The following is a 227,771-nucleotide window of genomic DNA, read 5'->3' as shown; positions in this document are numbered from 1 at the left end:
ATGGTCTGCGGCTATGGCAACTCGGTCGGCTACGAGCAGCTCGCCAACGACCTCGCCAAGGCGCGCATCGACAAGTCCTCGCGCTTCACCGACTGGTCGCGGCGTCCGCTGAACGAGGCCCAGCTCGTCTATGCCGAGGCCGACGTCACCCACCTGCGCGATATCTATCTGGCGCTGAAGGCCGATCTGGAGACGACTGGCCGCGAGAGCTGGGTCGCCGAGGAGATGGCGGTTCTCAACTCGCCCGCAACCTATGAGGTCAAGCCCGAGAACGCCTGGCAGCGGCTGAAGGGCCGCATCCGCAAGCCAAAGGAACTGGCCGTGCTGATGGAGCTGGCGGCCTGGCGCGAGCGCGAGGCGCAGCACCGCGACGTGCCGCGCCAGCGCGTGCTCAAGGACGATGCGCTGATGGACGTCGTCGCGCGGGCGCCGCGTTCGGTCGAGGCGCTGGCGGAACTGCGCTCCGTGCCCAACGGCTTCGAGCGCTCGCGCTCGGGCGGCGAGGTTCTGGCGGCGATCGAGCGCGGGCTCGCGCTCGATCCCAAGACCCTGCCCCGGCTGGAGCGGGAGCGGGGGCGTGGCGGCAACGGCGCCGTTCTCAACCTGCTCAAGGTGCTGCTCAAGGCGGTGGCCGAGGCGGAGCGGGTCGCGCCGAAGATCATCGCCTCCTCCGACGACCTCGAAGCCATCGCCTCCGACGACGAGGCCGAGGTGCCCGCGCTTCAGGGCTGGCGGCGCGAGGTTTTCGGCGAGAAGGCCCTGGCGTTGAAGAGCGGCGCGCTCGGGCTTCGCATCGTCCGTGGACGGGTGACGGTGGCCTGACCCAGGGAGCGAAGCCGAGCCACAGCAAGCCGAACCGACGACGCGTCGTCGCCAGGCGGCCCGGCCTCAGATCCGCGCGATCTCGACCTCGCGTCCCAGCAGCTTTCCGAGCTGCTTCAGCCGCCCGATCACCCGCTCGCTCGCTAGCGGACGCAGATCGTCGGGAAAGCGCAGCACGAGACGACCATCGACGCAGGTGGCGGGGATGCGCGGCAGGAGCCCGGCCATGCCGGCCGACAGCAGGTAGGCGACGCGGAAAATCGCCGCCAACAGGATCGCCCGCTCCAGAAGTGGCGGCGGCAGAAGCGCCCGCAGAGCGGTCGCAGCCGCCGAGGCGGACTTCAGCCCGGCGTAGCGGTGGAAGATGGCCAGCGCGAGGAAGGCACGGCCGACATGGTCGATCCCGGTGAAATAGGCATGAGCGATCACGTTCATGCTCTGCTCGCCGCGATAATCGGGATGGGCGCGCCAGCCGATATCGGAGAGGAGGCAGACCAACTCGATCAGCCGTGGCGACGGCTCGTCCTCGGACAACCCGGCGGTCTCGAGGATCGTGCGGCTCCAGGCTATCAGCTCGCCGGCGTGGCGCGGGTCGCGGGCCCGCAGATGGTTATAATCCCGCGCTGAGCGCAGCAGCGGATCGGCGGCGCGCTCTTCCGGCGAGAGTTGCTCGTGCAGCAGCCCCTCGCGCACGCCCTGCGCCGAGATGATGACGGCGCGCGGCTTGCCGCGCTTGATTAGCTCGTCGAGAACCAGCGCGCCATAGGCCAGCAGTGGCCGCCGCGCCGAGGAGACGGCGTCGATGGCGTCGAGCCCCGCCAGATCGGCGCGTTCGACCAGCTTGACGAAGTCGGCCACATCCCTGGCCGGCAGCGTGTAGCCGTGCATCACGTTGAGCGGATACTGGACCTGGTGCTGATGCAGGGTCGCCAGAGCCCGCCAGGTGCCACCGACGGCGTAGAAGTCACGCCCCTTCATCGCCTCAAGCTGGGGCAGCTTGTCGAGCTCGTCCCTGACGATCTTCTCGGCGGCCTTCAGCGAATTCTTCGAGCGGTCGAGCAGGGCGAGGCCACCGAGCGGGACGCTCGCCCCCTCTCCGACCTCGCCGCCAGCGATCGAGATCAGTTCGAGGCTGCCGCCGCCGAGGTCGCCGACCACGCCGTCGGGGTTGTCGAAACCCGAAATGACGCCGAGCCCCGACAGGGTCGCCTCGCGATCGCCGGAGATCAGCTCGATCGGCTGCCCGATCGCCTGCTCGGCGCGCGCGATGAAGTCCGGGCCGTTGCTGGCATAGCGTGCGGCGGCAGTGGCGATGACGCGGATCTCGCCGACATGCATCGCCTCGCAGAGGATGCGGAAGCGCACCAGCGCCGCGATCGCCTTGCGCATGGCGCCGGTCGAGAGCTTTCCGGTCGAGGCGACGTTGCGCCCCAAGCCCGCCATCTCCTTCTCGTTGAAGACCTGGGCTGGCGCGCGCGCCACCATCTCGTAGACGACGAGGCGAACGGAGTTCGAGCCGATATCGACGATGGCGAGCGTGCCGCTCCCCAGGCCGAGGCGGCCCGGAGCGGTCAGGACGTCAGGCCTTGCGCCCCCCTCGACGCGAGAGGGAGCGGGGGCTGGAATTGGAAAGTGATTTGCCACGTCCTGAGAGACTCGGGTTCGTCATGAAATACTTATGCGCGTTGAACGACTCTTCGTTCGGCGCCGGGACAATGCGTCGGGAGCCGCCATCCGGCAAGATCGTCCAGCTCTGTTCGTTGTCGAGGAAGTTCGCCAGCATGATCTGCTCCAGCAACTGCTGATGAACCGTTGGGTTCAAAATCGGCGTCAGCGCCTCGACGCGGCGGTCGAGATTGCGCGGCATCAGATCGGCCGAGGAGATGTAGAGCTTCGCCCTGGCAGAGGGCAGGCCGTGGCCGGCGCCGAAGGCATAGACGCGGGTATGCTCGAGGAAGCGGCCGATGATCGATTTGACCCGGATGTTGTCCGAGAGGCCGGGAACGCCCGGCCGGAGGCAGCAGATGCCGCGCACGACGAAGTCGATCTCGACGCCTGCCTGGCTCGCATCATAGAGCGCATCGATGATGACGGGATCGACCAGCGAGTTGCATTTGCCCCAGATCGCGCCTTTCCGGCCCGCCTTCACATGGGCGATCTCCTCGGCGATGTCGGCGAGCAGGCGCTGCTTGAGACCGACCGGCGAGACCGACATCTTCTCCAACTCGGCTGGCTCGGCATAGCCGGTGATGAAGTTGAAGACGCGCGCCACATCCTGCGACATCACCGGATCGGCCGTAAAGAAGGAGACGTCGGTGTAGATGCGCGCCGTAATCGGGTGATAGTTGCCGGTCGCGATATGGCAATAGGTGATGAGCTGCCCGGCTTCGCGCCGGACCACCATTGAGAGCTTGGCGTGGGTCTTCAGCTCGATGAAGCCGTAGACGACCTGCACGCCCGACCGCTCCATCTCCTTCGCCCAGCGGATATTCGCTTCCTCGTCGAAGCGCGCCTTGAGCTCGACGAGGGCGGTGACCGACTTGCCGGCCTCGGCGGCCTCTGTCAGCGCCTTGACGATCGGCGAGTTCGCAGAGGTCCGGTAGAGCGTCTGCTTGATCGCCACGACATTGGGATCGCGTGCCGCCTGTTCCAGGAACTGCACCACGACGTCGAAGCTCTCATAGGGGTGGTGGACGAGCAGGTCCTTCTGCCGGATGGCGGCGAAACAGTCGCCGCCATGCTCGCGGATGCGCTCGGGGAACCGGGCGTTGTAGGGCTTGAACTTCAGGTCCGAGCGATCGACGCCGACGAGCTGCGCGAGTTCGCTGAGCCCGATCATGCCCTCGACCTCGACGACCTCGTCCTCGTCGACCTTCAGCTCCCGGATGATCAGCTTGCGCAGATGCGGCGGCATCCCGGTGCTGATCTCGAGGCGGATGACGACGCCGAGCCGGCGCAGCTTCAGCATCGTCTCGAAGACGCGGACCAGATCCTCCGCCTCCTCCTCGACGTCGAGATCGGTGTCGCGGATGATCCGGAACGAGCCGGTCCCCTTCACGTCGTAGCCGGGGAAGAGCTTGCCGATGAACAGCGAGACCGCATCCTCCAGCGTGATGAAACGCCGGAGATCCTCTCGGGCGAGATCGGGCAGCTCGATGAAGCGGTCCATCTTGATCGGGACGCGGATCAGCGCATCGAGCTGGCGCCCGTCGCTCACCCGCTCCAGCGCCAGCGCCAGGGTGAAGCCGAGATTGGGAATGAAGGGGAAGGGATGGGCCGGGTCGATCGCCAGCGGGGTCAGCACCGGGAAGACGTAGTTGAGGAAATAATCCTCGAGCCAAACGCGCTCGGCCGCGCCGATGTCGCCGGGACCGAGCAGATGAATGCGGTTCTCGTGCAGGTCCCGCTTGAGCTCGACCCAGCGCGCCTGCTGGTCGCTCGTCAGCGCGGCGACCGCCTTGCCCAGTTCGGCGAGCTGCGCGGCCGGCGTCAACCCGTCCTGGCTCGGCGTGACGACGCCCGCCTTGAGCTGTTCGCGCAGGCCCGAGACGCGGACCATGAAGAACTCGTCGAGATTGGCGGCCGAGATGGACAGGAAGCGAAGCTGCTCGAGCAGCGGGTGGTTTCGGTTGGAAGCCTCCTCCATCACCCGCCGGTTGAACTGCAGCCAGGACAATTCGCGGTTCATGAAGCGAGCCGGCGATTCGCGCAGGGGCGTCTGTTCCTCGGCGGGAGCGGCAGGCGCGGCTTCGACGACGCTGGGTTGCGTGTTCATGCGCTTGGCACTCGTTCCGGTCACTGCTCTGGCCACGTCGGTCTCCTTGCGCGTCTTCAGCCACCGTAGCGTGACGGTTCGATGACAACCATGTCATTTCCGGCTGGAGGGAGCGGCGGATGCGCCTGCGTCGCCAGGCCCTCTTGCAAGGCGCAGCCCGGTCCTGTTTCGTGGCGCCGCGGGGTTCACTTCCCCGGGCGGCCGAGCCTGCGCCGCCTGGATTCGACAGAGGCCGTTTTGAGCAGTTCTTCCCATCGTGACGATGGCGACATCGTCTACCCGTCCGCCATTCCCTTCGTTCTCGCGCATCTGGCCTGTTTCGGTGCCCTCTGGAGCGGGGTCACCGCGACTTCGGTCTGGCTCGCGATCGGCCTCTACTGGCTGCGGATGTTCGCCGTGACCGGCGGTTATCACCGCTACTTCTCGCATCGCACCTACAGGACCAGCCGAATCGGCCAGTTCCTGCTGGCGGTGCTGGCGCAGTCGACGGCGCAGAAGAGCGTCTTCTGGTGGGCCTCCAAGCACCGGCATCACCACCGCTATGCCGACACCGAGCATGACGTGCACTCGCCGGTGCAGACGTCTTTCGCCTATTCGCATGTCGGCTGGATCTTCAGCCGCGACCATCACGTCTTCGACGATTCGACGATTCAGGATCTGACCAAATTCCCGGAGCTGCGCTGGCTGCACCGCTTCGAGCTGACTCCGGCCGTGCTGCTGGCGGTGCTGTGCTTCGTCATCGATGGCTGGGCGGGGCTCTTCGTCGGCTTCTTCTGGTCGACGGTGGCGGTCTATCACGCCACCTTCTGCATCAACTCGCTTGCCCATGTGCATGGCGACAAGGACTATGTGACCGGCGACGAGAGCCGCAACAACTGGTGGCTCGCCATCATCACCATGGGTGAGGGCTGGCACAACAACCACCATGCCTATCAATACAGCGTCCGCCAGGGCTTCCGCTGGTGGCAGATCGACCCGACCTACTACATCATCCTCGGACTTTCGAAGCTGCGCCTCGTCTGGGATCTGAAACAGCCGCCGCAGGCAGTGATCGAGCGCTCGCAGGCGCTGCCGCCGCGCGTGATCGAGCGCTCGGCCGAGCGGCTGGCGGCCTCCGTTCCGGTCGATCGGGTGGTCAGCGCCTTCCGCGAGGCCTATGCAGCGACCCCCGCCCTGCCCGAGCTGCACTGGCCGAGCCTGACGCTCGCCGAGCTGCGGGCGGCGCTGGCCGATCTGCAGGAGCGCGCCGGGGACCGCTTCGCGGAGATCCAGAACCAGGCTGCCGAGGCCTGGGCGCAATGGGATGCCTCGAGCTGGCAGCTTCCCGTCCTGCCCAGCCGCGAGCAGCTCAACGCCAAGGCGGCGGCAATGTTCGTCAAGACGCCGTCTCTCGATGCCATCGCCAACCGGGCCCATGAGTTGCTGGTCGAGGCGATGCATGCGCGGCTCGTCGCCCTCCCCGTCGAGACCGCTCCGCGCCGTCTCGGTTGAGGCGGCTCAATCCTCGGCGCAGAGGCGCTCCAGCGCCTCGGTCGCGAGCGGGCGCGTGACGCGGCGCCCGCGCTCGAGCGACAGCCTGTCGAGCAGATCGACCAGAGCGCGCGCCGCCGCGAAGGAGCGCTCCATCCGAAGCGCCAGCATGTCGATAAGGCCCGTGTCGACGACCAGCTGACGGTCGATGAAGAGCTTGACCAGCACGGCGCGCAGCAGCGCGTCGTCGGGCGGCTCGATCCGGGCCTCCGGCGCCAGCCGCAGCCGCGACAGCAGATCCGGCACGCGCAGCCCCCATTGATCGGGCGCTGCCCGGGCGGTCAGCAGCAGATGCCCGCCCCGCGCCTTGACCGCATTCATCAGGTGGAAGAGCGCCGCCTCGTCCTTGAGGCCGCGGTCGCAATCCTCGACCACCAGCGCCCCGCCGGAGACGAGATGCGGCACCTGTGCATCCACCACCTCCGCCGCCGACACGGTCCAGGCATGGGCGCGCTGGGCCCAGATGGCGGCGAGATGGGTCTTGCCGGCGCCTTCCGGCCCGGTCAGGCGCAGCCAGGCCTCGGGCCAGTGCGGCCAGGCCTCCACCAGCCCGTAGGCCACCTCGTTCGAGGGCCCGATCAGGAAGTCCTCGACGCCGTGGCGGCTATCGACCGGCAGGTCGAAGGCGAGCTGGCGTGGGCGGCCGGGCTGCTCAGGCATCGGCGTCCAGGCGGGCCTGCACGACAGCGGCCTTGGTCGCATCGCCGCCGTGATAGATGTTGCTGGCGAGGTATTGCCTCAGCGCGAAGCGGCAGAGCACGCCGATGACCGCCGCCAGCGGCACCGCCAGCAGCAGCCCGACGAAGCCGAAGAGCGAGCCGAAGGCGAGCAGCGCGAACATCAGCCAGACCGGGTGGACGCCGATCGAGTCGCCGACGAATTTCGGCTGGAAGATGTTGCCCTCGAGGAACTGCCCGGCGGCGAAGACGGCGAGCGTCGCGAGCGGCCACGTCCAGTCCGGCCAGAACTGGACGATGGCGACGCCGACCGACAGCACCAGCCCGGTCAGCGAGCCGACATAGGGGATGAAGGACAACAGCCCCGAGATGATGCCGATCAGAGCGCCGAAATTCACGCCGAGCAGGCTCAGGCCCACCGCATAGAAGAGGCCGAGCAGCAGGCAGACCAGGGCCTGGCCGCGCAGGAATCCGGCGATGGCGACATCCATCTCGTGCAGCAGGCCGCGGATCGTCTCGCGGTGGTCGAGCGGCAGCCAGCCATCGACCGTCGCTGTCATCCGGTCCCAGTCGACCAGCAGGTAGAACGCGATCACCGGCGTCAGCACGAGCAGTGAGAACACGCCGACGATGGCGGTGCCGCCGGTCCAGAGCGACTGCAGCACGCTGCCGACCCATTTGGTCGCCTCGCCCACGAGGTTGCCCAGCGAACTCTTGGCCTCCTCGGTCAGCGCGGTGCCGCCCAGGCGCTCGAGCCAGGGGCCGCCCTGCTCCAGCACGAGCGTCTGGAGGCGTTGCGCGTCCGCCGGCAGCCGCGCCACCAGACCAGCGAGCTGCTGGCCGAGCAGCGGCACCAGCAACACGAGCGCGAGCACGAAGATGATCAGGAACACGACGAGGATGACGATGGTCGCTGCGAGCCGGCTCATCCCGATACGTTCGAGCCGGTCGGCCAGCGGGTCGAGCAGATAGGCCAGGGCCAGCGCCGCGATGAAGGGCAGCAGGACGTCGCGGAACACGACGAGGAACAGCACCAGCACCGCCAGCGACAGCAGCCAGAACCCGATTTGGCGTTGCAGTGTCATCTCTGGCCTTTCGCGGATCCGGTGGTGCCGACGACAAATGGAGCGGCGGAGTGAAGGTTCCAAGACCCGCGGATAAACGCCGCGCCGGGGACGGGAGCGTGCCGACCTCACGCCGCCATGTGGCGCAGCCAGAAGGCGAGATAGGCCGCCATCGAGGCGAGCGTCAACATCGCCACAAGGCCCGAGCCGATCGCGATCGCGAGCCCCGGCTCGAAGCCGAAGGCGCGCGAGCCGAGCAGCAGCGCCGCGAACAGGATCTGGGCCAGGGTGTTGAGCTTGCTGACGGAAAACGGGGCGATCGGCAGCGGCCTGCTCATCATCCAGGACAGGATCACCGCCGAGACGATCAGAAGGTCACGCGAGACCACGAGAACGACGAGCCAGGACGGGACCGCCCCGACGAACGCGAGGGTGACATAGATCGAGACGATCAGCGCCTTGTCGGCGATCGGGTCGAGATAGGCGCCGAGGTCGCTCGCCATGGCGAAACGGCGGGCGAGATAGCCGTCGACTGCGTCCGACAGCCCCGCCAGGGCGAAGACCAGGAAGGCCGCCAGCCAGCGCCCGTCCAGGATCATCATGATCGCGACGGGGACCATCAGCAGCCGAGCGACGGTGATGAGGTTGGGCAGCGTCATGGGCGGCTCCGCAACGGGGCTGCAGGACGCTAATCGATCAGGCCCCAATGCGGAAATCGCAAGGCGGCGCGTCACGCTGCAGGCGAGCCCGCTCGGGCCGCGCCGACTCGTCAGTCGATGTCCTCGACCTCGACTTCGGTCCCGTAGACGCGCTGCGCCAGCGAGGCTTCCATGAAAGGATCGAGCGCGCCGTCCAGCACCTCCGAGGGCGCCGTGGAAGCGACGCCGGTGCGCAGGTCCTTCACCAGCTGATAGGGCTGGAGCACATAGGAGCGGATCTGATGGCCCCAACCGATATCGGTCTTCGAGGCCTGCTCGGCACTGGCCTTCTCTTCCCGCTTCTTCAGCTCGACCTCATAGAGGCGCGCGCGCAACATGTCCCAGGCCTTGGCCCGGTTCTTGTGCTGCGAGCGCTCCTGCTGGCACGACACCGCGATGCCCGAGGGGATGTGGGTGATGCGCACGGCCGAATTGGTCGTGTTGATGTGCTGTCCGCCCGCGCCCTGGGCGCGGTAGGTGTCGATCCGGCAATCCGATTCGTTGATGTCGATGACGATGCGGTCATCGACGACCGGGTAGACCCAGACCGAGGCGAAGGAGGTCTGCCGGCGCGCGTTCGAATCGAAGGGCGAGATGCGCACCAGCCGGTGCACGCCGCTCTCGGTCTTGAGCCAGCCATAGGCGTTGTGGCCCTTGAACTGCAGCGTCGCCGACTTGATGCCGGCGGTGTCGCCGTCCTGGTATTCGAGCGTCTCGACCTTGAACTTCCGCCGCTCGCCCCAGCGGCGGTACATGCGCAGCAGCATTTCCGCCCAGTCCTGGCTCTCGGTTCCGCCGGCGCCGGGATGGATCTCGAGATAGGTGTCGAGCATGTCGGCCTCGCCCGACAGCAGGGTCTCGACCTGCAGGCGGGCGGCCTCGACCTCGATCGCCTTGATTCCGGCTTCGCCCTCGGCGATCGAGGCGGCGTCGCCTTCCATCTCGCCGAGTTCGATGAAGGTCAGGGCGTCGTCGAGGTCGCGCTCGAGCCTGAGGATGCCCTCGATCTGGGTTTCCAGCGAAGTGCGCTCGCGCATCAGTTTCTGCGCGGCGTCGGCGTCGTTCCAGAAGTCGGGGCCCTCCGAGAGGGCATTCAGTTCAGCGAGGCGGCGCTGGGCTTGATCCCAGTCAAAGATGCCTCCTCAGCAGTCCGATCGACTGCTTGGCGTTGTCGAGTTGCGTCTGGATTTCTGGGCGCATGCGGTCGGCCTTGATGAATCTGGCGTCGGGATAAGCGGGAACGGGCCTGGTGTAAACGGCATGACGGGCGCAACCGTCATGCTCATCGGCAGGGCACGCCCGAGACGGGCGCGGACCTCAGTAGAGCCCGCCGGTGCCGGAGCCGACGGCGCGGCCGCCCCCGGGGGCGACGCTGAAGGGCGTCAGGCCGTCGCCGGCCGCGCCGATCACCGAATAGCTGTCGGGCGGTGCGGTGCCGGGCTTGAAGGCCTCGAGGATGCCGCCCTCGCCGCCGGCGCGCATGCCCGTCTTGGGGTCGACGCGGATCAGCTTGATGCCGGCCGGGACGCGGAATGGCGTTGCCGGCTTGTCCTTGAGCGCGGCCATCATGAAATCGCGGAAGATCGGCGCGGCGTACTGGCCGGCCGTGGCCGAGGTGCCGAGCGATTTCGGCTTGTCAAAGCCCATATAGACGCCCACCGCGAGGTCCGGCGAGAAGCCGACGAACCAGACGTCTTTCGCGTCGTTGGTCGTACCCGTCTTGCCCGCGAGCGGCTTGCCGACCGACTTGACCACGGTCGCGGTGCCGGCGTTGACGACGCTCTCCATGATCGAGACCATCTGGTAGGCGGTCAGCGGGTCGAGCACCTGGTCGCGGTTGTCGATCAGACGCGGCTCGCGCTGGTCGGCCCATTTCTCGGCGCTGCAGCCTTCGCAGATGCGCTGGTCGTGCCGGAAGATGGTCGCGCCCCAGCGATCCTGGATGCGATCGATCAGCGTCGGCCGGATCTTCCGGCCGCCGTTCACGAGCATGGAGTAGCCCGCGGTCATCCGCATGACTGTGGTTTCACCGGCGCCGAGCGACATCGAGAGCACCGGCAGCAAGTCGTCATAGACGCCGAAGCGGCGGGCGTACTCGGCGATCAGCGGCATGCCGACATCCTTGGCGAGGCGCACCGTCATCAGGTTCTTGGAGAACTGGATGCCGTAGCGCAGCGTGCGCGGGCCGGTCGACTTGCCGTCGTAATTGTCCGGCCGCCACATGCCCAGCCCGCCGCCCTGATCGATCTCGACAGGCGCGTCGAGGATGATCGAAGACGGCGTATAACCGTTGTCCAGAGCCGTGGCGTAGACGAAGGGCTTGAAGGAGGAACCCGGCTGGCGCATCGCCTGCGTGGCGCGGTTGAACTCCGATTGGTCGTGGCTGAAGCCGCCAACCATGGCCAGCACGCGGCCCGAGAACGGGTCCATCACGGTGATCGCGCCGTTGACCTCCGGGAGTTGGCGCAGGCGCACCTGGCCGGGGCGATTCTCCATCGGCTCGACATACACGACGTCGCCGACGGCGACCGCCTGTGAGACACGCCCCTTGCGCGTCCACTTGATGCCCTCGGCGCCGAGCGTGACGGTCTCGCGATCGTTCTTGAGGAGGCCTGACGTCTCGCGCAGCGGATGCAGGCCGAGACGGGCGCTGTCGGCCGCCACATCGAGCACGACGGCGAGGCGCCAGGGCGCGACGTCGCCGAGCACCGGCAGTTCGCCGATGGCCAGCCCCCAGTCGCGGGCGGAGAGTTCGAGCTTCTGGATCGCGCCGCGCCAGCCGCGGGCCTCGTCGAAGCGCACCAGGCCGTCGACGAGGGCCTTGCGGGCCATCAACTGCATCTTCGGATCAACGGTCGAGCGAACGGACAGGCCGCCCTCGAGCAGCTTCTTCTCGCCGTAGCGGTCCTGAAGCTCGCGGCGGATCTCCTCGGCGAAATAGCCGGCGGCGAAATTGTTGGGCGAGACGGTGCGCGGATTGACGCCGAGAGGCTGCTTCTTCGCCTGGTCGCCGATCTCGCGGCCGACGAAGCCGTTCTCGACCATGCGATCGATCACGTAGTTGCGGCGTTCGATGGCCCGTTCGCGGTTGCGGAAAGGGTGCAGGTCGGTCGGCGCCTTCGGCAGGGCGGCCAGATAGGCAGCCTCGTGCAGATTCAGCTCATGGACCGACTTGCCGAAATAGTTCAGCGCGGCGGCGGCGATGCCATAGCTGCCCTGCCCCGGCGCGGGTGCGCCGAGATAGATTTCGTTCAGATAGAGTTCGAGAATCTTGTCCTTGGAATAGGTCGCCTCGATTCGCAGCGCGACCAGCGCCTCGCGAATCTTGCGCTCGATGTTCTGATCGGAGCCGACGAGGAAGTTCTTCGCCACCTGCTGGGTGATGGTCGAGGCACCCTGCGGCCGCCGGCCGGCGGCGCGGTTGCGGAAGTTGGTGATCGCGGCGCGCACCAGACCTTCCGGATCGACGCCGAAGTGCTTGTAGAAATTCTTGTCCTCGGCGGAAAGGTAGGCGTCGATGACCAGCTTCGGAACGGCCTGGATCGGCAGATAGAGACGGCGCTCGCGCGCGAATTCCGCGATCAGCGAGCCGTCGCCGGCATGGACCCGGGTCATCACCGGCGGCTCGTAGTTCCGCAGTTGCGCCGAATCGGGCAGGTCCTTCGAATAGTGCCAGAGCAGGGCACCCGCGACGGCGGCGCCGATCACGAAGGCAATGGCGCCAGCGGCGAACAACCAACCGAACAGTCGCAGGATAAACCGCATTTCAGGCCCCGGCCCTTGCTTCGTGAACCGCCGCCAGCGCAGCCGGACGGCCTTCTTCAAATCAGTTCTATAACATGACGCACATGGCCAAACCGTGGCCTCGCGACCACATGACGCAACGTCGAGCGCTGCTCGCCGCCGCCACCGTCAACGGCGGTTGTCGGCCGCCCTGCCGACGGGTGCCCGCAGGGAGAGGAAATAGCCGTCGACCGCCGCCGCGACGGCATTCACGGCCTTGCCCCGCCATTCGGCGGAATTGAGCAGCTCGGCGTCCTTCGGGCTCGACATGTAGCCGAGTTCGATCAGCACCGAGGGGACGTCGGGCGCGCTCAGGACACGAAACCCGGCCGAACGCAGCGGGACCTTGTGCATCTTCACCGAGCCGCCGAGCGTCTCGACGAGATTGCGCGCGAACACCGAGGAGAAGGTGCGGGTCTCGCGCTTGGCGAGGTCCATCAGGATCCCGGCGACGTCCTGCGTGTCTTCGCTGGCATCGAGCCCCGCCACCGCGTCCGCCTGGTTTTCCTTGGCGGCGAGGCGCGCGGCTTCCGCGTCGGTGGCGCGTTCCGAGCCGGTGTAGATGGTGGCGCCGCGAACCTCCTGGGCCTGGGCCAGCGAGTCGGCATGGATCGAGATGAAGAGATCGGCGCCGGCCGCCCGGGCGATGCCGACACGTTCCGCCAGCGGGACGAAGCGATCGTCCTCGCGCGTCATCAGCACGCGGTAGCGCCCGCTCGCCTCGAGCTGCTCCTTCAGCCTGGCGCCGAAGGCGAGCACGACGGTCTTCTCGGCGATCGCGGCGACGACGGCGCCGGGGTCGATGCCGCCATGGCCGGGGTCGATCACGACCGTCTGGCGCGTCTCGCCCGTTGGCTTGGGCGGCACCGGGGCTGCCGTCGCGGGTGCGGGCTCGGGCGGTGGCGCCTGCGCGACGGCGGCAGCGAACTCGGCGCGGCTGGCGCGCCGCAATTCGACGACCAGTTCGCCGAAGCCGCCGCGCACCGGACGCGATTCGGCCTTCGCGACCACGGCCGGCTGGGACAGGTCGATGATGATGCGGGCGCGGTCGGCCGTGAACAGACCGAATCGAAAGGCGCCGACCATGCCCACGCTCCTGCGCGCGACAGCCGGCTGCACCTGGAAATTGGTCGAGGGCAGATCGATCACGACGCGATCGGGGCCCGAGAGCACCCAGGCTTTCACCTCGAGCGGGCGTGACAGGGCCATGGTGAGGCGCACGGTTTCGCCGATCTGCTCGAGCTTCGCATCGGTGGCGACCGGAAAGTCGTTCTGCGGGCGGTTGTTCGACAGTGCCGGCGCGAGGACGCACAGACCGGCCAGGACGACAAGTCCCAGGCAGGCGGGGCGCAGCAGCCGGAACGTCCGCGCCGCAATTCTGGCCATGAGCGAGGGAGGCGTCAGGTCCATCTTCCCGAGCTGTCGTCACCAAGGCTTAACCATAGCGACGCGACTTCCTAACAGGCCGTTACCACGAGGCAGCCCCGCGGTGAACCGGGCGGCGCAGGCCGCGCGGCGGCTGCCACGCGATGTGACTTGCAAATCACGGTCACCTGTCTGTAATGGGGACGGTTGCCTTGCAGGGCCGCCCATGGTGCGCATCCGGGTTCGTTGACCCGTCGGCGTCCGGGGTCCGACTGCAAGAGGGCAACCACAATGGATCGTCCGCGGACGGCCGGCGCCCGGTGCCCGTGTTCCACAGCATCAGGCCAGCGTCTCGCGAGCGTGCAAACGCGGTACGCCTCGTCTTTCGAGGCAGGTGGGCCGCAGGTCAGGACAGATGTCGGGGCATACGACGCCGCATAATTCAACGGTGAATCGTCAATACCTGCGGGACTGCGCCGGGGCTTTAGCCCGGCCGGCTTTCCCGAGCCGCTCTTCTGTCTCGATCGAACACTTCCCCGTCCCAGATGCCGGCATTCGCCGGCCTTTGCTCCTGCAACATGCCGGCGCTCGCCGGCTTCAGCGCGGCGCCCCTGCCCGCGGCCGCGGACCTCTGTCCGCAGCCCGGCGGGTATCGCTGGCGGCCGCGCCCATGGAACGTACCTATGGCCAACAAGATGCTCATCGACGCCACCCACCCGGAGGAGACCCGGGTCGTGGTGGTCCGCGGATCGCGGATCGAGGAATTTGATTTCGAGGCTGCCAGCCGCAAACCCCTCCGGGGCAACATCTATCTCGCCAAGGTGACGCGCGTGGAGCCCTCGCTCCAGGCGGCGTTCGTCGAATATGGCGGCAACCGCCATGGCTTCCTCGCCTTCTCCGAGATCCATCCCGACTATTACCAGATCCCGGTCGCGGACCGGCAGGCGCTGCTGGCCGACGAGGCCCGCGCCGACCGGGAGGACGAGCGCGACGAGGAGAAGCGCGAAAAGCGCGGCCGCCGCGACCGCGGCCGCCGCGGCGATCGTGACGGCCGCGCCAAGAAGGCCGCGACCGACGAGACCGTCAGCGCCGAGGCCGTCGAGACCGATGGCAAGGAAGCCGCGATGGTCAGCGAGGGCGCTCCGGCCTTCGGCGAGCAGTTCGCTCCCGCCATCACCGAATCAGCGTCCGAGGATTCGGTCGAGAACGCGGCGCCGCTGACCTTCGAGACCACCGGCGGTGAGGATGCCTCCGCAGCCGAGGCCCGCGCGCCGTCCGAGGACGACGACCAGGGCCAGGATGACAACAGCCAGGACGCGGGCGAGTCGGACGATTCGGGCGACGAGAACGGCCAGGACGACGGCGATCACGAGGAGCCCGAGCAGCTCGGCGGCGGCGACGCCCTCGACGACATGCCGGAGCGCCCGCAGCGCAGCTCGCGCCGCCAGTACAAGATCCAGGAGGTGATCAAGCGCCGCCAGATCATCCTGGTACAGGTCGTCAAGGAAGAGCGCGGCAACAAGGGCGCTGCGCTGACCACCTATCTCTCGCTCGCCGGCCGCTATTCGGTTCTGATGCCGAACACCGGCAAGGGCGGCGGCATCTCGCGCAAGATCACCAATACGGAAGACCGCAAGCGTCTGAAGGAGATCGCCCAGGAGCTCGAGGTTCCCGAGGGGATGGGCCTGATCCTGCGGACCGCGGGCGCCTCGCGCACCAAGGTCGAGATCCGGCGCGACTACGAGTATCTGATGCGGATGTGGGAGAGCGTGCGCGAGCTGACGCTCGCCTCCGTCGCCCCGGCGCTGGTCTATGAGGAGGGCAACCTCGTCAAGCGCTCGATCCGCGACCTCTACAACAAGGACATCGACGAGGTTCACGTCGCCGGCGACGAGGCCTATCGCGAGGCCAAGGACTTCATGCGCATGCTCATGCCGAGCCATGCCAAGAGCGTGAAGGCCTATCGCGAGCAGACGCCGCTCTTCGCCTCCTTCGGCATCGAGAGCCAGCTCGACGCGATGTTCTCCAACACCGTCACGCTGAAGTCCGGCGGCTACATCGTCATCAACCAGACGGAAGCACTGGTCGCCATCGACATCAACTCCGGGCGTTCGACCCGCGAGCACAACATCGAGGACACCGCGCTCAAGACCAATCTCGAAGCGGCGGAGGAAATCTCCCGCCAGCTGCGCCTGCGCGATCTCGCCGGTCTCATCGTGATCGATTTCATCGACATGGAGGAGAACCGCAACAACCGTGCGGTCGAGAAAAAGCTCAAGGAGTGCCTGAAGGACGATCGCGCCCGCATCCAGGTCGGCCGCATCTCGGCCTTCGGCCTGCTCGAGATGTCGCGCCAGCGCATCCGCACCGGCGTGCTCGAAAGCTCCTCCGTGCCTTGCCCGCATTGCGCCGGCGCCGGCATGATGCGCTCGGCCTCCTCGGTGTCGCTGCAGATCCTGCGCGCGCTGGAGGAGACGCTGATCAAGAGCGCCTCGCACAACCTCAATGTCCGGACGCGTCCCGAGGTCGCGCTCTACGTGCTCAACCAGAAGCGCGCGCATCTCGCCGATCTGGAGGCGCGCTTCAACATCGCCGTCACCATCAACACCGATGCGACGCTGCTCGGCACCCGCTACTTCGAGGTCGAGCGCGGCGAGTTCGTCGGCAATGAGGGCCGGATCGTTCCATCCGTGATCAAGGCGGAAGCGGTGCTGTCGGACATCGACGAGGACGCGCTCGACGCGGCGGCTGAAGCCGAGGCGCTCGATGCCGAAAACGACGTCGGCGTGACAGAGGCCGTCGCGACGGCCGGTGGCGAAGATCGTCCCGAGGGCGAGCGTGGCGAAGGCGGACGCAAGCGTCGTCGTCGGCGGCGGCGTCGGCGTGGCGGCGAGCGTGACGCCAATGGCGTGCGTCTCGACGGCGGCAGCGACGAGGCCGATGGCGGCGATGACGAGGGCGACGAGGACGGTGACGAGCCGTCCGCCGAGGGTGAGGCCGAGGATCGCGTGACCGCGGCCGAGCCTGCAGCCGCAGACGCCGAGCCGGTGCCGGCCGAGCCCGTTGCCGAAGAGAAGCCCAAGCGCGCCCGCCGCAGCCGCAAGCCCAAGGGCGAGGCGGAGCAGCCGCTCGAAGCCGCCGCGGAGACGGTTACCGCCGAGGCTCCTGCAGCCGAGGTCGAGGCAGTTCCCGTCGAGGCCGAGAAGCCCAAGCGCAGCCGCTCGCGCAAGAAGGTCGTGCCGATCACCGAAGGTGGCGAGGCTGCCGAGCCGGTTGCGGCGGTTGCCGCGCCCGAGGCTCCCGCGCCGGCTCCGGTGGAGGCCGCTCCTGTTGCGAAACCCGAGCCTGCTCCGGCTCCCGCGCCGCGCGTCATCGAGGAGCCGGTCGCGGTGGTGCTGACGCCGCCCGATCCGGACCGCCCCAAGCGCGGCGGCTGGTGGAACAAGCTGGCCGGCCGAGGCTGACGAAACAAGGGCCGCTGCGGGACACCGCAGCGGCCTTTTTCTTGAGCCGAGTGGCGATCAGCCCGCGGCCGGAGCCAGCGGGCTCGGCGGTGGCACGGCTGCGATCGCGGCAGCACCCGAGGCAGAGCCGCCCTCCCCGCCGCGCACCGTCACCAGATTCGAGGCGAAGGGCACTTTCGCCTCGTTCAGAGCGCGATAGACCCGCTTGAGCGCCTCGCGCTGCAGCGTCGAGGCCTGGGCCGGCTTGGCCGTGAACTTCAGCCGGATCACGACGGCGCTGTCGGTGATGTCGGCGACGCCCTGCATCTTGAGCTGGGCGATGAAGTGGGGCCCGAATTCGGGGTCCTCCAGCAGCGCCAGCCCGACCTTCTTGATCGTCTTGCGGGCCTGCTCGATATCGGCCGAGTGATCGAGCCGGACGTTGAACTTGATCGTCGCCCAGTCGCGGCTGGCATTGGTCAGCTGCTGGATCTGGCCGAAGGGGATGGTGTGGATCTGCCCGCTCTGGTGGCGCAGCTGCATCGAACGCAGCGAGATTCTCTCAACCGTGCCCTTCAAGCGACCGGTGTCGACATATTCGCCGACGCGGAAGGCGTCCTCCAGCATGAAGAAGACGCCGGAGACGATGTCGCGCACGAGGGCCTGCGAGCCGAAGGAGATCGCCAGGCCGAGGATGCCGAAGCCGGCGAGCAGCGGGCCGATGTCGACGCCCATGCGCGACAGCACGATCAGGATGGTGAGGCCGAGCACTGCGCCGAGCACGACCCCACGCAGCACCGGCAGCACGGTCGCAAGACGGGAGGGAACGCTGTCGCCGGCGCCCTCCTCCTCCTCGTCCGCGTGGCCGGAGGCACGGGGTTTCGGCGCGCAGGCGTCGAAGAAGACGCGCAGGAACACGAGCGCCACCCAGCCGGCGAAGGCGAAGACGGCGACGCCCGCCGCCTGCCGCGAGAAGGCGGTGAACTGCGTGGTGCTCATACCGACGAGCAGCCCCGCCCAGAGCCGTGCCAGGACAAAGAAGCCGGCGGCCCAGAGAATGCCGACCGCAGCCGCGCGCAGCGCCGCTCCGGTCGCCAGCGAGAGCGGTGTCGCACCATCGGCCATCGCATGGCGGGCGGCCCGGCAGTCGAGCCAGCTGCCGATGCCCACGGCGAGGATCGGAATGATCACGATCGCCGTCTGGGTCAGCGCCGCGGCTTCAGCCCAGCGGCCGCCGCCCGACATCATGGCCGCGGCGCGTCCCACCCCCCAGAGCGCCACCGCCGTGGCCATGTAGAACCAGGACGCCGAGCGCGCGATCAGGCGTCGCCAGGGCCCGGGGTCCGGCGATCCCTTCAGGATCAGCACGGCCAGGTCCCCGCGCATGTCGTGGAACCACCACAGCTTGAAGGCCACCCCGATCAGGCCGGTCACCATCAGCAGGCCGGCCAGCGGCTGCGGCCCGGAGCCGACCCGGCCCGCCAGCAGCAGCGCGACGATGATGAGGGGCGTCACCACGGAATAGAAGACGAGGAAGCCGAAATGCCGCTCCGCCCGCGGCAGTGGCATGATGCGCCGCTCCGGCACGCCGGGAGACAGAAGGAAGCGGCCGACGGCGAGATGGAGCGCGCCGATGGCTGCGCCGTTCGCCACCGTTGTGAGCGTCGCCGCGGCGATGTCGGGCTCCGGCAGCCAGGCATTGCGCGCCAGCCTCGCGATCACCAGCGCCAGCGCGACCGTCGCCACGTCCTGCAGGAGGCCCCAGGACGATGCGATCAGCCGTGGCGTGAATTCGGGTCCCTGCGGGCGCATCCGGGCCGCGAAGAAGCCGGCGCTGGCCCGGCGGAATAGCCCTGCCGCCGCCAGCGCCAGGGCGAGGATGAGCGCCAGGCGCATCTCGGCCGAGAGGGCGGTCAGGCCGTTGCGCCTCGCTTGCCAGGCCCGCCTCCAGTCATTCGCAAGGTCGCCGATGCGGGGGACGGAGGCCACGCCGTAATCGACGCCCTCGACCAGATGATCGACGAAGGCCTCGACCTGCGCGGTCGAGGACAGGGCCGCCGTGTCCGTCTGCGTCTCGCCCTTGGATGGCGGCTGCGGCTTGGATGGCGCCGCGGCAGGATTCGCCGCGCCTGGAGCGCCACCGATCCTGATCTCGACCTGGCGCCCTTCGCGCGACAGGGCCTCGACCATGCGGTTGACGGTTTCGGGCGCCTCTTCGCCCGTCAGCGTCAGAACCACGGGCGGTTGCGCCGGCGATTGCGCCCCGCTTGGCGGCGCCGCTGCCAGGACGAGGCCCCAAGCCCCGACCGCCGCGATCAGTCCGCGACCGAAAAATCCCGAGACCATGCCGTCACACTCCCCAGCGTCAGCGCGATTTGGCGCTGTGTTGGAGGCCTTGGCAAGCGCTGGCTAGTTGCGCCGCTGCAGCCAGGCGCCCATCCGAGCCACCGCCTCCTCGCACTCTCGCAGCGAACCGGCAAAGGAAAGCCGGACCGTACGGGCGCCGCGGCCTTCGTCGAAATCCAGTCCGGGCGTGATCGCGACGCCGGCACCATTCAGAACATCGCGGCAGAAACTCATGGAATCGTTGGAATATCGGCCGATGTCGCAATAGATGTAGAAGGCGCCGTCGACCGGCAGGAAATCGCCGAGCCCGATCTGCGGCAGCGCCTCCAGCAGATAGGCGCGGTTTTCCGCATAGCCGGCCTTGATCGCCTCGCATTCGGCGGTCGCCTCGAAAGCCGCCTCGCCCGCGACCTGGCTGAGATAGGGAACCGAGATCGAGAGATTCTGCTGCAGCCGCTCGATGGTGCGCACCAGACGCTGCGGCACGACCAGCCAGCCGACACGCCAGCCGGTCATGCAGTAGAACTTCGAGAAGGAGTTGACGATGATCGCATCAGGGTCGGCCGACAGCGCCGTCGTCGCCGGCTGGTCATAGGTCAGCCCGTGATAGATCTCGTCCGAAATGTACCAGAGGCCGAGCCGGCGGCATTCGGCCGCGACGGCGGCGATGGCGTCGGGCGCCATCACCACGCCTGTCGGATTGGCGGGGCTCATCGTCAGCACGCCGGCGAGCGGCTTCTCCGAATGGGCGCGGGCGATCAATTCCGGCGTCAGGGCGAAGCGGGTCTCGGGGCCGACCTCGATCGCCACGGGCTCGAGCCCGAGCGCGATCAGGATGTTGCGATAGGCCGGATAGCCCGGCGCCGTGATGGCAACGCGCGCGCCCGGCTGGAAGCAGGCGAGGAAGGCGAGGATGAAGCCGCCCGACGAGCCAGTCGTGACCACGACGCGCTCGGCCGCCACATCGACGCCATAGGCTTCGCCGTAATGTCGGGCGATGCGAGCCCTCAGGGAATCCGTGCCCAGCGCCTGAGTGTATCCGATGCGGCCATGCTCGAGCGCGCGCGCCGCGGCGGCGCGGATCGAGGCCGGCGTCGGCGCCGAGGGCTGGCCGACCTCCATGTGGACGACCGAGCCGCCGCCGCGCTCGATCGCGGCGGCCTGGTTCATCACGTCCATGACGATGAAAGGCTGGACGCGCGCGGCGCGGGCCGCCGGCTGCAGCCTCTCCTGCGGGCCGGGGGCGGATGGCGTGGCGCTGTCTGGCATCGTCTCGTCCCGGGCGGGTTGGCGTGCGGGCGGACGTAGCCGAGCCGTCTGCGCCCCGCAACCGGTGGCAAAGCTGTGAATTGACGCCCGCACCGGGAGCGTCGAGAAGCGACCCAGCATCAGAACCGGTCACGCGCCGGAACCGAGAAGGAACACATGATGGCCCTTTCCACCCTGCCCCGGCGGATCGCCCGCCTGCTGCCGGCGCTCGCGCTCGGCCTGGGCCTCGCCGCTGTCGCTGTGCCGGTCCTGGCGCAGGGCACGACCCCGGCGCAGGGTCTCACGGCCGAGCAGCGCAAGGCGGTCGTCGGGCTGATTCGCGAAACGCTGCTGCAGAACCCCGAGCTGATCCAGGAGGCGCTGATCGAACTCGAGCGGCGCAACGCCATGGCGCAGGCCGATGCGCAGCGCGGCGCAGTGACCGCGGAGAAGGCCCGCCTGACCGATCCGGCGACGTCGGCGATCGTCGGCAACCCGCAGGGCGACGTCACCATCATCGAGTTCATGGATTACAATTGCGGCTTCTGCAAAAGGGCGGTCGAGGATGTCCGGGCGCTGGTGAAGGAGGATCCCAAGCTCAGGGTGGTGATCAAGGACTTCCCGATCCTCGGGCCCGATTCGGTCGAGGCGAGCCGCGTCGCCGTGGCGGCGCTGACCCAGCTCCAGGGGCAGAAGTACTTCGATTTCCACAACAAGCTGATGGCCACGAAAGGCCGCATCAACGCCGCCAAGGCGCTCGAGGTCGCCAAGGAGGCAGGCGCCGACATCGAGCGGCTCAAGAAGGAGATGGAGTCGGCCCAGACCAAGGGCGTGATCGAGGATACGATCGCGCTGGGCGACCGGCTCGGCCTCACCGGCACGCCGGCCTTCATCCTCGGCGACGAGGTCGTCTTCGGGGCGGTCGGTGCCCCGGCCCTCAAGCAGAAGATCGAGGCTGTCCGCAAATGCGGCAAGACGAGTTGCAGCGGCTGACGGCCCTGTGCGCCTGACGCTCCGGCAGGCTTCCCCTGCCGGCCCGCAGCGTCTATGAGGGCGGCGTCCGCCGCCTTGGGCGGCGCCGGAAACAACCGCGCCATGGTCGCCGTCCACGTCCTCAACGGTCCCAATCTCAACCTGCTCGGCACCCGCGAACCCGCCACCTATGGCGCGGTGACGCTGGCGGGCGTCGAGGAGCGGCTGAAGGCCAGAGCGCAGGCCGCCGGCGTCGAGCTCGTGTTCAAGCAGACCAATTACGAGGGCGAGCTCGTCACCTTCATCCAGCAGGCCGGCTTGGCCGGCGCGGGCGTCGTCATCAATGCCGGCGCCTACACGCACACCTCGGTCGCGCTCCGCGATGCGATCAAGGGCACCGATGCGCTGGCGATCGAAGTCCATGTCTCGAACGTCCACGCCCGCGAAGAGTTTCGGCACCATTCCTACATGGCCCCGGTCTGCGTCGGCGTGATCTGCGGCTTCGGCGTGGCCAGCTACGACCTTGCTTTCGACGCGATCGTGCCGCTTCTGCAGAAGCGGGCGGCGAAGCCGGCCTGACCGGCTTTTTTCATGAAACGCGGGCGCCTTTCTCGCGCCCCCCAAAGACCACGAAGACGGTGAACCCGCCATGGCGACCAAGAGCCCGATCGACCCCGAACTGGTCCGCGAACTCGCGCAGCTCCTGAACGAGACCGATCTCACCGAGATCGAGGTCGAAAAGGGCGATCTGCGCGTGCGCGTCGCCCGCACCATCACGGCCACCGTCCAGGTGCCAGCGGCCGCCGCTCCGATGCTCGCCGCGGCGCCGGCCACCCCCGCTCCGGCCGTGCCCACCGATGCGAAGGCCGCCGCCGCGCATCCCGGCACCGTTCCCTCCCCGATGGTCGGCACCGCCTATCGCCGGCCTTCGCCGGACGCCAAGCCCTTCGTCGAGATCGGCTCCGTCGTGAAGGCGGGCGAGCGCGTTCTGCTCGTCGAGGCGATGAAGACCTTCAACGACATCGTCGCGCCCCGCGCCGGGACGGTCGTCGCGATCATGGTCGAGGATGGGCAGCCCGTCGAATATGGCGAGCCGCTTCTGGTGATCGAGTGAGCGGCCCGGCGAACGGCGAGCGCAAGATGTTCGACAAGATCCTGATCGCCAACCGCGGGGAGATCGCGCTGCGCGTGCTGCGCGCGGCCAAGGAACTCGGCATTGCCACGGTCGCGGTCCATTCCACGGCCGACGCCAACGCCATGCATGTGCGCCTCGCCGACGAGAGCGTCTGCATCGGCCCGCCGAGCGCCCGGGAGAGCTATCTCAACATTCCCGCCCTGATCGCGGCCTGCGAGATCACCGGCGCCGACGCCGTGCATCCCGGCTATGGCTTTCTCTCCGAGAATGCGCGCTTCGCCGAAATCCTCGAGCGGCACGACATCACCTTCATCGGCCCCAAGGCCGAGCATATCCGCTCGATGGGCGACAAGATCGAGGCCAAGCGCACCGCCAAGGCGCTCGGCATTCCCTGCGTTCCGGGCTCGGAAGGCGGCGTCACCGATGACGGCGAGGCGCTGAAGATAGCGGCCGAGATCGGCTTCCCGATCATCATCAAGGCGGCGTCGGGCGGCGGCGGCAAGGGCATGAAGGTCGTGCGCAGCGAGGACGAGATGTCCGTCGCGCTCTCGACCGCGCGCACCGAGGCCAAGGCCAATTTCGGCGACGACGCGGTCTATATCGAGAAATATCTCGAAAAGCCGCGCCATATCGAAATCCAGGTGCTGGGCGACGGCAAGGGCCATGCGATCCATCTCGGCGAGCGCGACTGCTCGCTGCAGCGCCGCCACCAGAAGGTCTGGGAGGAAGGCCCCTCGCCTGCCCTCAACGCCGGCGAGCGCGACCGGATCGGCGCGATCTGCGCGGCCGCGATGTCCAAGCTGCAGTACCGCGGCGCCGGGACGATCGAGTTTCTCTACGAGGAGGGCGAGTTCTATTTCATCGAGATGAACACGCGCATCCAGGTCGAGCATCCGGTCACCGAGATGATCACCGGGATCGACCTCGTCAACGAGCAGATCCGGATCGCCGCCGGCATGCCGCTCTCGATCGAGCAGAAGGACGTGGTCATCGAGGGCCATGCCATCGAATGTCGCGTCAATGCCGAACATCATGCGACGTTCCGGCCGTCGCCCGGCAAGATCGTCTCCTTCCACACGCCGGGCGGTCTCGGCGTGCGCGTCGATTCGGCGGCCTATCAGGGCTATGTCATCCCGCCGCATTACGACTCGCTGGTGGGCAAGCTGATCGTCCATGGCCGCAACCGCGCCGAATGCCTGATGCGGCTACGCCGTTCGCTCGACGAGTTCGTCGTCGACGGCGTCGACACGACGCTGCCGCTGTTTCGCACGCTGGTGCGCAACCCGGACATCCTGAACGGCGACTACAACATCCACTGGCTCGAGAAGTTTCTCGCCGCCGGCGGGATGGATGAGACCGGCGGCGCCTGAAGCCATCCGTCATGGTCGGGCTTGACCCGACCATCTCTCCTGCAGGATTGCGCTTTCGTGTCCCGAGATGGTCGGCTCATGCCCGACCATGACGCGCCATCAACTTCGTTTGACTCCCGCGCCGGCCCGCGCTCCCCTACCCTGATGAAGGCCCGCTCCATTCCCGTACGCACGCCCGAGATCACGCCGGAGATCATGCTGCGTGCCTATGCTGCCGGCATTTTCCCGATGGCGGAGACGGCCGACGACCCGAACCTGTTCTGGGTCGAGCCGGAACTGCGCGGCGTCATCCCGCTCGAGGGCTTCCATCTCTCGTCACGACTGGCGCGAACCGTCCGCTCTGAGCGCTTCGAAATCCGGGTCGACAGCGATTTCGACGCGGTGATCGCGGCCTGTGCCGAGCCGAGGGCCGACCGCCCCGACACCTGGATCAACCGCCGCATCCGGGACATCTTCGGTGCGCTGTTCCGCATCGGCCATGTCCATACCGTCGAGTGTTGGCGCGAGGGTCGGCTGGTCGGCGGGCTCTACGGCCTGGCGCTGGGCGGGGCCTTCTTCGGCGAGAGCATGTTCCACCGGGAGACCGACGCGTCGAAGGTCGCGCTGGTGCATCTCGTGGCGCGGCTGCGTCTGGGCGGCTACCGCCTGCTCGACGCGCAGTTTCAGACCGCCCATCTGGCGCAGTTCGGCACGCAGGAAGTGCCGCGCGCGGCCTATCGGCTGCTGCTCGAGCGGGCGCTTGCGGCGCCGGGCAATGCAGCGATCTGGTCGCCAGGCCAGCACGTTTCGGGCGCGCAGGCCGTGGCTGACCTCTCGGTCGGCTGAGGCGGGATCAGTTGCCGCCGGCCGGATCGCGGCCGGGATTCGTCGGGAAGAAGCGCTGTGTCGGCGCCTGGCGGGGCGCGACCGGAACGCCCCGCGGCGGGGTCACGTCGACGCGCTGGCCGGGTGGCGTTAGGATGTCGCCCCGTCCGCCGGGAGGCGGAAGGCCGGGCTGTTGGTTCACGTCGCGGGCGGGGGTGCGCGGCCGGCGCGGCTCTTCGGGCAGCGGAGCCTCGGGCTCCTTGGGATCGACCACGAGTTCGGTGCCACCTTTGCAGTCGGTCAGCCAGACGTCGTAGATCGCGTGCTCGACGCCGTGCAGGCCTGGGCTGGCGGCATACATCCAACCCGTGAAGATGCGCCGGTACTCGTTGTTGAAGGTGACCTCGTCAACCTCGGTGAAGCTCGTCGTCTGCGGAGCTTCGGTCGGCGGGCGCGTCCAGCAGACCCGCGGGGTCAGTTGCAGCGCGCCGAACTGCACGGTCTCGTCGACGGCGACCTCGAAGGAAATGATCCGGCCGGTGATCTTGTCGAGCCCGGCGAAGACGGCCGTCGGGTTGCGGATGCGGTCGGCCGCGGCCGGGCCGGTCAGCGCGAGCGACAGAAGCGCGGTCGAAACCAGGCCGGCCAGGGCCGGAAAGCGGGAGGACGACGGCATGGCTGTGTGGCGAATCTCTGCGGCGGCGCGGACGAGCGGCGTCGGCGCGCAGTAACACGCCAAACGCAGCGGAAAAAGGGCGTTGCGGCGCAGGCCCTCGGCCGCCCGGCGTTTCAGGCCCGGCACGCGTGCCACTGGGCCGTGCGGGCCGTGATGAACGCGATCGCATCGGCGACGCCGCGGTCCCCGCGGATGGCTTCGCCGAGTCGAGCAGCCCGGCGGCGGGTGTCCGCGTCGGCGGTGGCGGCGAAGGCCGAGGCGAGCGCGGCGACCGACAGGTCCCGTCGGTCGAGGCTGGGCGGACCGACGCCCAGGGCCACGACCCTGCGCGCCCAGAACGGCTGGTCGCCAAAGAACGGGCAGATGATCGTCGGGATTCCGGCCCGCAACGAGGCGGCCGTCGTGCCGGCGCCGCCATGGTGCAGGCTCGCTGCGACATGGGGAAAGAGCCGGTCGTGCGGGGTGTCGTCGATGACGTGCACATGGGGCGCAGCCTCGCCTGCCTTGAGCGCGCCTCCTCCCGTCGCGAGAAGCCCGCGGCGGCCGATCTTGGCCAGGGCCTCGACGACCATGGCCGTCAGCCGCTCCGGATCGAGCCCCGGCATGCTGCCGAACCCGACATGGATCGGCGGTTCGCCGGCGGCGAGAAAGCGCTCCAGCGCCAAGGGCGGCTGCCAATCGCCGCCGTCCAGGAACCAGTTTCCGCAGACGAGGACATCGTCGCCCCAATCCCGGGGAACCGGCAGGAGATGGCGGCTGTACGCGTAGAGCGTGCCCGCGGAGGGCCTGCGGCCAGCGGGTGATGACGGCAGCGCAAGGGTCTCGCGGCGCCAGGCGCGGATCGTCCTGCCGAAAAGCATGGCGCCGGCCCGGATCGCCAGTTGATGACTGAGGTGATTGAGCGGACCCAGCGAGCGCACTGGCAGGAGGGGGCTGGGAAAGGCAGTGGTCGGCGTGAAACCGGGGAGAGGCGAAGCGAGGATCGCGGGAATGGACAGCCTCTCCGCCAGATGGGGGCTGGCGAGCGATTTGGGATGATGCAGGATCAGGTCCGGCGCGAAGGCGCGCACGACATCCCATTCCCGGTCGAGCAGATGCCGCATCAGCGGCCGGATCCGGTGCAGCAGCTTCAGGCCCGCGCTGAAACCGCGCCCGCCGGCGATCGCGGCCTTGCCCTCGGGCGTGTCCATCAGCGCCAGCATGTCTCCCGGCAGCGGGGCGAAGGTGACCCCATGCGATCGCACGAAACCGGCGAACGCCTCGGGCGCGGCCAGCTGGACATCATGGCCGGCGGAGAGAAGCCCGCGCGCCAGCGCCACATAGGGTTGAACGTCGCCGCGCGAGCCCTGGGTCTGGATGGCGACCCGCATCGCCGGCGCTCATACGCGCCGGGTCAGCGCCCCGGCGTCCAGGGCTCGTAGTCGCCGGTCGCGGCGGGGCGCTCGCCCTCCGACAGGATCGAGCCCTTGGGACGATAGGCCAGCGCCGTGCCGGTCCAGTTCTGCTGATGCGGCTGCTGCCAGTCGCGCGGCTCGTAGCGCTCCTCCGAGGGGGCGACGTCGACCGTGTGCTGCAGCCAGCCCTTCCAGCCCGGAGGCACCTTCGACGCCTCGGCCTCGCCGCTGTAGATCACCCATCGACGCTGATAGCCGAGCGCCTTGTCCTTCACCCCGCCCTTGGTGCGGTAATAGACGTTGCCGAATTCGTCCTCGCCGACCCGTTCGCCAAAGCGCCAGGTATGGAAGCGCGTGCCGATGGTCTGGCCGTTCCACCAGGTGAAGATCTGCAGCAGCCAGTCTTTCATCGTGCTCGTCCCGCGAAAGGGGGCAGCGGCCGCGCGCGGCGCGAACCGTCATTGCGGCGACTTATGGCGTCGGTGCGAGGCCCTGTCCAGTGTCCACAGGTTTCGGGCACGGGCACGGTCGGCCCCGGACGGCTCGGTCGATTCGCTTCGGCGGCCGGATCGCGGGCCGTCGCGCTGTCGCGCCGATTCGCGGCGCGGGGGTCGCCAAAAGCCCTTTGGGCGCTGGCGGTTTGGCCCGGATGCGAAGGCCGGCCTCGAAGGCGCCCGGCGGGTCATGGCAGGAAAGCAACAGCTAACCATGTTCTCGCGCATTTGAGCGGTCTGGAGGTGGCCGGCGGTCGCCGCAACGCCGCCGGGCGCTTGCGATTCTGCGTGGAATTTCCGAGGCTTGTCGGACGCTCTGAAACTTATCCCCTGAGTTCACAGATAGGCACTAGATGTCGTGCCTGACGGGGAAGCGGCGCACTAATCCTTGACGGAGCGGTCCATCCGGGACTAGGTTTTGACAGTCGCGTGACGGCCGGCGGAGACGCCTTTCGACACCCGCGCCATGAGTTTCCAGAGGGGTCGAGGCGGTTTTCGCGGCACACCGGCAAGGTGGCGCCGGGACGGCGTGCGCGGCCTGTCTGGCCGCAACCGGACGAAGCAGGGCGGGACAGAACGCCTGCACGTCCACGGGGCATCAAAACCGAGTTGGGCTGACATCAGGAGCCGGTGATCAACCGGCCGCGCGAGGCGTGACCCGCCCGCGGCAAGCATCAGGGAATGACGGATCATGCGCATCGAGCGCCGCTACACCTCCGCCGGACAGTCGCCTTACGCCGCCATTCCCTTCCGATCCGCCGTCAGCGAGATCCGCAATCCCGACGGCTCGATCGTGTTCCGGCTGGAAGGCATCGAGGTGCCCGAATCCTGGTCGCAGGTCGCCAGCGACGTGCTCGCGCAGAAGTATTTCCGCAAGGCCGGCGTGCCGGCGCGGCTGAAGAAGGTCGAGGAGAACGATGTCCCCTCCTTCCTGTGGCGCTCGGTCGCCGACGAGGCGGCGCTGGCCGCCCTGCCCGAGGGCGAGCGCTCCGGCTCGGAGATTTCGTCGAAGCAGGTGTTCGACCGCCTCGCCGGCTGCTGGACCTATTGGGGCTGGAAGGGCGGCTATTTCACCTCGGAGGAGGATGCCGCCGCCTTCCATGACGAGCTGCGCTTCATGCTCGCGACCCAGCGCGTCGCGCCGAACTCGCCGCAATGGTTCAACACCGGCCTGCACTGGGCCTATGGCATCGACGGGCCGAGCCAGGGCCACTTCTATGTCGACTACAAGACCGGCAAGCTGACCAAGTCGAAGTCGAGCTACGAGCATCCCCAGCCCCATGCCTGCTTCATCCAGGGCGTGCAGGACGACCTCGTCAACGAGGGCGGCATCATGGACCTCTGGGTCCGCGAGGCGCGCCTGTTCAAATACGGCTCGGGCACCGGCTCGAACTTCTCGATGCTGCGCGGCGAAGGCGAGAAGCTCGCCGGCGGCGGCCGCTCGTCGGGCCTGATGTCCTTCCTCAAGATCGGCGACCGCGCGGCGGGCGCGATCAAGTCGGGCGGCACGACGCGCCGCGCCGCCAAGATGGTCGTGGTCGATGTCGACCACCCGGACATCGAGACCTATATCGACTGGAAGGTGAAGGAGGAGCAGAAGGTCGCCGCCCTCGTCACCGGTTCCAAGACCGTCCAGAAGCACATGAAGGCCGTGCTCAAGGCCTGCGTGAACTGCGAGGGCGAAGGCGATTCCTGCTTCGACCCCGAGAAGAACCCCGCCCTGAAGCGCGAGATCAAGCTCGCCCGCAAGGCGATGGTGCCGGACAACTACATCAAGCGCGTCGTCCAGTTCGCCAGGCAGGGCTACAAGGACATCCAGTTCGACATTTATGACACGGACTGGGATTCGGAGGCCTATCTCACCGTCTCGGGCCAGAACTCGAACAACTCGGTCTCGCTGACCGACGACTTCCTGCGCGCGGTCGAGAACGACGGCGACTGGAACCTGACGGGGCGCACCACCGGCAAGGTGACGAAGACGCTGAAGGCCCGCGACCTCTGGGAGAAGATCGGCTACGCCGCCTGGGCCAGCGCCGATCCCGGCCTGCACTTCAACACGACGATGAACGACTGGCACACCTGCAAGGCATCGGGCCGCATCCGCGCGTCCAATCCCTGCTCGGAGTACATGTTCCTCGACGACACCGCCTGCAACCTCGCCTCCGCCAACCTGCTGCAGTTCTACGGCCGGCAGAGCAAGGAGTTCGACGTCGCGGCCTATGAGCATCTCTGCCGGCTCTGGACCGTGGTGCTCGAGATCTCGGTGACGATGGCGCAGTTCCCGTCGAAGGAGATCGCGGAGCTCTCCTACGAGTACCGCACGCTCGGCCTCGGCTACGCCAATATCGGTGGCCTGCTGATGACCATGGGCCTCGGCTACGACAGCGACGAGGGCCGTGCGCTGGCCGGCGCGCTGACCGCTATCATGACCGGCGTCTCCTATGCGACCTCGGCCGAGATGGCGCGCGAGCTCGGCCCCTTCCCGGGCTACAAGAAGAACGCGAGCCACATGCTGCGCGTCATCCGCAACCACCGCACCGCCGCGCATGGCATGGCCACCGGCTATGAGGGGCTGGAGGTCACGCCGGTCCCGCTCGACCACGGCACGCTGGCCTGTCTCGGCGGCTCCTCGATGCTGATGTCGGAGCGCGCCCGCATCGCCTGGGACAACGCCCTGGCGCTCGGCGAGCAGCATGGCTACCGCAACGCCCAGGCGACCGTGATCGCGCCGACCGGCACGATCGGCCTCGTGATGGATTGCGACACCACCGGCATCGAGCCCGATTTCGCCTTGGTGAAGTTCAAGAAGCTGGCCGGCGGCGGCTATTTCAAGATCATCAACGCGGCGGCGCCCGATGCGCTGCGGGCGCTGGGCTATCGCGAGAGCGAGATCGCCGAGATCGAGGCCTATGCGGTCGGCCATGGCTCGCTGGCGCAGGCGCCGGGCGTGAACCACGGCTCGCTGCGGGCCAAGGGCTTCAGCCAGGACAAGATCGACGCGATCGAGAAGGACCTGAAGGCCGCCTTCGACATCAAGTTCGTCTTCAACAAATGGACGCTGGGCGAGGATTTCCTGACCCAGACGCTCAAGGTCCCGGCCGAGAAGCTCAACGACATGAGCTTCGAGCTGCTGCCCTTCCTCGGCTTCTCCAAGGCCGAGATCGAGGCCGCCAACGTCCATGTCTGCGGGGCGATGACGCTGGAGGGCGCGCCGCATCTCAAGCTCGAGCACTACCCGGTCTTCGACTGCGCCAATCCCTGCGGCCGCGTCGGCAAGCGCTATCTCTCGGTCGAGAGCCATATCCGCATGATGGCGGCCGCCCAGCCCTTCATCTCGGGCGCCATCTCCAAGACCATCAACATGCCCAACGACGCCACCGTCGAGGACTGCAAGAACGCCTATATGCTGTCCTGGAAGCTGGCGCTGAAGGCCAACGCCCTCTACCGCGACGGCTCCAAGCTGTCGCAGCCGCTCAACTCGGCGCTGATCAGCGACGAGGAGGACGAGGACGACGCGGTCGAGGCGCATTACCAGCAGCCGATGACGGCGCGTGCCACCCAGGTCGCGGAGAAGATCGTCGAGCGCATCGTCGAGAAGGTGGTGCGCGAGCGCGAGAAGATGCCCGCCCGCCGCACCGGCTACATCCAGAAGGCGGTCGTCGGCGGCCACAAGGTCTATGTCCACACCGGCGAATATGCCGATGGGCGCCTCGGCGAGATCTTCATCGACATGCACAAGGAGGGCGCCGCCTTCCGCGCGATGATGAACAACTTCGCCATCGCGGTCTCGCTCGGCCTGCAATACGGCGTGCCGCTGGAGGAGTATGTCGAGGCCTTCACCTTCACCCGCTTCGAGCCGTCGGGCTTCGTGCAGGGCAACCAGTCGATCAAGAACGCGACCTCGATCCTCGACTATGTCTTCCGGGAACTCGCCATTTCCTATCTCGGCCGGCACGACCTCGCCCATATCGACCCCAGCGAGATCGGCCATGACGTGATCGGCGGCGGCGTCGGCCAGGACAAGGCGCCCGAGACGGTGGCGCCGATCACCTCGAGCCCGCTCGCCTCGACCGGCTTCCGCCGCGGCAAGCCGATGAACTTCCACGCCATCCAGGGCGGCGCCGGCCTCGCGACCGGCACCGAGACGACGGCCCGCGGCGGCGCCACCGTCACCGCCTTCACCACCGTCGGCGCCACCGCGCTGAAGGAGGAGGAGAGCTTCGGCGAGGCCGAGATGGCCAAGCTCGGCTTCTCGGCCCCCGCCGCCCAGCCGAGCGCCTCAGAGCGCCGCGCCGAGGCGATCATGAAGGGCTATGTCGGGGATTCCTGCGGCGAATGCGGCAACTTCACGCTGGTGCGGAACGGCACCTGCCTGAAGTGCAACACCTGCGGCAGCACGACGGGGTGTTCGTGAGCAGTTGACAAGATAAGGCTTGTTGAAATGAGAGGCGAAGTTCCCCGTTTTTGAGCTTCGACTTCCGCAAAATCCCCGTCTCGGCAAGGCGTCAGCCAAGCCGAGACGGGTCCCAGAAGACAGATCGAACGCAGGCACAGGACACCCATCGGTCCAGAACGGACCCGCATCAGGAGGCCAGGATGGCTAGGAATACCGGAGACGGATTTCGGCGTGGAGCGGTCAGCGGCAGGACGCAGTTCCAGCGGCCCGATGGCAACTGGCAGAAGCGCGACGAGCACACTGGCCACCTCATGGCCGTGAAGCAGTCGGACGGTCCCTACAAGGGCGTCGCCAAGGAGCCCGATGGGCGCGACACCCGCAGGTCGCCTGAGGACTGGGACAAATAGGCGGCGTCGACTGCGCCCCTCAATCGACCGTTTCCGAATCGGGGCGGCCCCTTATCGGGTCGCCCTTCTCCATATTGGGCGGGCACCACCCTCCCCTGCGTATGACGAGGGTTGCATGGCGTCCGTGTTCTTCTCCTACTCGCATAAAGACGAAGAGCTCCGAGACCGGCTTGAGGTCGCGCTCGCCACTTTGAAGCGTCAGGGCCTCATCGACACCTGGCACGACCGCATGCTGCGCGCCGGCGACGAGTTCGATCCCGGCATCCGGGAAGAGCTTGAGCGGGCCGACATCATCCTGCTGCTGGTATCGCCCGACTTCATCGCGTCGAACTATTGCTACGACATCGAGATGGCGCGTGCGCTGGAACGCCACGGTGCCGGCGAGGCGCGTGTCATCCCGGTGATCCTGCGAGCCTGCGACTGGCATCCGACGCCGTTCGGCAAGCTGATCGCGGCGCCTCGCGACGGCAAGCCGATCCGTTCCTGGCCGGATTTGGACGAGGCATTCCTCGACGTCGCCAAGAAGATCCGGGAGGCACTGCCGAAAGCTGCAGGCGCTGCTGTTCGGGCCGCTCCCATGGTGGAGTCGCATTTCATTCCGCTAGCCAGCCCCGGACCTCGGTCCAGCAACCTGCGGATCAGCAAGACCTTCACGGACGCCGACCAGGATCGCTTCCTGGACGAGGCCTTCGGCTTCATGGCCAAGTTCTTCGAGGGATCCCTGTCCGAGCTCAAGGCGCGCAACTCGGAGATCGACACCGCTTTCAAGCGCATCGACGCCAACCGCTTCACAGCCGTGATCTATCGGAACGGCAAGGCCGTCTCGCGCTGCAAGATCGTGCTCGGTGGGATGCTCGGGCGGGGCATCTCGTACTCGTCGAACGACCAGGCTGACGACAACAGCTGCAACGACAGCCTCGCGGTCGAAACCGACGCCCAGGGCATGTTCTTGAAGCCAATCATGGGCATGTCGCGATTTGGCGGCAGCGAGAAGCAGCACCTCACTTTCGAGGGCGCCGCTGAGTATTATTGGGATGCCCTGATCGGGCATCTCCAGCGAGAGTAAACACAATGAATCGTCAGGATCTGGCGGCGACGTATCGCGGGTGGGCCTTGGACGGCCTAGCGTCCCTTCGCGAGATGTTGCCGCTGATGGCGCCATTGGGCTCGTACCACTTCGACGACCCCTCCGCGGCCACAGCGGTGAGGGATCTTGCGGTCGCGGCGGTCCGGACCGCCGAGAGCGCGATGCTTCTCTGCGAGTACGGGCAGGTCTGGGATGGCGAGCTTGCGATGCGTTCCACCATCGAGGCCTCGCTGAAATTCTGCTACATCTTGCAAGCGCGGCACACCTTCGCCACACGTGCCCATGAGTATTCGCAGGACCTTTTCGACATTGGGCTGCTTCGGGACCACAACAAGGTCTCGTCCATCCTGTCAGGGCTGTCGGCGGGGTCGGCCCGTCAGCTGCGGCCCCTGACGGATCGAATTCTCAACCCGGCCGAGTTGGACCGCATACAGGGACGCCTTCCCAGGCCGGTCCGTGCGGCCATTGAAGGACGATGGGGCTTCACCGGCATAATCGCAGCCCTAGACCGCTCGAACGACGAACTTTTCGCGGGCGTCGCGGAAATGGCGCACATCTACTCGATGGCCAGCCACGTCATGCACGCCGATCCCATCGGAGCGATGATGCCGCTGGAGAGGGACCGCAGGCCGGCCGAATCCCGCGAAGCGTCCCACGCCGTCCATCTGGCTCGGCTGGTCCTCGATGCGATCGGCTGCCACCGCCTCCGGCTTAGAGTGATGTATCGTTTCGTCGGTGCCAAACCGGAGGGCCTCGCGCGCGCCAACGAGCTGACGGAGGCTGCCCATCAAAGGCATGACGAGGCCTATCGCAAATTCATGGAGGTTGAGTATCCTGTCGGCTCCCATGCGCTCAGCGATCGCTCACGTTGATGCCTGGATTGGCGACGCGACGATCGACATGACGAATGTTCCGACCTTGCCCGATCGCGACTATCCCTTCCGGGAGGATGTCTATCCGCTCTCGGAACTCGCGATCTCGGAAGCGCCTCCGGAGCTTGCCGCCTTCCTGATCTCGCAGGCCGAGGCCAACGGCATAGATCTGACCCGGGACGAGATTGTCGAGCTGGTTTGTCGGGGGGAAGGCATCCCCGACCAGCGGTTCACGGTCTACTGGCCATCGGAGGCCGGCATGCACGTTCTGGTTCCTAAGAGGCATGTGGTCGGGCGGGCGTAGGAATCCTGATCCGTGTTGAGCCTGCCAATGGTCATTAGGGCGTCTCCATGCGCTTGCTGCTGATGGAGGTGCCAATGCCCCGTCAAAGTGGCGGCTTGGACCAGCCAAGACTGCGATCTAGCGGGTGAAATCGTAAGATTCGCATGCACTTATGTCAGCATCGGAGCCGGCTCCCGGTGAGGCGCTGGCATGCTTGGCGATATGCTATCATCAAAAAAGCGAATCCTGAGGCAGTTGGATGGCGACCGAACGCGTTAAAGAACTCCCGAGGCCGCGCGCGATCGACCTGTTCTGCGGATCGGGAGCCGTGACCCAAGGCCTTTCAGAGGCTTTCGACAGAGCTGGCTCGGTTTGTCTGAACAGTTTGCGGGCTGTCGCTAAGTGGATTTCGGCCCTGGCTATGCCGCAACCGGGATTGGCTGCAGCGCGTTGAAGTAGGCCTGATCGGGCGTCTGCCGTCCCAGGCTCTGGTGAGGTCTCCGGCCGTTGTAGAAAGCGAGATAACGGCCGATCGAGGCGCGCGCGTCGGACACGCTGGCGTAGGCGCGCAGATAGACCTCCTCGTATTTGACCGATTTCCAGATGCGCTCGACAAAGACGTTGTCGCGCCAGGCGCCCTTGCCGTCCATGCTGATCCTGATGCCCGCGCCGATCAGCAGGGCGGTGAACTCGCGGCTGGTGAACTGCGAGCCCTGGTCGGTATTGAAGATCTCCGGCTTGCCGAAGCGCGCCATCGCCTCCTCGACGGCCTCGATGCAGAAGGCGACGTCCATGGTGATCGAGAGCCGCCAGGCCAGAACCTTGCGGCTGAACCAGTCGACGACGGCCGTGAGATAGACGAAGCCCCGCGCCATCGGGATGTAGGTGATGTCCATCGCCCAGACCTGATTGGGCCGCGTCACCGGCAGCTTGCGCAGCAGGTAGGGGAAGATCTTGTGCCCCGGCGCCGGCTTCGAGGTATTCGGGCGGCGGTAAAGCGCCTCGATCCCCATGCGCTTCATCAGCGTGGCGACGTGAAGACGTCCAGCCCTATGGCCATCGGCCCCAAGCAGCCCCTGCAACATGCGGCTGCCCGCGAAGGGATATTCCAGATGCAGCGCGTCGATCGCGCGCATCAACGCCAGGTCGGCGGCAGGAACCGCGCGGGGTAGATAATAGACGCTGCCCCGGCTGATCCCGAGCACCTTTGCCTGCCGGTTCAGTGGCAGGTCGTGCGCGCGGTCGATCATCGCTTTGCGCTCAGAAGGCCGGCCTTGCCGAGCGCGCCGGACAAAAAATCGTTCTCCAGCGCCAGCTCCCCGATCTTGGCATGCAAGGTCTTCACGTCGATCGCAGGCGCACCGGCCTCGGACTTCGCCTCGGACCCGAACACGCCGGCAGCCCCCTCAAGAAGCTGGCTGCGCCATTGCGTGATCTGGTTGGGGTGGACATCGAACTGCTGCGCCAGGTCGGCCAGCGTCTTCTCGCCCTTGATCGCCGCCAAAGCGACCTTCGCCTTGAAAGCCGGGCTGTGGTTCCGGCGAACGCGTCTCGTCATATCCGCTCCTGTTCACGGCAATCATGCCGCGTTCAGGCCGAAAATCCACCTATGCCCGGTGTCCAGATTTCCCGAGCCAGCTCTGACGTCGTTGCCGCGATCGACGTGGACGCCTTGGCTTGCCGCACGTATTCGTCAAATCATGCGAGCACTAGGGTCTTCGTCGAGGACATCACGACCTTTAATCCTCGCCGTATGCTGAAAGAAGTGCCCTACTCCAAGAACGTCGACCTAATGGTCGTTTGTGCTCCCTGTCAGCCGTTTAGCAATCAGAACCGTCACAAAGGAAATGATGAACGAGCGAACCTTATCCTGCAGGCGGCGCGGTTCGCCAAAGTACTGAAGCCGAGCGGTATTCTTTTCGAGAACGTGCCGGGCATTGGCAGCGCTGGTGTGCTTGAAAGCCTCCGAATGGCGCTTGAAAAGGTCGGCTACCATGTCGGACGTCCGCTGCGTGTCAACGCCGCAGACCTCGGAGTCCCTCAACGTCGGATCCGCTGTGTCATGTTCGCCGCGCGTTCCGCTGCCGCAGTTCGTCGCTTCGAGGAGGCGGACTTCGCCCTCGGCAGCAAAACGGTCGCCGACGCCATTGGACAGCTTCGGCCTCTGGCAAGTGGGGAGCATGATCCGGTCGATCCGCTGCATAGGGCAAGAACGCATTCGGCGGTGGCGCTTCGCCGCTTAAGCGCCATTCCCAGAAATGGTGGGAGCCGGGATGCACTGCCCGAGGAATTGCAGTTAGCGTGTCACAAGGATCGTCGGGGATACCCTGATGTCTACGGCAGGATGGGATGGGATGACGTCGCGCCAACCCTGACGACGGGATGCACTGACATTACCAGGGGCCGCTTCGCTCACCCCGAGCAGGACCGCGCGATTACCCTCAGAGAAGCAGCCTTGCTTCAGAGCTTCCCGCCGGATTACGTCTTCCACGGCAACGGATCTCAGATCGCGACACAGATCGGAAACGCGGTGCCAGTCGCCATGGTCCGCGCGATGGTGCCGACGATCGTTGGCGCGCTAACGATGAAGACCCCGAGTCGCCAGAGGCGAAGCGAGATGGAAAGCCGACCTTGAGCGACAGCGACATTTGGGACGAGCGGTGGCAGGTTCCTGCTCGAACGATCGACATGCTGGGCCGCCAGCAGATCGCCAACATCCCAACCGCACTTCATGAACTGTTCAAGAACGCGCATGACGCGTACGCGGAGACCGTCGTCGCAGACTACTTCCCGGACGCAAAGCTGCTGATCATCCGCGATGACGGCGACGGTATGAACGCCGCTCAGTTGCGGAACGGTTGGTTGACGCTTGCCAGTTCGTCTAAGCTGAACGCCAACGCCTCGCAGGGAGCCGAATCCTCCGGCAATCGGCCGAGGCGCACGGTTATGGGTGAAAAGGGCATCGGTCGGCTTGCCATCGCCTCGATCGGGCCGCAGGTGTTGATCCTCACCCGCGCCCGTGGAGATGGTGCCGAGATCCAGCCCCTTCTCGCCAGCCTTGTGCATTGGGGCGTCAACGAGTTACCCGACATCGAGCTTTCACGTATCATCGTGCCATCGATGATGATTAAAGGTGGGGGGCTTCCCGATCGGCTTGCCATAAAGCAACTTGCCGATCGCTTGCTTGCGAACGTCGATAGCCTTCGAACGCAATCCAATGCTCTTGAGATTAAGGAGATTTGTAAGGAGCTTGCCGGCCTCAATTTCGATCCCGCCGACCTAGCGAGCTTGGGTGGCCCAACGTTGGCCGAGGGACGACATGGGACGCAATTCATTGTGTTCCCGACGAACCCAATGCTGGTGGCCGATCTACGCCGTCCCGCTGAGGACGAGCCCACGCAGATGGAGAAGTATCTCCTCGGGTTCAGTAACACGATGATGCCTGGGCGCCCTGCGCCCGCGATGAAGGCATACTTCAACGTGCATCACTTGGACGGGACGGTCGACACGCCGATCGGAGAGGATGAATTCTTCACGCCGGCAGAGTTCGAGCAAGCGGATCACGCGATTGAGGGTGTGTTCGATGCCTATGGCAACTTCGAAGGTCAGATCTCGGTTTACGGTGGGCAAAAGAGAAAACATGCCATCTCGTGGTCTGGGGATACGAAGGAAAAGACAAGATGCGGACCTTTCCGGATCAATTTCGCGTATCTGCAGGGACTACTGAAAGACAGTCGGCTCGCGGCTGAGCCATGGTTTGCGATGAGCAAGAAGCTTGCCCGGAGAGGCGGCCTTTACGTCTATCGCGATGGAATCCGCATCTTGCCTTATGGTGGTCCCGAACAGGACTTCCTCGGGATAGAGCGGCGTCGGACCAAGAGCGCTGGAGACTGGTTCTTCTCTTATCGCCGGATTTTCGGAGCGGTCGAGATCACCCATGCTGACAACTGGCGACTGCGCGAGAAAGCGGGTCGGGAAGGCTTCATCCGAGACGCTGCGTACGACGACTTCGTTCGCATCTTAACGCATTTCTTCGAGACTTTGGCGGTCGACTTTTTCCGCGACAGTTCCCGCCACGGGGACTGGGCCGAGGTAAAGCTCGAACACAACCGCCACAAGGCCATTCTCGCGCGGCGTGCCAACCAATCCAAAATCCAGCGGGCGAAGCTCGTTAAGACAATGGACCGCTTCTTCGACAGCATTGAGAAGGGAGAATTTGCGCGCACCGCGGACGAAATCCGTACCCGTATCGGAGATGGACTGGCCGCACTGGAGAATCTCAGGCCCGGCGCAGACCGGGAAGCCTCCGTGCTCCAATTGGAGCAACGCTCTCGTGATCTCATTTTCGGACTGGATCGCCGGCTAGAGATTGAACGTCCGAAAGGACTGGGGCTTCCTTCGAAACTAGAAGGTGAATGGGAGACCTATCGTCGAACCGCGACGAAGGTGCGCGACGAGATAGTCGCTCCCCTTCGCGATGATTTGGACGCGATGGTCCGGGAACGAATTGTGACCCTCGGCATCCACTTGGACCGAAAGAGGCGATTAGACGCCGCTATCACGCAGCGCAAGGACAAGGCGGTGGGCGACGCAGCGCGAACCCAGCGCAAGGTCGAGAAGCAACTGGAAAGTGTCCGCGAAGGCGTGCGAAAGACACTTCGTGAGGCGGTATCCAATCTCGCGTTCAGGGTCGAGCGGACGCAGATCGACTTCCAGAGCACCGACATCGCCGCCCTGGAAGAGGAACGTATCCAAGCCTTGCAGAGCGATTGGGAAGGGGCGATCGAGAAGTCGGCCGCCGACACGACCGACGTATTGGATTCTATGAGTGCCCAGCTCGCGAGTCTAATGGCCGCGATCGAAAGAGGCGAGACACTCGACCAGACCACGGGGGCGTTGGAAAGCCAGGTTGAGACTTATCGGGAGCAACTGGACCAGTTCGTCGAGCTCGCGCAGCTCGGCACGGCGGTCGGCATCGTGCAGCACGAATTTTCGAGCGCAGTGATACGGGTCCGGAAGGCCATCCGGAAGCTCGGGCCCTGGGCCCGGGACAATCCGGACCTGAGATTGATTGATCGCGACCTTCGCGACGGGTTCGAGCATCTCGACGCCTATCTAAACCTTTTCGCGCCCCTTAGCCGGAGGCTTACCCGGACGAAGTGTCCGCCTTCAGCGCTCTTGAGACAGTTTAGGGGTTTTCGGGAAGGGAGGATTTCTGGATCATCGCAGCCATTCAGGAGCGCAGATGAGACAGAAATCGGGGCCGGAGAAAGCACCGGCAGAGCAAGTCGTGAAGGATATTCGCCGAGCGACGCGGCGGCAGTTCTCGGCCGAAGAGAAGATCCGCATCGTGCTGGAGGGCGTGCGCGGCGAGGAGAGCATCGCGGAGCTGTGCCGGCGCGAGGGGATCGCCTCGTCGATGTATTACGGCTGGTCGAAGGAGTTCCTCGACGCCGGCAAGCGCCGTCTCGCCGGTGACACGGCCCGCGCCGCGACGTCAGACGAGGTGAAGGAACTGCGTCGCGAGGCGCAGGCCCTGAAGGAGGCTGTGGCCGATCTGACCCTGGAAAACCGCCTGCTTAAAAAAAGCATGCTCGCGGATGGGGAGGACGACATATGAGGTATCCCGCCTCCGAGAAGGCCGAGATCATCCGCCTGGTCGAGGGATCGCACCTGCCGGCGCGTCGCACCTTGGACAAGCTCGGCATCCCGCGCGCCACGTTCTATCGCTGGTACGATCGCTATCTCACCGGCGGGATCGAGGCGCTTGCCGATCATCGCTCGCGGTCGGATCGTGTCTGGAACCGGATTCCCGACCCGATCCGGGCCGAGATCATCGACCTGGCGCTGCGCGAAACGGAGCTGAGCCCACGCGAGCTGGCGGTGCGCTTCACCGACGAAAAACACTACTTTGTCTCGGAAGCATCGGTGTACCGGCTGCTGAAGGCGCATGATCTGATCACCAGCCCGGCTTACATCGTCATCAAGGCGGCGTCCGAGTTCAAGGACAAGACGACGGCGCCCAACCAGCTCTGGCAGACCGACTTCACCTACCTGAAGATCACGGGCTGGGGCTGGTATTATCTCTCGACAGTGCTCGACGACTTCTCCCGCTTCATCGTCGCCTGGAAGCTCTGCGCCACGATGCGGGCTGACGACGTCACCGCCACGCTCGATCTGGCTCTGGCGGCATCGGGGCTCGACCAGATCACGGTCGCTCATCGACCCAGGCTGTTGAGCGACAACGGCAGTTCCTACATCTCGGCCGACCTCGCCACCTGGCTCGACGGCAAGGGCATGAAACACGTTCGCGGCGCGCCCTATCACCCTCAGACACAGGGCAAGATCGAGCGCTGGCACCAGACCCTGAAGAACCGCATCCTGCTGGAAAACTACTATCTGCCCGGCGATCTCGAACGGCAGGTTGCCGCCTTCGTCGAGCATTACAACCATGCCCGCTACCACGAGAGCCTCGGCAACCTCACCCCGGCCGACGTCTACTTCGGCCGCGGGCAGGCCATCCTCACCGAACGCGAAAGGATCAAGCGCCAGACAATCCAGCGCAGACGCTTGCAGCATCAGCTGCAGGCCGCATAACCTCAAACCCAGATGAGCCAGAACCCCCGTTCCTGAGACGCCGCAACAGTCTCAAATCATCTGACGACGGACACCGGACGAAGGTCGATCTCAGCGGTCTTGAAATCCGTACTTACCTCGACGAGGTGTTCGGCGACCGCCTAAGGCGTCACGGCGTTGAGATCGTCTCGACCGCCGAGTTCGACAGCGCCATCATCTCGGGCCAGCCTTCGGCAGTGCTCGCCTCGTTCGTCAATCTGACTGATAACGCGATCCACTGGATGCAGCGAGTGGACGAGAGTCGTCGCCAGATCCGCCTTGCCGTAGACGGGTCCGGCGTGACCTTCGCAAATACCGGGCCGGCTATCGAGCACAGAATCGCCGATCGAATATTCGAGTTCGGCGAGACTAACCGCGTGGGCGGACGCGGCATGGGCCTCTACGTCTCCCGCGAGGCGTTGCGCAGGTCAAATCTGAACCTGACCCTGGAAGATCTCGGCGGCGATCTATTCGGACCTACCTTCCGCATTAGCCCAATGGAAACCGACGAGACGGCGGAGACGCAGGCGTGAACGTGATCCAGGCCGATTTGTCCCTCAGGGGCGTGATGAGTTTTGTCCAAACGGTGCTCGTCATCGACAACGAACTCACTTTTGAAGACGAGCCCGTCGCTGGTGGGCGCCTGAATGCTCCCAAGGTCGCATTCGGACGCAAGGCTGCGGCCGCGCCAGTCAACGTCGGCGGGGCGGCCGATGCGGAAGACGAGGTGGAGCCGAGCCCGCTCGACGCGAAGGCTATTATGGATGCCTTCCTCAAGGAGTCGATGATATGCGGCATGCATAAGCCGCTCAAGGGCGACGACCTTGTGGCCGAGGCCATCAAAGCGGCACGCCGGTCGGACGCCGTGATCGTCGACTGGCGGCTCGACGGTGCGGACACGGCGGCGGCGAAGGCAATCGTCGCCGGCATCCTGGAGGGCGATGAGCAGGAGCGTGGCCGGCTTCGCCTCATCGCGATCTATACATCGGAGCCGGACATCGCCTCGGTGGCCTCCCAACTCTCTGATCATCTAGGGCGGGAGGACGTCCTGAAACTGGATGGCCATGCCCTGACGGGGCAAGACACTCGGATCATCGTACTGAACAAGGACGGAACCGTCGGCGGGCGCGACGTTGTCCGAGTTGGAGAACTACCTGGTCGTATCGTCAAGGAGTTCTCCGAACTCGCCGGCGGCATCCTGAGCACGTTCGCCGTGACGGCGATCGCAGCTGTCAGGAGATCCACTCATCACGTACTATCCGTCTTTTCCCGCAGCCTCGACGGCTCATACGTTGCCCACCGCTCAGCGATTAAGTCCCCCGAAGACGCTCAGGACTTCGCGCTAGACCTTTTGACTGGGGAGTTGCGGAGCGTCGTTTCCATGAACCCAGACGCGATGGAGGTCTTGAAGGTGGCTCATGTCGCCGACTGGATCGGAAAGCGCGCTAAAGACGGCCTCATCACCGGAGGCGGCATTGAGATACCCGTCGAGGTGGTAAAGGGGTTCCCGGAAAGAGGCGAGTTCGCGGTCATAGAATCCCAGCCTATCCAAAGGAAGCCGGGAGACAAGGTAAACCAGGTCAAGGGCAAAAATTGCATTCAGCCTCATAATGTGGCCCTGCTGTTCCACGACGATGCCGAGTCAGCCGATGAACATGCACGGCGGTTTGCTAGGCTTTCAAGCTTCAAGTCCGAGGCGTTTGGCAGGACCAAGCTCCCAATAGGCTGGTCTCCAATTCTCACGCTCGGAACCCTCATGGTGCAGCTTTCCGCGCGCGGCCATGTCCTTCCTGGCCGTTACCTCCTCTGCACTCAGCCGCGATGCGACGCGGTAAGGATCAAGGAAGCGAAGAGAGGGTTTCCATTCCAGCTCGGCAGCGAAGCTACCGAACGCCCGTTTCACTTGGTGGTGATGGTCAAAAAGAAAGGCGAAGTGAAGCAGGCCAACGTGAAGATCGGCAACAAGCCGTACGACACGCAGATCATCGAATTCGTCCCCAACGCGGACCAGCGGGTCCAAGCGGTAGTCGGCGCAAGCGGCCACTTCGAGTTCGTCGACAGGAAGAGAAACCGCTATCTCTGGCTTGGGGAACTTCGTGACCTCACGGCGCAACGGGTCGCGAGCAGTGTTGCAGCTCGTCTTCATGAGGTAGGCATCGACGAGTTCGAGTGGTTGAGACTTCAGGGTCATAAGGCGTAGCGGCGCGAGCATGGACCCATGTTGCGACGTGCCTCGGCTCGGTCTGACCAACTTATACCAGCTGAACTGCTAGCCCAGGCTGCCCGCTCGCGACGGAGTTCGATCAGAGCGGCGGCCCTAGTTAACCACGCGGCATCGGGCTAGCGGTTCGCACTGGCGGTTGGCGCATCCCGAGCCCATCTTCTGCCAATGACGCTACCACGGCGCGCAGCCGTCCCCAGATGCTTCGACCCGGTTGCCTTGCTGCGCTGGCCGTGCGCTCAAACAATCGTGTCAGCGAGCCGAATAGCGGCCTGACGCAGGCGCCTAGCGCTCATTTCGCCATCATCGTCATCTTGATCGCCGTGCCCGAGCGCCGGTGATCCATTCCCATAGGAGGCGCCCATGTCGCGCCCGAAGATGCCTGCCCGCGATTGGCAGGCCGAGATCTATGCACGGCATCAGTACTGGATCGCCGGGAAGCCCATCCACATGGCCGTTGGCGACGGCTGGGCAGATGTGGTCGCCAGGCTGTTCGACCGCATCGAGAAGGCGCTTGCCGGCGAACCGGTCCCGACGAAGATCGCGCTGATCGACGTCAAGGAGAAGTACGCGACGGTGAGGATCGATCTGCTCTTGCCGGTCGGCCCGGAGGCCGAGGCCGCGATCGATCACGCCATCCTGCTGGCCGAGATGCGGTCCGAGTGCACCTGCGACATCTGCGGGGCGCCCGGAACGGTTCGTTCGACACTGGGCCAGTCAGGCTGGCTCGCCGCCCGCTGCGAGGACCATTCCGATGGTTTCCCCCGCCGAGTCGTAAAGGGTCATCCCCGCCGGCGCATCCAGGATCGCCGTGGGACCTTCGACCTCGTCTACGATCGCCGGACAGACACCATCGTCGAGACGCCTGTCGACGGTGGGGATTCCCGTTAACCATACGCGTCAACATGTCAGGAGCCTTCAAACCAGCTCTTGACCGTGGCGGCAAGAGTTCACTATTCGTTCCGACATGAGTAACCTTCCGGTCATATCTGGCGTCCGAACCGCGCGGAAAGCGCGTTTGCACTGCCATGCCACCCGGCCTCTCGCCGGCGACTGACGTCGCCCGCCCGGGAGGCGACCTTCGACGTCGAGTCCTCCCGATGATTTCCCGTATCCTGTCCATATCCACCGCCGCGCCGACCAAACCGCCCCCGCTGGGTGGCGTCGACGCGCGGCCCGAGGATTTCCCGTTGCCCCATCCTTTCCATTCCCGGAGGACGAGCGCCCGCTGATGCGGCGTCGGCCTCCGCTCGCGAGGCCGACATGACCGACACCGACTTCACCCCCGATTTCTCCGACATTGAGCAGGACGCCGACGACGGCGGCGCTCCTTTCATCCTCGCCTACGACAGCCTCGCCGAGGCCGTCCTGCTGGACGCCATCCCGCCCGACCTGATGCGTCGCATCGAGAGTGACGAGCCTCTGGCGCTGCTGGTTTCCGTTCCCTCGGAGGACTGGCTGTTGCCGATCGAGAGCGCCCTCGGCGATCTGCGGTCGTGGGACCATGTCGTCATCCCCACGGCTTCGAGCCGAAAGCGGCCCGGCTCCATCGATTGCGCCCGGATGCTCGCTCGCGGCCTATCGGTCGCAGGCGTGGCCGTCGCGCCTGAGCGGCAGCTTCCCACCGCGCTCCTGACCGCAGCCGACGCCCGGATCGTCGTCCAGACGCCCAGCAACACGGCCATTGCACGCGTCATCGCTCAGGCCACCGGTGAGGCCCCTGCCGATATGCCCCCGCGGCTGGCTACCGGCCTCGACTTCTTCGACATCGTCGCGGCCATCCGCACGGGATCGACCGCCGATGACTGCGTGCGCCGGCTGAAGGCCGCGGGCAGCAGCCTGACCGTGGTCGATCCGCTCGTCGCTGACGTGCCTCCCCTGGAGGAGATGCACGGTTACGGCGCCGCTGGCGAATGGGGCCTCAAGTTGGTCCGCGATCTTCAAGATTATAGGAATAATATCCTTTCCTTCGATAGGCTCGACCGCCACGTCGTGCTGGCCAGTGCACCGGGCCTGGGCAAGTCCACCTTCGTGCGCGCGCTCGCAAAGAGCGCCGGACTGCCGTTGTACGTAACAAGCGTGGCCGGCTGGTTCACCGCTACGGACGGTTACCTCCACAATGTGCTGAAGGCCGTCGACGGCGTCTTCGCAACGGCGGCGTCCAGCGCGCCGGCAATCCTGTTCCTAGACGAGCTCGACGCCCTGCCCAATCGTGAGACCGTAGGCGAGCGGAATCGCGATTATTGGACCCCCATCATCACGTCCATTCTGATGACACTCGACAGCGCTACCTCGGGGGCATCGTCCAGGTTGATCGTGATCGGGGCGACGAACCACGGCGACAAGATCGACCCGGCGCTTGTTCGACCAGGTCGGCTGAACAGGATCATCTCGATCTATCCGCCCGAGCCCTCGGACCTCGCCGGGATCATGCGCCAGCACCTGGGCGCCGATCTGCCCGGTGAGGACCTGCTGCCGATCGCCGAGATCGGTCGCGGCGCCACGGGCGCGCAGGCAATGGGCTGGGTGAAGCAGGCCCGCGCGATCGCGCGAGAGGCCGGTCGCGAGATGATCCTCGACGACCTGGTCGGCGCTGTCGCGCCCCCGGACGAGACGCCCCAGGCAGAGCGACGGCGTCACGCGATCCACGAAGCCGGACACGCAGTCATCGCGCACCGGACGACGCCGGGATGCGTGCGGGCGGTCTCGATCGTCCATCGAGGAGACGCGGCAGGCTCGACGGTGACCCGCCGCCTGCTCGGGGCGTCGCCGACGCGTTCGGAGATCGAGCTCGATGTGGTCAGCACCCTCGCGGGCCGTGCCGCCGAGCTAGTCATCCTCGGCGAGGCGAGCGTCGGCTCGGGCGGGTCACCGGATAGCGATCTGGGCATGGCCACGCGCCAGATCACGGCGTTGCTGACCTCGTACGGGCTCGGCCCGAATCTCATTTTCGTGGCTGATGCCCAGGACGCTCTGGACCTCCTCCGGTACGACCCCGAGCTCCGGACGACGGTCTCGCGGACCCTGGCCGGTCTGCATGAACGCACGGTCATCGCCGTCCGGCAGCACAGGGCCGCGATCGAGGCCGTGGCCGATGCCCTGATGAAGCGGCGGCACCTCAGCGGCGACGCCTTCGCCGAGATCGTCGCCGCGCTGGATGCGAAGGCTCGCCCGAAGAAGGGGCCGCGTCATGGATGAGGCCTTGCAGCGTCTGATTACCCGCCTGATCGTGACCGAGGTTGAGCTTGGAGGCGAGGCGTATCGTGCGGCGGTCCAGGGCGCACTGCGCGCCGTTGCTAGGGCAGCCTTGGACCACGCTGAACGGGAGATGGGTTTGGTGCCCCCAGCCTCCGTAGGAGGTCCGGTCATCCCGTTTCCGTTGGCGAAGCGCCGGCGTCATGGCGACGATCCGGCGCCGCCCAGGCGCTGAAAAAATCGCCGGCGTCAATCTTCGACCACCGCGCGGGCGATGGCTAACCCACTGCAGGACAACGCCGAATCGACAAAAATCCGGATGTCAAGAATCCGCTTGTCAGGATGGTGCGAATATTGTGGGCTTACGGTGTCCCTCGAAAACAAGGAGCAGAACGACCGAAATGCACCCCTAAAACGACCGAGGGCACCCCGATTGGCGTCGGTGTGCCCCCGTTATCCGATCCGCTCCCGCCAAAGGCTAGGACCCTTGGGAGCGGCTCTTCCCCAAACCACGGCACAAGGCCAAGGCCTGGAAGCCCGTCTAGAATGCATGACGCGTGGATTCACGCAAGTGCCTTCTAGAGGGCTGTCCTGGGACCGAGGGCCTGTGCCTTCAAGGAACCCAGGACATGAAGAACCCCCTCCCCGCCTCGCCGGCGCCGATCTGGCGCCCGCCGGGTCCCTCGATGGCCTCCCGTGAGGTCCACAGTTCCAGCCGCGGCGCCTGCCGCCCGTCGCTCGTCGGCGGTACCGTTCCCCGGGAGATCCGCTGCGAGAGCGGCCTCGAACGGAAGGCTGGCCTTGCCCTCCTGACGCATCCGCAGGTCGCCGACCTCCAGGAGCAGCCACCTTCCGTCGCCTGGAAGGATGCAGCAGGCCATCCACACCGTCACACCTTCGACTTTCTTGCCTTCCTTCACGACCGGCGCAAGCTCGCGGTCGCCGTGAAGCCGAAGGCGATCGCCGACAAGCGGTTCGCCGACCAGTTGGCCATGATCGCCAAGCAGCTTCCTCGCAGCTTCGCCGATGGTGTCCTGCTGCTGACCGAACAGGACCTGCCGCGCGACCTGATCCACAACGCGACGCTGGTCCACCAGTCGCGCCGGGTCGTGGATGTCGACCTCGACCGGCAGTTGCTGTCCCTCGTCGGCGACAATCCCGGCGTCACCATCGGCCAGTTGGTCAAGGCGAGCGGACGCGGCGGCGACGCCTTCCGGTCCATCGTCCGCCTGATCGGCAGCGGCCCGATCGTGACTGTCCGTCGTCAGATGATTTGAGACTGTTTCTGTGTCTCAGGAACGGAGGTTCTGGCTCATCTGGGTTTGAGGCTATGCGGCCTGCAGCTGATGCTGCAAGCGTCTCTGCTGGATGGTCTGGCGCTTGATCCTTTCGCGTTCGGTGAGGATGGCCTGCCCGCGGTTGAAGTAGACATCGGCGGGCGTCAGGTTGCCGAGGCTCTCGTGGTAGCGGGCATGGTTGTAATGCTCGACGAAGGCGGCAACCTGCCGTTCGAGATCGCCGGGCAGATAGTGGTTTTCCAGCAGGATGCGGTTCTTCAGGGTCTGGTGCCAGCGCTCGATCTTGCCCTGTGTCTGAGGGTGATAGGGCGCGCCGCGAACGTGTTTCATGCCCTTGCCGTCGAGCCAGGTGGCGAGGTCGGCCGAGATGTAGGAACTGCCGTTGTCGCTCAACAGCCTGGGTCGATGAGCGACCGTGATCTGGTCGAGCCCCGATGCCGCCAGAGCCAGATCGAGCGTGGCGGTGACGTCGTCAGCCCGCATCGTGGCGCAGAGCTTCCAGGCGACGATGAAGCGGGAGAAGTCGTCGAGCACGGTCGAGAGATAATACCAGCCCCAGCCCGTGATCTTCAGGTAGGTGAAGTCGGTCTGCCAGAGCTGGTTGGGCGCCGTCGTCTTGTCCTTGAACTCGGACGCCGCCTTGATGACGATGTAAGCCGGGCTGGTGATCAGATCATGCGCCTTCAGCAGCCGGTACACCGATGCTTCCGAGACAAAGTAGTGTTTTTCGTCGGTGAAGCGCACCGCCAGCTCGCGTGGGCTCAGCTCCGTTTCGCGCAGCGCCAGGTCGATGATCTCGGCCCGGATCGGGTCGGGAATCCGGTTCCAGACACGATCCGACCGCGAGCGATGATCGGCAAGCGCCTCGATCCCGCCGGTGAGATAGCGATCGTACCAGCGATAGAACGTGGCGCGCGGGATGCCGAGCTTGTCCAAGGTGCGACGCGCCGGCAGGTGCGATCCCTCGACCAGGCGGATGATCTCGGCCTTCTCGGAGGCGGGATACCTCATGTGTCGTCCTCCCCATCCGCGAGCATGCTTTTTTTAAGCAGGCGGTTTTCCAGGGTCAGATCGGCCACGGCCTCCTTCAGGGCCTGCGCCTCGCGACGCAGTTCCTTCACCTCGTCCGACGTCGCGGCGCGGGCCGTGTCACCTGCGAGACGGCGCTTGCCGGCGTCGAGGAACTCCTTCGACCAGCCGTAATACATCGACGAGGCGATCCCCTCGCGCCGGCACAGCTCGGCGATGCTCTCCTCGCCGCGCACGCCTTCCAGCACGATGCGGATCTTCTCTTCGGCCGAGAACTGCCGACGCGTCGCTCGGCGAATATCCTTCACGACTTGCTCTGCCGGTGCTTTCTCCGGCCCCGATTTCTGTCTCATCTGCGCTCCTGAATGGCTGCGATGATCCAGAAATCCTCCCTTCCCGAAAACCCCTAAACTGTCTCAAGAGCGCTGAAGGCGGACACCGCGCGCATCCAGAGCCTCGCTCCGGAACATCGACAACGTCGTTGAGTCCGCCATCCCCACCTCTTCGGGAAGGCGAGACGAGTCGGCGACTTCCCCTCCGTCATGGTAAACGGACGGGGTTAAGGAAATTTACCCGGCAAGCGGGGTCGGCAGGGGGTGGCGCCCGCAGTCCTGAGGTAGCGCAAGCATCCACGTCGGGGCCGAGCGCAATCGCATCCGTCCCGAACATGGACCGAGGCCGTCAGCGGTGCCCGGCGCCATGCGCCGGCTGGTGCACCACCGGCGCGGCATCGCTGCCGCCGCGCCACCGGCTCTCCAGCCGCTGCAGCACGACGAAGACCGAGGGCACGACCACGACGGTCAGCAGCGTCGAGCCGATCATCCCGGTGAGCGTGGCGAAGCCGATGGATTTCTGGGCGTTGGCGCCTGCGCCGCTCGCCAGGACCAGCGGCACCAGCCCGAGAATGAAGGCGAGCGAGGTCATCACGATCGGCCGCAACCGCAGGCGCGCCGCCTCGACCGCTGCCTCCATAAGCGGCATCGCCTGCTTCAGATGCAGGTCGCGGGCGAAGCCGACGATCAGGATGGCGTTCTTGGCCGAGAGCGCGATCAGCAGCACGAGCCCGATCTGGGTGTAGAGATTGCTGGAAAGCCCGAGCGCCAGCATCGCCCCCGCCGTGCCCAGAAGCGCCAGCGGCACGGATAGGATGATGCCGAGCGGTGCGATCCAGCTCTCATACTGCCCGGCCAGCACCAGATAGACCAGCAGAAGGCTCAAGCCGTAGACGACGAAGACCTGCCCGGCCAACTCCTTCTCCTGATAGGAGAGCGCCGCCCACTCATAGCCCGTGCCGGGCGGCAGCATCTGGCGGGCGATCTCGGCCAGGATGTCGAGCCCCTCCCCCGAGCTGACGTCGCGGTTGGGCGCGCCGATCAGCGTCGCCGCCGGGTAAAGGTTGTGGAAGCTGATCAGCGACGGCCCGATCGTCGGGCGGATGTCGGCGATGGCGCCGAGCGGCACCATCTCGCCGCTCTTGGCGCGCAGCTTCAGCGTCCGCAGCCCAGCGGCTTCCATGCGCGCCTCGGCCTGGGCCTGGACGAAGACCTGGAAGACGCGTCCGCCCTTGCTGAACTGGCCGACATAGGCCGAGCCGACATAGGCGCCGAGCGCGTCGGTCGCGGCGCCGAAGGAAACGCCCAGTGCTTCCGCCTTGGTGCGGTCGATGGCGAGTTCCACCTGCGGCGCCTGGGCGCTGAAGGTGTTGCGCGCCGCCTGGAAGCTGTTCTGCGCGCGGGCCCGCTCGGCGATGGCGTCGGCGAGGCGCTGCAGCTTGGCATAGTCGAAGCTGCCGTCACGCAGCTCGACCTTCATGGTGAAGCCCGAGGCGTTGCCGATGCCCTGGATCGGCGGCGGCGGCAGCACCAGCGCGGCCCCGTCTTCGAGATCGGCCATCGCCCGGTTCAGCGCGCCATAGAGGCCGAGCAGATCCTCGCCCTTCTTGCGCGCCTTCCAGTCGGTCAGCATTACATAGGCGACGCCGGCATTGGCGAGGCTGGCATTGTCGTTCAGCGCCGCCAGGCCGGCGATGGCGATGACTTTGTCCACGCCCGGCACGGCGCGCGCGCGCCTGGTGACCTCATCGAGGGCCGCCGTCGTGCGCGACAGCGAAGCCCCGTCCGGCAATTGCACCGTGACCAGCATGTAGCCCTGGTCCTCGACCGGCAGGAAGGAGGTCGGGATGCGGCTCAGCGCATAGACGGACGCCCCGACGAGCAGAAGCGTCACCGTGAAGACCGCCGCGCTGCGCGCCACGAGCCGGCGCACCAGCCGCACATAGGCCCGCTCGCAGGCGCCGTAGCCGCGCTCGAACATCCGGTAGATCCAGGCGCGCTGCGCCACGGGCTTGGGCGCCCGCAGCCAGAGCGCGCATTGCGCCGGCTTCAGCGTGACCGCGTTGACGGCGCTGATCAGCGCGGTGGCGGCAATCACCAGGGCGAATTGCTGGTAGATCTCGCCGCTCAGCCCCGGCAGGAAGGCGGCGGGCAGGAACACCGCCATCAGCACGAGCGTGATGCCCATGATCGGGCCGATCAGCTCCTCCATCGCCCGCACCGTCGCGTCATGCGGGCTCAGGCCCCGCTCCATGTGATGGGCGGCGCCCTCGACCACGACGATGGCGTCGTCGACGACGATGCCGATGGCGAGCACGACCGCCAGCAATGTCGAGATGTTGACGGTGAAGCCCAGCGCCGCCATCGCCGCGAAGGCGCCGATGATCGTCACCGGCACGGTGGTCGCCGGCACCAGCGTCGCGCGCCAGTCCTGCAGGAAGATCAGGATCACCAGCAGCACCAGTACGGCCGCCTCGACCAGCGTCTTGTAGACCGCGCCGAGCGAGGCCTCGACGAAGCGCGTCGTGTCGAAGGGCACGCTCCAGCCGATGCCTTCGGGAAAACGCGCCGAGAGCACTGTCATCCGCGCCCGCACGAGCTTCGCCACCTCGAGCGCATTCGCCTCCGGCAGCTGGAAGATGGCGAGCCCGGCCGAGGGTTGGCCGTTCAGCCGGAAATCCTGGCCATAGGCCTGAGCGCCGAGCTCGACGCGGGCGACGTCACGCAGACGGGTGATGCGGTTGCCGTCGGCGCGCACGATGATCGCCTCGAAAGCCTCCACCTCGTCGAGCCGGCCGGGCGTCAGCAGCGTCGTCTGGAAGGCCTGGTCGCCGGCCGTCGGCGCCGTGCCGAGTTGGCCGGAGGCGACCGAGCGGTTCTGCTGGTTGACCGCGTTGACGATGTCCGCCGGGAGCAGCCCGCGCAGCTGCATCTTCTGCGGATCGAGCCAGATCCGCATCGCGTATTGCCCGGCGCCGAAGACGTTGACGGCGCCGACGCCGGGCAGCCGCGCGATCTCGTCGAGCAGGTTCAGCGTCGCGAAATTCGACAGGAATAGGCTGTCATGCCCGGCCCGGTCGGAGGTCAGCGCGACGATCTGGAGGATCGCGGTCGAGCGCTTGTTGGTCTGCACCCCTTGCGTCTGGACCACGGAGGGCAGCTGCGGCAGCGCCGCGGCAACGCGGTTCTGCACCAGGATCTGCGCCTTGTCGGCGTCGGTGCCGATCGCGAAGGTCACGGTCAGCGTGTAGAGGCCGTCGCTGGTGCTGGTCGAGGACATGTAGATCATGCCCTCGACGCCGTTGACCTTCTGCTCGATCGGCAGCGCGACCTCGCGCGCGATCACGGCCGCGCTCGCGCCGGGATAGCGCGCCGTGACCTGCACCGTCGGCGGCACGACATTGGGATATTGCGAGACCGGCAGACGCAGCAGCGCCACCAGCCCGAGGATGACGATCAGGACCGCGATGACATTGGCCAGGACCGGCCGCTCGATGAAGAACTTGGCCATCAGCGCGCGGCCTTCGCGACGTCGGTGACGGGGCGCACCCGGCTGCCGGGGATGGCGTTCTGCATCAGGCCGACGACGACGCGGTCGCCAGCCGAGAGCCCGGCGCGGATGACCCGCAGTCCCCCCTCGCTCGCCTCGCCGGTCTCGACCGCGCGCTGCTCGACGACGTCCTGCCCGTTGACGACCAGCACATAGCGCCCGGTCTGGCTTGCGCCGAGCGCCGCCTCCGGCACCAGCAGGGACGGCACGTCCTTCTGCAGCGGCAGCCGCACGCGGACATAGAGGCCCGGCAGCAGCACGCCTTTCGGATTCGGCAGGGAGGCACGCACCGCCAGCGTGCCGCTGGCCATGTCGAGTTCCGGCGCGACATAGTCGAGCTGGCCGAGATGCGGATAGCCGGTATCGGTGTCGAGCCCGATTTCCACCGGGATGCTGCCGAGCCCGGCGAGCGTCAGGCCGCGCTGGCGCATCGCCTCGCGGATCCGCAGCACGGTCTGCTCGTCGAGCGAGAAGTGCACCTTGATCGGATCGCTCTGGACGATCGAGGCCAGCAGCGTCGGCCCGCCGACGCCGACCAGCGCCCCCTGGTCGACGAGATGTGCGGAGACGATGCCGTCGAAGGGCGCCTTCACCTCCGTATAAGCAAGGTTGAGCTTTGCCTGCGCCACCTGGGCGGCGGCTTGCTCGCGGGCAGCGGCTGTCGAATCGCGCCGGCTCTGGGCGCTGTCGAGCGCAGCCTCCGAGGCGGCCTGTCGCTGGGCGAGTTGCTTCTGGCGGGCGAGATCGGCCTCGGCCTGGACCAGCAGGGCCTTCTGCTGCGCCTCGGCCGCCTCGGCCAATTGCAGGCTCAGCCGGTAATTGTCCGGCTCGATCACGAAGAGCACGTCGCCCTGCTTCACGGCGGCGCCGTCGCTGTAGCGGATCTCGCTGAGCGTGCCCGAGACCCGCGCGACGAGATCGACCCGCTTCGCTGCCGCGGTCTGGCCGGTGAGTTCGAGATAACGCGTCACCGGCCGCGCGACCGGCGCTGCCACGCGGACCTCGGCCGGAGGCGGCGCGGAGGCGGCCGGCTTCTCGTTGCAACCGGCCAGCACGGCGGCGAGGCCCAGCAGCGCGGACACGGCCGTCAGCCGGGAGAAGATGGAGTGGTTGGTCACCGGGATCCTCACAGGGGTGGACCGGGGATGAGGGCATCGCCCAAAAGCGTCACGGAGCGGCCGAAGGTCTCGATGCGCTCGTTCAGGGAGGATCCCTCCTGCCGGCCAGACCCAGCTCCGCTGGCGATCGCCCGTCCGATTGTCGCGATGGTGGTGCCGTCCCCAAACGCCTTGTTGTGGTTGCGGCCAACGCCGCCAGCAACCGCTGACAGATCATGGGCCTCGATGCCGAGACCGCGGAACTGGCCGAGATCGGTGTTTTCGCCCGCGCGGATCTTGCCGCCGAACAGGCGCCGCGACAGGCCCAGCGCATAATCGTCCCTTGAGGCATAAAGCACGATGCGGGACGTGAGCGGCCGCAGCCGCGCGATCTGGGTGCGGAACACATCCATGTCGACATCGGGCGCGGCCAGCACGATCGTCCCCAGCCGCGCCAGCGTCTTTTCATCCTTGGCAATGGCGAGTTGGCGCAGCGATTCCAGCGTCAGCCAGTTGCCCATCGAATGAGCGAAGACATCGATGCCGTCGATACCCGGATCGCGCGCCAGCCGCGCCAGCAGCTCAGCCATCGCGTCCCGGCTGAAATTCGCGGAATCCTTGTCGTAGCCATAGTCGCGGACCTCGCCGCGCGAGGGCCAACTGAACAAGACGGGCAATCCGCCATAGCCGGTGTCGTCGACGATCTGGGCGAGGCGCACGACCGCCTCGTCGAACTGGGTGTTGTAGCCATGAGTGAAGACCAGCGCCCGGCGCCGCGTCTTCAGCTCACTGCGCGCGAACCCGGCGAAACCGTCGGCGTCGAGTTCGCGCGCCGCGATGAGCGCGATATGCTTGTCAGGGTCGGGGCTCTCGGGATTGGTGGGAACCGAGCCCGGCGCCCGCCCCTTCGGCAGCGACAGGATCAGGCTGGCATAGCGCGCTTTATCGCCGCGCTCGCCCGAGAAGAGGTGCCCCGGCTGATCGGGAGCCGGGCTCCGTGTCGTCACCGCCAGCACCGTGCGGGTCTTGCCCTCGGCTGGCAGCTTTGCCACCGGCACCAGCAAACCGCGGCCAAGCCCGGCGCAGCCCCCTGCCGCCAGCGCCAGCAGCGCGGTCCCCATCAGTATCATCCGGCCCGACCTGCTCCGCATCGGCATGTTTCCCCCAGCCGCCTTCGTCGATCGACCGGAGCCGGTCAGCCGCCGCGCGCCTCGACAACCTTGCGGCAATCGGCGGAGAGTTTGGCCTTGTTGTTGCGCAGGCAGCCATTCATCGGCTGCGGCTGGCCAATGAAGGAGGCGCAGAGCTTCTGCGCGTCCGAGCGGCAAGCCATCTGTTCGGCGCGCGTCGGGCCCGACTGGGCGCCGGCCAAGGACGTGCCCGCGACGAGGAAAGCGCAGGCGAACAGTGTCGATGTCTTCATGGGTCGATCCTTTCTCGGGTGGAAACCGCGCCGCGGTCGCGTGACCGGCGAGCCTCCTGACCATGGCGCGATGCGCCGCTCCCGCCCATGCCATGTTCATGGGGAGCGCTCATGCGGCAGCCCGGGGTCCGGCCTCCGCAACGGGCACGGCACTCGACAGCGCATCCGTCGTGACGGTGACGCTGCGGCGGATGCCGGGTATGGCGAGCTCGTCGATCGCCTCCTCGACCAGCCGCTGGATCAGCGCCCGGCCACGCTCGGCGCTCGCGGCCCCGATGCTGAACGCAAGCACCAGCGAGGCGCTCTCGCTCTCCGCGGGCTGGTCAAGCTTGGCTGCGATGTCGCCGACGATGGCCTGACGGATCGGCGTCTCGCTGCGCAGGGCGGCAGCGGCCTGACGCGTGAACAGCATGATGTCGTTGCGATCCGGCGCGCGGTCGAGCGCGACGGTGACGCTCAGGCGCACCAGCTTGCGGCTGTGATTGGTGACCGCCCCGAGTTCGCCGAGCGGAATGGTGTGGAGCCGGCCATCGTCCTCGCGCAGGCGGATGCTGCGAAGGTTGATCTGCTCGACGAGGCCGCGCCGGTCACCGACCTCGACCGATTCGCCGATCCGGAAGACGTCGTCGACGATATGGAACACCCCCGAAACGATATCCTTGACCAGAGCCTGCGAGCCGAAGCTGATCGCGAGGCCGACGATGCCGGCGCCTGCCATCAGCGGGGTGATGTCGACGCCGAGCGCCGAGAGTCCGACCAGCGAGAACACCACGCAGATGAGCGTGATCGTGGTGGCTCGCAGGATCGGCAACACCGTCGAGAGCCGGGCGAGGCGCGCATCCCGCTCCTGCGCCGTGCCGGCGGCTTCCGTCGGTGTGAGCGCCGCCTCGGTCCAGACATGAACGAGCGCGGCGCAGGTGGCCCCCAGCACGAACACGATCGACGCGAAGTTAAGCCGGTAGCCGAGCATCTGCCCGCCATCGGCCGGGAGCCAACCGAAGGATCCGACCAGCCAGAATTCGAGACCGATCCGCAGGATCATCACCGCGGCGAGGCTGTCGATGACCACGCGCAGCACGAAGAGCTGCCGCATCTCGGACGGCTGGCGCGAATCGCGGATACTGACGGCCACCGCCCGGTCGAGCGTGAGCGCCAGCAGCAGCACCACGATCGTCCCGACGGCGCCGTGATAGAGCGCGAAGGCGCCACTCACCCAGCCCCAGAGCCAGAAGACGAGGGCAAGCCCGCTGAACCCGATCGCCAGCAGCTTCGCCCCCGCGCCGATGCCGTGGCGCCCCAGCGAAATGAACGTCTGGACCGCTCCTACCGTCAACGCGGCGGCGACGAGGCTGGAGATCAGCTTGGCGGCGTCGCCGCTCAGGCCCGCCCGCTGTGCGGCGGCGAGCAGGACCGCGTGCAGATGGGCGAGCGCGAACAGGATGGCGAAGCGGCGCACCGCCTTGCGCGCGCCCGCGTCGTCGACCCGTGCCAGCCGGAAGCGCTTCATCGCGGGCTGGAAGAGGATGATCAGCAGCGTCAGCCCCATCAGCCAGCGCACCAGCGCGATGACCATGTCGCGCGGCAGCGCCTCGGAGCCCGGCAGGATGCCGAGCCCTCGCACCAGCAGCACGCGTCCCGCCAGCGCCGCCGCCAGCAGCGCCAGGATTTCGAGGCCGGCGAGGCCCGTCATCCCTGCAAGCGCGCTGCGGGCCGCTCCGGTCCGCAGCCGGACTTGCGCCAGCGCACTGCGCGTTGCGACATAGGCGAGCGCGACGATGAGGCAGACCCCGAGAGTGCGCGGCAGCGTCGCCGCCCATTCCGGCCAGCCCCGTTCGGCCACGGCCGCCATCTCGCGCGGCAGCGAAGGCAGAACCGTCAGGGCCGTAACGATCTCGCGATCGGCGATCTCGAAGAGGCGCCGCACCGCATCGAGCGGCGCGATTCCGCTGCGGAGAGCCTCCGCCGCGGCGGCAGGCATGGCTGGTTCCCCCGGCATGGAGCCCTTTCCCTCCGGCCACCCGCATCTCTGCTTACAATGCGTCAGCCAAACGCATCACGCCATCACGGGTGGGACCCCGCCACCCCATTTTCATGGGATACCAATGGCGGACGAACAGTCTCAGATTGCAGCGACGTCGCAAGCGCAAGGTCGTCCGGCCGGGCCGCAGACGCGCAATATAGGGAGCACCAGACCATGGTTCGCATTCCACATTTCACGCGCAGCGGCCTCGGCCTCGCGGCACTCGCCGCGCTGGCGGGCCTGACGCTGGGCGCCGCGCCGGCCGAGGCGGTCGTCTATTGCAAGACGGTGGGCGTGCCGAAGGGCTGCGTCGCGCGCCCCGCTCCGGTCGTGGTCCGCCCTGCGCCGGTCGTGGTCGGTGCGCCCGTGGTTGCCGCTCCGGCCGCCCGCGCGGTCGCGACGCCCTATCGCGGCGTCCGCCGTGGCACGCCCGCCAATCGCGGCGGCCCGGTTAACCGCGTCGGGCGCTTCTAACGCCGCTCAATCCCGGGGTGCGTCGAGATCGGCGAAGCGGCCCGGAAGGTCGAGCGTCACGCATGTGCCCTCCGGACCGGAGACGATCGCGAGCTGCGCGCCGCAGCGTTCCGCCCGTCGGCGCATATTGGCGAGGCCCCGTCCGGCCAGGGGCGGGGTCTGGCTGCCGGCCGGCGCTTCGAAGCCCCGGCCGTCGTCCCGTACGCTGATGCGGCCGCGATGACCGTCCGCCGTGGCGACGGTCTCGATCGCGACCGTGATCGTGCCGGCACCGGCATGCTTGACCGCATTGGTCACGGCCTCGTCGAGCAGGCGCAGGATCTGGATGACGTGGCCCGGCCGCAGCTCGGGATGAAGGGGCAGCCCCTGGGGCGTCAGCACCCGCCACGCCAGCGCAATGCTGTGGGCTCGCAACTGCGCCGCGATCCGCTCCCGCCAGGCTCCGAGCGCCAGCATCAGATCCCCGCCGATATCATCCATGGCGTCGATCACGAGGCGCAGATCCTTCAGCGCGGCCCGCGCCGCCTCACCGATCGGCTCAGCTCGCTGGCGCTCGCTCAGCGCGACGATGCTCACGAGCTGGCCGCCGAGTCCGTCATGCAGGTCGCGCATCAGCCGCGTCCGCTCGTCCGCCAGCGCCACGGCCCGCGCCCGCTCCTCGTCCCGCGCCAGGGTCGCTCGCAGCTTGTCCTCCGCCTCGCGCACGAGCGTGACCATGCGCGACGCGAAGCCGTCGACCTGATTCAGGGCACGGGCGAAGCGCCAGGTGAGGCCGATGCCGATCGCGATCACCATGGCCGAGTAGGAGATGCGCGAGAAGAAGATCCGCCGGTCCGACGCGACATCGAGGATCGAGAAGATATCAAAGGCCCAGAAGAATAGGACCACCGTCACCGCGCTCCCGAGCACGAGGGTGATCATGTCACGCCGCCGCAGGAAAACGAGCGCGATGATCACCGCCGTCAAAACGAGACAGAACATAACGGTGAACGGCCCAAGCAGGAGATAAAGTCTGCGAACCGGCACGGGACCAGCCAACAGGCCCACGACGGTGATGATCAGCCCCGGCAGGAACAGCAGTGCTGCGGCCCGCGGCAGCCTGAGCCCCAGGAAGAGAACGAAGAACACCACAGCGAAGGCGCTCTCGAGCGGTGCCGATGCGATCAGCACGGCATTGAGCCCGCCATAAAGCGACTGCCCGCTCGGCGCGGAGATGAAGGTCTGAGTCACGCCGAGCGCCATCGAGGCGGCGAGCGCTCCATATTCCGGCTCGTGCCGCCGCATCAGCCACATCATGCCGAGGATGACGGCCAGGATGCTCTGCCAAGCTGCCAGAACCACAGGAAGCGTCTCGAAGAGCAGCACCCGCCGCTCATAGGCCGGCCGCAGTGCTGCGTCCGGGCCGACATAGACCCGGTCGAGGAAACCGGTCAGCGGCCCCCAGACCAGGAGCCGGACCGTGATTTCGTTGACACCAGGGCGCAGCAGCACGGAGGGGACGACCGCGATCTCCGGCGTGCTGCGGTCCGGCCGATTGGCCGAGGGAGTGCGGCGGCTGTCGATCATCGCGACGCCGTTGACGGCGACCACGACCCCGTTGGTGAAGCGGGGCAGCATCACCGCCCACGCGTCCCCCTCCAGGGCCGGACCCTCGAAGCTCAGCCTGAACAGCGGCGGATCGTCCATGGTGAAGCGCACATCGAGATGGTGCGGCAGTTGCACGGTGCGTCCGGCCGGCTCGAGCCGCGCCTGCGTCAGCGCGTAGCGCGCCGGCGGCTCGGGCGCCGGCAGCGCGGCGAGCAGCAGGCAGAGCCCGACAACGACGGACTGCAGCGCGAGATAGGCCCCCAGCCACAGCGCCGTCCGCGGCGCGCTCGCGGGCGCCGCGAGCGCCTCCCGGCCAGCCGGCGCCTCGCTCACAGCCGGATCAGACCCTGCTGCAGCGCCTCAAACACCGCTTCGCCGCGCGTATTGACCTCGAGCTTGCGGTAGATGTTCTTGATGTGGCCGGGCACCGTCTGCCGCGACAGGCCAAGATGCCCGGCGATGTCGGCATAGCTGAAGCCCTTGGCGATGCCCCAGAGGATGTCGATCTCGCGCGGCGTCAGCCGTGCCGTGTTGAGCCCCTGGGGGGCCGGGGCTGGGGCCATGGCGGGCTGCGCCTGGGTACGCCGCACGATGAAGCGCGCGATCGATGCGGAGATCGGCGAATGGCCGGCGACGAGATCGCGCACGGTCGCTGCGATGTCGGGCGGGAAGGCATCTTTCAGGAGATAGCCGGTGGCGCCCTGGCGGATCGCGGCGATCACGCTCTCCTCGTCCCCGAGGATCGAGATCACCATGATCTCCGTCTCGGGATGGCGCTGCCGCGTCTCCCGGATCAGGTCGAGGCCATGGCCGTCGGGCAGTTGCAGATCGGTCAGCAGCACGCGCGGCGCCGCTTCCGACAGGCGGGCCCGGGCCTCCATGACGGTCGCGGCGGCGGTGACGGCGAATTCTTCGGTCGCCCCCAGCGCGTCCTGGAGGCGCCAGCGCGTCGGCGCGTCATCCTCGACGAGCAGCACCTCGATCATCCGCCGCCTACCCCCCTGCCCTGACGCCGGTGCCCCGCCACGGCCGGTCCCGCTCCTGTCAGGGCCGGTTGATCCTAGCCGGGGGCAGCCTGCGGCGACAGCCCATGTTCATGGGGCGGCGGCGAGCGGCTCGTCGCGCCTGTTGCAGGCTTCAGCCATCGATCGTATACGCCTACCGGGTGCTTCGTCCTCCGAGCGGACGGGGCAGGTACTGCGCCGGTCGGGCCGCCAGCGCGGAGACTCGTGCCCTATGCCGACCCTGAGGCCATCGTGCGCCACTGCTCTTGATTGTTCGCTGCGTCGGGCTTCCCGCACGGACCGCATGCCGTTCGCCGACCAATTTCCCTTCACACCGCTCGGGGCTGTCGGTCCCTCGCGGGACTGCCGTCGGGGCGAGGCCATTCTCGCGGATTCACTGATCGCAGCCGCGATGGGCAGCCCAACACCATCAGGGCCGACCGGATCATGTCGCTACGTTTCACAATATTGAGCCCGGCTGCCATGCTATATCTCGACAAATGCTAAAAGAGCCAATTACTGTCTATAAAGTCGCGACGATGATCGACGGGGCCGTTGTTATATGAATCTGTGGCTGATCCCGCTGGTGCCGTTCTTCGCCGCGGTCTTTCCTCCGTTGACGATCCGCTCTGGCCGGAATGTCTGCGCCGTGGTGACGGGCCTGGCGACGTTGCTCGCCCTCGCGCTGCTGCTGTCGCATGCGCCGGCCGTCTATCGTGGCGAGATCGTCCAGGCGCGGCTGGACTGGCTGCCGCAGCTCGGGCTGTCGTTCTCGTTCTTCATCGACGGCCTCGGCCTGTTCTTCGCCACGATGATCCTCGGCATCGGCCTGCTGGTGATCGTCTACGCGCGTTATTACCTCAGCCGCAACGACCCGATGGGGCGCTTCTACGCCTATCTGCTGCTGTTCCAGGGCGCGATGGTCGGTGTCGTCCTGTCCGACAACATCCTGCTCCTGCTGGTGTTCTGGGAACTGACCAGCCTGACCTCGTTCCTGCTGATCGGCTATTGGCGGCACCTGCCCGAGGCGCGGCAGGGCGCACGGATGGCGCTGGTCGTCACCGGCGGCGGCGGGCTGCTGCTGATCGCCGGCATGCTGATGCTGGGCAACATCGCCGGATCCTACGACCTGTCGGTCATCCTGCAGCGAGGCGATCTGATCAAGGCCTCTCCCCTCTATCTGCCGATGCTGCTGCTCATCCTAGGCGGCGCCTTCACAAAATCGGCCCAGTTCCCGTTCCACTTCTGGCTGCCGCATGCGATGGCGGCGCCGACGCCGGTGTCGGCCTATCTGCATTCAGCCACGATGGTGAAGGCCGGCGTCTTCCTGCTGGCGCGCCTGTGGCCGGTGCTGGCCGGCACCGATGCCTGGTTCCTGATCGTGGCGCCCGTGGGTCTCGTCACCATGCTGGTCGCGGCCTGGATCGCGATCTTCAAGGATGACCTCAAGGGGCTGCTGGCGTTCTCCACCGTCAGCCATCTCGGGCTGATGACGATGCTGCTGGGCTTCGGGACGCCGATGGCGGCGGTGGCCGCCACGTTCCACATCCTCAATCACGCCACCTTCAAGGCGGCTCTCTTCATGGGCGCCGGCATCGTCGACCACGAGACCGGCACGCGCGACATCCGGCGGCTCGGCGGTCTCATGACGCTGATGCCGATCACCGCGACGCTGGTGCTGATCGCCTCTGCGTCGATGGCAGGCATCGCGCCGCTGAATGGCTTCCTGTCCAAGGAGATGATGCTCGAGCAGGCCCTGCAGACCTCCTATGCCGGCATTCCCTGGCTGTTCCCCGTGCTGGTCGGTCTGGCGACGCTGTTTTCGGTCGCCTACTCGGTCAGGCTGGCGGTCGCCGTCTTCTTCGGCCCGCAGCGGCACGACTACCCCGCCCACCCGCATGATCCGCCGGCGGGCATGTGGCTGCCGGTTGCGGTGCTCGTCGTGCTGGTGGTGGCGATCGGGCTCCTGCCGGCGCTGATCGCCGGGCCGATCGTCGCGCGCACGGCGATGGCCGTCATCGGCGGTCCGCTGCCCTCCTATTACCTCGCGCTCTGGCACGGGGTCACACCGGCCCTGCTGGTCAGCATCGCGGCGCTCATCGCCGGCACGGCCCTGTTCCTCGCCTATCGCCGAGTCGAGGCTTTCCGTCTGTCCCTGCCGCGCCCCGATGCGAAGACACTGTTCGATCGCGTCATCCGCCGGCTGGTGGCGGGGGCCGGCTGGAGCATCGCGCGCTCTCATACCGGATCACTGCAGCTCTATTTCGTCGTCATCCTCGCCGCCGTGCTCGTGCTGGCGGCCGGCGGGTTCTGGAGCGCCTCGCATGGGGGCGGCGCGCGGGCCACGCTGCCGATGTCGCTGCCGGCTGTCGTGGCCTGGTTCGCACTCGTCGGGGCCAGCCTTGTGGCGGCGCTGCGCCACCATGATCGCGTCTTTGCGCTGATCCTGACGAGCGTCGTCGGCCTGGTCGTCTCGCTCGCCTTCCTGCAGTTCTCGGCGCCGGATCTCGCGCTGACCCAGATCTCCGTCGACGTGGTCACGACCGTGCTGCTGCTCCTGGCCCTAAATCTGCTGCCGAAGACGACGCCGAAACAGAGCAGCCTCGCCTTGCGCTGGCGCGATGCGGGCATCGCGACGGTGGCGGGCCTCGGTGCCGCGGGACTGGTCTATGCCGTGATGACGCGGGGCTTCGAGACCATCTCCACCTATCATCTGGAGCAGTCGAAGCCCGGGGGCGGCGGCACCAATGTCGTCAACGTCATCCTGGTCGACTTCCGCGGCTTCGATACCTTTGGCGAGATCATCGTGCTCGGCATCGCCGCGCTGGCGATCTTCGCGCTGCTGGACCACCCCTTCGGACGACCCGCGGCGCGCCGGCTGGCGAGCATCCGTTTCGCGGAAGAGGCTCGCGACGCCCACCCCCTGATGCTGGTGGTGGCGACGCGGGCGCTGCTGCCGCTGGCGCTGACGGTGGGCGTCTACATCTTCCTGCGCGGGCACAACCTGCCGGGCGGCGGCTTCATCGCCGGTCTCGTCGTCGCGATGGCGCTGATCATGCAGTACATGGCCAGCGGCTATGTCTGGGCTAATGCCCGCGCCCGCCTCGACTCCCAGGCGATGATCGGGGCCGGCATCGTCATCGCCGGCCTGACCGGCATCGGTTCCTTCGTGTTCGGGCGCCCCTTCCTGACCAGCTCTTTCGACTATTTCTCGCTGCCGCTGGTCGGGACGTTCGAACTGGCGACGGCGATGGCCTTCGATCTCGGCGTCTTCCTCGCCGTCGTCGGTGCGGTGCTTTTGTCGCTGTCGCAGATCTCGCGTGTCCAGCAGCGCGCCGAGCGCTCGCCCGCCACCGACCATCCGATGGACATCGTGCTCGACGCCGACACGGCCGTGGCGAAGGAGGTCTGACGTGGAACTGCTTGTCGCCAGCGCCACGGGCGTGATGACGGCGGTGGGGATTTACCTCCTGCTGCGCGCACGGACCTTCCCAGTCATTCTCGGACTGACCTTCCTGACCTACGCGGTGAACCTCTTCCTGTTCGCGATGGGCCGCCTGACGATCAACCAGCCGCCGGTCATCAGCGCGCTGGCTTCAGCCTACACCGACCCGCTGCCGCAGGCGCTCGTCCTCACCGCGATCGTCATTTCCTTCGGCATGACGGCCCTGATCGTGGTGCTCGCCCTGCGCGGCTTCCTGGAGTCGGGAAGCGACGAGGTCGATCTCGCTGTGTCCGGCGAGGGCGACGCGGCCCGGGTCCGGACCGACGAAGACAAGGCTCCGCTGCCATCATGAACAACTGGATCGTTCTGCCCACGGTTCTGCCGGCGATGACGGCAGCGCTGCTGATCCTGGCGCTGCCCCATCACCTCAAGCATCAGCGCGTCGTCTCGGTCGCCTCCACCATTCTGGCGCTGGCCCTGGCCATCGGCCTGCTCGTGCTCGCCGGCGACGGGACGCCGCGGGCTTATTTCCTCGGCAACTGGCCGGCCCCCTTCGGCATCGTGCTCGTGCTCGACCGGCTGTCGGCCATCATGCTGCTGCTCAGTGCGGCGCTGGCGCTGATGGTGGCGGTCTATGCCTGTGCCGGCTGGGACAAGCGCGGGCGGCATTTCCATGCCCTGCTGCAGTTCCAGCTGCTCGGCGTCAACGGCGCCTTCCTGACAGGCGACCTGTTCAACCTGTTCGTCTTCTTCGAGGTCATGCTGATCGCCTCCTATGGGCTGATGCTGCATGGCGGCGGCGCACCGCGGCTGAAGGCGGGCTTCCACTATGTCGCGATCAACCTGATCGCCTCGACGCTGTTCCTGTTCGGCGTCGGCCTGATCTACGCGATCACCGGCACGCTCAACATGGCCGATCTGGCGGGCAAGGTCGCGGCCGTGTCCGCGGACGACCAGGCGCTGCTGAAGACAGGAGCGATGCTGCTGTTTGCGGTCTTCGCGACCAAGGCGGCGCTGGTGCCGCTGCACTGGTGGCTGCCCAGCGCCTATGCGGCGACATCCGCGCCGGCCGCGGCCATGTTCATGATCATGACCAAGGTCGGCGCCTATGCGATCATCCGCGTCTACGGGCTGATCTTCGGCGCGGATGCGGGGCCGCTGGCCGCCATGGTCGCGCCGATCGTGATTCCGGCGGCAATCGTCACGCTGATCGTCGGCGCCATCGGCGTGCTCGCCAGTCGCAATCTGCGCGATCTCGTCTGCTTCTCCGTCGTCGCCTCGATGGGCAATCTGCTGATCGCGGTGGGGCTGTTCGACGGTCCCGGCACGACGGCGGCGCTCTCCTACCTCGTGCACAGCACCCTGACGGGCGCCGCCCTGTTCCTGCTCGTCGACGTGATCTCGCAGCGGCGCGGCCAGCACCTCGACAGGCTCGAACCCGCGCCGGCGATCGCCAACGAGACGCTGCTGGGGGCGATGTTCTTTCTCGGGGCCATCGCCATGGTCGGGATGCCGCCCTTGTCGGGCTTCATCGGCAAGCTGCTGATCCTCGACGCGACGCGCCAGGCGCCGCAGGCACCGCTGATCTGGGCGGTCATGCTCGGCGCGAGCCTGCTGATGATGATCGGCTATGCGCGCGCCGGCTCGATGATCTTCTGGAACAACACCGAGCCGGTTCCGTCTGCGGGCGGAGCGGCAGTCGCGAAGGCGCCCGGCCTGACCGGGATCACCCTCGTGCCGTTCGTCGTCATCGCCCTGCTGCTGGCGGCCACGGCGACGCTGTCGCTGGGCGCCGGCCCGTTCACCCGCGCCTTTGCGGCGACGTCGGATCAGCTGCTCGACAAGGCCGGCTATGTCCGCGCGGTGCTGTCGCCCACCGCCGGCGCCGGCACGGGGGGGAATTAGGCCATGGCTCTGCGCGTGTTCCCCCACCCTCTGCTGTCGGTCTGGATCGTCGCGGTCTGGGTCCTGCTCGCCAATGAGGTGACCTTCGGCCATCTCGTGCTGGGGCTGATCCTGGGCATCCTGATTCCGCTCGCCACCAGCGCCTACTGGCCGGGGCGCCCGCGCGTGGGTGCGCCGCTGATGATGATCGAGTTCATGCTGGTCGTGCTCTGGGACATCGTCGTCTCCAACATCCAGGTCGCGTCGCTCATCCTGTTCCGCCGCGGCGACAGCCTGCACTCGCGCTTCATCACCCTGCCGCTCGACCTGAAGTCGCCGGAGGCGATCACCGTGCTCGCGGGGACGATCACGATGACGCCCGGCACGGTCTCGGCCGATGTCAGCGCCGACGGCCGCGCCCTGCTCGTGCATTGCCTGGAGACCGACGAAGCGGAGGCGACGATCGCCCAGATCAAGCAGCGCTACGAGCGCCGCCTGAAGAGGATCTTCGAATGATCGCAACCGCCTGTCTGATCGCGCTGGCTGCCACCAGCCTCGCCATTCTGCTCAATCTGTACCGGCTCGCGATCGGCCCCGACGTCACCGACCGCGTCCTCGCGCTGGACACGATGGTCATCAACGCGATCGGGCTGATCGTGCTGCTGGGCATCTATTACGGCACGACGATCTATTTCGAAGCCGCGATGCTGATCGCCATGGTCGGCTTCGTGACGACCGTGGCGTTCTGCAAATATCTGCTCCGTGGCAATGTGATCGAATAGGACACGCAGCATGTACTGGATCGGCGAAGCGGCCGTCACGGCCTTGATTCTCATCGGAGCCTTCTTCCTGCTCGTCGGCTCGTTCGGGCTGGCGAAGCTGCCCGACCTGATGCGGCGCCTGCACGGGCCCTCCAAGTCGACGACGCTCGGCATCGGTTCGCTGCTGATCGCCTCGATGCTGTATTTCGCGATCGCGGGCGATCATATCTCGTTCCACGAACTGCTGATCACCATCTTCCTGTTCCTGACCGCCCCGGTGACCGCCCATATGCTCGCCAAGGCGCATATCCTGCGGTCGCAGACCGACCGGGCCAGCCTGCCGCCGACGAACCGGCCCAGCGGCTGGGCGACCCTCGACGTCGAGAAATGAGGGTGGCCGACGCGAGCGGGTCATCGCGCGGCCGCGCTCGAGGCCATCGCACCCGTCGCGTCAGCTGACGGGCGCGCGGCAGCCTGCTGCCGTTTTGCTGCGCTCGTTCGCGCTCAGGCCGCGCGCGGTGGGTCGTGGGCCTGGATCGGCGGCAGATTGCCGGTGTAGCGCTCGATCTGCACGGTGGTGAGCTGGCCCGTGCAGCCCTGCGCCAGCGCCGAGGTGCCGATGTCGCGCGTCAGCACATTGGGATTGCCGTGCACGCAGAGCGACTTCTCCTCGCTCGGATCGGCGGGGTCGTACCAGGCGCCGGTCGGGAGCTGGACCACGCCGCGACGGATGCCGTCGGTCAGCCGCACGGCGGCGAGGCAGGCGCCGCGTTCGTTGAACAGCCGGGCGACGTCACCCTCCGCCAGGCCGAGCTGCGCCGCATCCTCCGGGTGCAGGCTCGCGACCTCGCGACCGCGCCGCTTGGCGCCGTCGCTGTGGCCGCCGAAGTCGAACTGGCTGTGCAGGCGCGTGCGGGGCTGGTTGGCGATCAGCACGAAGGGGGCGGCCGCGTCGGGAACGGCGATCGGGCCGAGCCAGGTCGGATGCCCCGGGCAATCCGGCTCGCCGTAGCCGGCGATGGTTTCGCTGGCGATCTCGAGCCTGCCGCTCGGCGTCGGCAGCGGCCGGCCCTCGGGGTCGTCGCGGAAAGCGCGTAGCCGCCCGCCATCGTCGGCGAGTTGCGGCAGGTCGATGCCCTCCCCGGCCCAGAACGCGGCGAAGTCCGGTGCCGGCCGGCCCATCGCCGCCAGCGCCTGGCGGGTGGGCTCGTAGAGATGCTCCAGCCACTGCCGCACGCTGCGGCCCTCGGTGAACGCCTCGCGTGCACCGAGCCGTTCGGCCAGATCGGCGAAGATGGCGTAATCGTCGCGCGCCTCGCCGAACGGCGCCGCGACCGGGCGCATCGGCAAGAGCAGCGGGTCGTTCGAGCTGGCGCCGATGTCCTCGCGTTCCAGCGTCATGGTGCATGGAAGAACCACATCTGCATGACGGGCGGTCGCCGTCCAGGCCAGTTCGTGGACGACCAGCGTGTCGAGCCGGGCGAAGGCGCGGCGCAGGCGGTTGAGGTCCTGATGGTGATGGAAGGGGTTGCCGCCGGCCCAGTAGACCAGCTTGATCTCGGGGTAGCTTCGGGTCTGGCCGTTGTAGCGGTAGCTGCCGCCGGGGTTGAGCAGCATGTCGGCGATGCGCGCGACCGGGATGAAGTCGCTGACGCCGTTGCGCCCCTGCGAGAAGGTCGGCACCGGCACCGCGTTGAAACGCCGGCCGTAATAGGCGATCGCGCCGAGCGCATAGCCGTAGCCGCCGCCCGGCAGGCCGATCTGGCCGAGCGCGGCGGCGAGCACCATGCCCATCCAGACGGGCTGCTCGCCATGCTCGGCGCGCTGCAGCGCATGGGCGACCACGATCAGCGCGCGCCGTCCGTGCAGCCGGCGCGCCAGCGCGACGATCTCGTCCGCCGCGACGCCGGTGAGCGGCGCCGCCCAGGCCGCATCCTTGGCGATGCCGTCGGTCTCGCCCATCAGATAGCGCTCGAACACCGGCCAGCCGACGGTGCAGCGCTCGAGGAAGGCGCGGTCGTGCCGTCCCTCGGCGACGAGGGTATGGACCAGCGCCATCATCAGGGCCGTGTCGCTGCCCGGCGTCACCGGCAGCCATTCTGCCTTCGCTTCGTCGGGCAGATCGGAGCGCAGCGGGCTGACCAGCACGAACGCGCAGCCGCGGTCCGCAGCCCGCTCCATGGCGCCGCGCTCGACATGCTGGCTGACGCTGCCGCCCGCGACCATCGAGTTCTTCAGCGCCATGCCGCCGAAGGCGAGCACGATCTCGCTGTGCTGCGCCGCCTGCTCCCAGGAGACGTTGCGCTTCGTCAGATCCTCGTAGTCGCCGATGATATGGGGCACCAGCACCTGGGACGAGCCCGAGGAGTAGCTGTTGACCGATTTCACATAGCCGCCGCAGGCAGTGTTGAGGAAGCGGTGGATCTGGCTCTGGGCGTGATGGAAACGCCCGGCGCTGGCCCAGCCATAGGAGCCGCCGAAGATCGCCTGCGGGCCAGGGCCGTCGCGGAGGCGCCGCAGTTCGCCGCCGAGCCTGTCCAGCACCTCGGACCAGCTCATCGCGACATAGTCGTCCGACCCGCGGCGCGAATCCGGGCCGGGCCCGTTCTCGAGCCAGCCACGGCGCACCATCGGCCGGGCGATCCGGGCGCGGTGGCGCAAAGCGGCGGGGAAGTTGTCGATGATCCGGTTGGGATCGGGATCGCCCGGATGAGGCCGCACCTCCAGCGCGCCATCGCGCATGCGGGCGGAGAACACGCCCCAATGCGAGGTGTGCGGCTGGAACTCGGTATCCGGGTCTTTCGGGATCATGGCGAAGGCGCTCCTGGCGACCGCGCCCAGGGCCTGCGATCGGCCCGGCAGCCGACGCGGTCGGTGGTGCGACTCTAGTGGCCCGGCAGCCCGGTCGTAACCGGGCTGCGGGCGGGTGGCGGTTGCGCGCGCAGCGGGTCGGGCGCGGGCCGGCGCGAAGCCCGCCCCGCCGCCCCTGCTACTGCTTCGGCACGTCCTTCAGCACCGCCTCCCAGCGCTCAACCTCGGCTTTCACCAGTTGGCCCAGATGCGCGGGGCCGCGGATGGCGGCCGGAGGAACCGGCACGGCCAGCCCCTCGAAGCGCTTGGCGACGAAGTCGGAGGAGAGGCTGGTGTCCAGCGCGGCGACCAGGCGCGCCACGATGGCGGGGCTGGTGTCCTTGTGGACGGCGAGCGCGTTCCAGACCTTCATGCCGAAATCGGGAAGGCCGGCCTCCGCGAAGGTCGGCACGTCCGGCGCCTGCGGCAGGCGGCTGTCGCCGGTCACCGCCAGAGCCGTCACGGAACCGGCGGCATGCAGCGGCAGCAAGGTCGCCGTCTGGTCGATGACGCCGTCGACGAAGCCACCGAGCAGATCCTGGATCGCCGGCCCCGCGCCCTTGTAGGGCACGATCGTCGCCTTCAGCCCCGACAGGTGAAGCAAGAGCCGGGGCGCCAGATCCGAGGTCGCGCCGAAGCCCGCCGTGCCGAAGGTCACCTTGTCGCCCTGCTCCTTGACCCGGGCGACGAAAGCCTTGAGGTCGGCGACCCCGCTCTTCTTGCTCGCCGCGATCACCATCGGCACGTCGGCGACCAGCCCGATGGGGGCGAGATCAGTGCGGGGATCGTAGCGCTGGTCCTTGAACAGCGCCCGGCTGGCGGCCATCGGGCCCATATTGCCGAACAGCACGGTGTATCCGTCCGGCTCGCCGCGGGTCACCCGTTCCGTGCCGATTCGCCCCCCGGCGCCGCCGACATTCTCGACAATGACGTTCTGGCCGAGCGCCTTGCCCATCTCCTCGGCGAGGATGCGGGCGAGCACATCGGTGGTGCCGCCCGGTGCGAAGGGCACGAGCATCGTCACCGGACGGGCCGGATAGGTCTGCGCCGCGGCGGGTGCGATCGCCAGCGTGACCGCGGCCGCCAGGCCGAGCAGAAGCGTTTTCATGAATCCTCCCGTGAAGATTTTTTGCTGAATTGCCTGCCATCAGACAATCTGACAGTCCTGGGGTCAAGCGTGGAGATTGACGGCGTGCCCGCGCCCGGCAATGTGTTCGTCATGAACGAGATGAACCTTCGCATCCCGCGGCAGGCGGCCACGCTGCGTCTCCTGGTGGAGGACCGGATCCGGGAAGCGATCGCCTCCGGGCATTTCCGGCCGGGCCAGCGGCTCGTCGAGCGCGAACTCTGCGAGCAGATCGGCGTCGGCCGGACCTCGGTGCGCGAGGCGCTGAGGCAGCTCGAGGCCGAGGGGCTCGTCGTCACCGTGCCCCATCGCGGGCCCGAGGTCTCCTCGATCAATTTCGACGAGGCCCGCCAGCTCTATGACGTCCGGGCGCTGCTGGAAGGCTTCGCCGGGCGCGCTTTCGCCGAACAGGGCAGCGAGGAGGCCCTCGCCGAGCTGAAGCAGGCCGTGGCCGGCTTCCGGCAGGCGGCCCGCGACGGCGACCGCGCCCAACTCGTGGCGGCCAAGACGCGCTTCTACAGCGTGCTGATGGAGGGGGCGGGCAACATCTTCGTCAAGCAGTCGCTGACGATGCTGCACAACCGCATCACCCTGCTGCGCTTCACCTCGATGACGCAGCAGGGCCGGCTCGACGACAGCGTCGCCGAGATCGAGGCAATCTATGAGGCCATCGCGGCCCGCGACGGAGCCCGCGCCGATCAGGCCTGCCGGCATCACATCGCGATGGCGGCGAAGGTCGCGCTCGCCGTGCTCGAGCGCGAGCCTCGCCGCGGCTGACGCCGCGAATTGACAGATTGTCTGATAGCGCCCAGAAATCCGCCGGACGCCGCGCCGCCCTTGGCGCGACGCCGGAGGATCGATCCATGCCTGACAGCGCCAGCCCCCCTGCCCCCATCGCCTTCATCGGACTCGGCCAGATGGGCCTGCCGATGGTGCGACGGCTGATAGCAGCCGGCTTCACTGTGCGCGGCGCCGACCCGGCCGAGGCGCCGCGACAGGCCCTGATCGAGGCGGGAGGCCTGGCCTTCGCCGAGGCGAAAGAGGCGGCCGAAGACGCAGGCATCCTGATCACCATGCTGCCCAATGGCCGGACCGTGCGCGACGTGCTGCTCGCCTCGGGCGCCGCACATGCATTGGCCCAGGGGGCGCTCGTCATCGACATGAGCTCCTCGGCCCCGACGGAGACGGTTGGCCTCGCGGCGGATCTCGCGCCGCTGGGCCTGCACTTGATCGACGCGCCCGTCTCTGGCGGCGTAAAGCGGGCGATCGACGGCTCGCTCGCGATCATGGCCGGCGGAGCGGCCGAGGCGGTCGAGCGCGCCCGGCCCGTGCTGGCGGCGATGGGCAAGTCGATCTTCGCCACGGGGCCGATCGGCTCGGGCCACGCGATGAAGGCGCTGAACAACTATGTTTCTGCGGCGGGGCTGGTCGCCGCCTGCGAGGCGCTGCTGGTCGGTGGAAAATTCGGGCTGGCGCCGGATACGATCGTCGACGTGCTCAACGCATCCACAGGGCGTAACAACTCGACCGAGGTGAAGATGAAGCCCTTCGTCATCTCGGAGGCCTTTAATTCGGGCTTCTCGCTGGCGCTGATGGCGAAGGATCTCCGCATCGCCGCCGATCTCGCCGATCATCTCGAACTCCCGCTGCCGCAGATCCAGTCCGTGGCCGCGCTGTGGGAGGCGGCCAAAAGCGGGCTCGGCGCACAGGCCGATCACACCGAGATCCACCGCCATCTCCAGGCGCTCGCCGCCGGCTCGCGCGGCTGATGGGCCTGCGGGCGCGCATCGCCGCGGCGACCGGTGACGCCGAACTGCGCCGGCTCGGCGCCGGCCTCGCCGCGGTGCTGCGGATCGAGGGCGCGGGAGACGACATCCTGCTGCGGCTCGATGACGGCGCCGTGGTGTTCGAGGGCACGGCGGCACCGAACATCGTGCTCTCGGCAGCCACAGAGGATTGGGCGAGGCTCCTGACACTGCCGCCGCCGCCGCGCTTCCAGGCCTTCACGGCGCTGGCGATCGCCAATCCCGCCTTCACCCTCTCCGGCGACCCGCTCGTGATCGCGCAGGCGCGCGCGGTGATCGAACGGCTGTTCGAACTCGTCACGCTCTCGCCTGCCGCCCCGGCGCCCTCCGTCACCCGGCGGATGAGCCAGATCGAGGGGCGCTGTCACCGGGTCGCCCTTCCGGAGGGCGCAGCCGAGATTCATGTCGAGAGTGCCGGAAGCGGCCGGCCGGTGCTGTTCCTGCACACGGCCGGCGCCGATTCCCGCCAGTTCCATGGGCAGCTCGCCGACATCGCCCTGGCCGCAGAGTGGCGCCTGATCGCGCCCGACATGCCCTTCCATGGCCGCTCGATGCCACCCGACAGCTGGCAGGGCGAGCCCTATCGGCTCTCGGGCGCGCGTTATCTCGGCTGGTGCGCGGCGATCATCGAGCGGGTCATCGGCGAGAAGGCGATCGTCGCCGGCGGCTCGATGGGCGCGGCGCTCGCTCTGCTGCTGGCGGCGGAGCGGCCCGATCTCGTCGCGGGCGTCATCGCGATCGAGCCGCCCTTCCGCTCGAAGGGGCGGCGCAACCCGTTCCAGCACCATGTCGGCGTCCATGCAGGACTGCACAACGCCGCCTTCGTGCGCGGGCTGATGAGCCCGACGAGCCCGCTCGACAGCCGGCGCCGGGCCGCCTGGATCTATTCGCAGGGCGCGCCCGAAATCTATGCCGGCGACCTCGCCTTCTATTCCGACGAGTTCGATGGCGCGCAGGTCGCGCCCCGCATCGACGCGGCGCGGACGCCGGTCTCGCTGCTCTGCGGCACCTATGACTACTCGGCGACGCCGGAGGACGGGGCGAAGCTCGCCGCGCTCATCCCCGGCGCCGCTCTGCGCGTCATGGAGGGGCTCGGCCATTTCCCGATGTGCGAGCACGCGGACCTGTTCCGCCCGCATCTGCTGGCGGCGCTGGCCCATGTCGGAGGGCCGCGCTGACTAGCGCAGCGGCGGCAGGTGGAGCGCCACCGTCTCGCCCTCCGAGCCCTCGACGGCGGGATAGAGCTCCCGCACCAATGGATCGTGACCGGCGATGATGCGCTCCTCCGCACCCGCGAGGCGGCGCGCGGCGCGCCAGCCCTGCGCCAGCGCCCCCAGATCGAAGAAGATCGGGAACGGGTTCTGCCGCTCGATATTGGCCATGAAATGGGCGGCATCGCTGGCGAGCACCAGCGGGCCGCGCGCGGTCTCGACGCGGACCATCTGCAGGCCGGCGCTGTGGCCGCCGACCTTGTGAAGGCTCAGCCCCTCGTCGATCTCGACATCGCCGTCATGGAAGACGACGCGCTCGGCATAGACCGCACGCACCATCCTCACGACATCCTCGACGTCGAAGGGGTAGCGGAGGCAGGCCTGGCACATGTGGCGACCGGTCGCGAAGCCCATCTCCGCATCCTGAAGGTGGAAACGCGCCTTCGGGAAGAGATCGAGATTGCCGGCATGGTCATAGTGGAGATGCGTGATGACCACGTCCTCCACCGCCCCGGGGTCGACGCCGAGTTGCCGCAGCGCGGCCTCGACGGGGCGGATCAGGGTGCGACCGCGCCGCGCCCCGCCCTCGGGAGTGAAGCCGGTGTCGACCACGACGACCCGCCCGCCGCGCCGCACGACCCAGACGAAATAGTCCATGGGCATGGGCGCGTCGTGCGGATCGGGCGCACGGATGAAGTTCTCGAAGGCCCGGCGCTCATGCACGGCATAGCGCAGGGCGAAGACCTCCCAGCCGGCCATGGCCGGGCTCACTTGTCGTTGGGCACGGCCCCCTCGGCCTTCAGCACCTCATGGGCCGCCTTGAAGGCGTCGAGGCCGGCCGGGATACCGCAATAGACGGTGGCGTGGAGCAGGATTTCCTTGATCTCGTCGACCGTGACGCCATTGGCGAGCGCGCCCTTGACGTGGAGCTTCAGCTCGGCCGGCTTGCCGAGCGCCGTCAGCATGGCGAGGTTGAGCATCGAGCGGGTCTTGTGCTCGAGGCCGGGCCGCGTCCAGGCATAGCCCCAGCACCATTCGGTGGTGATGTTCTGGAAGGCCATCATGAAATCGTCGGCCTTGGCCAGGCTGCCATCGACATAGTCGGTGCCGAGCACCTTGCGGCGAACTTCGAGCCCCTTGTTGAACTGATCGCTGTGCGACATCGGCCTTGACCCTTTCATGGTGGTGTTCGGTGGTCCTCAGAGCCCGAGATAGGCGCTGCGGACGGCATCGTTTCCGGAGAGTTCCGCGCTGGTGCCCGACAGCACGACCCGGCCGCTCTCCAGCACATAGCCCCGCGCGGCGACGGAGAGCGCCAGCGTGGTGTTCTGCTCGACCAGCAGGATGGAGGTGCCGGTCCGGCTGACGGCCAGGAAGGTGTCGTGGAGTTCGTCGACGATCTTGGGCGCCAGGCCATGGCTCGGCTCGTCGAGCAGCAGAAGCCTCGGCTGGAGCATCAGCGCCCGGCCGATCGCGACCATCTGCTGCTCGCCGCCCGAGAGCGTGCCGGCGAGCTGGCCGAGCCGCTCGCGCAGCCGGGGAAACAGCGTCAGCACCCGCTCGCGCCGCACGGCGAGATCGCTGGCGGAGCGCACCGCATAGGCGCCGAGCATGACGTTCTCGTCGACCGTCATCTCCGGGAAGACGTGGCGGCCTTCCGGCACATGGGCGATGCCGAGCGTCGGGATCGCATGCGAGGGGCGGCCCACCAGTTCGGTGCCGTCGAAGCGGATGCTGCCGCGGGCGGACACCAGCCCCGAGATCGTGCGCAGCAGCGTGCTCTTGCCGGCGGTGTTGGCGCCGATCACGCAGACGAACTCGCCGGCGCCGACCGCGATCGAGACATCGTGCAGCACGTCGAGGCCGCCATAGCCGGCATTCAGCCCGGCGATCGAGAGAAGCGGAGGCTGGCTCGTCATCGCACCCTCTTCACGCCGCCGACCGGCCGAGATAGGCCTCGATCACGGCAGGATCGCGCGCGATCTCGGCCGGCGTGCCGGTGGCGATCCTCTGGCCGAAATTCAAAACGACCAGCCGGTCGCAGAGCGCCATGATGGCGCGCATGTGGTGCTCGACCACGACCAGCGTCAGCCCCTCCGCGCGCAGCTGGCGCAGCAGATCCATGAAGGCGTCCATCTCGGCATGGTTGAGTGCCGCCATCGCTTCGTCGAGCAGCAGGACCCGCGGCTCGGTGCAGAGCGCGCGCGCGACCTCGACCCGCGCCCGCTCGGGGAAGGAGAGATCGCGTGCGAGTTTGCCGGCGATCGCGCCGATGCCGACGCGCTCGAGGCAGCGCCTGGCGAGTTCGCGCGCCTCAGGGATCGCATGGCGCATCAGCCCGCCGGTCAGGACGTTGTCGAGGACCGTCGAGTCGAGGAAGAGTGCGACATTCTGGAAGGTCTTGACCATGCCCGCCGCGGCGATCTTGTGCGGCTTCAGGCCGACGAGGTCGCGGCCGTCGAGCCGGATCGTGCCGGCATCGGGGCGGTGCAGGCCGACCAGCGTCGAGAACAGCGTCGTCTTGCCGGCGCCGTTGGGGCCGATCAGCCCGAGGATCTCGCCCGGCGCCACGGACAGCGACACCTCCGACAAGGCCTGCAGCCCGCCGAAGCGCTTGCCGAGGCCGGTGACCTGGAGCAGAGGGGCGACCATCAGCGTTCCTCCCGGCGAAGCAGGCGCCTGATCCGCGGGCCGATGGCCATGAAGCCGCGCGGCTCGACTAGGATCACGAGGATCAGCAGCACGCCGAAGACCAGTTGCGACAGTCCGGCCGCCTGGGCGGAGAAGACCTGGTTGGCGATCTCCTCCAGCGGGATGACGAAGAAGGCGCCGAGGATCGGGCCCGCCGCCGTGCCGATGCCGCCGACGATCGCGATCATCGCCATCCGCACCGAGATCGAGGCGACTCCGAAGACGGTGTCGGGATCGAAGAAGAACTGGAACTGCGCATAGAGCGTGCCGAGCGCCGCCGTCAGCGCACCCGAGATCACCGCCGCGACGATCTTGGTGCGGGTGGTGTCGACGCCGATGACCTCGGCGGCGTCGGCATTCTCCTTGATCGCGCGCAGCCGGTAGCCGAGGCGGCTGCGCTTGATCGCCACGAAGATCACGGTCACCACGACGAGCGCCCCCAGCATCAGCCAGTAGGAGGCGCGGGTATCGGCGAACTGCATCAGAGCGAGGTTCGGCTTGGCGAAGGGCACGGAGATGCCGACAGGCCCGCCGGTCAGCCCGCCCCAGCTGTTGCCGATGACGCGCATGACCTCGCCGAAGGCGAGCGTCGCCAGCGCGAAATAGTGGCCGCGCAGCCGCATGGTCGGCAGGCTGATCAGAAGCGCAGCAAGCCCGCCCAGCACCGCTGCCGCCATCATGCCGAGCCAGGGCGTGATGCCGAAATGGATGAGAAGCAGCGTCGAGGTGTAGGCGCCGATGCCGAAGAACGCGGCATGGCCGAGCGAGATCTGGTTGGCGAGCCCGGCGACGATGTTCCAGGCCTGCGCCATGGCGGCGAAGAGCAGCGCCAGGCAGAGGATGCGGATGCCGTAGCCGCGCGGTTCGAAGGCGAAAGGCAGGGCGATGGCGAGCGCCGCCAGCAGCGCAAGGCCGGCCGCCTGCCGAACGGATGGCGCGCTCATCGGGCAGCCCCCAGCAGGCCCTTCGGCCGGAAGGCCAGCACCGCGATGAAGACGACGAAGAGGACGAGGTTCTGCAACTGGATCGGGAAGACCAGCGCCGACAGCGATTGGATGATGCCGACGGCGAGACCGCCGACCACCGCGCCCGCGACCGAGCCGAGCCCGCCCAGCACCACCACGGTGAACATCAGCACGGCGAATTGCGTGCCGACCGTCGGCGAGGCCGTCAGATAGGGCAGGATCACCGCGCCGCCGAAGGCGGTGAGACCGACACCCAGTGCGAAGGCGAGCATGTGCATGCGGTCGGCATCGATGCCCATCAGCCGCGCGGCCATTGGGTCCTGCGCGGTGGCGCGCATGGCGCGGCCGAACCAGCTCGACTTGAGGAAGAGCCAGAGCGCCAGCCCCGAGGCCACCGACATGGCGAAGGCGGCGAGATAGGGCACGGAGATGAAGAGCGGTCCGAGCTGCAGCGACGAGGTCTGGTAGGGCGTCGAGACCGAGCGGAAACCCGACCCGAACATCAAGAGCGCGGCATTCTCCAGCACGATCAGCAGGCCGACGGTGAGGAAGATCTGCGCCACCTCGGGGGCCTTGAGCACGCGCCTGATCAGCACGCGCTGGAGCGCCGCGCCGAGCAGGAACACCACGGCGAAGGCGAGCGGCGCCGCCAGCAGCGGATCGAGCCCGAGCCAGGCCCAGGCGTAATAGGCCACGAACATGCCGAGCATCAGGAACTCCGCCTGCGCGAAGTTCACGATGCCCATCACGCCGAAGACCAGCGTCAGGCCGATCGAGATGACGGCGTAGACACCGCCGATCATCAAGCCGTCCAGGATGGCCTGAACCACCGCCATAGCCGTCTCTCTCCCCTGCCCGACCTCAGCCGGCCTTTCGGCTCAGCCAGTCCAGACGGCCTTGGCCTTGGCGACATCGGCGGGCCAGACGGTGACGAGTTCCTTGTTGCGCCACTGGACCATGACCGGCACGGAGAGCGTGTTGAGGCCGGTCTTGTCGAACTGCACGGCGCCGCCCGTCATGGCCTTGGTCCAGCCGCCCTCGAAGCGGGCGCCTTGAAGGGCCTTGCGCAAATCCTCGGGCTTGGCCGACTTGGCCTTCTCCATCGCCTGGGCCAGCACATCCATGCAGACGGCGTGCTCCAGCGCCTCATGCACCATGAAGTAGCCGAAGCGCTTGCGGAAACGCTCGGTCAGCTCCGGCGCGAGGTCGTAATTGGCCGGCGAGATCGAGAGGACGCCCTCGGCGAATTCACCCAGCCCCTTCTCGAAATCGGGGATGACATAGCCGGCCGCGCCGCCGATGGCGGGGATGGTGATGCGCTGCTGGCGCATCGCGCGGATGATCTGCAGGGAATCGTTGAGATAGGAGACCGGGAACACCGCCTGGGCGCCCGAGGCGCGCAGCTTGTTGATCAGCGGCGTGACGTCGGTGATGCCCAGCGGATAGGCGTCGTCCATGACGATCTGGACGCCGGCCGCCTTGGCGCCGGCGCGCAGGCCGCCCGCCTGCGAGGTGCCGTAGGCGGTGTCCTCGTACATGATGGCGATGCGCTCGAGCTTCTGGCCGGCGCTCGCGGCGATGGCAGCCGTGCCGTCGAACTGCGCCTTGCCGATCACCGAGGCCTTGGCGACGACCTGGAAGATGTTCTCGAAGCCGCGCCCGGTGATCTGGTCCGAAAAGGACATGGTGAGCAGCGGCACACCGCGGCGCTCGGTGACCTCGGAGATCGCGATGGTCAGCGACGAGGCGAAGGCACCGAGGATCGCCACGACGTCGTTCTGCGTCAGCAGGCGCTGGGCGACATTGGCGGCGGTGGTCGGCGTCGAGGTCGAGTCGGCGATGACCAGGTTGATGCGGGCCCCGCCGAGCGCCTTGATGCCGCCGGCGGCGTTGATCTCGTCGGCGACGAGTTCGATGCCGTTGCGCGAATTGATCCCGAACTGGGCGTTGGCGCCCGAGAGCGGCACGATCACGCCGACATTGACGGCCTTGCCCTGGGCAACGGCGTCCCGGACGACATGGGGCGCGGCGATGGCGCCGGCGGCACCGAGCATGAGGCCACGGCGGCTGACGCCGCGGGCGAACGACTTATGCGACATCGATTCCTCCATCGTACAGGCGCCTTCTCTGGGCCCCTCACGCGGAAAGATGTCGTACAGAACCGAACGACTGTCAACCGATTGACAGATTGTCTGACAGCAGGGCCTTCAGCCTGCGGCGCGCTTCTGGCTGCTCGTCGCCAGCAGCACCAGGATGAAGGACGCCGCCGTCAGCAGGGTCGAGATCGAGGCGATGGTCGGGTCGATCTCGTCGCGCAGGGCGGTGAACATGCGCTTGGTCAGGGTCTGGTGCTGGCCGCCCGAGACGAAGAGCGCGATGATCGTCTCGTCGATCGCCGAGATGAAGGCGAAGATGCCGCCGGCGAAGACGCTGGCCTTGATCTGGGGCAGCGTCACGGTGAGGAAGGCGCGGAAGCGGTTCATGCCGAGGCTGCGCGCGACCATCTCCTGCGTCTTGTCGAAGCTCTGCAGCCCGGCCACGACCGAGGTGATGACATAGGGCAGGCCGAGCATGACATTGGCCAGGACGAGGCCGGTCAGGGTCTGGATCAGCCCGATCCGGGCGTAGATGAAGAAGATGCCGATCGCGATGATGATGATCGGCACGATCAGCGGCAGCATCAGCATCATGTGCAGCGAGCGCATCAGCTTCGTCTGCGAATGGCTGATCGCATAGGCGGCCGCCGTCCCCAAGGGCGTCGCGACGATCACCGTCAGGACGCCGATCAGCAGGCTCATCCGCGTCGCCTGCATCCAGGCGGGATTGCCGAAATACTCGGCGTACCAGCGCAACGAGAAGGCCGGCGGCGGGAAAGTCAGGAAGCGCGTCGCCGAGAACGACATCGGCACGATGATCAGCAGCGGCAGGATCAGATAGAGCAGCACGAGGCCGACGAAGGCGCCGAAGACGAGGCGTGGCAGGTGCGGCTGTTTCATCACTTCTGCCCCAGCATCTTGTCGAGCGGGATGATGCGGCCCACCGCCATGAAAATTGCCAGCACGCAGAGCAGCAGCACCACCCCGACCGCGCTGGCCGCGCCCCATTCGTTGTAGAGCTCGACGTTCCGGCTCACGACCATGGAGATCATGATGGTGCGGCCGCCGCCGAGCAGCTCCGGCGTGATGTAGAAACCCAGCGTCAGCACGAAGACCAGCGTCAGCCCGGCGACGACGCCCGGCAGCGACAGCGGCAGGAAGATCCGCAGGAAGCTGTGCAGCGGCCCGCCGCCGAGACTCGCGCCGGCCAGCATCAGCTCGCGCGGGATCTTCTGCATGGTCGAATAGAGCGGCAGCACCATGAAGGGCAGCAGGATGTGGACGGTGGCGATGATCGTGCCGAGCTCGTTGTGAACGAGCGCCAGCGGCTCGGTGATCAGGCCGAGGCCCTCGAGCATCTGATTGGTGACGCCGGTGCGCTGCAGCAGGACGAGCCAGGCATAGGCGCGCACCAGAACGCTGGTCCAGAACGGCAGGATGACGAAGGAGAGGATCAGCACGTCCCAGGGCCGCTTCACATGGGCGGCGGCATAGGCGACCGGGTAGCCCAGAATCAGGGTCATCACGGTCACGATCAGCGCGATGCGGAAGGTGAGCGTGAAGCTGCGCCAGTAGATGTCCTCGCTGAAGATGCGGCGGTAATGCTCCAGCGTGAAGCCGTTGTCATAGACCGACTGCGTCATCAGCCAGCCGACGGGGATGACCACCAGCGCGAGGATGACGATGACCGCCGGCGAGGCGAGCAGGAGCATGAGCCCCTGTTCGCGACGCCGATAGCGGGCGGATGGGTCGATGGCGGTCATGAGAGCATCCTCGTCATGCCCGGGCTCGACCCGGGCATCTCCTGCAAGAGGTTCCCGGGTCCGCGCCAGGCGCGGCCCGAGAATGACGTCACGCGACGTGGCTCACTTCCTCTGCGAGAAGGAGAGCCAGCGCTTTTCGGCCGCTTCGCCGGCAGCGGAGGTCCACCAGGCATAGGACATCAGTGCCTGCACCTTGGCATTGTTGGGCGAGCTCGGCAGTTCCAGGACGCGGGCGGCCGGGATCACGCCGGTGTCGTAGGCCTTGGGGTTGGCCGGGCCGTAGTCGATATGCAGCGGCAGATTGGCCTGATGGACCGGATCGACCGCCTCGTTCAGGAACTTGATCGCGGTGGAGAGGTTCGGCGCGCCCTTGAGCACGCAGAGCGAGGTGCTCTGCAGGATGCCCTGGTTGTAGGTGTAGGTGACCTTGGCGCCCTCCTTGGCCAGCGCCGAGATGCGGCCGTTCCAGGCCATCACCATGTCGACCTCGCCGTCGTTGAGGAGCTGGGCCGATTGCGCGCCCGAGGTCCACCAGACGGTGATGTGCGGCTTGATCTCCTCGAGCTTCCTGAAGGCGCGGTCGACGTCGAGCGGGTAGAGCTTGTCGTGCGGCACGCCATCGGCCATCAGCGCGGCTTCGAGCGTGGCGAGCGGATTATTGCGCAAGGCGCGCCGGCCGGGAAACCTCTTCACATCCCAGAAATCGGCCCAGCTCTTGGGGGCGGTCGCGGCGTCCGGGAACTTCTTCAGGCTGTAGCCGAGCACGCTCGAATAGAACTCATAGGCGACCGACCAGTCGCTGCGATACTCCGCCGGCATCGCGGCCGCGTTGGGGATCTTGCTGAAGTCGAGCTTCTCGACGATGCCCTGCGCGCCGCCGCGCAGACAGAAATTGGTGGCGACGTCGACGACGTCCCAGGTCGGTTTTCCCGAGGCGACCTGCGAGCGCATGATCGGCCAGGCGTCAGGCACGCTGTCCTGGTTGATGGTGATGCCGAGCTTCTTGGCGGATGGATCGAGGATCGCAATGGTCTGCGCCTTCTGGTAGGCGCCGCCCTGCGAGACGAACATGATCTGTTCGGCCGCCTGGGCGGGGAGCGGACTCGTCAGAGCCAGGGACAGGCCTGCGGCGGCGCAGGCGGTCGCGAAGGTCAGGCGTCGTGACTGCATGGTCTTTATCCCCTGTTGTTGGATCGGATCTTCGAAAACTACCGTCCGATCGCGTCTAGAAACTGGTACCAGCCGGCCACCATGCGGACGGCCGGCTCTCGAAGCGGGTAAAACGGAACGCGCCGCATGCGGGAGGCATCGAGCAGCCCGACATCGGGCGTCTCGCCCCGGGCGAAGGCTGCGAGATAGCGCCCCATCAGGCTCGACATCGCGACGCCGGCGCCGTTGTAGCCCATGGCGAGCATGACGCGGTCGTCGACGCGCCCGACATGGGGCACGGAATCGAGCGTCATCGCGACGAGGCCGGACCAGCGATAGGCCAGCGGCACGTCGGAAACCTGCGGGAAGATGCCGATCATCGCCTTGTGCAGCGCGCGGAAGGCGGCAGGCGAATCCGTCTTGCCGAAGGCGCCCCGGCCGCCGAAGACGATGCGGTCGTCGACCATGCGGAACCAGCGCATCATTCGCTTGGTCTCGGTATAGGTGCGCCGCGTCGGCATCACCGTGGCGGCGAGATTGGGCGAGAGCTTTTCCGTCGCGATGATCGCGCTGCGGAACGGGATCAGGGTCTGCTGATAGGCCTGCGTCGCCGGGGTGAGATCCGAATAGCTGTTGGTGGCGATGATCGCCTGCTTCGCCCGGACCACGCCGCCTGGCGTCTCGACCAGAACGCCGTCGCCCTCGCGGCGCAGGCGCAAGGCAGGCGTTCCGGCATGGATCGGCACGCCCAGCCCGGCGACGCCCTCGGCGAGGCCATGCAGGTAGTTGAGCGGGTGGATGCCGCCCGAACCCGCATTCAGCACGCCACCGACGAAGCCGGCCGAGCCGGTCTCGTCGCGCACCTGCCCGGCATCGAGAACGGACATGGTGGTGTCGCCGAGTTCGGCGCGCAGCCACTCGGCTTCCTTCACCGCATAGGCCAGCGTCTCCGCGTTGTGCGCAGCCTTGACCTGGCCGGAGCGGGTGAGCCCGGCGGCGTCGATGCCATAGGACTCGACCAGCTGCGTGACGATGTCGGTCGCCTCCAGCGCGATCTCGTACATGCGCTTGGCCATCGGCTTGCCATGGGCCGCGGCGATGGCCGGGAAGGACAGGCGGAATTTGGCGGTGATGACGCCGCCATTGCGGCCGCTGGCGCCCCAGCCCGGGCGGTTGGCCTCCAGCACGATCGCGGACATCCCGCTCTGCGCGAGATGATGCGCGGCCGACAGGCCGGTATAGCCGGCGCCGATGATGACGACATCCGCCTGCGCATCCCCCGCCAGCGCCGGAAATGCGCGCAGGGGCGTCGCCGTCGCGCCCCAGAGCGAGGGCGCGGCCTCCAGCGACGACCAGGCGGAGGCGCCGGCCAAGGGCCTCAGACCCCCGCTTCGACGGCGTCGGCCAGCGCCGCCAGCGTCGGGAAATGATAATCCGGCTTGGTCAGTTCGGGCACGGCCGGGGTGCCGCCGAAGCCGGCCTGGCCCTGCCGGCGCTCGATCCAGCAGGTGGTATAGCCCAGCGACTTGGCGACGCCGATGTCGTGATACTGGCTCTGGGCGACGTGCAGGATTTCCTCCTGCTTGAAGCCATGAGCCGATTGTCTTCCGCGGTTGAAGGCGAAGAACAGCGGATCGGGCTTGGGGGCAATCGCCTCGTCGGCGGTGACGCTGTCGTGGAAGGGATTGCCGAGCGTGTGCGAGTAGAAGGCGAAGGTCGAGCGGTCGGCATTGGTCATCGCGACCAGCCGGAAATGCTTGCGCAGCCGGGCCAGCGCCTCGACCGAGTCCGGGAAGGCCGGATGCTGCAGGATGGCGTATTGGAAGGAATCGGCCGAGGCTTCGTCGGCCGGGAGGCCCAGTTCCTTGGCGAGGTGGATATAGACCCGCTTCATCGCCTCGCTGGAGCGGTCGTAGTTCAGCTCGCGCCCCTTGAGATAGGGCCCGAAGATGTCGTCGTCGCTGAGCTTCGCGGCAGCCGGCCCGCCGATGCGGCGGACAGCATTCAGCACGCCGGTCTCGAAGTCGATCAGCGTGCCGACGACGTCGAATGTGAGAACCTTGAAATCGCGGAGGGCCATGGCTGTCGACTTCTCTTGGGTAATGGTGCGGGTCTGTGGGGATGGATCGGGTGTTCAGCCGTCCGCTTTCGAGACGACGATCGTGTCCTGCGGGTGGAGGCTGATCGCGACGCGCTCGCCGACCGGCGGAATGCGGCGGGCCGCCTCGAAATGGCTGGGCTGGCGCAGGCTGAGCGGCGTGCCGTCGTCGAGCACGAGGAAGACGCGCAGGCTCTCGCCCTGGAAGACGGTGTCGGTGACGCGGGCGGAGAAGCGGTTGCGCTCGGGCGCGCCCGCCCCGTCCTCGATCAGCAGCTTCTCGGTCTGGACGGCCAGCACGAGATCGCCCGTCGGCGGCAAGGGGCGGGCGGTGCGGATCAGCGTGCCGGCGAGCGAGACGGCGTCGCTGCCGGCGCGCGCGACGGGCAGCAGCGTCGCCTCGCCGATGAAGCTCGCGACGAAGGCGTTGGCCGGGTGGTCGTGCAGGCGGGAGGGCTTGTCGATCTGGACGAGCTTGCCGTCCTTGAGGATGGCGACGCGGTCGCTCATCGTCAGCGCCTCGCGCTGGTCGTGCGTGACGTAGATGATCGTCGCGCCCAGCCGTTTGTGGAGCTGGCGCAGCTCGATCTGCATGGTCTCGCGCAGCTGCTTGTCGAGCGCCGAGAGGGGCTCGTCCATCAGGATCAGCCGCGGCTCGAAGATCATGGCGCGGGCGAGCGCGACGCGCTGCCGCTGGCCACCGGAGAGCTGGCCGATGCCGCGCTCCTCATAGTCGGCGAGATCGACCATCGCGAGCGCCGCACGGACGCGTTCGGCATAGGTCGATTTCGGCAGGCGCCGGGCTCGCAGCGGGAAGGCGACGTTCTCGCCGACATTCATGTGCGGGAACAGCGCGTAGTTCTGGAAGACGATGCCGATGTCGCGCTTGTGCGGCGGGGTGAAGGTGACGTCGCGGCCGCCGAACAGGATGGTGCCGGCCGAGGGCTGGACGAAGCCGCCGAGGATGCCGAGCAGCGTCGTCTTGCCGGAGCCGGAGGGGCCGAGCAGCGAGACGAATTCCTGCGGCGCGATGTCGAGCGAGACGTCGTCCAGTGCCCGCACCGATCCGTAGATCTTGCTGGCCGACCGGATCTCGACGCGCTCGCCGCCACTCTTCGCCATGACCTGCTCCCGTTGCGATAACAGCGCCACCGCGCCAGCGCGTGGGCAAAGACCGAATTCCGGGCAGGCCATAAGACCATCTTATGTGGCGCCGGCGCGGATCCGGTCGGCTCGCCCGACGACGCGGGCCTCTGCCGGGCCCGTCGCCGCAAGCTGCAATCGACAGGGCCATGAAAGGGGATTCAGGGCCTCGGCCGCAATTGCCAAATAATCAGGAGTTGCATAACCTGAGGTTATGTCCGACCTGCGCCGCATGGTGTCCTCCAGCAATGCACTCTTCGTCTTCGAGGCGGCGGCGCGCAGCGGCAGCTTCACGCGCGCGGCCGAGGAGCTGAACGTCACGCAGCCGGCGGTGAGCCGGATGCTCTCGCGCTTCGAGAGCCATCTCGGGCAGCGGCTGTTCGAGCGTGGCGGCAAGGGCGCCGTGCTGACGCCCGAGGGCGAGATCCTCTATCGCCGCGTCGCCGACGGCTTCCGCAGCATCGAGGCCGGACTGCGCGAGGTCGAGCGCCTGCGCGGCGGCAAGGAGACGGTGACGATCTCGGTCTCCTCGGCCTTCACCACGCATTGGCTGATGCCGCGCATGGACCGGTTCCAGAGCCGCTTCCCGCAGGTCGATCTGCGCTTCCAGATGATCGCCGGCTCGCTGCGCGGCGTGGTGGAGAATGTCGATCTCGGCATGCGCTTCGTCGGGGCGGACGAACCCGTCCCCGCGGACGCTCTGGTGGTGCGAGAGATCATGCTGCCGGTCTGCAGCCCCGGCTATCGCTGCGAGCCCGGCGCCGCCGAGCCCGCGCCAAGCGGCAACACGGTGATCCAGCTCACCGATGCGCCGTCCGACTGGGCCGAGCACTACGCCCCCTTCGCGACGGGACGGGACGGGCCGGCCAAGACGCTGAACTTCTCGGACTATGCGGTGGTGGTGCAGGCGGCGCTGCTCGGCCAGGGCATTGCCTTCGGCTGGATCACCGTCGTCTCCCATGCCCTGATGTCGGGAGCGCTGGTGCCGGCGGCGCAGCGCCTGACGGTGGGCGACCGGCTTTGCGTGCTGCTGACGCCGCGCAACCGCCCGGCCCGTCCGCTCATCCGCGAGATCCGCGAGTGGATCATCGCCGAGCTGCGCTCCGAGATCGCGACAATCGACCGGCTTCATCCGGGGCTGGGGCTGGCCGCAGCCGCCGGCTAGAGAGCTAGCGCCGCCGGCCCTTCGGTCCGCGCGCCCCCGGCGTCTTCGCCTTGTTCTCGGCGTCGAGCTTGCGCCAGCGGGCGAGCCGGGCGGGGTCGACCGCGCCGCTCACCACCGCGGCCTGCACCGCGCAGCCGGGCTCATGCTCATGGGTGCAGTCGCGGAAGCGGCAGAGATGGGTCAGTTCGGTGATCTCGGCGAAGAGCGTCTCCAGCCCGGAGGCGGCATCGCTGACATGGAGGGTCCGCATGCCCGGCGTGTCGATGACCCAGCCACCGCCGGCGATCGCATGCAGCGAGCGCGAGGTCGTGGTGTGGCGCCCCTTGTCGTCGCGGGCGCGGATGCCGCCGGTCTCCTGCGCCTCCTCAGAAGCGAGGCCCGCCAGCGTGTTGACCAGGGTCGACTTGCCGACGCCTGACGAGCCGACGAGGGCCACCGTCCGCCCCTCCCCGCACCAGGGCGCCAGCACCGCCGTGGCGCCGGTTTCCTTCGGGTTGACGACGACCACGGCCAGCTCGCGCTGCAGCGCCGCCGCCTGGGCGCGATAGGTTTCGGCCGCGTCGGTGAGATCGGCCTTGGTCAGGATGATGACCGGCTCGGCGCCGCTCTCATTGGCCAGCGCCAGATAGCGCTCCAGCCGCGCGACGTTGAAATCGGCGTTGCAGGAGGTGACGATGAAGAGCGTGTCGATATTGGCGCCGGCGAGCTGGGGCGTCTTGCTGCCCTCGACGCGGCGCGCCAGCACGGTGCGTCGCTCGAGCAGGCGCCCGATCGCATGGGTTCCCGGCTCGACGAGCACCCAATCGCCGACCGTATAGGCGCCGGTGTCGGTGTGGACAGGCAGAGAAAGCCGGATCGGCCCCCCTTCCGCAATCGCGCTCATCCGAGAGCGATGGACGGTGGCGATCCGGGCCGGCAGCAGCCCCTCGTCCTCCGGCCCGCATTGCTCGGCGAAGAAGGCGTTCCAGCCCAGCGCGGGAAGCGTCCAGGCGGCGGGCTCGGGCGAGGTCATCGGCGGGCTGTCCTGAGACGGGCGATCCTCATCCTGCCGGTAGAGCGGGCTTCTGGCCGGCTGGCAAGCGCCGTCGTCTCGGAAGCCCTATAAGCGCGGCGAATAGCGGCGGCGAAGACATCATAGCCCTGCGTGGTGCAGCGCTCGCGGCTGGCCGCGGCTTTGCTATGGTCGCACCCGAGCGGCCCGACTCCAGGCCGCTATAGCCTGCCGGGAGAACAGCATGACGACGCAACCCTTCGACCTGGTCATTCGCGGCGGCACCGTCGGCACATCGACCGCGCATTTCGTCGCCGATGTTGCGGTGAAGGACGGCAAGATCGCGGCGATCGGCACCGGGCTCGGCAAGGGAGCAGACGAGATCGACGCGACCGGTAAATTCGTCCTGCCGGGCGGCATCGACACGCACGCCCATGTCGAGCAGGTCTCGGCCGGCGGGCTGATGAACGCCGACACCTTCGAGAGCGCCACGACCTCGGCGGCTTTCGGCGGCAACACCACGCTGGTCTCCTTTGCCGCCCAGCATCGCGGGCTCGATCTGCGCAAGGTCGTCGACGACTATGCGGCGCTGGCGAAACGCGGCGCGCTGATTGACTACGCCTTCCACATGATCGTCGCGAACCCCGACGAGAAGACGATCAGGCACGACCTCCCGGCGCTGATCAAGGAGGGGCACGCCTCGATCAAGGTCTTCATGACCTATGATCTGATCAAGGTCGACGACGAGCCCCTGCTCAACCTGATGCTGACGGCGCGCCAGCACCGCGCCCTGATCTGCGTCCATGCCGAGAACCACGGCATGATCTCCTGGATGGGCAAGAAGCTGGTCGAGCGCGGCTATACCGCGCCGAAATTCCATTCGATCAGCCATCCGCGCGGCTCGGAATCGGAGGCCTTCACAAGGCTGATCACCCAGGCCGCGCTGATCGACCAGCCGATCATGATCTTCCACGTCTCGACCGCCGAGGGCGCCGCCGTGATCCGGCAGGCACGCGGCCAGGGCCTGAAGGTCTTCGCCGAGACCTGCCCGCAATATCTGTTCATGACCAAGGCCGATCTCGACAAGCCCGGCCTGGAAGGTGCGAAATGGATGTGCTCGCCGCCGCCGCGCGAGAAAGCCGACCAGGACGCGCTGTGGCAGGCGCTGGCGCTGGGCGATCTCCAGACCGTCTCCTCCGACCACGCGCCCTATCGCTTCGACGAGAGCGGCAAGCTCTCCGCCGGACCGAACTCCAATTTCAAGCAGATCGCTAACGGCCTGCCGGGACTGGAGACCCGCCTGCCGCTGATGTTCGACGCGCTCGTCTCGAAAGGCCGACCCGAATTCGCCGGGCGCGGGCTGGAGGCTTTTGTGGACCTGACCGCGACAGCGCCGGCGAAGATCTACAACCTGCCGGGCAAGGGCGCGATCCAGCCGGGCTATGACGCCGACATCGCGATCTGGGACCCGACACGCGAGGTCACGATCACGGACGAAGCGATGCACGACCTCACGGGCTTCACGCCCTTTGCCGGCTATCAAGTGACCGGCTGGCCCGAGACGGTGATCCGTCGCGGCGAGGTCGTCGTCAGCGATGGGACCCTCCGTGCCAAGGCGGGCTCCGGCCGCTGGCTGTCGCGGACCGGTGGCCCGGCCGCCGAGCCGACCGGCAAGCTCGTGCTGGAGATGGACCCGGAGCGGAATTTCGGCGCGACGATCTTGTGAGGTCGATCTCTATACTCGGAAACGCCGCGTCATCCCGGACAAGCCGCGAAACGGCGCAGCTCCGGGATCCATCGTAGGGTTCCGGAGCCCTTCGATGGATTCCGGGGCAAGCCCGGAATGACGGGAGCGGTTCGGAGCCATGGCGAACGAACTCAGCCCTCCGGCACCCACGGCACCATCCGCAGGATCGTCCCGCCGAGCTGGGCGAAGGCGCGCTGGCGGCAGGAGAAGACGATGATCTGCTGGCCGCTGGCCTGCCGGTGCAGCGCGTCGAACATCCGCTCGATACGATCATCGTCGGAATAGACCAGCGCATCGTCGAGGATGACGGGAGCCGGCTGGCCGTCCTTGGCCAGCAGCCGCGCGAAGGCGAGCCGCGTCAGCACCGCGAGCTGCTCGCGCATGCCGCCGCTGAGCACGCCGACCGGTTCCTCGAGCCCGTTGCGGCTGACGGTGCGCGGCAGCAGCGTCTCCTCGTCGAAGGTCACTGTCGCATCCTCGAAGAGCAACCCGAGCAGCGGCCGCAGCTCCGTCATCACCGGCGCGAAATAATGGTCGCGCGCCTCGGCACGCGCCGCCTCCAGCGCCGTCCGCAGGCGAGTCAGCAGGGCGACCTCGCGCTCCAGCGCCGCCACGCGCCGCTCCGCCGCGCCGAGCTTCTCCGCCGCCTCCTGCCAGGCCTCCTCGACGGCGGCGTCGGCGCGGGCGCGGATGCGGCCGTTCAGCTCGGCCGCCTCCTCCCGCAGCGCCGCGATTTCGGTCGAGGCGCCGTCGAGCACGGAGCGCATGCGGCGCAGCTTGGCCTCCGCCCCCACGATGTCGACCGCACCGGCCCGAAGCGCATCGCGCTGCGCCTGTGCCGCCGACCAACCCTGCTCGGCCTGCGCCAGCGCATCGCTCCGTTGCGCCTCCAGCCCGGCGCGCGCCTGCTCGGGGCCGAGCGCCGCCGCCAGCCCCGCCTGCTCGGAGGCGACGCCGGCCAGTCGGTCTCGACGACGGCCGCATTGGCGGCGTCGCGGGCGGCCTGCGTCTCGCGCTGGGCCCGGCGCGCGGCAACGACGCGCGCCTCGGTCTCGACCAGGCTCGCGCGCACGGTTTCGGGATCACCTTCAGCCTCTTCGGCACCAGACCCTTGCGCCTCCAGCCGCGCGATCTGCTCCTGCAGCGCGGGCAGACCGTCCGGCGCCAGCAGCCGCAGGCGCTGCCTTGCCAGATCGAGCCGGCCGTTCAGCTCGCGGGCCGCGCTGTCGCGCCGTCGCGCCTCGGCGAGATCGGCCACCGCAAGCTCCGCCAGCAGCGCGGTCCGCTTCGCCTCGGCCCGGGTCAGATCCGCCTCGTCGTCCCCGCCCTGCGGCAGGGTGATGGCGAGCCGGCCGACGCCCGCGATCGCCAGGGTCGCGGCACCGGACAGGGTGCGTTCCTCGCCGTCCTTCAGCGTCACGCCATCGAGCTGGATGGCGGCGGCGACACCTGGATCATAAGCGACGCGCAGCAGCGGGCGACGCGCCGCCGCCGTCGCCCGCAGGCCGACCAGCTCGCTTTCCAGCGCTTCCAGCCGCGCCAGCGCCCCCGCCGGCAGCCGCAGCGCCTTCAGCTCGGCCTCGATCGTCTCGATTTCGCCACGCCCTTCGACCGCCCGTTCATGCTCCTGCCGCAGGCGAGCCAGCTTTTCGCCGGCCTCGCGGGCCCGCATCGCCCTGTCCAGCCGCGCGAGCAGGTCGCGCGCCTCGCGCTCCTGCGCCTCCTCCCGCTCGACCGCGGTCGCGGCGGCGAGCCCGGCCTCGTTGGCAGCACGCTGGCGCGCCAGCGCCTCGTCGCGACGGCCGCGGCTCTCCGCCTCGCGTTCGCGCAGCAGCGCCAGTCGCGCGAGATCGCGGCGCAGCGTGTCGAGCGCCTCGCGGGCCGCGTCGCGGGCATTGCGGGCGAGCGCGGCCTCGACCTCGGCCGTCCGCAGCGCCTCGCCATGGGCACGCGCCGTTGCGAGCGCCGCCTCGGCCTGGGCGACCTCGCGCAGCAGGATCGCATGGCGCTCGGCGTCGTCCAGCTCGGCGAGCCGGGCCCGCAGGCTGCGGCGGCGGTCGAGCGCATCGCGCAGCTCGCGCACTTCGCCCGCAAGCTTCTGTTCCAGCTGGGCGAGCGCATCGCGCTCCTCCAGCGCCTGGGCATAGGGGCCGCCGGCCTTGGGCCGGCCGGTGGCGGTGACGAGAGGCGCCAGCTCCGCCTCGCAGGCCGCGAGCGCCTGCGCCATGCGACGGCCGCCGGTGAGCGACTCGACCTCGCCCTGGACCGAGGTCAGGACGGATTCGCGGGCGCGCTTCTCGCCCTCGTCGTCGCTCTTGGCCCGGCGCTCGATCCCGGTGATGCCCTGGCGCACCCAGAGCAGACCGGCCGGCCCCGCCGTGCCGCCCTGGACGAGATTGGCGATGAAGCGCTCGGCCTCGTCGGCCTGGGCGAGCAGGCGGCCGGCCGCGAGCTCGCGCACGCTGGCGCGCTTGCCGCCATAGAACTGCTTGGTCAGCCGGAAGGCGCCTGCGGCCGTCAGGATGTCGGCCTCGACCAGCGGGTTGCCGCCGCTATAGGGCCGCAAGCCCTGCACGGCGGCCGGCGTGCCGGTATGGGGCTGGAAGAACAGCGCGTGGAGCGCGTCGAAACAGGTCGATTTGCCGAACTCGTTGACGGCGCAGAGCACATTGACGCCATCGCCGATGCCCTCGACGGCGACGCCCCGGCCGGCGAAGCGGCGGACATTGTGGAGGCGCAGCGCCGTCAGCTTCATGCCGGTATCGCCGCGCAATAGGAGAACAGGCGCGCCAGCGCGTCGCGGGCCGCCTGGCGCTCGGCTGCGGGGCGGGCCTCGTCGAGGCTCTCGGTGAGCAGCGCGTCCGCAGCCTGGCGCAGCGCCCCGGCGCGGTCGATCGCGTCGAGATCGTCGCTCTCGCAATCGGTGGCAAGCCCGTCCATCTCCAGCACGAGATGGGCGAATTCCGGCGCCATCGCGGCCACCGCCGCCTCCAGAGCCGCCCGCCCCTGCGGCCGCAAGCGTCCCGCGGCGACGATCCGCAGCAGGGTCTGGCGGCGCATCGCCCCAGCGGGCAGGCGCTCGGCGAGTGCCGCGCCCGCATCCTCACCGGCGAGGCAATCGAGCGGCAGGCTGCGCCAGTCGAAACTGCCGGTCTCGACGGGCGTGACCTCGGGCACGGCGCCGGCCGCGGCGAGCGAGACCAACAGCGCCCGCCCCGGCTGATCATGCTTGAAGCGGTCTGGCTCCGGCGTACCGGAATACCAGCTGCGCGGGCCGATCGGCATCTGGCCGTGCCAGTCGCCCAGCGCGAGATAATCGAGCCCGGCCCGGCTCGCCCGGTCAGGCGCGATGATGTCGAGGCTACCGCCATCTTCGGAGAAGCTCTGGATCGCGCCATGGGCGAGGCCGATGCGCAGCGCCGCTTCCGGCGTGGCGGCGCCGTCCATCCAGTCGGTCAGGTCGCGGCCCGGGCGACGCGTGGTGCAGGGCGCGGGCAGGATGACGACACCGGGCGCGAGCGCGAGCGGCGTCGCTTCCGTCGCCAGCACGACATTGGCCGGCAGGGCGACGCGTGTCGCGGCCCAGAGTTCGTCGGCGAGCAGCGAGTCGTGGTTGCCGGGCAGGATGACCCAGCGCAGCGGCGCATGGCCCGCCATGGCGGCGAGCGCCTGGCGCAGCATGGCCGGGCTCGGCGTCTCCGTGTCGAAGCTGTCGCCCGCTAGCAGGATGGTGCCGGCCCCGCCGGCTCGCGCCTGCGCCGCCAGCCGGTCGAGCACGGTGTGGCGCGCCTCGCGCAGCCGGCCGCGCAGTTCCTCCGGCAGATTGCCGAAGCGCTTGCCGATATGCAGGTCGGAGGCGTGGAGAAACCGGAACATCGCACCCTGAAACCAAACAGCGGACCGCGAATCCACTGAGGCCCCGCTCGGACCGGCGCGCAGCATCGTCGCAAACGCGTGCGAAGGAAATGGCGGGACGCGATCAGCCGAAGAGGTCGGGCTGGCTGATGGGCTTGGCCTGAGCCGGAGCGTCGAGCCCGTCGAGGATGGCGGCCGCCTCGCGCCGGATCGTCGCGACATGGGCCGGCGTCATCCGGTCGAGGTTCTTGTAGGGCATTGCCATGCGCGGGTTGTTGCCGAGCCGGTCGCGGTTGCGGATCAGGAAATCCCAGTAGAGCGGGTTGAACGGGCAGGCGCCCTTCCCGGTCTTGATCTTGGGATCATAGGCGCAGGACCCGCAATAATCCGACATCCGGTCGATATAGGCGCCCGACGCCGCATAGGGCTTCGAGCCGAGAAGCCCGCCATCGGCGAAGATCGCCATGCCATGGGTGTTGGGCAGCTCGACCCATTCGAACGCATCGGCATAGACGGCGAGGTACCAGGCCTCGATCTCGGCCGGGCGAATGCCGGCGAGCAGCGCGAAGTTTCCGGTCACCATCAGCCGCTGGATGTGATGGGCATAGGCGTTGCGGCGCGTGTCGGCGATGGCGTTCGCCAGGCAGTTCATGTCCGTCTCGCCCGACCAGTAGAACCAGGGCAGCGGTCGCTCGGCCTCGAGCGCATTGGTCTGCGCATAAGCGGGCATCTCCAGCCAGTAGATGCCGCGGACATATTCGCGCCAGCCGAGGATCTGGCGGATGAAGCCCTCGACAGCGTTGAGCGGCGCCTTCCCGGCCCTGTAGGCGGTCTCGGCGGCGAGGCAGACCTCGCGCGGCAGCAGCAGGCCGATGTTGAGATAGGGCGAGACGAGGGCGTGGAAGAGGAAGGGCTCACCTTCAGCCATCGCATCCTGATAATCGCCGAAGTATGGCAGCGCATCCGCGATGAAATGGTCGAGCGCAGCCAGCGCATCCGTCCGCGTCACCGCCCAGCCGAATCCGTCGAGATCCCCGAAATGATCCGGAAAGCGGTTTGCGACGAGGTCGATGACCTCGGCCGTGATCGCGTCCGGGGCCGTGCGCCCGCGGGGCGGTAGCGTCAGCGACGCCGGCAGGCGCTTGCGGTTCTCGGCATCGAAATTCCATTGCCCGCCGACGGGCCCGTCATCCTCCATCAAAAGCCCGGTGCGGCGGCGCATCTCGCGGTAGAAGAACTCCATCCGATAGGATTTGCGCCCATCGGCCCAAGCGGCGAAATCGGCGCGCGAGCAGAGGAAGCGGTCGTCGTCGCGGATCTCGACGGGACGCCCGAGATCCTGCGCCCAGTCGTCCATCATCCGGCGCACCCGCCATTCGCCGGGCTCGGTGACGACGACGCGGTCAGGCCGGTGGCGCGCGACCGCACGCGCCAGCTCGCCCGAGAAGGAGCCGGTATTGGCGGGATCGTCGAGCGCGACGTAATCGACGCTCAGCCCCTCCTCGCGCAACGCCTGCGCAAAATGGCGCATCGCCGCGAGAATGAAGGCGATCTTCTGCTTGTGATGGGGGACATAGGTCGTCTCCTCCGCCACCTCAACCATCAGCACGACGTCTCGCTGCGGATCGAAACCGTCGAGCGCGGAGAGGTCGCGGCTGAGCTGGTCGCCGAGGATCAGGACGAGCGTCTTCACCACGCGGGGCTCCGCCGGTGCCGGCGGTCGCTCACAGATCCTGTCGGCCTCATCGCAGCGCTCCTGTCGTTGCGATCACTACGCGCTGCTCCCGCGAACGGTTCAGCCGCGGCCCATGCGGGCGGCTGTGCTGCCCCTCAATCCTCGTCTTCGCGGGCGCGTCCTGTCTCGACGAGGATTTCGCGCTTGCCGGCGTGGTTGGCGGGGCCGACGATGCCTTCGTTCTCCATCCGCTCCATGATCGAGGCGGCGCGGTTGTAGCCGATCTGGAGACGGCGCTGGATGTAGGAGGTCGAGGCCTTCTTGTCGCGCAGGACCACCGCCACCGCCTGGTCGTAAGGATCCTCGCTCTCGGCCGCGGCCAGCGCGCCCTTGTCGAAGACCGCGCCGTCCTCGGCTTCAGTGCCGGGTTCTTCCTCTTCCGAGGTGACGGCGTCGAGGTACTGGGGCCGGCCTTGCGTCTTGAGATGGGCGACGACCTTCTCAACCTCGGCATCCGAGACGAAGGGGCCGTGGACGCGGGTGATGCGCCCGCCGCCGGCCATGTAGAGCATGTCGCCCTGGCCCAGCAGCTGCTCGGCGCCCATCTCGCCGAGGATGGTGCGCGAATCGATCTTGCTCGTCACCTGGAAGGAGATGCGCGTCGGGAAGTTCGCCTTGATCGTGCCGGTGATGACGTCGACCGACGGGCGCTGCGTCGCCAGCACGACATGGATGCCGGCCGCACGCGCCATCTGGGCGAGGCGCTGGATCGTGCCCTCGATCTCCTTGCCGGCGACCATCATCAGGTCCGCCATCTCGTCGACGATGACGACGATATAGGGCAGAGGCGCGAGGTCCATGACCTCCTCCTCGTAGATCGCCTCGCCGGAATGGCGGTCGAAGCCGGTCTGGACCGTGCGGGTGATGACCTCGCCGGCGGCCTGCGCCTCGACCACGCGGGCGTTGAAGCCGTCGATGTTGCGCACCGAGAGCTTCGACATCTTCTTGTAGCGCTCCTCCATCTCGCGCACCGCCCATTTCAGGGCGACGACCGCCTTCTTCGGGTCGGTGACGACGGGGGTGAGCAGATGGGGAATGCCGTCATAGACCGACAGCTCCAGCATCTTGGGGTCGACCATGATCAGCCGGCACTGCTCGGGCTTGAGCCGGTAGAGCAGCGACAGGATCATCGTGTTGATCGCCACCGACTTGCCCGAGCCGGTCGTGCCGGCGACCAGGAGATGGGGCATCTTGGCGAGATCGACGATCACCGGCTCACCGCCGATGGTCTTGCCGAGCCCCAGAGCGAGCTTGTGCTTGGAGCTCTCGAAATCCTGGCTCGCCAGAAGCTCGCGCAGATAGACCGTCTCGCGCTTGGCGTTGGGCAGTTCGATGCCGATCGCGTTCTTGCCGGGAATCACCGCCACGCGCGCCGAGATCGCGCTCATCGAGCGGGCGATGTCGTCGGCCAGCGAAATCACGCGGGAGGATTTCGTGCCGGGCGCGGGCTCCAGTTCGTAGAGCGTGACGACAGGGCCGGGGCAAGCCTGGACGATCTCGCCCCTGACGTTGAAGTCTTCGAGCACGCCTTCGAGGAAGCCGGCATTCTGCTGCAGGACTTCGGTGGGGATCGCGGTCTCGACAGCGGGCGGCTCGCCCAGGATATCGATGTCGGGCAGCTCGAAGGGCGCCGGCTGCGCGACGCGGATCGCCGCACGCTCCGGCGGCGGCACGGCGGAAGGCACCGGGACGGCGACGGGCTCGGGCACCGCCATCTCGGCCCGCGCGCGGCGGGTCACGACGACGCCGCGCGCGGGTCCGGAGGAAGCCGCCTCGGCGATCGGGGCCGGCGGGGGAAGCGGCGCCGACGCAACGGGTGTGATCATTACCTGCGCAGCCGGGCGCATCGCGACCGCCCGGACAGGCGTCGCATGCAGCGGCTCAGCCTTGCGGGCATCGCTCCGGACCGGGGGCCTCGCGACAACGGGCTCAACCGGCCTCGCGGGAGGCGGCGCGACGGCCGGGGGAGCCTCGGCCCGGCGCGCGGCGGCCGCCCGGCCCGTCTCGTCCTCCGCGACATCAGCGGCGACAACCTCCCAGAAGGCGTGATCCGAGATCAGGTCGAAGGGTGTCAGCGGAGCCGGCTCATGAAGCTCTTCCGAGAACGCCTCTTCGACAGTGGCTTGGCCGGAGATGTCAACGACCGGCTCGACTTCGATCGCCTCGGCATCGGGTTCCCATGCAGGCAGCGGGCCTTCGGCCCCGGCGCCGCGCGCCCAGACGCTGCCGATCAGGCGATCCGGCGTGCGCCAGAACCTTACCTGCGGCGGCTCGGGCGGGGGCGAGGCAGCCGGGACCTGACCCGGCTCCACCAGCGCCAGCGGATTGGCGCGCGACCGGACATAGACCGGGCCGCCCTGCTCCGTGGGCAGCTCCGGCGCATCGTCGAAAAAGGCTTCGGCGGCAATCTCTTGCGCGGAGGTGTGAAGGCCGGAATGACGCATGAGAAACCGCAGAGGCTGGCTTGGAAGGCAGGCTCCAAGGGGTATCGCCCCAGCGTTAAGAGGCGATGAACGATCGCGTCCGGGACGCCCCGGCGCCATCGCGGTCAGCCTCACTCGAGGCGCGCGATCGCGTCTGCGACCGCGTCGGTCCGGCTAGTTCTCCCGCTGCGCCTCGGGGAAGCGGGCGCCGAAGGCCCCTTCCCGCTCGGGCGGCAGCCGAACCGTCAGGTCGAGCGTGCCGTCCTCGGCGTCGCGGCGCTCGAGGATCTCGCCATTGGCGTGCAGCCAGGCCAGCGACTGGCCGTCGCCCGGTGGCAGCGCCAGCCGGTAGACCGGGCGGCTGCGGGCGATGCGGCTCTCGATGGCATCCGTCAGACGTCCCATGCCGTCGCCGGTCACGGCCGAGACCAGCACCGCGCGCGAGACCTCGGGCTTCAGCCCGGCGAGACCGAGCTGGCGCTCGCGCTCCTCCGGCGCCAGCAGGTCGGACTTGTTCCAGACCTCGACGACGCGCTGGCCGTCATCGGGGTCTATGCCGAGATCGCGCAGGATCGCCTGCACGTCGGCCGCCTGGGCGGTGGTGTCCTCATGGGCGACGTCGCGGACATGCAGCAGCACATCGGCCTCGATCGCGTCCTCCAGCGTGGCGCGGAAGGCGGCGACGAGCTGAGTCGGCAGGTCCGAGATGAATCCGACCGTGTCGGAGAGCATGATCCTCGCGCCATGCGGCAGCTTCAGCGCCCGCGCCGTGGGGTCGAGCGTGGCGAAGAGCATGTCCTGCGCCAGCACCTCGGCGGAGGTGAGCCGGTTGAACAGCGTCGATTTGCCGGCATTGGTGTAGCCGACCAGCGCGACGACCGGATAGGGCACGCGCTTGCGGCTGGCACGATGCAGGCCGCGCGTGCGCTTGACCGCCTCCAGATCTCGCTCGATCTTGGTCATCCGCTCCTGGATGATGCGCCGGTCGGCCTCGATCTGGGTTTCGCCAGGGCCGCCGAGGAAGCCGAAGCCGCCGCGCTGGCGCTCGAGATGGGTCCAGGACCGAACGAGCCGGCTCTTCTGGTAGTTGAGATGGGCGAGCTCGACCTGCAGCGCACCTTCCTTGGTGCGCGCCCGGCGGCCGAAGATCTCGAGGATCAGCCCGGTGCGGTCGATGACCTTGCAGCCGAAGGCCTTTTCGAGATTGCGCTGCTGGACCGGCGAGAGCGCGCAGTCCATCACGACGAGACCGATCTCCTCGAGCTTGATGCGCTCGGCGATCTCCTCAACCTTGCCCTTGCCGAGATAGGTCGCCGGCCGCAGCGCGGTCAGCATGACCTGGATCGTCTCGACGACGGTCAGGTCAATCGCCGCCGCCAGACCGACGGCCTCATCGAGGCGCGCGGCGAAGGAGCGCTGATTGGAATCGGCCGCACCGCGACGCTGCTGATAGGGGCCCACGACATAGGCGCGGGTGTTGGCCGCGATCTCGCGCTCGATGGCGTCGAGCGGCTTGGTCGCCGCCCGCGCCTCATCCGCATCGCTGCGGGCGCCCATCGGGGTCAGGCCTTGTCCTGTTCCTCGGGCTCGAACAGCTGCACCGGCTGGCCGGGCATGATCGTCGAGATGGCGTGCTTGTAGACGAGCTGGGAATGCCCGTCGCGGCGCAGCAGCACGCAGAAATTGTCGAACCAGGTGACGACGCCCTGCAGCTTGACGCCGTTGACGAGGAAGATCGTCAGCGGAATCTTCTGCTTGCGCACATAGTTGAGGAACGTGTCCTGAAGGTTTTGAGCCCGCTCTGCGGCCATGGGTAGCCCCTGTTGTTGGGATCGCTCCTCGGGTTTAGGCCCGCGATCCAATTCGTCCCGTTGGCGGCGCAAGCCCCTGCGCCGCTTCGGGACACCGATCCCGCATTAGATCGCCGACTCCGCCGACAACGCAAGTGCAACATTGCTTCGCAATGCGGCGAAGAGCCTGCACGGCGCGCAAGCGCGCATGCAAGCCATGCCTGCCGGCCTCAGCCCACGCCGAGCGACTTCAGCTTCCGATGCAGGGCCGAGCGCTCCATTCCGATGAATTCGGCGGTCCGGGAGATGTTCCCGGAGAAGCGCGCGATCTGCGCGATCAGGTATTCGCGCTCGAAGATCTCGCGCGCGTCGCGCAGCGGCAGGCTCATCAGGCGCTCGCCGCCGGAGCCGGACGGCGTCGTCGGCACCATGGCGCCGACCTCGGCCGGCAGCATGTCGACGGTAATGTCGGCAGTGGGATCGCCCTTGGTCAGGATCATCAGCCGCTCGACATTGTTGCGCAGTTCGCGAACGTTGCCGGGCCATTCATGCGACTGCAGCACCGCCATGGCGTCCTGCCCGATCCGGCGCTTCGGCAGGCCGGACGCGATCGAGATCTGCTCCATGAAGAACTCGATCAGCTCCGGCACGTCCTCGCGGCGCTCGGACAGCGCCGGCACCTTGACCGGAACGACCGAGAGCCGGTGATAGAGGTCCTCGCGGAACTGCCCGCCCGAGATCAGCTGGGCCAGGTCGCGGCTGGTCGAGGAGATGACGCGGACATCGACATGCACGCGCGTCGCGCCGCCGACGCGCTGGAAGTTCTGGTCGACCAGCACGCGCAGGATGCGGTTCTGGGTCTCGCGCGGCATGTCGCCGATCTCGTCGATATAGAGCGAGCCGCCATGGGCCTCCTCCAGCGCGCCGACGCGGCGGGAACGGCCGTCCCCGGCCTCGACGCCGAAGAGCTCCTCCTCCATCGTCTCGGGCGTGATGGTCGCCGCGTTGATCACCACGAAGGGGCCGGTGGCACGCGTCGAGGCCTCGTGCAGGGTGCGGGCGGCCAGTTCCTTGCCGCAGCCGGGCTCACCGGTGATGAGGACCCGCGCATTGGTCGGCGCGACGCGGTCGATCGTCTGGCGCAGCTGGTTGACGACGGTCGACTTGCCCACGATGCGGCTGGCCTGGACCGAGCCCTTCTTCAGTTCGCGCACCTCGCGCCGCAGCCGCGAGGCTTCGAGCGCGCGCTCGGCGACCAGGACCAGCCGGTCGGCCTTGAACGGCTTCTCGATGAAGTCATAGGCGCCGCTCTTGATGGCCGAGACCGCGGTCTCGATGTTGCCATGGCCCGAGATCATCACCACCGCGAGGTCGGGATGGGCCTGCTTGATCAGTTCCAGCACCTGCAGACCGTCGAGGCGGCTGCCCTGGAGCCAGATGTCGAGGAAGACGAGATTGGGACGGCGCGCCGCGATCGCCGCGAGCGCCTCGTCGGCGGAACTCGCCTTGCGTGTCCGATAGCCCTCGTCCTCGAGCAGGCCGGCGACCAGCTCGCGGATGTCGGCCTCGTCGTCGACGACCAGAATGTCAGCGCTCATACGCGTGCCCCATCATGTTGTTGCCGTGCCGCCGCCGCGTCGCGAGCTTGGTCGCCACGGCCGCCGTCCGGGTTCTCTTCCGCCGGTCCGGTCTCCGGGAACCAGAGCCGGACACGGGCGCCGCGCCCGCCCTCGCCCGCATCCGGGCGATCGAGCAGGTCGATGCCACCACCATGGTCCTCGAGGATCTTGCCGACGATCGCCAGGCCCAGCCCCGTGCCGCCCTCGCGGGTGGTCATATAGGGCTCGAGCAGCTTCTGGCGCTGGTCGGCCGGGAGCCCCTTGCCGTTGTCGATGACGTCGATGACGATCCGGCCATCCTCCCGCCGCTCGAAGACGACGTCGATCCGACCGGGCCCGCGCTCGTCCATCGGAACGGCCTCGATCGCCTCGGTGGCGTTCTTGATCACATTGGTCAGGGCCTGCGAGAGCAGGCGGCGGTCGAAGCGCGCGATCGCCGGTCCCACGGGCAGGTTCTCGGTGATCGTCAACTCGGGATTGCCGACGCGCATCAGGAAGACGATCTGGCGGACCGTCTCGGCGATGTCGTCGCGCGCCAGTGAGGGCTTGGGCATGCGGGCGAAGGAGGAAAACTCGTCGACCATGCGGCGGATATCATCCACCTGACGGACGATCGTCGCCGTGCACTGCTCGAAGATCTCCTTGTCCTCCACGATCACGCGGCCGAACTTCCGGCGGATGCGCTCGGCCGAGAGCTGGATCGGCGTCAGCGGATTCTTGATCTCATGGGCGATGCGGCGCGCCACGTCCGCCCAGGCGGCGGTGCGCTGTGCGGAGACCAGATCGGTGATGTCGTCGAGCGTCACCACGAGACCGGCCCCGGCGCCCTCGCCCTCGCGGGCGGCGCGGACATTGACCATGCGGTCGCGCCCGGCGCGGGTGATCGCGATCTGGCCCGAGGTCTGACGCTGGCGCCCGGTGAGCGCGTCCGCGACGAAGGCGGCGATTTCGGGGGCGACAGCCGCGATCGGCTGGCCGAGCAGCCGGCCGCCGGTGCCCAGCAGGCTCTCGGCCGAGCGGTTGATGATGGTGATGTGGCCGTCGCCGTCCAGGCTGAGCACGCCCGAGGAGACGCCCGACAGCACGGTTTCGGTGAAGCGACGACGGCGGTCGATGACCTCGCTGGCGGTCACCAGCCCGTCGCGCTGGCGGCGCAGTTCCGCGGTCATCTTGTTGAAGGTCTCGCCGAGATGGGCGAGATCGCCCTCGGAGCGGCGGATCGGCACCTGGACATAGAAATTGCCGCTGGAGACCTGATCGGTGGCGTGAATCATCCGCCGGATCGGCGCCACCAGCGCATTGGCGAAGCTCAGGCCGAGCCAGATCGCCGAGAGCAGCAGGATGACGGCGATGAGCCCGTACATCGAGGCGAATGCGATCTGGACGCCCTTCCGCCGCGCGTCGATCGAAAGATATTCGGTCGCGGCGGCCCGGGCGACCGCCGGGAACTCGACCGCCAGCCGATCGACCTGCCGGGCAATGTGCAGGAACGCGTTGTCATAGGCCGGCAGCTTGACCAGCGCCCCGAAGACCCGGCCGCTGGAGGGAATCACGCAGATCGGCTCGGGCGAGGCAGTCGCATCGTCGAAGGCCGCCTGATCGGGCTTGGCCGCATCGCGCAGCACATCGATGTTGGCGCGCGCCAGAACCTTGTCGGGCGACTGCATGATCGCGACGACCGGAACCCCGAGCGCCGTCGCCCGCGCCGTGAGGAAGGTGTCGAACCACTTCCGGTCGACGTCGTAGGCGGCCTTGGCGCGGGAGAGATCGTCGGCCAGCAGCCGGATCTCGCGGCCGAGCGACTGGCATTGCGAGCCGGCATAGGCATCGGCGACGTCGACGGAGCGGAAGATCGCATCGCGCATCCGATCCGAGAACCACGGCTCCAGCCCGCGCTCGATCGTCACGGTGGCGATGATGGCGACGAGGATCGCGGGCAGCGCGGCGATGATGCTGAACAGGCCGACGATTCGGACATGCAACCCCGCAGCCGCAGCGCCCGCCCGGCGCGCCCGGATCAGCACGGCGGTTTCGAAGGCGACGACGACCAGGAGAAGCAGAATCAGGAAGGCGTTGAGGACGAAGACGCCGACCACGACCTGATGGACCGGAACCACCGGCGTGACACCCGACAGCACCAGGAAGGTCACCAGCGCCGAGACCAGAGCGAAGACGACCACCGTCGCGCCCAGCCAGCCGGACACGCGCCGCGGCGTTTCCTCGGCGCGCGGCACGATCCTCAGGTCACTCGGTGAAGCAGACACGATCGCAGACAACTCCCTGGCGGCCGGCGCACCAGACGCGCCCGCTCGCAGCGCCGCACTGATGCGCCGACGCAACGGTGTTGTCAAAATATGACATATGAAAGGCGGAGCCGAGCCGCCGCCTGTTTACCGGGGCGAGCGGACCACCTGCATGTCGAGCTCGCGGATCTTTTTGCGCAGGGTGTTGCGATTGAGCCCCAGGAGTTCGGCCGCACGGATCTGGTTCCCGCGCGTCGCCGCGAGCGCAGCGGCGATCAGCGGCGGCTCGACCTCGCGGAGAATGCGGTGATAGAGGCCCGGCGGCGGGATGTTGTCGCCGAAGCCGCCGAAATACTGGTTGAGATGGCGCTCGACCGAGCCCGACAGGGTCTCGGCCCGCTCCTGAGCGGGGCTTCCGGAGAAGCTCGCTGTCGCCGTCGCCGGTTGCAGCTCCGCCTCGACGATCGGGGCGGTGATGGTTTCCTGGGGATAGAGCGCCGCGAGGCGGCGCACGAGGTTCTCCAGTTCGCGGACATTGCCCGGCCAGCGGTAGCGCCGCATGATGTCCATCGCTTCCGAATCGATCTGCTTGCGCGGCAGACCCTCCTTCTCCACCAGCGTGAAGAAGTGGCGGGCGAGGTCGGGAATGTCCTCCACCCGCTCGCGCAGGGGCGGCAGGCGGATCGGAACCACGTTCAGGCGGAAGAACAGGTCCTCGCGGAAGAGCCCCTGCGCGATCGAGATTCGCAGATCCTTGTTGGTCGCGGCGACGATGCGGACATTGGTCTTGATCGGGGTGCGGCCGCCGACGGTGGTGTATTCGCCCTGCTGCAGCACGCGCAGCAGGCGCGTCTGCGCCTCCATCGGCATGTCGCCGATCTCGTCGAGGAAGAGCGTGCCGCCCTCGGCCTGTTCGAACCGGCCCGAGGAGCGCGTCAGCGCACCGGTGAAGGCGCCTTTCTCATGGCCGAAGAGTTCGGATTCGATCAGGTCCTTCGGGATCGCGGCCATGTTGATCGCAACGAAGGGGCCGTTCTTGCGCTTGCCGTAATCATGCAAAGCGCGGGCGACGAGCTCCTTGCCGGTGCCGGATTCGCCGTTGATCATCACGGTCAGGTCGATCGGCATCAGTCGGGCGAGCGCCCGGTAGACGTCCTGCATGGCCGGCGAGCGGCCAATCAGCGGGATGTCGTCGGGCTCGGCCGCATTCGCCCGTGCCCCCTCGCCGCGCGGGCGCGACAGGGCCCGGCCGACGATGGCGACGAGCTCCTTCAGGTCGAAGGGCTTGGGCAGATACTCGTAGGCGCCGCGCTCCGAAGCCTTGATCGCGGTCATGAAGGTGTTCTGCGCGCTCATCACGATGATCGGCAGTTCCGGCCGCACACGCTTGATGCGCGGCAGCAGGTCGAAGGCGTTGCCGTCCGGCATCACCACGTCGGTGATGATGAGGTCGCCCAGACCCTGGGCGGCCCAGGTCCACAGCGTCGCCGCCTGGCCGGTGGTCCTGACCTCGTACCCCGCCCGCGCCAGGGCCTGATTGAGGACGGTGCGGATCGCGGCGTCGTCGTCCGCGACGAGAATGTTACCGGTGGGCATTCACTGTGGTCCTGTAGGCCTCAATCCGCCTGCCGCGCCCGGAACTGGTGCAGAGGCAGTAGAATTCGAAACGTTGTGCGACGGGGGACGGACTCGCATTCGACGATCCCGCCATGGTCCCCAATCACCTTGGCGACAAGTGCAAGTCCAAGGCCACTGCCCTGGGCCTTGGTCGTGACGAAGGGATCGAACAGGTGCGGCAGCAGATCGGGCGGCACGCCGGGGCCGTTGTCGCGGATGCCGATCTCGAGCGGCAACGCGATGCGGCCCGATGATCCCGGAACCTGCATGCGAATCCCCGGGCGATAGGCCGTGGTCAGGGTGATCTCGCCGTCGATTGCCTGTGTTCCAATGGCTTCTGCTGCATTCTTCATCAGGTTCAGCAGGACCTGCACCAGTTGGTCTCGGTTGCCCGAGACCGGCGGCAGCGACGGATCATAGATCTCGTTGAAGCGGATATGGCGCGCGAAGCCGGATTGGGCGAGGCGCTTCACATGGTCGAGCACGTCATGGACGTTGACCGGATCGCGCTCGGTCGGGCGTTCGTCGCCGAAGAGCTCGACGCGCTCGACGAGCTTCACGATGCGGTCGGTCTCGTCGCAGATCAGCTGCGTCAGGATGCGCTCCTCGTCGGGGACGGTCGCTTCCAGCAGCTGCGCGGCGCCGCGGATGCCCGAGAGCGGGTTCTTTATCTCGTGGGCCAGCATCGCACCGAGCGCCGTGATGGAGCGGGCTGCTCCCCGATGCGTCAGTTGTCTGTCCATTTTTTCAGCAATTGTTCGTTCTTGAAGCATCAGAACGACCACGTCGCCCTGGCTGGGCAAAGGCGAGGCAAAAACATCGACGATCCGATCGGCTCCGAGCCGGGGCGAGCCGAGATCGAGCCGATACTCGCTGACACTCGCCCCGCGGCGCTGGACCTCTTCGACGAGGGCCAGGACAGGCGAACCGAAGGCGATGAGATCGTCAAGGCGCTGGCGCTTCAGCACCACGGCGCTGGACTGGAAGAAATCCTCGGCGGCGGTGTTGGCGTAGAGGATGCCGTTGCGCTCGCCAATCACCACCACGGGCATGGGCAGCACATTGAGCGCCTGCATCTCGATTGGATCGAGCAGGTAATCGTCCCTGCCCTTTCCGCCGCTCTCGGCGAACGCCATCGTCATACGCGACACCTTCGGTTCAGGCCGCAGCGCGGCTGCAATCGGGCGAAAAGAGCCGGGCCAGCATCGCGATGGCGCGGTCCGGCTCGTCGGTCGTCAACAGGATGCGGCGCTGCTCCGCATCGGCCGTGCCGCCGCTGGCGACGGCCTCGTCGGCATAGGCCGCCAGATGCTTGCGGGCATGGCGGACGCCATGAGCCTTGCCCATCAGGGTCAGCAGCCCCTCATAGTGTTCCCGCGCCACGGCATGTTTCTGGGCGAGCGACAGCTCGGCCGGGGCGCTCCCGTCCAGCGCGGCCCCGATGGCCCCGACGAGCCAGGGGCACCCCAACGCCGCGCGGCCGACCATGACGAGATCGGCTCCCGACTGGGCCAGGCACAGCCGGGCGTCGTCGGCATCGCGGATGTCGCCATTCGCGACGAGCGGAAAATCGCCGGCCGCCCGCACGGCGCGGATCGCCGCCCAATCGGCGACGCCCTTGTAGAACTGCTGGCGCGTGCGGCCATGGACGGTGATCAGCCGTGCGCCGGACGCCACGGCCCGGCGCGCCAGCTCCGGCGCATTGCGGGAGGCATCGTCCCAGCCGAGGCGCATCTTCACCGTTACCGGCACCTTCACCGCGGCGACCGCGGCCTCCACCAGCGAGACGGCATGGTCGAGATCGCGCATCAGCGCCGAGCCGGCCCAGCCGCCGGTGACCTTCTTGGCCGGGCAGCCCATGTTGATGTCGACGATCGCGGCGCCATTGGCCTCGGCCAGCCGCGCCGCCTCGCCCAGCCAGTGCGGGTCGCAGCCGGCGAGCTGGACGACATGCGGCGAGATGCCGGCACCCTCGGCCCGGATGCGCGCCTCTTCGCTGCCGCGGACGAATTCGTCCGAGGCCACCATCTCCGAGATCACGAGCCCTGCGCCGTAGCGGGCCGCGATCCGCCGCATGACGATGTCCGTCACGCCCGACATCGGCGCCAGCAAGGCGCGCGACGCCAGCGTCACAGGAAGCGGACCGGCCAGGGAGAAGCCTGAATTAAAGGCAACCTTCATCTTGCATATTTATTGGACATTGCTGCGGGAGCGCAAGAGACTCGCGCGAAATAGTGCACCGCATCATGAACGTCCCCCGCAGGCCGAAGCGCGAGCCTGGGGGCTTGGCGCCGGTGCCGCCTGCGACTATCACCGAAGTCCCTCCAGGACCAAGAGCCGTGGCCGCCGAACGAGATGACACGCCAGCCGCCGTCGCCGCGCTCGTCGTCGCGGGTGGTCGCGGGCTGAGGGCCGGTTTCGCTGCGCCCAAGCAATACCGGCTCCTGGACGGGCGCCCGGTTCTTCGGCATGCGCTGGCTCCTTTTCTGGCGACACCCGGGATCGCGCGGATCGCGGTGGTGATCGGCGCCGGCGATGAGGCGCGCTACCAGGATGCCGTTTCCAACCTGCCCGACGATCGCATCGCCCCGCCGACGCGCGGCGGTGCCACCCGGCAGGAGTCCGTCCGTCTCGGGCTCGAGGGCCTGGCGGCGCGCGGCTTTTCAGGAAAGGTCCTGGTGCATGACGCAGCCCGCCCCTTTCTGACGGAGAGCCTGGTGCGGGCGTCGATCGCGGCGGTCGAGACCGACAGGGTGGCGGCGATCCCCGTCTTGCCCGTCACCGACACGATCAAGCGGCTGGACGACGCGGGCCGCATCGCCGAGACGCCGCCGCGCGACCGACTGGTCAGCGTGCAGACGCCGCAGGCCTTCGACTTCGCGGCGTTGCTGGCCGCTCACCGCGCGGCGCTCGCCGCCGGTCGTGACGGCTTCACGGATGACGCCGCGCTGATGGAATGGGCCGGACATCCGGTCGCGACCTTCCCCGGGGAGCCCGCGAATTTGAAACTGACGCATCCGCAGGATTTCGACAGGGGCGGCGCGCCCGCAGGCCGGCCGCTGGTGGTGCGGGTCGGGACCGGCTACGATGTCCATGCCTTCACCGAGGGCGACCATGTCTGGCTGGGCGGCGTGCGCATCGCCCATGATCGCGGCGTGCTCGCCCATTCCGATGGCGACGTGGCGCTGCATGCACTCACCGACGCGCTGCTCGGTGCACTCGCCGAGGGCGACATCGGCACCCATTTCCCGCCGAGCGATCCGCAATGGCGGGGCGCCGCCTCGCACCGCTTCCTCGCCTTCGCGGCGCAGCGGGTGCGGGCGCGCGGCGGGGTGATCGATTTCCTCGACCTCACCCTCGTCTGCGAGGCGCCGAAAATCGGGCCGCATCGCGAGGCGATCCGTCAGGCCATCGCGACGGCGGCTGGGGTGCGGATCGACCAGGTCGCGATCAAGGCGACGACCTCGGAGCGCATGGGCTTCACCGGGCGCAAGGAGGGGCTGGCCGCACTCGCGACCGCGACAATCCGCCTGCCCGACATGGAGGGCTGAGGCCATGTTCGACGTCGAGACAACACGCCTCGCCATGGCCGTGCTGGAGGCCTGCCGCGCGCGCGGCGCGACGGTCGCGACAGTGGAGTCCTGCACCGGCGGGCTGGTCGGCGGCGCGCTGACCGCAATCGCCGGCTCCTCCGAAGTCGTGTTGGGGGGGCTCATCACCTATTCGAACGACGCCAAGATGGCGCTGGCCGCCGTGCCGGAAGCGCTGCTCGCCGCCCATGGCGCCGTCAGCGAACCGGTCGCACGGGCCATGGCGGAGGGCGGCCGGGCCGCCCTGTCGGCGACCTTCGCGGTCGCGATCACCGGCGTCGCCGGACCCGGTGGCGGCAGTGCCGAAAAGCCGGTCGGCCTCGTCCATTTCGCCTGCTGCGGCCCGGACGGCACGGCGCATCGGGAACGACGCTTCGGCCCTCTCTCGCGCGACGAGATCCGGCGGCTGTCGGTGCTGGCCGCCCTCGACATACTGCGCGAGGGCGCGTCGGGTCCTTGACCCTCGATCAGCGGGCGAGCTTGCGCCAGATCGCTCCGATCACGTCGGCATAGTCGTCGCGCCAGGCGCGGGCCGCACCCGGGCCCGGCTGTGCGACCCAGCCCTGTTCGGCCGGCAGGCCGAGATCCTCGGAATGGCGCGCCACGATGGCGACATGAGGCGAGTATTTCCGCCGCTCGGTCAACTCGACCGTCTGTTGCGTCAGCCGGATCCAGGTCGAGAGACCGCGCGCATGGGCGGTGGCCGTCACGATGGGCCCGAGGTCCATGTTCCGGTTGGAGATGTGGAACAGGATCGCGCCGCCGGGCCTGAGCTTGCTCTGGTAGAGCGCGATGGCCTCGGTCGTCATCAGGTGGACCGGGATCGCGTCCGACGAAAAGGCATCGACGACGATCAGGTCGAGCGAGGCCGGTGCGGCATCCGAGAGGGTCAGGCGCGCATCGCCCAGCACGATGCGGGCTCCCGGCGCACAGATGCTCATGAAGCTGAAGCGGGCCGGGTCGGTGGCCATGCGCGCGACCTGCGGGTCGATCTCGAAGAAGGTCCAGTTTTCGCCCGGCCGGGTCTGGCAGGCGAGCGAGCCGGTGCCCAGCCCGATGGCCGCGACGGCCTGAAGCGTGCCGCCGCGCCTGCGCCGCACCGCGTCGATGCCGTCGGCGATGCCGCCGCCGGTGTAGTAGTAGCTGAGCGCCTCCGGCCGACCGGCGACGAGGCTGCCGTCATCCTGCCGCAGCCGCTGCGCGCCATGGACCGTGCTGCCATGGACGAGGACGCGGAAGCGACCGTCCGGGCTGTCGACAATCCGGTTGACCCCGAAGAAGGAGCGCACGGAATCGCTGCGCTGCTGCTCGGTGACGACGAGCGCGATCAGGCCGACGACGACGGCCCCGGCCAGGCCCGCCCGCACGGGCCCGGGCATCCGGATGCTGGTGAAGCCGGGGCGGCAGAGCAGGCCCGCGACGATCAGGATGGGATATTCGACGACCGAATTGAACAGCAACGGCGCGAGCAGGCCGCAGAACAGGCCGCCGAGAACGCCGCCCAGCGACATCCACAGATAGAACCCGGTCAGGTTGGCCGCATCGGGGCGCCGACGCGCAAGCTCGCCATGGGCGACCATCGCCGTCGTGAAGAACAGACCGAGATGCAGCGCGAGTTCGCCGCCCAAGCCGATGGTCCACTGGAACAGCATCTTGAGGATCAGCGCCGCCACGAAGACGAGATGGGCGGTCAGCATCCAGCCATGCCGCAGCAGCGGGCGGCTCTGGAAGACGATGACGAAGGTCAGCAGGAAGAGCGCCAGCGGCACCACCCAGAGCAGCGGAACCGAGGCAACGTCGGTCGAGAGATGCGCCGTCACCGCGACGAGCAGGCCCGAGGGAACGAAGGCGAGCGCGACCCAACCCAGCTTCTGGCGCCCGGTAACCGCGGCCGGCGCCGACAGCGCGCGCACCACCGCGACGCCGTTCTCGCCACCGCCAATCGCCAGCCCCGCACAGGCCGCGATGGCGGCGAGCAGCAGGCCGAAGCCCCAACTCCAGGCCAGGGACTGGAGCGACAGCGTCAGCACCGGCTCGACCAGGAAGGGATAGGCGATGAGCGCGAGGAAGCTGCCGATATTCGAGGCGGCGTAGAGGAAATAGGGATCGGCGGCCCGGGGATGGCCGGAGCGGGCGAACCAGGCCTGCAGCAGCGGGCCGTTGGCCGCGACCGCGAAGAAGGGCAGCCCGACCGAAGCGGTGAAGAGCGCGATCAGCCAGAGCGTCTCGCCCTCCTGCGGCGGACGCTCGAAGCCTGCCGCGATGCCGATCGGCAGGCCGACCAGCAGGACGCCCGCCATCAGCGCAAGATGGATCAGAGCAGCCCGGCGAACGCTGAAGCGGCCGACGAGCCAGTGGGCATAGCCGTATCCGGCGAGAAGCGCGGTCTGGAAGAAGACCATCGCCACCGACCAGACGCCGGGCGAGCCGCCGAGCTTCGGCAGCACCATCTTGGCGAACATCGGCTGGATGCCGAACAGCAGGAAGGCCGAGAGGAACAGCGTGCCGGCATAGACCGGCACCGTCACAGAGGTCCGGCGCGCCGCAGCCAGGCCAGGCGCGGGGGTCGACGAGGCATCCATCGCAGGTCTCCCAGAGGTCCGGGGAAACCTGGCAGCAACAACTTAAGACGTGGTGACCGCATCTCTCCTTGCGTCACCACCGTAAACAATGTCGGCCCTACGCTCAAAGGCTTCCGCGAATTTACGGAAGGCCTTGTCGAACATCGCTCCCATCAGCAGCCCGAGCATGCGGCTGGCGAACTCGTAGGAGATGAAGAAGCCGATCTCGCAGCCGCTCTCGTGCGGCTTGAACGTCCAGCGGTTCTCGAGATAGCGGAACGGACCGTCGACATATTCGACGAGGATGCGCAGATTTGCCGGGTCCAGCGTGACGCGGCTGGTGAAGGTTTCGCGGATCGCCTTGTAGCCGACGCTCATATCCGCCAGCAGCACCTCGCCGCCGCCCTCCTGCGGGGTGCGGCGGCGCACCGTCAGCCCCTCGCAGAGTGGCAGGAACTGCGGATATTTCTCGACGTCGGCGACGAGCGCGAACATCTGCTCCGGGCTGTGCTTCACCCGGCGGGTGTTGTTGAACATCGGCATCGGATGCGTGCCTTCTCAGCCGCGGCTGTTGTGGCCGATGCCGACCTTCGCCTCGCGGGCCGCGCGCAGCCGCGCGAAATCCTCGCCGGCATGGTGCGAGGAGCGCGTCAGCGGCGTCGAGGACACCATCAGGAAGCCCTTCACATAGGCGATCGCCTCGAAGCCCTTGAACTCCTCGGGCGTGACGAAGCGGATCACCGCATGGTGCTTGCGCGAGGGCGCGAGATACTGGCCGATCGTGATGAAGTCGACATCGGCCGAGCGCAGATCGTCCATCAGCTGAAGGACCTCGTTCCGCTCCTCGCCGAGGCCCACCATGATGCCGGATTTGGTGAAGATCGTCGGGTCGAGTTCCTTGACCCGCTGCAGCAGCCGCAGCGAGTGGAAATAGCGCGCGCCGGGGCGCACCGTCAGGTACTTGCCCGGGACCGTCTCGAGATTGTGGTTGAAGACGTCGGGCTTGGCCGCGACCACAACCTCGAGCGCGCCGGGCTTGCGCAGGAAGTCCGGCGTCAGAATCTCGATGGTGGTGCCGGGCGAGGCCTTGCGGATGGCGCGGATGACCTGGGCGAAATGCTGCGCGCCGCCATCCTTGAGGTCGTCGCGATCAACCGATGTGATCACGACATGCTCGAGCCCGAGTTTGGCGACGGCCTGGGCGACCTTGGCGGGCTCGAGCGGATCGAGCGCCTGGGGCACGCCGGTCTTGACGTTGCAGAAGGCGCAGGCCCGCGTGCAGGTGTCCCCCATGATCATGAAGGTGGCGTGCTTCTTTTCCCAGCACTCGCCGATATTGGGGCAGCCGGCCTCCTCGCAGACCGTGACCAGCTTTTCGGCCTTCACGATCTTCTGGGTCTCGGCCCATTTCGGCGAGCCCGGCGCCTTGACGCGGATCCAGTCCGGCTTGCGCAGGATCGGGTTCTCGGGCCGCTTCTGCTTCTCCGGATGACGCAGCTCCGCCGGGGCCTGGGCGGCCTCAGCCTTCGGATTGCCGATATTGGGCCGCGGGTCGCGGTTGAGCAGGTCGAGGACGAGAGCCATCGGGAACAGATCCATCGCGGCGGCCCCTGGCCGCCGCCTGATCCCTAGCTAATCGTCCCAGCCGCGCAGGGCAACCTTCGACGCGCCGGCCGCCCTGTCGCAGGGCGGCCTCGCCTGTCGGTCAGCGGCGCCCGCGGGCCGCGTTCCAGATCACGATGACGACGACGGCGCCCGCGATCGCGGCTGCCAGCGTGCGCCAGAAGCCGAAGATCGCGATGTCGAGCAGTTCCGCCAGGCGGCTGCCGAGGAAGGAGCCGGCGACGCCGACGAGCATGTTGGTGAAGAGGCCGTGGTCCGAGGAGGTGATCTTCTCGGCGATCCAGCCGGCGAGCATGCCGATGAAGATCGTGGCGAAGAAGCCATAGCCCGGCTGGGCCATGGTGGCAGCGAAGTTTTCCATTGTCGTCCGTTCCCCAGTCCGTCCGCGGGTCTCGCGGATGCCCCGCCACAACGAAGGTTGTGACCAAAGGTTCCCTAAGCGATGAAGCGCGCCAGCAAGACGACAAGAATGGCGCCGATGACCGCCATCGCCATCTCGTCGAGGCGGGCATAGCCGGTGCGGACGCGCCAGCCCGTCAGGCGCACCAGCCCCTGCCCGACCAGCATGCCGAGCAGGCCGACGACGGCGTGACGCAGAAGCCCGCCGCCGCCGACGACGAGGCTGGCCGCAAAGCCCGTCACGGTGCCCAGCGCCACGGTCGGCTCGATCACGCGCCAGTCGAGCACGAGGCCGCGGCCGGGCGGCAGGATTTCGACCTGCTCGTCGGGCACGATCGTGTCGGGGTCTTTGGGTTTGCGGGTCCGGGGCGCCATGGCCGGGATATGCGGATCGCCGGCGGCGAAGTCCAGACCGCCGTCGCTCTATGCTACCCCGACGCATGGTCGTCGCGCCCGCCGCGCAGATCGTCCTCAGTGAGCGCGTCAGACGACAGCGCGCTCTGCACATTGAGGTTCGAAACGGCAAAGCCAAGCTGTCTTTCGATGGCGGTCGCAGCGAAACCAGGCGCCGCCTTGTAGTTGACGTCATCAAAGACGAGGTCGCGATGGAAGTCGGTGAAACCCATCACCATGCCGTCGCGGCAATCCACAAGCCAGCATCGGCACAACGTTGTGAGCCCGCCCGCAACGTGGGTTGCGAGCGCGGGTGGGAAGGTTTTCATTGGATTTGAACTCGCTTGAGTGGCGGCCTTCGAAACTGGTAATGTTCTGGCCAGAAAGAAATCAATGCTCACAAAGCGGACCTGGCGATAGCCAAATCAACATGACGGCGAGTTGGAGGATGCGCCTATGACTGAAGACAAGCTTAGCTTAAGTGAACAAATAAAAATAGCGCATGAGCAAATTAGGCATGAAGATGGTTTAGTAAATCATCGCTTAAGTTGGCTTCTTACAATTCAGGGGTTGCTGTTTGCATCTATTGGAATTATGATTAAATAAAAGGATACAAAATTCTTTATGGTTATAATTTGTTCTCTCGGTTTTGTATCCGCATTATCTACTCTGTACGCACTTAAAGTAAGTGGGCGTGTTTTGGGACAGCGACACAGGGAGCTAAATGCGCTGCTGGAGGATAATAAATTCGAGATCGCCCCACTCAAGAGTGCAAAATCTGATACACTAACGTTCTTGTTTCCTTGGAATTTGATTCCACCATGCCTGACCGTATCTTGGTTGCTCGTTTTATTTTGGGCAACTATTTTTCGGTGAGAGAATAATTGTGAATTTGACGCCGCAGAGGTGCCGGAGATATTTTGCGTATCACTCCAGCACCTCCACGAGGTCGATGTTGTTGACGATCTGCAAGTCCCAGTCGTTCGCCTGAACCGGCAGGCAGTCGGTATCGAAGCAGACGGGAACGTCGAAATGTAAGGAGGCGGTCGGCGCCGATCCGGGCGCGGAGGCGAAGGTGATCCGGCCCGGCAGCTTATCGATTACGGCGGGCGTAACCGGAATTCCGGCGATCTTTACATTGGCCGATCCGGCAACCGACTTGGTGATCGTGCGGACGTGTTCATAGCCCGAGCGGTTGTAGCGTTGACGATCTGCCAGACCCTCGGCGTGATCTGCACTATCGCCTTATCGGCGGCGGCGTAGTCGTTCCGGTCCTTGAAGCGGAACGAATAGGCCCAGCCCTTCACAACGTGGAAATGCGCAATCACGGCCGCCATGTCGGCGCGGCTGCAGATGCTGGTCGACATTTTCCAGCGGCCGCGAACTTGCGACCAGTTGACGTTACGATGCTAGGCGTCCGAGCCTCATGCAAAGCGGAAACGCGAGACTGGCGTATAGCCCCTTACGCGTTCAGCGCCTTGCCATAGGCGTCGAGCACGCTCTCCTTCATCACCTCCGAGATCGTCGGATGCGGGAAGACGGTGTGCATCAGCTCTTCCTCGGTGGTCTCGAGGTTCATCGCCACGACGAAGCCCTGGATCAGCTCGGTGACCTCCGGGCCGACCAGATGGGCGCCGAGCAGCTTGCCGGTCTTCGCGTCGAAGATCGTCTTGGCGAGTCCTGAATCCTCGCCGAGCGCCACCGCCTTGCCATTGGCGACGAAGGGGAAGCGGCCGACCCTGATCTCATGGCCGGCAGCCTTGGCCTTGGCCTCGGTCAGGCCGACGCTGGCGATCTGCGGGTGGCAATAGGTGCAGCCCGGGATCATCAGCTTGTCCATGGGGTGCGGGTGGAGGCCCTTGATCGCCTCGATGCAGATCACGCCCTCATGCTCGGCCTTGTGGGCGAGCATCGGCGGGCCGGCGACGTCGCCGATGGCATAGAGCCCCTTCACATTGGTGCGGCAGAGCCCGTCGATGACGATGCAGCCGCGATCGGTCTTCACGCCGAGCGCTTCCAGCCCGAGATTCTCGATGTTGCCGACGACGCCGACGGCCGAGATCATGCGGTCGGCGGTGATGGTGAGCTTGCCGCCCTTCTCGTCCTCGATATGGGCGGTGACGCTGTCGGCCCCCTTCTCGACCTTGGTGACCTTGGCCGAGGTCAGGATCTTGATGCCCTGCTTTTCGAAGGCCTTGCGAGCGAAGGCGCCGATCTCGGCATCCTCGACGGGGACGACCTGCGGCATCACCTCGACGACCGTCACCTCGACGCCCATGGTCCGGTAGAAGGAGGCGAACTCGATGCCGATGGCGCCCGAGCCCATGACGAGCAGGGACTTCGGCAGCTTGGCCGGCACCATCGCCTCGAAATAGGTCCAGATCAGCTTGCCGTCCGGCTCGATCCCGGGCAGCGCGCGCGGGCGGGCGCCGGTCGCGACGATGATGTGGTCGGCGGTGTAGGTGCCCTCGCCCTTGGCGTTCTTCGGCGGCGGCACCTGCGGCTGCATCGCCGGCTTCTTCGTCGGCGCGACCTGGATCGTCCCAGGCTTGGTCAGCACCGCCTCGCCCCAGATCACGTCGACCTTGTTCTTCTTCATCAGGAACTGGACGCCGTTGTTCATCCGCGCCGCGATCCCGCGCGAGCGCTTCACAACCGCTTCGAGATCGGCCTTGAAGGTGCCTTCCAGCACCAGCCCGTAATCCTTGGCGTGCTGGCCGTAGTGCAGGATCTCGGCCGAGCGCAGCAGCGCCTTGGTCGGGATGCAGCCCCAGTTCGAGCAGATGCCGGCGAGATGCTCGCGCTCGACGATCGCCGTCCTGTAGCCGAGCTGGGCTGCCCGGATCGCCGCGACATAGCCGCCGGGGCCGGAGCCGATGATGATGATGTCGTAGTCAGCCATGGATCACCTGAACTCCTCCCCTCCCGCTTGTGGGGAGGGGCTGGGGGTGGGGGTCGGCGGACAGCGCGAGAGCTGTCCGGATAGAGCGGCGAAGATCGTGTCGACCACCATCTCCGCCTCGGTCATGATCTGCCGGTTGGTGAAGCGCAGGACCGTGAAGTCGTTGGCCTCGAGCCACGCGGTTCGGCGGGCGTCGTAGCGCAGTGCCCGGTCGGTCCCGTGCTGGTCGCCGTCGACTTCGATGACGAGCCTTGCCGCGAGACAGGCAAAGTCCGCGACATAGGGACCGAGCGCGACCTGCCGGCGAAAATGGGTGCCATCCTGAGGCAGGCGCTTGCGGAGGAGCATCCAGAGCCGCTTTTCAGGCTCGGTCAGGCTGCGGCGAAGCTTGGGCGCGTTTCGCTTGGCTGCCAGTGTCGCTACGCGATCCTTCGCTTGCATCCACGGCATCGCGTCAGCCCGATACCGTCGAAACTTGCACCACGACCCCCACCCCTTCCCCTCCCCACAAGGGGGAGGGGTTAGGTCGAGCGATCAACGCACAATGTCCTAGCGCACCATCAATCGCCGAAGCTCTTCCCCTCCCCCTTGTGGGGAGGGGATAGGGGTGGGGGTGGTGCCGCTTGGTGACCGGCATCGGGGCCCCCTCACACCAGCATCGCCATCGGCTTCTCAATATAGCCCTTGAAGGCCGCCAGCAGCTCGGCGCCGAGCGCGCCGTCGACGGCGCGGTGGTCGGTTGAGAGCGTTACCGACATCACGGTGGCGACCGCGAGCTGGCCGCCCTTGACCACGGCGCGCTGCTCGCCGGCACCGACCGCCAGGATCGTCGCATGGGGCGGGTTCACGATCGCGGCGAAGTCCTTGACCCCGAACATGCCGAGGTTGGAGACCGCCGTGGTGCCGCCCTGATACTCCTCGGGCTTGAGCTTGCGGGCCTTGGCGCGGGCCGCCATGTCCTTCATCTCGTTGGAGATCTGCGACAGGCTCTTGTGGCAGGCGTCACGGATGATCGGCGTGATCAACCCGCCGGGGATCGAGACGGCGACGCCGACATCGGCGTGCTTGTGCTTGAGCATGGCGTTCTCGGTCCAGCTCACATTGGCGTCCGGCACGGCCTTCAGCGCCAGCGCCAGCGCCTTGATCACCATGTCGTTGACCGAGAGCTTGTAGGCCGGCTTGCCGTCCTTCTCGGGGGCGGCGGCGTTGAGTTCGCCGCGCAGCTTGAGCAGAGCGTCGAGCTCGCAATCCACGGTGACGTAGAAATGCGGGACGGTCTGCTTGGCCTCGAGCAGGCGGCGCGCGATCGTCTTGCGCATGCCGTCATGCGGCACCTCCTCATAGGAATCGGCTGCGAACAGCTTCTTGACCTGCTCGTCGGAGGGGCCGGTCGCCAGCGGCGCAGCCGCAGGCTTCGGCGCGGCCGCCGGGGCAGCCGTCGCAGGCGCGGCAGCCGGCGCGGCCTTGGCACCGCCGCCGGCCTTCGCAACCTCGATGTCCTTCTCGACGATGCGGCCATGGGGGCCCGAGCCCTGGACCTTCGACAGATCCAGCCCGGCCTCCTTGGCGAGCCGGCGCGCCAGCGGCGAGGCGAAGGGCCGCTCGCCGGAGGACGCCACCGGCGCCGCCGCGGGAGCGGCCGCCGGAGCGGCGGCGGCAGGCGCCGCCTTGGGCGCCTCGGCCCTGGGCGCTTCCGCCTTGGCCGGCGCGGCGGCCGCCTTGGCGTCCTCGCCCTCGGCGGCGATCACGCCGATGATCTCGTTGACGGCGACGTCGGCCGTGCCTTCCGGCACCACGATCCTGGCGAGGATGCCCTCGTCGACGGCCTCGACTTCCATCGTGGCCTTGTCGGTCTCGATCTCGGCGATGATGTCGCCGGACTTGATCGTATCGCCTTCCTTCTTCAGCCATTTGGCGAGATTGCCCTTCTCCATGGTCGGAGAGAGCGCGGGCATCAGGATGTTGGTCGGCATCGGTTGCGCCCCTTCTCAGCGATAGCAGACGGCCTTGGCCGCCGCGACGACCTCGCCGATGTTCGGCAGAGCCAGCTTCTCGAGGTTCGCGGCGTAGGGCATCGGCACGTCCTTGCCGGTGACGCGGGCGACGGGCGCATCGAGATAGTCGAACGCCGCTTCCATGATCTTCATGCCGATCTCGGCGGTGACGCCGGACTGCGGGAAGCCTTCCTCGACCGCGACGCAGCGGTTGGTCTTCTGGATCGAGGCGACGACGGTCTCGATGTCCATCGGGCGGATCGTTCTGAGGTCGATGACCTCGGCCTCGATGCCCTCCTTGGCCAGCGCCTCGGCGGCGCCGAGCGCATAGGTCATGCCGATGCCGAAGGAGACGATGGTGACGTCGGTGCCCGGGCGGGCGACCTTGGCCTTGCCGATCGGGATCAGGAAGTCGTCGCCCTTGGGCACGTCGAAGGTGCGGCCGTAGAGGATTTCGTTTTCGAGGAAGATGATCGGGTTGGGGTCGCGGATGGCGCTCTTGAGCAGGCCCTTCGCGTCAGACGCGCTGTAGGGCATCACCACCTTGAGGCCGGGCACGTTGGAGTACCAGGCGGCGTAGTCGTGGCTGTGCTGGGCGCCGACGCGGGCGGCCGCGCCGTTGGGCCCGCGGAACACGATCGGGCAGCCCATCTGGCCGCCGGACATGTAGAGCGTCTTGGCGGCGGAGTTGATGATCTGGTCGATCGCCTGCATGGCGAAGTTGAAGGTCATGAACTCGACGATGGGGCGCAGGCCGGTCAGCGCCGCGCCGACGCCGATGCCGGCGAAGCCGTGCTCGGTGATCGGGGTATCGATCACGCGCTTGGCGCCGAACTCCTGCAGCAGCCCCTGGGTCACCTTATAGGCGCCCTGGTACTCGGCGACCTCCTCGCCCATGACGAAGACGTCGCCGTCGCGGCGCATCTCCTCGGCCATGGCGTCGCGCAGCGCCTCGCGGACCGTCATGCTGACGATCTCGGCGCCGGCCGGGAATTCCGACGAGGCGTCGTAGGACTTCGCCTGGGCCGGCACGGTCGCCGGCGTCGCGGCGGCGGGAGCCGCTGCCGCGGGGGCTGCGGGCTCGGCCACCGGCTTGGCGGCCGGTGCGGGCGCCGCCGCCGCCTTCGCATCCTCGCCCTCGGCGGCGATGATGCCGATCGGCGTGTTGACCGCGACGTTCTCGGTGCCGTCGGCGATCAAGATCTTGGCGAGGATGCCCTCGTCGACGGCCTCGACCTCCATCGTGGCCTTGTCGGTCTCGATCTCGGCAATGATGTCGCCGGCCTTGACGCTGTCGCCCTCGGCTTTCAGCCACTTGGCGAGCTTGCCCTGCTCCATCGTGGGCGAAAGGGCAGGCATGAGAATGTCGATCGGCATGAACGCACCCGGAATGATTGGACGAGGCGAAAGGGAAAGGCGGCGCGGCGAAGGCCCTCAGGCCTTGGCCGGCTCCAGCAGGATGTCCGTGAACAGCTCCGACGGATCGGGCTCGGGGTCGTGTGTCGCGAACTCGGCCGCGTCGTTGACGATCTCGCGGACCTTGGCGTCGATCGCCTTCAGCTCGTCCTCGCCGACCTTGAACTCGCGGGTGAGGCGGCCCCTCACCTGCTCGATCGGGTCATGCTCCTCGCGCATGCGCTGGACCTCGTCCTTGGAGCGGTACTTTGCCGGGTCCGACATCGAGTGGCCGCGATAGCGGTAGGTCTGCATCTCGAGGATGTAGGGGCCCTGGCCCGAGCGGGCATGCTCGATCGCACGGGTCGCGGCGTCGCGTACGGCGCGCACATCCATGCCGTCGACCTGCTCGCCGGGAATGCCGAAGGAGACGCCGCGGCGGGAGAAATCGGTCTGGGCCGAGGCGCGGTTGACCGAGGTCCCCATGGCATAGCGGTTGTTCTCGATGATGAACACGACCGGCAGCTTCCAGAGCTGGGCCATGTTGAAGCTCTCATAGACCTGGCCCTGATTGGCGGCGCCATCGCCGAAATAGGCGAGCGAGACACGCCCATCCTCGCGGTACCAGTTGGCGAAGCCGAGACCCGTGCCGAGCGAGACCTGGGCGCCGACGATGCCGTGGCCGCCATAGAAGTTCTTCTCGCGGGAGAACATGTGCATGGAGCCGCCCTTGCCGCGCGAATAGCCGCCGCGCCGCCCGGTCAGCTCGGCCATCACGCCGCGCGATTCCATGCCGCAGGCCAGCATGTGGCCGTGGTCGCGATAGCCGGTGATGACCTGGTCGCCCTCTTTCGAGGCCATCTGCATGCCGACGACGACCGCTTCCTGCCCGATATAGAGGTGGCAGAAGCCGCCGATCAGGCCCATGCCGTACATCTGGCCGGCCTTCTCCTCGAAGCGGCGGATCAGCAGCATCTCGCGATAGGCGTGGAGGTCTTCCTCCCTGGTGAAGACCGCCATGTTGCTCGGCGCGGCGGCGGACGCCTTGTCGGCGCCGGCCTTGGCCGTTCGCGCCTTGGCCGGCTTGGCGGCGGATTTGACGGGGGCGGCAGCTTTCGTCTTGCGCGCGGCAACGGCCATCGGCGGTCCTCCAAGGTCACTCGACCTTGGTTGTAGAGGATCGCAAAACCCTTGGCGAGGCGGCTATCTCGCATTGCAGCATGAGCCAAGGCCATGAATACAAAGCGAATTCATAACGTAACTGAATTCCAGTTAATCGATACGTCCGGGACTATTTGCCGGCGTCGCCGCCCCGCCTCAGCGGCCTATCAGGATGACGTCGTTCTTGTGGACGCGGCCGAGGCTGTCGCGGGCCCGCTCCTCCAGCACGTCGCGGTCGACGGCCTCGTCGCGCACGAGCGCGAGCCGGCTCTCCCAGAGCTTGCGCTCGGTGGCCAACGTAGCGAGTTCGGTCTCCATCTCGCGCAGCGAGTCCTTCAGCGTGTCGCGCGCATCGAGGCCGCGCGAGCCGTGCTGCGCATGGAACATGAAATAGCTGACCGCCGCACCCGACACGAGGTAGAGCGCGAGGGTGATGAGGACGGATCGGACGCCGCGACGGATGACCATGGCCTTAGCGTTAGGCCGCCTTGGTTTCCGACCGGTTAACGCGGCAACGTCACCACAGCCGCTCCGTCGGCCAGCGGGACCGTGCCGTTTGCCACAGCCACGAGATCGGCCTCCAGGCGCCGCGCGATCGGCAGTCGGTAATGCACCCGATCCCAGTAGTTGTCGTCGCGCCGGGTGATCGGCGAGGTCAGCGCATAGTCGACCACGGTCGCGCCGCGGCGGGCTGCGACGGCAGCGACGCCCTGCTTGCAGGCGGCGTAGCGCTGCCCCGCCGCGGAGCCCTCGCGCGGCATCGTCGCGTAATGGGCTGGCGGCAGAACGAGCAGCACCCGCGTCGTCGACGGCAGACCGGTGAGCGACTCGTCCAGCCAGGCCAGCGCCGGGAAACGCCACTGCGCCCGTGCCTGCGCCGGGACGGACTCCGGCGGCACGATCGGCGCCGGGTCGGGCGCGACGCCGCCCCGGTCGGCATAGAGATGCATCCGGGCACGGGCGAGATCGTAGAGTTCTTCAGGCGGGGTGAAGACCTCGTAGCCGTCGCCGCGGATCCGCTCCGGCATCAGGCCGAGGTGGTGCGCGAACAGCCGTGCCGCGATCTCGAGCGTGGTCAGGTTCATCAGCTGGGGCCAGTCGCGCCAACCCACGCCGTCATAAAGCCAGGGCGGGAAGGGCCGCGGCGTCAGCCGCTTGGCCGGCTCCGTCGCATCGGCCTCGCACCAGGTCGAATCGATGCCCCAGAGCAGCGAGCGGGGCGCTGCGACCTGACGAGCGAACAGTTCCGCCATCTGGACCTGCTCCCAGGGCGTCGCCGCGTTCATGGCCAGATTGACGAAGCGGCCGCCGATGCCTTCCGACAGCGTGGCCGGATCGAGCAGGCGCATGGTGGAGGTGCCGAACACGGCCGAATCGAAACGTCCGGAGCGAACGAGCTGCGGGTACATGAAGCGCTGGTTGATATCCATGATCGGGCGCGGCGCCTGCCCGCTGGCGACGCGCAGCCCGAAGGGATCGAGCGCGGCGACGAAGCCCCACAGGACGAACAGCGTCGCCGCGGCGGTGCCGAAGAACCCGACCGTCCAGCGTGTCCAGGCGGCCGTCGCCTGCGATCGCTCCGCACCGCTCATTCCGTCGCCGTCCCAAATCCACACCGCCCGAGGCGCCAGCCACCGGCAGCCGCGCCGCATTGCCGCGCTTCTGACATGGAAAGGCCGGGCGGAACAATGTTGACCCGCAGCCGGGGCATCCGTATGTCAGCGCCCGTGAGGGCGGGTAGCTCAGTGGTAGAGCACGTGACTTTTAATCATGTGGTTGAGGGTTCGATCCCCTCCCCGCTCACCACGATCCCGACATCAGGCATCCCAGCTCCCTGAAGAGGCCGCCGCGCCCTCAGCCGAGCCGGCGCGTCGGCGGCCGATGGCCGGGGGGAAGCCTGGGGTGAGGAACCTGATAGCGTCCGCCGCCGCCCCCCAGTCCCAGCGCCGGCCAGCCCGGATCGGCATAGCCACCGAGTTCGTGGCAGCGATGGCGGATGCGCTCGCGTTCCGTCGTCGCATCGGCACACATCGAGACCTGCCCGCGCGACCAGAAGGCCTGGGCCGGCGCCGGGCCGAGCGTGACGCAGAGCACCCCGCCGATCATCGCGACGGCAGTTCCCATGGCGAGAGTTCGAGTCATGGTGAGGCCCCTGCCCGGCCCGGGACTATCGGTGCCGCCTGCCGATCATCAGGCCGCGTGACCTTTTGAGGAACCCTTAAAGCCAGTCGGGTCTCTGGCGCTCCATCCGCTCCACGGGCCATGGCAGCGGGAACATGGAGCGACCTCAGGGGTAGTTCGGGAGACGAGCAGCGGAGGACGACGATGCGCGTGTCGGTGGACCATTCAGCCCATTGCGGCGAGCCGGACCGGCCGCGGATCCGGATCGAGACGCTCGATGATTACGAATCCGCGACCCGCCGGATCGCCGCCCTGGACGCTTCGAGCCGCGGCGAAACCGAAGAGCGCGAGCGTGCGGCGCTGATCGAAGCAATCGCTGTGTGGGATCGGCGGCATGACGACGCCTCGGGTTGGCGCGAACCCTCCTGAACCAGCGACAGCGCGCCCGCATCCCCTCACGCCAGCCCTCAGATGTCGTTGCTGGCGTTCAGTTGCTCCGGCCGCAGGCCTTCATCGACCGTGGCGTTCTCATTCCGAGGAGCGCCTCCGCCTTCGCCCCAGGCGGCGATGATGGCTCGGGCGGCGTCGGCGAGCGTGGCCGCGGGATCGTGGTCTCTTCTGTAGCGCGCGAGCGCGGCCTGCTCGCGCTGGCCCAGCATGATGGTCACCGGAACGTCGCTCATCGCCAGTCCTTTGCTGATCGGGCTCGTGCCGATGGGGCAAGCCTCTGTCGAACGCCAAACCCGCCGGGTTCGCCCGGAGTTCCGGAAACATTCGCCGCAAGCTCACCATGCGCCCTTGGCGGCCGGCGGGGCGGACCCTTGCCGGTCGGTTCGGAGCCGAAATTTTGGCGAGAGCGTGAACAATTGCAGGCCGCGCGTGTTGATGAGGCAGACCGTCGCAAGGCGGACGACCCCCGACTGACTGAAGGAGGACACCATGTTCAAGCATCACCTCGCCGCGACCTCGCTGGCTTTCGCGCTGATGAGCGCCACCGCCATCGCACAGACCGCTGCACCCGCTCCGGCCGCCCCCAATGCCGCTCCGAATTCCACGATGGCCCCGTCGACCGCGGCTCCCGCCGCTTCCGGCGCGCAGGCGACGCTCGCGCCGCAGAACCAGGCCATGCGCGGGAACTGGCGCGCCTCCAAGCTGATGGGCGTCGACATCTACGGCCCCGGCAATGAGAAGGTCGGCGACGTCACCGAGGTGCTGATCGACAGCTCCGGCAAGATCACCGGCGTGACCGTCGGCGTCGGCGGGTTCCTCGGCATCGGCACCAAGGATGTCGCGGTGAAGTTCGAGGAGGTCAACTGGAGCATGCAGCCGATGGCGGCGACCGCCACAGGTACCGCAGCGACCCGCACCACCGCGCCCGGCACCACCGCGACCGGTACGGCAGCCACGGCGCCGCGCGCGACCGGGGCAGCCGGGACGGCGGGTACGGTCGGCACGGCCGGAACCGCCGCGAACGCGCCGATGGACCAGATGTATCCGGACCACGGCAAGATCAGCATGACGAAGGACCAGCTCGAGGCCGCCCCGGCCGTGACCTATTCCGACAGCTGATCGCGCCCTAGCCTAAAGGCGCCCGCCGTCCCTCCGGACGGCGGGCGTTTTCACGTCTCGTCCCGGTCGATCTCGCCGGCCAACCGACCGAGCGCGGCCGGCAGGTCGTCGGCGATCAGCCCCCGCCCGAGCGCCTCTCCGGCCCGGCCATGCAGCCAAACTGCTGCGCAGGCCGCCTCGAAGGACGGCATGCCTTGCGCCAGCAGCCCGGCGATCGCGCCGCCGAGAACGTCACCCGATCCCGCCGTCGCCAGGGCCGGGTGACCCGTCGTGTTAATGGCGGCGCGACCGTCGGGCCCGGCGACGACCGTATCGATGCCCTTCAGCACCACGACCGCCAGCGCATGGGCTGCGGCCCGCCGCGCCCGCTCCAGCTTTGACGGCGCCTCGCCGATGCCGGGACTCGCGGAGAACAGCCGCTGGAACTCCCCTTCATGCGGCGTCAATACGCAGGCTTCCTCCCGCCGGCCCAGGAGATGCGGCAGCCTCGCGCCGGAGGGCGCCAGCAGTGTCAGCGCATCCGCGTCGAGCACGCAGGGGACGTCGCTGCGCAGCACCGTCATCACCGCATCGCGCGCCGCGGCGTCGAGCCCGAGCGCAGGACCGATCAGCACGGCCGAGAGACGACGCTCGGAGAGCAGCAGCGAAAGCTGTTCCCTGTCATCGACGGCGCGCTGCATCAGCGCGTCGGGGCCGCGGGCGGCGTGAGCCGCCAGCGCCTCGGAGCGGCAGGCGATCGTCACCAGCCCCGCTCCGAGCCGCAGCGCGGCGCCGGCGCCCAAGCGCGGCGCGCCGACGCCGGCGAGCCCGCCGGCGACCACGAGCACCGCGCCACGGCGATATTTGTGCGTGTCGGGTGCGTGACGTGGCCAGGATCCGCGCCAGAGCGGCGGCGCATTGGCAAACAGGACGGGCGGCGCCTCCGGGGTGAAGACGAGCGCCGGGTCGATGCCGATGTCGGCAAGGGTGACCGTGCCGCAGAGGCTGCGACCCGGCCAGAGCAGATGCGCGGGCTTCAGCCGGAAGAAGGTGACCGTCTCGGTCGCCGCGACGACGGGGCCAGTGGCGCATCCCGTGTCGCCCGACAGCCCGCTGGGCACATCGACCGCCACGACCGGCCGCTGCGCCGCGTTGAGCGACGAGACCAGCGCCGCCGCTTCCCCGTCGAGCGGGCGGTTCAGCCCGGCGCCGAACAGCGCATCGACGATCAGGCCATGGGCCTGCGGCTGGACCGCATCCGGCGCCTCCACCGGCCCGCTCCAGGCCGCCGCCATCGCGGCCGCATCGCCGGAGAGCTTCGCACGGTCGCCCAGCAGCGCCAGCGTCACGGGCCGCCCCCGCCGCGCCAGCAGGCGCGCCGCCACGAAGCCGTCGCCGCCATTGTTGCCGGGCCCGCAAAGCACCAGGATGCGCGCGCCCAGCGGCGTTCGGCGATCGACGGCGTCGGCCACCGCCTTGCCGGCCCGCTCCATCAGGACGGCACCGGGCGTGCCGGCCGCGATGGCGATGCGATCGGCCGCCGCCATCCCGGCGACGCCGAGCAGGGCGAGATCATGGAGCGCGGTGTGCGTCATCGGCGCATCATCCGGCAGCGCCGAGACCGCGGCAAGGCCGCGGCTGGCAAGAGCTTATGACTACCTATTGATCATTTGCCTATTTTATCATCTGTTTTCTGCCCCATGATCGCGCATCCGCCGGGAGGTCTCCGCGTAGCGAGAGACAGGCGCCGATGCTATGAGCAGAGTTGAGGATGTTGCCGTCGGCCCCGCCGGGCCGGTCCGAGCCTGCCGGCCCGGGCAAGGCCCGGCGGGCCGGACGACGGCGGCAGAGGGTTCCGGCGTCCTGCCGGGGTCGAGTTCGGCGCAAGGGAGGCCGGTCCGCGCATGAAGAAGATCGAAGCGATCATCAAGCCGTTCAAGCTGGACGAGGTGAAGGAGGCGCTTCAGGAGGTCGGCCTGCAGGGCATCACCGTTCTCGAGGCCAAGGGCTTCGGACGGCAGAAGGGCCACACCGAACTCTATCGCGGCGCCGAATACGTCGTCGACTTCCTGCCGAAGGTCAAAATCGAGATCGTGCTGGCCGACGAGATGGTCGACGGCGCCATCGAAGCCATCATGAAAGCCGCCCAGACGGGCCGCATCGGCGATGGCAAGATTTTTGTATCGACGGTGGAGGGGGCGATCCGCATCCGCACCGGAGAAACCGGCGCGGACGCGATCTGAGGGCTCATCCCGACCCGCGCGTTCGGTGGCCCGGAGGTCTGAGCGACCCAAGGGCCGAATGAGTTGAGAAACGACCACAAGAGGAATGCTGAGATGAAGAACGCCAAGGATGTCCTCAAGGCGATCAAGGACAACGACGTCAAATATGTCGACTTCCGCTTCACCGACCCGCGCGGCAAGTGGCAGCATGTGACGTTCGACGTCACGATGATCGACGAGGACATCTTCGCCGAGGGCACGATGTTCGACGGCTCCTCGATCGCCGGCTGGAAGGCGATCAACGAGTCCGACATGCTGCTGATGCCCGACCCGACGACGGCCGTGATGGATCCGTTCTTCTCGGCGGCCACGATGGTCATCACCTGCGACGTGCTCGAGCCGGCCACCGGCGAGCCCTATGGCCGCGACCCGCGCGGCATGGCCAAGAAGGCCGAGGCCTATCTGAAGTCGACCGGCATCGGCGACGCGATCTATGTCGGTCCCGAGGCCGAGTTCTTCGTCTTCGACGACGTCAAGATCGCCGCCGACCCCTACAACACCGGCTTCAAGCTCGACAATGTCGAGCTGCCGATCAACGGCATGACCGAGTATGAGGGCGGCAATCTCGGCCACCGCATCGCCACCAAGGGCGGCTACTTCCCCGTCCCGCCGCAGGATTCGGCGCAGGACATGCGCGGCGAGATGCTCGCGGCCATGGCGGCCATGGGCGTCAAGGTTGAGAAGCACCATCACGAGGTCGCTTCGGCCCAGCACGAGCTCGGCATGAAGTTCGACACGCTGACGCTGATGGCCGACCAGATGCAGGTCTACAAATACGCCATCCACAACGTCGCGCAGAGCTACGGCAAGACCGCGACCTTCATGCCGAAGCCGATCTATGGCGACAACGGCTCGGGCATGCACGTCCACCAGTCGATCTGGAAGAACGGCAAGCCGATCATGGCCGGCAACAAGTATGCCGACCTGTCGCAGGAGTGCCTCTGGTACATCGGCGGCATCATCAAGCACGCCAAGTCGCTGAACGCCTTCACCAACCCGTCGACCAACTCCTACAAGCGTCTGGTCCCGGGCTATGAGGCACCGGTGCTGCTGGCCTATTCGGCCCGCAACCGCTCGGCGTCCTGCCGTATTCCGTGGACGACCTCGCCGAAGGCCAAGCGCGTCGAGGTCCGCTTCCCCGATCCGATGGCGAACCCCTATCTCGCCTTCGCCGCGATGCTGATGGCCGGCCTCGATGGCATCATCAACAAGATCGATCCGGGCCCGGCCATGGACAAGGATCTCTACGACCTGCCGCCGCGCGAGCTGAAGAAGATCCCGACGGTCTGCGGTTCGCTGCGCGAGGCGCTGGAGGCGCTCAAGAAGGACAACGCCTACCTCAAGGCCGGCGGCGTCTTCAACGACGACTTCATCGAGAGCTACATCGAGCTGAAGATGCAGGACGTGGCGCGCTTCGAGATGACGCCGCACCCGGTCGAGTTCGCGATGTATTACTCCTACTGAGGATTTCGGCCGGCCCGAGCGGCCGGCCGCGAGCTTCCTCCCGACCGCCGTTCGCGGTCCACCTTTGCAGCCGGGGTGGCGACACCCCGGCTGTTTTTTGACTCGGGCAGGCGCGGCGGCCTTAGCGAAACCGCAGATTCCGGCGCCCTAGCCCGCGGCGCTGGCGGCCTGCGGCGCGCGGGCCAGCGTCTCATAGGCGGCGATGGTGCGCGCGACATGGCGCGCGACCGTCAGCGGGTCGGCCCAGTAGTGCCGATAGGCGGCCTCCCCCATGCGACGCGCCGTCTCGTCGTCCTGAAGCTGCGCGAGCGCGGCCGCCAGACCCGCGACATCCCCGCCATCGACGAGCAGCCCGTCCTCGCCGTCGCGGATCCAGCCGGCCGGCCCGGTCGTGCGGGCGAGCACGACCGGCACGCCGCGCGAGCGGGCCTCGGCCACGACCAGCGGCCCGGGCTCGTACCAGAGCGAAGGCAGGACGAGGCAGCGGGCGCGCTCGATCTCCTCGAAGACGCGCTCCGCGGGAACCCAGGCGCCGAAATCGGCGGCGGGATTGGCCTTGAGGATCTCGGCGCGCAGCGGTCCCTCGCCGACGAAGCGCACCGGCATCCCCGCCTCGCGCGCCGCCCGGGCCAGGACGTCGCCGGCCTTCTCCTGGGTGAAGCGCCCGAGGAACAGCGCGTGCCGGTTGCCGGCGACCTCGGCGGGCGGCCGCTTCTGGGCCTCCATCATGTTCTCGACCACCACATGGCGGGCCTGCCGGGGCAGGAACGCGCGGGCGACGTCGCGCGCGAAATCGCTGACATGGATGAAGAGCGGCTGGGCCAGTGCGCGCAGCGCCTCGTCGGAGCGCCATTGCCGGGCGACGCGGACGAGCTTGTGGGCATAGCTCTCGCGGTCGCAATTCGCCGCCATGCAGCCGCCCGACATCGGCCGGCGTGCGCAAGGCGCTCCCGCCTTGAAGTCGAAATAGCCGCCGGTGGGGCAGAACGAGAAATAGTCGTGCATTGTGATCGCGACCGGCAGCCCGCTCTCGCCCACGGCTGCGATGGCGGCCGGACTGAAGGCCTTGGTCCACTGATGCAGATGGACGATCGTCCCGGCCGGCTGGCGCGCGAGCAGCGCGGTCAGGAAGGCATGGGCGGCAGCGTTCCAGATGCCCTGCCGGGCGGCGGCGATGCGGCCCCCGACCTTCCAGATCTCCTCGCCCTCGAAGCGCTGAACGTCGATGCGGGGATGGTCGAGCCGCGGCGAGACCGGACCGATCGCGCAGGCGAAGACGACCTCGACCCCGGCCTCGGCCAGACCGCGCGCGCTCTCGATGGCCACCTTGGCGGCGCCGCCATTGACGGCACCGAAATCGCTGACGATGACGCAACGCATGGGCAGGACACCTTTCCGCTACCACCCTAGGGCGAAAAGGTTGATGTTTTGCCGTCGCTGCGCGGCGGTGCCGTCAGGCTCGGCTCGCGGTCAGCGGCCGCCGGGCACCAGGCGGCCGAGCATGGCCGAGAATCCCGCGGTCAGCCGCGCCCGCCAGCCGGACGGGAAGGCCGCGTCGCCATAGCCGGCGACCTCGTCATGGCCGAAGGCTTCGCCGGCACAGCGCGCCGCCCGCTCCAGCCCCGCCATCGTGATGTGCGTGTCCCTGTGGGCCATACCGTTCCCCCTCACTTCAGCGCCAATGTCGCAGCCGCCGCAGCGGCCCGCCTGTCGCATTCCGGCGATCATGGCCGACCGGGCCTTAACGCGCGTTGAACAGGCCGGTTCCCAGCGCGGCGGCATCGCTGTAGGACAGGGGCCGGACGCGTCGGCGACCCATCTGGGCTATGATCGAACGTCGCGAATCGGGGACTTTCAGGCGGACCATGGTGGACAACGGCGATCTTTTCGGCGGCCAGCCCGGCGACCCGGCCCCCATGGCCCCGCCTGCGGCTGCGAAGCCGGCGCGCGCCGCTGCGGCGCAGGCCCTATCGGCCGCCCCCGTACGCCAGCAGCCGGCCGCGGCGGCGCCCCCGCGCAACGGGACCCTGTCGGAGGCCGGCTACGACGCCTCGGCCATCGAGGTGCTGGAGGGGCTGGAGCCGGTGCGCCGGCGGCCCGGCATGTATATCGGCGGCACCGACGAGCGCGCGCTGCATCACCTCTTCGCCGAGGTCATCGACAACGCCATGGACGAGGCGGTCGCCGGCCATGCGAGCTTCATCGATGTCGAGGTGTTGGAGGATGGCTCGATCGCGGTGACCGACAATGGCCGCGGCATTCCGGTCGACCCGCACCCGAAATTTCCCGGCAAGTCGGCGCTCGAGGTCATCATGACCACGCTCCATGCCGGCGGAAAGTTCGACTCCAAGGCCTATGAGACCTCCGGCGGCCTGCACGGCGTCGGCGTCTCGGTCGTCAATGCGCTCTCCGACCGGCTCGAAGTCGAGGTCGCCCGCAGCAAGATGCTCTACCGCCAGGTGTTCTCGCGCGGCCTGCCGCAGGGGCCGCTGGAGACGGTCGGCCCCGTCGCCAACCGGCGTGGCACGCGGGTGCGCTTCCATGCCGACGCACAGATCTTCGGCGAAGGCGCGCAGTTCGTGCCGGCGCGGCTGTTCCGCATGGCCCGCTCCAAGGCCTATCTGTTCGGCGGCGTCGAGATCCGCTGGCGCTGCGCGCCCGGCCTGCTCAAGCCGGAGGGCGATGTCGCCGCCGAGGCCGTCTTCAAGTTCCCCGGCGGCCTGCGCGACTATCTGGCCCGCGAGATCGAGGGCAAGGACCTCGTGGCCGAGCCGATCTTCTCCGGCAAGATCACCAAGGACGGCAGCCACGGCTCGCTCGAATGGGCGATCGCCTGGCTGGCGACGGGCGAGGACGGCTTCTCCTCCTCCTACTGCAACACGATCCCGACGCCCGAGGGCGGCACGCATGAATCCGGCCTGCGGATCGCGCTGCTGCGCGGCCTGCGCGACCATGCCGAGCGCATCGGCCAGTCGAAGCGCATGGCGCAGGTCACCGCCGACGACGTGATGGCGACCTGCGCGGCCATGCTCTCGGTGTTCATCCGCGAGCCGGAGTTCCAGGGCCAGACCAAGGACAAGCTGGCGACGCTGGAGGCCGCGCGCATCGTCGAGAACGCCGTGCGCGACGCCTTCGACCACTGGCTCGCCCAGGCGCCGCAGCAGGCGCTGAAACTGCTCGACTGGTCGGTCGACCGGGCCGAGGAGCGCCTGCGCCGCCGGCTCGAGAAGGAGGTCTCGCGCAAGACCGCGACCCGCAAGCTCAGGCTGCCCGGCAAGCTCGCCGACTGCTCGAATGCCGGCGCGGCCGGCTCGGAGCTCTTCATCGTCGAGGGCGATTCGGCCGGCGGCTCGGCCAAGCAGGCGCGCAACCGCGCCACCCAGGCGATCCTGCCGCTGCGCGGCAAGATCCTCAACGTCGCCAACGCCACCCGCGAGAAGCTGAATGCGAACCAGCAGCTCGCCGACCTGATCCTGGCGCTCGGCTGCGGCATCGGCAGCCAGTTCCGCGAGGACGATCTGCGCTACGAGAAGGTCATCGTGATGACCGACGCCGATGTCGACGGCGCGCACATCGCCTCGCTGCTGGTGACCTTCTTCTGGCGCCAGATGCCGCGGCTGATCGAGAAGGGACACCTCTATCTCTCGATCCCGCCGCTCTACCGCCTGCGCCTTGGCGGCAAATCCGTCTATGCCCGCGACGACGCCCACAAGGACGAGCTCATCGCCAGCGTCTTCAAGGGCAAGAAGCCCGAGATCGGCCGCTTCAAGGGCCTCGGCGAGATGATGCCGGCCGAGCTCAAGGAAACCACGATGGATCCGGCCAAGCGCATCCTGCTCAAGGTCATGGTCGATCACGAGACCCGCGAGGAGACCTCCGACACGGTCGAGCGGCTGATGGGCAACAAGCCGGAAGCGCGCTTCCTCTTCATCCAGGAGCGGGCAGCCTTCGCCGGGGAGCTGATCGACCTGTGATCGCCGCGGCCCGCTCCGGCGCCCCCCGCCAGCCCCGCATTGTTGCGGGGTTGGCCGGCAAAGCTGTCGGGCTGCGCAGGCGGGGCATGGCGCGCATGTTGGCCGCATGCCTCATGACACGCCCTCCTGCCCAGCGCCGCTCTGCCATGATCCCTCCGGAACCGCCGACAAGCGCTTGCGCGAACGGCTCTTCAGCGACGGGCCGCTGATCCGATGGGGCGCCCTCCTCCCGCTGCATCTCGACGCGACGGCGATCTGGCGGCGCCCGGCTGGGACGATCTGCGGATATTCCACGCCATCGCCGAAAGCGGGTCGCTGGCCCTGGCGGCGGTGAGGCTGCGCCTGAGCGAGGCGACGATTGCTCGCCGGCTCAAGATCCTCGAGCGGGATCTCGGGCTGCTGCTCTTCCGGCGGGGCGCCAACCGCCTGATCCCGACCGAGGCGGGCGCCGCTCTCGCCAGCGAGGCGGACCACGTTGCGGTAGCTGCCGAGCGTTTTGCGAGCCGGGCGCGCGGCTTGCGTGTCGGTGCGGATGCGCCGGTCCGGGTGACGGCGACGACCTCGATCAGCCTGATGCTGACGAAGCACGCCACCGCCCTCTCCGCAGCGGCCGGCGGCGTCGAGATCGTTATCATCAGCACCCGGCAACGGCTCGACCTCGCCCGCGGCGACGCCGACATCGCGATCCGGATGAGCCGCGTTCCCGACGAGCCCGGCCATTTCGCCCAGAAGATCGGCCGGCTGGTGCAGGCGCTCTATGTCCGCCGTGACGTCGATCCGCAGACGGCGCCGATCATCTCGGTCAGCCGCGAAACCTCCTCGCGCATCGACGAGCACATCCTCGCCTTTGCGGCCGGACGGCCCATCGCCGCGCGCGTCGGCGATTCGGCGGCGCGTTACGAGAGCGTGCGCGCCTCCGGGGCCGTTTCGATGGTGCCCTGCTTCATGGGCGACGCCGACGAAACGCTTAGACGGCTGGCTCCACCTCCGGACCGGACCGCGGACGAGATATTCCTCGTGACGCATGAGGTCTCGCGGCAACGCCCGGCGGTCGCCGCGGTGGCCGCCGCCCTGCGCAGCCTGTTCCGCGAGCAGCGGGCCGCGCTGGCGGGAGCCCCGGCCGAGGCCGATGCGATGCCGACAATCCGACCTGTCGCGCCAACGCTTCGCTAACCGTCTTTTTACGGCTGCTGCCGCAAAGTCGTTCCCGCCGGGCGCGAAGCTGCGTCGGCGCTGGGGAGGCCCACATGCGGCTCATCACACTGTTCTGGCGCAACGAGCGCGGAACGCTGGTCGCCGACCTTGCGAAGGCCGGGGCAGCGATCGCCTTCCTCTCGGTCATCGCCGCCAATGTCATCTCGAACCAGACCGCCCATTTCGACCGCGAGCGCCTGGCCCAGGTCGCAGCAGCGGCGTCGGGTGGGCGGGCAGCCGACCCGATGACGACCGGATCGCTGCGCAGGGCGGCCGCCGAGACGAAGCTCGACCCTTGCGTCCTGCCCCGTTGAGGCTCAGCCCAACCAGGCCAGCAAGGCGCGCGTGACGGCCTCCGGCTGCTCGAGCGTTGCCAGATGCCCGCAGCCGGGCAGCGTGACGAGGCGCGCCGCCGCGCCGATTCCTCTCGCGATCTCCTGCGCCTCCGACGGCGGCGTGATCAGGTCCTCCTCGCCGACGAGGACAAGCGTCGGCACGCCGATTGCCCCCAGCCCCGGCCGAGAGTCCGGACGCGCCATGATCGCGCGCTGCTGGCGCACGAAGCCATCCGCGCCGACCGCCTCGGCCATCGCCCGGACCTCGAGACGCAGCGCCTCGTCGGAGAGCCGCGCGGGCGCCACCAGCCGCTGCCAGAGCAGCGTCGTGACGTTGTCGAAGGCACCCTTCTGCGCCAGCGCGATCATCTGCTCGCGCGGGGCGTTGGTTTCGGGCGTAGCGGGCTTGGCGCTGGTGTCGAGCAGAGCCAGCCGCGTCACGCGTTCGGGAGCGCGGCGCATCACCTTGAAAGCGGTGTAACCGCCCATCGACAGGCCACAGAGGGCAAAGCGCGCGGGTGCTGCCGCGAGCAGCCGCTCGACGATGGCGCCGAGGCTCTCGTCGCGATCGTGCTGCGCCACCAGAATCGGGCGCCCCGGCGCCAATGCGGGCCATTGCGGCGCATAGAGGCGGGCATCGCAACTCAATCCCGGGATCAGCACGAGCGGTTCGGTCATCGGTCTTCAGCCTCCTGAGGCGCTAGATTGTTGACTTTGCCGTGTTTTTTCTGCATTGCACACGGGTCCGAAGGCGCGCTGGAACAAGAAGTCGCGCCACCGTCGCGGTCGAGTCGGTCATCCCGCCACGTGTCACCGACCCTTGAAGAAGCGCAACCATCGATGTCTTTCGCCGAACTCGGCCTGAGTGAAAAGGTTCTGACAGCCGTCACGACCGCAGGCTACAACACCCCGACCCCGATCCAGGCGCAGGCCATCCCGCATGTGCTGGCCCGCCGCGATGTGCTCGGCATCGCCCAGACCGGAACCGGCAAGACCGCCGCCTTCACCCTGCCGATGCTGACGATCCTCGAGAACGGCCGTGCCCGCGCCCGGATGCCGCGCACGCTGATCCTCGAGCCGACCCGCGAGCTCGCCGCGCAGGTCGAGGAGAACTTCACCCGCTACGGCGTCAACCAGAAGCTCTCGGTGGCACTGCTGATCGGCGGCGTCTCCTTCGGCGACCAGGACGCCAAGATCACCCGCGGCGTCGACGTGCTGATCGCGACTCCGGGCCGCCTGCTCGACCATGTCGAGCGCGGCAAGCTGCTGCTCACCGGCGTCGAGCTGCTCGTCATCGACGAGGCCGACCGCATGCTCGACATGGGCTTCATTCCCGACATCGAGCGGGTTTGTAAACTCGTTCCCTTCACGCGCCAGACCTTGTTCTTTACCGCGACAATGCCGCCCGAGATCACGCGCATCAGCGAGCAGTTCCTGCACAATCCGGTGCGCGTCGAGGTTTCGCGCCCCGCCACCGCGGCCACCACGATCACACAGCGGCTGATCGCCTCCAACGGCCAGGATTTCGAGAAGCGCGAGACGCTGCGCAAGCTGATCAACGAAGCCAAGGACCTGCAGAACGCGATCGTCTTCTGCAACCGCAAGCGCGATGTCGCAACGCTGCACAAGTCCTTGCAGAAGCATGGCTTTCCGGCTGTCTCGCTGCATGGCGACATGGACCAGTACGCCCGCATGGCGGCGCTCGAATCCTTCCGCACCGGCGAGATGCCTATCCTGGTCGCCAGCGATGTCGCCGCGCGCGGGTTGGACATTCCCGCCGTCAGCCACGTCTTCAACTACGACGTCCCGACGCATGCCGAGGACTATGTCCACCGCATCGGCCGCACCGGCCGCGCCGGCCGCGAGGGTGCTTCCTTCACCATCGTGACGAAGCATGACGAGAAGCTCGTCGCGGCGATTGAGAAGCTGATGGGCCAGGGCATCTCCTGGGAGGAAGGCCGTGGCCTCGACGCGCTGCCGCCGGGCGCGCCGCGCGAGGAACGCCCGAGTCGCGGTGGCCGCGGTGACGAGCGTCGCGGGCGCGGTGGCGAGCGTGGACGCGGCCGCCCCGAACGTGGCCCGCGGGCGGCAGAGCCGGAAACGGCCCCGCGCCCGATCCGGGTCGAGCGCACGGCCTCGGAGGATGAGGTTGTGGCACCGCGCCGGCGTGGCGCCGGCGACGGCCCGACACGGACGAAGATCCGTGGCGACGGCGCGGCCGAGGCACCGTCCCGCGGAAAGGCTCGTCCCGAGGCCCCCGCCGCGCGTCCCGAGCGCGCGCCGGAGAGCGTCGCCGCCAAGCCGGTCAAGGCCACCGAGGGCCGGTCTCCGCGCCCCGAGCCGCGCCGCCGCGACGACGATGACGGCCCCAAGGTCAAGGGTTTGGGCGACCATGTTCCCGCGTTTCTGATGCGGCCTGTCCGCGTCGGCTGAGGCGCCCCGGGTCAACGGCATTTTAACCTGCCTCGCCTAAGGTCAACTTGTGGAGGCGGCCGAGGTCGCAATCACGGACGGGCGCATGCCGCCGTTGAGACGGACAGGATGTCCCGCTTCGATTCTCAATCGAGGCTGCCGCGGCTTTCAGCCGCGAGCGGACTCCGCGTTCGGATTGTCGATGGCATGAGCGACCACGCACTGCCCCTCTCCCCATCGGACGACCTCGCCGAACGCGTCGTTGCGGCGATGCGCGAGCATGGTTCACCGACCTATCCGCGCGCCTTCGAAGTCTGGTACGCCCATCTCAGCGGCGAAATGCCGGCGATCAGCATGGCGATGCAGGCCATCATCACGGGCAGCGAGGGCAAGGTCGGCGTCGCCGACATCGACCAGCTCTATGACCGCTTCATCGGTACCGAGCGGCTGGCCCGCCATGCCGAGCGAACCAGCCTGCAGGTGCTGGGCGAGATCGACGGGCTGATGGCGCTCGTCGACAAGGCGCTCGATTCGAGCGAGCGCTATCATGGGCGCCTCTGCGCCATGTCAGAGGACGTGCCCGCGCCCGCCGACCGCCAGAAGCTGCGCGAATGGGTCGAGGCGCTGGTGATGTCGACGCGCGAGGAGGTCACGCGCAAGACCAAGCTCGAGGCGCAGTTGCGTGACAGCTCCAACGAGATCCGCAATCTGCGCGAGGCGCTGGAATCGACGCGGGCCGAGGCGCTCACCGATCCGTTGACGGGCCTCGCCAACCGCCGCCATTTCGAGGAGATGCTGCAGAAGTCGATCGATCAGGCGACGCTGCGGCGCGAGCCCTTCGCGCTGGTGATGGCCGATATCGATTTCTTCAAGCAGTTCAACGACGCCCATGGCCACCTCACGGGCGACCAGGTGCTGCGGCTCGTCGCCCGCACCATGAAGGACAAGTTCAAGGACAAGGCGATCATCACCCGCTTCGGCGGCGAGGAGTTCGCCGTCATCCTGCCCGATGCCGACCTGATCGCGGGCAAGTTCGGAGCCGAGACGGTGCGCCAGGCCCTGCTGACGCGCGAACTGGTAAAGCGCTCGACCAACGAGAATCTCGGGCGCATCACGATCTCGCTGGGCGTCGCGAGCTATGCGCGCGGCGATACGGCGGCCTCCCTGACCGAGCGGGCCGACCAGGCGCTGCTGGCCGCCAAGCGCGCCGGCCGCAACCGCACCGTCACCGAGGATGCAGTCGAGGCCGCCAGCCGCGTCGCCTGACGGGATCGGCCCGGCCCGACCGCTCAATGGGCGGCGGCGGTATCCGCGCGCGGCTTGATCTCGACCGATTCGCCGCAACCACAGGCCGAGACCTGGTTGGGGTTGTTGAAGACGAAGGTCGACGAGAACCGGTCCGTCCGAAAATCGAGTTCGGTTCCGAGCAGGAACAGCACGGCCTTGCCGTCGACGATGACCGTCGCACCCTTCTCGGTGACGACTTCGTCGCCCTTGGCAGCCTCGCGGGCGACCTCGAAGGTGTATTCCATCCCGGCGCAACCGCCCTTCTTGACGCCGACGCGCAGGCCGAGCGCCGGCTCCGCGCTGTCCGACTGCGCCATGATCTCGCGGATCCGCGCCGCGGCGGCATCCGTCAGCGAAACGACCTTCAGGCCGGGTATCGAAAACATCCGTTGTCCCTCCCCAATCGGGTTCAAGGCCCGATGAAGCAAGATTGCACCCTCCTACATAAGATTGCCGAAGGAAAGGTCGAGGTGTGGGCACGCAGGGCGCTGCCGCGCCCGGGATGTTGCATGGCCGTCTGCGCCATGCACTGTGACGCTTCCTCCCTCCGCATCCACCCGGCGACATCCTTCCCATGGCTTACCGTACCCACAGCCCGCAATCGCTCCGCGCCCTCGTCCAGGACATGATCGTCGCCGCCGGCTGGAGCGCGGAGGCCGCGGCCGAAACCGCCGAGCATCTGGTGCTGGCCAATCTCAGCGGGCATGACAGCCACGGCATCGGCATGCTGCCGCTCTATTTCCAGTCGCTCGCGGACGGGAACCTGTCCCCGGCCTCGCAGCCGACGACGCGGCTCGATGCGGCTCCCTTCCTGATCATCGATGCGGGCGTCGCGCTAGGCCAGCCCGCCGCCCGCAATGCGGTCGAGCAGGCGGCCGCGATGGCGAAGACCGGCGGGGTCGCGATCCTGAACCTGCTCGACGCCCACCATATCGGCCGCATCGGCCATTATGCCGAGGCCGCCGCCGCGCAGGGGCTGATCTCGCTGTTCTGGGTCAATGTCGCCGGCCGCCCGCCGATCGTCGCGCCGCATGCCGCCAGGGAGGCGCGCTTCGGCACCAACCCGCATGCGATCGGCATTCCCGTCCCGGGTGCCGAGCCGATCATCCTCGATTTCGCCACCAGCCGGATGGCGCATGGCAAGGCGCGCGTCGCGCTCAACAAGGGCGTCACCGTGCCTCCGGGCTTCATCATCGACGGCGAGGGCCGCCCGACGACGGAGCCGCGCCACGTCTTCGCGCATGGGCTCTCGGACGGCGAGACGCTGGGTGCCCTTTTGCCCTTCGGCGACCACAAGGGCGCGGGCCTGTCGCTGATCGCAGAGTTGCTCTCCGCCGGTCTGATGGGCGCGGCCCGCATCGACCAGAAGCCGGCCAAGAGCTGGATCATCAATTCGCTGTTTGGCATCCTGATCGACCCGGCGCGGCTCGAGCCCGATGCCGATCTTCGCAAAAGCCGGATCGAGAGCTACCTGGCCTTCGTGCGAGCGGCCAAGCCGCAGGACCCGGCCGATCCGGTGCTGACGCCGGGCGAGAAGGAGCGCGCCATGCGGATCGAGCGCGGTGCGGCCGGCATCCCGCTCGACGACGAGACCTGGTCGCAGATCAAGGCTGCCGCCGCGGGGCATGGGATCGACGTCGAGAGCTATTGAGGCAGGCGAGGCCACCGATGACGCTGGACGGCTACAACAGCTTCTGCGCTGGCCTGCCGGCCACCAGCAGCGTCGTGCAATGGGGCGGCGCCCATGTCTGGAAGGTCGGCGCCAAGGTCTTCGCCATCGCTCGCACGGATGACGGCGTGGCGCTCTCGGTGACCTTCAAATGCTCCTGGGCGAGCTTCGACATCCTGAAGGAGCAGCCGGGCCTGCGTCCCGCTCCCTATCTCGCCTCGCGCGGCATGAGCTGGATCCAGCGTCTGACCGACGAGACCATGCCGGACGAGGCGCTGGAGGATTATCTGCGCGAGAGCCACCGGCTGGTCGCGGCGGGGCTGACGAGGCGGGCGCGGGCGGAGCTGGGCCTCGAAGTCCCAACCCGCTCCCACCAAGCGTAACGCCATACGCGCGTCGTCCCGGACAAGCCGCGCAGCGGCGCCGATCCGGGACCCATTCCGGAGCATCGATGGGTGAGGTTCCGGAATGGATCCCGGGTCTCCGCTGCGCTGCGCCCGGGATGACGGCCCTTGTTCGACGACCTCCGTCAGCCCAACATCACAACAGCGCCTCGCCCCGGAACACCGGCACGCAGGAGCCGCCGACGGTGGCGCGGATGCCGTCGGCGTCGCGACGGGCCGTGAGCTGCAGCAGGCTCGGGCGGCCCATCTCGACGCCTTGCGTCAGGGTGAAGGTCGCGCTGTCGCCGCCGTCGAGCGAGAGCAGCAGGGCCGCCAGGGTTGCGCTGGCGCTGCCGGTGGCTGGGTCCTCCCAGGTGCCGCTGATCGGCGCGAACATGCGGGCGCGGATCGCCTGGCCGTCACGGACATAAAGGAACAGCGAGAGCCGCCCCTCCAGACCGGGCGTCGCGTCGCGCAGGGCGCGGAACCGGGTGAGGTCGGGGGTGGCGCGCGCCAGCGCCTCGGCAGCCACCTCTGCAAGCACGAAAAAGACACCGACCGAGGCGCGGATCGGCTTGTGCCTGCTGACGAGCACATCCTCGGGGTTCAGCCCGGCGCAGGCGGCGATCGCCTCGGCCGGCAGCTCGACGCCCGTCGAGAGCGGCTGCGGCGCGGCGATGACGGCACCGGAAATCTCGCCGGCGGCGTCGCTGGCGACCTTCACCTCGACGAGGCCGGCGATCTCCTCGAAACGCAGCACCCCGCCGCTGTCGCGGCCGTGGCGGGCGAGTACGAAGGCGGTTCCGACATTGGGATGGCCGGCGAAGGGCATTTCATGGGTGCGGGTGAAGATGCGCACGCGCGCCGTGTTGGCGGGGTCGGCCGGGGGCAGCACGAAGGTCGTCTCGCTGTAGTTCATCTCGGCCGCGAGCGACTGCATCTCCGCATCGCTCAGGCCCCGCGCATCGGTGAAGACGGCGAGCTGGTTGCCGCCGAAGCGGGTTTCCGTGAAGACGTCGACGGTCTCATAGGCATAGCGGCGCATGGTGTTCTCCCCGCCGCGAGAGACGCGGCCCGGCGCTTGATGCCACCGATCAGGCCACCGGCATAATCAAGCCCGCAGATGCGATCGATCACCGTCGCTGATCGCGCCGGCGGAACAGTCCCCCTGCCCGCCGGTTCCTTTCGCGAGTTTCAGAGAGGACCAGCGCCATGAGCGATCACGCCAAGACCGAGCCCGGCAAGACCCAGAACCATCCCGGCCCGGATACGCCGCGGCGCCCGGGACAGCCCGGCGAACAGGACCAGCATCGTCCGGGACCAAGCCCGGATTCGTCTCATCCGACGGGACCGAGTGCGCCCTATGATTCCGATTCAGGCGCGGTCGCAGAGCACATCCGGCAGGATGCGGCCGGTCAATATGGCGAAGGCACCCCCAGCCCCAACAGGGACGGCCTCACCAGCGCCTACCCGGTCGTCCTGTCGGGCGATGGCGATGCGACCAGCGGCAACGGTCATGGCCGGGACCGCGATGGGTCGGCGACGAAGCAGGAGTGAGCCAACGGTCGCCGACCTCTTAGGGCCATCATACCGCTGGACCAATTTCACTCGGCTGTGCCCGCACCGGAAAGCCCGTGATCAGTCTCCCGGGGCATCGTAACCGAGGCTCCAACCAGTGCCGATGAACCAGGACCGGTCGGCGACGGCCGGCTCTCGCCAACGCAGGCAACGGACAAACTCCATGCCGCCAGCCTCGAAGGCAGCGTGCAGCGCCAGCCTATCCGTCTGCGAAGGGGAGAGAAGGCCGTCGGCGCAGACGAAGAAGGCAGGTCCCAGCCAGGCGGCTGCAAAGCCGTTCGCGACGCGCTCGATCCGGAATACGCCGCCATCTGCATGTCGGCCGCCCGACGTGCCCCGGCGTCGCCCGGGTTGGCCGAGTGGAAAGATCAGGCGCCCACCGGGCCGCAGGGCATCGATCCAGCGATCGGCGGGTAGGCCGACGGCGAAATTGACGTAGATCGCATCGACGGGTTCGAAATCCAGGGTCGCGCCATCCGCCTCGACCAGCGCGACATTCTCGTAGCCTGCCAGGTTGCGCTCGGCCCGCTCGACGAGTTCGGAATCATGTTCAACGGCGAGGACTTGGCCCCGTTCCCCGACGAGGTGAGAGAGGATGGCGGTGTAGTAGCCTGTCCCCGCGCCGATATGCGCGACGCGGGCGCCCGCAAGAGGTCCGAGCGCATGCAGCCAGATGGCATGAAGCAAGGGGCTGCCATTGTTGACGCCGCGCCCCGGAGACAACGCGAAATTGATATCCTGATAGGCCACCACCGGATCATCGGAGGCCAGGGTCCGGTAGCCCTGTCGCGTGACGATCTGCCAGGGCGGCGGGCCGATGAAGCTCTCGCGCGGCACGCTGGCGAAAGCCGCTTCAAGCGCCGGATTATTGGCAACGCCCGCTACGGCAAGGATCTGCTGAGCAAAGGCTTGGCGCACGATCCCGAGGCGATCTGCATCGACAACCATAGTCGCCCCTCAAAGCAGGAAGTGGAACCCGAAGCCGAGGATGACGAACCCGGCCGCCAAGACCTGCGCGACGAAGAGCGGTTTCAGCCTTGCCTGCTGAGCCGCCCGGAACTCGGCCCGCTCGGCTCGGGACATGCGGTCGCGGGCCTTGAACTGCTCTTCGAGCACGCGCGGATCGGAGCTCGCCGCGTCACGCTCAAGATCCATCCGCACTGCGATGAAGCCGATGACGAGGCCAAGGATGCCCAGTCCGAAGAAACCGACCAGACGCAAGGCGCCATAGAAGATGCCGATCGCGAGAGCCGCGAGCAGGGGAAATGCGACATAGTCCCATTTCGTGAAGCGCATGGTCGGGACTATGGCGGCCCTCTGGAGGGCCGTCCAGCCTCACCACATGTCGAGCGCGACCCTGGCCTCGTCGGACATGCGGGACTGGTCCCAGGGCGGATCGAAGGTCATGCTGACGGTGACGCCGGACACGCCGTTCACCGTCGAGACCGCGTTCTCGACCCAGCCCGGCATTTCGCCCGCGACGGGGCAGCCCGGCGCGGTCAGCGTCATGTCGATTGCGACCTGACGGTCATCGGCGATGTCGACGCGGTAGATCAGCCCGAGTTCGTAGATGTCGGACGGGATCTCCGGATCGTAGACCGTCTTCAGCGCGGCGATGATGTCGTCGGTCAGACGGTCGATCTCCTCCGGCGGTAGGCCGGTGCCCGCGCCCATGGTCGGGGCGTTGGGCTTGATCTCGTCGGCTGCGGTGTCGGTCATGGCTTTGCAATCCTACTCAAGCGAACAGGCTCTCGGCCTTTTGGAGCGCTTCGACGAGGCTGTCGACCTCGGCGAGCGTGTTGTAGAGGCCAAAGGAGGCCCGGCAGGTCGACGTCACCCCATATCGCGTCATCAACGGCATGGTGCAATGGGTGCCCGCGCGTACCGCCACGCCGGCACGGTCGATCACCGTCGCCACGTCATGGGCATGGGCGCCCTTCATCTCGAAGGCGACGATCGCGCCCTTGTTCTTCGCCTTGCCGAAGATGCGGATCGAGTTCATCTCGCCCAGCCGCTGCATGGCATAAGTGCCGAGCCGCGCCTCATGGGCGGCGATGTTCTCAGCGCCGAGCGCCATCATGTAGTCCAGCGCCGCACCCAGGCCCACCGCCTCAATGATCGCCGGCGTGCCGGCCTCGAAGCGATGCGGCGGGTCGTTATAGGTGACCGTGTCTTCGGTGACGGTGACGATCATCTCGCCGCCGCCTTCATAGGGCGGCAGCTTTTCCAGCCATTCGCGCTTGCCCCAGAGGATGCCGGAGCCGGTCGGCCCATAGGTCTTGTGGCCGGTGAAGCAGTAGAAATCGCAGCCCAGCGCCTGGACGTCGACGGGCAGATGCACCGCGCCCTGGCTGCCGTCGACCACCAGCGGCAGGCCATGCGAGCGGCAGATCGCGGCGATCTCGGGGATCGGCAGGATGGTGCCGATCGCGTTGGACATATGCGTCAGCGAGACCACCTTGGTCCGCGGCGAAATCAGCTTCTCGAATTCCTCAACCAGGAAGTTGCCGTCCTCGTCCACCGGTGCCCATTTGATCACGGCGCCATGGCGCTCCCGCCAATAGTGCCAGGGCACGATGTTGGAGTGGTGCTCGAGGATCGAGAGGATGATCTCGTCGCCCTCGCCGAGCTGCAGATGGCGGCCGAGCGAGGAGGCAATCGTATTGAGCGCGCCCGTCGAGGAGCGCGTGAACACGATCTCCTCGAGATGGGCAGCGTTGAGGAAGCGGCGGGCGCTTTCGCGAGCCGCTTCATAGGCTTCGGTCGAGGCATTGGCGAGATAGTGCAGCCCGCGATGGACGTTGGCATAGTCCTCGCGCATCAGCTTCGACATCGCCTCGATCACCACCTCCGGCTTCTGGGCGGAGGCGGCGTTGTCGAGATAGACGAGCGGTTTGCCGTAGACCTCGCGCGACAGGATCGGGAAATCCCGGCGGATCGCTTCGATGTCGTAGGGCTTCACCGGCGCGTTCATGTCTTCAAGCCTTTCCCGGCGAGGCAGGAGCCTTGTCCAGAGCTGCCTTGTCGGCGACCAGTTCGCCGCCATGGCCCCAATCCTCGCGCTCGATCTCCTGGATCACGATATGGGTGTTCGCAGGGTTCTTGCCGAGAACGCGGACCAGCGTCTGCGTGAAGGCCTTGACGATCTCGGCCTTCTGGGCCCGCGTCGCCCCCTTGGTGATCTGCAGACTGACGTAGGGCATCAGACCGCACTCACCACGGAGGAGGCTTCGCGCGCGCCGAGCCAGGCCTCGATCTCGGTCATGACCATCTCGCGCAGCGCCTCGTCCTGCACGAACTCGACCGCCTCGCCGGCGAAGGCCTGCAGCACCAGCGCCTCGGCCTGCGGACGCGGCAGGCCGCGCGCCATCAGGTAGAAGAGCTGCTCGCCGTCGATCTGGGCGACGGTGGCACCATGGCCGCAGACGACGTCGTCGGCGAAGATCTCGAGCTCGGGCTTGTTGAACATGGTCGCACCATCGTTCAGCAGCAGCGCATTGCTCTTCATGTTGCCGTCGGTCTTCTGGGCGTGCTGGCGCACGATGACCTTGCCCTGGAAGACGCCGGTGCCCTCGCCGCCGATGATAGACTTGAACATCTCGCGGCTGGTTCCGTGGGGGACCTCATGGTCCATGACCAGCGTCACGTCGGAATGCTCGCTGCCACCGAGCAGGTTCACCCCGCGCAGGCCGATCTCGGTATGCTCGCCGGCATAGCGGACGAAATGCTGCTGGCGCAGCGTGCCCGCGTTGCAGACCAGGGCGAAGGATTCGAACTTCGCCTGGCCGCCGACGGTCGCCAGCAGGCTCTGGACCTGCACGGTCGCAGGAGCGTGACGCGTGATCATGCGGACATGCTGCACGTCGCTCTCGTCACCGGTCTCGAAGACGATGGCGCCGTTGATCTGCGAGGCGGCGCCACCGACGCTTTCGCTGATCTCGACGATCGTCGCCTTCGCACCGGTACCGGCCAGCACGACCGAGCGGTGGAAGATCGCGCGCTCGTCCTCGCCCGAGGCGAGGGAGAGAATGGTCAGCGGCTGCGCCAGTTCCGTGCCGGCTTCGATCTCGACGAAGACGCCGTCGCGCATCAGCGCCGTGTTGAGCATCAGCCCGGCATCGGTGCTGGCCACGCCCGGGCCGGAGAGGATGCGGGCGAGGTCGTCGCGGCCCGACACCAGCGCATCGGCGAGGCTGTGGACCGCAAGACCTTCCGGCAGACCCTCCAGCGTCGACAGTTCGGGCACGAAGACGCCGTCGACCAGGACGAGCCTGACGCCGCCGGCGGGCAGCGCCGCGACGCGGGCGCGCACGGCGTCACTGACGACGGCGCTCTCGGCGAGTGGGCGCGCCTCACGCAGCAGGCCGCGCAGGTCGGTGTAGCGCCAGGTCTCCAGCCGGCGATGCGGCAGGCCGCGGACCTCGAAGCCGGCGAACGCATCCTCGCGCAGCTTGCGGACCGGCAGGGCGCCGGGCAGTTCGGCCTTGGCGGCGGCGAACTGGGCGCTCAGCGACTGCTCGGCCGCCGTCTTCAGCGGGGTGACGACGGACATCACGCCGCCTCCACATAAGCGGCGTAGCCGCTCTTCTCGAGCTCGAGGGCCAGCTCCTTGCCGCCGGTCTTCACGATGCGGCCCTTCGACATGACATGGACGGTGTCGGGGATGATGTGGTCGAGCAGGCGCTGGTAGTGCGTGATGACGAGGAAGCCGCGGCTCTTGTCGCGCAGCGCGTTGACGCCCTCGGCGACGATACGCAGCGCGTCGATGTCGAGGCCGGAATCGGTCTCGTCGAGGATGCACATGGAGGGCGAGAGCAGCGCCATCTGCAGGATTTCCATGCGCTTCTTCTCGCCGCCGGAGAAGCCGACATTGAGCGGCCGGCGCAGCATGTCCTTGGCGATGCCGAGCTTGTCGGCGGCGCCGTTGACGGCCTTGATGAAGTCGGGCGTCAGCAGTTCGGCCTCGCCGCGGGCGCGGCGCTGGGCGTTCATCGCCGCCTTCAGGAAGGTCATGGTGGCGACGCCGGGGATCTCCAGCGGGTACTGGAAGGCGAGGAAGATGCCGGCCGCTGCGCGGGCGTCGGCCTCCATCTCCAGCACGTTCTCGCCATTGAGCAGGATCTCGCCGTCGAGGACCTCATAGTCCTCCTTGCCGGCGATGACATAGCTCAGCGTCGACTTGCCGGAGCCGTTGGGCCCCATGATGGCCGCGACCTCGCCGTCGTTCACGGTGAGGTTGAGGCCGTTGAGGATCTGCTTGTCTTCGTCGGCGATCTTGACGACGAGGTTGCGAATTTCGAGCATGGTTTCGTTCTTTCGTGAGCCCTCATCCTGAGGAGCGCGCAGCGCGTCTCGAAGGATGCTTTCTAGTAGCGAACCCATCATCCTTCGAGACGCCGCCTCTGGCGGCTCCTCAGGATGAGGGCTGGTTCAAATCAGCCGACCGAGCCTTCCAGCGAGATCGTGATCAGCTTCTGCGCCTCGACCGCAAACTCCATCGGGAGCTGCTGCAGCACCTCCTTGACGAAGCCGTTGACGATCAGCGCCACCGCCTCCTCCTCGGAGAGGCCGCGCTGCTGGCAGTAGAACATCTGGTCCTCGCCGATCTTCGAGGTGGTCGCCTCATGCTCGAAGACGGCGGTCGCGGTCTTGGCCTCGATATAGGGGATGGTGTGCGCGCCGCACTGGTCGCCGATCAGGAGCGAGTCGCAATTGGTGAAGTTGCGCGCACCCGTCGCCTTGCGGTGGGCCGAGACCATGCCGCGATAGGTCGAGTCCGACTTGCCGGCCGCGATGCCCTTGGCGATGATCTTCGAGGTCGTGTTCTTGCCGAGATGGATCATCTTGGTGCCGGAATCGACCTGCTGGGCGCCGTTTGACACCGCGATCGAGTAGAACTCGCCGCGCGAGCCGTCGCCGCGCAGGATGCAGGACGGATACTTCCAGGTGATCGCGGAGCCGGTCTCAACCTGCGTCCAGGAGATCTTGGAGTTCTTGCCACGGCAGTCGCCGCGCTTGGTGACGAAGTTGTAGATGCCGCCCTTGCCCTCGGCATCGCCCGGATACCAGTTCTGGACGGTCGAGTACTTGATCTCGGCATCGTCGAGCGCGATCAGCTCGACGACCGCGGCATGGAGCTGGTTCTCGTCGCGCTTGGGCGCCGTGCAGCCTTCGAGATAGCTGACATAGGAGCCCTCGTCGGCGATGATCAGCGTGCGCTCGAACTGGCCGGTGTTCTGCTCGTTGATGCGGAAATAGGTCGACAGCTCCATCGGGCAGCGCACGCCCTTGGGGATGTAGACGAAGGAGCCGTCGGTGAAGACGGCGCAGTTCAGCGTCGCGAAATAGTTGTCGGTCACCGGCACGACGGTGGCGAGGTACTTCTTCACCAGCTCTGGATGCTCGTGGATCGCGTCCGAGATCGAGCAGAAGATCACGCCGGCCTGGGCCAGCTCCTTCTTGAAGGTCGTGACGACGGACACCGAGTCGAACACGGCATCGACCGCGACGCGGTTCTCCGGCGCGACGCCAGCCAGGATCTCCTGCTCGCTGAGCGGGATGCCGAGCTTCTTGTAGGTCTCCAGGATCGCGGGATCGACCTCGTCGAGCGACTGCGGCGCCGGCCCCTTGGGGGCGGCGTAGTAGTAGATGTCCTGGTAGTTGATCGGCGGATAATTCACGCGCGACCAGGCCGGCTCGGTCATGGTCTTCCAGCGACGGAAGGCGTCGAGCCGCCATTCGAGCATCCATTCCGGCTCGTTCTTGCGCGCGGAGATGTAGCGGACCGTGTCCTCGGTCAGGCCCTTGGCCGGCTTCTCGACCTCGAGCTCGGTGACGAAGCCGTATTTGTATTCGGTCACGTCGATCGACTTGACCTGATCGATGGTCTCCTGGACCGCTGCCATGTCTGCTCTCCTGTCGCGGGTTCAAGGCCCGCCGGTTTGGTCTTCGTCGTGCGGAACGCGTCAGGCGGCAGCCCGGGCGCTCCGATCAGGGATCGCGGCCAGCGCCTTCGCATAGGCCGCGAGAAAGAGGTCGATGTCGGCCTCGCAGGTGGTCCATCCGAGCGACGCCCGCAAGGCCCCTGCGCTCATGGCGGGGTCGACGCCCATGGCGGTCATCACATGGGAGCGCCGCACCTTTCCGGAGGAACAGGCCGAGCCCGAGGACAGGGCGACGCCCGCGAGGTCGAGCTTGATCAGCGTCGTCTCGGCGCTCAGCCCCGGTGTCGCGAAAGCCGAGGTATTGGGCAGGCGCGGTGCGGCGCGCCCGAAGATCGCGCTCTGCGGTGCCAACGCCAGAAGCCCGGCCTCCAGCTTGTCGCGCAAGGTCGCGAGACGCAGCCCTTCGGTGGCGAGCGTCTGCGCGGCGAGGCCGGCAGCAACGCCGAAGCCGACGATCCCGGATACGTTCTCGGTGCCGGCCCGCCAGCCGCGCTCCTGCCCGCCGCCGCGCAGCAGCTTGTCGGCGAGTTCGAGCGCGCCGGTGCGGAAGACGATGGCGCCGACGCCCTTGGGGCCGCCGAGCTTGTGGGCCGAGACGGTGAGCGCATCGACGCCGAGCGCCTCGATGTCGATCGCGATCTTGCCGGCCGCCTGGACGGCGTCGCTGTGAACGAGCGCACCGAACCGCTTCGCGATGGTCGCGATGGCGGCGAGCGGCTGGATCACCCCGGTCTCGTTGTTGGCGAGGTGGACCGAGACAAGCGCCCGAGCGCCCGGATGCTCCGCGGCGAAGCGCTCCAGCCGCGCCGTGAGCCACGCCATGTCGACGAGCCCGTCGGCATCGACGGGAAGCGCCTCGGCGGACTGAGCCGGAAAGCGGTGGCCGTCGCGCACGCAAGGATGTTCGGTGGCGCTGGAGAGGAGCAGCGAGGCCGGAATCCGGACGCAGTCGCGCCCGCCGTCGCAATCCATCAGCCCGGGCGACAGCAGGGTGGCATTCGCCTCTGTGCCGCCGCCGGTTAAGACGACGTTTGCAGCCCTGGCTCCCACCAGCCCGGCCACCTGCTCACGCGCACGCTCGACCGCACTGCGCGCCGCCCTGCCCTCGGCATGGACGGAAGACGGATTGCCGGGCAGTTCCAGCGCGCGCACCATCGCCTGCACGACCTCCGGCCGGACCGGGGTCGTGGCGTTGTGATCGAGATAGGCGCGCGCCGGGAGGGTCACGATCGCGGTTGCTCCAATCCTGCATCAATGGCCGGTGGGCACGAAATGCTTGAATTCGCACCCCGGCGCCGTGCTATAGCCGCCCGTCCGAACCGGCCTCAGGCCGGGGCCACGGCAGCCGTCCCAAGAGGCGACCGCTCATGTTCCCGACTTGTTCACGGCTGTTAGAACCATTCTAAGCGCCTGATGTAGGGCGCGAGCGGCGGCGTCGTCAAGGGCGGCCGGGCCAGGGCGGCGGCATTTTGCCGGTTCCCGGCCCGTTCGAGGCGGCAGCAGCCCAACACAAAGGCGACGAACGATGCCCGAGGTGATTTTCAACGGACCGGCCGGCCGGATCGAGGGCCGCTACCAGCCCGCCAAGAAGCGGGGTGCGCCGCTCGCGATCATCCTGCATCCGCACCCGCAATTCGGCGGGACGATGAACAACCAGATCGTCTACAACCTGTTCTACACCTTCGTGAACCGCGGCTTCTCGGCGCTGCGCTTCAACTTCCGCGGTGTCGGCCGCAGCCAGGGCCATTTCGACCATGGCGCCGGCGAGCTTTCGGACGCCGCCGCCGCGCTCGACTGGATGCAGGCACTGAACCCGGAGGCCAAGAGCTGCTGGATCACGGGCGTCTCCTTCGGAGCCTGGATCGGCATGCAGCTTCTGATGCGCCGCCCAGAGATCGAGGGCTTCCTCTCGATCGCGGCGATGGCCAACCGCTATGATTTCTCGTTCCTGGCGCCCTGCCCCTCCTCGGGCCTGTTCGTCCATGGCTCGGAGGACCGCGTCGCGCCGGTCAAGGAGGTCATGGCGGTGATCGAGAAGGTGAAGACGCAGAAGGGCATCCAGATCGAGCACACGGTCGTCGAGGGCGCCAACCACTTCTTCGACGGCAAGGTCGACGTGCTGATGAGCCAGGTCGGCACCTATCTCGACCGCATGGTCGGCCCCGAGATCATCAAGAGCGAGCAGGAAAGCGTCTGAGCGCGACGCCTCCCGCGCCCTCCCGTCATTGCGAGCGAAGCGAAGCAATCCAGGGCAGCAGCACCCTACGTCTTCCTGGATTGCTTCGTCGGCTGCGCCTTCTCGCAATGACGTGCAGCGCCACCGACATTGCGATCGACATTCCCACCCGGGACCGAAACCATGACCACCTACAAGTCCGACTTCCTGCGCGTTCTCGACGAGCGCGGCCTGATCCATCAGGTCTCCGATCCGGCGGGGCTCGATGCGCTCTGCCGTCAGGGCGTGCAGACGGCCTATGTCGGCTACGACGCCACGGCGACCTCGATCCATATCGGCAACCTGATCTCGCTGACGATGCTGTACTGGTTCCAGGCGACCGGGCACCGGCCCATCACGCTGATGGGCGGCGGCACCTCGTTGGTGGGCGACCCCTCCTTCCGCGACGACCAGCGCAAGCTCCTGACGGTCGAGGAGATCGCGACCAATATCGAGAGCATCAAGCGCGTCTTCGGCCGCATCCTGCGCTATGGCGACGGCCCGACCGATGCGATGATGGCCAACAATGCCGACTGGCTCTTGAAGCTGAACTATGTCGAGTTCCTGCGCGAGGTCGGCCGGCATTTCTCGGTCAACCGGATGCTCTCCTTCGACTCGGTGAAGCTGCGGCTCGACCGCGAGCAGTCGCTGTCCTTCCTCGAATTCAACTACATGATCATGCAGGGCTACGACTTCGTCGAGCTCAACCGGCGCCATGGCTGCCGCCTGCAGATGGGTGGCTCCGACCAGTGGGGCAACATCATCAACGGCGTCGATCTCTCCCACCGGATGGGCGGGCCGCAGCTCTACTGCGTGACAACGCCGCTTTTGACGACCGCCTCGGGCGCCAAGATGGGCAAGACTGCCAATGGCGCGGTCTGGCTGAACGCCGACGTCTTCAGCCCCTATGATTTCTGGCAGTATTTCCGCAACACCGAGGACGCCGATGTCGGCCGTTTCCTCAGGGTGTTCACGCGCCTGCCGCTCGACGAAATCGCGAAGCTCGCCGCGCTCGGCGGGTCCGAGATCAACGAGGCCAAGAAGATCCTGGCGACCGAGATCACCGCCATCGTCCATGGCCGCGAGGCCGCCGACGCCGCAGCCGAGACCGCGCGCAAGACCTTCGAGCAGGGCGAGACAGCGGCCGACCTGCCGAGCGTCACGATCCCGCGCGCGGAGCTGGAGCCGGGCATGGGGGTGCTGACCGCCTTCGTCAGGGCCGGGCTCGTGCCCTCAACCGGCGAGGCGAGGCGTCAGGTCAAGGCCGGCGGCCTGCGCGTCAACGATGCCGTCGTCACCGACGAGCGCGCCATGCTCGGCATGCCGGATCTGGCGGAGGGCGCGATCAAGCTCTCCTTCGGCAAGAAGAAGCACATCCTGCTGCGCGCGGAGTAACCGACCTCAGCGCGTCGGCGGCGGGTTGGGCTGGATCGGCCGCTGGTTGGGCGCCCCGCCGAGGGGGTCGACGAAGCGGCGCAGGATGCCGGGCGCGATCGCCGAGAGCGGGTTGATCGTCATGGTCGGGGCACTCGCCGCCCCGGCGATCCTGAAATTGACGGCGAAGAGCCCGCCATACTGGCTGCCGCCGCCGAGCAGCGCTCCCACCACCGGCACCTGCGCGAAGGCGTTGTTGAAGGCGTAGCCCGGCACGAAGGTGCCGCCGATATCGACGCGGTCGCGGCCGTAATCGACATTGCCCTGCAGCGTGAAGCCGATCTGCTGGCCCCAGATCACCATGTCGGAGACGTCGAGGCGGCTGGCGGAGCGGGTGAACTCCGCCCGCAGCTTGATGAAGGCGACCTCGCTGACATTGATCGGCAGGGGCGGCGCGGCAGCGTCGGCGCGGTCACCGGCCACGCCCTGAGCCGACTGCCCGCCGACGACGCGGCGCAAGGCGGGTTCGTCGCGCACCACGAAATTGCGGAACAGCAGTTCGCCGCTCTGGCGCGTCTCGCCGGGGCCGAGATTGAGGATCAGGTCGCCGCCATGGGCGCGGCGGTAGAGATCGACGAAACGCAGCAGGGCGCCACCGTTCTCGGACTGGACCACGAGGCCACCGGCCGGCTCGCCGATCTTGGAGCTCTGCCGCGCCGAGACGTCGGCGCGCCCGATCCGGCCCTGGAAGGCGACGGTGCGCAAATCGCCGCCGCGCTTCTGGAGCTTGAGCGTGGCATTGGTGATCGCCTCATTGTTGAAGCCGGTGAGGATCGGCACGTCGAGATCGAGATCGAGATCGCCGCCCTTGCCGGCCGGCTTGCCGGCGCGCCCCGCCGGCCCCGCCGCACTCTGGAGGTCGCGAATGAAGGGGCGCACATCGGCCACCGCGCCCCGGACGACCAGTCGCATCAGGCCGCCTTCACGCCGGGCCTCGACCTTGAGGTTGTCGCCGGTCGACAGCCGGACCTGCGACAGGCTGGCGGCATCGAGGGCATTCTGCCGGGTTAGCCCGACCTTGCCGCGGATCAGGACCGGATTGGAGTCGAAGACGAGGTCGTCGAGATCGGGGCCATCGGCATCGGCGAGATAGAGGAAGGACAATTTCGCGGCCCGCCCGGCCGGCTTGCTCAGCCCGGGGATGACACCGTCGAGCGCAGCCCGGGTCAGATCGGCCTCGACGCGCGGAACTCCGGCGACGCCCTTGCCGAGAGCCTTGGTGACGCGGACCGCGACCGGACCGTTGATACCGGCCTCGGGCCCCAGCCCGCGCTTCTGCCGGGCCGCGTTGTCGAGCGTCAGGGACAGGGTCGCCTCGCCCTTGCCCCTGGGATCCTGCCGGATCTCAACCTGCGCGCGGTCGCCGCCGACGCGGGCTTCCCCTTTGACGGCAAGGCCGGCCTTGTCGAACTGAACCGACAGGGTGCCGCCCTCGAGCTTCTCGGTTCCCAGCAGCGTATCGGAGGCGACGCCGGACAGCGTTCCCGAACTGGAGATCGCGATCTCGCCCGGGCGGGGGTCGTCGACCAGAGCGAGCGCGACCACACTCCGGAGATCGGAATTGCCGCGCAGGCTGGCCGGGTCGATGTCGCCGGGTGCGAAGTCCTTCAGCGCCGGAAAGGCGAAGAGCGCCGCGAGGGACTCCATCGATCCGGTGGTCCGGAAGACCGCACGGGCCCGGGCCCGGGGCATCCAGGTCTCGGGGATCTCGAAGCTGCCCTCGCTCATCTGGAGCTGCCGGCCTTCGCCCAGCTCGGCGGTCGCCAAGTCGATCGCGAGCTTGACGGTCCGGCCCGTGGCCCGGCCGGTGACATGTCCATCGACCAGGGGCGGCAGGCCGGCGCCGGGCTCGAACCGGACCTGCGAGGCATCGACTGTGACGGTCAGCGCCTCGTCGGGGATACCGGCCCCCTGCAGCAGCCGGGCATGGTCCTCCGCCGGCAGGTCCATCTCGACCCGCAACGAGGCCAGCCTTCCGCTGATGAATTGGCGCGACAAGGACATGTGGACGTCCGGCGAGGTCCAGCGCGGCCAGAGCGCCAGCGCCGCCCGGGGATCGGACTCGGTCGCCAGGATCGAGAAGCGCTGCAGGGGGGACGGGCCGACCTGCTGCACCAGCCCCGTGCCCTGCGCATGGATCGCCGGTCCCTGGACCGACATGGATTCGATCCGCACCTCGTTCTGGCGCGGGTCGATGCGCAGATCCGCGCGGGCGGTGTCGATGGCGACGGGCGGATCGCTGTCGACACCGGCGAGTTGGCCCTTGGCCTCGAGCGCGGCGCGCCAGGCGCCGTCTTCGGCGCGGATGCTGCCCTGCGCCTCGAGCTGCGTCGGACCGGCGGAGAGCGCCATCGAGCGGACCTCGATGGTCGAGAAATCGCCGCTGCTGGCCACTTCGAAATGCGCGGCGTCGACCTTGATCGGCGGCATCGGCCCGTCGGGAAACCGGATCACGCCCGGGAGGACGTCGAGGCGCGCCTCGATCGAGCGCCGCCCGTCGGGCGTCTGGACGAGGCTGGCCCTGCCGCGCAGGGGCAGGCCCTCGAGCGTGACGCCACCGGTGCCGAGCGCCAGCGCGACGACCTCGGCGGGCTCGAACCGCACGATGTCGAGATCGGCGCGCTGCGTCCCGTCCGGCTGGCTGGTCAGGTTGATCGCCAGTTCCTTCCAGCGCTGGCCGGTGCGGCCCTTGACCGTCAGGCGCGTTCCGCGGTTGTCCGTCCGCATCAGGCGAATCTCGACATCCTCGAACCCGGCCTTCTGGCGCCCCTCGGGGTCAACCAGCGCGAGGCGCGCGCCATTGATGCCGGCGGTCTCGAGCGCGCCGAGCAGGCCGTCGCCCTGGGCGAGGGTCGTGACCGCCGCGATGATGCCGGTGAAGGCGTTCCACTGCGTCGTGTCGGGCAGGCTCGCCGGCGGCGCAGGCTCGGCCGGCGCCGAATCAGCGCTGACGATCAGCGCGCCGTCCTTGTTGACGCCGAGGCGGACATTGACGCCACGCAGATCGACCGAGGTCAGCCGGATGTCGCCGCGCAGCAGTGCCAGCGGCTCGTAGCCGAGGATCGCTTCCGGCGCCCGGATCGCCGCCCCGCTCTTGTGGCGGAAGGCAACCTGCCGGACCCGCAATTGCGAGCGCCCGTCGCTGCGGCTGAGTTCGGCGCTTGCCGCCTCGACCGTCCAGTCCTTGCCCAGCCGCTCCTCGATCGCCCCGGCGATACGCCCTTCGAGCCCCGACAGCGGCACGAGGCCCGTGACGAGGAGCGTCGCGGCGGCGCCCGCGAGCGTCAGCAGCGCGACGACGACGGCCACCGCGATCGTCAGCAGCCCGGCCTTGGCGCGCCGCGTGACCTCGGCGACGTCGCAATCGGCCCCGGCCAGCGCCGCGGCCGTTGCCAAATCGCCTGTCGGCCTGTTCGCGTCCTGGTCCAGCAAGGTCTGTTCGATCCTCTCGGGCGGATGATCCGCCGCGGCTTCCCTGTCGTAGGCGCGTCAGGCCGGTTGAAACGACCCTGTCCGTCGATGCCGCCGGGCCGAGCGATTCGGCAAGACGCGCCATTTCCCCGCGTCCTGCCGCACCCTATCATGGCGAGCCGATACGGGTTGCGCCATGCAGCGCGAAGGCGACGAAAGGAAGGCGGTTCGATGGCTCTCAACGAAGGTGACGTGGCCCCGGCGTTCACGCTGATGCGGGACGGGGGCGGCATGGTGTCGCTGGCCGACTTCAAGGGCAAAAAGCTCGTGCTCTATGCCTATCCGAAGGACGACACGCCCGGCTGCACGCAGGAGGCGATCGCCTTCAACGGATCGCGGGCCGCTTTCGCTGCGGCGGGCACGGAGATCCTCGGCATTTCGCCCGATCCGGTGAAGAGCCACGACAAGTTCAAGGCCAAGCACAAGCTCGACTTCGCGCTCGCCGCCGACGAGGCCCAGCAGGCGCTGCAGGCCTATGGCATCTGGGTCGAGAAGAGCATGTATGGGCGAACCTATATGGGCGTCGAGCGCACGACCTTCCTGATCGATGCCGACGGCAAGATCGCGCGGATCTGGCGCAAGGTGAAGGTGGCGGGCCATGCCGAGGAGGTTCTCGCCGCCGCGCAGGCCCTGTGAGGCGACGAAACCTCGGTTTGCGAAAGATTAACCTTAACGGGGTCTGATGGCGGTATCGGCAGCGTCACTTTCCGGTCCCGCGTAAAATGTCCCATTCCGCTTCGTCAGCTCCCGTTCTTCCCGTCTCCGGGCTCGTCACCCAGAAGACCTATACGATCCGGCGCTCGACCGTTCTTCTGGGCCTCGCCTGGCTCGGGCTGACCACGGCGGGCTGCGGGCTCTCCGGCTGGTACGTGCTCAGCAAGGACGATCTGGCGGCGAGGCTGATCGCCCGCGAGACGACGCGGCAATACGCCTATGAGGACCGGATCGCCGCGCTGCGGGCCGATGTCGACCGCCTCGCCAGCCGGGCCCTGCTCGACCAGGACGGGGTCGAGGCCCGTGTCGACGAACTCGCCACCCGACAGGCCGAACTTGAGTCGCGCCAGTCGCTCGTCACGGCGCTGGCCGACACGCTGCAGGCCGGCGGGATCGTTCCGGCCTCCAAGGCCGCGCCACTGCGGCCGCGCCTGATCAAGCCGGAGGAGCCGATCCGCGCCTCCGGCATCACCAGTTTCGCGCCGATCATGCCGACGAAGCCGACGCCGGCTCCCGAGACTCCGGGCCTGCGCGGCGCGGGTGACACGCAGGTCGCGCCGTGGCGCTCTGGCATGGCGGAGCCGCAGCCGCCGGCGCAGCGGGTCGAAACCGCCCTCACCCGGCTCGACCGGGCGCTGGCCAGCACGGCTGGCGCCCAGCTCGCGGCGCTGCGCGACATGGACGAGACGTTGCAGGCATCGCAGAAGCGCCTGCGCAATGCCCTCTCGGAGACCGGCCTCGACACCGACAGGCTCGCGGCCCAGAGCAGCGTCGCCAAGGGCGTCGGCGGCCCGTTCGTGCCGCTGAAGATTGATACTGCGGCTGGCCCCTTCGAGGCGACGCTGAGCGCGCTGCAGCCGCGCATCGCCTCCGTCATGCGGCTGCGCAGCCTCGCCGAGCAGCTGCCTCTCGCCAAGCCGATGGCCGGCGAGGCCGATTTCTCCTCGAATTTCGGCTACCGCGTCGATCCCTTCACGCGGTCTCCGGCGATGCATACCGGCATCGACTTCCGGGCCGAGACCGGCTCACCCATCCGCGCCACGGCGCCTGGGAAGGTCATCACGGCCGAATATTCCGGCGGCTATGGCAACATGGTCGAGATCGAGCACGCCAACGGCATCACCACGCGCTATGCCCATATGTCGGCGATCCTGGCCTCCGTCGGGCAGAACGTGACGACCGGCACCGTGATCGGCCGCGTCGGCAGCACCGGCCGCTCGACCGGGCCGCATCTCCATTACGAGACCCGCATCGATGACGAGCCGGTCGATCCGACGCGCTTCCTGCGGGCCGGCGGCAGGCTCGCTGGCCTGCGCTGAACGCCGGCGCGCGCGGGTTTTCCGCGGGTTTCCCAAGACGAAGCGCCCCGACGGCTTGCAAGCCGCCGCCCGCTTGCCTATCGCTCCCGCGAACGGAAGCGAGGCGATACCCCCATGAGCAAGCCCGGCGCGAACGGACTGACCTATGCGCAGGCCGGTGTCGACATCGACGCCGGCAACGCCATGGTCGACGCCATCAAGCCCCTGGTGCGGGCGACCCGCCGGCCGGGCGCGGATGCCGAGATCGGCGGCTTCGGCGGGCTCTTCGACCTGAAGGCCGCCGGCTTCAGCGATCCGATCCTGGTCGCGGCCAATGACGGCGTCGGCACCAAGGTCAAGATCGCGATCGAAAGCGGGCTGCATGCGACGATCGGGATCGATCTCGTCGCCATGTGCGTCAACGACCTGATCGTGCAGGGCGCCGAGCCGCTGCTCTTCCTCGACTATTACGCCACGGGAAAGCTCGACCCGAAGGTCGGCATCGAGATCGTGCGCGGCATCGCCGATGGCTGCCGCCAGGCCGGCTGCGCGCTGATCGGCGGCGAGACGGCCGAGATGCCCGGCATGTATGCCGAGAAGGACTATGACCTCGCCGGCTTCGCGGTCGGTGCGGCCGAGCGCGGGGCGCTGCTGCCGCGAGCCGATCTTCAGCCCGGCGACGTCGTCTTTGGTCTGCCCTCCTCCGGCGTCCACTCCAACGGCTATTCCCTGGTCCGGCGCATCGTCGCCCTCTCCGGGCTCGCCTGGGAGGCGCCCGCCCCCTTCGCCCCCGGCAGCAGCCTGGCCGAGGCCCTGCTGATCCCGACGCGGATCTACGTCAAGCCGCTGCTGCAGGCGATCAAGGCGACCAGCGGCATCAAGGCGCTGGCCCACATCACCGGCGGCGGATTCCCCGACAACATTCCGCGCGTGCTGCCGGACGGGCTCGGCGTCTCGCTCGACCTCGCGGCGATCCCCGTCCCGCCCGTCTTCGGCTGGCTGGCCAAGGTCGGCGGCGTCGCCGAGCGCGAGATGCTGCGCACCTTCAACTGCGGCATCGGCATGATCGTCGCCGCCGAGGCGGCCAAGGCCGAGGAGGTGATGGCGGCGCTGGCGGCGGCGGGCGAGGCTCCGGTGCGGCTCGGCGAAGTCGTGCCGGTGGCGGCCGGCGAGGAGCAGGTCGCTTACCGCGGCAAGCTTTCGCTGTGAGCAGCGCCCCAAGCCGCCCGCGCGTCGGGATCCTGATCTCGGGGCGCGGCTCCAACATGGTCTCGCTGGTCGAGGCGGCGCGCCAGCCGGGTTATCCCGCCGAGATCGCGCTGGTGCTGTCCAACGTGCCCGGCGCGCCGGGGCTGGAGCGGGCGAGCGGCTTCGGCATCGCCACCGCCACCGTCGACCACCGCGCCTTCGCGCGGGATCGCGAGGCCTTCGAGCGGGCGATGGATGAGGTGCTGCGCGTTCACCAGATCGACCTCGTCGTCCTGGCCGGCTTCATGCGGATCATGACGCCCTGGTTCGTTCAGCGCTGGGCGGGCCGGATGATCAACATTCACCCTTCGCTGCTGCCGCTGTTCAAGGGCACGCACACCCACCGCCAGGCGCTCGAGGCCGGCGCCAGCGAACATGGCTGCAGCGTGCATTTCGTCGTGCCCGAGCTCGATGCCGGTCCGGTGATCGCGCAGGCCAGGGTGCCGGTGCTGCCGGGCGACGACGAGGACAGCCTGGCGGCCCGCGTCCTCGCCCAGGAACACGAACTCTATCCGCAGGCGCTCGCCGCAGTCGCCTCCGGCAGTGTCGCGCTGGTCGACGGAGCGCTCGTCAGGCGCTGAGCCTGCTCGCGCCGATCTGCGTCCTCCTTGCAGCGCGCCTCCTCCTCCTTCTGCCAGCGTCGGAACAGATCGGCCCGGCGCGCGGGATAGCGCTCCTCGCGCGCCACGAGATCGGTAATCCGGTCGGTGCGGAAATGGCGGAAGTCCTGGCGCAATTCGCACCAGGCGATGACGATGCGGACACGGTCATAGAAGGTCATGCCGATCGGCCAGATCATGCGCTGCGTGTCCTGGCCGCTCTCGTCGCGGTAGCGGACCTCGAGTTTGCGGCCCTGGCGGATGGCGGCGCGCACGGCGGCGGTGTCGACCTGGTCGGTCGGGGCGTCACGTCTATAGAGAGGCGCAAACAGAGCGCCGTCGAGCAGAATCGGGCGCAGATGCGGCGGCAGCACGGCGGCGACCTTGCTGACGACATCCTCCGCCGCACGCGCGAGGACCGGGTCGGCGCGCTCGCCGAGCCAGCGCATGCCGACCAGCACGGCCTCGATCTCGTCGGGCGAGAGCATCAGCGGCGGCAGGTCGAAGCCGGCGTCGAGCACATAGCCGATGCCGGCCTCGCCGCGCACCGGCACGCCCTGGCGCACCAGCGCGGCGATGTCGCGGTAGACCGTGCGCACGGAGACGTCGAGCTCGGCGGCCAGCGTCTCGGCCGTCACCGGGCGGCGACGGCGGCGCAGGCTCTGGATCATGTCGAGCAATCGTTCGGCGCGCTGCATGTCGGTCGTTCCCGCTTCGGCTTGGACTGCGCCAGAATGCCTCAGCCTGCTGACAGGTTTTGTCAGCAGCATGGCAGGAGTTGGCGCATCGCGCTCCGATGCCGGACAGGCTCGCGCCCGACTGGGCTGGACGTCAGATCGGGCGCTTGAGCTTGCAGCGATCGATGAAGGAAAGGCCCTTCTCGCGCGCCGAATCATTGAAGTAGCCGGTGTCGCGGAAAGCCTGGATCTCATCCTTGGTCATCGCGCCGACCGTGCCCTTGGCGTAGCAGCTGCAGGGCGTGTGGACCGCCTCGCGCGTCGTGCCCATCAGGCGCGACTGCGTCACCAGGCAGGCGTCGAAGGCGCGCAGCTGGATCCTGTAGGGGGTCAGGTTCTTGGCCGTCGGATCGGGCGGCGGCAGGGCGCTCCCGCCGCTCGCGGCCTGCGCGCCCAGCGTCGCCAGCACCGAGATCCCACCGGCCAGGAAGACCGCACCCATCCGCCGCATCATCATGACTTCGTTCGTCCTTCAAAAGCAGGCGCATCAGTCCCGGGAACGGCCTGCCTGCGCGAGGGATGGTCCATAGCACCGCCGAAAAATCAAGGGTGGCCGGTCACGCCCTTTTGATCCAGACCTTGTTGTCGTGGAAGGCCGCGCCGCCGAAGGGGGCCGGGCCGTCCGCGCCGGTGATCGTGTTGATGCCGCGTCCGTGCCTGTGGGCCGCGTTGGGCCAGATCAATTCGGCGATGACGACGCCGCGCACCACGCCCTCGAACAGAACGGCGGCGAGATGGACGCTGCCGCGGCTGTTGCCGACGATGACCTCGTCACCGGCCGCAATGCCGAGGCGGGCGGCATCGTCGGGGTGCAGCATCAGCGTCGGGCCGCCCTCCTTCTTCACGGAACTCGGAGTCTCCGTGAAGGTCGAGTTCAGGAAGCTGCGGGCCGGGCTCGTCGCCAGCCGGAACGGGTGGTCGGCATCGACATTGTCGAGCACGTCCCACTGGTCGGGCAGCACCGGCATGTCCCGCCAGGGGCCGACCGGGCCGGCATTGGCGTTGGGGACCTTCGGCCAGTCCGGCTTGAAGCGGAACTTGCGGTCGCGATAGCCGAAGCCGTCAAGATAATGCGCCGTGCGAAACTCCGGCTGCACATCGAGGAATTCGTTCGCGATCAGCTCGTCGAGCGTGCCACGGCCACTCTCGCGCATCGTCCAGTCGACGATCTCGCGCGGGGTCATCTCGAAGCCGCGATGCTGCGCGCCCAAGCGCCTGGCCAGGGCGCAGATCACGTCATGGTTCGAGCGGCATTCCCCCGCCGGCTCGACGAGCTTGCCGCCCCACATGATGTGCTGGTGGCCGCCGCCCTGATAGATGTCGTCATGCTCGAGGAACTGCGTCGCCGGCAGCACGATGTCGGCCATCTTCGCCGTCTCGGTCATGAACTGCTCGTGGACGACGGTGAAGAGGTCCTCGCGGGCGAAGCCCTGCTTGACCCGTTCCTGCTCGGGCGCGACCGAAACCGGGTTGGTGTTCTGGATGAAGAGCGCCCTGACCGGCCCGCCCTGCCGCAGGGCCTCGGCGTCGCCGGTGAGGATGCGGCCGATCTGCGACTGGTTGAGTTCGCGCACGCTGCGGTCGCGGACATCGAGCCCCTCGATCAGGCTCTTGCGCCAGTTGTAGATGCCGCTGTTGCTGTGGAAGGCGCCGCCGCCCTCGTATTGCCAGGCTCCTGTAACGGTTGGCACAGACAGCGCGGCATGCATCGAGACGGCACCGTTGCGCTGGCGGGCGAAGCCGTAGCCGAGTCGGAAGAAGCTCTTCTTGCGCGTGCCGACGAGCGCCGCGAATTCCTCGATCTGCGCCACCTCGAGCCCGGTGATTGCCGCCGCCCATTCAGGCGTGCGGCTCTGCAGATGCGCCTCGAGTTCGTCCGGCGCATCGGTATGGGCGGCGAGATAGGCGCGGTCGGCATGGCCGTCGCGGAAGAGGATGTGCATGACGGCGCAGGCGAGCGCGGCATCGGTTCCCGGCCGCAGCACGAGGGCGAGATCCGCCTGGGCCAGCGTCGCATTGTGATAGATGTCGATGCCGACGATCTTGGCGCCGCGCGTCTTCCGCGCCTTGATGGCGTGGTGCATCACGTTGACCTGGGTGTGCACCGCATTGGTGCCCCAGATCACGATGCAGTCGGACTGCGCCATTTCGCGCGGGTCCGGCCCGGCGAGGCGCCCCGTTCCGGCAATGAAGCCGGTCCAGGCCGTGGTGGTGCAGATCGTCGAATACTGGCCGGAATAGCGCTTGGCGTGGCGCAGGCGGTTGATGCCGTCGCGCATCACCAGGCCCATCGTGCCGGCATAGTAATAGGGCCAGACGGCCTCGGCCCCGTGCTCCGCCTCGATGGCGAGGAAGCGCTGCGCGATCTCGTCCAGCGCCTCATCCCAGGAGATGCGCTCGAACTGCCCGGAGCCCTTGGGGCCGGTGCGGCGCATGGGATGCAGCAGCCGATCGGGATGGTGGATGCGCTCGGCATAGCGGGCGACCTTCGCGCAGATCACGCCATCGGTGTAGCTCTGCCGCTTGCTGCCGCGGACGCGGCCGATGCTGCGTCCGTCGATGACCTCCACCTCCAGCGAGCAGGCCGAGGGGCAGTCATGCGGGCAGGTCGAGGGGTGGTGCGCGATGCGTGGCAATTCCGTCATAGCCCCTTCGTAACGCATGGCCAAAAAAAGGAAACCGGGCTCTGCGGTGGCCCCGCCCGCGCCGCCGGTGCATCCTGGCCGCATCCCGCCGCATGCGGCGCGTCGTCAACCCGGGGTTAATCCTAATGCTTCATTCTGCGGTTCTCTGGTCATGAGTGGCGCCGTCGCGCCGGAGTTGAGTGCCATGCGTAGCGTTGCGTTCCTGGCGGGCCTCGTCGCCTGCCTTCTGCTGTCCTCGCCCGAGCGGGCGGCGGCCCAGTCCCCCGACTACACCACCCTCACCTCGCCGCAATCGGCCCAGAACTGGACTCTGACGCTCGGCGCCGGCCTGCATCGCCAGCCCGACTATCTCGGCTCCAACGACTACATCTTCCGGCCGAAGCCGATCATCTCGCTCGGGCGCGGGCTGAAAAGCACCTGGTGGTCGGCCGAGGACGACGCGATCTCGATCGGCTTCTTCTCCGGCACCGCCTGGCGCGTCGGCTTCTCCGGCAACCTGCTCTGGGAGCGGAAATCCAGCGTCAACCGCGCGCTGGTCGGCGTGCCCGACGTGAAGTTCGGCGCCGAGGCCGGCGCCTTCGCCGAGTTCTACCCGGCCTCCTGGCTGCGCGCCCGCGTCGACCTGCGCCGCGGCATCGTCGCCCATGACGGGCTGATCGCAGAGGTGAAGCTCGATGCGTTCGCCCGCATCAACGACACCTGGAAGCTCGGCATCGGCCCGCGCATGGTCGTCACCAGCGCCGACTATGTCCGCACCTATTTCGGCTCGATCCCCGGCGCCGCCGGCACTGGCGGGCTGCTGCAGCGCTTTAACAGCGGCGTCCTGTCCTACGGCGCGATCGCGCAGGCGACCTACAACTGGTCCGAACGGTTCCAGACCACGGCCTATGTCGAATACAAGCACCTCGTCGGCGATGCGGCGAAGTCGCCGGTGGTCAGGACCTTCGGCTCACGCAACTCGATCACGGTCGGCGTCTCCGCGAGCTACGCCTTCGATCTGGGCTTTTGAGGATGGGGGGGCCCGGCTTCATGCCGCGGCCACATGAAAAAGGGGGCGGGTCGATCACGACCCGCCCCCTTCTCAATTCAAAGCCGACAGGGCCGGCGGGTCAGCCGACGATCTCGTTACCGGCGAAGAACTGGGCGATCTCGACGGCGGCCGCTTCCGGCGCATCCGAGCCATGGGCGGTGTTCTCGCCGACCGATTCGGCGAAGAGCTTGCGGATGGTGCCCTCGGCGGCGTTGGCCGGGTTGGTGGCGCCCATCACCTCACGATATTTGGCGATCGCATCCTCGCCCTCGAGGACCTGCACGACCACGGGGCCCGACGTCATGAACTCGACGAGCTCGCCGAAGAAGGGCCGCGCCGAATGGACCGCGTAGAAGGTCTCGGCCTGGGCCTTGGTCATGTGGATGCGCTTCTGCGCGACGATGCGCAGGCCGGCCTTCTCGATCACCGCATTGACCGCGCCGGTGAGATTGCGACGGGTCGCGTCGGGCTTGAGAATGGAGAAGGTACGCTGAACAGCCATCGATGGATCCTCGGAGGAAATCTGGGGAATGCGCGCGCTTATAGCTGCGCCCTCCCCGCCCCACAAGGAGGGCTGTCCGGGGTCGCCGTCAGATCTCGACCGGCCTCGACCGGTTGCGGCCTGGGCCTTGTGGAACATCGCTGGTGATGCGGGGTCTGCTGGAGAAAGCAAAGGCATGGGCCCGTGCGCTCAAGCGCGACATCCTGGCGCTCTGGATCGCGGCTCGTGACCCCCGAACACCCTGGCATGCCAAGGCCGTGGCGGGCGTTGTGGCCGCTTATGCCCTCAGCCCCATCGACCTGATCCCGGATTTTATCCCGGTTCTCGGCTATCTCGACGATCTGGTGATCGTTCCGCTGGGCATCGCCCTCGCCGTCCGCCTCGTACCGCCCGTCCTGATGGCCGCGTACCGAGAGAAGGCCGCCTTGCGCGAAAGCCGCCCGCGAAGCCTCGCCGGCGCCGCAGCGATCGCAGCCCTGTGGCTCCTGGCGATCGCAGCCTCCGTGTTCTGGATGTACCGAATTCTCGGCTGACCGCGGCAGCGGTCTTCAATGGCGGGTCAGGAAGGTCCTGGCATCGCGCAGGGCCTGGGAGACCTGATCGCGCGTCATTTCCAGCGCCAGCTCCTGACGGTGAGCCGCGGCCCGGCCGCAGCCGCGGGCCTGGGCGACGTTGAACCATTTCTGCGCCGTGACGAGATCGACCGGGATGCCGCGGCCCGACGCATACATCAGACCCAGCTCGTAATAGGCCTCGGCCGAAGCCTCGCTCGGGACCACCAGCGAGGCCGGGATCGCGCTCATTTCCATGCGTGCCATGACAACCACCCTTGTCTTTTGTTGGCGCCGGCCACCCGTCCAAAGGCCCCGGCTCGTGAGGAGGAGATTGGCGGCGGCGCTTAAAGGGCTCGCTAAAATTCGCGATGAATCGAAGCTCAACAAGGAATGAGCGCGCGGTTAAATCAACGCTCGATTCAGCCTTCCATTCCGAAAACGTCAGTGTTTTCAATGGGCTTTCCGGCAAATGCGAAAACCCCCGTCAACGGAGGATTCACCCTCCGCTGCGGAAGCGCGCGTGACGCGGTCGCGACAGGGCCTTGGAAGCGGCCCGGTTCCGGCTTAAGGTTCATATCTGAACCATGCAGCATAGCGTGGTCTGACAGGGAGGTTTTCATGACCATCGGATCGCGTCTATCGCGCGCGGGGCTGGCCGGATTCGGCGCCCTCGCGCTCAGCTTCGCCTCGGGAGGCGCCGTACTCGCCCAGGATGTCGCCGGCACCTGGCTGCGCGAGAGCGGCGCCTCGCGGGTGCGCTTCGCCAAATGCGGCGAGGCGATGTGCGGCACGCTGGCCTGGCTCAAGGATCCGAGCGGCACGGCCAAGGTCGGCCAGCGCATCTTCTACGACATGAAGCCGTCCGGCGACGGCAAATGGACGGGCAGCGCCTTCAACCCCGAAGACGGCAAGACCTATTCGGGCACGATGACGCTGGCCGGCAACAAGCTCACCACATCCGGCTGCGTGCTGGGCGGGCTGATCTGCCGCTCGGTGAGCTGGAACCGGGCGAACTGAGCGATTCCCGGTCCCGGCACGGGCGGCTTATCCCCACCGCGCCGTCCCATGCCTATCCTCTCCCCGCTGCACCCGACCAAGGGGGCTGTCGCGAGGCGTCGTGCGGCCGGGTGGAGTGGCGGGTTTCGGGAGGCGTCGCCGTCGCGGGCGGGGGCTCCCGGAGGTCGAGCGGCAGTAAGTCCCCTCGTCAGGGACGATCGGCCGTGACGCCCAAAATCCCCGCGCGCGGAGCCGGGCGGCGCGAGATCGGCGCTGCATCGACCTCGACATCGACACTCGACATCGGCGCGCGGAAAGGACGCGCGCCACCCGGCTCCGCGCATCCCCTCGGGGGAAGTTGGTGCGAAACCCCGCGGCTCTCGGCCGGTCGGGGGTTTTGGTGCGCGGCGCTGGTGATCTCCAACCATAACCTTCCCCCGTCATCCTGGGCGGCCGCAGGCCGACCGGGATCCATCGGAGGGCGCCGTCCAGTTCTTTAATGGATCCCGGCCTGCGCCGCGTGCCGCGGCTTGGCCAGGATGACGCGCGAGGTTGTGGTGAAGCTCAGCGCGCCTTCTGGCCGAAGAGGACCGCCTTTTCCTCCGGTGTGGAGATGCCGGCCGGGTTGCGCAGGGCCTCGCCGACCTTGAGACCGCGCTGCACGGCCGGCCGCGCCATCATCGTCTCCATCCAGTGCGCTACATGGGGGAACTGCTTGAGGTCCTGCCCCTGCTTCTCCCAGCCGCGCGCCCAGCCGATGCAGGCCATGTCGGCGATCGAGTAGTCGCCGCAGATGTAGTCGCGACCGTCCAGGCGCTTGTTCAGCACGCCATAGAGGCGGTTGGTCTCGTTGGTGTAGCGGTCGATGGCATAGGGCACCTTCTCGGGCGCATAGAGCCGGAAATGGTGGGTCTGGCCGAGCATGGGCCCGAAGCCGCCCATCTGCCAGAACAGCCACTCGTCGACGGCGACGCGGCCGCGCTCGTCAGCGGGATAGAACTGCCCGGTCTTGCGGCCGAGATATTGCAGGATCGCACCGGATTCGAAGACCGAGATCGGTTGGCCGTCCGGTCCCTCGGGATCGACGATCGCCGGCATCCGGTTGTTGGGCGAAATCGCGAGGAAGTCCGGCTTGAACTGGTCGCCCTTGCCGATGTTCACCGGCACGATGTGATAGGGCAGCCCGCACTCCTCCAGCATGATGGTGATCTTCCAGCCGTTCGGGGTCGGCCAGTAGTGGAGGTCGATCGGCTTGCTCTGGCTGGCTGACATGGCGTGGTCCCGGTCCCTGATGCAGAGGAGGAAGCGCGATGTTTAGGCCGCTTCCCGCGTGGGAGAAAGAGCCGGGCCGCCCAGCGCGAGCCGCATCGCCCCTTCGTGATCCCGGCGCTCGCGGCGCCGGTCAGAGCTCGATCTTGAAGCCCTCATGGCTCTGGGCGAAGCCGAGATTGCGGTAGAAGCGGTGAGCGTCCAGCCGCGACTTGTTCGAGATGAGCTCGATCAGCCCGCCTCCCTGCCCTTTGGCGAAGGCCAGCGCATGGGCGATCATGATCTTGCCGATGCCCATGCCCCGGCATTCCGGCGCGACATGGACGCTCTCGATCTTGCAGCGCTTGCGGCCGCGCGCCACGAGCCCCGGGATCAGCGTGACCTGGAAGGTGCCGACCACCTCGCCGTCGCGCTCCGCGACGAAGAGTCCATGGTCCTTGCTGGCGTCGATCTCGGCGAAGGCCTCGGCATAGCCGGGGTGGCGCGCCTCCGCGCGGATGGCGTCCGCCGTCATCGTCTGCGTGGCGGCGCCGAGCATGATCAGCTCGGCGATGCGTTCCACATCCTCGCGGCGGGCACGGCGGATGGTGACTGCGGCGGCGGTCTGGGTCGAGGTGGTCATGCGGCGTCCCGTCCGGTGGAGGCGAGACGCCGCTCTATCAGACCAGCTCCGGGAACGGAACGATGGTGGACTTCACCGTCTTCATCGCCATCGCATCGGCGACGGCCTGGGTCACGCCGGCCTCGGTGAAGGGGTAGATCGTCTGCATCTCCAGGAAGGGGTATTTGTCACGGGCGCGGTAGAGCATGTCGACGCCGAGCGGCAGATCATTGCCGGTGAAGGCCCAGGAGCCGAGCACGTTCAGATCCTTGGTGCAGATGCGGTGCCAGTTGGTCTGGATCGAGCCCGCATCGGTGAACTGCCCCATCTCGACATAGGTGCCGCCGTCGCGCAGGAACTCGATGCCCTCGGGCCCCGCCGTGGGATGGCCGGAGCAGTCCATCACGAGATCGGCGCCGAAGCCGCCGACGATCTCGCGGACGCGGGCGATGCGCGCCTCCGCCGTGGTGTACTCCTCCAGATTGACTGTCGCCTCCGCGCCGAACTTGCGGGCGAGCGCCAGGCGCGGCTCCTCCGGCGCTCCGACGCAGATGACGCGGCCGGCGCCCATCTCCTGCGCCGCGGCGATGGCGAGGATGCCGATCGGCCCCGAGCCCTGGATCACCACCGTGTCGCCCCAGTTGAAGCCGCCGGCGCGCTTGGCCCGGTTGAAGGCGCGGATGCAGGAGGTCATCGGCTCGGACAGCGCGCCCAGCCGCAGCGACATGTCGTCGGGCAGCTTGTAGACCTTGGTGCCGGGCAGCATCTCGAGGTCGACATAGACATATTCGGCCCAGCCGCCCCAGAGATGCGGCGCCTTGTCGAAGCCGAGATAGCGCCCGTAATAGACCGGGGTCAGGCACTTGTTGGCGCTCTCGGGGTAGTGGACGCAGTAGTGGCAGTGCCCGCAGGGCATCAGCGGCGGGATCATCACCTTGGAGCCGACATCGAGCGGCTTGCCCATGAAGTCCTCGGTGAAATCCGCGCCCTTCTCGACGATGACGCCGCCGATCTCGTGGCCGAGCGTGAAAGGCCAGGGCAGCTTCTTGGGCCAGTGGCCCTTCAGGATGTGCTGGTCGGTGCCGCAGACCCCGCAGGCGCCGATCTTGATCAGCGCCGCCTTGGCCGGAACCGCAGGCCAGGGCACCTCCTGGATGGTCGGCTTGCCGCCGGGGCCGTCATAGGTCGCGACGCGGATGGGCTGGCGCTGCATGGTCGTCTCTCCCGGTCGTGCCGCTTTGGCGCGGCTTGGTTGGGAGTGACGCATGGCGGGGGCGGCGCGGCAACCGGCGCGGACGCACAGGGCGGTTGCGGCAGCTTCTATGCGGCGAAGAGGCGCTTGGCCATCAGCAGGGTGTTGGGGGTGTCGTCGCGGCCGTCGAAGCGGGCCTGGCGCTGCAGGAAAAAGCCCATGCGCTCATAGAAGACGATCGCAGGCTCGTTCTGGCTCTCGACTTCGAGGCGGGCCACCGGCGCCTCCGGGAAGCAGGCCAGCGTCACCTGAAGCAGGGTGCGGCCGATGCCGACGCCCTGCCAGGCCGGCAGGACATAAAGCCGCGTCAGGAGCGCGGCGCGGTCGCGCTCGGTGCGGGCGCTGGCGGTGGCGACGATCTCGCTGCCGACCAGCGCGACCAGGAAAGCGCCGTTCTCACGACCGAGCTGTGCGGCGAGATTCTCCAGCGAGTGCCAGGCATTGGTGATCTCGGCGACGCGCTGCCAGCCATAGATCCCGTCATAGGTGGCGTGCCAGGTCTCGACCAGCAACGCCCGCACCGCCGGCAGATCGGCGGCCTCGGCGTCGCGGATGACGAGATCGGCGGGGGTCATCTGACTCCCTCACGCCCGATCCCTCGCGTCATTCCGGACAAGCCGCAAAGCGGCGCCGTTCCGGAATCCATCGTAGAGCGCGACACCCTCGGATGGATCCCGGATCTCCGCTTCGCTGCGTCCGGAATGACGAGGTGGCTCACTCGATCCCCAGCTTCGCCTTCAGGATCTCGTTGAGCGCCTGCGGGTTGGCCTTGCCGCCCGAGGCCTTCATCGCCTGGCCGACGAACCAGCCCAGCATGGTCGGCTTGGCCTTGACCTGCTCGACCTTGTCGGGATTGGCGGCGATCAGCTCGTCCACCGCCTTCTCGATCGCGCCGGTGTCGGTGACCTGCTTCATGCCGCGGGCCTCGACGATGGCGCGCGGGTCGCCACCCTCGCTCCAGAGGATCTCGAACAGGTCCTTGGCAATGCGCCCCGAAATCACCCCCTCGCCGATCAGATCGACGAGCCCGCCGAGCTGGGCGGCGGAGACCGGCGAGGTCGTGACGTCCTTGCCCTCCTTGTTGAGGCGCCCGAACAGCTCGTTGATGACCCAGTTCGCGGCGGCCTTGCCGTCGCGCCCGGTCGCCACCGCCTCGAAATAGTCCGCCTGCTCGCGCTCGGCGACCAGCACCGAGGCGTCATAGGGCGAGAGGCCGTACTGCACGATGAAGCGGGCCTTCTTGGCGTCCGGCAGTTCCGGCAGATGCGCCTTCAACTCGGCGACGAAGGCGTCGTCGAATTCGAGCGGCAGCAGGTCCGGGTCGGGGAAATAGCGGTAGTCATGCGCCTCTTCCTTGGAGCGCATCGAGCGCGTTTCGGATTTGGCGGGATCGTAGAGGCGGGTTTCCTGGTCGATCGTGCCGCCATCCTCGAGGATGCCGATCTGCCGGCGCGCCTCGACCTCGACCGCCTGGCCGATGAAGCGGATCGAGTTGACGTTCTTGATCTCGCAGCGCGTGCCGAGTTCAGCGCCGGGCTTGCGCACGGAGACGTTCACGTCGGCGCGCAGATTGCCCTTCTCCATGTCGCCGTCGCAGGCGCCGAGATAGCGCAGGATGGTGCGCAGCTTCGTCACATAGGCGCGCGCCTCGTCGGCCGAGCGCAGATCGGGCTTGGAGACGATCTCCATCAGCGCCACGCCCGAGCGGTTGAGATCGACGAAGCTCATCGTCGGGTGCTGGTCGTGGATCGACTTGCCGGCGTCCTGCTCGAGATGCAGCCGCTCGATGCCCACCGTGATCTGCTCGGTCGGCGAGAGATCGACGACGATCTCGCCCTCTCCGATGATCGGGCTCTTGTACTGGCTGATCTGGTAGCCCTGCGGCAGGTCCGGATAGAAATAGTTCTTGCGGTCGAAGACCGAGCGGTTGTTGACCTGCGCATTGAGGCCGAGCCCGGTCCGGACCGCCTGGCGGACGCATTCGGCGTTGATCACCGGCAGCATGCCCGGCATCGCGGCGTCGACGAGGCTGACATGGGCGTTGGGCTCGGCGCCGAAGGCGGTCGAGGAGCCCGAGAACAGCTTGGCGTTGGAGGTGACCTGGGCATGGATCTCCATGCCGATCACGATCTCCCAGTCGCCGGTCGCGCCCTTGATCAGCTTCTTGGGGTCGGCGGGGCGGGCATGCGCGTTCATCATCGGTGTTCCGGCTCGAAAGGGGTCGCCTGACGGTTACGACCTCGGCGCGCGGGCGGCAAGCTTCTGTTGCACTCCCGACACCGGCTGTCGGGATTGTGGCATAGTGTGCCCCAATCTCGCTTTGTGAGGGGTGACGGATCTTGACAATCGTCAGTCCGCTCCCCTTGTAGCGGCAAAGGCCGGAAACCCTCAGGTTGTGCCGGCCGCAGCATTCCGGAGCTCTACCATGTCACATCGCCGCTCGGGGCCGATATCGCTGACCTATTCGGCCGCGTGCCTGCTGGCGTCCGTCGCCTTCGGCCTCGGCGAGGCCCGCGCCCAGGGCGGGCCGCCGCCCGCGCCGCCCGTCCAGGTCTCGGCGCCGCTCGCCCAGCGCGTCACCAATTGGGACGAGTTCACCGGCCGCTTCGAGGCCAGCGAGCAGGTCGAGGTGCGCGCCCGCGTCTCCGGATTCCTCGATTCGATCCACTTCAAGGATGGCGACCTGGTGAAGAAGGGCGATCTGCTCTTCACCATCGACCCCCGCCCCTACCGGCTCTCGGTGGACGCCGCCCGCGCCGAGGTCGCCCGCGCCAAGGCCCAGGTCGAGCTCGCCCAGAACGAGGTCGAGCGCGCCGAGGGGCTGACGCAGAACCGCACCATCACCGCCCGCGACGTCGACCAGCGCCGCGCCAACCTCAACAGCGCCATCGGCTCCCAGCAGGTGGCGGAAGCCAATCTGAAGACGGCCGAACTGAATCTCGAATGGACCGAGGTGCGGGCGCCGCTGGCGGGCCGCATCTCCAACCGCCGCGTCGATGCCGGCAACCTGATCGCGGGTGGCCAGTCCGGCGCGACGCTGCTGACGACGATCGTCGCGGTGGATCCGATCTACTTCACCTTCGATGCGTCGGAAGCCGACTATTTGCGCTGGCAGCGTCGCGCCAATGATCTGCGCACGACCGCCTCCCGCGAATCCGGAATCGTTGCCGAGGTGCGGCTGTCGGACGAGCAGGAGTGGAAGCGCCGCGGCCGGATCGACTTCGTCGACAACACGCTGAACGCGCGCTCGGGCACGATCCGTGGCCGCGTCGTCTTCCCCAATGCCGACCAGTTCCTGACGCCGGGCACCTTCGGGCGGCTGCGCGTCTTCGCCGGCGAGGCGGATGCCCTGCTGGTGCCCGACAGCGTCATCGTCTCCGACCAGGCCAGCAAGATCGTCCTGACCGTCGGGCCGGAGAACAAGATCGTGCCCAAGCCGGTCGTGCTCGGCCAGATCACCCGGGGCCTGCGCGTGATCCGCACCGGGCTTGCGCCGGAGGACAAGGTCGTCATCGGCGGCTTCGCCAACCCGATGGTGCGCCCTGGCGCGATGGTGACGCCGCAGCCCGGCGAGATCAAGCTCAACGGCAGCAACTGAACCGCGCCTCGAACCAGCCCCGGGCGGCCGCCGGCCGCCTGCCCTGACGCCAGGCCAGGACACCTTTCATGTTCCGTTTCGCCCATTTCTTCATCGACCGCCCGATCTTCGCCACCGTGCTCTCGGTGCTGCTGACCATCGCCGGCGCCATCGCCCAGCGCGGCCTGCCGATCGCGGAATATCCCGAGATCGCGCCGCCAACGGTCTCGATCACCGCGACCTATCCCGGCGCCTCGGCCGAGGTCGTCGCCGCCACCGTGGCGACGCCGATCGAGCAGGAGGTCAACGGCGTCGACGACATGCTCTACATCCAGTCGCAGTCGACCGGCGACGGGCGCGTCACGATCAACGTCGTGTTCAAGGCCGGCGTCGACATCGACCAGGCGCAGGTGCTGGTGCAGAACCGCGTCGCCGCCGCCGAGGCCCGGCTGCCGGCGGATGTGCGCGCGCTCGGCATCCAGACGCGCAAGGCCTCGCCCGATCTGATGATGGTCATCAACATGATCTCGCCGGACGGGTCGCGCGACGCCCAATACGTCTCCAACTATGCGACGCTCTATGTGAAGGACGTGCTGACCCGGATCGACGGCGTCGGCAACGTCCAGGTCTTCGGCGCGCGCGACTTCTCGATGCGGATCTGGCTCGACCCCGCCAAGGTCGCCTCGCGCAACCTGACCGCGGGCGACGTCGTCGCGGCGCTGCGCGCGGCCAACGTCCAGGTCGCGGCCGGAGCCATCAACCAGCCGCCGGCGACGCAGGGCGGCGCCTTCCAGCTCTCGGTCAACACGCTGGGCCGCCTGACCGACATCGCGGAGTTCGAGAACATCGTCGTGCGCTCGGACGCCAATGGCGGCACGATCCGCATCCGCGACATCGCGCGAGTCGAACTCGGCTCGCAGGATTACACCATCAACGCCTATCTCGATAACAAGAACGCCGTCGGCATCGGCATCTACCAGCGTCCGGGCTCGAATGCGCTCGCCACCGCCGAGACGGTGATCAAGACCATGAACGACATGGCCCGGCAGTTCCCTACCGGCGTCGAGCACCGCATCATCTACAACCCGACGGAGTTCATTGGGGAATCCGTCAGCGCGGTCATCCACACGTTGGTCGAGGCGGTCGCGCTCGTCGTCGTGGTCGTCATCCTGTTCCTGCAGACCTGGCGGGCGGCGATCATCCCGATCATCGCGATTCCCGTCTCGCTCGTCGGCACCTTCCTGGTGATGAGCGCAGTCGGCATCTCCTTCAACACGATCTCGCTGCTCGCGCTGGTGCTCGCCATCGGCATCGTCGTCGATGACGCCATCGTCGTGGTCGAGAATGTCGAGCGCTACCTCGCCCAGGGCATGACGGCCAAGGAAGCCGCGCATAAGACCATGGACGAGGTCGGCGGCGCGCTGCTGGCGATCTCTCTCGTGCTCTGCGCGGTCTTCATCCCGACCGCCTTCATCAGCGGGCTGCAGGGCACCTTCTACCAGCAATTCGCGGTGACTATCGCAGCCTCGACGGCGATCTCCTGCTTCGTCTCGCTGACGCTGTCGCCGGCGATGGCAGCGCTGCTGCTGAAGCCGCACGGCCATGACGAGGGCCAGAAGCAGGGCTTCCTCTACACGCTCGGCTCCCCCGTCCGGACGTTCTTCCGCTACTTCAACGCCGGCTTCGACTGGCTCTCGCGCAATTACGGCGCGCTGACCTCGCGGCTGATCCGCTTTGCCGTGATCCTGCTCGTCGCCTATGCGGGGCTGATCGCGCTGACGGTCAACCGGCTCTCGGTGACGCCGACCGGCCTCGTGCCGCAGCTCGACCGCGGCTATTTCATCGTCGCCTTTCAGCTGCCGCCCGGCTCGTCGCTGCCGCGCACCGACGCAGTCATTCGCAAGGCGACCGACGTCGCGCTGTCGCGGCCGGGTATCGCCCATGCGGTCGCCTTCGCCGGGCTCGACGGCGCGACCTTCACGATCGCGCCCAATACCGGTGTCATTTTCGTGACGCTGGCGTCCTTCGAAGAGCGCACGAAGCTCAAGCTGACCTCGGACGCCATCTTCGCCGATCTGCGCCGGCAGATGTTCGCGATCAACGAGGCCTTCGCCCTGGTGATCCCGCCCCCGGCCGTGCCCGGCATCGGCACCGGCGGCGGCCTCAAGGGCTATGTCCAGGATCGCTCGGGGCGCGGGCTGCCCGCGCTCGAGGGCGCAGCCTGGGTCGTCGCCGGCTCGGCAGCGCAGGTGCCGGAAATCCAGCAGCCCTTCACCCTGTTCTCGACCAAGACGCCGCAGGTCTTCGCCGATATCGACCGCACCAAGGCGGAGATGCTGGGCGTGCCGATCACCCGCGTCTTCGAGACGCTCTCGGTCTTCATGGGCTCGGCCTATATCAACGACTTCAACCTTCTGGGGCGAACCTATCGGGTGACGGCGCAGGCCGACAACCCGTTCCGGCTCGACCTGAACGACGTCGCCAACCTGAAGACCCGCAACACCGACGGCGAGATGGTGCCGATCGGCTCCGTCGCCTCCTTCTCGGACACGACCGGCGCCTATCGCGTGCCACGCTACAACCTCTACCCGGCCGCCGAGGTGCAACTCTCGATGGCGCGTGGTTACTCGACCGGACAGGGCATTGCGGCAATCGAGAAGATCGCGGCCGAGCGCCTGCCCTCGGGCTTCGGCTTCGAATGGACCGAGATCGCGCTACAGGAGAAGCTCGCGGGCAACACCGCCATCATCGCCTTCGGGCTGGCGGTCGTCTTCGTCTTCCTGCTGCTGGCGGCGCTGTACGAGAGCTGGATGCTGCCTCTGGCGGTCATCCTGATCGTGCCGATGTGCATTCTGGCGGCGATGTTCGGGGTCAATTATGCCGGGCTCGACCGCAACATCCTGGTCGATATCGGCCTCGTCGTGCTCGTCGGCCTCGCCGCCAAGAACGCCATCCTGATCGTCGAGTTCGCCAAGCAGGCGGAGGAAGAGGGCATGAATCGGCGCGACGCGGCGATAGCCGCGGCGCGGACCCGGCTGCGGCCGATCCTGATGACCTCGCTCGCCTTCATCCTCGGCGTGCTGCCGCTGACGATCTCGACGGGTGCCGGCGCGGAGATGCGCCAGGCGATGGGTATCGCGGTGTTCTCCGGCATGCTCGGCGTGACGATCTTCGGGCTGATCTTCACCCCGGTCTTCTATGTCGTCGTCCGCTGGCTGGCGGATCTGCGCAGGACAAAGGCGCCCACCGAGCCGACGCACCACGCCCCCGCGCAGGGGTGAGCCTGCGGCGAGGCTTGGACGGATAGCAAAAGGGCCGCTCGCGCGGCCCTTTTCGTTGTCGTTTGTGTGCCGCGGCTTCCTGAACCGCTCGGTCAGTGCCCGCTGAGCACCAGCATCTTGACCGGCAGCAGCAGCGCCTGGATGCGCAGCATGACGGCGTGGACCACGCCGGTGGCGTCGACGACATGCAGGGCGAGGCTCTTGAGCGTGCCGACCTTGCCCGAGGCGATCAGCTCGTGATTGCTGGAATAGGCGTTGGCGACGCAGCTCGAGCCGGGGAAGACGCCGTCGAGCCCGCCCGCGTAGAGCGGCTCGAGAAAGACGAGCAGAGTGCCGGGCCGCTGCACCTGCTGGGCATCCACCAACTGGTCGCCGGTCCGGAACTGCCCGGCCGCGATGAACTCCTGCACGTCGGTCACGACCATCGGAATGATCGTCCAGGGCTTCGAGATGCAGGCCACTTCGGCGGCCATGCCGACCTTGAGCACCTGCGCTTCGAGCTGGCTGAAGCCGGCCTGCAACGCCTTGCGGCCGGCGGTGGCCGGGATCAGGACGCCGGCCGGGCGCATGAAGGGATTGACGAGGTCGCCGACCTGCAGGGCGAACTGCTCGATATGCCCGGCGACGCCGGCCCGCACCACAGTCTTGGCCAGATCGACCTCGGCCTGGGCCAGTGCGGCCTCGGCGCTCGCCTTCTCGGCCGGCAGCAGCGCGGCGATGCGCGCCTGGGCGGCTTCGCGCGAGGCGGTCGCCGCCGCGACGGTCGCTTCGCGCCCCTGGACGACATTCTCCAGCCGCTCGATCTCGCGGGCGGCGACGACATCGTCGTTGCGGCGCTTGAGCTCCTGCTTCGTGCGCAGTTCGTCGAGGGCGAGCTGGAGCGAGCTGCGCGCCTCCTGGATCTTGGCCTCGTTGGCGAGGATGTCGACCTTGGCGACGGCGAGCGCCGCCTCGACCTCGCCGACCTTGCGGCGCGCCGTCTCGACCGCACTCTGCTGCTTGGCGTCGTCGAGCCGGAAAATCGGCTCGCCCTGGCCGACCTTGCCGCCCTGGCGGACATAGATCTCGGCGACGCGCCCGCTGCTCTCGGGCACGATCGGCACGGTACGGAAGAACAGCGTCGCATTGGTCGTCGAGGGGTGGTTGTAGAAGATCACCGTGATCAGCGAGACGGTGAGCATCAGGCAGCCGATGATGCCCCAGCGCAGCTCGAACCAGACAGAATACAGCGTGATCTCGTGGCCGAAGCGCTTTCCCTGGCCATAGCGGCGGTAGAGATAGTCCGGCAGGATCGTCAAAAGCGAGCAGATCAGGATCTCAACCATGGGCCGGCGCCTCCGGCGTGGCGGTCCGCACGACAGCGGCGGGCGGGCTCACGGGGGCAGGTGCCGAAGCTGCCGCCGGAGGCGGATCGCCCCCGCCTGGCGCGGCTGGCGCCGGCTCGTCCTCATCCCGCTCGGGCGGAATGCCCGCGATCTTGTCGAGCGCCCCCGCCATGCGGCGCAGCGGGTTCCAGACATCGGGGATCTCGATCAGGGCGAGCAGCAGGCCCGCCACCCAGAACAGGTGGATATGGGTGAAGAGCGCCAGCAGCCCGAGCACCGCGACGATCTCGAACTGCAGCTTGTGCGCCTTGTGCGCCATCCGCTCCGGCAGCGTGTGCAGGCGCAGGAACAGCAGCCCGAAGCCCAGCACCGAACCGATGATGATGACGCCCGCCAGGACCATCATCGCGTCGGTCTCGTTCGGCGCGGTGATGAAGGGCGGCAGGTGGTGCGGAGCGGCGGGATGAAGCTGTGCGGCCAAGGCGGGTCTCCGGGCAAAGGCGCTGGAGCCCGTCCGTCACCGGCCAGGACAGCAGCGGCCTGTCTGCCACCGCTGCCCGCCATAAACGTCCCCCAACGTTAGTCGATCTGACTTCGATCGCGCCGGGCTGTCAAATGACCGTTTCGCGTCGGCTCAGCCCCACCAGCGCTCCGCCACGGGGAAGCGGCCGGCTGCCTGCTCGATGACCTCGCCCAGCGCAAACAGCGTCTCCTCGTCGAAGGGGCGGCCGATCAGCTGCAGGCCGAGCGGCAGGCCCTGGCTGTCCAGGCCCGCCGGGACGGCAATGCCGGGCAGGCCGGCCATGTTCACCGTCACCGTGAAGATGTCGTTGAGATACATCTCGACCGGATCGGCCGAGCCCTTTTCGCCGATGCCGAACGCCGCCGAGGGCGTCGCCGGCGTCAGCACCGCGTCGATGCCCGCCGCATAGGCCTCGTCGAAATCGCGCTTGATCAGGGTGCGGACCTTCTGGGCGCGGACGTAATAGGCGTCGTAATAGCCGGCCGAGAGCACATAGGTGCCGATCATGATGCGGCGCTTGACCTCGGTGCCGAAGCCGGCGGCGCGGGTCTTCTCGTACATCTCGACGATGTCCTTGCCCTGCTCTCGCAGGCCGTAGCGGACGCCGTCATAGCGGGCGAGGTTGGACGAGGCCTCGGCCGGGGCGACGATGTAATAGGCCGGGAGCGCGTATTTGGTATGGGGCAGCGAGATCTCGACGATCTCGGCGCCAGCCGCCTTCAGCCAGTCGATGCCCTTCTGCCAGAGCGCGTCGATCTCGGCATTGAGCCCGTCGAGCCGATACTCGCGGGGGATGCCGATCTTCATGCCCTTCACGGAACGGCCGACCGCCTTCTCATAATCGGGCACGGCAGCGTCGACGCTGGTGGTGTCCTTGGGATCATGGCCGGCCATGGAGCGCAGCATCACGGCGCAGTCGCGCACGGTCTTGCCGATCGGCCCGGCCTGGTCGAGCGAGGAGGCGAAGGCGACGATGCCCCAGCGCGAGCAGCGGCCATAGGTCGGCTTGATGCCGACCGTACCGGTGAAGGCGGCGGGCTGGCGGATCGAGCCGCCGGTATCGGTGGCGGTCGCCGCGAGGCAGAGATCGGCTGCCACCGCCGCGGCCGAGCCACCCGAGGAGCCGCCCGGAACGAGATGCGTGCCTTCGACCGCGCCGCCTGAGCCCGCCGAGACGTTCGAACCCTTGCGGCGCCAGGGATTGACGACGTTGCCGAAGGCACTGGTCTCGTTGGACGAGCCCATGGCGAATTCGTCATTGTTGAGCTTGCCGAGCATGACGGCGCCATCGCGCCAGAGCTGGCCCGAGACGGTCGATTCATAGGGCGGGATGAAGTTGCCGAGGATCTTCGAGCAGGCGGTGGTGCGCACCCCCTCGGTCGCGAAGAGGTCTTTGATACCAACAGGCAGGCCTTCAAGCGGCCCGGCCTCGCCTTTGGCCAGCTTCGCGTCGGAGGCGGCGGCCTGCTTCAGCGCATGATCGGGCGTCTCGAGCACATAGGCATTGAGCGCCCGCGCCTTCTCGACGGCCGCGATATGGGCCTGGGTCAGCTCGGTGGCGGAGAAGCTCTTGGCCTTCAGCCCGTCGCGGGCTTCGGTCAGGGTCAGGCGGGTGAGATCGGTCACGGGCGATATCCGGATTGAATGAAGGCAGTGGAACCGTCATGGCGAGGAGCGCAGCGACGAAGCCATCCAGGAGCGGCAGCGCTCGACGTCCTCTGGATTGCTTCGCTGACGCTCGCAATGACGGGCGTCACTCGATGACCTTGGGCACCATGAAGTAGTCGTCGTCGGCGGCCGGGGCGTTGGCGACGATCCTGGCCGCGATCTCGCCGTCGGTCACGACGTCCTGCCGCTGCTTCATCGCCATCGGCGTGACCGAGGTCAGCGGCTCGACACCCTCGACATCGACCTCGTTGAGCTGCTCGACGAAGCCGAGGATGGCGTTGAGCTCGCCTTGCAGCTTCGGCAGATCGGCCTCCGGAACGGCGATGCGCGCCAGATGCGCGACGCGTTTGACGGTGGCGAGATCGACCGACATGGCGGACTCCAGCATGGTGGGCGCAGCGCGCCGGATCAGGGTTCGCCGCGCTATAGCAGATGGCGGCGCGTAAGTAAGGGCCGACGTAGCCCGCGGGTCATCCCGGACAAGCCGCACAGCGCCACAGGCCGGAATGTCGCGGTGGTTCCGTGCAGGAACAGCCTGGTCTGGACGGCCTCTAGCCGCCCTGCCCCCACACCCTCGCCTCGCTCAGCCCCAGCGCCGCGAACTCGTCGGCCCGCAGCTCCGCCTCGCCCACCGAATAGAACTCGTCGAGCTGCGGCGGCGCCACCGACGTGCCGCTGAGCATGGCATGGGCCTGGCCGCGATGGTGGATCTGGTGCTGGAACAGGTGCAGCAGCAGCCGGTCGAGCCGCTCGTGCTGGACGCGGGCGCCGCGATGCACGCTGACGATCCGTTCCAGCCCGCATTCATCGGCCGCCGCCTCGACCACGGCGATCAGCCGCCGGTCCATCACCTCCTGCGCCGCCGCGAGCTCGGGCACGGTCGCGCAGGGCTCGCGGTCAGCCCAGGCGGCGGGGCCGAGCGTGCCACCCTCCATCGCGTCGACATAGAATTGGTCGATGATCAGGATGTGGTTCAGCGTCGCCCGCAGGCTCGGGAAGAACCCGGTGCGCGACGCCACCCATTCGCCTTGGGACAGCGCCATGCAACTGCGCAGCAGCCGGTGATTGGCCCAGAGATTGTTGAAGGCCATCGCCCGGTAGGGTCGCAGTTCGTCCATGGTCGGTCCTCCTCGGCGAGGAGACTGACAGGAAGCGTGCGACGCGTCATGGCAGCAGGCGCCCCTGCGTCCGCATCCCGGCTCAGGCCACCGGCTCGACCACACGCCGGTAGAGATGCCAGGTCGCATGGCCGAGCACCGGCAGGAGCACGACGAGGCCGAGGAAGAGCGGCAGCATCGCCACGAAGGACAGAGCCGCGATGGCCGCCGCGAAGCCCAGCATCGGCAGCGGATTGGTCGCCACGGCCCGCACGCTGGTGATCATGGCCGTGATGAAATCGACCTCGCGGTCGAGCAGCAGCGGAAAGGAGATCACGGTCAGCGAGAACAGGGTCGCCGCCAGCACGGCGCCGACGAGGTTGCCCACGGCCAGGAACATCAGCCCCTCCGGCGTGGTGGTGATCACGGTCAGGAAGCCGGCGAAGCTGGCGAAGGACTGGAAGCCGAGGAACAGCGCCAGCAGCAGCCGCACCTGGTAGAGCCACATCATCATCACGAACAGCGTGACGAAGGCCATCCAGCCGAGTTCGCGCTGGCCCTGGGCGAAGACGACGCCGAGGACCTGCCCCCAGGCCAGCGTCTCGCCTGCCTCGCGCCGGCGCGACACCTCATAGAGCCCGACCGCCACGAAGGGGCCGATCAGCACGAAGCCTGCCGCGATCGGATAGGCCAGATAGGGCATGCCGAGGCGCGTCAGCGACAGCAGGATCGAAAGCCCGCCCAGCGCATAGATCCCGCCGAAGAACAGCCCGAACAGCGGCGCGGCCTGGAAATCCCTGAGGCCCGCGACAAAAGCCTCGACCACGTCATGGATCGCGATGCGCCGGACCACCGGGTCAGGCCGCCGCGGCTCCACCGCAGCCGTCTCGCTCTGGATTTCGTCCATGGCCTGCCTCTCCCCCGCTCCTGCCTCCGGCACGCGGGCCGGGGCTTGGCTTTTGGGGGCCAGCCTAGCGCCGGCACCGCCGCGCGCATTGGGGCAGATCAATCCGGCCGCGTCAGTGACCGGGTGCGGACGGCCCGTCTGACGCGAGCCGCGGCAGGAACCAGGCGAGCAGCCCGATCGCCGGCAGGAAGGCACAGAGATGATAGACCGTGTCGATGCCGATGCGGTCCGCCAGTTCGCCCAGCATCGCCGCGGCGATGCCGCCGAGCCCGAAGGACAGGCCGTAGAACAGCCCGCCGACGAGGCCGATGCGGCCCGGCATCAGCTCCATCGCGTAGATCAGGATCGCGGCGAAGGCGCTGGACATGATCAGGTTGATCACGATCGTCAGCACGCCGGTCCAGAACAGATCGGCGAAGGGCAGCATCAGCGTGAACGGCAACGCCCCCAGGATCGAGAACCAGATGATCTTGTTGCGGCCGATCCGGTCGCCCAGGATGCCGCCGAAGATCGCGCCCGCCGCCGAGGAGGCCAGGAACAGGAACAGCATGATCTGCGAGGTCTGCACGCTGACCCCGAATTTGCCGATCAGGTAGAAGGTGTAGAACGAGCTGAAGCTCTGCGAATAGGCGTTCTTCGAGAACAGCAGGATCACCAGGATCGTCACCGCGAAGGCGACCGCCGCAGCGGACCGCACGGGCGCGGCCGGTCCGGCAGGGGGCCTGGCCGTGGAAGCCGCCGCCGCTCTCTGGCGCTGCAGCTGCGCATAGCGCCCCGCCGTCCAGGTCATCAGCAGCATGGCCAGCAGCGCCGCGGCCGAGAACCAGGCCAGGCTCGCCTGGCCGCGCGGCACGATGATGAAGGCGGCCAGCAGCGGCCCCAGCGCCCCGCCCGTCTGGCCGCCGACCTGGAAAATGCCCTGCGCCAGCCCGTGCCGGCCGCCCGAGGCGTTGCGCGCCATGCGCGTCGCCTCCGGGTGGAAGATCGAGGAGCCGAGCCCGACGCAACCCGCCGACAGGAGCAGCAGCGGGTAGCTGCCGGCATAGGCGAGCCCGACCAGCCCGAACAGCGTGAAGCCCATGCCGACGACCATCGAATAGGGCATCGGGTTCTTGTCGGTATAGGCGCCGACCAGCGGCTGGAACAGCGACGCCGTGATCTGGAAGGTCAGGGTGATCAGGCCGATCTGCCCGAAATCCAGCCCATAGGCCACCTTGATGATCGGATAGATCGCCGGGATGAGCGACTGCATCATGTCGTTGAGCAGATGCGTCGCGCTCAGCGCGATCAGCACCGGCATGGCGGCGGCCTGGGCGATGCGGGCGGGCGGCGTCGTGGCGGTCATGTCCGAGGCGTATCCGGTTCGATCCAGGCCAGAGCTTGAAGCCATTGAACCGGCGCGGGCTCCCAAGCCAGCGAAATATTGTCGGGGGCGCCATGCGTGCCCATCGGCGACAACGGCATGACCCTGCGGCGTGCACGGCTCTTGCTTGTGGCCCGGCACTGTCGCTATGGCGACAGAGTCCCCCATCAGGCACCCGCCTTCACACAGGATTCCCGTCAGATGAGCGTCGCCAACGGCCGGCACATCCTCGCGATGCCGGGGCCGACCAATATTCCCGACCGCGTGCTGCAGGCGATGATGCGCCCGGCCGAGGAACTCGCCTCGAAGACGATCGTCAATCTGACGGAATCCGTCCTGGCCGACCTCAAGCGCGTCTTCCGCACCAGCGGCGAAACCTTCGTCTACGCCGCCAACGGCCATGGCGGCTGGGAGGCGGCGCTGACCAATGTGCTGTCGCGCGGCGACAAGGTGCTGGTGCTGGCGAGCGGGCGCTTCGCCATCGGCTGGGGCGAGATGGCAGCCTTCATGGGCGCCGATGTCGAGGTACTGCCGGGGAGCTGGCGCGCCGCGATCGACCCCGCCGCCGTCGAGGCGCGGCTGCGCGCCGATCAGGACCACGCCATCAAGGCCGTGCTGATGGTGCAGATCGACACCGCCTCGGGCGTCGTCAACGACGTCCCGGCCGTGCGCCGCGCCATCGATGCCGCCGGACACCCGGCCCTGTTCATGGTCGATGGCGTCGCCTCCGTCGGCTGCATGCCCTTCGAGATGGACGCCTGGGGCGTCGATGTCGCCATGTCGGCCTCGCAGAAGGGGCTGATGACCTCACCGGGGCTGGCCTTCGTCGCCGCCAACGAGAAGGCCATCGCGGCCCACAAGACCGCGACGATGAAGACGCTCTACTGGGACTGGTCGTCCCGGATGAACACGCTCGCCTATATGAAGCATTGCGGCACGGCGCCGGAGCATCTGCTCTTCGGCCTGCGCGCGGCGCTCGACATGATCTTCGAGGAGGGGCTGGAGGCCGTCTGGGAGCGCCACCGCCTGCTCGCCGGGGCGACCCACGCCGCCGTGGCACGCTGGGCCGAAGGCCAGGCCGTGACCTTCAACATCACCGACCCGCTCCAGCGCGCGCCCTCGGTGACGCCGGTATTGGTGCAGGGCATTGAGACCGCCACCCTCACCGACTTCGCCCGGGATGTCGGCGGCGTCTCGCTCGGCCTCGGCATCGGCGAGCTCAGCGGCAAGGCCTTCCGCATCGCCCATATGGGTCATGTCAACGCGCCGACCGTGCTCGGCACGCTGGCCGTGGTCGAGATGGCGCTGCAGGCCAAGGGCGTGCCGCATGGCTCGGGCGGCGTCGATGCGGCGGTGGCCTATCTCGGCGCGGCGACGGCCTGATCGGCGCCGCGGCTACCGCGCCGGTGGCGGCGGCGGAACCCCGCGCGCCCGGTAGGACGGCAGATCCGGCGCGTCGCGCGGAGGCGGATTACGTTCGAGATCGGCGATCAGGCGCTTCATCTCGGCGATTTCGCGCAGCTGCGCCTCGATGATCCGGTCGGCCAGAAGGCGCGTGCGGGGGTCGCGCAGATGCGCCCGCTCGCTCGTCAGCACCGCGATCGAGTGATGCGGGATCATCGCCCGCAGATAGGAGAGGTCGCCGACCGTGCTCTGGCTGCGCACCAGCCACAGGCTGCCGGCGAAGACGGTGGCGCTGGCGACCAGGATGGCGAGGTTAAGCCGGCGGTTGCCGTACATCGACCACATGAAGCCGAGCATGATCGCGGCCATGACGGCCCCCATCAGCAGGGCCATCCAGGCCCGCGTCTGGCTGAAGAAGACGTGGTCGAGAGCATAGGTGTTGAGGTACATCAGGCCGAACATCACGACCGTCGAGGTCGCGATCATCGCGGCGAAGCGTCCATAGCTCATCGGAATCCTCCTGGTCGGCCGCCGGCGGCGGCTCTCCGGAGAACGAGTGTCGGCCGCCGGCGGCGGCTCTCCGGAGAACGAGTCCGGCGGCACATGGTTGCAGGCGCAGCGGAGCGGCCGGCCCCGCCGGATCCTGCCATCCCCTGTCAGCAGCGCCCTCCGCGACCGCGCGCCGCGGCCGCCCTGCGTGATAGACATTGCCGCCGCCTGCCGGCCGGTCTGGCAGGACGCGGCTTTTGCCCTATCTCTACGCCTCATCCCTCTCTGGACGCCCCCATGGCTCGCAAACCCTCCTCCGGTGCCAAAACTTCGTCGGGTCAGACCTCGTCCGGCAACAAGACCTCGCTCGCCGACCAGGCCGCGTCGCTGGAAGCGCTGTTCGACGAGGCCCGCCGGACCGACTCGCGCATGATCACCGTGCGCGGCGCCCGCGAGCACAATCTCAAGAACGTCGACCTCGCGATTCCCCGTGACAAGCTCGTCGTCTTCACCGGCCTGTCGGGCTCCGGCAAATCCTCGCTCGCTTTCGATACGATCTATGCCGAGGGCCAGCGCCGCTATGTCGAGAGCCTCTCGGCTTATGCCCGCCAGTTCCTGGAAATGATGAGCAAGCCCGATGTCGACCAGATCGACGGGCTCTCGCCGGCGATCTCGATCGAGCAGAAGACGACCTCAAAGAACCCGCGCTCCACCGTCGGCACCGTCACCGAGATCCACGATTATATGCGCCTGCTCTGGGCGCGCGCCGGCATCCCCTATTCGCCCGCCACCGGCCTGCCGATCGAGAGCCAGACCGTGCAGCAGATGGTCGACCGGCTCACCGAGCTGCCGGAGAAGACCCGCGGCTACCTGCTCGCCCCGGTGGTGCGCGGCCGCAAGGGCGAGTTCCGCAAGGAGATGGCGGAGTGGCTGAAGCGCGGCTTCCAGCGCGTCAAGATCAATAGCGAGTTCGTCGAGATTCCCGATGCGCCCGCGCTCGACAAGAAGTTCAAGCATGACATCGACGTCGTCGTCGATCGCCTTGTGATCCGGCCCGATCTCGGCGCCCGCCTCGCCGACTCGCTGGAGCAGGCGCTGGAGCTGACCGACGGCATCGCCGTCTTCGAATATGCCGACGAGAAGGAGGAGGACGGCGCGCCGCGCCGCATCGTCTTCTCCTCGAAATTCGCCTGCCCGGTCTCCGGCTTCACGATTCCTGAGATCGAGCCGCGCCTGTTCTCCTTCAACAACCCCTTCGGCGCCTGCCCGGCCTGCGACGGGCTCGGCCACGAGATGCGCATCGACCCGGACATGATCGTCCCCGATCCCGCGCTCAGCCTGAAGAAGGGCGCGATCGCCCCCTGGGCCAAGTCGACCTCGCCCTATTACGGCCAGACGCTGGAGGCGCTCGCCCGGCATCTCGGCTTCTCGATGACCAAGCCCTGGGCCGAACTCCCCGACAGCGCGAAAATCTCGATCCTCTACGGCACCGGCGCAGCGCCCGTGCGCATGGCCTACAACGACGGCCTGCGCGCCTATGAGGTGAGGAAGCCCTTCGAGGGCGTCATCACCAATATGGAACGGCGCTGGAAGGAGACGGAATCGGACTGGGCCCGCGAGGAGATCGGCCGCTTCATGTCCGAGACGCCGTGCAAGGCCTGCCAGGGCTTCCGCCTCAAGCCGGAGGCGCTCGCGGTCAAGCTCGACATGCATCATATCGGCGAGATCTCGCGGCTCTCGGTCAAGGACGCGCTCGACTGGGTCTCCCGCCTGCCCTCGCGCCTGAGCCAGAAGCAGAACGAGATCGCCCCGCGCATCCTCAAGGAGATCCGCGACCGGCTGACCTTCCTGCTCGATGTCGGGCTGGAATACCTGACGCTGGCCCGCGCCTCGGGCACGCTCTCGGGCGGCGAGAGCCAGCGAATCCGCCTCGCCAGCCAGATCGGCTCCGGCCTCACCGGCGTGCTCTATGTGCTGGACGAGCCCTCGATCGGCCTGCACCAGCGCGACAATGAGCGGCTGCTCGGCACCTTGCGGAGATTGAGAGACCTCGGCAACACCGTCATCGTCGTCGAGCATGACGAGGACGCGATCCTCACCGCCGATTACGTCGTCGATGTCGGCCCCGGCGCCGGCATCCATGGCGGCCGCATCGTCGCCCAGGGCACGCCGCAGCAGATCCTCGACAATCCGGATTCGCTCACCGGCAAATACCTCACCGGCGAGATGTCGGTCGCGGTGCCCGTGCGCCGCCGCAAGGCGCAGAAGGGCCGCAGCCTCAAAATCGTCGGCGCCCGCGGCAACAACCTCAAGGATGTCTCGGTCGAGATCCCGCTCGGGCTGTTCACCTGCATCACCGGCGTCTCCGGCGGCGGCAAGTCGACGCTGGTCATCGACACGCTCTACAAGGCGGTGGCGCGCAAGCTCAACGGCGCGATCGACCACCCCGCCCCGCATGACCGCATCGAGGGCATCGAGCATCTCGACAAGGTCATCGACATCGACCAGTCGCCGATCGGACGCACCCCGCGCTCCAACCCCGCGACCTATACCGGCGCCTTCACGCCGATCCGGGACTGGTTCTCCGGCCTGCCCGAGGCCAAGGCGCGTGGCTATCAGCCGGGCCGCTTCTCGTTCAACGTCAAGGGCGGTCGCTGCGAGGCCTGCCAGGGCGACGGCGTCATCAAGATCGAGATGCACTTCCTGCCGGATGTCTACGTCACCTGCGACGTCTGCAAGGGCAAGCGCTACGACCGCGAGACGCTCGAGGTGAAATACCGCGACCACTCCATCGCCGACGTGCTCGACATGTCGGTCGAGGAGGCCAAGGATCTGTTCAAGGCCGTGCCCTCGATCCGCGACAAGATGGAGACGCTCGCCCGCGTCGGGCTCGACTATGTCAAGGTCGGCCAGCAGGCGACGACGCTCTCGGGCGGCGAGGCCCAGCGCGTCAAGCTCTCCAAGGAGCTCTCCAAGCGCGCCACCGGCCGCACCCTCTACATCCTGGACGAGCCGACCACCGGCCTGCATTTCCACGACGTCGCCAAGCTGATGGAGGTGCTGCACGAGCTGGTCGAGCAGGGCAATTCCGTCGTCGTCATCGAGCACAACCTCGAAGTGGTGAAGACGGCCGACTGGGTGATCGACATGGGGCCCGAAGGCGGCGACGGCGGCGGCGTCGTGGTGGCCGAGGGCACGCCCGAAGCCATCGTCAAGGCCGGCAAGGGCCACACCGCCCGCTTCCTCAAGGAGGTGCTGGAGCGGCGGCCGATTGCGAAGGGCAAGGCGGTGCGGGAGGCGGCGGAGTAGGTTAGTTATTGAATTCCACCCGGCATCAAGGTTTATCGACAGGATGGCCCGGGCCGAAGTCGATCCCGCTCACGTCAACCGGCGCGCCTGGCGAATTATTGACGAACACCGAATATGACTTGCGACGGCTCTCAGCGAGCCGCCAACACACAAAAATGCTAGCTAAAATTGCGAAGTATGGAAGCAAGCGCTGAGGCTCAAGGTTCGACCATGGCTGCCGAACGCCCGGCAGTATTTGGACAAAAAAATGAAATAAAAGCACCAAAAATGATATCGCAACAGCCAGCCATGCCTGGATACGAAAATATGTAATCATTTTCGCTTTGTCGGAACGGTGAGCGCCAAAATAATGTTGGATATCTCTTAAATCGGATTGATTCAGAAACTGGCGTTCAATGTTGGCTATTGTCACTAGATTACGATTGTACCAATAACTTCCGTCAATCATGTGGGCATACATCCACGCCGAAAGTATAACAATCAAAGATATAGCAATATCAAGCGGAATTATTGCCTTCTCGACCAAGGCCAAAAGCGCAAAAGCGCCAACAACTACAGAGACCGCCTGCCATACAACCGTCATCTGACGATTTATGTCAGAAAACATCTGTCGATACATTTCCATCAAAAATGTCTTGCGATCATCCATATCCCGCCCCGCGCGCTCAGTCAGGAGTATAACCGTTCCATAGCGCGTTTATGTTGGCGAGTGAATCTCGGAGGCAGTTCTCATAGCCTCCAGCCGGATGAGGCTTGAAACGCACCCCGTCGAAGTAATCACCAAATTACGCATCGAAAGTAAATCGATTACAATAAATCGAGAAAACAGGCATACGATTAGCAAGTACTCTCTGGATGTCCGGGCGCCCACCCAACAAATGAACTGGCCTCTGAAATGCCTCTGATGAAATACACGTCCCTCCGTAGCGCGTAGGAACGCTATATCCTAGAATAAAATCGTCCGGAATTGCACGGTGAAGCTTTTCTTCGAGACGAACATCCTTTGGAACAACAATCACGCGCGTTGAAAACCTCTGTAAGTGGACCGCCTCTCTCAAAACCTGATCAACCTGACTGATACATTCGATATCACGCGCTACAGTCAAAAATGGACGAACATGAATCGCTGCGCGCAAATGTGCGTCGAAACAATAATTCTTCCAGTCAATATCAAGAAAGCCAAGAACAGCAAAATCAACACGCCTGACGTCCCGTAGGTTTGTATATCGTGCCCCAGGCCGCCATCCCTCAGCCATAGCGAGCGATATAACTTTGGGGCCATGCGCAACAAACTTCAGCATAAAAATAATCCAGTCCCCGCACGAAATTGGATTTCGCGATTAGTGAGAACTTGCACCGCAGAAATAAATAAATTGACGAACCCTGCGCATGATCAGCCAAATTTAGCTGAAGAGCGCCTTACCAACGCACGGGCGACCTTCCGAGCGTCGCACCTGTGCCTTCAGCGTGTTCATGCGCCGGGAAGGCTGTCACAGATGGAAAAGCGTCAGGAATGGAGGATTGCCGCCAGCCGTAGTAAACGACGAGCCGTCGCGCAGTTTTAATCGACGGCACACCCTCATCCGGCGCTCCGCGCCACCTCCTCCCATCCCGTATAAGGAAAAAGGCGTGGGTGCTCCCTACTCACCGACAAGAGCGCGGGGAACCCCTCTCCTGTAAGGAGAGGGGCAGGGGTGAGGTGCTGGCCCCTGGACACTGTGGCCGTGACCTCACCGAAGCAGCGGGGATCACCGCGCCCTCAGCGGAGAACGGCCGACACCTCACCCTGCCCTCTCCTTACAGGAGAGGGTTCCCCGCGCTGTCCGCGCCCCATCCGGGAGACGGAAAGAGGCACCGCGGCGCCCTCGCCTTCCGCCTTGGCCATATCCCGCCTTTGCGGTAGGACGCCGCGGCCCACAACCTGAAGGAGGGTGCCATGACCAGGACCACGCGCAACATCTTCGACCAGCCGTCCTTTTGAGGTCACAAGCAAGCGTCGGAAGTCCTACCCGTCCGAAACCCGCGTGAAGCGCGGCGTCCGCATCGTCCATGGCGATGTCGAACGTGCCAAGAAAAGCTCGGCCGCAACGACCTCTGCGTCTGCGGCTCCGGGCGCAGATTTCAAGACGTGCTGCATGCCCAGCGGCCGCTTCGACGGCTCCGACCGGGATGACTACTTTCAGGGAGTGATGCGTCCCTTCCCGAGGAGAGCGCGGGGAACCCCTCTCCCGGATGGGAGAGGGGCAGGGGTGAGGGACCGCCGCTGATCGCTGAAGCGAGACGGAGCCGTTGCGCCCTCCCCGGCAACGGCAGGCCCTCATCCGGCGCTCCGCGCCACCTTCTCCCATCCGGGAGAAGGAAGAGGCGTCGCGGTTCTCGCCCTCTCCTGACAGGAGAGGGTTCTGCCCCGAGGTTCCGGTGCTGGGCGAAAGGCGCGGGAACCCCTCCCCCTTGTGGGGAGGGGAAGGGGTGGGGGGCGCAAAGCCGGAACGCGCGGCGCTGCATCGATCCGCAACGCGGCTGCCACAGGATGCTTCTCAACCACCCGCTCACCCGGTCGTTCGCCCCCCACCCCTGCCCCTCCCCACCAGGGGGAGGGGTTCGCGTCGAGGACTCCATAAAAGTAATCCCCGCCCCCTCGCCCGCCCCCATACTCCCCTCGCCCATCACCCAAACGGGGCGGCCATCCGGAGGTGTGCCAGTGGCTGGGTGACGGGTCGGCGCCTGCGGGTGGAGTCACGATCCACTCCCGGGAGGCTTCGGGGCACCGCCCTGGGGGTACTACGGCCCCTGTGCGAGGAGCTCGCTGGAACGGTCGTATCGCATCACGCCTTCGTCCCATGCCGGACGGCGCGACAACCCGATGAGGGGAACTGGCGCCCGAGGGCTCGCGGCGAGGGATGGCTTTCGACCCGATAAGCGCGGCCCGGAGTCCAAAATCGCCGAAGGCGGAGCGCCGGGGGGCGTGCGGCGGGTGGCTCAACCCCGCCGCGCCGCGACCTGGCTCAACGGTTGCGGACCTCTACCCAAGCGCCCCGCGGCGCTCCGCCAGCCCCGTTCGACCACCGACGCTGCAACAGCGGGCGGGGGCTGGCGCTCGCCCCCCACCCCGCAGGGAGACGAGTCATGACCCGCAACAAACCCTCCGGCTTCTCGCCCGAGCACATCGCCAATTTCCACCGCACCCAGCAGATCCGCCGCGACCTTCTCAGGAAGATGGGCGACATCCTCGAGGTCTGGCGCGACTGCACCGACAAGGCCTGCCAACGCGGCCGCAGCTGCCGGCGCAACGATGCGGCCTGCCTGCGCGGCTTCATGGGCGCCCTGCCCGACCAGGACCGCCGCCTCACCGGCTACATGATCCAGAACGGCGCCGCCGGGATGAAGCCAGACGCCGCGCTGGCGCAGGCGCAGGCCCGCATCGCCGCCGAGATCGCGCAGGACGGCGGCTGAGCGGCGCAGCCGGCCCGGTTCGCCCGCGCCGGGATCGCTACCGCCCGAACGCCCGGCGCAGCACTGCCTCGTTCTCCTCCTGCCGCCGCCTTTCCTCGGCATCGCGCTGCCTGGCCTCCTCCTGCATCCGCTTCTGCGACGTCTGCCAGTATCGGCGTTCCTCGGCGGCTCTGGCGCGGGCGTTGCGGGCCGCGGCCTGCCCGTCGAGCTGCCAGAGGCCGGCGAGGTTGGAGAGGCAGGCGGCGATGCCGAGCGACAGCACGGCGATCTGGATCGCCTGCCAGGCCGGCAGCGACTTCGGGCTCTCGCCCATGGCGACACCGGCCGGTCGCGGCCGGAGCGGGCCGGACGCCGGCACGCTGGCCCCAGCCTTCTGGTGGCGGAAGGCCTGCCAGCGGGCTTCGACCGCACGGCGCAGCTCGTCTCGGGGCACCGAGACGACCTCGTGATGCAGGGCGACCCGGACGACCTCGCCATCGGGGATGAAGTTGGCCTTCCAGCCGGGGCCGCGCAGGAAGGCCGACCTGACGAAGAGCCTGGATTCATAGAACTGGCGCGACACCACGATCACCGTGACGCCGTAGAAGAAGCTGTATTTGTAGAGAAGCGACGGGCCGCTGGTGAACAGCCCGACGGGCGACAGCATCTTGGTGACGATGTCGATGCTGTCGATCGCCTGGATCTCGCGCCAGGGGATGAGCACCTCCCGGACCCAACGGTGGCTGATTCCGGCTGGCGACAGTGTGAAGATCGGCTTTCGGGGCCGTATGCGCGTCCACAGGGACCACGCCACGACGCACGAACCCGCCACCAGAGCGAGGACGACGAAGAGCCAGGTGTTGCCCCAGCTGCGCGGCTTCTCGCTCGCATCGGAGAGGACGAGGACGACGAGCCCCATCAGGATCAGCAGCAGCCCGGTCGGCAGCAGCCGGACGACGCTGGTGGCGGCACTGTAAGAGAGCGTCCGGTGGAGATCGCCGCCGCTGTCCGTCATGGCCCTGCCCCCGATTCGACGACGAGCGCGAACCGCTCCGTGCCGAGGCAGCGGCGCTACCACAGTGGCGGAACGCCGCAGCGCCCGCAAGACGAGCCGCGGCAGATGACGCCGCGCCGACCGCGCAGAATCCGCTCCCGCCGCCATCGTCACGCCCTGTTAACCCGTTTTTACCACCCTGCCCGCTTCGGACGAAAGGAGACAGGATGACGAATCCAGCCACCCGCACGCCCCGCCGGGGCCCTCGCGCCCTCATCGCCGCCACGCTCGCCCTCGGCGGCCTCGCGCTCGCCGCGCCGGCGGCCGCGGCCGCCACCGCCACCCCGCTCGGCCAGTTTGGCAGCTGGACCGCCGCCGCCTTCGGCGAGGGCGAGGGCCGCAGCTGCTATATCCTCGCCACGCCCTCGAGCGCCGCGCCCGAGACCCTGCGCCATGGCGAGGTCTATTTCTTCGTCAAGGAGAGCGAGACCCCGCAGCGCACCGAATCCAGCCTGCAGGCCGGCTACGACTTCGAATCCGGCTCGGAGGTCACCGTCACCATCGACGGCGAGACCTTCCGGATGATCACCCAGGGCAGCCATGCCTGGCTGCGCCGGGTCGAGCGCGAGCCGGAACTGCTGGCGGCGATGCGCGCCGGCCGCGTCATGGCGCTGGAGGCCCGCTCCGGCCGTGGCAACGAGACCCGCTACGAGTTCTCGCTGGCCGGCGTCACCGCCGCCTCGCGCCATCTCACCGCCTGCGAGTGACGATCAGGGGCCGGGCGGCCCGATTCGCGTCGCCCGGCCCGATTCCTCCCGTCGAAAGCGCCGATCAGCGCCGAACAGGGTGAATCAGGGCTTATGTGCGCTGCAGCATCGTTAAGGCGGCAAACCTGCCCATGCCGGCGGCAAATTGGCCTGACCACCGGACCGGCGCCGGCTCAATGACCATAAATAAGGCAGAAATTCCGCGAATCTTACCGGCTCGTTAACCGCTGGGCGCGGGCAAACCGGCAAAAGTGAAGGTTTTGAGAATGGTTCATGCGCAGATCGCATAACGGAACTGACGTCATGCCTCTGTTTGGGGCGGCCTGGCTCACTTATATGCACTGCACAACGATTTCATCGCTGTGGGCACCGACCCGCTCCGGAAACCTAGTAGGACCCTCGTTATGTTCGTCACCATGATCGCCGCCAAGATCCGCTCCTATCTGCGCTATCGCGAGACCGTTCGCGAGCTCTCCCGCCTGACCGACCGCGAGCTCGACGACCTCGGCCTGTCGCGCTCGGAGATCGCCTTCGTCGCGCGCACCCACGCCGCCGTCTGAAGACGCTTTCGCTCCGCGCAGGCGGGGCGCCGTGTAGTCTCTCCCGGACTGAGCGACCCTCCCTCGCGAAGACCGGTCGTAGAGCGAATGCCCGCCGCAAGGCGGGCATTTTGCATTTGCGGCCACGCTTCCCTTGACGGCGGCGGCGGCGGGCGACACATCCCGGGAATGGAACCCGTTCACATCATCGGCGGCGGTCTCGCCGGCTCCGAAGCCGCCTGGCAGATCGCCCAGGCCGGCGTCCCCGTCATCCTGCACGAGATGCGGCCCGTCCGCGGCACCGAGGCCCACAAGACGGAAGGGCTGGCCGAGCTCGTCTGCTCCAACTCCTTCCGCTCCGACGACGCCCTCTCCAACGCGGTCGGCCAGCTGCACTGGGAGATGCGCCGGCTCGGCTCGCTGATCATGGAGAAGGGCGACGCGCATCAGGTCCCGGCGGGCGGCGCGCTCGCGGTCGACCGCGACGGCTTCTCGCAAGCCGTCACCGCCGCGCTCGAGGCCCATCCGCTGGTGACGATCGACCGCGCCGAGATCGCCGGCCTGCCCCCGGCAGCGTGGGACAGCGTCATCGTCGCCACCGGCCCGCTGACCTCGCCCGCGCTCGCCGCCGGCATCCAGTCGCTGACGGGAGAGGATGCGCTCGCCTTCTTCGACGCCATCGCCCCGATCGTGCATTTCGACTCGGTCGACATGGACCAGGCCTGGTTCCAGTCGCGCTACGACAAGGCGGGTCCCGGCGGCACCGGCGCCGACTACATCAACTGCCCGCTCGACCGCGACCAGTACGAGGCCTTCATCGACGCGCTGCTGGCCGCCGAGACGACCGAGTTCAAGGAGTGGGAGGGCACGCCCTATTTCGACGGCTGCCTGCCGATCGAGGTGATGGCGCAGCGCGGCCGCGAGACCCTGCGCTGGGGCCCGATGAAGCCCGTGGGCCTCACCAACAGGCACAACCCGACGGTCAAGGCCTATGCGGTGGTACAGCTGCGCCAGGACAATGCGCTCGGCACCCTCTTCAACATGACGGGCTTCCAGACCAAGCTGAAATATGGCGAGCAGGCCGCGATCTTCCGGATGATCCCGGGCCTCCAGAACGCGGAGTTCGCAAGGCTCGGCGGCATCCACCGCAACACCTATCTGAACTCGCCCAAGCTGCTCGATGCCCGCCTGCGGCTGAAGGCCGATCCGCGCCTGCGCTTCGCCGGCCAGATCACCGGCTGCGAGGGCTATGTCGAGAGCGCCGCCATCGGCCTGCTGGCGGGCCGACTCGCGGCGGCCGAGCGGCTCGGCCGGGAGATCGAGATCCCGCCGGCGACGACGGCGCTCGGCGCGCTGGTCAACCACATCACCGGCGGCCACATCGTCACCATCGACGAGGGCCCCCGCTCCTTCCAGCCGATGAACATCAATTTCGGCCTGTTCCCCCATATCGAGGGACAGGCCACCCACGGCCCCGACGGCAAGAAGCTGAAAGGCCCGGCCAAGAGCGTCGCCCGCAAGCACGCCCTGACCGCCCGCGCCAAGCTCGAGATGGAGGCCTGGGCCGGCGGGGAGCAGGCTCAGGCGGCGGAGTAGCGCGATCAGCCCGCCGCGCGCGCCATCCGCCAGATCGCCCATTGCCGGCGCCAGGCGGGGAGCGTGATGATCGTGCGGTAGGGGTCGTAGCCCGACCGCTCCATGCGCGCGAGATAGGGCTCGACCAGCGCGACCGGCAGGAAGGCGGGCATCACCGCGGAGGGAATCGTGCTGCGGAGTTCCCGCAGCTTGGCCAGATGCCCGCGCGCGATGCCGCGCAGCTCCTTCAGCGTGTAGAGCACGCCCGGCCCGCCGCGCCCGCGCACGATGTCGTCCCGCGTCACGCCGTTGCGGGCGAGGATGTCGCCGGGCAGATAGACCTGCCCCTCGGCCGCATGCCAGGGGAAGGCGCGCATCAGCCCCGTCAGCGCATAGGCGACGCCGGCATAGCCCGCGGCCGCCGCCCCGCCGGGATCGCGGCCATTGGCGAGGATGATCGAGGCCAGCCGCACCAGCGCGCTCGCGGTCTCGCCGGCATAGCCCTCGAGATCGCGCAGCGACGGCATGGGATCGTCATAGAGGTCGAAGATGCGCGCCTCGATCAGCCCCGTCAGCGGCGCGATCGGGAGGCGATAGCGCGCGATCGTGTCGAGCAGCGCAGCGGCGACGGGGTGCCCTTGCGTCTCGCCGCTGGCCTGCCCCTCGAGCAGGTCGCGCCACCACTGCATCCGCACCTCGCCCGGCAACGGCTCGCTGACCAGCGCCCTGATGCGGGCGATCTCGAGGCTGAAGGCATAGAGCGCGAAGAGCGACGGGCGCTGCGATTCGGGCGCGTAGAGGCAGGTGATGTAGCGGTCGTGGTCCTGCTCGCGCACCAGCGTGGCGCAATGGGCATAGGCCTCCGGCAGGGCCGAATGCGCGGCCTGGCTGCGACGGTCGGTCTCGGTTGCCTGCGGCATCATCTGGCCTCGATCCGGTGCCTGCCCCCTGGCCACGTCTTGGCCAGTGTAGGACGAGGCGCGGGGGGATGGCTACGCCTTCACGACATGGGCGGCGCGATTTGCGGCGATGGCCGCTCGGGTGGGCGACCGGAAAGCCGGCCTTTAGTCCACCGCGATCAAGGCTGCGGCGACGCGCCGCTCTTCGGCCACCAGCACATTGTAGGTCCGCGCCGCGGCTCCGGTCGCCATGCCCTCGACGGTGATTCCGTGCTCCTTCAGCAGGGCGCGCCAGTCATGCGGGATGAAGGCGATGTCGGCGCCGGTGCCGATCAGCAGGAAGTCGATGCTCTGCGCCTCGTCCAGCACAGGCTGCAGCAACTCCGGCGTGATCTCGGCGAAGCGCGCCACCGGCCAGATGCGGATGCCGCCGGGCAGCGCCAGCACCGAGCCGCGATGGCTCATCCCGGCGAAGCGGAAGCCGCCCGCACCGAAGGCGTCGAGCTGGTGGCGGCCGGGAACGAATCCGTCGAAGCGGCTCATCTCGGCGCCGCGCCGTTCAGCTCTTCGCGCCGGCGGCGACCTTCTCGTCCGTGTTCTCGCTGCGGCTGAAGCCCGAGCGCACGTCGAGATAGAGCAGGACCGGCGTCGAGATGAACATCGCCGAATAGGTGCAGACGATCACGCCAAACAGCATCACGAGTGCGAAGCCTTCGATCGCCGTGCCGCCGAACACCACCAGCGCGACCAGCGCCAGCACCGTCGTGGTCGAGGTGATCGCGGTGCGCGAGAGCGTCGAGTTGACCGAGAGATCGAGCAGGTCCGGGATCGACATCGTCTTGTAGCGCCGCAGCAATTCGCGCGTGCGGTCGAACACCACGACGGTCTCGTTCAGCGAATAGCCGACGATGGTCAAAATCGCCGCGATCGAGGTCAGATTGAACTCGAGCTGGGTGATCAGGAAGAAGCCCAGTGTCAGCACGATGTCGTGCAGCGTGCCCAGGATCGCGCCGATGGCGAGCTGCATCTCGAAGCGGAACCAGAGATAGATCAGCACGCCGAGGATCGCCAGAACGACGCCGAGCGTGCCGGCCTGGACGAGTTCGCCAGAGACGCGCGGGCCGACGGTTTCGACCCGGCGGAAGTCAAAGGTGGCGGAAAAGGCGTCCCGCGCCTTGACGACGACCTGCTGCTGCGCAGCCTCGCCGCCTGGCTGGAGCGCGAAGCGCATCGAAATCTCGCCGCCGGAGCCGAATTCCTGCACCTCGGCCTCGCCGAAGCCGAGACCGTTTGCCGTCGCGCGCACCGAGGCGATGTCGGGCCTGCCTGACTTGGCCTGCATCTCGATCAGCGTGCCGCCGCGGAAATCGATGCCGAAATTCAGGCCCACCGTCAGGAACAGGACCAGCACCAGCAGCGAATAGGCCGCCGAGAACGGGTAGCTGAACCGCCGGAAGCGGACGAACTTGAAACGGGTGCCGTCGGGAACGATGCGAAGCAGACGCATGCGCTGATCTCCTTGAACAGTTGGCTTGCGTCAGAACGGAAGGGTCTTGGGCTTAGCCCAGCGATACCAGAGCGCGATCAGCATGCGAGTCAGCGTCACCGCCGTGATGACGGTCGTCAGGATGCCGAGAATGAAGACGACCGCGAAGCCGCGCACCGGGCCCGAGCCGAGCGCAAACAGCGCCAGCGCCGCGATCAGCATGGTCACGTTGGAATCGATGATCGTGGCGAAGGCGCGCTGGAAGCCGGCCTCGAGCGCCGAGACCAGCGAGCGGCCCTGATGCGATTCCTCGCGCATGCGCTCATAGATCAGCACGTTGGAGTCTACCGCCGTGCCGATCGTCAGCACGATGCCGGCGATGCCCGGGAGCGTCATCGTCGCGCCCAGCACCGACATCAGGCCGAAGATCAGGCAGACATGGACGAGCAGCGCAATCGAGGCGATCAGGCCGAACACGCCATAGGTGCCGATCATGTAGAGGATGACCAGTGCGGTCGCGATCAGGGTCGCCATCTTGCCGGCTTGAATCGAGTCGGCGCCCAGTCCGGGACCGACGGTCCGCTCCTCGACGATCGTCATCTTCGCCGGCAGCGCGCCGGCGCGCAGCAGGATGGCGAGGTTGTTGACCGATTCGACGGTGAAATTGCCGGAGATCTGGCCCGAGCCGCCTGTGATCGGCGACTGGATGACCGGCGACGAGATCACCTTGTTGTCGAGCACGATCGCGAGCGGACGGCCGAGATTTTCCGTAGTCGCCTGCCCGAAGCGCTGGGCGCCGCGGATGTTGAAGCGGAAATTGACGATCGGCTGCGCGGTTCGCGAATCGAAGGCGGGCTGTGCGTCGATCAGGTCCTCGCCCTCGACGATGACGCGCCGCTCGACCGGAACCAGCGAGCCGCCGGCATCCTGCGAGGGCAGCATGTCGACATCGCCGCCCTGGCTCTCGGCGACCATGCGGAACTGCAGCTTGGCGGTCTGCCCGAGAATGTCCTTCAGGCGCTGCGGGTCCTGCAGGCCGGGCACCTGGACGAGGATGCGGTCGAGCCCCTGGCGCTGGATGTTGGGCTCGGTCGTGCCGAGCGCGTCGACGCGGCGGCGCAGCACCTCCATCGCCTGCTCGACGGCGCGGCGGACGCGCTCATTGGCGCCGGCTTCCGTCACCGTCAGCTGGATCAGCCCGTCGGGCTGCTCGGCGACGTCGATCGTGTTGTTGCCGGACGGCCCGAAGGCGCCCAGCGTCCCGACCGGCTGCGCCAATTCGCGCAGCTTGGGCAGGAGCTTCGCCCGGTCGGACGCCTCGGGCACGCGCACGCTGACGCCGCGCGCCGTCATGCCGATGCCACCCTGGAAACTGACCCGCTCCTCGCGCAGGATGCGGCGGACGTCGTCGCGAAGCTGCGTCACCTGGCTGCGCACCAGATCGGCGCGGTCGATCTCGAGCAGCACATGCGAACCGCCCTGCAGGTTGAGCCCCAGCACGACGGCGTGAATCGGCAGCAGGATGCGCGGGATCCAGGACGGGGCGCCCTGCTCGATCGCCTTGCGGGTCTCGGGCGAAAACAGGTTCGGCAGCGCGAAGCCGCAGCCGAACAGCAGCACGAGCAGGACGACGATGACCTTGCGGGTCTGGAAACGGAGCATCTGCGTGTAGCGCCTTGTTGTCGCGCGCCGGTCCCTCGCGGGGCCGGGCCTGATGAAACCCGCCGGGGGTCGGTCAGCTCTTGACCGGCTCGCCCTTGGCGCGGACGTCGGTGATCATGCCCTTGACCAGGCGCACGCGGACGCCGTCGGCGATCTCGGCCTCGATCTCGCCGTCGTCGATCACCTTCGACACCTTGGCGACGATGCCGCCCGAGGTGACGACGGTGTCGCCGCGGCGGACGTTCTTGACCATCTCCTGATGCGCCTTCACGCGCTTCTGCTGCGGGCGGATGATCAGGAACCACATGATCACGAAGATCAGGACGAACGGCACCAGCGAGATCAGCATGTCGGTGGAGCCACCGCCACCAGCGGCTTGAGCGAAAGCAGGGGTGATCACGAAACGGCTCCTTCATCGCGGCGGCGCGGGCGCCCCCGGCCGCGGGGCGCGGCAGAATTGGTCACAGGCCTCAAAAAATCGCGCGGACTATAGCCAGAGGCGCCGTTAAATCAATCGGACGCGCCCGGCTCGCACGAGCCGCCCATCACCTATGGGCTCGCCGCAGTTCGCGCAATGGCCTTGCGCTTCCCGCCGACAAGCCGTTAACCGTTGCCATCGCCGTACCGCCCGGTACGGCTCCGCGCCGACCCGCCCGAAGGCCCGCCATGAACGCCCCCTCGCCGACCGCCACCGACCCGACGCTGGCCGCCCTGCTGCGCATCGCCGACGCGCTGGAGCGCATCGCCCCGCCAGCCCGCAAGCCCGCCGATCTGACGCTCGCCGACGCCTTCGTCTGGCATCCCGCCGGCTCGGAACTGGCGCCCGTCGCGCGCGTCAACCGCGTCGCGCTCTCGCTGCTGCGCGGCGTCGATCGCGTGCGCGACACGTTGGCCGAGAACACCGAGCGCTTCGCCCGCGGCCTGCCGGCCAACAACGTCCTGCTCTGGGGCGCGCGCGGCATGGGCAAATCGTCGCTGGTCAAGTCGGTCCATGCCGACACCAACACCCGCCTCGCCGGCCAAGCGCTGCCGCTCAAGCTGATCGAGATCCACCGCGAGGACATCGAGAGCCTGCCCGTGCTGATGGGCCTGCTGCGCCCGGACGCGCATCGCGCCATCGTCTTCTGCGACGATCTTTCCTTCGACGGCGACGACACCTCCTACAAGTCGCTGAAGGCGGCACTCGACGGCGGCGTCGAGGGCAGGCCCGGCAATGTCGTGTTCTATGCGACCTCGAACCGCCGCCATCTGATGCCGCGCGACATGATGGACAATGAGCGCGCGACCGCGATCAACCCGGGCGAGGCGATCGAGGAGAAGGTCTCGCTGTCTGACCGCTTCGGCCTCTGGCTCGGATTCCACAAATGCAGCCAGGACGAGTATCTCGCGATGATCGACGGCTATGTCGGCCATTTCGGGCTGGAGATCGACCCCGAGACGCTGCGCCACGAGGCGCTGGAATGGGCGACGACCCGCGGCTCGCGCTCCGGCCGCACGGCCTGGCAGTACATCCAGGACCTCGCCGGGCGCCTGGGCAAGCCTCTGGAGGGGTAAGCGGCAGCCCGTCATTCGCGGGCGAAGCGCAGCGAAGACCCGGGAATCTCAGGCAGGAAGAGGCTCGATAACGAGATGGTCGGGTCAAGCCCGCTCATGACGTCCATCGGACAAAAAAACGGCGGGGCGGCCTTTCCTGGGACCGCCCCGCCTTTGTTCCGACCGGTGGGGTCTCGCGGAGACCGGTCGAAGGTAAACCCGTGATCAGTTGTTGAGATAGGGCGTCGGATCGACCGGCGCCGAGCCCTTGCGCAGCTCGAAATGCAGCTGCGGCGAGGAGACGTTGCCGGTCTGACCGGAGCTGGCGACGACCTGGCCGCGCTTGACCGTGTCGCCCCGCTTGACCTTGAGCTCGCCATTATGGGCGTAGGCCGAGACATAGCCGTTGGGGTGGCGGATCAGGACGAGATTGCCGTAGCCTTTCAGCTCGCTGCCGGCATAGGCCACGGTGCCGCCCTCGGCCGCCTTGACCGGCGTGCCCTCCGGCACGGCGATGTTGATGCCCTCGTTGCCGCCGCGCCCGCTGAAGCCGGCGATGACGCGGCCGCGGGCCGGCCAGCGGAAGTCGGCCTTCTCGCCGGGCTCTCCGACCTTGGGCAGACTGGCCGTCGTGGTCGGCTCCGCCTCGGCCTTCGGGATGGCCGTGACCTTCGGCTCGGTGGCCGGCGCGCTGGCGACGACGACCGGCTTGGCCTTCTCGGCCGCCCGCACGGGCTGGGCCTGGGCGACGGCCGGCTTGGCGGCAGCGGTGGCCGCCGGCTTTTCGATTCGGGCGGCGACCGCGGGCTTGGCGACGGGGGTCGGGACGGCGGCAGCGGTCGTGCCGGCCTTCGCAGCAGCCTTCGCCTTGGCTTCGGCGGCGAAGCGGGCGCGGGATTCGCGCATCGCCGCAGCGTCGGCCTCAGCTTTCGCCTTGGCTTCGGCGGCGGCCCTGGCCTTCGTCTCCGCGGCGGCAGCGGCCCTGGCGCGGGCATCCGGCACCGGCGCGGCGGGACGCGCCGCGGCGACGGAGGCAGCCGGCGCGGGCCCGGTGACGAAGCGTGACGCATCCGAGCGCGTCTCGGCCGGGGCCTGAGCAAGCTGCTGGCGCGGGGCGGCCGGAGCCGGCGACGCGGACGCCGCGGCATTGTAGACGGGGATCGTCAGCCGCGTGCCGGGCGCGACATTCGGGCTCGACAGGCCGTTGGTCGACATCAGCGCCGCACGCGGCACGCCGTAGCGCGAGGAAATCATGTCCAGCGTCTCGCCCTGGGCGAGGACGATCGGACTGCCACCCTGGGCCGACCAGCCTGCGGCGCTTCCGGCCACCGGCTGCGGCGCCGCGCTGCGCAGAGCGACGGCCGATTGCGGCGGCGGCAGGGGCTGAGAACGCACGGAAGCCGTGGCCGGAGCCGGCGTCGCATAGAGGGGCGTGTTGACCGAACGCCCGATCGAGCCGGTGGTCGCCGGATCGCGAGCCGGGGCCTGCGCCGTCTTGAACGGGCTGTCGAAGGGGGTGTCGGTAAAGCGCAAGGTGTCCGACGAGCAGGCGCTCACGCCCAGCGCCAGGAGGCACGCCGTCGAAGCGCGCAGGACGAGACTGAACTTGACCGATCCGGCAGGGCTACGCATGGAACTGGCACTCGCAAACGACGCAACTCGATAGCCAGCATTAAAGCCGCGTTCAGGTTACGAAAGCGTTTCGCTGCGCGCCCCCGCCTTTGCTTTTCGTGCGCAGACCGCGATCAGAGCGCCCGCGCCAGTCCCGGCGCCAGCGGCGGCAGACGCACGGCCGGCCCCGGCGCATGGTCGAAGCTGCCATCGGCCAGCCGCGTGACGACGACGCGCCGCGCCGAGCCCTCGACCCGCATCGCGCCGACCAGCCGCCCGCCCGGCGCCAGCCGCGCCAGCAGCATCTCCGGGATCACCGGCGTGACGCCGTTGACGAGGATGCGCTCGAAGCGCCCCAGCGTCCGGTCGGGCTGGAGCCCGTCGGCATGGCGCAGTTCGATCACGCCCGCAAAGCCGCTGCCGGCGACCCGCTCCTGCGCGGCGAGCGCCAGCGTGCGGTAGCGCTCGAGCGAGACGACCTGAGCCCCCATCGCTGCCAGCAGCGCGGTGACATAGCCCGAGCCGGTGCCGATCTCGAGCACGCGCGCGCCGGCCTGCAGATCGAGCGCGGTCAGCAGCGCCGCGACGGTATGGGGCGCCGTCATCGTCTGGCCGCAGGGCAGCGGCACCGAGACGTCCTGCCGCGCGAGATCGGCGAAGCGCGCCGGCGCGAAGCGCTCGCGCGCGACCTTCTCCATCGCTCTGAGCACCGCGAGGTCGCGCACGCCTTGCGCCCGCAGCGACAGGAGGAAGGCGACGGTGCGCTCGCCCTCGCTTGCCGGCCGCTCCTCGATCATGGTCGCGTCTTCCGTCATTGCGAGGAGCGCAGCGACGAAGCCATCCAGGGGCCGTCGGGCGAGCCCTTCTGGATTGCTTCACTACGCTCGCAATGACGAAGTGGCGTCATGCAAACACCCGCGCGAACCGCGTCAGCGTCGGCTCATGGGTCAGGTTCGAGCTCCAGCGGCGTCACCGAGATCTTCTTGTCCGCCAGCGCGCGCAGATCGGTGCCGTTGGCCGGCTCGGTGCGCCCGCGGGCGAAGGCGATCCAGTAATAGGGGTTGCCGCGCCCGTCCTGCCGCGGCTGCAGTTGCATCAACTCCTGGTCGCGCCGCCCCTGCACCGTCACCGCCACGCCGGCGACCTCGTCGGGCGCGACATTGGGGAAATTCAGGTTGAACAGGATCTCCTTCGGGATGCCCTCGTCGAGAATCCGGCGGATGATGCCAGGGGCATGCTGCTCGGCGCAGTCCCAGCGGATGTTCTCGCGCCCGCCGGGCCCATAGCCCTGGCTGATCGCGATCGAGGGGATGCCGAGCAGCGTGCCCTCCATCGCGGCCGCGATGGTGCCGGAATAGGTGACGTCCTCGGCGACGTTCTGGCCGCGATTGACACCCGACAGCACGAGGTCCGGCCGGTTCTCGATCATGATCGAGCGCACCGCCATGATCACGCAATCGGTCGGCGTGCCGGTCACGGCGAAGCGCTTCTCCTCGATCTGGCGCAGCCGCAGCGGGTTCGACAGCGACAGCGAATGCGCCACGCCCGACTGGTCGGTCTCCGGCGCGACCACCCAGACATCGTCGGAGAGCTGCGCCGCGATGCGCTCCAGAACCGCCAGTCCCTCGGCGTGGATGCCGTCGTCATTGGTCACGAGAACGCGCATGTCAGAGGTCTTTCAATCAGGCCGCCACAGGGATGGATGATCGCGGGGAACCCCTCTCCTGTAAGGAGAGGGGCAGGGGTGAGGTGTTGGCCCCTGGACCAGTCGCGCGACGATCTGACGACGGCAGCGGCGGGGTTGCGGCCAAAGCGTCAAAGGGCCGACCCCTCACCCTGCCCTCTCCCTACGGGAGAGGGTTCCCCGCGCCGAACTCGGCGAAGCCACAGCATCATCACGCCTTCTCGATCTTCGTCACGCCGCGCATATAGGGCACCAGCACCTCGGGCACCGTGATCGAACCGTCGGCGTTCTGGTAGTTCTCCATCACCGCGATCAGCGCCCGGCCGACCGCCGTGCCCGAGCCGTTCAGCGTGTGGACGAAGCGCGGCGCGCCGCCCTCCTTCGGGCGGTAGCGCGCATCCATCCGCCGCGCCTGGAAATCGCCGCAGACCGAACAGGAGGAGATCTCGCGATAGGTCTTCTGGCCGGGCAGCCAGACCTCGATGTCGTAGGTCTTCTGCGAGGCGAAGCCCATGTCGCCGGTGCACAAAGTCATCACGCGATAATGCAGGTCGAGCTTTTTCAGCACGGCCTCCGCGCAGGCGAGCATGCGCTCATGCTCCTCCGCCGACTTTTCGGGCGTGGTGATCGAGACCAGCTCGACCTTCTCGAACTGGTGCTGGCGCAGCATGCCGCGGGTATCGCGCCCGGCCGAGCCGGCTTCCGAGCGGAAGCAGGGCGTGAGCGCCGTGTAGCGCCGGGGCAAGCTCGCTTCGTCGGCGATGGCGTCGCGGACAAGATTCGTCAGGGTCACTTCGGACGTCGAAATTAGCCAATGGCCGGTTGTCGTCCGGAACAGGTCCTCCTCGAACTTCGGAAGCTGTCCAACACCAAAGACGGCGTCGTCGCGCACCATCAGCGGCGGCATCACCTCGGTGTAGCCATGCTCCTCGGTATGGGTGTCGAGCATGAACTGCCCGATCGCGCGGCTGAGGCGAGCGATCTGGCGTTCCAGCACGACGAAGCGCGAGCCCGACAGCTTGGCCGCCGTCTCGAAATCCATCTGGCCGAGCGCCTCGCCGAGCTCGAAATGCTCCTTGGGCGCGAAATTCTGGCCGAACAGCCGCCCACCGGCCTTTTCGGGCGCCTCGCCATGCACCGACTTGACGACATTGCCGTGCTCATCGGCGCCCTCGGGCACCTCGTCCTTGGGCGTGTTGGGGATCGCGGCGAGCGTGTCGTCGAGTTCGGCCTTGGCCGCCTTCTCTTCGGACTCGAGCTGCGGCTGCAACTCCTTCAGGCTCGCGACCTCGGCCTTGAGCTGCTCGGCGAGGGCGACATCCTTCGCGCCCATCGCCTTGCCGATCTCCTTCGACAGGGCGTTGCGGCGCTCCTGCGAGGCCTGGGCCTTCGCGATCGCCGCGCGGCGCGCATCGTCGAGCGCCAGCAGCGAGGCCGACAGCGGCTCAAGCCCCCGCCGCTTCAGCCCGGTGTCGAACGCCGCGGCGTTCTCGCGAATCCATTTGATGTCGTACATCGTCGTCAGGCCACGCCGTCAGAGGTCGGAAAAACAGCCCGATGCTCTAGACCGGGACGGCCGCGGAGGGAACAGGGAAGGCGTTCACTCTGCTGCGAACCTTTTCCCGTCATCCTGGACTTCGCGCAGCGAAGGCCGGGATCCATCATGGAGCACCGCGCCCTCCGATGGATCCCGGGTCGACCTTCGGCCGCCCCAGGATGACACGGAGGGGGGATACAGCCCTGCCTAGTCCAGGTGAATCGTGTCGTAGAGGTCGCGCCAGTCCGGGTTGCCGGCCTCGATCGCCGCGATCTTCTGTTCGCGCCGCCAGCGCTTCATCAGCTTTTCCTGGGCGATTGCGTCATCCGCTCGGTCGAAATGCTCGGCGTAGACGAGGTGTTTCACGACATAGCGACGAACGAAAGCCGAGCCGCGGCCCTCGCGATGCTCGGCGACTCTCCGGGACAGACTATTCGTCACGCCGATATAGAGCGTTCCGTTCCAACCGCTTGCCATGATGTACACCCACATGAGCAACACCCTCCCGCGTCATCCTGAACTTCGCGAAGCGAAGGTCAGGATCCATCATGGAGCACCGCGCCCTCCGATGGATCCCGGGCCGACCTACGGTCGCCCCAGGATGACGCGGTTGATGAAGTTACTGGGAGGTAGTGCGCGCGATCTAGTCCATTCCACCTCACCAATCCCCGTCATCCTGGACAAGCCGCGAAGCGGCGAAGGCCGGGATCCATCCTAGAGCGCTGCGCACTCCGATGGATCCCGGGCCTGCCCTTCGGGCCGTCCCAGGATGACGTGAGAATGGACGTGTGGGCTTCGACTACTCGCTCGCCGCGTCGGCCGCATCATCGGCCGCCTGCTTGGCCGCGCGCTTCTTCTCGACATAGGCGACCGAGAAGACCGAGAGCTCGTAGAGGAGCAGCATCGGCACGGCGAGCATGAGCTGCGAGATCACGTCCGGCGGCGTCAGGATGGCGGCGACGACGAAGACGAAGACGATGGCGTAACGCCGCTTTTCCTTCAGGAAAACGGTGTTGATGATCCCGGCCTGGCCGAGCAGCGTCAGGATCACCGGCAGCTGGAAGGAGATGCCGAAGGCGAAGATCAGCGTCATGATCAGCGAGAGATATTCGCTGACCTTGGGCAGGAGCGCGATGCCGGCCTGCCCGTCGGTCGCCGCCTGCTGCATGCCGATCGAAAACTTCATCAGCACCGGCATGGCGAAGAAGAACACCATCGCCGAGCCGAGCACGAAGAAGACCGGCGTCGCCGCCAGATAGGGCGCGAAGGCCTGGCGCTCGTTCTTGTAGAGCCCCGGCGCGACGAACTTGTAGATCTGCGTCGCGATCACCGGGAAGGCGAAGAACCCCGCGCCGAAAGCCGCGATCTTGATCTGCGTGAAGAGATATTCGAGCGGCGCGGTGTAGATCAGCTGGACGTTCGCACCCGGCCCGGCCGCCCAGACATAGGGCTGCACCAGGATGTTGTAGATCTGCGTCGCGAAGGCGAAGCAGATGAAGAACATCACCAGGAAGGCGACCAGCGACTTGATCAGCCGCGAGCGCAACTCGATCAGATGGTCGATCAGCGGCGCGCGGGAGGCCTCGATATCGTCCTCGCCGTCGCGGGTGTTGGCGACGCTCATGCCGCGCTCCCTTCGTCCGGCCCGGCTGCCACGGCCTTGCGCTTGCGCGGCGCCTTTTCAGGCGCGGGTTCAGGAGACGTCGCCGGCTCGGCGGAAGCGGCCTCGGCCGCCGGCTTGCGGACGCGCTTGGGCTTCGGCTCGGGGGCCGGCGCGGCCGCGATCTCGGCCGGCGCGATCTCAACCGGCGGCAACGGCTCGGGAGCCGGGATGGCCGAAAGCTTCGCCTCGGCCTCCTTCAGCGCCGCATCGTCGAGCCCGGTCGAAGCCGGCATCTCGATCGGCTTGAAGTCCGAATTCATCGCGCTCGACACGGTGCCGCCGACATCCTCGACCTGCTTCTTGAGGTCGTGGAGTTCGGCCTCGCGCATCGCCTCGTTGAACTGGCCCTGGAACTCCGAGGCCATCCGGCGAATCTTGCCGATGGCCTGGCCGACGGTCCGCATCGCCTTCGGCAGGTCCTTGGGGCCGATCACGACGAGCGCGATCGCCCCGACCAGCATGAATTCGCTCCAGGCGATGTCGAACATCGACGGCTCGTCCTCTCAGCCCCCCGCGGACGGGAGGCCGGCCCTCAGGCCTTGGTCTCGGCCTTGGCCGGCGCGGAAGGGGTGGCCTGCGCGTCGATGATCTTGGGATCGGCAGGGGTCGCGGCGCTCTGCGGCGGCGGAGGCGTCTCGTCCTCGGCCATGCCCTTCTTGAACGACTTGATGCCCTTGGCCACGTCGCCCATGAGTTCGGAAACCTTGCCGCGTCCGAACAGCAGCATCACGATGACGCCGACGACGATCCAGTGCCAGATGCTGACGCCACCCATGGCGAACTCCCTCAATTCGAATGTTGCCGGGGGATTGCGACCCCGGATCAAGCTGTTGCGGCGGAACCTATGTGTCCCCCGCGGGGAACACAAGAACTTCGTCGGTGGGAATGTCGAGGCCGACATCATCGCCCTCCCCCATCGCGCCCGCGAGCGAAGCCCGCACCGAGAGCAGGCGGTCGAAGCCGTCGACCGCGATCAGCAGGTGATCGACCTCGCCGAGGAAGCGCCGCGTCACCACCCGGCCCGGCAGGCAGAAGCCCTTGGGCACGATCCGCACCGCATGCGGGCGGATGCAGGCCACCGCCTCGCTGCCTTCCGCCAGGCCCCGCGCCGGGAAGCGGCCGAAGGGCGTATCGACCGCCCCGCGCACCACCGGGCCGGCGACCTCGGTAAAGTCGCAGAAGAATCGGGCGGCAAAGAGACTGCCGGGCCGGCGGTAGAGATCCTCGCCCGTTCCGATCTGCACGATCGCGCCCGCGCGCATCAGCACGATCCGGTCGGCGATGCGCATCGCATCCTCGGGATCGTGCGTGACGATGATCGAGGTCGCGCCGGTCTCGTGCAGCAACGCCGCCGTCTCGTCGCGCACCACGTCACGCAGGCGCCGGTCGAGATTGGAGAAGGGCTCGTCCATCAGCAGCACGCCCGGCCGCGGCGCCACGGCGCGCGCCAGCGCGACGCGCTGCTGTTCGCCGCCCGAGAGCATGTGCGGGTAGGAGTCCGCCAGATCGGCCAGCCCGACGCGCGCGATCGCCCGGCGCGCCGTGGCGTCCGCCGCCCCGCCCTCGCCCCGGCGCGCGAGCCCGAAGCGCACATTCTCCAGCACGGTCAGATGCGGGAAGAGCGCATAATCCTGGAAGACGAGGCCGACGCCGCGCCGCTCGGGTTCGACGAAGCTGTCCGGCGAGGAGACGTCGCGCCCCTCCAGCAGCACGCGGCCCGCGCTCGGCCGCTCGACGCCGGCAGCCAGCCGCAGCAGGGTCGTCTTGCCGCAGCCGGACTGGCCGAGCAGCGCCACGATCTCGCCGGGCTCGATCGAGAGCGAGACGTCCCTGAGCGCCGTGACCCCGCCGAAGCGCTGCGTCACGCCGTCGAAGGCCAGCGCCATCGGGATCGCGGCCCCGGCCGTGCCCCGGCGCCCCCAGCTCAGCCAGCGCGATTTCGTCTCGTTGGCGACCAACGCATGCTCCAGTTTGCAACTGCCTCCATCGTCATCCTGGGGCGACCGCAGGTCGTCCCGGGATCCATCGGAGGATGCGACGGAGCCCGATGATGGATCCCGAACGGCGCGGCGTTCGCCGCTTGTCCAGGATGACGGGGAAGGCTGGCGCCGAAAGTCGCCCGCCCTGTGCGGCGCTCAGCCGTTCTCGTCAAGCGGCGTGAACAGGTCGCCGAGCGGGTCCTCGTCGGCGCGAAGCTCCGGATCGTCGTCTGGAACCGGCACGGCGAGGTCGCGCGTGAGGCGCCCCTCGATGAAGCCGGAGCCCTTCAGCTCCTCCAGACCGGGCAGATCGTCGATCCGGTCGAGCCCGAAATGATCGAGGAAACCGGGCGTCGTGCCGAAGGTCACGGGCCGCCCGGGCGAACGGCGCCGACCGCGCAGCCGCACCCAGCCGGCCTCGAGCAGGATGTCGAGCGTGCCCTTGGCGGTGGCGACGCCGCGGATCTCCTCGATCTCGGCCCGCGTCACCGGCTGGTGATAGGCGATGATCGCCAGCACCTCGAGCGCCGCCCGCGACAATTTGCGCGGCGGCTCGGCCTCGGCGGCCAGCAGATAGCCGAGGTCGGACGCGGTGCGGAAGGCATAGCCACCGGCGACGGGGCGCAGATTGACGCCGCGCGCGTCGTAGAACGCAGTGAGCCGCGCCAGCACCTCCTCGATCGCGACGCCCGCGGGCACCGAGCGCGCCAGCTCCTCGGCCGACAGCGGCTGGGCGGAGGCGAACAGCAGCGCCTCGACCACGCGCAGCGCCTGCGCGAAGGCGTCCGCCCCGCCGTCGCTCTCCTCGGGAGGCTGCACGGCGGTGTCGGTCACGGGCCGTCCCCGCGCGACAGCGGCAGCGCCGGCGGCCGCGCCGAGCGGCGGCGCAGATAGAGCGGCGCGAAGGCGTCGTCCTGGCGCAGGTCGAGCACGCCCTCCTTGACCATCTCCAGCATGGCCGAGAGCGCCGACGCCCGCACGGTTGCCGCCATCTCACGGGCGGGCAGCCCATGCGAGGCCATGTAGCGCGCGAGATACGGGTCGATCTGCGTCCAGTCCCCGGCCTCGCCGACCAGCCGCTGCAGCGCTTCGCGCGCCTCGACCAGCGACCAGACGACGCGCTGGCCGACCGAGATATGACCCTGCACCCTCTTCATCCGCTGCTGCGCATAGGCCGAGAGCAGATCGTAGAGCTCAGCCTCCCAGACCGGCCGGGCCCCGGCGACGACCGCCGCGGGCGCGCCGCGCGCGAACACGTCCTGCCCCAGCCGCTCGCGCGAGGCGAGCCTGCGGGCGGCGGCGCGGATCGCCTCCAGCCGGCGCAGGCGCAGCGCCAGCGAGGTCGCCAGATCGGCCGCGCTCGGCTCCTCGCCCCTGGGCGGTTCGGGCAGCAGCAGGCGGGATTTGAGATAGGCCAGCCAGGCCGCCATCACGAGATAATCGGCCGCCAGTTCCAGCCGCAGCGCCCGCGCCTGCTCGACGAAGACGAGATATTGCTCGGCCAGCGCCAGGATCGAGATGCGGTGAAGATCGACCTTCTGCCGGCGGGCGAGATCGAGCAGCAGGTCGAGCGGGCCCTCATAGCCGTCGACATCGACCCGCAGCGCCGGCTCGCCGTCGCGCTCCGGGCCGTCCTCCTCGAATGGCAGTTGCGCCGCCATGCCGGCCATCCCCCTCCCCCCGCTCAGGACGCGGGAGCGCTACAGGTTCGATGGTTCAGCCGCCCAAGGCAAGCGCGCTGGCGACCTGCGAGCGGGCGGCCTCGACATCGAGCGGCTCGGGCTCGTGGCGGATGCGGGCGAGCGCCATCGCGGCGCGGCGGGCGCGGTCGCCCCGCATCTCCGGCACGGCCCCGGCGATGGCGACCATCTCGTCCATGATGCCGTGGCAATGCAGCACGACGTCGACCCCGGCGCGGATCGCCGCCCGCGCCTTCTGCGCGAAACCGCCAGAGAGCGCCTTCATCGAGATGTCGTCGGTCATGATCAGCCCGTCATAGCGCAGCTCGCCGCGCATGATGTCGCGCACGACCGTGCGGGAGATCGTCGCCGGGTTCTTCGGGTCGATCGCGGTGAAGACGACATGCGCCGTCATCGCCATCGGCATGTCGGCGAGATGGCGGAAGGGCCGGAAATCATGCGCCCGGAGCGCGTCGAGCGGGGCATCGACCACCGGCAGATCGTGATGGCTGTCGGCCCGCGCCCTTCCATGGCCGGGCATGTGCTTGATCACCGGCAGCACGCCGCCGGCCAGCAGCCCCTCGGCCGCGGCGCGCCCGAGCTGGGCGACACGATCGGGCTCATGCGCATAGGCCCGGTCGCCGATGACGTCATGACTGCCGGAGACGGGAACGTCGAGCACCGGCAGGCAATCGACGTCGATGCCCACCGCCTTCAGGTCATGCGCCATCAGCCGGGCCGAAAGCCTGATGATCTCGCGCTGCGCCACGGGGTCGTTGATCGCGAGAAAGGCCTGTGCGGCGGGATATTTCGGCCAGTGCGGCGGGGCCATGCGCTGAACCCGCCCACCCTCCTGGTCGATCAGGACCGGCGCGTGCCAGCCCACGCTCTCGCGCAGCTCCGCCGTCAGCGCAGCGACCTGTTCGGGGCTCTGCGTGTTGCGGCGGAACAGGATGAAGCCCCAGGGCCGGGCATCCTTGAAGAAGGCCCGCTCGTCCGGGGTCAGGCTCGTGCCGAGGCAGCCGGCGATGAAGGCGCGCGAGGTCATGCTGCTGGGGTAGGAAGCGCCGCAGGCGCGGTCAACCCTCCGCCGTCATCCTGGGCGGGCCGCAAAGCGGCACGGCCCGGGATCCATCGAAGGTCATCGGAGCCCCAGGATGGATCCCGAACGACCTGCGGTCGCCCAGGATGACGGTTGAGGTTTGAACCCCTCAGCGCATCTGCTGCGACATCTGCGCGTTGAACGCGTCGAAGGGCAGCTCGGCGACACGGAACCAGAGGTTCTCCTTCTTCCAGTAAGGGAGGAAGGAGTCGTAGAACGTCTTGAACTCGGCGTTTTTCGAAGCGAGATCGGCATACATCGCGAAGGCCTCCTTGAAGGCCGCCGCCATCACCTCCTGCGGGAAGGGCCGCAGCTCGGCACCGGCCCCGGCGAGGCGAATCAGCGCATCGGGATTGCCGTGGTCGTATTTGGCGACGCAGAGCGCGTTGGCCTCGGCGCAGGCGGCCTCGAGGATCGCCTTGTAGGCCGCCGGCAGCGCGTTCCACTTCTCCAGATTGACGAGGAAGCTGACATTGGCGTTCCCCTCCCAGAAGCCGGGGTAACAGTAGTACTTCGCGACCCGCTGGAAGCCGAGCTTCTCGTCGTCATGGGGTCCGGAGAACTCAACCGCGTCGAGCGTGCCGCGCTCCAGCGCCGGATAGATGTCGCCGCCGGCGATCTGCTGCGGCACGACGCCGAGCTTGGCCATGATCTGCCCGCCGAGGCCGGCGATGCGCATCTTCAGGCCCTTCAGATCCTCCAGCGACTTGATCTCCTTGCGGAACCAGCCGCCCATCTGCGCGCCGGTGTTGCCCGAGGGGATGGTGTAGAGGCCCTGCTTCTTCATGAAGGCGCGGCAGAGCTCGAGCCCGCCGCCGGCATAGAGCCAGGCGTTCTGCTGGCGGGTGTTGAAGCCGAAGGGCAGCGAGGTCTCGAAGGCGAAGGCCGGGTCCTTGCCGATATAGAAGCTCGACAGGGTGTGGCTGCATTCGACCGTGCCGTTCTGCACGGCGTCGAGCGCCTGCAGGCCGGGCACGATCTCGCCGGGTGCGAAGACCTGGATCTGGAAATTGCCGTCGGTCGCCTCGGCCACGCGCTTGGAAACCTGCGTCGACAGGCCGAACAGCGTGTCGAGGCTCTTGGGATAGCTCGAGGTCAGCCGCCAGCTGATCTTGGGCTGCGACTGGGCGATGGCGGGCGCGGCGACGAGCGCGCTGCCGGCCGCGCCGCCCGCGGCGGTCTTGACGAAACGACGACGATCCATGGTGTCCTCCGGAAGGCATATTGGGTCTTGGCTCGGGCCCCGCGCGCCGGTGGCGGACGATCGCGGCGGCCCATCGGCGGGGTGATGACATGAAAGCCGTGGCGAAACCACGGCGGTCCCGCCGGGGCCGCCCTGCGCCCGACGCGACGAAAAAAAAACCGGCGGCACCCCGTGCCGCCGGCTTGGTTCCTCGCCGCCGCCACTCCAGCGGCGGTCAACGCAATGGGATCAGTTCTTCGCGATGAAGCACTGTCCGCCGGCCGACTGAAGCGCGGTGCACATCGAGGTCGCACCGTCGCGGGAATAGGGTCCGACCCGCAGGCGGTAGACGGTCTTGCCCCCGGCGAGCTCGGTCTTCCGGATGATCGGTGCCTGGCCGCTGAGCTGCCCCGGATACTTGCGCTGGAGAGCTGCGAAGGTCGCACGCGCCTCGGATTCGCTGCCCGGAGCGGCGAGCTGGACCACGAAGTCGCCGGTGCCGCTCCGGACCGCGGCCGTCGCGGGAGCCGCCGGTGCCTGCGACGCCTGCTGAGCGCTGGCGATTCGCAACGGCGCGGAGGGCGGCGGCGTCGGGACCGTCGCGCGCTCCTGGACCTTCGGCGCCTCAACGACGGGGGTCGCCGATGGGCGGGCGGCCGTGGGGACCGCGGCCGCGGGCGCGGGCGGAGCGGACGGAACGATCCCGGCGGGACGGGCCGGCGGCGCGGAGCCGGTGGCGAGCGGCGCGGCGCCGTTGGTGTAGCCGGCAACGCTGCCGACGGGCGGAGCCGGCGTGCCGTCGGGACGGATCGAGATGGTGCGGACGCGACGCGGCTCGCCGAGGCCGGGCACCGGCGGCACTGGCGTCAGGGCCGGCTCGGCAGGCGCCGCCAGAGGAACCACAGCCGCAGGCGCCTGGGCCAGCGCATTGCCGGCGGCCGCAGGCGTGGACGGTGTGGCGGTCGCCGTGCCGGGACCTGGCAAGACGACCCGCGCCGGCAGCGAGCGCGCAGCCTGCTGGACGTCGATCGGCTGCTCCTCCCGACTCACCACCTTGGTCTGGCCGGACTGCTGATCGCCGGGCCGCTCGTAGATCTGCTTGTTCTGATTGGGAATTTCGGCGCCGCCCGGATTGATCGGCTCGACCTTCGTCGGCCCGCTCGCCGCCGCGATCGTCGGCGGCTGCCCATCGGCGGTCTTCGGCGTGCCGCGCATCGACATCACCGCCCCCACGCCGACCACGCCGACGACGATCAGCGCCGCCGCGGCGTAGAGCCCCTTGCGGGAACGGCGCGGCTCGAGATCCGGCAGATCCTCATCGGCGGGAACACCGTCATGATAGGCCTGCAGATCCTCGGAAGGCGGCGGCGCATAAGCGGCATGAACATCGCGCATCTCGTCGAGATCGCGCGCCGTGGGCACCGATTCCGGCGCCGCGGCCCGGAGATAGGGTTGCGGCTCGGCACGCTCGAAATCCTGAACGGCATCGTCGAAGCGCGGCTCGGCGCGAACCGGGGCGACGGCCGGGGCGGAGCGCACCGGCTCGTTGCGACGCAGCAGGGCCTCGAATTCATCGAGCGCACCGCGCAACTCGGCCGGCGGCTGCGCCTGCGCGGCGACCGCCTGGAAATGGCTGACCGCGTCGAGGGGGACATCCGCCGCCGGCGCCGCGGGCCGAACGGCCTCACGGGCTGCACTCGAAGGCTCCGCGGCAGGCTGGGGCGCCGGCGCCGACGGTTGCCAGGCGGCGGCGGCTCGCTGCTGACCGGCGGACGGGCCGCGCTGACCGAAAATATCCTTCAGGGGATCGCCCTGATCGACGATGCGCGTCAGTTCCGCCAGCGGATCGGCCGGCTGACCGGAACGCGGCACCTGGCCGGCGCTGCGGAGCTGGCGCTCGAGATCTTCGAGGTCCAGGGCGAAACGGTTTCTAGCTGGCTCACTCATGGCACGATCCATTCCAGCGCAGGCGACCGACGCGAAAGGGAACGCCCTCTGCCTCGCGCGGTCAACCTGACCTTGTGCGCGCCGAGAGCCCTCAGGCCATCAACGCATCTCTTCCGGCGCCGCAACTCCGGCGACAGCCAGACCGGAAGCAAGGACGCTGCGCACCGCATGCACAAACGCCAACCTCGCCACAGTCGACTCTCGATCAGTTTGATTAACGAACCGTAATTGCGGCGAGTCTTTGCCCTTGTTCCATAAAGAATGGAACGCGCTGGCCAACTCATGCACGAAGAAGGCCACGCGATGTGGTTCATGCGCGGCCGCAGCGCCTTCGATGATTCGCGGATAGGCTGCGATCAACTTGACGATACCCACCTCGGCCTCGTCGGTGAGGCGGCCGAGATCGGCCCCGGCCAGGGCCTGCGGCGACAGGTCGAGATCGGGAAAGGCCTCGCGCGCCTGCCGGAAGATCGAGGCGCAGCGGGCATGGGCATACTGCACGTAGAAGACCGGATTGTCCTTCGACTGCTCGACCACCTTGGCGAGGTCGAAGTCGAGCGTCGCGTCGTTCTTGCGGAAGATCATCATGAAGCGCACCGCATCGCGGCCGACCTCGTCGATGACCTCGCGCAGCGTGACGAAGTCGCCCGAGCGCTTCGACATCTTCACCGGCTCGCCGTTGCGCAGCAGCTTGACGAGCTGGCACAGCTTGACGTCGAGCGCGCCCTGCCCCGCCGTCACCGCCTTCACCGCCGCCTGCATGCGCTTGACGTAGCCGCCATGATCGGCGCCCCAGACATCGATCATCTGGGGAAAGCCGCGGGTGAACTTCGAGCGGTGATAGGCGATGTCGTTGGCGAAATAGGTATAGCTGCCGTCGGACTTCAGCAGCGGCCGGTCGACATCGTCGCCGAACTGGGTGGCGCGGAACAGTGCCTGCTCCCGGTCCTCCCAATCCTCATCCTTCTGGCCCTTCGGCGGCGGCAGCCGGCCCTGATAGATCAGGTCCCGGGCGCGCAGATCCGCGATCGTCTCGGCGACGGCGTCGACGCCGCCATCGTTCTGCAGCGAGCGCTCGGAGAAGAAGACCTGGTGGACGACGCCGAGCGCGGCGAGATCGTCCCGGATCATCGCCATCATGCCGTCGATGGCCGCGGCCCGCACCAACGGCAGCCAGTCAGAACTCCGGCTTCGCCAGCAGCGCGTCGCCATGGGCCGTCGCCAGCGTGTTGCCGACCGAAACGAGATAGTCGCCGGGATAGAGCCCCTCGGGGATCGTGATCGTCTCGCCGAGCGCCTCGCGATAGCGCAGGAAGGCGGAGCGGGCGAGCACGTCGACCTGCGCCCCGGCATCGTTGATGTAGTATTCGCGCGTCACGTCATGGCCGGCGAAGGCGAGGATGTTGGCCAGCGCATCGCCGAACACGGCGCCCCGGCCATGGCCGACATGCATCGGCCCGGTCGGGTTGGCCGAGACATATTCGACATTGATCTTGGGCTGCGGCTTGCGCGCGCCGCGGCCGTAATCGAGCCCGCGCTCAACCGCGTCCTTCAGGATCGCCGTGAACACCGACGGCTGCAGCGTCAGGTTGATGAAGCCCGGCCCCGCGATCTCCGCCTTGACGATCTGCGCGTCCTTGCCGAGTTCCTCAACCAGTAGCGCCGCCAGCGCACGCGGATTGGTACCGGCCTCCTTGGCGAGCACCATCGCGGCGTTGGTGGCGAGATCGCCATGGGCCGGATCCTTCGTCGGCTCCACCACGACGCGGCCGAGATCGAGCCCGGCGGGCAGCGCCCCGCGCTCGGCGAGCGCCGCGAGCGCGGCGGCGACACGGGCGGAATAGGTCTCGAACAGGTTCATCGCGGCCAGGATCTGCTGAAGGGGAGCGCCCGGCCCTATCGCAGCGTGGGGGTCGCGTCAAACAGGCGCCGATGCTCGTCGAGCGCGTACCAGTCGGTCATGCCGGCGATGTAATCGGCCACCCGCCGCGCCAGACGCTGCGCGTCGAGGCTCTCGCAGCCGGCGGCCCAGTCCACCGGCATCAGGCCAGGATCGGCCCGGAAGCGGCCGAACAGGTCGCGCACCACCTGCGCCGCCTCGCGGCGGATCGGCGCGATGCGGGCATGGCGATACATGTTGGGATAGAGGAAGGCCTTGATCTCGGCGTCGGCCCGCGTGATCGCATCCGGGAAGGCGATGACCGGCCGGCCCGCCCGGCGCACCGCATCGGCATCGGCCGGGGCCAGCGCCGCCAGCCTCCCTTGCGATTCCGCGATCACGCCCTCGACGAAGCGCGTGATTACCCGCCGCACCAGCTCATTGGTGGCCCGGGCCGTCTCCAGCCCCGGATGCAGCCCCTCGATCTCGTCGAGCAGTTCGGCCAGGAACGGCACCGCCCGCAACTCGCCATGGCCGAACAAGCCCGCCCGCAGGCCATCGTCGATGTCATGGGCGTTGTAGGCGATGTCGTCGGCGAGCGCGGCCGCCTGCGCTTCCGCCGAGGCATAGCTGTCGAGCCAGAGATCCTGCTTCGCCTGATATTCGACGATCGCGGCGGGGATGCCGGCCTGCGCATAGCGCTCCGTCGGCGACCCGTGGGCCGTGAGCAGCGGGCCGTTGTGTTTGACCAGCCCTTCCAGCGTCTCCCAGGTCAGGTTCAGCCCGTCGAACCCGGCATAGCGACGCTCCAGCCGCGTCACGATCCGCAGCGTCTGGGCATTGTGGTCGAAGCCGCCGACATCGGCCATGCAGTCAGCCAGCGCGTCCTCGCCGGTATGGCCGAAGGGCGTGTGGCCGAGGTCGTGGGCCAGCGCCAGCGCCTCGGCGAGATCCTCGTCGAGGCCCAGCGCCCGTGCCAGGGCGCGCGCGATCTGCGCCACCTCGATCGTATGGGTCAGCCGCGTGCGGAAATGGTCGCCCTCATGCGAGACGAAGACCTGCGTCTTGTGCTTCAGCCGGCGGAAGGCCGTCGAATGGATGATGCGGTCGCGGTCGCGCTGGAACGGGTTGCGCGTCGGCGAGGCCGGCTCCGCGATCAACCGGCCCCGGCTCGTCGCCGCCCGGCAGGCGTAGGGAGCGCGCCAGCGATCGCCGGGTTCGCGGCCGTGAGGCTCGCCGAAGGCGGGGTTGAGTGGATGCGGCATGGCGGGTCCGTCGCCGCCCCCGGCTTGTAGAGGGGCTGGCGCGCAATTACCTTCGCGGGCAACCAAGGTGCAAGGAGCTTCTGCTCCGGGAGATCGCCATGACCACTTCTCTCGAGACCACCTCAACCGAGGCCCCCGTGAACCGCGTCGCCGTGACCGAGAAGGCTGCCAGCCGCATCCTCGCGGTGATGGCGACGGAGCCCCCGGGCTCGATGCTGCGCGTCAGCGTCGCCGGCGGCGGGTGCTCGGGCTTCCAGTATGTCTTCGACGTCGATCGCGAAAAGGCGCCTGGCGACATCGTCATCGAGCGCGACGGCGCCACCGTGCTGATCGACGAGACCTCGCTCAACCTGCTCGCCGGCAGCACGATCGACTTCGTCGACGACCTGATCGGGCAGTCCTTCAAGATCACCAACCCGAACGCGACGAGTTCCTGCGGCTGCGGGACGTCGTTCGCGCTGTAGGGCGATCGTCAACCGTCATTGCGAGCGCAGCGAAGCAATCCAGGGGACGTCGAGCGCACCCCTCTGGATTGCTTCGCTGCGCTCGCAATGACGGCGATGATACCGCGACCGCCCGCTCAATGCGAGGACCGCCCGCTCAGTGTGAGGACGGCGCTCCGCCCTGCTCCAGCCGGATCTCGGCGGCCATCAGGCCCTTCGGCCCGGGTCCGTAGCGCACCAGCACGACCTGTCCGGGAATCAACTCGACGAGGCCGTAGCGGCGCATCGTCTCCATATGGACGAAGACATCGGGCGCGTTCTCGCCGGCCGAGACGAAGCCGAAGCCGCGCAGGCGGTTGAACCACTTCACCGTCATCCGCTCGAGCCCGCTGGTCGGCGTGACCTGGACGTTGGTGCGCGCCAGCGGCATCTCGGCGGGATGACGCGCAGCGGTGGTGTCGATCGAGAGCACGCGGATCGCCTGGCGGCCGCGCGGCTTCTCCACCGCTTCGAGCACGATGTGAGCGCCTTCGGCGATCGCATTGAAACCGTCGCGCTTCAGGATCGTGACATGGACGAGAACGTCGGCCCCGCCATCCTCGGGCACGACGAAGCCATAGCCCTTGCTGACGTCGAACCACTTCACATAGCCGCTGATTTCGACGCCGACATCCGCGGCGAGGCCCTCGGGCCCGTCGAGCCGCATCACGCGATTGAGCGACTGGATCGGTCCCACCGGCCGCCGCCCGCCCTCACCGAACTCGTCGGACATTGACTACCCACCCCCGCGCGAAATGGCTTGATTCGCCTGCCCACGATACCATCCCCGGGGAGTCGCGATACAGCCGGCTTCGCGTCATCCACATCCGCGATCGTCGAAAAGCTCGATCGGCGCTGATCATTGCGCTAGATCACGACCGGCGCGGCAGGGCGCCCGGCGGAGGATGGGATGCCCGATCTCGCGACACTGGCGCTCTTCACCGCCGCCTGCGCGGTGCTGACGGCCACGCCCGGCCCCGACATGCTGCTGATCGCCTCGCGCAGCCTGGGCCAGGGCCGCAGGGCCGGTTTCCTGACTTATCTCGGCATCGCCGCCGGGAGCTATCTCCAGGCCTTCGCGGCGGCCTTTGGCCTGTCGCAGCTCTTCCTGCTGGTGCCGGCGGCCTATGACGGCCTGCGCTTCCTCGGCGCGGCCTATCTCGCCTGGCTGGCCTGGACGACGCTGCGCGCGCCCGCCGCTCTCTTCGCGCCGCGCGAGGACCAGCCCCGGCTCAGGCTGCAGGCGATCTTCCTGCAGGGGATGCTGACCAACCTGCTCAACCCCAAGATGGCGCTGTTCATGCTGGCGCTGCTGCCGCAGTTCCTGAAGCCCGAGGCCGGGTCGATCGCCCTGCAGGTGATGGTGCTGGCGACGATCCTCAATCTGGTGGGGCTGATCGCCAACGGGCTGGTCATCCTGACGGCGGGCCGGCTCGGAAGCGCGCTCGCCGCCCGCCCGCATCTCGCGCTCTGGCCGCAGCGGCTGATGGGTGCGGTCTTCGGAGCCCTGGCGCTGCGGCTCGCGCTGGCCTCGCGGGATTGAGGCTCAGGCCGTCGCCGCCGCAACGCCGAGCAGCAGCGCCACCGCCGCCGACAGGCCGAGCCGCAGCCGGCCATACCATTCCGGCGCGACCTCGCGGCAGTAGAGGCCGTAGTCCAGCAGCCCGAGCAGGATGAAGGCGACGCAGAGCGTCCACAGCGCCGCGCCCGGGGCCAGCAGCGTGGCGCCCCAGCCGATCAGCGCCGGCACCACCGCGATGATGAAGTCCCGCCGCTGCGTCGCCTCGCTCTCATAGCCGATGGCGATGCCCCAGCGCACGCCGCCGAGGAAGGAGAGGATCGCGACTCCGTAGACGATCAGCGCCTGGGCCAGCCGCTCACCGCCGCCGATGCCCGGCACGGCAAAACCGGCCGCGAGCCCGGCCGTGCAGGCCAGGAACGGGATGACCCCGGCCGCGCCGAGCGCGAGGGCGGCGGAGGGGATGGTCTTCTCGCTGGACATGGATCGCCTTGCGACTGCGGACGGGAACTCCCCGCTCGCATAGCTGTTTTTGCCGCCGCCTCAACCCCCGGCGCCCGCGCGGGGCCGAAAGGTCGCAGGCGCCTCAGCCCGCCAGCGGGCCGAGCGCGGCGCCGATCTCCGCCCGCACCACCAGATCGGCGATGGCGTCGAGCTCCGTCGGCTCGCGGTTGACGATGATCAGCGTCGCCTCCCGGCGCTTGGCGATGACCGGCAGCGTCGCCGCCGGATAGACCACGAGCGAGGACCCGAGCACGAGGAAAAGCTCAGCCTCCAGAGCCAGTTGCTGGGCCCGGATCATCTTGTCCTGCGGCATCGCCTGGCCGAAGGAGATCGTCGCGGATTTCACCGGCCCGCCGCAGGCGGCACAGTCCGGCGGCTCGCCCGTCGCCTCGAAGGTAGGGCGGATCTCGGCCAGTTCGTGCCGGCGGCCGCAGGCGAGGCAGCTCGCATAGGTGCCGTTGCCATGCAGCTCGATCACCCGGTCGTCGGGGACGCCGGAGGCCTGGTGCAGCCCGTCGATGTTCTGGGTGATGATCGCGGGCGCCCGGCCCTGCCCGACCATCTGGGCCAGCGCGCGATGCCCGGCATTGGGCGCGGCGCCGGCGTAATGATCGTCCATCGCGAATTTGCGCCGCCAGGCTTCGGCTCGGGCGTCGCGGCTCTTGACGAAGGCTTGGAAGGGAATCGGCTTGTTGACCATCCAGGGCGAGCCCGCCGTCCGGAAATCCGGGACGCCCGATTCGGTCGAGATGCCCGCCCCCGTGAAGGCGACGATGCTGCCGGCGGCGTCCAGCATCGCATGCAGCGTCTCAATGGCGTCCTGCGTCCCGTCCGGCATGCGTGCTCCGCTCTCGTCCTTCACGCCTGATGATATGGGTTTCAATATGCGGCGGCCAAGCGCGCAAGCGCTCTCCCTCCCCCCGCTTGCGGTGGGAAGGGAGTAGGCAGCGGCAGCTCGCGCGAACATGCCGGTCAATGCCGCGACGATTGACGCAGGGCCGGCCGCGTCCCAAAGCTGCCGGCCATGGCCGACATGACGCTCCCCGCCCTGAACCCCGACCTCCTCGACACCGGAACCCCGCCGATCCCGCAGGCGCAGGCGTGGGCGCGCGCCTATGACGGGCGCTCGGGCCCGCTGGTCGACCTCTCGCAGGCGGTGCCGGGTTCACCCCCGCCGGCCGCACTGCTGGAACGGCTGGCGCAGGCCGCCGCCTCGCCCGACGCCACGCGCTACGGCCCGATCACCGGCGACATGGCCCTGCGCGAAGCCTATGCGGCCGAGATCGCGCGGGTTTACGGCGCCCCCTTCAAGCCGGGCGAGGTCGCCATCACCTCGGGCTGCAACCAGGCCTTCGTCATGACGATGATGGCGGTGGCGCGGGCCGGCCAGAACGTGCTGCTGCCGACGCCCTGGTACTTCAATCACGAGATGACGCTGCGCATGCTCGGCATCGAGGCGCGCCCGCTGCCCTGCGATCCGGCCGCCGGCTTCGTGCCCGATGTCGCCGCGGCCGAGGCGCTGATCGACGCTGGCACGCGTGCCATCGTGCTGGTGACGCCGAATAATCCGACCGGCGCGATCTATCCGCCCGCCACCATCGCCGCCTTCGCCGAGCTCTGCGCGCGGCGCGGGCTCTGGCTGGTGCTCGACGAAACCTATCGCGATTTCCTCCCCGCCGGCGCTGCCGCCCCGCATGAGGTCTTCGCGACAACGCCCTGGCAGGACTCCGTGATCGGCCTCTACAGCTTCTCGAAGGCCTATGCCGTGCCGGGCTGGCGGCTGGGCGCGATCACGGCCGGCGAAGCCGTGATGGCTGAGATCGCCAAGGTGCTCGACTGCGTCCAGATCAGCCCGGTGCGGGCCGGTCAGGCGGCCGTGACCTGGGGCATCGACGGCATCCGCGATTGGCGCGAGGCCAACCGCACCGAGATCAACGCCCGCGCCGCGCTCTTCCGCGAGGCGATGGCACCACTCAACGACTGGCGCTTGCTCGCGGCGGGCGCCTATTTCGCCTATGTCGCGCACCCCTTCCCGGGCGTGCCGGCGGCGGAAGTGGTCCGAGCACTGGTTCAGGAGCGCGGCGTTCTCGCCTTGCCCGGCCCCTATTTCGGCCCGGGCCAGGAGCGGCATCTGCGCATCGCCATCGCCAATGTCGCCGCGGACCGGATCGGCGCGCTGAGCGAGCGCCTGCGCGGCTTTACGCTCTAGCCCCCGTCATGGCGAGGAGCGCAGCGACGAAGCAATCCAGGGGGACGTCGAGCGCGCGGCTCTGGATGGCTTCGCTTCGCTCGCAATGACGGGGAGCGGCCTCTCGCTGAGCATCACCGCAGCAGTGCCGCATAGCGATCGCGATAGGCCCAAACCAGCAGCGACCCCAGCACCACCAGGATCACCGCCACGGGCAGTCCTTGCGGATTGAGCACCAGGTGGAACAGCACGATCACCGTCATCACCGGCGCGATCAGCGCAAGCCCCAGCGCCGGCGCGATATTGCCCAGCAGGCTGAGAGCGCCGACGAGGTTGACCGTCTTCAGCAGCGGCCAGAGGAAGCCCGAAGCCTGCAGCGCCTCCTCGAAGGCGACACCGCGGGTGCTGGTCGGCGGATGGATCAGATGCGTGCCGGTGGCCAGCCACCAGAAGCCGTCGACGGCGGAGACGAGGAAGAGCAGCCCCAGCAGGACGCGCGGAACGGTGACGACAAGCAGGGTCTTCATGATAGGCCTGGGCAAAGCAATGCACCGGGGCGGGTTGCGCCGGTTTCCCCTCTTGGTCCTTTTGCAGTCTGATTCGGTTCAAGCCGTCCCACAAAAAAGCCGGGCGCGAGCCCGGCTTGATCGTCAATATCCGCAGGTCACGGGCAGAACCAGATCGCCCCGACCGTGATGCAGCCACGGTTGCGCCAGTTGCCTGGCCTTGCGCCATAGCGGCGATAGCCGGGCGGCGGGGCGCGGAATCGGGCACCGGGTGCGTAGCGCGGTCGTGGCCCGTGGCGCCGCATATAAGGGCCGCGGTGGTCGCGGCGATAACGGCGGTGATCGCGATACTGCGCCTGCTCTGCCACCGGCGGAATCTGCTGCAGCAGTCCGGAGGCCGAGGACGAGGCGAGAGGCGACGCCGAAGCGGGCGCCGCAACGGAGAGGCCGGCTGCGAAGATTGCTGCTGCGAGAGCGTGGCGGATCATGTCGTCCCTTCCTTCACGTTGATCGGAAGAAACGATCGAAGTCGCGCTATGGTTCCGGCCGGAACAATCCCGCCGGGCCGAGCCCTCACATGGTCGCGCCGATCTGCCAGGGTACGAACTCGGCGTCGCCATAGCCCATTTCCTCGGACTTGGACTTCTCGCCCGAGGCGACCTTCAGCAGATAGTCGAAGATTTCCTGGCCCTTTTCCTCCAGCGTCACGCCGTCGAGGACATCGCCGCAATTGATGTCCATGTCGTCGGTCTGCTTGAGATACATCGGCGTGTTGGTGGCGAGCTTGATCGAGGGCGTCGGCTTGCAGCCATAGGCCGAGCCGCGCCCGGTCGTGAAGGCGAGGATGTTCGCCCCGCCCGCCACCTGCCCGGTCGCCGAGACGGGGTCGTAGCCGGGCGTGTCCATATAGACGAAGCCCTTGGAGCGCACCGGCTCGGCATAGTGGTAGACGGCGGCCAGCGTCTTGGTGCCGCCCTTGGCGGCGGCGCCCAGCGACTTCTCCAGGATGGTGGTCAGCCCGCCCGCCTTGTTGCCGGGCGACGGGTTGTTGTTCATGTCCATGCGGGCACGCGCCGTGTAGTCCTCCCACCACTTGATGATGCCGACGAGCTTCTCGCCAGTCTCGCGGTTGGCGGCGCGGCGGGTGAGCAGATGCTCGGCGCCGTAGATCTCCGGCGTCTCGGAGAGGATGGCCGTGCCGCCATGCTCGACCAGGATGTCGACCGCCTTGCCCAGCGCCGGGTTGGCGGTAATGCCGGAATAGCCGTCCGAGCCGCCGCATTGCAGGGCAAGCATCAGCTCGGAAGCCGGCACGGTTTCGCGCCGCGCCCGGTCCGCGATCGGCAGCATCACCTTGAGCGCCTCGATTCCCGCCGCGACCGCCTTGCGGGTGCCGCCGGTCTCCTGGATCGTCAGCGTGCGGAAGACGTCGCTCTCCTCAACGCCATAGGCGTCCTTCATCCGCTTGATCTGGAAGCCCTCGCAGCCCAGCCCGACGACGAGCACAGCGGCCATGTTGGGGTTGCAGGCATAGCCCCAGGTGGTGCGCTTCAGCACCTCGAAGCTCTCGCCATTGTAGTCGATGCCGCAGCCCGTGCCGTGGGTCAGCGCGATGACGCCATCGACATTGGGATAATCGGCGAGCAGTCCGGAGCGCTTGACCTCCTCGGCCATGAAGCGCGCGGCCGAGGCCGAGCAGTTCACCGAGGTCAGGATGCCCACATAATTGCGCGTGCCGGCCTTGCCATTGGCGCGGCGGAAGCCCTCGAAGGTCGCCTGCTGCTCGATCGGAAGGACGAATTCGGGCTTCGCCTCGGCGCAGAAGGCATAGTCGCGCTCGAAGGCATGGAAGCCGGTGTTGTGCTCATGCACCCATTCGCCGGGCGGAATGTCGACGGTGGCAAAGCCGATGATCTGGCCGAACTTCCGGATCGGCTCGCCGATGGCGATGACGCTCAGTGCCAGCTTGTGCCCGCGCGGAATGCGCTTCAGCGCCGTCACGCCCGCGGCCGTCACGCCGATATCGATCGGATCGACCGCGACGGCGACATTGTCGCTGGCGTTCAGCCTGAGGGTACGCGGCGGAATGGCTTTGTCGAGCATCGGAGAAACCACTGGCTTGCAGGCCGCGGCGGGCGCGGCGACGGGCAAGACATGCGCTTCCTCGCGCCAGTTTTCAATCGGTTCAAAACAACCATCGCCACGGCGCGACCCGCCGCGGCGGATGTCCGGCTCGGCTCGGAATCACCGAGACGGGGCTAGCCACCGCTGAACTTGGCGAAGTAGGTCACACTGCCGAGCCCCTCGAAATGCGCGTCGCAGGTCAAGAGATCGGCGCCGCGGTCCAAGGCCGTTGCGTAGACGATCGCATCGGCAGTCGAGAGCCGGTGCCGGGCGCAGAGTTCAGCCGCCAGCAAGGCCAGTCGGGTATCGAGCGCGACGACGACGCACATCTGGCTGAAGGCGATGACTTGATCAGCCTTGTCCTCACCGACCTCGCGGACGAGCCATTTGCCGAGTTCGAGTTGAACGATGGTCGGGACCAGCCAATCCTCGCGCGGCGGCAGCCAGGATTCCAGGGTTTGGCCCGTCGGCGATGCGATCAGCCACTCGATCCAGGCCGACGTGTCGACCAGCCGCATCAGGCCCGATCGCTGCGATCACGAAAATCAGCCGGGTTGGCCCCTTTGGCCAGCCCCTTCAAATCTCCCGGCGACGGCACAGGGACCAGCAGGACGCCCGTGCCCTTCGGCACAAAGGCGAACTCTTGGCCCGCCTTCCAATGGCGCGCCTGTCGGACAGCTTTCGGGATCGAGATCTGGAACGTCGCGGAAAGGGTTGCGGTGTCGGACATGATCGCATTCCCTCATCGATCGATGGGAAGCCAGAGGTAACAGGAAACCCCGTTCGCCGAAAGCATGACGCCGCTCGCGCAGGCGTCCGCCGGCTTGTTCGGCGCCCAAAGACGAAAAAACCCGGCCTCACGGCCGGGCTTTCATTCAGCGGTGAGGCCTGGCGCCGCGAGCGGGCGGCGCCGGTTCAGCTCACTTGGTGGCCGGAACGGCCTTGGCGACGATGCCCTCGAACGGCTTGTAGGCGTCCTTGGCGATCGAGGCGTAGAGCTCGCCCATCTTCGTCATCTGGGCGACGGCGCCCTCGAAGGCCGTCTTGACGTAGTCGGTCTGGATCTCGATGGCCTTGTCCAGGGTCTTGACGCCGGCCAGCTTCTCGAGCGTGGCGGTGCCGGTCTCGAAGGACTTCTTGGCGTAGTCGGTGGCCTCGACGGCGAGCGTCTGCACGCCCTTGGAGGTGGCGCCGAAAGCCTTCAGGGCGGCGTCGACGTTCTCTTTGGAGGCCTTCTGGATGGTCTCGAACTGCTGGATCATGTTTCTTCCCTCGGCACGCATGCCGCCTCTTGCTGACGAGCCACAAGGGCCCGGGTCTGTCGCCCCTGGGTCAGATGAAAAAGGGTTCACCACCGGGACCGCCCTCATATTGTGCACCGCAACATGAATGTCAAGGTCGTGCTGCAATGCACGGAGCGCGTGACGGCGCCGCTCGCCGCGGCGGCGAAATAGCCGGCATTTTAACGGCTCCGTAACCGCACGCTCCTAACCTCCTCAACTGTATCCCATATGCCACGTCGCGTGACGCCGGCTGTGGGGAACGAGAGTTCCGGTTGAGGCGGGTTGCATGGCTTTCAGTTGCGTTGGGTCCCGACGCGTGCGTTCGCGCGCGCTGGTGGCAATGATCGGCATCGTCGCGATTGCGGTCGCGGCCGTCGCCTCTCCCGCCGAGGCGGCGCGCAAGAAGAAGCGCCCTGCCGGTGGCGGCTATGCCCCGCCCTATGCGGCGATGGTCGTCGATGCGCGCACTGGCCGTACGCTGCACGCGGTCAACGAGGACGCCCCCCGCATCCCGGCCTCGATCACCAAGGTCATGACGCTCTATGTGCTGTTCGAGCAGATGGAGCGCGGCCGCTTCAACATGAATTCGGAGCTGACGGTCTCGGGTCATGCCGCCCGTCAGGAGCCCTCCAAGATCGGCTTCGCCCCCGGCGAGACCATTTCCGTGCGCGACGCGATCCTCGCCCTGATCACCAAGTCGGCGAACGACGTGGCGATGGCGGTGGCCGAAAATGTCGGCGGTTCCGAGGACGAGTTCGCCCGCATGATGACGGCCCGCGCCCGCTCGCTCGGCATGGCCCGGACCACCTTCTACAACCCGCACGGTCTGCCCCACAGCCCGCCGAACATGACCACGGCGCGCGACCTCACCATCCTCGCCCGCGCCATCCAGGAGCGCTTCCCGCGCTACTACCCGATGTTCTCGACGCGGGTGTTCAACTATGCCGGCGGCGCCTATCGCAACCACAACAAGCTGCTCGGCCGCATCGAGGGCGTCGACGGCATCAAGACCGGCTACACCCGCCTCTCCGGCTTCAATTTGATGACCTCGGCAAAGGCCGATGGCCGCCATGTCGTCTCGGTCGTGCTCGGCGGGCGCTCCGGCGCCGCGCGCGACAAGATCATGGCCGACCTCGTCGTCGCCACCCTGCCCAGGGCCGCGACCAGCGGTCGCGCCTCGACCATGGTCGCAGAAGCGCCCGAGCCCGAGCCGCGTCCGCAAGAGCGCGCCCAGGAGCGCGCGCCTGAGCGCCAGCGTCCCGCGGCGCCGGTCGTTGCGGCGGCCCTCGAAGCAAGGCCGCTGCCGGTGCCGCGCCCCCGGGCCGAACCGGAAGCCCCCGCCCCGCTCCCGATCGCCGCGCGCGCCTATGCCCC

The 227,771-nt window shown here is 67.9% G+C and carries 201 protein-coding genes, 1 tRNA gene and 4 pseudogenes (2 of these 206 cut by a window edge); 72 read left to right on the top strand and 134 right to left on the bottom strand.

Annotation, left to right across the window (positions count from 1 at the left end):
- Positions 1-822 carry the 3' portion of a ribonuclease D gene (gene rnd, locus SJY11_RS14560; RefSeq protein WP_376987294.1) on the top strand. The gene continues 318 nt to the left of window position 1, outside the view, so 822 of the gene's 1,140 nt are visible here — the last part of the coding sequence; its start codon lies beyond the left edge, outside the window; its stop codon occupies positions 820-822.
- Between the two features lie 66 nt (positions 823-888).
- Here rnd and ppx read toward each other — a convergent pair whose 3' ends face one another.
- Both ppx and SJY11_RS14550 read right to left on the bottom strand, forming a co-directional pair.
- Positions 889-2,466 carry an exopolyphosphatase gene (gene ppx / locus SJY11_RS14555; RefSeq protein ID WP_376987293.1) on the bottom strand — a complete coding sequence of 526 codons (1,578 nt, stop codon included), beginning with the start codon at positions 2,464-2,466 and terminating at the stop codon, positions 889-891.
- Entirely contained in the window at positions 2,402-4,597 is a 2,196-nt protein-coding gene (locus tag SJY11_RS14550) for an RNA degradosome polyphosphate kinase (RefSeq protein ID WP_376989331.1), read from the bottom strand. The genes ppx and SJY11_RS14550 overlap by 65 nt, the downstream gene beginning before the upstream one ends.
- 237 nt (positions 4,598-4,834) lie before the next feature.
- Between SJY11_RS14550 and SJY11_RS14545 the strand changes: the two genes are divergently transcribed.
- Positions 4,835-6,088: an acyl-CoA desaturase gene (locus SJY11_RS14545; protein ID WP_376987292.1), complete on the top strand. Its 1,254-nt coding sequence runs from the start codon at positions 4,835-4,837 to the stop codon at positions 6,086-6,088.
- A gap of 6 nt (positions 6,089-6,094) precedes the next feature.
- Here SJY11_RS14545 and SJY11_RS14540 read toward each other — a convergent pair whose 3' ends face one another.
- The 6 genes from SJY11_RS14540 to SJY11_RS14515 all read right to left on the bottom strand — a co-directional run bounded on the left by SJY11_RS14540 (position 6,095) and on the right by SJY11_RS14515 (position 13,759).
- Positions 6,095-6,787, bottom strand: a complete 693-nt coding sequence (locus SJY11_RS14540; RefSeq protein WP_376987291.1) for a P-loop NTPase family protein — start codon at positions 6,785-6,787, stop codon at positions 6,095-6,097.
- Complete coding sequence (locus SJY11_RS14535; RefSeq protein ID WP_376987290.1) at positions 6,780-7,889, bottom strand: AI-2E family transporter; 1,110 nt, start codon at positions 7,887-7,889, stop codon at positions 6,780-6,782. Before SJY11_RS14535 ends, SJY11_RS14540 begins: the two co-directional genes overlap by 8 nt.
- A 107-nt stretch (positions 7,890-7,996) precedes the next feature.
- Complete coding sequence (locus tag SJY11_RS14530; RefSeq protein ID WP_376987289.1) at positions 7,997-8,527, bottom strand: CDP-alcohol phosphatidyltransferase family protein; 531 nt, start codon at positions 8,525-8,527, stop codon at positions 7,997-7,999.
- 110 nt (positions 8,528-8,637) lie between these two features.
- Positions 8,638-9,766 (bottom strand): peptide chain release factor 2 gene (gene prfB, locus SJY11_RS14525; protein ID WP_376987288.1). Its coding sequence is split into 2 segments (ribosomal slippage): positions 8,638-9,696 and positions 9,698-9,766, totalling 1,128 coding nucleotides; the frame shifts between segments, so codons are not numbered across the junction.
- A gap of 117 nt (positions 9,767-9,883) precedes the next feature.
- The gene (locus SJY11_RS14520) at positions 9,884-12,331 is read right to left on the bottom strand and encodes a penicillin-binding protein 1A (protein WP_376987287.1); all 2,448 of its coding nucleotides are present in this window, start codon (positions 12,329-12,331) and stop codon (positions 9,884-9,886) included.
- Between the two features lie 147 nt (positions 12,332-12,478).
- Entirely contained in the window at positions 12,479-13,759 is a 1,281-nt protein-coding gene (locus tag SJY11_RS14515) for an N-acetylmuramoyl-L-alanine amidase (protein ID WP_376987286.1), read from the bottom strand.
- Between the two features lie 638 nt (positions 13,760-14,397).
- On the opposite strand from SJY11_RS14515, the gene SJY11_RS14510 reads away from it, so the two are divergent.
- Complete coding sequence (locus SJY11_RS14510) at positions 14,398-17,178, top strand: Rne/Rng family ribonuclease (RefSeq protein ID WP_376987285.1); 2,781 nt, start codon at positions 14,398-14,400, stop codon at positions 17,176-17,178.
- Between the two features lie 57 nt (positions 17,179-17,235).
- Here the strand turns inward: SJY11_RS14510 and SJY11_RS14505 are convergent, their stop codons facing one another.
- Together SJY11_RS14505 and SJY11_RS14500 are read right to left on the bottom strand one after the other, a co-directional pair.
- Complete coding sequence (locus SJY11_RS14505) at positions 17,236-19,503, bottom strand: mechanosensitive ion channel family protein (protein WP_376987284.1); 2,268 nt, start codon at positions 19,501-19,503, stop codon at positions 17,236-17,238.
- Positions 19,504-19,566: 63 nt separating this feature from the next.
- Entirely contained in the window at positions 19,567-20,772 is a 1,206-nt protein-coding gene (locus SJY11_RS14500) for a pyridoxal phosphate-dependent aminotransferase (RefSeq protein ID WP_376987283.1), read from the bottom strand.
- A gap of 156 nt (positions 20,773-20,928) precedes the next feature.
- Between SJY11_RS14500 and SJY11_RS14495 the strand changes: the two genes are divergently transcribed.
- The 5 genes from SJY11_RS14495 to aat all read left to right on the top strand — a co-directional run bounded on the left by SJY11_RS14495 (position 20,929) and on the right by aat (position 25,053).
- The gene (locus SJY11_RS14495; protein ID WP_376987282.1) at positions 20,929-21,744 is read left to right on the top strand and encodes a DsbA family protein; all 816 of its coding nucleotides are present in this window, start codon (positions 20,929-20,931) and stop codon (positions 21,742-21,744) included.
- A gap of 102 nt (positions 21,745-21,846) precedes the next feature.
- Positions 21,847-22,302, top strand: a complete 456-nt coding sequence (gene aroQ, locus SJY11_RS14490) for a type II 3-dehydroquinate dehydratase (protein WP_326906983.1) — start codon at positions 21,847-21,849, stop codon at positions 22,300-22,302.
- Positions 22,303-22,372: 70 nt separating this feature from the next.
- Positions 22,373-22,837 (top strand): acetyl-CoA carboxylase biotin carboxyl carrier protein, encoded by a 465-nt coding sequence (gene accB, locus SJY11_RS14485; protein ID WP_376987281.1) that lies wholly within the window; start codon positions 22,373-22,375, stop codon positions 22,835-22,837.
- A 26-nt stretch (positions 22,838-22,863) separates the two neighbouring features.
- Complete coding sequence (gene accC / locus SJY11_RS14480) at positions 22,864-24,228, top strand: acetyl-CoA carboxylase biotin carboxylase subunit (RefSeq protein WP_326906985.1); 1,365 nt, start codon at positions 22,864-22,866, stop codon at positions 24,226-24,228.
- A gap of 144 nt (positions 24,229-24,372) precedes the next feature.
- Positions 24,373-25,053 (top strand): leucyl/phenylalanyl-tRNA--protein transferase, encoded by a 681-nt coding sequence (gene aat / locus SJY11_RS14475; RefSeq protein WP_376987280.1) that lies wholly within the window; start codon positions 24,373-24,375, stop codon positions 25,051-25,053.
- 7 nt (positions 25,054-25,060) lie between these two features.
- Here the strand turns inward: aat and SJY11_RS14470 are convergent, their stop codons facing one another.
- The 3 genes from SJY11_RS14470 to SJY11_RS14460 all read right to left on the bottom strand — a co-directional run bounded on the left by SJY11_RS14470 (position 25,061) and on the right by SJY11_RS14460 (position 27,512).
- On the bottom strand, positions 25,061-25,708 hold the full coding sequence (locus tag SJY11_RS14470; RefSeq protein WP_376987279.1) for a DUF2155 domain-containing protein: 648 nt from the start codon (positions 25,706-25,708) through the stop codon (positions 25,061-25,063).
- A gap of 113 nt (positions 25,709-25,821) precedes the next feature.
- On the bottom strand, positions 25,822-27,078 hold the full coding sequence (locus tag SJY11_RS14465) for a glycosyltransferase (protein WP_376987278.1): 1,257 nt from the start codon (positions 27,076-27,078) through the stop codon (positions 25,822-25,824).
- 23 nt (positions 27,079-27,101) lie between these two features.
- Complete coding sequence (locus tag SJY11_RS14460; protein ID WP_066734359.1) at positions 27,102-27,512, bottom strand: NADH:ubiquinone oxidoreductase subunit NDUFA12; 411 nt, start codon at positions 27,510-27,512, stop codon at positions 27,102-27,104.
- 775 nt (positions 27,513-28,287) lie between these two features.
- On the opposite strand from SJY11_RS14460, the gene SJY11_RS14455 reads away from it, so the two are divergent.
- The 5 genes from SJY11_RS14455 (at position 28,288) to SJY11_RS14435 (ending at position 34,662) form a co-directional block, all read left to right on the top strand.
- Positions 28,288-32,010, top strand: coding sequence for a vitamin B12-dependent ribonucleotide reductase (locus tag SJY11_RS14455; RefSeq protein WP_376987277.1), 3,723 nt, complete (start codon positions 28,288-28,290; stop codon positions 32,008-32,010).
- A gap of 182 nt (positions 32,011-32,192) precedes the next feature.
- Complete coding sequence (locus SJY11_RS14450) at positions 32,193-32,399, top strand: hypothetical protein (protein ID WP_376987276.1); 207 nt, start codon at positions 32,193-32,195, stop codon at positions 32,397-32,399.
- Between the two features lie 115 nt (positions 32,400-32,514).
- Positions 32,515-33,465, top strand: a complete 951-nt coding sequence (locus tag SJY11_RS14445; RefSeq protein ID WP_376987275.1) for a toll/interleukin-1 receptor domain-containing protein — start codon at positions 32,515-32,517, stop codon at positions 33,463-33,465.
- A 5-nt stretch (positions 33,466-33,470) separates the two neighbouring features.
- Complete coding sequence (locus SJY11_RS14440; protein WP_376987274.1) at positions 33,471-34,358, top strand: DUF5677 domain-containing protein; 888 nt, start codon at positions 33,471-33,473, stop codon at positions 34,356-34,358.
- Positions 34,333-34,662, top strand: coding sequence for a hypothetical protein (locus SJY11_RS14435; protein WP_376987273.1), 330 nt, complete (start codon positions 34,333-34,335; stop codon positions 34,660-34,662). Before SJY11_RS14440 ends, SJY11_RS14435 begins: the two co-directional genes overlap by 26 nt.
- 398 nt (positions 34,663-35,060) lie before the next feature.
- Here SJY11_RS14435 and SJY11_RS14430 read toward each other — a convergent pair.
- A protein-coding gene (locus tag SJY11_RS14430; RefSeq protein WP_376984629.1) for an IS3 family transposase occupies positions 35,061-36,199 on the bottom strand; the annotation gives its coding sequence in 2 pieces (ribosomal slippage) (positions 35,061-35,941 and positions 35,941-36,199; 1,140 coding nt in all).
- A 51-nt stretch (positions 36,200-36,250) separates the two neighbouring features.
- Between SJY11_RS14430 and SJY11_RS14425 the strand changes: the two genes are divergently transcribed.
- The 8 genes and pseudogenes from SJY11_RS14425 to SJY11_RS14390 all read left to right on the top strand — a co-directional run bounded on the left by SJY11_RS14425 (position 36,251) and on the right by SJY11_RS14390 (position 47,949).
- Positions 36,251-37,276, top strand: coding sequence for a DNA cytosine methyltransferase (locus SJY11_RS14425; RefSeq protein WP_376987272.1), 1,026 nt, complete (start codon positions 36,251-36,253; stop codon positions 37,274-37,276).
- Positions 37,277-37,329: 53 nt separating this feature from the next.
- Positions 37,330-39,783, top strand: a pseudogene (locus tag SJY11_RS14420) (ATP-binding protein); the annotation flags it as partial.
- 103 nt (positions 39,784-39,886) lie between these two features.
- Positions 39,887-41,238 (top strand): IS3-like element ISMex37 family transposase gene (locus tag SJY11_RS14415; protein WP_376984341.1). Its coding sequence is split into 2 segments (ribosomal slippage): positions 39,887-40,223 and positions 40,223-41,238, totalling 1,353 coding nucleotides; the frame shifts between segments, so codons are not numbered across the junction.
- A gap of 125 nt (positions 41,239-41,363) precedes the next feature.
- Positions 41,364-41,789 carry an ATP-binding protein gene (locus SJY11_RS14410; protein ID WP_376987271.1) on the top strand — a complete coding sequence of 142 codons (426 nt, stop codon included), beginning with the start codon at positions 41,364-41,366 and terminating at the stop codon, positions 41,787-41,789.
- Complete coding sequence (locus SJY11_RS14405; RefSeq protein WP_376987270.1) at positions 41,786-43,456, top strand: response regulator receiver domain; 1,671 nt, start codon at positions 41,786-41,788, stop codon at positions 43,454-43,456. The genes SJY11_RS14410 and SJY11_RS14405 overlap by 4 nt, the downstream gene beginning before the upstream one ends.
- A 384-nt stretch (positions 43,457-43,840) precedes the next feature.
- Positions 43,841-44,368 (top strand): hypothetical protein, encoded by a 528-nt coding sequence (locus SJY11_RS14400; protein ID WP_376987269.1) that lies wholly within the window; start codon positions 43,841-43,843, stop codon positions 44,366-44,368.
- Between the two features lie 372 nt (positions 44,369-44,740).
- Positions 44,741-46,675 carry an AAA family ATPase gene (locus SJY11_RS14395; protein WP_376987268.1) on the top strand — a complete coding sequence of 645 codons (1,935 nt, stop codon included), beginning with the start codon at positions 44,741-44,743 and terminating at the stop codon, positions 46,673-46,675.
- Positions 46,676-47,301: 626 nt separating this feature from the next.
- On the top strand, positions 47,302-47,949 hold the full coding sequence (locus tag SJY11_RS14390; protein WP_376987267.1) for a PDDEXK family nuclease: 648 nt from the start codon (positions 47,302-47,304) through the stop codon (positions 47,947-47,949).
- A 51-nt stretch (positions 47,950-48,000) separates the two neighbouring features.
- Here SJY11_RS14390 and SJY11_RS14385 read toward each other — a convergent pair.
- The 6 genes from SJY11_RS14385 to SJY11_RS14360 all read right to left on the bottom strand — a co-directional run bounded on the left by SJY11_RS14385 (position 48,001) and on the right by SJY11_RS14360 (position 57,379).
- Positions 48,001-49,352, bottom strand: a protein-coding gene (locus SJY11_RS14385) for an IS3-like element ISMex37 family transposase (protein WP_376987266.1) whose coding sequence is annotated in 2 segments (ribosomal slippage) — positions 48,001-49,016 and positions 49,016-49,352 — 1,353 coding nt in all. Because the reading frame shifts where the segments join, the coding sequence is not laid out codon by codon here.
- A gap of 328 nt (positions 49,353-49,680) precedes the next feature.
- Entirely contained in the window at positions 49,681-52,845 is a 3,165-nt protein-coding gene (locus SJY11_RS14380) for an efflux RND transporter permease subunit (RefSeq protein ID WP_376989330.1), read from the bottom strand.
- Positions 52,842-53,999 carry an efflux RND transporter periplasmic adaptor subunit gene (locus SJY11_RS14375; RefSeq protein WP_376987265.1) on the bottom strand — a complete coding sequence of 386 codons (1,158 nt, stop codon included), beginning with the start codon at positions 53,997-53,999 and terminating at the stop codon, positions 52,842-52,844. Before SJY11_RS14375 ends, SJY11_RS14380 begins: the two co-directional genes overlap by 4 nt.
- An 8-nt stretch (positions 54,000-54,007) precedes the next feature.
- Positions 54,008-55,099, bottom strand: coding sequence for an alpha/beta hydrolase (locus SJY11_RS14370; protein WP_376987264.1), 1,092 nt, complete (start codon positions 55,097-55,099; stop codon positions 54,008-54,010).
- A 74-nt stretch (positions 55,100-55,173) separates the two neighbouring features.
- On the bottom strand, positions 55,174-55,401 hold the full coding sequence (locus SJY11_RS14365; protein ID WP_376987263.1) for a hypothetical protein: 228 nt from the start codon (positions 55,399-55,401) through the stop codon (positions 55,174-55,176).
- A gap of 109 nt (positions 55,402-55,510) precedes the next feature.
- Positions 55,511-57,379: a mechanosensitive ion channel family protein gene (locus SJY11_RS14360; protein WP_376987262.1), complete on the bottom strand. Its 1,869-nt coding sequence runs from the start codon at positions 57,377-57,379 to the stop codon at positions 55,511-55,513.
- A gap of 216 nt (positions 57,380-57,595) precedes the next feature.
- Here SJY11_RS14360 and SJY11_RS14355 point away from each other — a divergent pair, with 216 nt between their 5' ends.
- Positions 57,596-57,895 (top strand): hypothetical protein, encoded by a 300-nt coding sequence (locus SJY11_RS14355; RefSeq protein WP_376987261.1) that lies wholly within the window; start codon positions 57,596-57,598, stop codon positions 57,893-57,895.
- A 6-nt stretch (positions 57,896-57,901) separates the two neighbouring features.
- On the opposite strand, the gene SJY11_RS14350 is transcribed toward SJY11_RS14355, so the two are convergent.
- Complete coding sequence (locus SJY11_RS14350; protein ID WP_376987260.1) at positions 57,902-59,815, bottom strand: sensor histidine kinase; 1,914 nt, start codon at positions 59,813-59,815, stop codon at positions 57,902-57,904.
- On the bottom strand, positions 59,812-60,468 hold the full coding sequence (locus tag SJY11_RS14345; protein ID WP_376987259.1) for a response regulator: 657 nt from the start codon (positions 60,466-60,468) through the stop codon (positions 59,812-59,814). The genes SJY11_RS14350 and SJY11_RS14345 overlap by 4 nt, the downstream gene beginning before the upstream one ends.
- 580 nt (positions 60,469-61,048) lie before the next feature.
- Between SJY11_RS14345 and SJY11_RS14340 the strand changes: the two genes are divergently transcribed.
- Genes SJY11_RS14340 through SJY11_RS14315 form a run of 6 tightly spaced genes read left to right on the top strand, consistent with a single transcriptional unit; the run spans position 61,049 to position 66,967 of the window.
- Positions 61,049-63,898: a monovalent cation/H+ antiporter subunit A gene (locus SJY11_RS14340; protein WP_376987258.1), complete on the top strand. Its 2,850-nt coding sequence runs from the start codon at positions 61,049-61,051 to the stop codon at positions 63,896-63,898.
- Position 63,899: 1 nt separating this feature from the next.
- Positions 63,900-64,283 (top strand): Na+/H+ antiporter subunit C, encoded by a 384-nt coding sequence (locus tag SJY11_RS14335; protein ID WP_376987257.1) that lies wholly within the window; start codon positions 63,900-63,902, stop codon positions 64,281-64,283.
- Positions 64,280-65,836 (top strand): monovalent cation/H+ antiporter subunit D, encoded by a 1,557-nt coding sequence (locus SJY11_RS14330; RefSeq protein WP_376987256.1) that lies wholly within the window; start codon positions 64,280-64,282, stop codon positions 65,834-65,836. Before SJY11_RS14335 ends, SJY11_RS14330 begins: the two co-directional genes overlap by 4 nt.
- A 3-nt stretch (positions 65,837-65,839) precedes the next feature.
- Entirely contained in the window at positions 65,840-66,331 is a 492-nt protein-coding gene (locus SJY11_RS14325; protein ID WP_376987255.1) for a Na+/H+ antiporter subunit E, read from the top strand.
- The gene (locus SJY11_RS14320) at positions 66,328-66,597 is read left to right on the top strand and encodes a K+/H+ antiporter subunit F (protein ID WP_376987254.1); all 270 of its coding nucleotides are present in this window, start codon (positions 66,328-66,330) and stop codon (positions 66,595-66,597) included. The genes SJY11_RS14325 and SJY11_RS14320 overlap by 4 nt, the downstream gene beginning before the upstream one ends.
- A 10-nt stretch (positions 66,598-66,607) precedes the next feature.
- Complete coding sequence (locus tag SJY11_RS14315) at positions 66,608-66,967, top strand: Na+/H+ antiporter subunit G (RefSeq protein WP_376987253.1); 360 nt, start codon at positions 66,608-66,610, stop codon at positions 66,965-66,967.
- A 113-nt stretch (positions 66,968-67,080) separates the two neighbouring features.
- Here SJY11_RS14315 and SJY11_RS14310 read toward each other — a convergent pair whose 3' ends face one another.
- A complete protein-coding gene (locus tag SJY11_RS14310; RefSeq protein ID WP_376987252.1) occupies positions 67,081-69,387 on the bottom strand; it encodes a molybdopterin-dependent oxidoreductase in 2,307 nt (768 codons plus the stop codon).
- Positions 69,388-69,565: 178 nt separating this feature from the next.
- Positions 69,566-70,534, bottom strand: a complete 969-nt coding sequence (locus SJY11_RS14305) for a Bug family tripartite tricarboxylate transporter substrate binding protein (RefSeq protein ID WP_376987251.1) — start codon at positions 70,532-70,534, stop codon at positions 69,566-69,568.
- 111 nt (positions 70,535-70,645) lie between these two features.
- Here SJY11_RS14305 and SJY11_RS14300 point away from each other — a divergent pair, with 111 nt between their 5' ends.
- From SJY11_RS14300 to SJY11_RS14290, 3 genes are all read left to right on the top strand, one after another.
- Entirely contained in the window at positions 70,646-71,329 is a 684-nt protein-coding gene (locus tag SJY11_RS14300) for a GntR family transcriptional regulator (RefSeq protein WP_376989329.1), read from the top strand.
- Between the two features lie 86 nt (positions 71,330-71,415).
- Positions 71,416-72,321 carry an NAD(P)-dependent oxidoreductase gene (locus SJY11_RS14295; protein ID WP_376987250.1) on the top strand — a complete coding sequence of 302 codons (906 nt, stop codon included), beginning with the start codon at positions 71,416-71,418 and terminating at the stop codon, positions 72,319-72,321.
- Positions 72,321-73,535, top strand: a complete 1,215-nt coding sequence (locus tag SJY11_RS14290; protein ID WP_376987249.1) for an alpha/beta fold hydrolase — start codon at positions 72,321-72,323, stop codon at positions 73,533-73,535. The genes SJY11_RS14295 and SJY11_RS14290 overlap by 1 nt, the downstream gene beginning before the upstream one ends.
- Here SJY11_RS14290 and SJY11_RS14285 read toward each other — a convergent pair whose 3' ends face one another.
- From SJY11_RS14285 to SJY11_RS14225, 13 genes are all read right to left on the bottom strand, one after another.
- Positions 73,536-74,327, bottom strand: coding sequence for an N-acyl homoserine lactonase family protein (locus SJY11_RS14285; protein ID WP_376987248.1), 792 nt, complete (start codon positions 74,325-74,327; stop codon positions 73,536-73,538). It lies immediately after the preceding gene.
- 8 nt (positions 74,328-74,335) lie between these two features.
- Positions 74,336-74,731, bottom strand: coding sequence for a carboxymuconolactone decarboxylase family protein (locus SJY11_RS14280; protein ID WP_291823114.1), 396 nt, complete (start codon positions 74,729-74,731; stop codon positions 74,336-74,338).
- Between the two features lie 36 nt (positions 74,732-74,767).
- Entirely contained in the window at positions 74,768-75,487 is a 720-nt protein-coding gene (locus SJY11_RS14275) for an ABC transporter ATP-binding protein (protein ID WP_376987247.1), read from the bottom strand.
- A 10-nt stretch (positions 75,488-75,497) separates the two neighbouring features.
- Entirely contained in the window at positions 75,498-76,220 is a 723-nt protein-coding gene (locus SJY11_RS14270) for an ABC transporter ATP-binding protein (protein WP_376987246.1), read from the bottom strand.
- On the bottom strand, positions 76,220-77,203 hold the full coding sequence (locus tag SJY11_RS14265; protein WP_376987245.1) for a branched-chain amino acid ABC transporter permease: 984 nt from the start codon (positions 77,201-77,203) through the stop codon (positions 76,220-76,222). Before SJY11_RS14265 ends, SJY11_RS14270 begins: the two co-directional genes overlap by 1 nt.
- Entirely contained in the window at positions 77,200-78,060 is an 861-nt protein-coding gene (locus tag SJY11_RS14260; protein WP_305692229.1) for a branched-chain amino acid ABC transporter permease, read from the bottom strand. The genes SJY11_RS14265 and SJY11_RS14260 overlap by 4 nt, the downstream gene beginning before the upstream one ends.
- Before the next feature lie 42 nt (positions 78,061-78,102).
- Positions 78,103-79,323, bottom strand: a complete 1,221-nt coding sequence (locus SJY11_RS14255; RefSeq protein ID WP_376987244.1) for an ABC transporter substrate-binding protein — start codon at positions 79,321-79,323, stop codon at positions 78,103-78,105.
- Between the two features lie 108 nt (positions 79,324-79,431).
- A complete protein-coding gene (locus SJY11_RS14250) occupies positions 79,432-80,220 on the bottom strand; it encodes an ABC transporter permease (protein WP_376987243.1) in 789 nt (262 codons plus the stop codon).
- On the bottom strand, positions 80,220-81,083 hold the full coding sequence (locus SJY11_RS14245; RefSeq protein ID WP_376987242.1) for an ABC transporter permease: 864 nt from the start codon (positions 81,081-81,083) through the stop codon (positions 80,220-80,222). The genes SJY11_RS14250 and SJY11_RS14245 overlap by 1 nt, the downstream gene beginning before the upstream one ends.
- 102 nt (positions 81,084-81,185) lie before the next feature.
- A complete protein-coding gene (locus SJY11_RS14240; protein ID WP_376987241.1) occupies positions 81,186-82,253 on the bottom strand; it encodes an ABC transporter substrate-binding protein in 1,068 nt (355 codons plus the stop codon).
- A gap of 38 nt (positions 82,254-82,291) precedes the next feature.
- Positions 82,292-83,605, bottom strand: coding sequence for an NAD(P)/FAD-dependent oxidoreductase (locus tag SJY11_RS14235; protein WP_376987240.1), 1,314 nt, complete (start codon positions 83,603-83,605; stop codon positions 82,292-82,294).
- A 5-nt stretch (positions 83,606-83,610) separates the two neighbouring features.
- Positions 83,611-84,312 (bottom strand): HAD-IA family hydrolase, encoded by a 702-nt coding sequence (locus SJY11_RS14230; protein ID WP_376987239.1) that lies wholly within the window; start codon positions 84,310-84,312, stop codon positions 83,611-83,613.
- 54 nt (positions 84,313-84,366) lie between these two features.
- Entirely contained in the window at positions 84,367-85,452 is a 1,086-nt protein-coding gene (locus SJY11_RS14225; RefSeq protein WP_376987238.1) for an ABC transporter ATP-binding protein, read from the bottom strand.
- A 235-nt stretch (positions 85,453-85,687) separates the two neighbouring features.
- Between SJY11_RS14225 and SJY11_RS14220 the strand changes: the two genes are divergently transcribed.
- Positions 85,688-86,638, top strand: coding sequence for a LysR family transcriptional regulator (locus tag SJY11_RS14220; protein WP_376987237.1), 951 nt, complete (start codon positions 85,688-85,690; stop codon positions 86,636-86,638).
- A 4-nt stretch (positions 86,639-86,642) separates the two neighbouring features.
- Here the strand turns inward: SJY11_RS14220 and rsgA are convergent, their stop codons facing one another.
- On the bottom strand, positions 86,643-87,650 hold the full coding sequence (gene rsgA, locus SJY11_RS14215) for a ribosome small subunit-dependent GTPase A (RefSeq protein WP_376987236.1): 1,008 nt from the start codon (positions 87,648-87,650) through the stop codon (positions 86,643-86,645).
- A 223-nt stretch (positions 87,651-87,873) separates the two neighbouring features.
- Here rsgA and hydA point away from each other — a divergent pair, with 223 nt between their 5' ends.
- Positions 87,874-89,355 carry a dihydropyrimidinase gene (hydA, locus tag SJY11_RS14210; protein ID WP_376987235.1) on the top strand — a complete coding sequence of 494 codons (1,482 nt, stop codon included), beginning with the start codon at positions 87,874-87,876 and terminating at the stop codon, positions 89,353-89,355.
- A gap of 152 nt (positions 89,356-89,507) precedes the next feature.
- Here hydA and SJY11_RS24625 read toward each other — a convergent pair whose 3' ends face one another.
- The 12 genes from SJY11_RS24625 to dusB form a co-directional block, all read right to left on the bottom strand.
- On the bottom strand, positions 89,508-90,143 hold the full coding sequence (locus tag SJY11_RS24625; RefSeq protein WP_465247439.1) for an ATP-binding protein: 636 nt from the start codon (positions 90,141-90,143) through the stop codon (positions 89,508-89,510).
- A complete protein-coding gene (locus SJY11_RS14205) occupies positions 90,077-92,131 on the bottom strand; it encodes a hypothetical protein (protein WP_465247438.1) in 2,055 nt (684 codons plus the stop codon). Before SJY11_RS14205 ends, SJY11_RS24625 begins: the two co-directional genes overlap by 67 nt.
- A complete protein-coding gene (locus tag SJY11_RS14200; protein WP_376987234.1) occupies positions 92,128-93,252 on the bottom strand; it encodes a metallophosphoesterase family protein in 1,125 nt (374 codons plus the stop codon). Before SJY11_RS14200 ends, SJY11_RS14205 begins: the two co-directional genes overlap by 4 nt.
- Before the next feature lie 103 nt (positions 93,253-93,355).
- Entirely contained in the window at positions 93,356-94,924 is a 1,569-nt protein-coding gene (locus tag SJY11_RS14195) for a cryptochrome/photolyase family protein (protein ID WP_376987233.1), read from the bottom strand.
- A gap of 137 nt (positions 94,925-95,061) precedes the next feature.
- Entirely contained in the window at positions 95,062-97,410 is a 2,349-nt protein-coding gene (locus SJY11_RS14190; RefSeq protein WP_376987232.1) for a DNA translocase FtsK, read from the bottom strand.
- Between the two features lie 153 nt (positions 97,411-97,563).
- Positions 97,564-98,946 (bottom strand): GTPase HflX, encoded by a 1,383-nt coding sequence (gene hflX, locus SJY11_RS14185; RefSeq protein WP_376987231.1) that lies wholly within the window; start codon positions 98,944-98,946, stop codon positions 97,564-97,566.
- A gap of 5 nt (positions 98,947-98,951) precedes the next feature.
- Positions 98,952-99,200, bottom strand: coding sequence for an RNA chaperone Hfq (gene hfq / locus SJY11_RS14180; RefSeq protein WP_054141683.1), 249 nt, complete (start codon positions 99,198-99,200; stop codon positions 98,952-98,954).
- Positions 99,201-99,409: 209 nt separating this feature from the next.
- Positions 99,410-100,777 (bottom strand): nitrogen assimilation response regulator NtrX, encoded by a 1,368-nt coding sequence (gene ntrX, locus SJY11_RS14175; RefSeq protein WP_376987230.1) that lies wholly within the window; start codon positions 100,775-100,777, stop codon positions 99,410-99,412.
- A complete protein-coding gene (locus SJY11_RS14170) occupies positions 100,774-103,062 on the bottom strand; it encodes a sensor histidine kinase NtrY-like (protein WP_376987229.1) in 2,289 nt (762 codons plus the stop codon). The genes ntrX and SJY11_RS14170 overlap by 4 nt, the downstream gene beginning before the upstream one ends.
- A gap of 126 nt (positions 103,063-103,188) precedes the next feature.
- Entirely contained in the window at positions 103,189-104,637 is a 1,449-nt protein-coding gene (ntrC, locus tag SJY11_RS14165; RefSeq protein ID WP_326908435.1) for a nitrogen regulation protein NR(I), read from the bottom strand.
- Positions 104,638-104,657: 20 nt separating this feature from the next.
- On the bottom strand, positions 104,658-105,734 hold the full coding sequence (locus tag SJY11_RS14160) for a two-component system sensor histidine kinase NtrB (RefSeq protein WP_376989327.1): 1,077 nt from the start codon (positions 105,732-105,734) through the stop codon (positions 104,658-104,660).
- A gap of 82 nt (positions 105,735-105,816) precedes the next feature.
- Positions 105,817-106,839: a tRNA dihydrouridine synthase DusB gene (gene dusB / locus SJY11_RS14155; RefSeq protein WP_376987228.1), complete on the bottom strand. Its 1,023-nt coding sequence runs from the start codon at positions 106,837-106,839 to the stop codon at positions 105,817-105,819.
- Positions 106,840-106,997: 158 nt separating this feature from the next.
- Between dusB and SJY11_RS14150 the strand changes: the two genes are divergently transcribed.
- A complete protein-coding gene (locus tag SJY11_RS14150; RefSeq protein WP_376987227.1) occupies positions 106,998-108,209 on the top strand; it encodes a bifunctional 2-C-methyl-D-erythritol 4-phosphate cytidylyltransferase/2-C-methyl-D-erythritol 2,4-cyclodiphosphate synthase in 1,212 nt (403 codons plus the stop codon).
- 4 nt (positions 108,210-108,213) lie between these two features.
- Positions 108,214-108,708 carry a CinA family protein gene (locus SJY11_RS14145; protein ID WP_376987226.1) on the top strand — a complete coding sequence of 165 codons (495 nt, stop codon included), beginning with the start codon at positions 108,214-108,216 and terminating at the stop codon, positions 108,706-108,708.
- Positions 108,709-108,715: 7 nt separating this feature from the next.
- Here SJY11_RS14145 and SJY11_RS14140 read toward each other — a convergent pair whose 3' ends face one another.
- From SJY11_RS14140 to SJY11_RS14115, 6 genes are all read right to left on the bottom strand, one after another.
- Complete coding sequence (locus SJY11_RS14140) at positions 108,716-110,830, bottom strand: fused MFS/spermidine synthase (protein ID WP_376987225.1); 2,115 nt, start codon at positions 110,828-110,830, stop codon at positions 108,716-108,718.
- Between the two features lie 42 nt (positions 110,831-110,872).
- The gene (locus SJY11_RS14135; RefSeq protein WP_376987224.1) at positions 110,873-111,352 is read right to left on the bottom strand and encodes a type II toxin-antitoxin system RatA family toxin; all 480 of its coding nucleotides are present in this window, start codon (positions 111,350-111,352) and stop codon (positions 110,873-110,875) included.
- A gap of 15 nt (positions 111,353-111,367) precedes the next feature.
- On the bottom strand, positions 111,368-112,393 hold the full coding sequence (gene lipA, locus SJY11_RS14130) for a lipoyl synthase (protein WP_376987223.1): 1,026 nt from the start codon (positions 112,391-112,393) through the stop codon (positions 111,368-111,370).
- Positions 112,394-112,514: 121 nt separating this feature from the next.
- The gene (locus tag SJY11_RS14125; RefSeq protein WP_305679838.1) at positions 112,515-112,793 is read right to left on the bottom strand and encodes a GlsB/YeaQ/YmgE family stress response membrane protein; all 279 of its coding nucleotides are present in this window, start codon (positions 112,791-112,793) and stop codon (positions 112,515-112,517) included.
- 74 nt (positions 112,794-112,867) lie between these two features.
- On the bottom strand, positions 112,868-113,206 hold the full coding sequence (locus tag SJY11_RS14120) for a GlsB/YeaQ/YmgE family stress response membrane protein (protein ID WP_376987222.1): 339 nt from the start codon (positions 113,204-113,206) through the stop codon (positions 112,868-112,870).
- 53 nt (positions 113,207-113,259) lie between these two features.
- Positions 113,260-113,625: a baseplate hub domain-containing protein gene (locus SJY11_RS14115; RefSeq protein WP_376987221.1), complete on the bottom strand. Its 366-nt coding sequence runs from the start codon at positions 113,623-113,625 to the stop codon at positions 113,260-113,262.
- Positions 113,626-113,680: 55 nt separating this feature from the next.
- Between SJY11_RS14115 and SJY11_RS14110 the strand changes: the two genes are divergently transcribed.
- Positions 113,681-113,830 (top strand): hypothetical protein, encoded by a 150-nt coding sequence (locus tag SJY11_RS14110; RefSeq protein ID WP_376987220.1) that lies wholly within the window; start codon positions 113,681-113,683, stop codon positions 113,828-113,830.
- A 321-nt stretch (positions 113,831-114,151) separates the two neighbouring features.
- Here the strand turns inward: SJY11_RS14110 and SJY11_RS14105 are convergent, their stop codons facing one another.
- The 9 genes from SJY11_RS14105 to SJY11_RS14065 all read right to left on the bottom strand — a co-directional run bounded on the left by SJY11_RS14105 (position 114,152) and on the right by SJY11_RS14065 (position 122,268).
- Complete coding sequence (locus SJY11_RS14105) at positions 114,152-114,391, bottom strand: DUF2460 domain-containing protein (protein WP_376989326.1); 240 nt, start codon at positions 114,389-114,391, stop codon at positions 114,152-114,154.
- Complete coding sequence (locus tag SJY11_RS14100) at positions 114,358-114,591, bottom strand: DUF2460 domain-containing protein (RefSeq protein ID WP_376987219.1); 234 nt, start codon at positions 114,589-114,591, stop codon at positions 114,358-114,360. Before SJY11_RS14100 ends, SJY11_RS14105 begins: the two co-directional genes overlap by 34 nt.
- A 95-nt stretch (positions 114,592-114,686) precedes the next feature.
- Positions 114,687-116,126 (bottom strand): dihydrolipoyl dehydrogenase, encoded by a 1,440-nt coding sequence (gene lpdA, locus SJY11_RS14095; RefSeq protein ID WP_376987218.1) that lies wholly within the window; start codon positions 116,124-116,126, stop codon positions 114,687-114,689.
- A gap of 3 nt (positions 116,127-116,129) precedes the next feature.
- Positions 116,130-116,567, bottom strand: coding sequence for an endonuclease domain-containing protein (locus tag SJY11_RS14090; protein WP_376987217.1), 438 nt, complete (start codon positions 116,565-116,567; stop codon positions 116,130-116,132).
- Between the two features lie 206 nt (positions 116,568-116,773).
- Complete coding sequence (locus SJY11_RS14085; RefSeq protein ID WP_376987216.1) at positions 116,774-118,099, bottom strand: pyruvate dehydrogenase complex dihydrolipoamide acetyltransferase; 1,326 nt, start codon at positions 118,097-118,099, stop codon at positions 116,774-116,776.
- A 15-nt stretch (positions 118,100-118,114) separates the two neighbouring features.
- On the bottom strand, positions 118,115-119,497 hold the full coding sequence (locus tag SJY11_RS14080; protein ID WP_376987215.1) for a pyruvate dehydrogenase complex E1 component subunit beta: 1,383 nt from the start codon (positions 119,495-119,497) through the stop codon (positions 118,115-118,117).
- A 57-nt stretch (positions 119,498-119,554) separates the two neighbouring features.
- Positions 119,555-120,655 carry a pyruvate dehydrogenase (acetyl-transferring) E1 component subunit alpha gene (pdhA, locus tag SJY11_RS14075; protein WP_376987214.1) on the bottom strand — a complete coding sequence of 367 codons (1,101 nt, stop codon included), beginning with the start codon at positions 120,653-120,655 and terminating at the stop codon, positions 119,555-119,557.
- A gap of 177 nt (positions 120,656-120,832) precedes the next feature.
- The gene (locus tag SJY11_RS14070) at positions 120,833-121,144 is read right to left on the bottom strand and encodes an FtsB family cell division protein (RefSeq protein WP_376987213.1); all 312 of its coding nucleotides are present in this window, start codon (positions 121,142-121,144) and stop codon (positions 120,833-120,835) included.
- Between the two features lie 35 nt (positions 121,145-121,179).
- Positions 121,180-122,268 (bottom strand): hypothetical protein, encoded by a 1,089-nt coding sequence (locus SJY11_RS14065; protein ID WP_376987212.1) that lies wholly within the window; start codon positions 122,266-122,268, stop codon positions 121,180-121,182.
- Positions 122,269-122,407: 139 nt separating this feature from the next.
- Here SJY11_RS14065 and SJY11_RS14060 point away from each other — a divergent pair.
- Positions 122,408-122,482 (top strand) — tRNA-Lys (locus SJY11_RS14060).
- Between the two features lie 48 nt (positions 122,483-122,530).
- Here SJY11_RS14060 and SJY11_RS14055 read toward each other — a convergent pair.
- On the bottom strand, positions 122,531-122,818 hold the full coding sequence (locus SJY11_RS14055; RefSeq protein ID WP_376987211.1) for a hypothetical protein: 288 nt from the start codon (positions 122,816-122,818) through the stop codon (positions 122,531-122,533).
- Between the two features lie 183 nt (positions 122,819-123,001).
- Between SJY11_RS14055 and SJY11_RS14050 the strand changes: the two genes are divergently transcribed.
- Entirely contained in the window at positions 123,002-123,226 is a 225-nt protein-coding gene (locus SJY11_RS14050; RefSeq protein ID WP_376987210.1) for a hypothetical protein, read from the top strand.
- Positions 123,227-123,264: 38 nt separating this feature from the next.
- Here SJY11_RS14050 and SJY11_RS14045 read toward each other — a convergent pair whose 3' ends face one another.
- On the bottom strand, positions 123,265-123,480 hold the full coding sequence (locus SJY11_RS14045) for a hypothetical protein (RefSeq protein WP_376987209.1): 216 nt from the start codon (positions 123,478-123,480) through the stop codon (positions 123,265-123,267).
- Positions 123,481-123,736: 256 nt separating this feature from the next.
- Here SJY11_RS14045 and SJY11_RS14040 point away from each other — a divergent pair, with 256 nt between their 5' ends.
- A complete protein-coding gene (locus SJY11_RS14040) occupies positions 123,737-124,366 on the top strand; it encodes a PRC-barrel domain-containing protein (protein ID WP_376987208.1) in 630 nt (209 codons plus the stop codon).
- 50 nt (positions 124,367-124,416) lie between these two features.
- Here the strand turns inward: SJY11_RS14040 and SJY11_RS14035 are convergent, their stop codons facing one another.
- Positions 124,417-125,940 (bottom strand): NAD(P)H-hydrate dehydratase, encoded by a 1,524-nt coding sequence (locus tag SJY11_RS14035; protein ID WP_376987207.1) that lies wholly within the window; start codon positions 125,938-125,940, stop codon positions 124,417-124,419.
- Between the two features lie 309 nt (positions 125,941-126,249).
- Between SJY11_RS14035 and SJY11_RS14030 the strand changes: the two genes are divergently transcribed.
- Complete coding sequence (locus SJY11_RS14030; protein ID WP_066724541.1) at positions 126,250-126,588, top strand: P-II family nitrogen regulator; 339 nt, start codon at positions 126,250-126,252, stop codon at positions 126,586-126,588.
- Between the two features lie 93 nt (positions 126,589-126,681).
- Entirely contained in the window at positions 126,682-128,091 is a 1,410-nt protein-coding gene (gene glnA / locus SJY11_RS14025; RefSeq protein ID WP_326908477.1) for a type I glutamate--ammonia ligase, read from the top strand.
- A gap of 147 nt (positions 128,092-128,238) precedes the next feature.
- Here the strand turns inward: glnA and SJY11_RS14020 are convergent, their stop codons facing one another.
- Together SJY11_RS14020 and SJY11_RS14015 are read right to left on the bottom strand one after the other, a co-directional pair.
- The gene (locus tag SJY11_RS14020; protein WP_376987206.1) at positions 128,239-129,471 is read right to left on the bottom strand and encodes a glycosyltransferase; all 1,233 of its coding nucleotides are present in this window, start codon (positions 129,469-129,471) and stop codon (positions 128,239-128,241) included.
- Between the two features lie 90 nt (positions 129,472-129,561).
- Positions 129,562-129,747 carry a hypothetical protein gene (locus SJY11_RS14015; RefSeq protein WP_376987205.1) on the bottom strand — a complete coding sequence of 62 codons (186 nt, stop codon included), beginning with the start codon at positions 129,745-129,747 and terminating at the stop codon, positions 129,562-129,564.
- A gap of 260 nt (positions 129,748-130,007) precedes the next feature.
- Between SJY11_RS14015 and parE the strand changes: the two genes are divergently transcribed.
- The 3 genes from parE to SJY11_RS14000 all read left to right on the top strand — a co-directional run bounded on the left by parE (position 130,008) and on the right by SJY11_RS14000 (position 133,573).
- Complete coding sequence (gene parE / locus SJY11_RS14010; RefSeq protein ID WP_376987204.1) at positions 130,008-132,065, top strand: DNA topoisomerase IV subunit B; 2,058 nt, start codon at positions 130,008-130,010, stop codon at positions 132,063-132,065.
- A 213-nt stretch (positions 132,066-132,278) separates the two neighbouring features.
- Entirely contained in the window at positions 132,279-133,238 is a 960-nt protein-coding gene (locus SJY11_RS14005; protein ID WP_376987203.1) for a LysR family transcriptional regulator, read from the top strand.
- Positions 133,239-133,312: 74 nt separating this feature from the next.
- Positions 133,313-133,573: a hypothetical protein gene (locus tag SJY11_RS14000; protein ID WP_376987201.1), complete on the top strand. Its 261-nt coding sequence runs from the start codon at positions 133,313-133,315 to the stop codon at positions 133,571-133,573.
- Between the two features lie 3 nt (positions 133,574-133,576).
- On the opposite strand, the gene SJY11_RS13995 is transcribed toward SJY11_RS14000, so the two are convergent.
- The gene (locus SJY11_RS13995) at positions 133,577-134,272 is read right to left on the bottom strand and encodes an alpha/beta fold hydrolase (protein ID WP_376987200.1); all 696 of its coding nucleotides are present in this window, start codon (positions 134,270-134,272) and stop codon (positions 133,577-133,579) included.
- Positions 134,273-134,434: 162 nt separating this feature from the next.
- Between SJY11_RS13995 and SJY11_RS13990 the strand changes: the two genes are divergently transcribed.
- Together SJY11_RS13990 and SJY11_RS13985 are read left to right on the top strand one after the other, a co-directional pair.
- Positions 134,435-136,027 carry a DEAD/DEAH box helicase gene (locus SJY11_RS13990; RefSeq protein ID WP_376987199.1) on the top strand — a complete coding sequence of 531 codons (1,593 nt, stop codon included), beginning with the start codon at positions 134,435-134,437 and terminating at the stop codon, positions 136,025-136,027.
- 186 nt (positions 136,028-136,213) lie between these two features.
- Positions 136,214-137,272, top strand: a complete 1,059-nt coding sequence (locus tag SJY11_RS13985; RefSeq protein ID WP_376987198.1) for a GGDEF domain-containing protein — start codon at positions 136,214-136,216, stop codon at positions 137,270-137,272.
- 23 nt (positions 137,273-137,295) lie between these two features.
- Here SJY11_RS13985 and SJY11_RS13980 read toward each other — a convergent pair whose 3' ends face one another.
- Complete coding sequence (locus SJY11_RS13980; protein WP_376987197.1) at positions 137,296-137,679, bottom strand: HesB/IscA family protein; 384 nt, start codon at positions 137,677-137,679, stop codon at positions 137,296-137,298.
- A gap of 188 nt (positions 137,680-137,867) precedes the next feature.
- Here SJY11_RS13980 and SJY11_RS13975 point away from each other — a divergent pair, with 188 nt between their 5' ends.
- Together SJY11_RS13975 and SJY11_RS13970 are read left to right on the top strand one after the other, a co-directional pair.
- Positions 137,868-138,944 (top strand): malate/lactate/ureidoglycolate dehydrogenase, encoded by a 1,077-nt coding sequence (locus SJY11_RS13975; RefSeq protein ID WP_376987196.1) that lies wholly within the window; start codon positions 137,868-137,870, stop codon positions 138,942-138,944.
- Between the two features lie 17 nt (positions 138,945-138,961).
- Positions 138,962-139,345 (top strand): MmcQ/YjbR family DNA-binding protein, encoded by a 384-nt coding sequence (locus SJY11_RS13970; RefSeq protein ID WP_376987195.1) that lies wholly within the window; start codon positions 138,962-138,964, stop codon positions 139,343-139,345.
- 157 nt (positions 139,346-139,502) lie between these two features.
- Here SJY11_RS13970 and SJY11_RS13965 read toward each other — a convergent pair whose 3' ends face one another.
- Positions 139,503-140,390 (bottom strand): PhzF family phenazine biosynthesis protein, encoded by an 888-nt coding sequence (locus tag SJY11_RS13965; RefSeq protein ID WP_376987194.1) that lies wholly within the window; start codon positions 140,388-140,390, stop codon positions 139,503-139,505.
- Between the two features lie 167 nt (positions 140,391-140,557).
- Here SJY11_RS13965 and SJY11_RS13960 point away from each other — a divergent pair, with 167 nt between their 5' ends.
- On the top strand, positions 140,558-140,902 hold the full coding sequence (locus SJY11_RS13960; RefSeq protein ID WP_376987193.1) for a hypothetical protein: 345 nt from the start codon (positions 140,558-140,560) through the stop codon (positions 140,900-140,902).
- A gap of 81 nt (positions 140,903-140,983) precedes the next feature.
- On the opposite strand, the gene SJY11_RS13955 is transcribed toward SJY11_RS13960, so the two are convergent.
- The 9 genes from SJY11_RS13955 to SJY11_RS13915 all read right to left on the bottom strand — a co-directional run bounded on the left by SJY11_RS13955 (position 140,984) and on the right by SJY11_RS13915 (position 149,094).
- Complete coding sequence (locus SJY11_RS13955) at positions 140,984-141,871, bottom strand: protein-L-isoaspartate O-methyltransferase family protein (RefSeq protein WP_376987192.1); 888 nt, start codon at positions 141,869-141,871, stop codon at positions 140,984-140,986.
- 9 nt (positions 141,872-141,880) lie between these two features.
- Positions 141,881-142,219 carry a hypothetical protein gene (locus SJY11_RS13950; protein ID WP_376987191.1) on the bottom strand — a complete coding sequence of 113 codons (339 nt, stop codon included), beginning with the start codon at positions 142,217-142,219 and terminating at the stop codon, positions 141,881-141,883.
- A 39-nt stretch (positions 142,220-142,258) separates the two neighbouring features.
- A complete protein-coding gene (locus SJY11_RS13945) occupies positions 142,259-142,597 on the bottom strand; it encodes an SUF system Fe-S cluster assembly protein (RefSeq protein WP_376989325.1) in 339 nt (112 codons plus the stop codon).
- A gap of 61 nt (positions 142,598-142,658) precedes the next feature.
- A complete protein-coding gene (locus SJY11_RS13940; protein ID WP_376987190.1) occupies positions 142,659-143,897 on the bottom strand; it encodes an aminotransferase class V-fold PLP-dependent enzyme in 1,239 nt (412 codons plus the stop codon).
- Between the two features lie 4 nt (positions 143,898-143,901).
- A complete protein-coding gene (locus SJY11_RS13935; RefSeq protein WP_376987189.1) occupies positions 143,902-144,126 on the bottom strand; it encodes a tautomerase family protein in 225 nt (74 codons plus the stop codon).
- Entirely contained in the window at positions 144,126-145,475 is a 1,350-nt protein-coding gene (locus SJY11_RS13930; RefSeq protein WP_376987188.1) for a SufB/SufD family protein, read from the bottom strand. The genes SJY11_RS13935 and SJY11_RS13930 overlap by 1 nt, the downstream gene beginning before the upstream one ends.
- A complete protein-coding gene (gene sufC, locus SJY11_RS13925) occupies positions 145,475-146,227 on the bottom strand; it encodes a Fe-S cluster assembly ATPase SufC (RefSeq protein WP_376987187.1) in 753 nt (250 codons plus the stop codon). Before sufC ends, SJY11_RS13930 begins: the two co-directional genes overlap by 1 nt.
- Positions 146,228-146,358: 131 nt before the next feature.
- Positions 146,359-147,828, bottom strand: a complete 1,470-nt coding sequence (sufB, locus tag SJY11_RS13920) for a Fe-S cluster assembly protein SufB (protein WP_376987186.1) — start codon at positions 147,826-147,828, stop codon at positions 146,359-146,361.
- Positions 147,829-147,888: 60 nt separating this feature from the next.
- A complete protein-coding gene (locus SJY11_RS13915) occupies positions 147,889-149,094 on the bottom strand; it encodes a cysteine desulfurase family protein (RefSeq protein ID WP_376987185.1) in 1,206 nt (401 codons plus the stop codon).
- 298 nt (positions 149,095-149,392) lie between these two features.
- Between SJY11_RS13915 and SJY11_RS13910 the strand changes: the two genes are divergently transcribed.
- Positions 149,393-150,064: an alpha/beta hydrolase gene (locus SJY11_RS13910; RefSeq protein WP_326908518.1), complete on the top strand. Its 672-nt coding sequence runs from the start codon at positions 149,393-149,395 to the stop codon at positions 150,062-150,064.
- 162 nt (positions 150,065-150,226) lie between these two features.
- Positions 150,227-151,477 (top strand): tyrosine--tRNA ligase, encoded by a 1,251-nt coding sequence (tyrS, locus tag SJY11_RS13905; protein ID WP_376987184.1) that lies wholly within the window; start codon positions 150,227-150,229, stop codon positions 151,475-151,477.
- Between the two features lie 6 nt (positions 151,478-151,483).
- On the opposite strand, the gene SJY11_RS13900 is transcribed toward tyrS, so the two are convergent.
- On the bottom strand, positions 151,484-154,912 hold the full coding sequence (locus tag SJY11_RS13900; protein WP_376987183.1) for a hypothetical protein: 3,429 nt from the start codon (positions 154,910-154,912) through the stop codon (positions 151,484-151,486).
- Positions 154,913-155,158: 246 nt separating this feature from the next.
- On the opposite strand from SJY11_RS13900, the gene bcp reads away from it, so the two are divergent.
- The 4 genes from bcp (at position 155,159) to purN (ending at position 158,828) form a co-directional block, all read left to right on the top strand.
- Positions 155,159-155,623, top strand: a complete 465-nt coding sequence (gene bcp / locus SJY11_RS13895) for a thioredoxin-dependent thiol peroxidase (RefSeq protein WP_376987182.1) — start codon at positions 155,159-155,161, stop codon at positions 155,621-155,623.
- Positions 155,624-155,709: 86 nt separating this feature from the next.
- The gene (locus SJY11_RS13890; protein WP_376987180.1) at positions 155,710-157,020 is read left to right on the top strand and encodes a peptidoglycan DD-metalloendopeptidase family protein; all 1,311 of its coding nucleotides are present in this window, start codon (positions 155,710-155,712) and stop codon (positions 157,018-157,020) included.
- A 114-nt stretch (positions 157,021-157,134) separates the two neighbouring features.
- Complete coding sequence (purM, locus tag SJY11_RS13885) at positions 157,135-158,208, top strand: phosphoribosylformylglycinamidine cyclo-ligase (protein ID WP_376987179.1); 1,074 nt, start codon at positions 157,135-157,137, stop codon at positions 158,206-158,208.
- Positions 158,205-158,828 (top strand): phosphoribosylglycinamide formyltransferase, encoded by a 624-nt coding sequence (gene purN, locus SJY11_RS13880; RefSeq protein WP_376987178.1) that lies wholly within the window; start codon positions 158,205-158,207, stop codon positions 158,826-158,828. The genes purM and purN overlap by 4 nt, the downstream gene beginning before the upstream one ends.
- On the opposite strand, the gene SJY11_RS13875 is transcribed toward purN, so the two are convergent.
- The 3 genes from SJY11_RS13875 to SJY11_RS13865 all read right to left on the bottom strand — a co-directional run bounded on the left by SJY11_RS13875 (position 158,756) and on the right by SJY11_RS13865 (position 162,228).
- Positions 158,756-159,544, bottom strand: coding sequence for a helix-turn-helix transcriptional regulator (locus tag SJY11_RS13875; RefSeq protein ID WP_376987177.1), 789 nt, complete (start codon positions 159,542-159,544; stop codon positions 158,756-158,758). The two genes, purN and SJY11_RS13875, sit on opposite strands and share 73 nt — an antisense overlap.
- 133 nt (positions 159,545-159,677) lie before the next feature.
- Positions 159,678-160,040 (bottom strand): hypothetical protein, encoded by a 363-nt coding sequence (locus SJY11_RS13870; RefSeq protein WP_376987176.1) that lies wholly within the window; start codon positions 160,038-160,040, stop codon positions 159,678-159,680.
- 100 nt (positions 160,041-160,140) lie between these two features.
- On the bottom strand, positions 160,141-162,228 hold the full coding sequence (locus tag SJY11_RS13865) for a molybdopterin-containing oxidoreductase family protein (RefSeq protein WP_376987175.1): 2,088 nt from the start codon (positions 162,226-162,228) through the stop codon (positions 160,141-160,143).
- 184 nt (positions 162,229-162,412) lie between these two features.
- Here SJY11_RS13865 and SJY11_RS13860 point away from each other — a divergent pair, with 184 nt between their 5' ends.
- Positions 162,413-163,237, top strand: a complete 825-nt coding sequence (locus SJY11_RS13860) for a MipA/OmpV family protein (RefSeq protein ID WP_376987174.1) — start codon at positions 162,413-162,415, stop codon at positions 163,235-163,237.
- A gap of 100 nt (positions 163,238-163,337) precedes the next feature.
- On the opposite strand, the gene ndk is transcribed toward SJY11_RS13860, so the two are convergent.
- Positions 163,338-163,760, bottom strand: coding sequence for a nucleoside-diphosphate kinase (gene ndk / locus SJY11_RS13855; RefSeq protein ID WP_376987173.1), 423 nt, complete (start codon positions 163,758-163,760; stop codon positions 163,338-163,340).
- Positions 163,761-163,906: 146 nt separating this feature from the next.
- Here ndk and SJY11_RS13850 point away from each other — a divergent pair, with 146 nt between their 5' ends.
- Complete coding sequence (locus SJY11_RS13850) at positions 163,907-164,293, top strand: YkvA family protein (RefSeq protein ID WP_376987172.1); 387 nt, start codon at positions 163,907-163,909, stop codon at positions 164,291-164,293.
- A 15-nt stretch (positions 164,294-164,308) separates the two neighbouring features.
- Here SJY11_RS13850 and SJY11_RS13845 read toward each other — a convergent pair whose 3' ends face one another.
- Positions 164,309-164,578 (bottom strand): SEL1-like repeat protein, encoded by a 270-nt coding sequence (locus SJY11_RS13845; RefSeq protein ID WP_376987171.1) that lies wholly within the window; start codon positions 164,576-164,578, stop codon positions 164,309-164,311.
- Positions 164,579-164,932: 354 nt separating this feature from the next.
- On the opposite strand from SJY11_RS13845, the gene SJY11_RS13840 reads away from it, so the two are divergent.
- The gene (locus SJY11_RS13840; RefSeq protein WP_376987170.1) at positions 164,933-165,331 is read left to right on the top strand and encodes a DUF2147 domain-containing protein; all 399 of its coding nucleotides are present in this window, start codon (positions 164,933-164,935) and stop codon (positions 165,329-165,331) included.
- Between the two features lie 543 nt (positions 165,332-165,874).
- Here SJY11_RS13840 and SJY11_RS13835 read toward each other — a convergent pair.
- The 5 genes from SJY11_RS13835 to gatB all read right to left on the bottom strand — a co-directional run bounded on the left by SJY11_RS13835 (position 165,875) and on the right by gatB (position 170,628).
- Positions 165,875-166,582, bottom strand: a complete 708-nt coding sequence (locus SJY11_RS13835) for a glutathione S-transferase N-terminal domain-containing protein (protein ID WP_376987169.1) — start codon at positions 166,580-166,582, stop codon at positions 165,875-165,877.
- A gap of 130 nt (positions 166,583-166,712) precedes the next feature.
- On the bottom strand, positions 166,713-167,201 hold the full coding sequence (locus SJY11_RS13830) for a GNAT family N-acetyltransferase (RefSeq protein ID WP_376987168.1): 489 nt from the start codon (positions 167,199-167,201) through the stop codon (positions 166,713-166,715).
- A gap of 37 nt (positions 167,202-167,238) precedes the next feature.
- Positions 167,239-168,393 (bottom strand): zinc-binding dehydrogenase, encoded by a 1,155-nt coding sequence (locus SJY11_RS13825; RefSeq protein ID WP_267518501.1) that lies wholly within the window; start codon positions 168,391-168,393, stop codon positions 167,239-167,241.
- Positions 168,394-168,500: 107 nt separating this feature from the next.
- Positions 168,501-169,007, bottom strand: a complete 507-nt coding sequence (locus SJY11_RS13820) for a GNAT family N-acetyltransferase (protein WP_376987167.1) — start codon at positions 169,005-169,007, stop codon at positions 168,501-168,503.
- Between the two features lie 139 nt (positions 169,008-169,146).
- Complete coding sequence (gatB, locus tag SJY11_RS13815) at positions 169,147-170,628, bottom strand: Asp-tRNA(Asn)/Glu-tRNA(Gln) amidotransferase subunit GatB (protein ID WP_376989324.1); 1,482 nt, start codon at positions 170,626-170,628, stop codon at positions 169,147-169,149.
- 229 nt (positions 170,629-170,857) lie between these two features.
- On the opposite strand from gatB, the gene SJY11_RS13810 reads away from it, so the two are divergent.
- Complete coding sequence (locus SJY11_RS13810; RefSeq protein ID WP_376987166.1) at positions 170,858-172,030, top strand: efflux RND transporter periplasmic adaptor subunit; 1,173 nt, start codon at positions 170,858-170,860, stop codon at positions 172,028-172,030.
- 68 nt (positions 172,031-172,098) lie between these two features.
- Positions 172,099-175,290, top strand: a complete 3,192-nt coding sequence (locus SJY11_RS13805) for an efflux RND transporter permease subunit (protein ID WP_376987165.1) — start codon at positions 172,099-172,101, stop codon at positions 175,288-175,290.
- 92 nt (positions 175,291-175,382) lie between these two features.
- Here the strand turns inward: SJY11_RS13805 and SJY11_RS13800 are convergent, their stop codons facing one another.
- The 7 genes from SJY11_RS13800 to SJY11_RS13770 all read right to left on the bottom strand — a co-directional run bounded on the left by SJY11_RS13800 (position 175,383) and on the right by SJY11_RS13770 (position 182,155).
- Entirely contained in the window at positions 175,383-176,615 is a 1,233-nt protein-coding gene (locus SJY11_RS13800; protein ID WP_376987164.1) for an HlyD family secretion protein, read from the bottom strand.
- Entirely contained in the window at positions 176,608-177,096 is a 489-nt protein-coding gene (locus SJY11_RS13795) for a hypothetical protein (protein ID WP_376987163.1), read from the bottom strand. Before SJY11_RS13795 ends, SJY11_RS13800 begins: the two co-directional genes overlap by 8 nt.
- A gap of 153 nt (positions 177,097-177,249) precedes the next feature.
- Positions 177,250-178,764 carry an Asp-tRNA(Asn)/Glu-tRNA(Gln) amidotransferase subunit GatA gene (gene gatA, locus SJY11_RS13790; protein ID WP_376987162.1) on the bottom strand — a complete coding sequence of 505 codons (1,515 nt, stop codon included), beginning with the start codon at positions 178,762-178,764 and terminating at the stop codon, positions 177,250-177,252.
- A gap of 127 nt (positions 178,765-178,891) precedes the next feature.
- Positions 178,892-179,179: an Asp-tRNA(Asn)/Glu-tRNA(Gln) amidotransferase subunit GatC gene (gene gatC / locus SJY11_RS13785; RefSeq protein ID WP_376987161.1), complete on the bottom strand. Its 288-nt coding sequence runs from the start codon at positions 179,177-179,179 to the stop codon at positions 178,892-178,894.
- Positions 179,180-179,357: 178 nt separating this feature from the next.
- Positions 179,358-179,924, bottom strand: a complete 567-nt coding sequence (locus SJY11_RS13780; RefSeq protein ID WP_376987160.1) for a DinB family protein — start codon at positions 179,922-179,924, stop codon at positions 179,358-179,360.
- A gap of 82 nt (positions 179,925-180,006) precedes the next feature.
- Positions 180,007-180,810 (bottom strand): DUF2189 domain-containing protein, encoded by an 804-nt coding sequence (locus tag SJY11_RS13775; protein ID WP_376987159.1) that lies wholly within the window; start codon positions 180,808-180,810, stop codon positions 180,007-180,009.
- Between the two features lie 112 nt (positions 180,811-180,922).
- Positions 180,923-182,155, bottom strand: coding sequence for an MFS transporter (locus SJY11_RS13770; protein WP_376987158.1), 1,233 nt, complete (start codon positions 182,153-182,155; stop codon positions 180,923-180,925).
- Positions 182,156-182,374: 219 nt separating this feature from the next.
- Between SJY11_RS13770 and SJY11_RS13765 the strand changes: the two genes are divergently transcribed.
- On the top strand, positions 182,375-183,556 hold the full coding sequence (locus tag SJY11_RS13765; protein WP_376987157.1) for a pyridoxal-phosphate-dependent aminotransferase family protein: 1,182 nt from the start codon (positions 182,375-182,377) through the stop codon (positions 183,554-183,556).
- A gap of 12 nt (positions 183,557-183,568) precedes the next feature.
- On the opposite strand, the gene SJY11_RS13760 is transcribed toward SJY11_RS13765, so the two are convergent.
- Positions 183,569-184,087, bottom strand: a complete 519-nt coding sequence (locus SJY11_RS13760; RefSeq protein WP_376987156.1) for a DUF305 domain-containing protein — start codon at positions 184,085-184,087, stop codon at positions 183,569-183,571.
- Between the two features lie 276 nt (positions 184,088-184,363).
- Between SJY11_RS13760 and uvrA the strand changes: the two genes are divergently transcribed.
- Positions 184,364-187,375, top strand: coding sequence for an excinuclease ABC subunit UvrA (gene uvrA, locus SJY11_RS13755; protein WP_376987155.1), 3,012 nt, complete (start codon positions 184,364-184,366; stop codon positions 187,373-187,375).
- Between the two features lie 25 nt (positions 187,376-187,400).
- Here the strand turns inward: uvrA and SJY11_RS13750 are convergent, their stop codons facing one another.
- Both SJY11_RS13750 and SJY11_RS13745 read right to left on the bottom strand, forming a co-directional pair.
- On the bottom strand, positions 187,401-188,024 hold the full coding sequence (locus SJY11_RS13750; RefSeq protein ID WP_376987154.1) for a hypothetical protein: 624 nt from the start codon (positions 188,022-188,024) through the stop codon (positions 187,401-187,403).
- A 136-nt stretch (positions 188,025-188,160) separates the two neighbouring features.
- Positions 188,161-188,676 (bottom strand): DUF6610 family protein, encoded by a 516-nt coding sequence (locus tag SJY11_RS13745; RefSeq protein WP_376987153.1) that lies wholly within the window; start codon positions 188,674-188,676, stop codon positions 188,161-188,163.
- A gap of 800 nt (positions 188,677-189,476) precedes the next feature.
- Here SJY11_RS13745 and SJY11_RS13740 point away from each other — a divergent pair.
- A pseudogene (locus SJY11_RS13740) lies at positions 189,477-189,548 on the top strand (hypothetical protein); the annotation flags it as partial.
- A gap of 953 nt (positions 189,549-190,501) precedes the next feature.
- Positions 190,502-190,828 carry a hypothetical protein gene (locus tag SJY11_RS13735; RefSeq protein WP_376987152.1) on the top strand — a complete coding sequence of 109 codons (327 nt, stop codon included), beginning with the start codon at positions 190,502-190,504 and terminating at the stop codon, positions 190,826-190,828.
- A 37-nt stretch (positions 190,829-190,865) separates the two neighbouring features.
- Here SJY11_RS13735 and SJY11_RS13730 read toward each other — a convergent pair whose 3' ends face one another.
- Positions 190,866-191,822 carry a hypothetical protein gene (locus tag SJY11_RS13730; protein WP_376987151.1) on the bottom strand — a complete coding sequence of 319 codons (957 nt, stop codon included), beginning with the start codon at positions 191,820-191,822 and terminating at the stop codon, positions 190,866-190,868.
- Between the two features lie 206 nt (positions 191,823-192,028).
- Between SJY11_RS13730 and SJY11_RS13725 the strand changes: the two genes are divergently transcribed.
- The 3 genes from SJY11_RS13725 to trmFO all read left to right on the top strand — a co-directional run bounded on the left by SJY11_RS13725 (position 192,029) and on the right by trmFO (position 194,703).
- A complete protein-coding gene (locus SJY11_RS13725) occupies positions 192,029-192,568 on the top strand; it encodes an invasion associated locus B family protein (RefSeq protein WP_376987150.1) in 540 nt (179 codons plus the stop codon).
- Positions 192,569-192,972: 404 nt separating this feature from the next.
- The gene (locus SJY11_RS13720) at positions 192,973-193,128 is read left to right on the top strand and encodes a DUF1127 domain-containing protein (protein ID WP_082358930.1); all 156 of its coding nucleotides are present in this window, start codon (positions 192,973-192,975) and stop codon (positions 193,126-193,128) included.
- A 168-nt stretch (positions 193,129-193,296) separates the two neighbouring features.
- Complete coding sequence (gene trmFO, locus SJY11_RS13715) at positions 193,297-194,703, top strand: methylenetetrahydrofolate--tRNA-(uracil(54)-C(5))-methyltransferase (FADH(2)-oxidizing) TrmFO (protein WP_376987149.1); 1,407 nt, start codon at positions 193,297-193,299, stop codon at positions 194,701-194,703.
- Positions 194,704-194,708: 5 nt separating this feature from the next.
- Here the strand turns inward: trmFO and SJY11_RS13710 are convergent, their stop codons facing one another.
- The 5 genes from SJY11_RS13710 to yajC all read right to left on the bottom strand — a co-directional run bounded on the left by SJY11_RS13710 (position 194,709) and on the right by yajC (position 199,078).
- Entirely contained in the window at positions 194,709-195,602 is an 894-nt protein-coding gene (locus tag SJY11_RS13710) for a phytoene/squalene synthase family protein (RefSeq protein WP_376989323.1), read from the bottom strand.
- A gap of 144 nt (positions 195,603-195,746) precedes the next feature.
- On the bottom strand, positions 195,747-196,124 hold the full coding sequence (locus tag SJY11_RS13705) for an Mth938-like domain-containing protein (RefSeq protein ID WP_376987148.1): 378 nt from the start codon (positions 196,122-196,124) through the stop codon (positions 195,747-195,749).
- Between the two features lie 16 nt (positions 196,125-196,140).
- Positions 196,141-197,088, bottom strand: coding sequence for a protein translocase subunit SecF (gene secF, locus SJY11_RS13700; protein WP_376987147.1), 948 nt, complete (start codon positions 197,086-197,088; stop codon positions 196,141-196,143).
- Positions 197,089-197,118: 30 nt separating this feature from the next.
- Entirely contained in the window at positions 197,119-198,729 is a 1,611-nt protein-coding gene (secD, locus tag SJY11_RS13695; RefSeq protein ID WP_376987146.1) for a protein translocase subunit SecD, read from the bottom strand.
- Positions 198,730-198,802: 73 nt separating this feature from the next.
- The gene (gene yajC / locus SJY11_RS13690; protein WP_326905558.1) at positions 198,803-199,078 is read right to left on the bottom strand and encodes a preprotein translocase subunit YajC; all 276 of its coding nucleotides are present in this window, start codon (positions 199,076-199,078) and stop codon (positions 198,803-198,805) included.
- 317 nt (positions 199,079-199,395) lie between these two features.
- Here yajC and SJY11_RS13685 point away from each other — a divergent pair, with 317 nt between their 5' ends.
- Positions 199,396-200,283, top strand: coding sequence for an ATP-binding protein (locus tag SJY11_RS13685; protein ID WP_376987145.1), 888 nt, complete (start codon positions 199,396-199,398; stop codon positions 200,281-200,283).
- Between the two features lie 204 nt (positions 200,284-200,487).
- Here the strand turns inward: SJY11_RS13685 and SJY11_RS13680 are convergent, their stop codons facing one another.
- The 16 genes and pseudogenes from SJY11_RS13680 to SJY11_RS13605 all read right to left on the bottom strand — a co-directional run bounded on the left by SJY11_RS13680 (position 200,488) and on the right by SJY11_RS13605 (position 217,791).
- Positions 200,488-201,894 carry a peptidoglycan DD-metalloendopeptidase family protein gene (locus SJY11_RS13680; RefSeq protein ID WP_376987144.1) on the bottom strand — a complete coding sequence of 469 codons (1,407 nt, stop codon included), beginning with the start codon at positions 201,892-201,894 and terminating at the stop codon, positions 200,488-200,490.
- Between the two features lie 113 nt (positions 201,895-202,007).
- Complete coding sequence (locus SJY11_RS13675) at positions 202,008-202,670, bottom strand: protein-L-isoaspartate O-methyltransferase family protein (protein WP_376987143.1); 663 nt, start codon at positions 202,668-202,670, stop codon at positions 202,008-202,010.
- A gap of 106 nt (positions 202,671-202,776) precedes the next feature.
- Positions 202,777-203,539 (bottom strand): annotated as a pseudogene (gene surE / locus SJY11_RS13670) (5'/3'-nucleotidase SurE).
- A 229-nt stretch (positions 203,540-203,768) separates the two neighbouring features.
- Positions 203,769-205,073 carry a serine--tRNA ligase gene (gene serS, locus SJY11_RS13665; RefSeq protein WP_376987142.1) on the bottom strand — a complete coding sequence of 435 codons (1,305 nt, stop codon included), beginning with the start codon at positions 205,071-205,073 and terminating at the stop codon, positions 203,769-203,771.
- A 228-nt stretch (positions 205,074-205,301) separates the two neighbouring features.
- Positions 205,302-205,586, bottom strand: coding sequence for a GIY-YIG nuclease family protein (locus SJY11_RS13660; protein WP_376989322.1), 285 nt, complete (start codon positions 205,584-205,586; stop codon positions 205,302-205,304).
- Between the two features lie 307 nt (positions 205,587-205,893).
- A complete protein-coding gene (gene tatC / locus SJY11_RS13655) occupies positions 205,894-206,718 on the bottom strand; it encodes a twin-arginine translocase subunit TatC (protein WP_376987141.1) in 825 nt (274 codons plus the stop codon).
- Positions 206,715-207,245 carry a Sec-independent protein translocase protein TatB gene (gene tatB, locus SJY11_RS13650; protein WP_376987140.1) on the bottom strand — a complete coding sequence of 177 codons (531 nt, stop codon included), beginning with the start codon at positions 207,243-207,245 and terminating at the stop codon, positions 206,715-206,717. The genes tatC and tatB overlap by 4 nt, the downstream gene beginning before the upstream one ends.
- Positions 207,246-207,289: 44 nt before the next feature.
- Positions 207,290-207,532, bottom strand: a complete 243-nt coding sequence (locus SJY11_RS13645) for a twin-arginine translocase TatA/TatE family subunit (protein ID WP_376987139.1) — start codon at positions 207,530-207,532, stop codon at positions 207,290-207,292.
- A 67-nt stretch (positions 207,533-207,599) separates the two neighbouring features.
- Positions 207,600-208,643: an ABC transporter ATP-binding protein gene (locus tag SJY11_RS13640; protein WP_376989320.1), complete on the bottom strand. Its 1,044-nt coding sequence runs from the start codon at positions 208,641-208,643 to the stop codon at positions 207,600-207,602.
- 249 nt (positions 208,644-208,892) lie between these two features.
- Positions 208,893-209,570, bottom strand: coding sequence for an SMC-Scp complex subunit ScpB (gene scpB, locus SJY11_RS13635; protein ID WP_376987138.1), 678 nt, complete (start codon positions 209,568-209,570; stop codon positions 208,893-208,895).
- Entirely contained in the window at positions 209,567-210,397 is an 831-nt protein-coding gene (locus SJY11_RS13630; RefSeq protein WP_376987137.1) for a segregation and condensation protein A, read from the bottom strand. Before SJY11_RS13630 ends, scpB begins: the two co-directional genes overlap by 4 nt.
- 55 nt (positions 210,398-210,452) lie before the next feature.
- Positions 210,453-211,463 (bottom strand): beta-N-acetylhexosaminidase, encoded by a 1,011-nt coding sequence (gene nagZ / locus SJY11_RS13625; protein WP_376987136.1) that lies wholly within the window; start codon positions 211,461-211,463, stop codon positions 210,453-210,455.
- Between the two features lie 163 nt (positions 211,464-211,626).
- On the bottom strand, positions 211,627-212,721 hold the full coding sequence (locus tag SJY11_RS13620) for a TRAP transporter substrate-binding protein (protein ID WP_376987135.1): 1,095 nt from the start codon (positions 212,719-212,721) through the stop codon (positions 211,627-211,629).
- A 228-nt stretch (positions 212,722-212,949) separates the two neighbouring features.
- Positions 212,950-214,647, bottom strand: coding sequence for an SPOR domain-containing protein (locus SJY11_RS13615; RefSeq protein ID WP_376987134.1), 1,698 nt, complete (start codon positions 214,645-214,647; stop codon positions 212,950-212,952).
- A 99-nt stretch (positions 214,648-214,746) separates the two neighbouring features.
- Positions 214,747-216,508, bottom strand: a pseudogene (gene argS / locus SJY11_RS13610) (arginine--tRNA ligase).
- Between the two features lie 35 nt (positions 216,509-216,543).
- On the bottom strand, positions 216,544-217,791 hold the full coding sequence (locus SJY11_RS13605) for a deoxyguanosinetriphosphate triphosphohydrolase (RefSeq protein ID WP_376987133.1): 1,248 nt from the start codon (positions 217,789-217,791) through the stop codon (positions 216,544-216,546).
- Positions 217,792-217,889: 98 nt separating this feature from the next.
- On the opposite strand from SJY11_RS13605, the gene SJY11_RS13600 reads away from it, so the two are divergent.
- Entirely contained in the window at positions 217,890-218,255 is a 366-nt protein-coding gene (locus tag SJY11_RS13600; protein ID WP_376987132.1) for a HesB/IscA family protein, read from the top strand.
- 136 nt (positions 218,256-218,391) lie between these two features.
- Here SJY11_RS13600 and SJY11_RS13595 read toward each other — a convergent pair whose 3' ends face one another.
- Complete coding sequence (locus tag SJY11_RS13595) at positions 218,392-219,006, bottom strand: cold-shock protein (RefSeq protein WP_376987131.1); 615 nt, start codon at positions 219,004-219,006, stop codon at positions 218,392-218,394.
- Positions 219,007-219,183: 177 nt separating this feature from the next.
- On the opposite strand from SJY11_RS13595, the gene SJY11_RS13590 reads away from it, so the two are divergent.
- Positions 219,184-219,816 carry a LysE family translocator gene (locus SJY11_RS13590; RefSeq protein WP_376987130.1) on the top strand — a complete coding sequence of 211 codons (633 nt, stop codon included), beginning with the start codon at positions 219,184-219,186 and terminating at the stop codon, positions 219,814-219,816.
- A gap of 3 nt (positions 219,817-219,819) precedes the next feature.
- On the opposite strand, the gene SJY11_RS13585 is transcribed toward SJY11_RS13590, so the two are convergent.
- Both SJY11_RS13585 and SJY11_RS13580 read right to left on the bottom strand, forming a co-directional pair.
- Entirely contained in the window at positions 219,820-220,275 is a 456-nt protein-coding gene (locus SJY11_RS13585; protein WP_376987129.1) for a DUF3429 domain-containing protein, read from the bottom strand.
- Between the two features lie 103 nt (positions 220,276-220,378).
- Positions 220,379-221,134 carry an SIR2 family NAD-dependent protein deacylase gene (locus SJY11_RS13580; protein WP_376987127.1) on the bottom strand — a complete coding sequence of 252 codons (756 nt, stop codon included), beginning with the start codon at positions 221,132-221,134 and terminating at the stop codon, positions 220,379-220,381.
- Positions 221,135-221,329: 195 nt separating this feature from the next.
- Between SJY11_RS13580 and SJY11_RS13575 the strand changes: the two genes are divergently transcribed.
- Positions 221,330-222,505, top strand: coding sequence for an aminotransferase (locus SJY11_RS13575; protein ID WP_376987125.1), 1,176 nt, complete (start codon positions 221,330-221,332; stop codon positions 222,503-222,505).
- Between the two features lie 113 nt (positions 222,506-222,618).
- Here the strand turns inward: SJY11_RS13575 and SJY11_RS13570 are convergent, their stop codons facing one another.
- The 6 genes from SJY11_RS13570 to SJY11_RS13545 form a co-directional block, all read right to left on the bottom strand.
- A complete protein-coding gene (locus tag SJY11_RS13570) occupies positions 222,619-223,011 on the bottom strand; it encodes a hypothetical protein (RefSeq protein ID WP_376987124.1) in 393 nt (130 codons plus the stop codon).
- Between the two features lie 137 nt (positions 223,012-223,148).
- Positions 223,149-223,478 carry a hypothetical protein gene (locus SJY11_RS13565; protein ID WP_376987122.1) on the bottom strand — a complete coding sequence of 110 codons (330 nt, stop codon included), beginning with the start codon at positions 223,476-223,478 and terminating at the stop codon, positions 223,149-223,151.
- Positions 223,479-223,563: 85 nt separating this feature from the next.
- The gene (locus SJY11_RS13560) at positions 223,564-225,093 is read right to left on the bottom strand and encodes a UxaA family hydrolase (RefSeq protein ID WP_376987121.1); all 1,530 of its coding nucleotides are present in this window, start codon (positions 225,091-225,093) and stop codon (positions 223,564-223,566) included.
- A 155-nt stretch (positions 225,094-225,248) separates the two neighbouring features.
- Positions 225,249-225,632: a type II toxin-antitoxin system VapC family toxin gene (locus SJY11_RS13555; protein WP_376987120.1), complete on the bottom strand. Its 384-nt coding sequence runs from the start codon at positions 225,630-225,632 to the stop codon at positions 225,249-225,251.
- A complete protein-coding gene (locus SJY11_RS13550) occupies positions 225,632-225,844 on the bottom strand; it encodes an AbrB/MazE/SpoVT family DNA-binding domain-containing protein (protein ID WP_069055483.1) in 213 nt (70 codons plus the stop codon). The genes SJY11_RS13555 and SJY11_RS13550 overlap by 1 nt, the downstream gene beginning before the upstream one ends.
- Positions 225,845-226,034: 190 nt before the next feature.
- Positions 226,035-226,376 carry a phasin family protein gene (locus SJY11_RS13545; RefSeq protein WP_069055484.1) on the bottom strand — a complete coding sequence of 114 codons (342 nt, stop codon included), beginning with the start codon at positions 226,374-226,376 and terminating at the stop codon, positions 226,035-226,037.
- A gap of 337 nt (positions 226,377-226,713) precedes the next feature.
- Here SJY11_RS13545 and SJY11_RS13540 point away from each other — a divergent pair, with 337 nt between their 5' ends.
- Positions 226,714-227,771, top strand: partial view of an SPOR domain-containing protein gene (locus SJY11_RS13540; RefSeq protein ID WP_376987119.1) — the 5' portion only. Its footprint extends 613 nt past the window's final position; 1,058 of the gene's 1,671 nt are visible here — the first part of the coding sequence; its start codon is at positions 226,714-226,716; its stop codon lies off the right edge, out of view.

This window comes from Allobosea sp. R86505 (assembly GCF_042466375.1).
In the GTDB taxonomy this organism is placed as follows: Bacteria; Pseudomonadota; Alphaproteobacteria; order Rhizobiales; family Beijerinckiaceae; genus Allobosea.
Note: the sequence above shows the minus strand (reverse complement) of the source record. Positions and strands in the feature narration are given on the sequence as shown.

Coding starts and splice junctions, on each gene's coding strand:
- SJY11_RS14550 (WP_376989331.1), bottom strand. CDS start 4,597: ATGAACACGCAACCCAGCGTCGTCGAAGCCGCGCCTGCCGCTCCCGCC.
- SJY11_RS14540 (WP_376987291.1), bottom strand. CDS start 6,787: ATGCCTGAGCAGCCCGGCCGCCCACGCCAGCTCGCCTTCGACCTGCCG.
- SJY11_RS14535 (WP_376987290.1), bottom strand. CDS start 7,889: ATGACACTGCAACGCCAAATCGGGTTCTGGCTGCTGTCGCTGGCGGTG.
- SJY11_RS14530 (WP_376987289.1), bottom strand. CDS start 8,527: ATGACGCTGCCCAACCTCATCACCGTCGCTCGGCTGCTGATGGTCCCC.
- SJY11_RS14520 (WP_376987287.1), bottom strand. CDS start 12,331: ATGCGGTTTATCCTGCGACTGTTCGGTTGGTTGTTCGCCGCTGGCGCC.
- SJY11_RS14515 (WP_376987286.1), bottom strand. CDS start 13,759: ATGGACCTGACGCCTCCCTCGCTCATGGCCAGAATTGCGGCGCGGACG.
- SJY11_RS14510 (WP_376987285.1), top strand. CDS start 14,398: ATGGCCAACAAGATGCTCATCGACGCCACCCACCCGGAGGAGACCCGG.
- SJY11_RS14505 (WP_376987284.1), bottom strand. CDS start 19,503: ATGGTCTCGGGATTTTTCGGTCGCGGACTGATCGCGGCGGTCGGGGCT.
- SJY11_RS14500 (WP_376987283.1), bottom strand. CDS start 20,772: ATGCCAGACAGCGCCACGCCATCCGCCCCCGGCCCGCAGGAGAGGCTG.
- SJY11_RS14495 (WP_376987282.1), top strand. CDS start 20,929: ATGATGGCCCTTTCCACCCTGCCCCGGCGGATCGCCCGCCTGCTGCCG.
- aroQ (WP_326906983.1), top strand. CDS start 21,847: ATGGTCGCCGTCCACGTCCTCAACGGTCCCAATCTCAACCTGCTCGGC.
- accB (WP_376987281.1), top strand. CDS start 22,373: ATGGCGACCAAGAGCCCGATCGACCCCGAACTGGTCCGCGAACTCGCG.
- accC (WP_326906985.1), top strand. CDS start 22,864: ATGTTCGACAAGATCCTGATCGCCAACCGCGGGGAGATCGCGCTGCGC.
- aat (WP_376987280.1), top strand. CDS start 24,373: ATGAAGGCCCGCTCCATTCCCGTACGCACGCCCGAGATCACGCCGGAG.
- SJY11_RS14470 (WP_376987279.1), bottom strand. CDS start 25,708: ATGCCGTCGTCCTCCCGCTTTCCGGCCCTGGCCGGCCTGGTTTCGACC.
- SJY11_RS14465 (WP_376987278.1), bottom strand. CDS start 27,078: ATGCGGGTCGCCATCCAGACCCAGGGCTCGCGCGGCGACGTTCAACCC.
- SJY11_RS14460 (WP_066734359.1), bottom strand. CDS start 27,512: ATGAAAGACTGGCTGCTGCAGATCTTCACCTGGTGGAACGGCCAGACC.
- SJY11_RS14455 (WP_376987277.1), top strand. CDS start 28,288: ATGCGCATCGAGCGCCGCTACACCTCCGCCGGACAGTCGCCTTACGCC.
- SJY11_RS14450 (WP_376987276.1), top strand. CDS start 32,193: ATGGCTAGGAATACCGGAGACGGATTTCGGCGTGGAGCGGTCAGCGGC.
- SJY11_RS14445 (WP_376987275.1), top strand. CDS start 32,515: ATGGCGTCCGTGTTCTTCTCCTACTCGCATAAAGACGAAGAGCTCCGA.
- SJY11_RS14440 (WP_376987274.1), top strand. CDS start 33,471: ATGAATCGTCAGGATCTGGCGGCGACGTATCGCGGGTGGGCCTTGGAC.
- SJY11_RS14435 (WP_376987273.1), top strand. CDS start 34,333: ATGCGCTCAGCGATCGCTCACGTTGATGCCTGGATTGGCGACGCGACG.
- SJY11_RS14425 (WP_376987272.1), top strand. CDS start 36,251: ATGCCCGGTGTCCAGATTTCCCGAGCCAGCTCTGACGTCGTTGCCGCG.
- SJY11_RS14400 (WP_376987269.1), top strand. CDS start 43,841: ATGTCGCGCCCGAAGATGCCTGCCCGCGATTGGCAGGCCGAGATCTAT.
- SJY11_RS14395 (WP_376987268.1), top strand. CDS start 44,741: ATGACCGACACCGACTTCACCCCCGATTTCTCCGACATTGAGCAGGAC.
- SJY11_RS14390 (WP_376987267.1), top strand. CDS start 47,302: ATGAAGAACCCCCTCCCCGCCTCGCCGGCGCCGATCTGGCGCCCGCCG.
- SJY11_RS14370 (WP_376987264.1), bottom strand. CDS start 55,099: ATGGGGACCGCGCTGCTGGCGCTGGCGGCAGGGGGCTGCGCCGGGCTT.
- SJY11_RS14365 (WP_376987263.1), bottom strand. CDS start 55,401: ATGAAGACATCGACACTGTTCGCCTGCGCTTTCCTCGTCGCGGGCACG.
- SJY11_RS14360 (WP_376987262.1), bottom strand. CDS start 57,379: ATGCCTGCCGCCGCGGCGGAGGCTCTCCGCAGCGGAATCGCGCCGCTC.
- SJY11_RS14355 (WP_376987261.1), top strand. CDS start 57,596: ATGGTTCGCATTCCACATTTCACGCGCAGCGGCCTCGGCCTCGCGGCA.
- SJY11_RS14345 (WP_376987259.1), bottom strand. CDS start 60,468: ATGATCGAGGTGCTGCTCGTCGAGGATGACGCGCCGACGCGCTGGCGC.
- SJY11_RS14340 (WP_376987258.1), top strand. CDS start 61,049: ATGAATCTGTGGCTGATCCCGCTGGTGCCGTTCTTCGCCGCGGTCTTT.
- SJY11_RS14330 (WP_376987256.1), top strand. CDS start 64,280: ATGAACAACTGGATCGTTCTGCCCACGGTTCTGCCGGCGATGACGGCA.
- SJY11_RS14325 (WP_376987255.1), top strand. CDS start 65,840: ATGGCTCTGCGCGTGTTCCCCCACCCTCTGCTGTCGGTCTGGATCGTC.
- SJY11_RS14320 (WP_376987254.1), top strand. CDS start 66,328: ATGATCGCAACCGCCTGTCTGATCGCGCTGGCTGCCACCAGCCTCGCC.
- SJY11_RS14315 (WP_376987253.1), top strand. CDS start 66,608: ATGTACTGGATCGGCGAAGCGGCCGTCACGGCCTTGATTCTCATCGGA.
- SJY11_RS14310 (WP_376987252.1), bottom strand. CDS start 69,387: ATGATCCCGAAAGACCCGGATACCGAGTTCCAGCCGCACACCTCGCAT.
- SJY11_RS14305 (WP_376987251.1), bottom strand. CDS start 70,534: ATGAAAACGCTTCTGCTCGGCCTGGCGGCCGCGGTCACGCTGGCGATC.
- SJY11_RS14300 (WP_376989329.1), top strand. CDS start 70,646: ATGAACGAGATGAACCTTCGCATCCCGCGGCAGGCGGCCACGCTGCGT.
- SJY11_RS14295 (WP_376987250.1), top strand. CDS start 71,416: ATGCCTGACAGCGCCAGCCCCCCTGCCCCCATCGCCTTCATCGGACTC.
- SJY11_RS14290 (WP_376987249.1), top strand. CDS start 72,321: ATGGGCCTGCGGGCGCGCATCGCCGCGGCGACCGGTGACGCCGAACTG.
- SJY11_RS14285 (WP_376987248.1), bottom strand. CDS start 74,327: ATGGCCGGCTGGGAGGTCTTCGCCCTGCGCTATGCCGTGCATGAGCGC.
- SJY11_RS14280 (WP_291823114.1), bottom strand. CDS start 74,731: ATGTCGCACAGCGATCAGTTCAACAAGGGGCTCGAAGTTCGCCGCAAG.
- SJY11_RS14275 (WP_376987247.1), bottom strand. CDS start 75,487: ATGACGAGCCAGCCTCCGCTTCTCTCGATCGCCGGGCTGAATGCCGGC.
- SJY11_RS14270 (WP_376987246.1), bottom strand. CDS start 76,220: ATGGTCGCCCCTCTGCTCCAGGTCACCGGCCTCGGCAAGCGCTTCGGC.
- SJY11_RS14265 (WP_376987245.1), bottom strand. CDS start 77,203: ATGAGCGCGCCATCCGTTCGGCAGGCGGCCGGCCTTGCGCTGCTGGCG.
- SJY11_RS14260 (WP_305692229.1), bottom strand. CDS start 78,060: ATGGCGGTGGTTCAGGCCATCCTGGACGGCTTGATGATCGGCGGTGTC.
- SJY11_RS14255 (WP_376987244.1), bottom strand. CDS start 79,323: ATGTCGCATAAGTCGTTCGCCCGCGGCGTCAGCCGCCGTGGCCTCATG.
- SJY11_RS14250 (WP_376987243.1), bottom strand. CDS start 80,220: ATGAAACAGCCGCACCTGCCACGCCTCGTCTTCGGCGCCTTCGTCGGC.
- SJY11_RS14245 (WP_376987242.1), bottom strand. CDS start 81,083: ATGACCGCCATCGACCCATCCGCCCGCTATCGGCGTCGCGAACAGGGG.
- SJY11_RS14240 (WP_376987241.1), bottom strand. CDS start 82,253: ATGCAGTCACGACGCCTGACCTTCGCGACCGCCTGCGCCGCCGCAGGC.
- SJY11_RS14230 (WP_376987239.1), bottom strand. CDS start 84,312: ATGGCCCTCCGCGATTTCAAGGTTCTCACATTCGACGTCGTCGGCACG.
- SJY11_RS14225 (WP_376987238.1), bottom strand. CDS start 85,452: ATGGCGAAGAGTGGCGGCGAGCGCGTCGAGATCCGGTCGGCCAGCAAG.
- SJY11_RS14220 (WP_376987237.1), top strand. CDS start 85,688: ATGTCCGACCTGCGCCGCATGGTGTCCTCCAGCAATGCACTCTTCGTC.
- rsgA (WP_376987236.1), bottom strand. CDS start 87,650: ATGACCTCGCCCGAGCCCGCCGCCTGGACGCTTCCCGCGCTGGGCTGG.
- hydA (WP_376987235.1), top strand. CDS start 87,874: ATGACGACGCAACCCTTCGACCTGGTCATTCGCGGCGGCACCGTCGGC.
- SJY11_RS24625 (WP_465247439.1), bottom strand. CDS start 90,143: ATGCGCTCCGTGCTCGACGGCGCCTCGACCGAAATCGCGGCGCTGCGG.
- SJY11_RS14205 (WP_465247438.1), bottom strand. CDS start 92,131: ATGAAGCTGACGGCGCTGCGCCTCCACAATGTCCGCCGCTTCGCCGGC.
- SJY11_RS14200 (WP_376987234.1), bottom strand. CDS start 93,252: ATGTTCCGGTTTCTCCACGCCTCCGACCTGCATATCGGCAAGCGCTTC.
- SJY11_RS14190 (WP_376987232.1), bottom strand. CDS start 97,410: ATGCGTCATTCCGGCCTTCACACCTCCGCGCAAGAGATTGCCGCCGAA.
- hflX (WP_376987231.1), bottom strand. CDS start 98,946: ATGGGCGCCCGCAGCGATGCGGATGAGGCGCGGGCGGCGACCAAGCCG.
- hfq (WP_054141683.1), bottom strand. CDS start 99,200: ATGGCCGCAGAGCGGGCTCAAAACCTTCAGGACACGTTCCTCAACTAT.
- ntrX (WP_376987230.1), bottom strand. CDS start 100,777: ATGAGCGCTGACATTCTGGTCGTCGACGACGAGGCCGACATCCGCGAG.
- ntrC (WP_326908435.1), bottom strand. CDS start 104,637: ATGCCCACCGGTAACATTCTCGTCGCGGACGACGACGCCGCGATCCGC.
- SJY11_RS14160 (WP_376989327.1), bottom strand. CDS start 105,734: ATGCAGGCGCTCAATGTGCTGCCCATGCCCGTGGTGGTGATTGGCGAG.
- dusB (WP_376987228.1), bottom strand. CDS start 106,839: ATGAAGGTTGCCTTTAATTCAGGCTTCTCCCTGGCCGGTCCGCTTCCT.
- SJY11_RS14145 (WP_376987226.1), top strand. CDS start 108,214: ATGTTCGACGTCGAGACAACACGCCTCGCCATGGCCGTGCTGGAGGCC.
- SJY11_RS14140 (WP_376987225.1), bottom strand. CDS start 110,830: ATGGATGCCTCGTCGACCCCCGCGCCTGGCCTGGCTGCGGCGCGCCGG.
- SJY11_RS14135 (WP_376987224.1), bottom strand. CDS start 111,352: ATGCCGATGTTCAACAACACCCGCCGGGTGAAGCACAGCCCGGAGCAG.
- lipA (WP_376987223.1), bottom strand. CDS start 112,393: ATGGCTCTCGTCCTCGACCTGCTCAACCGCGACCCGCGGCCCAATATC.
- SJY11_RS14125 (WP_305679838.1), bottom strand. CDS start 112,793: ATGGAAAACTTCGCTGCCACCATGGCCCAGCCGGGCTATGGCTTCTTC.
- SJY11_RS14120 (WP_376987222.1), bottom strand. CDS start 113,206: ATGGCGCCCCGGACCCGCAAACCCAAAGACCCCGACACGATCGTGCCC.
- SJY11_RS14110 (WP_376987220.1), top strand. CDS start 113,681: ATGACTGAAGACAAGCTTAGCTTAAGTGAACAAATAAAAATAGCGCAT.
- SJY11_RS14100 (WP_376987219.1), bottom strand. CDS start 114,591: ATGTCGACCAGCATCTGCAGCCGCGCCGACATGGCGGCCGTGATTGCG.
- lpdA (WP_376987218.1), bottom strand. CDS start 116,126: ATGGCTGACTACGACATCATCATCATCGGCTCCGGCCCCGGCGGCTAT.
- SJY11_RS14090 (WP_376987217.1), bottom strand. CDS start 116,567: ATGCAAGCGAAGGATCGCGTAGCGACACTGGCAGCCAAGCGAAACGCG.
- SJY11_RS14085 (WP_376987216.1), bottom strand. CDS start 118,099: ATGCCGACCAACATCCTGATGCCCGCGCTCTCTCCGACCATGGAGAAG.
- SJY11_RS14080 (WP_376987215.1), bottom strand. CDS start 119,497: ATGCCGATCGACATTCTCATGCCTGCCCTTTCGCCCACGATGGAGCAG.
- pdhA (WP_376987214.1), bottom strand. CDS start 120,655: ATGGCCGTTGCCGCGCGCAAGACGAAAGCTGCCGCCCCCGTCAAATCC.
- SJY11_RS14070 (WP_376987213.1), bottom strand. CDS start 121,144: ATGGTCATCCGTCGCGGCGTCCGATCCGTCCTCATCACCCTCGCGCTC.
- SJY11_RS14065 (WP_376987212.1), bottom strand. CDS start 122,268: ATGAGCGGTGCGGAGCGATCGCAGGCGACGGCCGCCTGGACACGCTGG.
- SJY11_RS14055 (WP_376987211.1), bottom strand. CDS start 122,818: ATGACTCGAACTCTCGCCATGGGAACTGCCGTCGCGATGATCGGCGGG.
- SJY11_RS14050 (WP_376987210.1), top strand. CDS start 123,002: ATGCGCGTGTCGGTGGACCATTCAGCCCATTGCGGCGAGCCGGACCGG.
- SJY11_RS14045 (WP_376987209.1), bottom strand. CDS start 123,480: ATGAGCGACGTTCCGGTGACCATCATGCTGGGCCAGCGCGAGCAGGCC.
- SJY11_RS14040 (WP_376987208.1), top strand. CDS start 123,737: ATGTTCAAGCATCACCTCGCCGCGACCTCGCTGGCTTTCGCGCTGATG.
- SJY11_RS14035 (WP_376987207.1), bottom strand. CDS start 125,940: ATGACGCACACCGCGCTCCATGATCTCGCCCTGCTCGGCGTCGCCGGG.
- SJY11_RS14030 (WP_066724541.1), top strand. CDS start 126,250: ATGAAGAAGATCGAAGCGATCATCAAGCCGTTCAAGCTGGACGAGGTG.
- glnA (WP_326908477.1), top strand. CDS start 126,682: ATGAAGAACGCCAAGGATGTCCTCAAGGCGATCAAGGACAACGACGTC.
- SJY11_RS14020 (WP_376987206.1), bottom strand. CDS start 129,471: ATGCGTTGCGTCATCGTCAGCGATTTCGGTGCCGTCAATGGCGGCGCC.
- SJY11_RS14015 (WP_376987205.1), bottom strand. CDS start 129,747: ATGGCCCACAGGGACACGCACATCACGATGGCGGGGCTGGAGCGGGCG.
- parE (WP_376987204.1), top strand. CDS start 130,008: ATGGCCCCGCCTGCGGCTGCGAAGCCGGCGCGCGCCGCTGCGGCGCAG.
- SJY11_RS14005 (WP_376987203.1), top strand. CDS start 132,279: ATGGGGCGCCCTCCTCCCGCTGCATCTCGACGCGACGGCGATCTGGCG.
- SJY11_RS14000 (WP_376987201.1), top strand. CDS start 133,313: ATGCGGCTCATCACACTGTTCTGGCGCAACGAGCGCGGAACGCTGGTC.
- SJY11_RS13995 (WP_376987200.1), bottom strand. CDS start 134,272: ATGACCGAACCGCTCGTGCTGATCCCGGGATTGAGTTGCGATGCCCGC.
- SJY11_RS13990 (WP_376987199.1), top strand. CDS start 134,435: ATGTCTTTCGCCGAACTCGGCCTGAGTGAAAAGGTTCTGACAGCCGTC.
- SJY11_RS13985 (WP_376987198.1), top strand. CDS start 136,214: ATGAGCGACCACGCACTGCCCCTCTCCCCATCGGACGACCTCGCCGAA.
- SJY11_RS13980 (WP_376987197.1), bottom strand. CDS start 137,679: ATGTTTTCGATACCCGGCCTGAAGGTCGTTTCGCTGACGGATGCCGCC.
- SJY11_RS13975 (WP_376987196.1), top strand. CDS start 137,868: ATGGCTTACCGTACCCACAGCCCGCAATCGCTCCGCGCCCTCGTCCAG.
- SJY11_RS13970 (WP_376987195.1), top strand. CDS start 138,962: ATGACGCTGGACGGCTACAACAGCTTCTGCGCTGGCCTGCCGGCCACC.
- SJY11_RS13965 (WP_376987194.1), bottom strand. CDS start 140,390: ATGCGCCGCTATGCCTATGAGACCGTCGACGTCTTCACGGAAACCCGC.
- SJY11_RS13960 (WP_376987193.1), top strand. CDS start 140,558: ATGAGCGATCACGCCAAGACCGAGCCCGGCAAGACCCAGAACCATCCC.
- SJY11_RS13955 (WP_376987192.1), bottom strand. CDS start 141,871: ATGGTTGTCGATGCAGATCGCCTCGGGATCGTGCGCCAAGCCTTTGCT.
- SJY11_RS13950 (WP_376987191.1), bottom strand. CDS start 142,219: ATGCGCTTCACGAAATGGGACTATGTCGCATTTCCCCTGCTCGCGGCT.
- SJY11_RS13945 (WP_376989325.1), bottom strand. CDS start 142,597: ATGGGCGCGGGCACCGGCCTACCGCCGGAGGAGATCGACCGTCTGACC.
- SJY11_RS13940 (WP_376987190.1), bottom strand. CDS start 143,897: ATGAACGCGCCGGTGAAGCCCTACGACATCGAAGCGATCCGCCGGGAT.
- SJY11_RS13935 (WP_376987189.1), bottom strand. CDS start 144,126: ATGCCCTACGTCAGTCTGCAGATCACCAAGGGGGCGACGCGGGCCCAG.
- SJY11_RS13930 (WP_376987188.1), bottom strand. CDS start 145,475: ATGTCCGTCGTCACCCCGCTGAAGACGGCGGCCGAGCAGTCGCTGAGC.
- sufC (WP_376987187.1), bottom strand. CDS start 146,227: ATGCTCGAAATTCGCAACCTCGTCGTCAAGATCGCCGACGAAGACAAG.
- sufB (WP_376987186.1), bottom strand. CDS start 147,828: ATGGCAGCGGTCCAGGAGACCATCGATCAGGTCAAGTCGATCGACGTG.
- SJY11_RS13910 (WP_326908518.1), top strand. CDS start 149,393: ATGCCCGAGGTGATTTTCAACGGACCGGCCGGCCGGATCGAGGGCCGC.
- tyrS (WP_376987184.1), top strand. CDS start 150,227: ATGACCACCTACAAGTCCGACTTCCTGCGCGTTCTCGACGAGCGCGGC.
- bcp (WP_376987182.1), top strand. CDS start 155,159: ATGGCTCTCAACGAAGGTGACGTGGCCCCGGCGTTCACGCTGATGCGG.
- SJY11_RS13890 (WP_376987180.1), top strand. CDS start 155,710: ATGTCCCATTCCGCTTCGTCAGCTCCCGTTCTTCCCGTCTCCGGGCTC.
- purM (WP_376987179.1), top strand. CDS start 157,135: ATGAGCAAGCCCGGCGCGAACGGACTGACCTATGCGCAGGCCGGTGTC.
- SJY11_RS13875 (WP_376987177.1), bottom strand. CDS start 159,544: ATGCAGCGCGCCGAACGATTGCTCGACATGATCCAGAGCCTGCGCCGC.
- SJY11_RS13870 (WP_376987176.1), bottom strand. CDS start 160,040: ATGATGATGCGGCGGATGGGTGCGGTCTTCCTGGCCGGTGGGATCTCG.
- SJY11_RS13865 (WP_376987175.1), bottom strand. CDS start 162,228: ATGACGGAATTGCCACGCATCGCGCACCACCCCTCGACCTGCCCGCAT.
- SJY11_RS13860 (WP_376987174.1), top strand. CDS start 162,413: ATGCGTAGCGTTGCGTTCCTGGCGGGCCTCGTCGCCTGCCTTCTGCTG.
- ndk (WP_376987173.1), bottom strand. CDS start 163,760: ATGGCTGTTCAGCGTACCTTCTCCATTCTCAAGCCCGACGCGACCCGT.
- SJY11_RS13850 (WP_376987172.1), top strand. CDS start 163,907: ATGCGGGGTCTGCTGGAGAAAGCAAAGGCATGGGCCCGTGCGCTCAAG.
- SJY11_RS13845 (WP_376987171.1), bottom strand. CDS start 164,578: ATGGCACGCATGGAAATGAGCGCGATCCCGGCCTCGCTGGTGGTCCCG.
- SJY11_RS13840 (WP_376987170.1), top strand. CDS start 164,933: ATGACCATCGGATCGCGTCTATCGCGCGCGGGGCTGGCCGGATTCGGC.
- SJY11_RS13835 (WP_376987169.1), bottom strand. CDS start 166,582: ATGTCAGCCAGCCAGAGCAAGCCGATCGACCTCCACTACTGGCCGACC.
- SJY11_RS13830 (WP_376987168.1), bottom strand. CDS start 167,201: ATGACCACCTCGACCCAGACCGCCGCCGCAGTCACCATCCGCCGTGCC.
- SJY11_RS13825 (WP_267518501.1), bottom strand. CDS start 168,393: ATGCAGCGCCAGCCCATCCGCGTCGCGACCTATGACGGCCCCGGCGGC.
- SJY11_RS13820 (WP_376987167.1), bottom strand. CDS start 169,007: ATGACCCCCGCCGATCTCGTCATCCGCGACGCCGAGGCCGCCGATCTG.
- gatB (WP_376989324.1), bottom strand. CDS start 170,628: ATGAACGCGCATGCCCGCCCCGCCGACCCCAAGAAGCTGATCAAGGGC.
- SJY11_RS13810 (WP_376987166.1), top strand. CDS start 170,858: ATGTCACATCGCCGCTCGGGGCCGATATCGCTGACCTATTCGGCCGCG.
- SJY11_RS13805 (WP_376987165.1), top strand. CDS start 172,099: ATGTTCCGTTTCGCCCATTTCTTCATCGACCGCCCGATCTTCGCCACC.
- SJY11_RS13800 (WP_376987164.1), bottom strand. CDS start 176,615: ATGGTTGAGATCCTGATCTGCTCGCTTTTGACGATCCTGCCGGACTAT.
- gatC (WP_376987161.1), bottom strand. CDS start 179,179: ATGTCGGTCGATCTCGCCACCGTCAAACGCGTCGCGCATCTGGCGCGC.
- SJY11_RS13780 (WP_376987160.1), bottom strand. CDS start 179,924: ATGGACGAACTGCGACCCTACCGGGCGATGGCCTTCAACAATCTCTGG.
- SJY11_RS13775 (WP_376987159.1), bottom strand. CDS start 180,810: ATGGACGAAATCCAGAGCGAGACGGCTGCGGTGGAGCCGCGGCGGCCT.
- SJY11_RS13770 (WP_376987158.1), bottom strand. CDS start 182,155: ATGACCGCCACGACGCCGCCCGCCCGCATCGCCCAGGCCGCCGCCATG.
- SJY11_RS13765 (WP_376987157.1), top strand. CDS start 182,375: ATGAGCGTCGCCAACGGCCGGCACATCCTCGCGATGCCGGGGCCGACC.
- SJY11_RS13760 (WP_376987156.1), bottom strand. CDS start 184,087: ATGAGCTATGGACGCTTCGCCGCGATGATCGCGACCTCGACGGTCGTG.
- uvrA (WP_376987155.1), top strand. CDS start 184,364: ATGGCTCGCAAACCCTCCTCCGGTGCCAAAACTTCGTCGGGTCAGACC.
- SJY11_RS13750 (WP_376987154.1), bottom strand. CDS start 188,024: ATGGATGATCGCAAGACATTTTTGATGGAAATGTATCGACAGATGTTT.
- SJY11_RS13745 (WP_376987153.1), bottom strand. CDS start 188,676: ATGCTGAAGTTTGTTGCGCATGGCCCCAAAGTTATATCGCTCGCTATG.
- SJY11_RS13735 (WP_376987152.1), top strand. CDS start 190,502: ATGACCCGCAACAAACCCTCCGGCTTCTCGCCCGAGCACATCGCCAAT.
- SJY11_RS13730 (WP_376987151.1), bottom strand. CDS start 191,822: ATGACGGACAGCGGCGGCGATCTCCACCGGACGCTCTCTTACAGTGCC.
- SJY11_RS13725 (WP_376987150.1), top strand. CDS start 192,029: ATGACGAATCCAGCCACCCGCACGCCCCGCCGGGGCCCTCGCGCCCTC.
- SJY11_RS13720 (WP_082358930.1), top strand. CDS start 192,973: ATGTTCGTCACCATGATCGCCGCCAAGATCCGCTCCTATCTGCGCTAT.
- trmFO (WP_376987149.1), top strand. CDS start 193,297: ATGGAACCCGTTCACATCATCGGCGGCGGTCTCGCCGGCTCCGAAGCC.
- SJY11_RS13710 (WP_376989323.1), bottom strand. CDS start 195,602: ATGCCGCAGGCAACCGAGACCGACCGTCGCAGCCAGGCCGCGCATTCG.
- SJY11_RS13705 (WP_376987148.1), bottom strand. CDS start 196,124: ATGAGCCGCTTCGACGGATTCGTTCCCGGCCGCCACCAGCTCGACGCC.
- secF (WP_376987147.1), bottom strand. CDS start 197,088: ATGCGTCTGCTTCGCATCGTTCCCGACGGCACCCGTTTCAAGTTCGTC.
- secD (WP_376987146.1), bottom strand. CDS start 198,729: ATGCTCCGTTTCCAGACCCGCAAGGTCATCGTCGTCCTGCTCGTGCTG.
- yajC (WP_326905558.1), bottom strand. CDS start 199,078: ATGCTGATCTCGCTGGTGCCGTTCGTCCTGATCTTCGTGATCATGTGG.
- SJY11_RS13685 (WP_376987145.1), top strand. CDS start 199,396: ATGAACGCCCCCTCGCCGACCGCCACCGACCCGACGCTGGCCGCCCTG.
- SJY11_RS13680 (WP_376987144.1), bottom strand. CDS start 201,894: ATGCGTAGCCCTGCCGGATCGGTCAAGTTCAGTCTCGTCCTGCGCGCT.
- SJY11_RS13675 (WP_376987143.1), bottom strand. CDS start 202,670: ATGATCGAGGAGCGGCCGGCAAGCGAGGGCGAGCGCACCGTCGCCTTC.
- serS (WP_376987142.1), bottom strand. CDS start 205,073: ATGTACGACATCAAATGGATTCGCGAGAACGCCGCGGCGTTCGACACC.
- SJY11_RS13660 (WP_376989322.1), bottom strand. CDS start 205,586: ATGTGGGTGTACATCATGGCAAGCGGTTGGAACGGAACGCTCTATATC.
- tatC (WP_376987141.1), bottom strand. CDS start 206,718: ATGAGCGTCGCCAACACCCGCGACGGCGAGGACGATATCGAGGCCTCC.
- tatB (WP_376987140.1), bottom strand. CDS start 207,245: ATGTTCGACATCGCCTGGAGCGAATTCATGCTGGTCGGGGCGATCGCG.
- SJY11_RS13645 (WP_376987139.1), bottom strand. CDS start 207,532: ATGGGTGGCGTCAGCATCTGGCACTGGATCGTCGTCGGCGTCATCGTG.
- SJY11_RS13640 (WP_376989320.1), bottom strand. CDS start 208,643: ATGGCGCTGGCCTTCGACGGCGTGACGCAGCGCTTCGGCGGGGTCACG.
- SJY11_RS13630 (WP_376987137.1), bottom strand. CDS start 210,397: ATGGCGGCGCAACTGCCATTCGAGGAGGACGGCCCGGAGCGCGACGGC.
- nagZ (WP_376987136.1), bottom strand. CDS start 211,463: ATGACCTCGCGCGCCTTCATCGCCGGCTGCCTCGGCACGAGCCTGACC.
- SJY11_RS13620 (WP_376987135.1), bottom strand. CDS start 212,721: ATGGATCGTCGTCGTTTCGTCAAGACCGCCGCGGGCGGCGCGGCCGGC.
- SJY11_RS13615 (WP_376987134.1), bottom strand. CDS start 214,647: ATGAGTGAGCCAGCTAGAAACCGTTTCGCCCTGGACCTCGAAGATCTC.
- SJY11_RS13605 (WP_376987133.1), bottom strand. CDS start 217,791: ATGCCGCATCCACTCAACCCCGCCTTCGGCGAGCCTCACGGCCGCGAA.
- SJY11_RS13600 (WP_376987132.1), top strand. CDS start 217,890: ATGACCACTTCTCTCGAGACCACCTCAACCGAGGCCCCCGTGAACCGC.
- SJY11_RS13595 (WP_376987131.1), bottom strand. CDS start 219,006: ATGTCCGACGAGTTCGGTGAGGGCGGGCGGCGGCCGGTGGGACCGATC.
- SJY11_RS13590 (WP_376987130.1), top strand. CDS start 219,184: ATGCCCGATCTCGCGACACTGGCGCTCTTCACCGCCGCCTGCGCGGTG.
- SJY11_RS13585 (WP_376987129.1), bottom strand. CDS start 220,275: ATGTCCAGCGAGAAGACCATCCCCTCCGCCGCCCTCGCGCTCGGCGCG.
- SJY11_RS13580 (WP_376987127.1), bottom strand. CDS start 221,134: ATGCCGGACGGGACGCAGGACGCCATTGAGACGCTGCATGCGATGCTG.
- SJY11_RS13575 (WP_376987125.1), top strand. CDS start 221,330: ATGACGCTCCCCGCCCTGAACCCCGACCTCCTCGACACCGGAACCCCG.
- SJY11_RS13570 (WP_376987124.1), bottom strand. CDS start 223,011: ATGAAGACCCTGCTTGTCGTCACCGTTCCGCGCGTCCTGCTGGGGCTG.
- SJY11_RS13565 (WP_376987122.1), bottom strand. CDS start 223,478: ATGATCCGCCACGCTCTCGCAGCAGCAATCTTCGCAGCCGGCCTCTCC.
- SJY11_RS13560 (WP_376987121.1), bottom strand. CDS start 225,093: ATGCTCGACAAAGCCATTCCGCCGCGTACCCTCAGGCTGAACGCCAGC.
- SJY11_RS13555 (WP_376987120.1), bottom strand. CDS start 225,632: ATGCGGCTGGTCGACACGTCGGCCTGGATCGAGTGGCTGATCGCATCG.
- SJY11_RS13550 (WP_069055483.1), bottom strand. CDS start 225,844: ATGTCCGACACCGCAACCCTTTCCGCGACGTTCCAGATCTCGATCCCG.
- SJY11_RS13545 (WP_069055484.1), bottom strand. CDS start 226,376: ATGATCCAGCAGTTCGAGACCATCCAGAAGGCCTCCAAAGAGAACGTC.